General features: G+C 71.6%; 190 protein-coding genes, 5 tRNA genes and 3 pseudogenes (1 of these 198 cut by a window edge). 107 read left to right on the forward strand and 91 right to left on the reverse strand.

Translation table 11 applies throughout. The features are described from left to right. Window positions 1-88 precede the first annotated feature (88 nt). Complete coding sequence (locus ACIO9J_RS15860) at window positions 89-442, reverse strand: hypothetical protein (protein ID WP_401998697.1); 354 nt, start codon at window positions 440-442, stop codon at window positions 89-91. Window positions 443-671: 229 nt separating this feature from the next. Between ACIO9J_RS15860 and ACIO9J_RS15865 the strand changes: the two genes are divergently transcribed. Then, entirely contained in the window at window positions 672-926 is a 255-nt protein-coding gene (locus ACIO9J_RS15865; RefSeq protein ID WP_401998700.1) for a hypothetical protein, read from the forward strand. A gap of 77 nt (window positions 927-1003) precedes the next feature. Here ACIO9J_RS15865 and ACIO9J_RS15870 read toward each other — a convergent pair whose 3' ends face one another. Next, a complete protein-coding gene (locus ACIO9J_RS15870) occupies window positions 1004-1441 on the reverse strand; it encodes a hypothetical protein (RefSeq protein ID WP_401998703.1) in 438 nt (145 codons plus the stop codon). A gap of 351 nt (window positions 1442-1792) precedes the next feature. Here ACIO9J_RS15870 and ACIO9J_RS15875 point away from each other — a divergent pair, with 351 nt between their 5' ends. Further along, window positions 1793-2044, forward strand: coding sequence for a hypothetical protein (locus ACIO9J_RS15875; RefSeq protein WP_401998706.1), 252 nt, complete (start codon window positions 1793-1795; stop codon window positions 2042-2044). Between the two features lie 98 nt (window positions 2045-2142). On the opposite strand, the gene ACIO9J_RS15880 is transcribed toward ACIO9J_RS15875, so the two are convergent. The 5 genes from ACIO9J_RS15880 to ACIO9J_RS15900 all read right to left on the reverse strand — a co-directional run bounded on the left by ACIO9J_RS15880 (window position 2143) and on the right by ACIO9J_RS15900 (window position 5986). Then, entirely contained in the window at window positions 2143-2469 is a 327-nt protein-coding gene (locus ACIO9J_RS15880; protein WP_401998709.1) for a hypothetical protein, read from the reverse strand. A gap of 78 nt (window positions 2470-2547) precedes the next feature. Continuing rightward, window positions 2548-3144, reverse strand: coding sequence for a hypothetical protein (locus ACIO9J_RS15885; RefSeq protein ID WP_401998712.1), 597 nt, complete (start codon window positions 3142-3144; stop codon window positions 2548-2550). Window positions 3145-3531: 387 nt separating this feature from the next. Then, window positions 3532-3939 carry a rodlin gene (locus ACIO9J_RS15890; RefSeq protein ID WP_401998715.1) on the reverse strand — a complete coding sequence of 136 codons (408 nt, stop codon included), beginning with the start codon at window positions 3937-3939 and terminating at the stop codon, window positions 3532-3534. 114 nt (window positions 3940-4053) lie between these two features. After that, the gene (locus ACIO9J_RS15895) at window positions 4054-5148 is read right to left on the reverse strand and encodes an LCP family protein (RefSeq protein ID WP_401998718.1); all 1095 of its coding nucleotides are present in this window, start codon (window positions 5146-5148) and stop codon (window positions 4054-4056) included. A gap of 427 nt (window positions 5149-5575) precedes the next feature. Continuing rightward, complete coding sequence (locus ACIO9J_RS15900) at window positions 5576-5986, reverse strand: rodlin (RefSeq protein WP_401998720.1); 411 nt, start codon at window positions 5984-5986, stop codon at window positions 5576-5578. Window positions 5987-6277: 291 nt separating this feature from the next. Here ACIO9J_RS15900 and ACIO9J_RS15905 point away from each other — a divergent pair, with 291 nt between their 5' ends. The 3 genes from ACIO9J_RS15905 (at window position 6278) to ACIO9J_RS15915 (ending at window position 8124) form a co-directional block, all read left to right on the forward strand. After that, complete coding sequence (locus tag ACIO9J_RS15905) at window positions 6278-6685, forward strand: rodlin (protein WP_401998723.1); 408 nt, start codon at window positions 6278-6280, stop codon at window positions 6683-6685. A 349-nt stretch (window positions 6686-7034) separates the two neighbouring features. After that, on the forward strand, window positions 7035-7226 hold the full coding sequence (locus ACIO9J_RS15910; RefSeq protein ID WP_402001026.1) for a chaplin: 192 nt from the start codon (window positions 7035-7037) through the stop codon (window positions 7224-7226). A gap of 97 nt (window positions 7227-7323) precedes the next feature. Further along, window positions 7324-8124 (forward strand): chaplin, encoded by an 801-nt coding sequence (locus ACIO9J_RS15915; RefSeq protein ID WP_401998726.1) that lies wholly within the window; start codon window positions 7324-7326, stop codon window positions 8122-8124. 253 nt (window positions 8125-8377) lie between these two features. On the opposite strand, the gene ACIO9J_RS15920 is transcribed toward ACIO9J_RS15915, so the two are convergent. After that, the gene (locus tag ACIO9J_RS15920) at window positions 8378-9640 is read right to left on the reverse strand and encodes an NAD(P)-binding domain-containing protein (RefSeq protein ID WP_401998729.1); all 1263 of its coding nucleotides are present in this window, start codon (window positions 9638-9640) and stop codon (window positions 8378-8380) included. Beyond that, on the reverse strand, window positions 9633-10931 hold the full coding sequence (locus tag ACIO9J_RS15925; protein ID WP_401998732.1) for an ATP-grasp domain-containing protein: 1299 nt from the start codon (window positions 10929-10931) through the stop codon (window positions 9633-9635). Before ACIO9J_RS15925 ends, ACIO9J_RS15920 begins: the two co-directional genes overlap by 8 nt. A 130-nt stretch (window positions 10932-11061) precedes the next feature. On the opposite strand from ACIO9J_RS15925, the gene ACIO9J_RS15930 reads away from it, so the two are divergent. Further along, a complete protein-coding gene (locus ACIO9J_RS15930; RefSeq protein WP_401998735.1) occupies window positions 11062-12384 on the forward strand; it encodes a glycoside hydrolase family 26 protein in 1323 nt (440 codons plus the stop codon). Between the two features lie 30 nt (window positions 12385-12414). Here ACIO9J_RS15930 and ACIO9J_RS15935 read toward each other — a convergent pair whose 3' ends face one another. From ACIO9J_RS15935 to ACIO9J_RS15975, 9 genes are read right to left on the reverse strand one after another with little or no spacing between them, the layout of a single operon-like run. Then, complete coding sequence (locus ACIO9J_RS15935; protein ID WP_401998738.1) at window positions 12415-13539, reverse strand: GNAT family N-acetyltransferase; 1125 nt, start codon at window positions 13537-13539, stop codon at window positions 12415-12417. Beyond that, a complete protein-coding gene (locus ACIO9J_RS15940) occupies window positions 13536-14186 on the reverse strand; it encodes a lipopolysaccharide biosynthesis protein (RefSeq protein WP_401998741.1) in 651 nt (216 codons plus the stop codon). Before ACIO9J_RS15940 ends, ACIO9J_RS15935 begins: the two co-directional genes overlap by 4 nt. Beyond that, window positions 14186-15331, reverse strand: coding sequence for a glycosyltransferase (locus ACIO9J_RS15945; RefSeq protein WP_401998744.1), 1146 nt, complete (start codon window positions 15329-15331; stop codon window positions 14186-14188). Before ACIO9J_RS15945 ends, ACIO9J_RS15940 begins: the two co-directional genes overlap by 1 nt. Next, window positions 15328-16116 carry a polysaccharide deacetylase family protein gene (locus ACIO9J_RS15950; protein ID WP_401998747.1) on the reverse strand — a complete coding sequence of 263 codons (789 nt, stop codon included), beginning with the start codon at window positions 16114-16116 and terminating at the stop codon, window positions 15328-15330. The genes ACIO9J_RS15945 and ACIO9J_RS15950 overlap by 4 nt, the downstream gene beginning before the upstream one ends. Then, window positions 16106-17737, reverse strand: a complete 1632-nt coding sequence (locus ACIO9J_RS15955) for a lipid II flippase MurJ (protein ID WP_401998750.1) — start codon at window positions 17735-17737, stop codon at window positions 16106-16108. The genes ACIO9J_RS15950 and ACIO9J_RS15955 overlap by 11 nt, the downstream gene beginning before the upstream one ends. Further along, on the reverse strand, window positions 17734-19128 hold the full coding sequence (locus ACIO9J_RS15960) for an O-antigen ligase family protein (RefSeq protein ID WP_401998753.1): 1395 nt from the start codon (window positions 19126-19128) through the stop codon (window positions 17734-17736). Before ACIO9J_RS15960 ends, ACIO9J_RS15955 begins: the two co-directional genes overlap by 4 nt. A gap of 4 nt (window positions 19129-19132) precedes the next feature. Next, a complete protein-coding gene (locus tag ACIO9J_RS15965) occupies window positions 19133-20623 on the reverse strand; it encodes an exopolysaccharide biosynthesis polyprenyl glycosylphosphotransferase (RefSeq protein ID WP_401998756.1) in 1491 nt (496 codons plus the stop codon). Continuing rightward, window positions 20620-21792, reverse strand: a complete 1173-nt coding sequence (locus ACIO9J_RS15970; protein ID WP_401998759.1) for a glycosyltransferase family 4 protein — start codon at window positions 21790-21792, stop codon at window positions 20620-20622. The genes ACIO9J_RS15965 and ACIO9J_RS15970 overlap by 4 nt, the downstream gene beginning before the upstream one ends. A 36-nt stretch (window positions 21793-21828) precedes the next feature. Then, on the reverse strand, window positions 21829-22923 hold the full coding sequence (locus tag ACIO9J_RS15975) for a DUF3344 domain-containing protein (protein ID WP_401998762.1): 1095 nt from the start codon (window positions 22921-22923) through the stop codon (window positions 21829-21831). Window positions 22924-23313: 390 nt separating this feature from the next. On the opposite strand from ACIO9J_RS15975, the gene ACIO9J_RS15980 reads away from it, so the two are divergent. The 9 genes and pseudogenes from ACIO9J_RS15980 to ACIO9J_RS16020 all read left to right on the forward strand — a co-directional run bounded on the left by ACIO9J_RS15980 (window position 23314) and on the right by ACIO9J_RS16020 (window position 28568). Further along, window positions 23314-23553 carry a chaplin gene (locus ACIO9J_RS15980; RefSeq protein WP_098242622.1) on the forward strand — a complete coding sequence of 80 codons (240 nt, stop codon included), beginning with the start codon at window positions 23314-23316 and terminating at the stop codon, window positions 23551-23553. A 273-nt stretch (window positions 23554-23826) separates the two neighbouring features. Then, entirely contained in the window at window positions 23827-24537 is a 711-nt protein-coding gene (locus ACIO9J_RS15985; protein ID WP_401998766.1) for a hypothetical protein, read from the forward strand. Window positions 24538-24810: 273 nt separating this feature from the next. After that, the gene (locus tag ACIO9J_RS15990; protein ID WP_402001029.1) at window positions 24811-25089 is read left to right on the forward strand and encodes a hypothetical protein; all 279 of its coding nucleotides are present in this window, start codon (window positions 24811-24813) and stop codon (window positions 25087-25089) included. Between the two features lie 131 nt (window positions 25090-25220). Continuing rightward, window positions 25221-25469: a chaplin gene (locus ACIO9J_RS15995; protein ID WP_401998769.1), complete on the forward strand. Its 249-nt coding sequence runs from the start codon at window positions 25221-25223 to the stop codon at window positions 25467-25469. Window positions 25470-25665: 196 nt separating this feature from the next. After that, on the forward strand, window positions 25666-26169 hold the full coding sequence (locus ACIO9J_RS16000) for a DUF5949 family protein (protein WP_401998771.1): 504 nt from the start codon (window positions 25666-25668) through the stop codon (window positions 26167-26169). Window positions 26170-26294: 125 nt separating this feature from the next. Then, window positions 26295-26606 (forward strand): annotated as a pseudogene (locus ACIO9J_RS16005) (vitamin K epoxide reductase family protein); the annotation flags it as partial. Between the two features lie 66 nt (window positions 26607-26672). Next, on the forward strand, window positions 26673-27176 hold the full coding sequence (locus ACIO9J_RS16010) for a hypothetical protein (protein ID WP_401998774.1): 504 nt from the start codon (window positions 26673-26675) through the stop codon (window positions 27174-27176). A gap of 2 nt (window positions 27177-27178) precedes the next feature. Continuing rightward, window positions 27179-27664 carry a tyrosinase family oxidase copper chaperone gene (locus tag ACIO9J_RS16015; protein ID WP_401998777.1) on the forward strand — a complete coding sequence of 162 codons (486 nt, stop codon included), beginning with the start codon at window positions 27179-27181 and terminating at the stop codon, window positions 27662-27664. Between the two features lie 31 nt (window positions 27665-27695). Further along, window positions 27696-28568, forward strand: coding sequence for a tyrosinase family protein (locus ACIO9J_RS16020; protein ID WP_401998780.1), 873 nt, complete (start codon window positions 27696-27698; stop codon window positions 28566-28568). A gap of 97 nt (window positions 28569-28665) precedes the next feature. Here the strand turns inward: ACIO9J_RS16020 and ACIO9J_RS16025 are convergent, their stop codons facing one another. Continuing rightward, a complete protein-coding gene (locus tag ACIO9J_RS16025; RefSeq protein WP_401998783.1) occupies window positions 28666-28929 on the reverse strand; it encodes a chaplin in 264 nt (87 codons plus the stop codon). 277 nt (window positions 28930-29206) lie between these two features. Here ACIO9J_RS16025 and ACIO9J_RS16030 point away from each other — a divergent pair, with 277 nt between their 5' ends. Then, window positions 29207-29488, forward strand: coding sequence for a hypothetical protein (locus tag ACIO9J_RS16030; RefSeq protein ID WP_401998785.1), 282 nt, complete (start codon window positions 29207-29209; stop codon window positions 29486-29488). A 51-nt stretch (window positions 29489-29539) separates the two neighbouring features. Here the strand turns inward: ACIO9J_RS16030 and ACIO9J_RS16035 are convergent, their stop codons facing one another. The 4 genes from ACIO9J_RS16035 to ACIO9J_RS16050 all read right to left on the reverse strand — a co-directional run bounded on the left by ACIO9J_RS16035 (window position 29540) and on the right by ACIO9J_RS16050 (window position 33446). Continuing rightward, window positions 29540-29758, reverse strand: a complete 219-nt coding sequence (locus tag ACIO9J_RS16035; RefSeq protein WP_401998788.1) for a hypothetical protein — start codon at window positions 29756-29758, stop codon at window positions 29540-29542. A gap of 167 nt (window positions 29759-29925) precedes the next feature. Then, a complete protein-coding gene (locus ACIO9J_RS16040) occupies window positions 29926-31641 on the reverse strand; it encodes a hypothetical protein (RefSeq protein ID WP_401998789.1) in 1716 nt (571 codons plus the stop codon). A 61-nt stretch (window positions 31642-31702) separates the two neighbouring features. Further along, window positions 31703-32944, reverse strand: a complete 1242-nt coding sequence (locus tag ACIO9J_RS16045; RefSeq protein WP_401998792.1) for an acyl-CoA dehydrogenase family protein — start codon at window positions 32942-32944, stop codon at window positions 31703-31705. Window positions 32945-32951: 7 nt separating this feature from the next. After that, window positions 32952-33446 carry an SCP2 sterol-binding domain-containing protein gene (locus ACIO9J_RS16050; protein WP_401998795.1) on the reverse strand — a complete coding sequence of 165 codons (495 nt, stop codon included), beginning with the start codon at window positions 33444-33446 and terminating at the stop codon, window positions 32952-32954. A gap of 69 nt (window positions 33447-33515) precedes the next feature. Here ACIO9J_RS16050 and ACIO9J_RS16055 point away from each other — a divergent pair, with 69 nt between their 5' ends. Together ACIO9J_RS16055 and ACIO9J_RS16060 are read left to right on the forward strand one after the other, a co-directional pair. Further along, complete coding sequence (locus tag ACIO9J_RS16055) at window positions 33516-34190, forward strand: TetR/AcrR family transcriptional regulator (RefSeq protein WP_401998798.1); 675 nt, start codon at window positions 33516-33518, stop codon at window positions 34188-34190. Between the two features lie 137 nt (window positions 34191-34327). Beyond that, window positions 34328-36250: an AMP-dependent synthetase/ligase gene (locus ACIO9J_RS16060; RefSeq protein WP_401998801.1), complete on the forward strand. Its 1923-nt coding sequence runs from the start codon at window positions 34328-34330 to the stop codon at window positions 36248-36250. A 182-nt stretch (window positions 36251-36432) separates the two neighbouring features. Here ACIO9J_RS16060 and ACIO9J_RS16065 read toward each other — a convergent pair whose 3' ends face one another. Then, entirely contained in the window at window positions 36433-37866 is a 1434-nt protein-coding gene (locus tag ACIO9J_RS16065; RefSeq protein ID WP_401998804.1) for a hypothetical protein, read from the reverse strand. 114 nt (window positions 37867-37980) lie between these two features. Between ACIO9J_RS16065 and ACIO9J_RS16070 the strand changes: the two genes are divergently transcribed. Continuing rightward, a complete protein-coding gene (locus tag ACIO9J_RS16070; protein WP_401998807.1) occupies window positions 37981-39255 on the forward strand; it encodes a molybdopterin-dependent oxidoreductase in 1275 nt (424 codons plus the stop codon). Window positions 39256-39646: 391 nt separating this feature from the next. Here the strand turns inward: ACIO9J_RS16070 and ACIO9J_RS16075 are convergent, their stop codons facing one another. From ACIO9J_RS16075 to ACIO9J_RS16085, 3 genes are read right to left on the reverse strand one after another with little or no spacing between them, the layout of a single operon-like run. Continuing rightward, complete coding sequence (locus ACIO9J_RS16075) at window positions 39647-40627, reverse strand: class I SAM-dependent methyltransferase (protein ID WP_401998810.1); 981 nt, start codon at window positions 40625-40627, stop codon at window positions 39647-39649. After that, the gene (locus ACIO9J_RS16080) at window positions 40624-41295 is read right to left on the reverse strand and encodes a DUF2064 domain-containing protein (RefSeq protein WP_401998813.1); all 672 of its coding nucleotides are present in this window, start codon (window positions 41293-41295) and stop codon (window positions 40624-40626) included. Before ACIO9J_RS16080 ends, ACIO9J_RS16075 begins: the two co-directional genes overlap by 4 nt. Next, window positions 41292-42068: a glycosyltransferase family 2 protein gene (locus ACIO9J_RS16085; protein ID WP_401998815.1), complete on the reverse strand. Its 777-nt coding sequence runs from the start codon at window positions 42066-42068 to the stop codon at window positions 41292-41294. The genes ACIO9J_RS16080 and ACIO9J_RS16085 overlap by 4 nt, the downstream gene beginning before the upstream one ends. Before the next feature lie 462 nt (window positions 42069-42530). Between ACIO9J_RS16085 and ACIO9J_RS16090 the strand changes: the two are divergent. Together ACIO9J_RS16090 and ACIO9J_RS16095 are read left to right on the forward strand one after the other, a co-directional pair. Further along, window positions 42531-43196 (forward strand): annotated as a pseudogene (locus tag ACIO9J_RS16090) (response regulator transcription factor); the annotation flags it as partial. Between the two features lie 320 nt (window positions 43197-43516). Beyond that, window positions 43517-44629 carry a sensor histidine kinase gene (locus ACIO9J_RS16095; protein ID WP_401998818.1) on the forward strand — a complete coding sequence of 371 codons (1113 nt, stop codon included), beginning with the start codon at window positions 43517-43519 and terminating at the stop codon, window positions 44627-44629. A 240-nt stretch (window positions 44630-44869) separates the two neighbouring features. Here ACIO9J_RS16095 and ACIO9J_RS16100 read toward each other — a convergent pair whose 3' ends face one another. Next, a complete protein-coding gene (locus tag ACIO9J_RS16100; protein ID WP_401998821.1) occupies window positions 44870-45916 on the reverse strand; it encodes an NAD-dependent epimerase/dehydratase family protein in 1047 nt (348 codons plus the stop codon). 280 nt (window positions 45917-46196) lie between these two features. Here ACIO9J_RS16100 and ACIO9J_RS16105 point away from each other — a divergent pair, with 280 nt between their 5' ends. Beyond that, on the forward strand, window positions 46197-46586 hold the full coding sequence (locus tag ACIO9J_RS16105) for a hypothetical protein (protein ID WP_401998824.1): 390 nt from the start codon (window positions 46197-46199) through the stop codon (window positions 46584-46586). Between the two features lie 159 nt (window positions 46587-46745). Here ACIO9J_RS16105 and ACIO9J_RS16110 read toward each other — a convergent pair whose 3' ends face one another. Both ACIO9J_RS16110 and ACIO9J_RS16115 read right to left on the reverse strand, forming a co-directional pair. Continuing rightward, window positions 46746-47204, reverse strand: a complete 459-nt coding sequence (locus ACIO9J_RS16110; RefSeq protein ID WP_401998827.1) for a type II toxin-antitoxin system VapC family toxin — start codon at window positions 47202-47204, stop codon at window positions 46746-46748. Next, window positions 47194-47463 (reverse strand): prevent-host-death protein, encoded by a 270-nt coding sequence (locus tag ACIO9J_RS16115; RefSeq protein WP_401998830.1) that lies wholly within the window; start codon window positions 47461-47463, stop codon window positions 47194-47196. The genes ACIO9J_RS16110 and ACIO9J_RS16115 overlap by 11 nt, the downstream gene beginning before the upstream one ends. 551 nt (window positions 47464-48014) lie before the next feature. Between ACIO9J_RS16115 and ACIO9J_RS16120 the strand changes: the two genes are divergently transcribed. Beyond that, entirely contained in the window at window positions 48015-49394 is a 1380-nt protein-coding gene (locus ACIO9J_RS16120) for a tyrosine-type recombinase/integrase (RefSeq protein ID WP_401998833.1), read from the forward strand. Between the two features lie 31 nt (window positions 49395-49425). On the opposite strand, the gene ACIO9J_RS16125 is transcribed toward ACIO9J_RS16120, so the two are convergent. Then, window positions 49426-50547, reverse strand: a complete 1122-nt coding sequence (locus ACIO9J_RS16125; RefSeq protein ID WP_401998835.1) for a Fic family protein — start codon at window positions 50545-50547, stop codon at window positions 49426-49428. Between the two features lie 294 nt (window positions 50548-50841). Between ACIO9J_RS16125 and ACIO9J_RS16130 the strand changes: the two genes are divergently transcribed. The 4 genes from ACIO9J_RS16130 (at window position 50842) to ACIO9J_RS16145 (ending at window position 58195) form a co-directional block, all read left to right on the forward strand. Next, on the forward strand, window positions 50842-54399 hold the full coding sequence (locus ACIO9J_RS16130) for a DEAD/DEAH box helicase family protein (protein ID WP_401998838.1): 3558 nt from the start codon (window positions 50842-50844) through the stop codon (window positions 54397-54399). A gap of 52 nt (window positions 54400-54451) precedes the next feature. After that, window positions 54452-55909, forward strand: a complete 1458-nt coding sequence (locus ACIO9J_RS16135) for a restriction endonuclease subunit S (RefSeq protein ID WP_401998841.1) — start codon at window positions 54452-54454, stop codon at window positions 55907-55909. Continuing rightward, complete coding sequence (locus tag ACIO9J_RS16140) at window positions 55906-57462, forward strand: N-6 DNA methylase (RefSeq protein ID WP_401998844.1); 1557 nt, start codon at window positions 55906-55908, stop codon at window positions 57460-57462. Before ACIO9J_RS16135 ends, ACIO9J_RS16140 begins: the two co-directional genes overlap by 4 nt. A 79-nt stretch (window positions 57463-57541) precedes the next feature. Continuing rightward, window positions 57542-58195, forward strand: a complete 654-nt coding sequence (locus ACIO9J_RS16145; protein ID WP_401998847.1) for a hypothetical protein — start codon at window positions 57542-57544, stop codon at window positions 58193-58195. Between the two features lie 82 nt (window positions 58196-58277). On the opposite strand, the gene ACIO9J_RS16150 is transcribed toward ACIO9J_RS16145, so the two are convergent. Together ACIO9J_RS16150 and ACIO9J_RS16155 are read right to left on the reverse strand one after the other, a co-directional pair. After that, window positions 58278-59849, reverse strand: a complete 1572-nt coding sequence (locus ACIO9J_RS16150; RefSeq protein WP_401998850.1) for a CBS domain-containing protein — start codon at window positions 59847-59849, stop codon at window positions 58278-58280. Between the two features lie 335 nt (window positions 59850-60184). Next, window positions 60185-60257, reverse strand: a tRNA-Arg gene (locus ACIO9J_RS16155). Between the two features lie 270 nt (window positions 60258-60527). Between ACIO9J_RS16155 and ACIO9J_RS16160 the strand changes: the two genes are divergently transcribed. The 7 genes from ACIO9J_RS16160 (at window position 60528) to ACIO9J_RS16190 (ending at window position 69355) form a co-directional block, all read left to right on the forward strand. Beyond that, window positions 60528-62222, forward strand: a complete 1695-nt coding sequence (locus ACIO9J_RS16160; protein ID WP_401998853.1) for a dynamin family protein — start codon at window positions 60528-60530, stop codon at window positions 62220-62222. A 4-nt stretch (window positions 62223-62226) separates the two neighbouring features. Beyond that, complete coding sequence (locus ACIO9J_RS16165) at window positions 62227-64050, forward strand: GTPase (protein ID WP_401998856.1); 1824 nt, start codon at window positions 62227-62229, stop codon at window positions 64048-64050. Window positions 64051-64173: 123 nt separating this feature from the next. Next, complete coding sequence (locus ACIO9J_RS16170; protein WP_402001032.1) at window positions 64174-64617, forward strand: single-stranded DNA-binding protein; 444 nt, start codon at window positions 64174-64176, stop codon at window positions 64615-64617. Between the two features lie 337 nt (window positions 64618-64954). Further along, the gene (locus ACIO9J_RS16175) at window positions 64955-66355 is read left to right on the forward strand and encodes a Cys-Gln thioester bond-forming surface protein (protein ID WP_401998859.1); all 1401 of its coding nucleotides are present in this window, start codon (window positions 64955-64957) and stop codon (window positions 66353-66355) included. Window positions 66356-66559: 204 nt separating this feature from the next. Further along, window positions 66560-68224 (forward strand): energy-dependent translational throttle protein EttA, encoded by a 1665-nt coding sequence (gene ettA, locus ACIO9J_RS16180; protein WP_401998861.1) that lies wholly within the window; start codon window positions 66560-66562, stop codon window positions 68222-68224. A gap of 7 nt (window positions 68225-68231) precedes the next feature. After that, window positions 68232-68672 (forward strand): acyl-CoA thioesterase, encoded by a 441-nt coding sequence (locus tag ACIO9J_RS16185; RefSeq protein ID WP_401998864.1) that lies wholly within the window; start codon window positions 68232-68234, stop codon window positions 68670-68672. Next, the gene (locus ACIO9J_RS16190; protein WP_401998867.1) at window positions 68669-69355 is read left to right on the forward strand and encodes a hypothetical protein; all 687 of its coding nucleotides are present in this window, start codon (window positions 68669-68671) and stop codon (window positions 69353-69355) included. The genes ACIO9J_RS16185 and ACIO9J_RS16190 overlap by 4 nt, the downstream gene beginning before the upstream one ends. An 82-nt stretch (window positions 69356-69437) precedes the next feature. Here ACIO9J_RS16190 and ACIO9J_RS16195 read toward each other — a convergent pair whose 3' ends face one another. The 4 genes from ACIO9J_RS16195 to ACIO9J_RS16210 all read right to left on the reverse strand — a co-directional run bounded on the left by ACIO9J_RS16195 (window position 69438) and on the right by ACIO9J_RS16210 (window position 76712). Next, window positions 69438-70406, reverse strand: a complete 969-nt coding sequence (locus ACIO9J_RS16195; RefSeq protein WP_401998870.1) for an ABC transporter ATP-binding protein — start codon at window positions 70404-70406, stop codon at window positions 69438-69440. After that, window positions 70403-73210 carry an FtsX-like permease family protein gene (locus ACIO9J_RS16200; RefSeq protein WP_401998873.1) on the reverse strand — a complete coding sequence of 936 codons (2808 nt, stop codon included), beginning with the start codon at window positions 73208-73210 and terminating at the stop codon, window positions 70403-70405. The genes ACIO9J_RS16195 and ACIO9J_RS16200 overlap by 4 nt, the downstream gene beginning before the upstream one ends. A gap of 80 nt (window positions 73211-73290) precedes the next feature. After that, window positions 73291-76083, reverse strand: a complete 2793-nt coding sequence (locus ACIO9J_RS16205) for an FtsX-like permease family protein (RefSeq protein ID WP_401998876.1) — start codon at window positions 76081-76083, stop codon at window positions 73291-73293. 215 nt (window positions 76084-76298) lie between these two features. Further along, the gene (locus ACIO9J_RS16210; protein WP_401998879.1) at window positions 76299-76712 is read right to left on the reverse strand and encodes a globin; all 414 of its coding nucleotides are present in this window, start codon (window positions 76710-76712) and stop codon (window positions 76299-76301) included. 104 nt (window positions 76713-76816) lie between these two features. Here ACIO9J_RS16210 and ACIO9J_RS16215 point away from each other — a divergent pair, with 104 nt between their 5' ends. Further along, window positions 76817-77782, forward strand: coding sequence for a methyltransferase domain-containing protein (locus tag ACIO9J_RS16215; protein ID WP_401998882.1), 966 nt, complete (start codon window positions 76817-76819; stop codon window positions 77780-77782). Window positions 77783-77812: 30 nt separating this feature from the next. Here ACIO9J_RS16215 and ACIO9J_RS16220 read toward each other — a convergent pair whose 3' ends face one another. From ACIO9J_RS16220 to ACIO9J_RS16280, 13 genes are all read right to left on the reverse strand, one after another. Then, window positions 77813-79171 carry an FHA domain-containing protein gene (locus ACIO9J_RS16220; RefSeq protein ID WP_401998885.1) on the reverse strand — a complete coding sequence of 453 codons (1359 nt, stop codon included), beginning with the start codon at window positions 79169-79171 and terminating at the stop codon, window positions 77813-77815. Window positions 79172-79261: 90 nt separating this feature from the next. Next, window positions 79262-80617 carry a VWA domain-containing protein gene (locus ACIO9J_RS16225; protein WP_401998888.1) on the reverse strand — a complete coding sequence of 452 codons (1356 nt, stop codon included), beginning with the start codon at window positions 80615-80617 and terminating at the stop codon, window positions 79262-79264. Window positions 80618-80734: 117 nt separating this feature from the next. Further along, window positions 80735-82102: a PP2C family protein-serine/threonine phosphatase gene (locus ACIO9J_RS16230; protein WP_401998891.1), complete on the reverse strand. Its 1368-nt coding sequence runs from the start codon at window positions 82100-82102 to the stop codon at window positions 80735-80737. Between the two features lie 2 nt (window positions 82103-82104). Continuing rightward, complete coding sequence (locus ACIO9J_RS16235) at window positions 82105-84642, reverse strand: tetratricopeptide repeat protein (protein ID WP_402001034.1); 2538 nt, start codon at window positions 84640-84642, stop codon at window positions 82105-82107. Further along, the gene (locus ACIO9J_RS16240) at window positions 84636-85955 is read right to left on the reverse strand and encodes a hypothetical protein (protein ID WP_401998894.1); all 1320 of its coding nucleotides are present in this window, start codon (window positions 85953-85955) and stop codon (window positions 84636-84638) included. The genes ACIO9J_RS16235 and ACIO9J_RS16240 overlap by 7 nt, the downstream gene beginning before the upstream one ends. Window positions 85956-86063: 108 nt before the next feature. Then, window positions 86064-87062 carry a glutamate ABC transporter substrate-binding protein gene (locus ACIO9J_RS16245; RefSeq protein WP_401998897.1) on the reverse strand — a complete coding sequence of 333 codons (999 nt, stop codon included), beginning with the start codon at window positions 87060-87062 and terminating at the stop codon, window positions 86064-86066. Between the two features lie 32 nt (window positions 87063-87094). Beyond that, window positions 87095-88603, reverse strand: a complete 1509-nt coding sequence (locus tag ACIO9J_RS16250; protein WP_401998900.1) for a hypothetical protein — start codon at window positions 88601-88603, stop codon at window positions 87095-87097. A 180-nt stretch (window positions 88604-88783) separates the two neighbouring features. Then, entirely contained in the window at window positions 88784-89779 is a 996-nt protein-coding gene (locus tag ACIO9J_RS16255) for an N-acetylglucosamine kinase (protein WP_401998903.1), read from the reverse strand. Continuing rightward, a complete protein-coding gene (locus tag ACIO9J_RS16260) occupies window positions 89770-91035 on the reverse strand; it encodes a 6-phospho-beta-glucosidase (protein ID WP_401998906.1) in 1266 nt (421 codons plus the stop codon). Before ACIO9J_RS16260 ends, ACIO9J_RS16255 begins: the two co-directional genes overlap by 10 nt. An 8-nt stretch (window positions 91036-91043) precedes the next feature. Continuing rightward, on the reverse strand, window positions 91044-91952 hold the full coding sequence (locus tag ACIO9J_RS16265; RefSeq protein WP_401998909.1) for a carbohydrate ABC transporter permease: 909 nt from the start codon (window positions 91950-91952) through the stop codon (window positions 91044-91046). Window positions 91953-91960: 8 nt separating this feature from the next. Then, window positions 91961-92896 (reverse strand): carbohydrate ABC transporter permease, encoded by a 936-nt coding sequence (locus ACIO9J_RS16270; protein ID WP_401998911.1) that lies wholly within the window; start codon window positions 92894-92896, stop codon window positions 91961-91963. A gap of 11 nt (window positions 92897-92907) precedes the next feature. Further along, window positions 92908-94248 carry an ABC transporter substrate-binding protein gene (locus ACIO9J_RS16275; RefSeq protein WP_401998913.1) on the reverse strand — a complete coding sequence of 447 codons (1341 nt, stop codon included), beginning with the start codon at window positions 94246-94248 and terminating at the stop codon, window positions 92908-92910. Window positions 94249-94304: 56 nt separating this feature from the next. Beyond that, entirely contained in the window at window positions 94305-95489 is a 1185-nt protein-coding gene (locus tag ACIO9J_RS16280; protein WP_401998916.1) for an ROK family protein, read from the reverse strand. Between the two features lie 397 nt (window positions 95490-95886). Here ACIO9J_RS16280 and ACIO9J_RS16285 point away from each other — a divergent pair, with 397 nt between their 5' ends. Next, window positions 95887-97830, forward strand: a complete 1944-nt coding sequence (locus ACIO9J_RS16285; protein ID WP_401998919.1) for a serine/threonine-protein kinase — start codon at window positions 95887-95889, stop codon at window positions 97828-97830. Window positions 97831-97890: 60 nt separating this feature from the next. Here the strand turns inward: ACIO9J_RS16285 and ACIO9J_RS16290 are convergent, their stop codons facing one another. Continuing rightward, window positions 97891-98556 carry a DUF4232 domain-containing protein gene (locus ACIO9J_RS16290; RefSeq protein ID WP_401998922.1) on the reverse strand — a complete coding sequence of 222 codons (666 nt, stop codon included), beginning with the start codon at window positions 98554-98556 and terminating at the stop codon, window positions 97891-97893. A gap of 1050 nt (window positions 98557-99606) precedes the next feature. Here ACIO9J_RS16290 and ACIO9J_RS16295 point away from each other — a divergent pair. Further along, window positions 99607-100074 (forward strand): hypothetical protein, encoded by a 468-nt coding sequence (locus tag ACIO9J_RS16295; RefSeq protein ID WP_401998925.1) that lies wholly within the window; start codon window positions 99607-99609, stop codon window positions 100072-100074. Window positions 100075-100181: 107 nt separating this feature from the next. Here ACIO9J_RS16295 and ACIO9J_RS16300 read toward each other — a convergent pair whose 3' ends face one another. Next, window positions 100182-100361, reverse strand: a complete 180-nt coding sequence (locus ACIO9J_RS16300; protein WP_401998928.1) for a DUF397 domain-containing protein — start codon at window positions 100359-100361, stop codon at window positions 100182-100184. Next, window positions 100358-101242 carry a helix-turn-helix domain-containing protein gene (locus tag ACIO9J_RS16305; RefSeq protein ID WP_401998930.1) on the reverse strand — a complete coding sequence of 295 codons (885 nt, stop codon included), beginning with the start codon at window positions 101240-101242 and terminating at the stop codon, window positions 100358-100360. The genes ACIO9J_RS16300 and ACIO9J_RS16305 overlap by 4 nt, the downstream gene beginning before the upstream one ends. Window positions 101243-101472: 230 nt before the next feature. Between ACIO9J_RS16305 and ACIO9J_RS16310 the strand changes: the two genes are divergently transcribed. Further along, the gene (locus ACIO9J_RS16310) at window positions 101473-101985 is read left to right on the forward strand and encodes an ATP-binding protein (protein WP_401998933.1); all 513 of its coding nucleotides are present in this window, start codon (window positions 101473-101475) and stop codon (window positions 101983-101985) included. Between the two features lie 169 nt (window positions 101986-102154). Here the strand turns inward: ACIO9J_RS16310 and ACIO9J_RS16315 are convergent, their stop codons facing one another. Next, on the reverse strand, window positions 102155-103231 hold the full coding sequence (locus ACIO9J_RS16315) for a mechanosensitive ion channel family protein (RefSeq protein WP_401998936.1): 1077 nt from the start codon (window positions 103229-103231) through the stop codon (window positions 102155-102157). Window positions 103232-103513: 282 nt separating this feature from the next. On the opposite strand from ACIO9J_RS16315, the gene ACIO9J_RS16320 reads away from it, so the two are divergent. Continuing rightward, window positions 103514-104050: an HNH endonuclease gene (locus ACIO9J_RS16320; protein WP_306335859.1), complete on the forward strand. Its 537-nt coding sequence runs from the start codon at window positions 103514-103516 to the stop codon at window positions 104048-104050. Between the two features lie 116 nt (window positions 104051-104166). Here ACIO9J_RS16320 and ACIO9J_RS16325 read toward each other — a convergent pair whose 3' ends face one another. After that, window positions 104167-107103, reverse strand: coding sequence for a beta-N-acetylglucosaminidase domain-containing protein (locus ACIO9J_RS16325; RefSeq protein ID WP_401998939.1), 2937 nt, complete (start codon window positions 107101-107103; stop codon window positions 104167-104169). 400 nt (window positions 107104-107503) lie between these two features. Between ACIO9J_RS16325 and ACIO9J_RS16330 the strand changes: the two genes are divergently transcribed. Genes ACIO9J_RS16330 through ACIO9J_RS16340 form a run of 3 tightly spaced genes read left to right on the forward strand, consistent with a single transcriptional unit; the run spans window position 107504 to window position 110261 of the window. Beyond that, a complete protein-coding gene (locus ACIO9J_RS16330; protein WP_401998942.1) occupies window positions 107504-107740 on the forward strand; it encodes a hypothetical protein in 237 nt (78 codons plus the stop codon). Further along, window positions 107740-110001, forward strand: a complete 2262-nt coding sequence (malQ, locus tag ACIO9J_RS16335) for a 4-alpha-glucanotransferase (RefSeq protein WP_401998945.1) — start codon at window positions 107740-107742, stop codon at window positions 109999-110001. The genes ACIO9J_RS16330 and malQ overlap by 1 nt, the downstream gene beginning before the upstream one ends. Window positions 110002-110021: 20 nt before the next feature. Then, window positions 110022-110261 (forward strand): hypothetical protein, encoded by a 240-nt coding sequence (locus tag ACIO9J_RS16340; protein WP_098242566.1) that lies wholly within the window; start codon window positions 110022-110024, stop codon window positions 110259-110261. Window positions 110262-110424: 163 nt separating this feature from the next. Here the strand turns inward: ACIO9J_RS16340 and ACIO9J_RS16345 are convergent, their stop codons facing one another. After that, window positions 110425-111018, reverse strand: a complete 594-nt coding sequence (locus tag ACIO9J_RS16345; protein WP_401998948.1) for a TetR family transcriptional regulator — start codon at window positions 111016-111018, stop codon at window positions 110425-110427. Window positions 111019-111140: 122 nt separating this feature from the next. On the opposite strand from ACIO9J_RS16345, the gene ACIO9J_RS16350 reads away from it, so the two are divergent. The 3 genes from ACIO9J_RS16350 to ACIO9J_RS16360 all read left to right on the forward strand — a co-directional run bounded on the left by ACIO9J_RS16350 (window position 111141) and on the right by ACIO9J_RS16360 (window position 114685). Next, window positions 111141-112607, forward strand: coding sequence for an FAD-dependent monooxygenase (locus ACIO9J_RS16350; protein ID WP_401998951.1), 1467 nt, complete (start codon window positions 111141-111143; stop codon window positions 112605-112607). 157 nt (window positions 112608-112764) lie between these two features. Beyond that, complete coding sequence (locus tag ACIO9J_RS16355; RefSeq protein ID WP_401998954.1) at window positions 112765-113739, forward strand: DMT family transporter; 975 nt, start codon at window positions 112765-112767, stop codon at window positions 113737-113739. A gap of 34 nt (window positions 113740-113773) precedes the next feature. Further along, window positions 113774-114685, forward strand: coding sequence for a LysR family transcriptional regulator (locus ACIO9J_RS16360; protein ID WP_401998957.1), 912 nt, complete (start codon window positions 113774-113776; stop codon window positions 114683-114685). 273 nt (window positions 114686-114958) lie between these two features. Here the strand turns inward: ACIO9J_RS16360 and pepN (ACIO9J_RS16365) are convergent, their stop codons facing one another. Next, on the reverse strand, window positions 114959-117526 hold the full coding sequence (gene pepN, locus ACIO9J_RS16365) for an aminopeptidase N (protein ID WP_401998960.1): 2568 nt from the start codon (window positions 117524-117526) through the stop codon (window positions 114959-114961). 277 nt (window positions 117527-117803) lie between these two features. Here pepN (ACIO9J_RS16365) and ACIO9J_RS16370 point away from each other — a divergent pair, with 277 nt between their 5' ends. Next, window positions 117804-119078, forward strand: coding sequence for a flavin-dependent oxidoreductase (locus tag ACIO9J_RS16370; RefSeq protein WP_402001036.1), 1275 nt, complete (start codon window positions 117804-117806; stop codon window positions 119076-119078). A 72-nt stretch (window positions 119079-119150) separates the two neighbouring features. After that, the gene (locus ACIO9J_RS16375; protein ID WP_401998962.1) at window positions 119151-119657 is read left to right on the forward strand and encodes a DUF1203 domain-containing protein; all 507 of its coding nucleotides are present in this window, start codon (window positions 119151-119153) and stop codon (window positions 119655-119657) included. Window positions 119658-119664: 7 nt separating this feature from the next. Here ACIO9J_RS16375 and ACIO9J_RS16380 read toward each other — a convergent pair whose 3' ends face one another. Next, on the reverse strand, window positions 119665-120537 hold the full coding sequence (locus ACIO9J_RS16380) for a LysR family transcriptional regulator (protein ID WP_401998965.1): 873 nt from the start codon (window positions 120535-120537) through the stop codon (window positions 119665-119667). A 100-nt stretch (window positions 120538-120637) separates the two neighbouring features. On the opposite strand from ACIO9J_RS16380, the gene ACIO9J_RS16385 reads away from it, so the two are divergent. After that, window positions 120638-121864 carry an MFS transporter gene (locus ACIO9J_RS16385; protein ID WP_401998968.1) on the forward strand — a complete coding sequence of 409 codons (1227 nt, stop codon included), beginning with the start codon at window positions 120638-120640 and terminating at the stop codon, window positions 121862-121864. Window positions 121865-121903: 39 nt separating this feature from the next. On the opposite strand, the gene ACIO9J_RS16390 is transcribed toward ACIO9J_RS16385, so the two are convergent. Further along, the gene (locus tag ACIO9J_RS16390; RefSeq protein WP_401998971.1) at window positions 121904-122920 is read right to left on the reverse strand and encodes an aspartate-semialdehyde dehydrogenase; all 1017 of its coding nucleotides are present in this window, start codon (window positions 122918-122920) and stop codon (window positions 121904-121906) included. A 177-nt stretch (window positions 122921-123097) separates the two neighbouring features. Here ACIO9J_RS16390 and ACIO9J_RS16395 point away from each other — a divergent pair, with 177 nt between their 5' ends. Together ACIO9J_RS16395 and ACIO9J_RS16400 are read left to right on the forward strand one after the other, a co-directional pair. Next, window positions 123098-123640 carry an RNA polymerase sigma factor gene (locus ACIO9J_RS16395; RefSeq protein ID WP_401998974.1) on the forward strand — a complete coding sequence of 181 codons (543 nt, stop codon included), beginning with the start codon at window positions 123098-123100 and terminating at the stop codon, window positions 123638-123640. 1 nt (window position 123641) lies between these two features. After that, window positions 123642-124406, forward strand: a complete 765-nt coding sequence (locus ACIO9J_RS16400) for a hypothetical protein (protein WP_401998977.1) — start codon at window positions 123642-123644, stop codon at window positions 124404-124406. 72 nt (window positions 124407-124478) lie between these two features. Here the strand turns inward: ACIO9J_RS16400 and ACIO9J_RS16405 are convergent, their stop codons facing one another. Together ACIO9J_RS16405 and ACIO9J_RS16410 are read right to left on the reverse strand one after the other, a co-directional pair. Further along, window positions 124479-127763, reverse strand: a complete 3285-nt coding sequence (locus ACIO9J_RS16405) for a S8 family serine peptidase (RefSeq protein WP_401998979.1) — start codon at window positions 127761-127763, stop codon at window positions 124479-124481. A gap of 223 nt (window positions 127764-127986) precedes the next feature. Then, window positions 127987-128538 (reverse strand): CGNR zinc finger domain-containing protein, encoded by a 552-nt coding sequence (locus ACIO9J_RS16410; protein ID WP_401998982.1) that lies wholly within the window; start codon window positions 128536-128538, stop codon window positions 127987-127989. A gap of 125 nt (window positions 128539-128663) precedes the next feature. Here ACIO9J_RS16410 and ACIO9J_RS16415 point away from each other — a divergent pair, with 125 nt between their 5' ends. From ACIO9J_RS16415 to ACIO9J_RS16430, 4 genes are all read left to right on the forward strand, one after another. Beyond that, entirely contained in the window at window positions 128664-129131 is a 468-nt protein-coding gene (locus ACIO9J_RS16415; protein ID WP_401998985.1) for an NUDIX hydrolase, read from the forward strand. A 257-nt stretch (window positions 129132-129388) separates the two neighbouring features. Then, the gene (locus ACIO9J_RS16420) at window positions 129389-131212 is read left to right on the forward strand and encodes a TIGR03767 family metallophosphoesterase (RefSeq protein ID WP_401998987.1); all 1824 of its coding nucleotides are present in this window, start codon (window positions 129389-129391) and stop codon (window positions 131210-131212) included. Window positions 131213-131341: 129 nt separating this feature from the next. Further along, window positions 131342-132496 (forward strand): serine hydrolase domain-containing protein, encoded by a 1155-nt coding sequence (locus ACIO9J_RS16425; protein WP_401998990.1) that lies wholly within the window; start codon window positions 131342-131344, stop codon window positions 132494-132496. Between the two features lie 76 nt (window positions 132497-132572). Beyond that, entirely contained in the window at window positions 132573-133742 is a 1170-nt protein-coding gene (locus ACIO9J_RS16430) for a serine hydrolase domain-containing protein (protein WP_401998993.1), read from the forward strand. A 159-nt stretch (window positions 133743-133901) separates the two neighbouring features. Here ACIO9J_RS16430 and ACIO9J_RS16435 read toward each other — a convergent pair whose 3' ends face one another. Next, a complete protein-coding gene (locus tag ACIO9J_RS16435; RefSeq protein ID WP_401998996.1) occupies window positions 133902-134957 on the reverse strand; it encodes a hypothetical protein in 1056 nt (351 codons plus the stop codon). Between the two features lie 897 nt (window positions 134958-135854). Then, complete coding sequence (gene pepN, locus ACIO9J_RS16440) at window positions 135855-138428, reverse strand: aminopeptidase N (protein WP_401998999.1); 2574 nt, start codon at window positions 138426-138428, stop codon at window positions 135855-135857. Between the two features lie 144 nt (window positions 138429-138572). Between pepN (ACIO9J_RS16440) and ACIO9J_RS16445 the strand changes: the two genes are divergently transcribed. Beyond that, window positions 138573-139220, forward strand: a complete 648-nt coding sequence (locus ACIO9J_RS16445; RefSeq protein ID WP_401999002.1) for a DsbA family protein — start codon at window positions 138573-138575, stop codon at window positions 139218-139220. A 15-nt stretch (window positions 139221-139235) separates the two neighbouring features. On the opposite strand, the gene ACIO9J_RS16450 is transcribed toward ACIO9J_RS16445, so the two are convergent. The 4 genes from ACIO9J_RS16450 to ACIO9J_RS16465 all read right to left on the reverse strand — a co-directional run bounded on the left by ACIO9J_RS16450 (window position 139236) and on the right by ACIO9J_RS16465 (window position 143429). Further along, the gene (locus tag ACIO9J_RS16450) at window positions 139236-139442 is read right to left on the reverse strand and encodes a hypothetical protein (RefSeq protein WP_401999005.1); all 207 of its coding nucleotides are present in this window, start codon (window positions 139440-139442) and stop codon (window positions 139236-139238) included. A 163-nt stretch (window positions 139443-139605) separates the two neighbouring features. Further along, window positions 139606-140256, reverse strand: a complete 651-nt coding sequence (locus ACIO9J_RS16455; protein ID WP_401999008.1) for a superoxide dismutase — start codon at window positions 140254-140256, stop codon at window positions 139606-139608. 192 nt (window positions 140257-140448) lie between these two features. Beyond that, entirely contained in the window at window positions 140449-141879 is a 1431-nt protein-coding gene (locus ACIO9J_RS16460) for an amino acid permease (protein ID WP_401999011.1), read from the reverse strand. Between the two features lie 146 nt (window positions 141880-142025). Further along, a complete protein-coding gene (locus tag ACIO9J_RS16465; protein ID WP_401999014.1) occupies window positions 142026-143429 on the reverse strand; it encodes an amino acid permease in 1404 nt (467 codons plus the stop codon). A 274-nt stretch (window positions 143430-143703) separates the two neighbouring features. Here ACIO9J_RS16465 and ACIO9J_RS16470 point away from each other — a divergent pair, with 274 nt between their 5' ends. Beyond that, window positions 143704-144282, forward strand: a complete 579-nt coding sequence (locus ACIO9J_RS16470; RefSeq protein ID WP_401999016.1) for a biotin transporter BioY — start codon at window positions 143704-143706, stop codon at window positions 144280-144282. On the opposite strand, the gene ACIO9J_RS16475 is transcribed toward ACIO9J_RS16470, so the two are convergent. Continuing rightward, window positions 144272-145642 (reverse strand): FAD-binding oxidoreductase, encoded by a 1371-nt coding sequence (locus ACIO9J_RS16475; RefSeq protein ID WP_401999019.1) that lies wholly within the window; start codon window positions 145640-145642, stop codon window positions 144272-144274. The two genes, ACIO9J_RS16470 and ACIO9J_RS16475, sit on opposite strands and share 11 nt — an antisense overlap. Window positions 145643-145770: 128 nt before the next feature. Beyond that, a complete protein-coding gene (locus ACIO9J_RS16480; RefSeq protein WP_401999022.1) occupies window positions 145771-147249 on the reverse strand; it encodes an amino acid permease in 1479 nt (492 codons plus the stop codon). 194 nt (window positions 147250-147443) lie between these two features. Between ACIO9J_RS16480 and ACIO9J_RS16485 the strand changes: the two genes are divergently transcribed. After that, complete coding sequence (locus ACIO9J_RS16485; RefSeq protein ID WP_401999025.1) at window positions 147444-147929, forward strand: ribose-5-phosphate isomerase; 486 nt, start codon at window positions 147444-147446, stop codon at window positions 147927-147929. A gap of 156 nt (window positions 147930-148085) precedes the next feature. Beyond that, a complete protein-coding gene (locus ACIO9J_RS16490; RefSeq protein WP_401999028.1) occupies window positions 148086-148988 on the forward strand; it encodes an Fpg/Nei family DNA glycosylase in 903 nt (300 codons plus the stop codon). Here ACIO9J_RS16490 and ACIO9J_RS16495 read toward each other — a convergent pair. Then, entirely contained in the window at window positions 148985-150214 is a 1230-nt protein-coding gene (locus ACIO9J_RS16495; RefSeq protein ID WP_401999031.1) for a GNAT family N-acetyltransferase, read from the reverse strand. The genes ACIO9J_RS16490 and ACIO9J_RS16495 overlap by 4 nt on opposite strands. A gap of 152 nt (window positions 150215-150366) precedes the next feature. On the opposite strand from ACIO9J_RS16495, the gene ACIO9J_RS16500 reads away from it, so the two are divergent. Beyond that, the gene (locus tag ACIO9J_RS16500; protein WP_401999034.1) at window positions 150367-151542 is read left to right on the forward strand and encodes a PP2C family protein-serine/threonine phosphatase; all 1176 of its coding nucleotides are present in this window, start codon (window positions 150367-150369) and stop codon (window positions 151540-151542) included. A 120-nt stretch (window positions 151543-151662) separates the two neighbouring features. Here the strand turns inward: ACIO9J_RS16500 and ACIO9J_RS16505 are convergent, their stop codons facing one another. Next, the gene (locus ACIO9J_RS16505; protein WP_401999037.1) at window positions 151663-152886 is read right to left on the reverse strand and encodes a cation:proton antiporter; all 1224 of its coding nucleotides are present in this window, start codon (window positions 152884-152886) and stop codon (window positions 151663-151665) included. 300 nt (window positions 152887-153186) lie between these two features. On the opposite strand from ACIO9J_RS16505, the gene ACIO9J_RS16510 reads away from it, so the two are divergent. From ACIO9J_RS16510 to ACIO9J_RS16520, 3 genes are all read left to right on the forward strand, one after another. Next, window positions 153187-154014, forward strand: coding sequence for an ABC transporter ATP-binding protein (locus tag ACIO9J_RS16510; RefSeq protein WP_401999040.1), 828 nt, complete (start codon window positions 153187-153189; stop codon window positions 154012-154014). Further along, window positions 154014-156467, forward strand: coding sequence for an FtsX-like permease family protein (locus tag ACIO9J_RS16515; RefSeq protein ID WP_401999043.1), 2454 nt, complete (start codon window positions 154014-154016; stop codon window positions 156465-156467). The genes ACIO9J_RS16510 and ACIO9J_RS16515 overlap by 1 nt, the downstream gene beginning before the upstream one ends. A 126-nt stretch (window positions 156468-156593) precedes the next feature. Beyond that, window positions 156594-157046, forward strand: coding sequence for an HD domain-containing protein (locus tag ACIO9J_RS16520; RefSeq protein WP_401999045.1), 453 nt, complete (start codon window positions 156594-156596; stop codon window positions 157044-157046). Window positions 157047-157055: 9 nt separating this feature from the next. On the opposite strand, the gene ACIO9J_RS16525 is transcribed toward ACIO9J_RS16520, so the two are convergent. Continuing rightward, on the reverse strand, window positions 157056-158258 hold the full coding sequence (locus ACIO9J_RS16525) for an acyltransferase family protein (RefSeq protein ID WP_401999048.1): 1203 nt from the start codon (window positions 158256-158258) through the stop codon (window positions 157056-157058). A 611-nt stretch (window positions 158259-158869) separates the two neighbouring features. Here ACIO9J_RS16525 and ACIO9J_RS16530 point away from each other — a divergent pair. Both ACIO9J_RS16530 and ACIO9J_RS16535 read left to right on the forward strand, forming a co-directional pair. After that, entirely contained in the window at window positions 158870-159064 is a 195-nt protein-coding gene (locus tag ACIO9J_RS16530; protein WP_401999051.1) for a hypothetical protein, read from the forward strand. Between the two features lie 97 nt (window positions 159065-159161). Continuing rightward, window positions 159162-161294: a serine/threonine-protein kinase gene (locus ACIO9J_RS16535; RefSeq protein ID WP_401999053.1), complete on the forward strand. Its 2133-nt coding sequence runs from the start codon at window positions 159162-159164 to the stop codon at window positions 161292-161294. A gap of 28 nt (window positions 161295-161322) precedes the next feature. Here ACIO9J_RS16535 and ACIO9J_RS16540 read toward each other — a convergent pair whose 3' ends face one another. The 4 genes from ACIO9J_RS16540 to ACIO9J_RS16555 all read right to left on the reverse strand — a co-directional run bounded on the left by ACIO9J_RS16540 (window position 161323) and on the right by ACIO9J_RS16555 (window position 164929). Continuing rightward, complete coding sequence (locus ACIO9J_RS16540) at window positions 161323-162597, reverse strand: SufS family cysteine desulfurase (RefSeq protein WP_401999056.1); 1275 nt, start codon at window positions 162595-162597, stop codon at window positions 161323-161325. Next, window positions 162584-163969, reverse strand: coding sequence for a family 2B encapsulin nanocompartment shell protein (locus ACIO9J_RS16545; RefSeq protein WP_401999059.1), 1386 nt, complete (start codon window positions 163967-163969; stop codon window positions 162584-162586). Before ACIO9J_RS16545 ends, ACIO9J_RS16540 begins: the two co-directional genes overlap by 14 nt. A 394-nt stretch (window positions 163970-164363) precedes the next feature. Beyond that, window positions 164364-164654 carry a putative quinol monooxygenase gene (locus tag ACIO9J_RS16550; protein ID WP_401999061.1) on the reverse strand — a complete coding sequence of 97 codons (291 nt, stop codon included), beginning with the start codon at window positions 164652-164654 and terminating at the stop codon, window positions 164364-164366. Window positions 164655-164855: 201 nt separating this feature from the next. Then, window positions 164856-164929: transfer RNA gene (locus tag ACIO9J_RS16555), tRNA-Gly, on the reverse strand. Window positions 164930-165082: 153 nt separating this feature from the next. Between ACIO9J_RS16555 and ACIO9J_RS16560 the strand changes: the two genes are divergently transcribed. From ACIO9J_RS16560 to clpX, 5 genes are all read left to right on the forward strand, one after another. After that, window positions 165083-165159, forward strand: a tRNA-Pro gene (locus ACIO9J_RS16560). 149 nt (window positions 165160-165308) lie between these two features. Then, entirely contained in the window at window positions 165309-166697 is a 1389-nt protein-coding gene (tig, locus tag ACIO9J_RS16565; protein WP_401999064.1) for a trigger factor, read from the forward strand. Between the two features lie 420 nt (window positions 166698-167117). Further along, window positions 167118-167723 carry an ATP-dependent Clp protease proteolytic subunit gene (locus tag ACIO9J_RS16570; protein WP_384553145.1) on the forward strand — a complete coding sequence of 202 codons (606 nt, stop codon included), beginning with the start codon at window positions 167118-167120 and terminating at the stop codon, window positions 167721-167723. A gap of 61 nt (window positions 167724-167784) precedes the next feature. Continuing rightward, entirely contained in the window at window positions 167785-168489 is a 705-nt protein-coding gene (locus ACIO9J_RS16575; protein ID WP_401999066.1) for an ATP-dependent Clp protease proteolytic subunit, read from the forward strand. 156 nt (window positions 168490-168645) lie between these two features. Then, window positions 168646-169932, forward strand: a complete 1287-nt coding sequence (gene clpX, locus ACIO9J_RS16580; RefSeq protein ID WP_055552958.1) for an ATP-dependent Clp protease ATP-binding subunit ClpX — start codon at window positions 168646-168648, stop codon at window positions 169930-169932. An 89-nt stretch (window positions 169933-170021) separates the two neighbouring features. Here clpX and ACIO9J_RS16585 read toward each other — a convergent pair whose 3' ends face one another. From ACIO9J_RS16585 to ACIO9J_RS16595, 3 genes are all read right to left on the reverse strand, one after another. After that, window positions 170022-171062 (reverse strand): hypothetical protein, encoded by a 1041-nt coding sequence (locus ACIO9J_RS16585; RefSeq protein ID WP_401999069.1) that lies wholly within the window; start codon window positions 171060-171062, stop codon window positions 170022-170024. Between the two features lie 106 nt (window positions 171063-171168). After that, a complete protein-coding gene (locus ACIO9J_RS16590; RefSeq protein WP_401999071.1) occupies window positions 171169-172224 on the reverse strand; it encodes a hypothetical protein in 1056 nt (351 codons plus the stop codon). Between the two features lie 174 nt (window positions 172225-172398). Continuing rightward, window positions 172399-172734 (reverse strand): hypothetical protein, encoded by a 336-nt coding sequence (locus ACIO9J_RS16595; RefSeq protein ID WP_401999074.1) that lies wholly within the window; start codon window positions 172732-172734, stop codon window positions 172399-172401. Window positions 172735-173401: 667 nt separating this feature from the next. On the opposite strand from ACIO9J_RS16595, the gene ACIO9J_RS16600 reads away from it, so the two are divergent. After that, window positions 173402-176026, forward strand: a complete 2625-nt coding sequence (locus tag ACIO9J_RS16600; RefSeq protein ID WP_401999077.1) for a valine--tRNA ligase — start codon at window positions 173402-173404, stop codon at window positions 176024-176026. 80 nt (window positions 176027-176106) lie between these two features. Here ACIO9J_RS16600 and ACIO9J_RS16605 read toward each other — a convergent pair whose 3' ends face one another. From ACIO9J_RS16605 to ACIO9J_RS16625, 5 genes are all read right to left on the reverse strand, one after another. Then, window positions 176107-177456 carry a glycosyltransferase gene (locus ACIO9J_RS16605; protein ID WP_401999080.1) on the reverse strand — a complete coding sequence of 450 codons (1350 nt, stop codon included), beginning with the start codon at window positions 177454-177456 and terminating at the stop codon, window positions 176107-176109. Window positions 177457-177489: 33 nt separating this feature from the next. Continuing rightward, window positions 177490-178662, reverse strand: a complete 1173-nt coding sequence (gene wecB / locus ACIO9J_RS16610; RefSeq protein ID WP_401999083.1) for a non-hydrolyzing UDP-N-acetylglucosamine 2-epimerase — start codon at window positions 178660-178662, stop codon at window positions 177490-177492. 204 nt (window positions 178663-178866) lie between these two features. Then, window positions 178867-179553, reverse strand: a complete 687-nt coding sequence (locus ACIO9J_RS16615) for a response regulator transcription factor (RefSeq protein WP_401999086.1) — start codon at window positions 179551-179553, stop codon at window positions 178867-178869. Continuing rightward, window positions 179550-180686, reverse strand: coding sequence for a sensor histidine kinase (locus ACIO9J_RS16620; RefSeq protein WP_401999089.1), 1137 nt, complete (start codon window positions 180684-180686; stop codon window positions 179550-179552). Before ACIO9J_RS16620 ends, ACIO9J_RS16615 begins: the two co-directional genes overlap by 4 nt. 8 nt (window positions 180687-180694) lie before the next feature. Then, on the reverse strand, window positions 180695-181342 hold the full coding sequence (locus ACIO9J_RS16625; protein ID WP_401999092.1) for a hypothetical protein: 648 nt from the start codon (window positions 181340-181342) through the stop codon (window positions 180695-180697). A 159-nt stretch (window positions 181343-181501) separates the two neighbouring features. Between ACIO9J_RS16625 and ACIO9J_RS16630 the strand changes: the two genes are divergently transcribed. Continuing rightward, window positions 181502-182662, forward strand: a complete 1161-nt coding sequence (locus ACIO9J_RS16630; protein ID WP_401999095.1) for a sensor histidine kinase — start codon at window positions 181502-181504, stop codon at window positions 182660-182662. 263 nt (window positions 182663-182925) lie between these two features. Here the strand turns inward: ACIO9J_RS16630 and ACIO9J_RS16635 are convergent, their stop codons facing one another. Beyond that, window positions 182926-183933 (reverse strand): rod shape-determining protein, encoded by a 1008-nt coding sequence (locus tag ACIO9J_RS16635; RefSeq protein ID WP_401999098.1) that lies wholly within the window; start codon window positions 183931-183933, stop codon window positions 182926-182928. Between the two features lie 155 nt (window positions 183934-184088). Between ACIO9J_RS16635 and ACIO9J_RS16640 the strand changes: the two genes are divergently transcribed. From ACIO9J_RS16640 to obgE, 18 genes are all read left to right on the forward strand, one after another. Then, on the forward strand, window positions 184089-185621 hold the full coding sequence (locus tag ACIO9J_RS16640; RefSeq protein ID WP_401999101.1) for a bifunctional folylpolyglutamate synthase/dihydrofolate synthase: 1533 nt from the start codon (window positions 184089-184091) through the stop codon (window positions 185619-185621). 5 nt (window positions 185622-185626) lie between these two features. After that, complete coding sequence (locus ACIO9J_RS16645) at window positions 185627-185971, forward strand: DUF4233 domain-containing protein (RefSeq protein WP_055556269.1); 345 nt, start codon at window positions 185627-185629, stop codon at window positions 185969-185971. Window positions 185972-186112: 141 nt separating this feature from the next. Further along, complete coding sequence (gene ndk / locus ACIO9J_RS16650; protein WP_401999105.1) at window positions 186113-186526, forward strand: nucleoside-diphosphate kinase; 414 nt, start codon at window positions 186113-186115, stop codon at window positions 186524-186526. Window positions 186527-186829: 303 nt separating this feature from the next. After that, the gene (locus ACIO9J_RS16655; protein ID WP_030362602.1) at window positions 186830-187849 is read left to right on the forward strand and encodes a rod shape-determining protein; all 1020 of its coding nucleotides are present in this window, start codon (window positions 186830-186832) and stop codon (window positions 187847-187849) included. Window positions 187850-188003: 154 nt separating this feature from the next. After that, a complete protein-coding gene (gene mreC, locus ACIO9J_RS16660) occupies window positions 188004-188957 on the forward strand; it encodes a rod shape-determining protein MreC (protein WP_401999108.1) in 954 nt (317 codons plus the stop codon). Window positions 188958-188969: 12 nt separating this feature from the next. Further along, window positions 188970-189641 carry a rod shape-determining protein MreD gene (gene mreD / locus ACIO9J_RS16665; RefSeq protein ID WP_401999110.1) on the forward strand — a complete coding sequence of 224 codons (672 nt, stop codon included), beginning with the start codon at window positions 188970-188972 and terminating at the stop codon, window positions 189639-189641. A gap of 76 nt (window positions 189642-189717) precedes the next feature. Further along, complete coding sequence (gene mrdA, locus ACIO9J_RS16670) at window positions 189718-191892, forward strand: penicillin-binding protein 2 (protein ID WP_401999113.1); 2175 nt, start codon at window positions 189718-189720, stop codon at window positions 191890-191892. After that, window positions 191892-193085, forward strand: a complete 1194-nt coding sequence (gene rodA, locus ACIO9J_RS16675) for a rod shape-determining protein RodA (RefSeq protein WP_401999115.1) — start codon at window positions 191892-191894, stop codon at window positions 193083-193085. Before mrdA ends, rodA begins: the two co-directional genes overlap by 1 nt. Before the next feature lie 61 nt (window positions 193086-193146). Next, entirely contained in the window at window positions 193147-194763 is a 1617-nt protein-coding gene (locus tag ACIO9J_RS16680; protein WP_401999117.1) for a CHAD domain-containing protein, read from the forward strand. Between the two features lie 178 nt (window positions 194764-194941). Next, window positions 194942-196867, forward strand: a complete 1926-nt coding sequence (locus ACIO9J_RS16685) for a TIGR03960 family B12-binding radical SAM protein (RefSeq protein WP_401999120.1) — start codon at window positions 194942-194944, stop codon at window positions 196865-196867. Between the two features lie 15 nt (window positions 196868-196882). Further along, a complete protein-coding gene (locus tag ACIO9J_RS16690; protein WP_401999123.1) occupies window positions 196883-197428 on the forward strand; it encodes a GNAT family N-acetyltransferase in 546 nt (181 codons plus the stop codon). A gap of 6 nt (window positions 197429-197434) precedes the next feature. Next, window positions 197435-198625: a hypothetical protein gene (locus ACIO9J_RS16695; RefSeq protein WP_401999126.1), complete on the forward strand. Its 1191-nt coding sequence runs from the start codon at window positions 197435-197437 to the stop codon at window positions 198623-198625. Window positions 198626-198672: 47 nt separating this feature from the next. Then, a complete protein-coding gene (locus ACIO9J_RS16700; RefSeq protein ID WP_401999129.1) occupies window positions 198673-199473 on the forward strand; it encodes a TIGR03936 family radical SAM-associated protein in 801 nt (266 codons plus the stop codon). 237 nt (window positions 199474-199710) lie between these two features. Next, on the forward strand, window positions 199711-203730 hold the full coding sequence (locus ACIO9J_RS16705; RefSeq protein ID WP_401999132.1) for a ribonuclease E/G: 4020 nt from the start codon (window positions 199711-199713) through the stop codon (window positions 203728-203730). A gap of 220 nt (window positions 203731-203950) precedes the next feature. Continuing rightward, a complete protein-coding gene (locus ACIO9J_RS16710; RefSeq protein ID WP_401999135.1) occupies window positions 203951-205303 on the forward strand; it encodes a phospholipase D-like domain-containing protein in 1353 nt (450 codons plus the stop codon). A gap of 197 nt (window positions 205304-205500) precedes the next feature. Beyond that, window positions 205501-205821 carry a 50S ribosomal protein L21 gene (gene rplU, locus ACIO9J_RS16715; protein ID WP_055566950.1) on the forward strand — a complete coding sequence of 107 codons (321 nt, stop codon included), beginning with the start codon at window positions 205501-205503 and terminating at the stop codon, window positions 205819-205821. Window positions 205822-205835: 14 nt separating this feature from the next. Then, window positions 205836-206093, forward strand: a complete 258-nt coding sequence (rpmA, locus tag ACIO9J_RS16720) for a 50S ribosomal protein L27 (protein ID WP_055555987.1) — start codon at window positions 205836-205838, stop codon at window positions 206091-206093. Between the two features lie 137 nt (window positions 206094-206230). After that, window positions 206231-207670 (forward strand): GTPase ObgE, encoded by a 1440-nt coding sequence (obgE, locus tag ACIO9J_RS16725; protein ID WP_401999139.1) that lies wholly within the window; start codon window positions 206231-206233, stop codon window positions 207668-207670. Window positions 207671-207782: 112 nt separating this feature from the next. On the opposite strand, the gene ACIO9J_RS16730 is transcribed toward obgE, so the two are convergent. Further along, complete coding sequence (locus ACIO9J_RS16730; protein WP_401999141.1) at window positions 207783-209879, reverse strand: hypothetical protein; 2097 nt, start codon at window positions 209877-209879, stop codon at window positions 207783-207785. A 359-nt stretch (window positions 209880-210238) separates the two neighbouring features. Here ACIO9J_RS16730 and proB point away from each other — a divergent pair, with 359 nt between their 5' ends. The 5 genes from proB (at window position 210239) to ACIO9J_RS16755 (ending at window position 215350) form a co-directional block, all read left to right on the forward strand. After that, complete coding sequence (proB, locus tag ACIO9J_RS16735; protein ID WP_401999144.1) at window positions 210239-211345, forward strand: glutamate 5-kinase; 1107 nt, start codon at window positions 210239-210241, stop codon at window positions 211343-211345. 223 nt (window positions 211346-211568) lie between these two features. Further along, window positions 211569-212048 carry a hypothetical protein gene (locus ACIO9J_RS16740; protein ID WP_402001039.1) on the forward strand — a complete coding sequence of 160 codons (480 nt, stop codon included), beginning with the start codon at window positions 211569-211571 and terminating at the stop codon, window positions 212046-212048. Window positions 212049-212190: 142 nt separating this feature from the next. Further along, entirely contained in the window at window positions 212191-213483 is a 1293-nt protein-coding gene (locus ACIO9J_RS16745; protein ID WP_401999146.1) for a glutamate-5-semialdehyde dehydrogenase, read from the forward strand. Window positions 213484-213565: 82 nt separating this feature from the next. Then, window positions 213566-214177, forward strand: coding sequence for a hypothetical protein (locus tag ACIO9J_RS16750; protein WP_401999148.1), 612 nt, complete (start codon window positions 213566-213568; stop codon window positions 214175-214177). Between the two features lie 108 nt (window positions 214178-214285). Beyond that, window positions 214286-215350, forward strand: a complete 1065-nt coding sequence (locus tag ACIO9J_RS16755; protein ID WP_401999151.1) for a hypothetical protein — start codon at window positions 214286-214288, stop codon at window positions 215348-215350. A gap of 75 nt (window positions 215351-215425) precedes the next feature. Here ACIO9J_RS16755 and ACIO9J_RS16760 read toward each other — a convergent pair whose 3' ends face one another. Continuing rightward, window positions 215426-216580: a M48 family metallopeptidase gene (locus ACIO9J_RS16760; RefSeq protein ID WP_401999154.1), complete on the reverse strand. Its 1155-nt coding sequence runs from the start codon at window positions 216578-216580 to the stop codon at window positions 215426-215428. A 98-nt stretch (window positions 216581-216678) separates the two neighbouring features. On the opposite strand from ACIO9J_RS16760, the gene ACIO9J_RS16765 reads away from it, so the two are divergent. The 7 genes from ACIO9J_RS16765 to ACIO9J_RS16795 all read left to right on the forward strand — a co-directional run bounded on the left by ACIO9J_RS16765 (window position 216679) and on the right by ACIO9J_RS16795 (window position 221224). Then, window positions 216679-216948, forward strand: a complete 270-nt coding sequence (locus ACIO9J_RS16765; protein WP_402001158.1) for a hypothetical protein — start codon at window positions 216679-216681, stop codon at window positions 216946-216948. Window positions 216949-217034: 86 nt separating this feature from the next. Then, window positions 217035-217199, forward strand: coding sequence for a hypothetical protein (locus tag ACIO9J_RS16770; protein ID WP_401999157.1), 165 nt, complete (start codon window positions 217035-217037; stop codon window positions 217197-217199). Between the two features lie 101 nt (window positions 217200-217300). Then, window positions 217301-217927, forward strand: a complete 627-nt coding sequence (gene nadD, locus ACIO9J_RS16775) for a nicotinate-nucleotide adenylyltransferase (protein WP_055550448.1) — start codon at window positions 217301-217303, stop codon at window positions 217925-217927. A 16-nt stretch (window positions 217928-217943) separates the two neighbouring features. Further along, a complete protein-coding gene (locus ACIO9J_RS16780; RefSeq protein WP_401999161.1) occupies window positions 217944-219788 on the forward strand; it encodes an LCP family protein in 1845 nt (614 codons plus the stop codon). Window positions 219789-219943: 155 nt separating this feature from the next. Further along, window positions 219944-220387, forward strand: coding sequence for a ribosome silencing factor (gene rsfS / locus ACIO9J_RS16785; protein WP_098242493.1), 444 nt, complete (start codon window positions 219944-219946; stop codon window positions 220385-220387). After that, the gene (locus ACIO9J_RS16790) at window positions 220384-221025 is read left to right on the forward strand and encodes a histidine phosphatase family protein (protein WP_401999164.1); all 642 of its coding nucleotides are present in this window, start codon (window positions 220384-220386) and stop codon (window positions 221023-221025) included. The genes rsfS and ACIO9J_RS16790 overlap by 4 nt, the downstream gene beginning before the upstream one ends. A gap of 126 nt (window positions 221026-221151) precedes the next feature. Beyond that, a tRNA-Ala gene (locus tag ACIO9J_RS16795) sits at window positions 221152-221224 on the forward strand. Window positions 221225-221247: 23 nt separating this feature from the next. On the opposite strand, the gene ACIO9J_RS16800 is transcribed toward ACIO9J_RS16795, so the two are convergent. Then, window positions 221248-222177, reverse strand: a complete 930-nt coding sequence (locus ACIO9J_RS16800; protein WP_401999167.1) for a helix-turn-helix transcriptional regulator — start codon at window positions 222175-222177, stop codon at window positions 221248-221250. Between the two features lie 124 nt (window positions 222178-222301). Between ACIO9J_RS16800 and ACIO9J_RS16805 the strand changes: the two genes are divergently transcribed. From ACIO9J_RS16805 to ACIO9J_RS16815, 3 genes are all read left to right on the forward strand, one after another. Next, complete coding sequence (locus ACIO9J_RS16805; protein WP_401999170.1) at window positions 222302-223786, forward strand: MFS transporter; 1485 nt, start codon at window positions 222302-222304, stop codon at window positions 223784-223786. Window positions 223787-223856: 70 nt separating this feature from the next. Further along, window positions 223857-224039: a hypothetical protein gene (locus ACIO9J_RS16810; protein ID WP_401999173.1), complete on the forward strand. Its 183-nt coding sequence runs from the start codon at window positions 223857-223859 to the stop codon at window positions 224037-224039. A 3-nt stretch (window positions 224040-224042) separates the two neighbouring features. Continuing rightward, on the forward strand, window positions 224043-224276 hold the full coding sequence (locus ACIO9J_RS16815; RefSeq protein ID WP_016643127.1) for a hypothetical protein: 234 nt from the start codon (window positions 224043-224045) through the stop codon (window positions 224274-224276). Here the strand turns inward: ACIO9J_RS16815 and ACIO9J_RS16820 are convergent. Next, window positions 224245-225492 (reverse strand): glycosyltransferase 87 family protein, encoded by a 1248-nt coding sequence (locus ACIO9J_RS16820; protein ID WP_401999176.1) that lies wholly within the window; start codon window positions 225490-225492, stop codon window positions 224245-224247. The two genes, ACIO9J_RS16815 and ACIO9J_RS16820, sit on opposite strands and share 32 nt — an antisense overlap. A 121-nt stretch (window positions 225493-225613) precedes the next feature. Between ACIO9J_RS16820 and ACIO9J_RS16825 the strand changes: the two genes are divergently transcribed. Further along, window positions 225614-225686, forward strand: a tRNA-Ala gene (locus tag ACIO9J_RS16825). A 240-nt stretch (window positions 225687-225926) separates the two neighbouring features. Here the strand turns inward: ACIO9J_RS16825 and ACIO9J_RS16830 are convergent. Together ACIO9J_RS16830 and ACIO9J_RS16835 are read right to left on the reverse strand one after the other, a co-directional pair. Next, on the reverse strand, window positions 225927-226493 hold the full coding sequence (locus ACIO9J_RS16830) for a hypothetical protein (RefSeq protein ID WP_401999179.1): 567 nt from the start codon (window positions 226491-226493) through the stop codon (window positions 225927-225929). A 251-nt stretch (window positions 226494-226744) separates the two neighbouring features. Continuing rightward, window positions 226745-227334 (reverse strand): annotated as a pseudogene (locus ACIO9J_RS16835) (transposase family protein). Window positions 227335-227508: 174 nt separating this feature from the next. On the opposite strand from ACIO9J_RS16835, the gene ACIO9J_RS16840 reads away from it, so the two are divergent. Beyond that, window positions 227509-228357 (forward strand): oxidoreductase, encoded by an 849-nt coding sequence (locus ACIO9J_RS16840; RefSeq protein ID WP_401999182.1) that lies wholly within the window; start codon window positions 227509-227511, stop codon window positions 228355-228357. After that, on the forward strand, window positions 228357-228916 hold the 5' portion of the coding sequence (locus tag ACIO9J_RS16845) for a TetR/AcrR family transcriptional regulator (RefSeq protein WP_401999184.1). 55 nt of this gene lie beyond the right edge of the window; only the first 560 of its 615 coding nucleotides appear in the window; the start codon lies at window positions 228357-228359; its stop codon lies off the right edge, out of view. Before ACIO9J_RS16840 ends, ACIO9J_RS16845 begins: the two co-directional genes overlap by 1 nt.

Raw genomic sequence — 228916 nt, forward strand, 5'->3', positions numbered from 1 at the left:
CAACGCTCCGCGTTGCCGCCCTCCTCCGCCTTGCGATCGCACGCACCAGACCCCGCTCCCTGATCCGGCCTGATCCAAACGAAAGACCCTAGGGCGCGGTCAGGATGTCGGCGGACTGCGGGACGGCCACGTCGTCCAGGACGTCGGTCCCCGGCTCGACGGTCGGGGCGATCTCCTCGGCCGACGGGGTGACGGTGGCGTCCAGCAGGTTGCTGGTCACGGTCCCCCCGAGGTCGCGGCACCGCTGCGCGGTGACCGGGTGGGGGATCGAGGTGACCGAGACGTAGCGGCCCTGGTCGGCGGTGTAGCCGGTGATCCGGCAGGACTGGGTGCCCGCGGTGTCGGTGGCGGTGTCCGTATCCACGTCCGCTCGCGCGGTGGCGACGGGGCTCAGTGTGAGCGTGACGAGGGTGAGCGCGGCGAGGGCGCGGCGGCGGGACATGGGATTCCTTTCACTGGAGGCAGTTGCAGCCAGCGTGCGGGCGTCCCGGCCCGCCCGCCATTCGCCGGGGCGCGGAAGAGGGGGGATTCGTCAGTACGGAGGCATGAAGATGCGTTGTCCCCGTGGCGGGTGCAGGGTCGGGAGAGGCGGAGGTCGGCCGACTCCGCCGGCCCTGTTCGGCGGGGCCTTCTGCCACGGCCGGTACATCCCCGAAAGGAACCGCATCAAGATGCGCAGCATTGCCAAGTACGTCGCCGTCGGTGCCCTCGTGACCCCCCTCGTGATCGGCAGCGCCGGCTTCGCGTCCGCCGACGACGGCGGCCCGGCCTACAAGAAGTCGCAGAACTCCGCGAACGTCGGTGGCGGCACGCGGTCGGAGACCGTCAGCGGCTTCACCCCCGACGGCAAGGCGTACTTCCTGACCTCGACGAAGAAGGCCGGTCCCACCGGCGCGACCGGCAGCTGCACGGGTTCGCACTCCTGATGCGCTGACTGCGCGAAGGCCCCCTGCCCGTTCCGACGGGCAGGGGGCCTTCGTGTGTACGGGGCCGGGGGCGCGGGTCAGGCCCTGGCGCGCAGCGTGACGGTGGCGCGGGCGTCGGCGGTGGGGAACACCTGCGGCTCGGGCCCGACGCCGAGGCTGGCGGTGACGACGGCCTCGGCGTCGGCGGCCGCCACGGGACCCGCGCCGCGCGCGGTGGAGACCACCGCCTTGCGCCAAGTGCCGTCACAGGTCGGCATGGTGGCGGCGGTGTAGACGCCCCCGGCACGGGTGTCGGCGAGGGAGACGGCCAGCGTGTCGGTGCCGAGCTCCGCCTCGCACCGGTAGCGGACGGTCACGTCGACGTGGTCGCCCGCCGCGGTGGCTTCGACGATGGTGAGGCGGTCGACCGCGGCGGCGGTCCCAGGGGCGAGCGCCCATGCGCTCGCGCCGATGGCGACGACGGACAGGGCGCGGACACAGCGCGTGCGGGCGGACCGGGTGCGGACGTGCGACATGGACCCTCCGGGAAGGTCGTGGGGGCTGGGCTCACACCCAGGGACAGATCGAGTCTGTGCCGGTTCCGGCCACCCCGCAAAGGCAGTACGAGCGATGCCCCTGACCACCCGGACGCACCACCCGGATGCACCACTCGGAGCCGAACGGGCGAGCGATCCGACAGGGCATCAGTACTGGTCAACTGCCATATGGCGTGCGGCGGGACGGATGTCCCTCACTGTGCGTCACCGTCCCGGATGCGGGCTCAGGGGGACCCGGGCAAGATCGCTCACAGCGGGATGTGGCCGAATCCGCCGACCCCTGCGAAGGGGTCTCCCGAGGCCGGCGAACTCTGAAAGGACCGCATCAAGATGCGCAGCATTGCCAAGTACGTCGCTGTCGGTGCTCTCGTCACCCCCCTCGTCATCGGCAGCGCGGGCTTCGCGTCCGCCAACGACGGCCCCGCCTACAAGAAGTCGCAGGACTCCGCGAACTCCAGCGGCGGCATGACGTCGAGCACGGTCAGCGGCTTCACCCCTGACGGCAAGGCCTACTTCAAGACCGCCACGAAGCAGGCCGGCCCCTCGGGCGCCACCGGCCACATGACGGGCTCGCACTCCTGACGCGCCCCCCCCGGCTGCCCGGCCCCGAGCCGGATCGCCTCGTGAGCCCCGAAGCACGTGCTTCGGGGCTCACGCCCGTGTACGGCGCCGGACCAGGGTCAGGAGTGGGACGCGGTCGTCGTGTAGCTGATGTGTTCCGGCCCGCCGACCGTCAGCAGGGTCCGCTCGAAGTAGGCGGTCCCGTCGGTCTCGAAGCCGGACGCCGTCTCCCGGTACGTGAGGACGTCACCGGTGAAGTCCACGCTCTCCTGGTGCCAGGAAGGACCACCCGCGTCGAGGGTGGCGGCGGCCGGGACGGCGTCGTCGGTGGGACCCCGCTGCTGTGCCGCGACGGCGGCGCCGCCCGGGGCCAGGCAGAGACCCGAGGACAGGGCGAGGGCGCAGAGGGTGAGGCGGAACGGTCGGTGGGTGATGAGCGCAGTCATACCTTCGACACTGTGCCCTCACGGCGGCCCTTCCCGGGCGACGCACCGGCGGGCACCGGCTTTCGACCCTAGTGGGCGTCAGACGGCCGGCGTCCGCGCGCCGTCGGCGGGCGACGGAACCACCGCGGGGGTGGCGGCGGCCTCGGCCGGGGCCGGGGTCGTAGCGGAGGGCGTCGGTGTGGCGGCGGGCGTCTCGGCAGGCGTCACGGCAGGCGTCTCGGCGGGTGTCACGGCCGCCGGGGTGGGCGTCGCGGCGACGGCGGAGGAGACGCGCGTGGTCGCCGTTCCCGGCGCGAACACGGCGTTGCCGCGGAAGGTGACGGTGGCCTCGGCCGTGTCGTGCGCGGCGACCTCGAAGGCACAGGTGAAGCGGCCCTCGCGGGTGGTCGTGGTGTTGCACTCCTGTGCGGCGCCGGCCGCGCCGGTGATCCGTACGGAGACCGCGAGCTGCGGCAGCGGGAACAGGAGCGTGTCGCCGTCCACCAGACGGCCGCTCACGTGCAGGGTCGTCCCCTCGCCGAGGGAGGTCTCCCGGGCGCTGAGCTCGGTGACGACGGTGGCCGCGCGCGCCGAGTCGGCCTGGCCGGCTTCGGGGAGCAGCGAGGGAGCGGGCGGCAGGGGCTCGGCACCGGCGGGCAGCGCGCTCACACCGAGGGCCAGGGGTACGGCTGCCAAGAACAGCAGATGTCTGCGGACACCCATCACACAACACTCCAGAGTCTGACGTTCGCGATTCCGGCGTTCGCTCCTGCGACGCATGGAGGGTTATGCCACCGGAGCGCCGACGGATAACAGACCCCGGGGCCACCGGGCAGATAGCCCCGCCAACCGGGTGAAGCGGCGCGATCGTGCCGCTGGAAGTGCTGAGGGAAGTGCTGGGAGAAGTACTGCGGTACGCACTTCGGTACGTGCCGTGGAACGACCGTGCCGGCCCCCTTTCGCACCTGAAGGGGACCGGCAGGGCCGCTGGTGGAGGCACCGGCGTGCGGACGGTGCGCTCCTGGCCTGCGGTGGACGGGCCGATCCCTACTGGCGACCCGTTCCACCGCGAGCGCGCACAGGTCAGCTGTTGCCCGCGCCGTTGCCCGAGAGGACCGGGATGCTGTCCAGGATGTGCGACAGCGGCTCGTCGCCCTTGGCCTGGGTCGAGTTCTCGGTGCACTGCTGGTTCTGCGGGGCGGAGAGGACGTTGATGTCCTGGACCGCGACCGGCACGACACCGACGAGCGAGCCGATGTTGGCCTTGGCCGGCAGGCCGATGCAGGGCTTGTTCAGCGAACCCTGGACCAGCGACATCTGCGGGCTCATGTCGCCGTGCGTGGCGGAGTTGCCGAAGGTCTGCGTCGCGCCGTTGCCGCTGGACGAGGTGGTGCCCGAGTCGTCACCGATGGCCATGGCCTGGGGGGCGGTGACGGCGGACATACCGGCGACGGACGCGGCGAGCGCGGCCGTGGCAAGCAGCTTCTTCATGGTGTGAGGTTTCCCTTCGAAGACAGGCTCCGTTGTGGAGTCGCATGCCTATCAACTGAGTGGCAGCCGGGGAGTTGCGGTAGGTAGCCCGTTCAGCGGAGCGCAATGCCACTCTCAGTTACATGCGACCTTGTCCCCGCGGAAGATTTCCCTGCTCGCGAGGCGGGGCGGATCGGCGGGCGCGGAGGCCGACTTGCGGCCGCCGAGCGCCCGGTCCGCGGTCAGTGCGCCGAAGACTTTCGCGGCCCGCTGCTGATCCCACTCCAGCGTGGCGCCGAGCCCGTCCTGCGGTGCGCTGAACCCGCGGATGGGGACGGTGGTGAACTCGATCGCGGAGGGCGTGAGCCGGCGCAGGGCCGTGGCGAGCGAGACGAGCTGATCGACGGTGAACCCCTGGTCGACGCGGGAGGAGCCGAGGACGGTGCGGGCCAGCTCCGCCGTACGGACGGGGTCGGCGAAGGCGCGGTCCGACGAGAGGGCGCGCAGGACCCCCACCAGGAAGCGCTGCTGCCGCTGGATGCGGCCGAAGTCCGCGCTGTTGTCCACGTGCCGGGACCGGACGTACTGAAGCGACTCGCCACCCGACAGGTGATGCGTGCCCGGCGGCATGTCGATCCGGGTCGCGAAGTCCTTGAGGGGGCGCGGGGTGCACACGCGCACGCCGCCGACCCGGTCCACGCTGTCGATGAACCGCCTGAAGTCGATCTCCAGATAGCGGTCGACGCGCACCTTCGTCATCCGCTCGATCGTGCGCACCGCGAGCCGGGGACCGCCCTCGGCGTAGGCCGCGTTGATCTTGGCGGGATGGGCGGCGCGTTCGGCGCCGGTCGCCTCGTCCCGGTGGGTGGGGATGACGGCGCGGGAGTCACGGGGCAGCCCGACGACGCTGACCCGGTCCTTCTTCGGCGACACATGGATGAGCATGATCGTGTCGGAACAATTGCAGCCCACGCTGCCGGTGGAGAACCGTTCCTTCTCTTTCTTGGTGATGCCGTCGCGGCTGTCCGTGCCCAACAGCAGGATGTTCGTGCCGGGACCGTTCTTGGGGCGGTTCTTCATGCCGTCGAAAACCGGGACCCGCTCGATGGGATGCGGCATCGCGACGGCGGTGAGTCCGGTCAGGGAAGCGGCGAGCGCGATCCCCAGGGTGATGACACCGAGGCGTTTTCCGCCTCTCCTGCGAGACGGCGCGCGGGGGATCGTCCTCATGCTGTTCTCCGCTGGCTGAATGAGGGGGAGGAAGTCTCCCGTCACCGTAATCGCGATGACGTGTCATTCCGCCGCCGTTCTTGCGCGGCGCCCAGGAACAACTCTTTCGCCACAGCGGGCCGTTTTGGTGGGGAGCCGCGTTGGAACAAAAGCAGCGACGCTCCCACCCAGGACGAGGAACCCATGGCTGATGGCGCAGGAAGCTGGCAAAGGCGCGGAGTGATCCCGGCGAGCAGGAAACCCTCGGAATGCCGTACGGATCCCATCTACGAATCCCTGTTCACCCTGTGGCGCGAAGAGGGCAGAACGCTCCCGGGGCGGCCCGACCCCGAATGGAACAGGATCGTCGAACAGGATCCGTGGCCCCGGAATTGAACACAGCAGCGGGCCGCCACGGGAAGTGGCGGCCCGCTGAATGCGTGGAACGTCAGTTGTTGCCGACGCCGTTGCCGGAGAGGACCGGGATGTCCTCCAGGAGGTGCGACAGCGGCTCGTCGCCCTTCGCCTGGGTCGAGTTCTCGGTGCACTGCTGGTTCTGCGGGGCCGACAGGACCGGAATGTCCTGGACCGCCACCGGCACCAGGCCGACGACGGAGCCCACGTTGGCCTTGGCGGGCAGGCCGATGCAGGGCTTGTTCAGCGAGCCCTGGATGAGCGCCATCTGCGGGCTCATGTTGCCGTACGTGGCGGAGTTGCCGAACTCCTGCATGGCGTCGTTGCCGCTCATCGTGTCGGTGCCGCCGTCGTTGCCGATGGCGAGCGCCGTGGGAGCCGCGACAGCCGACATGCCGACGACGGAAGCCGTGACCGCCGCGGCGGCCATAACCTTCTTGAGCACAGGTTTTCCCTTCTGACTGAGCCCCGTCCTCGGAGCACTCTGAGCAACTCCCCCGGCTGCGAGGAGTTGCTCAGATTCACTCCGATGGCCCAATGCGGAAGGGGTCTGACGCGCTCTCAGGGGGCCGGGGCTAATCCGATCGGTATTTAAATACGGGAGGTGCGGACGGCGCATTGTTCGAGGTGCGCCGTTCGGAGGGCGATCCGATGGAGTGAATGGGCGGAACCAAAACCTCCGGAGCGAGTTGAACAGCCCGCAGTACCCTGTGGTCGGTCCAGAAAAGGAACAGCAATGTACAAGAAGGCAATGGCCGCCGCCGCGGTCGCCGTCTCGGTTGTGGGCGTCTCTGCCGCCGCTTCGCCCGCGATGGCCATCGGTGACGATGGCGGCACGACGTCGATGAGCGGCAACGGCGCCAAGCAGGCATTCGGCAACTCCGTCACCAAGGGCAACATGAGCCCGCAGCTGTCCCTGGTGCAGGGCTCGCTGAACAAGCCCTGCATCGGCCTCCCGGTCAAGGGCAACGCCGGCGCCCTCGTCGGCCTGGTGCCGGTCGCGGTCCAGGACATCCCCGTCCTCTCCGCGCCGCAGAACCAGCAGTGCACCGAGAACTCGACCCAGGCGAAGGGCGACGAGCCGCTGTCGCACATCCTGGACGACATCCCGGTCCTGTCCGGCAATGGCGAGCACAACGGCTGATCCGCCGAGCCGCGGAGACTGCTCGGACCGTCCCGACTCACCTCGGGCGGTCCGAGCTTTTTCATGCCCGTGACAACGGGGGTGTGAAAGCCCGTGACGCCGAAGGTACGAAATCGGCAACTCCAGCCCCTGGATGCGCTCTTGATGACCGTTCCGCGTTCGAGTGAACTTCCGAAAGGTGTCGGTATTACGGTTTCCTCGCCCGTGAACGCTCGTTGAGTAGGACTCAGGTCACGGTGCGGGAAGGGGAACTCCCCGCCCGGTCTACGGCCGCCGTCGAGGCGTGACCCGAAAGAAGGGAATACCTGTGAAGCTCAAGAAGAGCGCAACGATCGTGGCCGGTGCCCTCATGGCGCTGAGCATGGGCGCTCCGGCCTTCGCCGACTCCGGCGCCGAGGCCGCGGCCAGCAACTCCCCGGGAGTCCTCTCCGGCAACGTCGTTCAGGTGCCGGTCCACGTTCCCGTCAACGTGTGCGGCAACAGCGTCAACGTGATCGCTCTCCTGAACCCGGCGTTCGGTAACGAGTGCGTCAACGACTGACATAGCGGCCAGCCTTCCCAGCTGCGTCGAAGCCGGCCCCAGCGCTCCCCGAGTCGCTGGGGCCGGCCCCCTCCATCGCACAGAGAGACCACGTACATTGCGCCAGGCCCTCAGCAAGGGAATGCTCTCCGCCGCGGCCGCCACGAGCATCCTGTCCTTGTCCGGCACCGGCGCCTACGCGGCGACCGCGTCAGGTGGACAGGACATGGATGCCGGTCTCCTGTCCGGCAACCGCGTGGCGGCCCCGCTCGACGTGCCGTTGGCACTGTGCGGCAACACCGCGGACGGCGCCGCGGCGCTCAACCCGGCCTCCGGCAACACCTGCGCCACCGAGACGCACACCACTGAGACGGGCACCGCCGAGACCGGAACCGCCACCGCGAGCGGCGAGACGGCGCACTCCCCGGGCCTGCTGTCCGGCAACAACGTGCAGGTGCCGATCACCGCTCCGGTCAACGTCTGCGGCGACGCCGTCGACGTGGTCGCACTCGCCTCCGGCACCACGGGAAACCGGTGCGGGAGCGGTGCTTCTCATGAGCAGCACGAGCGAAGTCACGTGCCGGATAAGCCCGTTGACCGTACCTCCCCTCCCGCCCCTGTCGAGGCGGCGCCGGAGCGGGCCGTCCCGTCGACCCGGACGGGGGAGCTGCCCGAGCCGCTCGCTCCGCACGCTTCGACGGCGTCCTCACCGACCGCACCGAAGACCACAGTCGCCGAACCGGGGCGTACGCAGGGCGAACAGCACGCCCCGAAGCCGGTCGGCGACGTCGCGCCCAGGGCCCAGCTCGCCGAGACGGGAGCGGACGGTTCCGCGCTGGGCGCGGGGGCGGCGGCTGCGGGACTGGTGCTGGGCGGCGCGATCCTGTACCGCCGTGGGCGGACGGCCGCGAGCGTCTGAAGCTGCCGGCAGGGAAGCCAGATGCGCGTAGCTTCCCTGCCGGCCCTGGAGGGCGGCACACCAGGCCGTAGGGGGATGTCGCACATCCACGGCATTGGTGCCGACGGCTGGCGGATGGCGACCCGGCCTGTTCCATGAAGCACGTCCAGTGCATCACCCGGCGACTCCACCGGGGGACGAGGTTCACCCGTTCGCCCGATGCGTCACCCATAAGAGGGCGGCCGCCCGAGCGGCCGCCCGTGTCCATGTCCGGTCAGCGCACCGGCTGTTGGGCGCGGCGTGGCACTTCGCCGCCGGCCTGCGGGGGTAGCGAGGCGAGGGTCCTGCGGCGCAGATGGCGCTCGACGCCTCGTACGAGCCGTGCGGCGGTGAACGAGGCCCCGTACACGAAGCGCATGGCGGGTCCGAAGCTCGAAGCCGTGGTCAGTCCGGCGAGGAAGAGCCCGGGGCGGCTGGTCTCGAACGCGGTGCTGACGTAGGGGCTCTCGTCCGCCAACGAGGCGAGATCCAGGCGCAGTTCACGGTCGAGCACGTCGATGCGCCGGGTCGTCGCCCGGAACCCCGTGGCGGCGATGATGTGGTCGGTCGTGAAGGACGGGCCCGCGCCGTCGGTCCCGCTGGTCGTCACGTGGATCCGGCCGCCCACGGCCTCGGCGGTGCGCACCTGCCGCCCGACGAGCGTCTCGACGCCCGACTCCACGCGCTCCCTGATCCACCACGCCCCTGCCGGGCCGAGCGCGGACGCGGCGACCTGGGCGCGGACCTCCTCGGGCAGCCGGCGGAAGAGGTGGGGGGTCCGCGCGTAGAACCAGTTGTGCCATCCGCAGCCGAGACCGGTGTGCGGGGCGCGCAGCGACTGCCACCACGGCCGCTGCCAGGGCGGCGGCATGGTGTTCCAGTCGACCTGCGGAGAGCGGGCCAGGACGCGGACGCGGGTGCCCTGTTCGGCCAGCAGCGCGGCGGTCTCCAGCGCGGCCTGGCCCGCGCCGAGCACGGTCACGTCCTGGTCGCGGAAGCGGGACAGATCTGCGTGATGGCTGCTGTGCGAGGCGTGTTCGGGGCCCAGGCCCTGAAGGGCCGGGGGCGTCTGCGTGAACGGCATGACGCCGACGGCCAGGGCCACGGCCCGCGCGCGGTGGACCTCGCCGTCCTCGGTACGGGCCTCGAAGCCGTCGGCGTCCGCACGGACCGAGGCGATGAGCCGCTCGTCCACGGGCGGGGCCGCCTGCTCGGCGAACCAGAGGCCGTAGGCGGAGAAGTGGCCGATGGGCAGCGGGTGTCCGTGCTCGGCGCGCAGCCCCTCGCGGGCGCAGAAGGCGGCCAGGCCGTAACGCCCCGCGGGGTCGGACAGATCGGAGGCCCAGGGCTCCGACTTCAGGAACATGCCCTGCGCCATGTGGTCCCGCCAGGAGGCCATGGGGCGGCCGAAGATCCGTACGTCGAGCCCTGCCGCCGCTGCGTGCGAGGCGATCGACAGGCCGTAGGGGCCCGCTCCGACAATCAGCAGGTCATGCATCGGTGGCTGCTCGCTCTCTGTTCGGGGTGGGCAGGACGGCCGGGGCGGGCGCCGGGGCCCTGCGGGACAGCGGGGTGAGGAACAGCTGCGAGCGGCGGCCGACACCGGCCCGCAGGCGCTGGCCCATGTGCCGGCGCCACAGGCGGCGCAGGGCCGCGCCGGGCGCGGGGTCGTCGTCGGCGTGCCAGGCGAGTTCACCGGCCGGCGACGGCTCGCCGGACCGGGGCCTCGGCAGCGAGCGCAGGGCCGTGAACGGGGCGTAGTTCTCCACCACGAACGTGCGGCCGGGTGAGGGCTGCGGGGGTGGTACGGGCCGGTGCGTCAGGCCCAGGTGCAGGGCGCGTACGACGTCGGTGCCCGCCGCGTCGGCGAAGAGGCGGAACTGGGCGCCCGGACGCGGGTTGAAGTCGATGAGGAAGAAGGCGCCTGTCGCGGTGTCCCTGCGGAAGTCCAGGTCGAAGATGCCCCGGTAGCCCAGGGCCGCGACCAGCCGCCCCGCCGTGGCCCACAGTCGCGGGTTGGCGGTCCACTCGCCGCTCACCGTCAGGCCCGCGGCCCGTGGCCAGGAGCGGTGCTTGCGGCCCGTGCCGCCCCCGCGCACGGTCCCGTCGGGACCGGCGCAGCCGTGCACGAACCAGTCCGCGTCCCGTACGCCGGGCACGAAGGCCTGGAGCAGCAGCCGGCTGCCCGCCTCCGCCCGGCGCGCGAAGAGCTGCTCGGCCTCGCGCGGGGAGCCGATCACCGTCGTGCTGCGCAGCCCGACGCCCTGCGGCAGTGTCCAGGGGCGGCTCCACTTGGCCACGGTGGGCGTGCCAAGGAGCGCCAGGGCGCCCGCCGCCTCGGCCGCCGACTCCGGCACCAGGGTCACCGGGTGGTCCACCCCCGCCTGCGCGCAGACCTCCGCCAGGGTCGCCTTGTCCGCGACCCGCTCCGCCACCCCGCCGGACGGTCCCGGCAGCAGATAGCGGCTGCTCAGTTCCTCGTGCAGGGCGCTGATGGCCAGGGCGCTGATGTCGTCCATGGGGATCAGGACGGCCGGGGCGCTCACGCGCGTGGCGACCGAGCGCAGCACGGCGGCGACCTCGGGGAGCGAGGCGCCCGGCGGGGGCGGGGGGTGCATCTGGTGCAGGTAGCGGGACTGCTCGACGGGGCTTCCGCGGTCGTCGGCCACGAGGTGGACCTGCACGCCCGCGCGCCCCAGCGAGCGCACGGCGCCCAGCGTTCCGTGGTGAAAAGGATTCCTGTCGATCCGCAGGAGGACAGCAGGAGTTCGCGTGTCCAGAGGCTGCAAAGTCGGCCTTACTGTTCGATCACCCATGCGGGCGATAAGGGGGAGCGGGGAGATTAGAAACTCGATTGGCGTAATAGATATAAATATGACGGCCCATTAGGTACCGGAGATTCGGGAACGAGGAGAAGTCATGGCCCCAGAGCGCCGCCGGCGCAGCAAACGGCTTGCATTCATCGCCGGCGGAATCATCTCGTCGGTGGCCCTGGCCTGTGCGCCGGGATACACGGTGGGCATCGTGCGGGACGGCGAGCCGCCGCCCGTCGCCGCCACGCCAGCCGCCCCCGAGGTTCCCGCGGTGCCCACGCCGGCCGTCCCCGAGGTGCCGTCGACCGTGGCGGATCCGCTGACGCCGACCGACTCGTCGACCCCGGCCGACCCGGTGGTGCCCCCGACCGTGCCGGAACCGTCGGCCTCCGCGTCGCCGACCACCCCGCCCGCCCCGCTCAAGGCGCCCGCCATCGGCGCGTACCTGGACTTCGGTCCGCGCGGTGTCCGGCGCATCGAGCAGCTGAGCGAATGGCTGGACGGCACCGAGCTGCGGGTCGGGCACACGTACCTGCCCGGCGACCGGTGGGCCAACATCGAGGGGACGCCGACGTTCCTTGAGGACTGGGCGAAATGGCGCCAGGAGAAGGACGACAGGCTCTTCGTCCTCAATGTGCCGATGCTCGAGAAGAACGAGGAAGGCGTCGGTGACACGGAAGTCGCCGCGCTTTTGAAAGAGGGCGCCGCCGGTGATTTCGACGCCCACTTCAAGAAGCTGGGCGAACGCCTCGTCGCTCTCGGCGTGCCCGACACGGTGATCGTGCTGGGCTGGGAGATGAACGGCACGACCTACACCCATCGTTGTGGCCCGGACCCGGAGTCCTGGAAGAAGTACTGGAACAAGATCGTCACCACGATGCGCGCGGTTCCCGGCCAGAAATTCAAGTTCGACTTCACGCCGAGCAGGGGCCGCGACGCCGTCCCGTGGACCGACTGCTACCCGGGTGACGACGTCGTCGACATCGTGGGCATGGACTCCTACGACCAGCCCCGCGGCATGTCGTTCGACCAGCAGGTCAAGGAGCCCTACGGGCTTCAGGAGCACGTGGATTTCGCCGCGGCCCACAACAAGCCCATCTCCTACCCCGAGTGGGGCCTCTTCCGTAACGGCGACAACGAGGAGTACATGCGCCGGATGCTGGAGTGGATGGACGAGAAGAAGCCGCTGTACAACACGGTCACCGACTACTGCCCGCACGGCGTGTGGCAGTGCAAGGACAACCCGGACGCCTCCGAGGTGTACCGGGAACTGCTCTCCGGCCGTACGGACAACCCGACTCCCGAGCCGACCGAGCCGGTGACACCGCCGACGTGCTCGCCGCTGGATCTCGGCGACTGGGTCGAGTACTGGCTGGGCGGCAAGCTGTGTGTGCGGTTCGACTGGTGGAAGGACGAGCGGCGCTCGTGAATCCCCCTGGCACCGCGACGGCGTGGGTCCTCATGACGAGGCCCCGCCTTCGCGGTGCTCGCCGCGCCGCCGGCGCTGCGTGCGCAGCCACTGGCGGGCGGACGCGTCACCGCACGCGGCGGACAGCAGCGGAGCCGTCCGTCGGCGGGCGAGGAGGAACCGCTGGTTGGTGACCGGCTCCGGCCGCCAGTGCTGCTTGTAGGGCTCCGTGCCGCGCAACAGGCTGAGCGTACGGGGGCGTTCGCCGCCGGTGTGCCGGGTGCACGCCTCCAGGAGCATCGTGGCGACGTCCACCTTGCGCTCCCTGAGCTGGGGATCGGCGCCGTACAGATAACCGCCCGCCAGCGTGTCCGACAGGAGGGTCAGGTCCGCCGCCACCACCTGCCCGTCGAGGCGGAACTCGGTCACGACCGCCTCCCCGGCCGCCACCATCGGCCGCATCGACCGCAGCAGGTGCTCGTGGAAGCGCGGCTGGAGGTGCTCGGAGGTCACCTTGCGGCCGCGCCACTGGAGTTGATGCAGATGCAGCAGGGTCCGCACCGACTCCTCGACGTCCGTGCACGGCACGATGCGGCTCTCCACGCCGAGCGCGGCGAGCTTGCGCATCTTGGCCCGGGTGCGCTGCGCCCGTGGCGTGGGCAGCCGCTTGAGCAGATCCTCCATCGGCATGGCGGGCAGCTCCAGGCACGAGGAGTCGGCCAGCATCCTCTTGGGGCCAGGCCAGTCCCGGTAGACGTCCTCGACGCAGGCGCCGGGACGGGCCTCGCGGAAGTCGAGCAGCGCGGTGCGGGCCAGGCCGTACAGGGCTTCACCGAGCGCCCGCAGCCCGGCCTCGCGCCGTGCGTCGTCCACCAGGACGTCGGCGAAGTCCGAGATCGCCCCGCCCAGCGGCTTCAGCGCCGGGATCGGCCGGTGCACCCGCATCAGCGGCGCCGCCGCGACCAGGTGGTCCGCCGCGTCACGGATCAGCAGCACCCGCAGCCTGCCGCGCCTGCCGTAGGAGTGCCACCACGAGGACAGCCACGCGTGACTCTGGAACGGCGTCGCCGCCCCGCACGCCCGGTACAGGCGCCCCCACGGTTCGGCGAGCGCCGCGAACGCGTCGGTGTCGACGCACAGTTCCGCCCGCAGGACGGGTCCGGAAGCCGCGCTCACGCGTTGCTCCGGACCAGGCCGGAGGCCGGTCCGGGGACGGCGGCCGCGCCCGTGGGCTCCTCGCGCCGGCGCGGGCGGACCAGCAGCGTCAGACCGCCGAGCAGACCGCCGGCGCAGCCGCCCACCAGGACGCTCACCCCGGTGGACAGCGAGGTGGGCTCGGTGGGCTTCACCGCCCGGGAGAACGCGAGGAGTTTGACGCGGGTGCTGTCCTTGGCGTGGTTGGCGCTGCTCGCCAGCGAGCGGGCCACCGCGTTGGCGGTGATCGCGGCCTCCGCGGGCCGGTCGGCGGACGCGGAGACGGCGATCATCGGGGCGTCGGGAGAGGTCGCCACCTGCACGCTGTCCTGGAGCTCGGCGGCCGACATGCCCGCGGCGACCTGGGCGTCGCTCAGCACCGCGAGCTGCGTCGCCACCCTGCCGTACGCCTGCGCGAACCCCAGCGCGGTGGCGGGGTCCGACCGCTCCTGCGGCACGGCGATGACGTAACTGGTGGCCGTGTACTGGGGCGTGTGCAGCACGCCGTACCCGGCACCGGCGAGGGCGCCGAGGGCCGCGCAGGCGGGCAGGGCCCACCAGCGGGGCAGCCGGGCGGCGCGGGTGCGCAGGGCGCCGAGGCGGGGGCGCTCGGTTGCGGAGTCGTTCATCAAGGACTCACCTTCAGGGTCAAGCCGGAGACAACTGAGGCGTATACGTCCATCAGCTGGTCGGCGCTGCGGGTGATGCTGTAGTGCCGCACGGCGGGGGCGGCCGCGCGGTGCGCGAGGTCCTGGCCGCGGAGGCGGAAGAGGACCTGCGCGAAGGCGTCCGGATCGCTCGGGCAGTGTGCGGCGTTGGTCTGCCGGTCGAGGGGCAGGCCCTCGACGGCGGGACACGACGTGTAGACCACGGGCAGGCCGTTGGCCAGCCCTTCGACCAGCGCGAGCCCGAAGGCCTCCTCGGGGGAGGGCGAGGCCAGCGCGTCCATCGCCGCGAGCAGCGACGGCAGGTCGGGGCCGCGGCCGGCCGCGGGTCCGTCCTCGTGCGCGGCCTCACCGGCGAAGAGCACCCGGTCGGTCAGGGCGAGCCGGTCGGCGAGCCCGCGCAGTTCCTGTTCCTGCTCGCCGGCTCCCACCAGCAGGACCATGACGTCGTCGGGCAGTTGGGAGACGGCCCGCAGCAGGACGTCGAAACGCTTGCCGCGGGCCAGCCGGCCCACGCCGCCGACGAGGAACGCGCCCTCGGGCACGCCCAGTTGGCGGCGGATCTGGGCACGGGCGTCCGGGGCGAACCGGAAGCGGTCCACGTCGATGCCGTTGGGCACCACCCGGATCCGCTGCTGCGGCACGCCCCAGCGCCGCAGCCGCTGCCCGACGGCCGGGGAGACGGCGACGGTCATCCGCCCCAGCCGCTCGCCGGTCAGATAGAGCCCGCGGACGCCCGCCGTCAGGCGGCGGCCCTCCATCTGGGTCTCCCCGAGGGAGTGTTCGGTGGCCACGACGGCACGGACCCCGGCGAGGCGCGCCGCGATGCGCCCGTACAGGCAGGCCCGGAAGAGGTGGGTGTGGACCAGGTCGTACTGCCCGCCCTTGATCATCTTGGTCAGCCGGGGGAGTGCCGCCACGTCCCGGTTGCCGGACATGCCGAGGTCGCTCACCCGCGCGGCACCGTCGGCGACGATCCCCTCCGCGACCGTGCCCGCGTTGGTCAGCGTGACGACGTCGCAGTGCGCGGGCTGATGGCGCAGCAGCAGCCGCAGTTGCTGCTCGGCGCCGCCCACGCCGAGCCCGGTGATGACGTGCAGGACCCTCACCCGGTCACCGCCGCCGGGGTGAGGGCGCGGCCCCTGAGCCGGTTCGTCCACAGCTTCAGGGCGAGGCGCGGCGACGAGTCGTTCTGCCCGATGTGGATCCGGGGCAGGGCGAGGGGGCCGCGGAGCGGGCCGGGGTCGATGGCGCAGCCGTAGCCGTAGCCGGCCGCGCGCACGGCGGACACCACCCGCTCGTCCACGTGCCCGTAGGGGTAGCAGAAGCCCTGTACGTCCTCGCCGACCAGGTCGCTCAGCACGGCCCGGCTGCCGCTGACCTCGCGCTCCAGGAGCCGGTCGTCGGCCTCGGTCAGGTCGACGTGGGTCAGCCCGTGCGAGGCGATCTCCATGCCGTACTCCGCGATGTGCCGGATGCCGTCGGCGCCGAGCAGCGGCTTGCGCGGGCCCAGCGGATCCCAGGCGTTGTCGCCGTCGAGGCGGCCCGGCAGGACGAACACGGTGGCCGTGCAGCCGTGGTGGCGCAGCACGGGGAGCGCCCCTTCGACGAAGTCGCGGTACCCGTCGTCGAAGGTGAGCCCCACGAGACCGCGCTCCTCGCCCCGGGCGCGCGCCTCCACGAGCTGCCGCATCGACACGCCGCGCAGCCCCCGGCGGCGCAGCCACCGCAGCTGCTCGGCGAGGCGTTCGGGGGAGACGGTGATCCGGTACGGGTCCTCGGACGCGTGCTCGACGGAGTGGTACATCGCCACCCACGCGGGGGTGCTCGGCGGTCGGCGCAGCAGGAAGGGCTCGGCCCCCGGCTGCGCGTTCGGTCTGAGGTCAACGGGCATGGCGGAGTCTTCCTGTGACGGAGCGGAGGACGGAAGGCCAGGGCTGCGCCCGCAGGGCAAGCCCGATGAGTACGAAGGAGACGGCGACCACCCCGCCGCCGGCCACGACGGCGAGCAGCGGGCTCGCCATCCGCCGGGCGACCAGGGCGCCGAGGACCGCCGCGACGGCCGCGGCCAGCACGAGCCGGGCCAGCTGCCCCACCACCGCCCGCGTCCTGATGGGCACGGTGTCGGGGCCGAGCCCCCGCAGCAGCAGCGCCGCGGTCACGCAGATGCCGGTCGCGTTGGCCCCCGCGATGCCGTACACGCCCCACGTGCCCACGGTCAGGAAGCCGATCCCGGCCGTGGCGACGACCCCGATGAACATGGAGAACAGCGGGATCCAGGTGGTGCGTGCCACGGAGAAGTAGGCGCGGGCCAGCGCGCCCACCATCGTGTGCCCGAGCAGACCGAGCGTGTACACGCGCATGACGCCCGCCGTGGCCGCGGTGTCCCTGGCCCCGAACGCACCACGCTGGAAGAGCAGTTCGATGAGCGCGGGCGCGGCGGCGATGACCGCGGCCGCCCCGAACATGACCATGCAGCCCGCCAGGACGAGATCACGTTCGACGCGGTCGCGGGCCCGCTCGATCTCGCCGTCGGCGAGCGCACGGGCGACCACGGGGAAGGTGACGGTGCACAGCATGAGGGAGAGCACCATCGGCATCTGCGCCACCTTCTGGGCGTAGTTCAGATGCGAGATGGCCCCGGCGGGCAGCGACGACGCGAGGAAGCGTTCGATGAGGACCTGCGACTGGCGGCAGAGCGCGAACAGCAGGACCGTCCAGATGATCGCCGTCTGCATGGTCGGCGGGGTCGGCTTGGCCGGCTGGGCGGGGCGCGGGATGGACACCGTGCGGCCGCCGCGCCGCAGTTGCCGCCACAGGGACGGCGCCTGCGCGAGCACCATGAGCACGCCGCCCACCGCGACCCCGGCCGCGGCCGACCGGATGCCCCAGCGCCCGGACAGGACGAACAGCGCCACGATGATGGCGGTGTTGTAGGCGACGTAGACCGTGGCGGGGGCGACGAACCTGCGGTGCGCCCGCAGCGCGGCGGAGCAGTACCCCGCGAGCCCGAACGTCAGGGCGCTGGTCGCGGTCAGCCGGGTGCAGTCGACGGCCAGTTGCGGGTCGGGCAGGCCGGGGGCGAGCAGCGCGACGATGTACGGCGCCGCGGCCACCAGCCCCAGGGCCGTCACCGCGAAGCACAGCGCCATCCGCGGCAACGACGTCCGTACGAGGGCGCGCACCGGGTCCCCGTCCCCGCCGTCCGCGCGGCGGGCGAGCGCCAGGCTGAAGGCGGGGACGAGGAAGAAGGCGAGACCGTCCTCGATGAGCAGCGTCGCCGCCAGTTCCGGGAGCGTCCAGGCGACCAGGAACGCGTCGGTGTCGGTGCTGGCACCGAAGTAGTGCGCGAGCGCCTGGTCACGGACGAGCCCGAGGAGCGAGCCGGCCACCGAGAGCGCGGCGGTGACGAGGGCGGCCTTGGCGAGGAACGAGCCGCTGCTCGTCCTGTCCTTCGTGGGGGGCGGTGGCGGCGTCGCGAGGTCCGTCGCCACCGTCTCGGGCCCGGCCGTCACCGCGCCGCCGCCTCTTCCCGCAGCGCGCGGGCGCCCACGGCCCACCAGGACACGAGGCCGAACGCGATCGCGGTCAGCACCGTGGAGGGCCCGCCGATGTCCGCGTACACGAAGTCGACCAGCTGCCAGACGAGCAGCCCGCACGCGAGGAGCGCGCAGTCCAGCTCCGGGCCGCCCGCACCCGAGCGGCCCGGCCGCTGCCGCGCCCACCGGCGCAGCCCGCACACCAGGACGGCCAGCCAGCTCCCGGCCAGCGCGACCAGGCCGATGAGCCCCTGCTCGCCCAGGACGAGCAGATACATGTTGTGCGGAGAGAGCAGCGGCTGCCGTACGAAACCGGCGCCCGCGCCCGCGGTGTCGCTGCCGGACGACAGGGCGAGCGAGGCATGGCCGTCACGGTGCTCGGGGAATCCCTTGAGCCCCACGCCGGTCATCGGCTGCGCGCGCCACATGTCCACCGACGCCGCCCACATCGTGTACCGGTCGGTGACCGACTGGTCGGGCGTGTCCGTGACCTGCGTGATGCTGCTCAGCCGCTCCTGGAGCATGTCGGAGCCCACGCCGAGCCCGGCCACCAGGACCACCCCGGCCGCGCCCGCGGCCAGCAGCGCCCGGCTCGCCCTGCGCGCTCCCGCGAGGAAGAGGACGAAGAGGCAGGCCACCGCGGTGGCGATCCACGCGCCGCGGCTGAAGGACAGCGCGAGCGGCACGGCGAGCAGGGCCGCGCAGATCAGCGCGGCCGTGCGCTGCCGGGGCGCGCCGGGCCGGAAGGCGAGCGCCAGGGAGCTGACGAGGCCGTAGGAGACGACGGTGGCCATTCCCATGACGTCCGTCGAACCGAACGTGCCCACCGCGCGGATGTCCTCGCCCATGTACGAGGCGCCGGTCCCGGTCAGGTACTGGTGGACGCCCAAGGTGCCCTGCCACAGCGCGAGCCCGACGAACGACCAGGCGAGCAGGCGGAAGTGGTGCGCGTCCCTGATGAGGATCAGCACCGCGGCCGGGACGAGGACGAAGATCTGCAGGTAGCGCGCGGCGCCGGGCACGCCGAGCGCGGCGGACGCGGCGCCGCAGGCGGCCACGGTGATGCCGACGACGGGAAGTCCCAGCAGTACGGCGGCGGTGCGCGTCAGCGGACGCTGCCCGCGGCGCAGCACGAGCACCAGGCAGTAGCCGACGACGAGCGCCGAGACCGCGTCGGCGACGGTGCCCGCGCCGGAGGTCTCGGCGGCGGGCGGCGGCGGCACGGTGAGGAGCGCGACCAGGACGACGACGGGCAGCACCGTCGCGTACCTGGCCAGCGCGCGCCGGACCGCGGCGAGCGGCTCGGTCCGGTGCGCGGCGGGTGCCGGGGCCGTGTCGGGCCAGGGGCGGAGCGCGGAGTGGGTCACGCCTTCAACTCCCCGTACGGCGCACGAGGCAGCCCAGGGTGCGCAGCAGGATGGCCAGGTCCTGCCAGAAGGACCAGCTGTCGATGTAGGCGTTGTCGAAGCGGCACCGGTCCTCGATGGAGGTGTCACCGCGCAGCCCGTGGATCTGGGCGAGCCCGGTGATCCCGGTCGGCATCCGGTGCCGCTGCGCGTAGTTCGGATACGTCTGGCTGAACTGGGCCACGAAGAAGGGGCGTTCGGGACGCGGGCCCACCAGACTTATGTCACCGCACAGCACGTTCCACAGCTGCGGCAGCTCGTCCAGCGACGTGCTGCGCAGGAAGCGGCAGAACGGGCCCATCCGCCGCTCGTCGGCGACGCTCCAACGCGTCGCCGCCTCCTGCGGGTTGGCGGGCCGGTGGGTGCGGAACTTCAGCAGCGTGAACAGCCTGCCGTCCTTGCCGACCCGCTCCTGACGGAAGATCACCCCGGGCCCCTCGACCACCCGGAGCACCAGGGCGCAGCCGAGCAGCACCGGCGCGGCGAGCAGCAGCAGGACGGTCGACACCGCGATGTCCAGCGTCCGCTTGCCCGCGCTGGTCCCCCGGGCCCCGACGAGCAGCGGCCGGCAGGCGAAGCCCGCGACGTGGTGCCTGCGGCCCCGCTCGGGCGGCGGGACCGGTCCCGGGCAGCAGGCGTCGAGTTCCCACAGGTCGCAGCCCAGGTCGTTGAGCGCGGTCCTGCCGACCGGCGATTCGATGCCGTGGCCCGCGAGGATGAGGACGCTGCGGACGTCGTTCTGGATCACGGCCCGGTGCAGTTCGTCCTCGGTCGAGAGCACGGGCAGCACGGGCAGGCCGTCCGGCGCGGGCTCACCCCGGTCGGACGCCTCGTCGGACGAGGCGCTGACCACGCCGACCGGCCGCATGCCGCAGCCGGGCCTGCGCAGCAGCGCCGCGGCGACGCCCCTGGCAGGACCCGTGGGCCCGAGCACCAGGACCGGGCTCGGCCTGCGCTGGACGCCCGCGCGCTGGTACCAGTGCACGAGCGCGCGGCCGCACACGCACAGCACGGTCTGCGCCGCGACGACCGTGCCCAGCGTCGCCGGGCTCAGCCGGACGGCGGGCGGCAGGACGGTGGCGACGACGGCCAGGACGCACCAGCTGAGCGCGATCCGCCCGGCGAGCGCGGGCGCCTCGTCGAGCGCGGCGGGCAGCACGGCACGCTGGTAGAGCCTGCCGCGTACGTTCAGGAACAGCACCCCGGCGAGCAGCAGGCCCGCGAGGGCCGCGTGCCGCTGGGGAGCGTCGAGGAACAGGACACCGGCGAGCGCGGCCGCCGCGTCGACCGTGACCAGGGCCGCCGTCCAGCGGCGGGTGCGCACCGGCTGACGTACCCGGGCCCCGGTGCGGCGGCCCGTCGCCGTGCGCGGGGCGACGACGAAGGTCCCGGACGCGCTCTGCTCGTCCAGCCGTTGCTGCGCCGACGAGGCGGCAACAGTTCGTTCGGCACTCACGTTGTGGTGCACTCCCTGTTCTTGAGGGGCACCGTGCCCAGAAGTTCGCGGTACACCGCGGTGACGGCCTCGGCGGACCGCTCCGCGTCGTGCCGCGTCAGGACGTGGCGACGGCCCCGGGCGCCCAGCTCGTCGCGCAGCCCGCCGTCCGCCAGGAGCGCGATCAGCGACCGGGCAAGCGCGCGCGGATTCTCCGGCGGGACGAGGCACCGCTCGCGGTCGACGAGGGGCAGGCTCTCCCGCGCCCCGTTCACATCGGTGATCACGACCGGTCTGGCACAGGCCATCGCCTCAAGGGGCGCCAGGGCCATGCCCTCCCAGCGGGACGGCAGGACGACCACGTCGGCCGCCTGGTACCAGGGGCCCGCGTCGGCGACCGCCCCCGCGAAGGTCACCGGGCGGCCCGCCCTGGCACGCAGCGGCGCCGCCTCGGGACCGTCTCCCACCAGGACGAGCTGGGCGTCGGCGAACCGGTCGGTCACCGAGGGCCAGGCCTCCAGGAGCAGGTCCTGGCCCTTCTGCCGGCACAGCCTGCCCACGCAGACCACCAGCGGAGCGCCGTTCCTCGCGGGATGGCCGGGCGGCAGCAGCCGCTCGCGGGCCGCGGCCCGGTCGGCGGGGGCGAAGCGCTCGGGGTCGACGCCGTTGGGGACCACCGTGTAGCGGCCGTCGATCCCGGCCCGGCGTCCGGTCACCCACTCCGCCTCGCTGACGCAGACGATGCGGGCCGACCAGCGCGCCGCGGCCCGTTCCCAGCGGCGGGCGAGCAGACCGGTCACGCCGTCGGCGGCCTCGAAGGACCAGGCGTGCGGCTGGAAGACGGTGGGGACGGCGCCGCGCAGGGCGAGCCGCGCGGCGAGACCCGCCTTCGCGCTGTGGGCGTGCACCAGATCGGGCGCCACCGCGTCGACGACGCGCCGCACGCCCCGTACTTCGGACGGGAGCGTACGACCGGGTGACCGGGACGCCGTCCAGGGACGCACCCGTACGCCGGGCAGCGCGTCGAGCGACCGGGCCAGCGGGCTCTCCGGCGGGCAGGCCACGTGCACACGCAGTCCGGCCGCGGCCTGCGCGGCGGCGAGCTCGGCGACGACGCGCGCCACTCCGCCGTCCACGGGTTGACAGATATGCAGGACCCGCACGGGAGGGGAGGCTGGAGATGGATACATTTGCGACTCCCTTGAGTCGATGCGGAGCGACGCGGGCTAGCGCCTCACGTCGACGGCGGCGAAGACCACGCCGATCCAGGCCGGGTCCTGCGAGGCGAGGTGGACGGTCAGATCGCCGCGCCGCGTGCCGGGACTCCCGGTGACGGGCAGCACGTCCGAGTCGTAGCCCAGGGTGTTGGCGTACGCGGGTTCCCTGCGGGCCGGCTCGCCGGGGCCGCTGATGGTCGAGTTCAGTGCGTCGCCCTCGGGGTTGGCGGCGTCCGACAGCGGCACAGGACCGCGCCCTCCGGCGGAGACGCTCAGGGTGTCGCCGCGGCGGCCGCGGTCGCCGTCGTAGGCCACCACACCGGCCACGCCTCGCGCGCCCGGTGCGAGCGGCACGCCGCGCAGCCGCACCGCGTGGCGGGGGTCGCCCGCGCCGATCCGGTCGAAGCCGTCCCACACGGCGATGCCGCGGCGCGGCTCGGCCGCGTTCTCGTAGGCCACGACCAGCGTCCAGCCGCCCCACGCGCCGGCCCTGGAGTGCCCCATCGCGACGTTGACCTGGGCGACCGTGTACGAGCCCGCCCCCGCGCCCCGTACCAGGTCGGTGACGTCGGCGGACGCCTGGAAGGCGTCCGTGCCGTCGGCGACGCGGTGGCCCACCAGGGTGTCGGCGAGGACGGCCTTGTAGTTGCCGCCCGGCTCGGCGACCAGGACGCGTCCGTTGTCCTTGGGCGGCTTCTGCTCGCCGACCCGGAGATTGCCTCCCCAGTACAGGCGGGCGTAGGAGACCCGGGAGTGCGGGGGCAGGCGCACTTCGCCGGTGCTGGAGTTGTAGGTGTTCGGGTCGTTGTCGACGTCGATGTAGAACATGTCGAAGTCGCTGTTCGTCCCGGCGCCGCCGCCGCGCACGTCGGCGCAGGACGCGGCGGTGCGCACCAGGGGACGGCGGCAGGTGATGGCCGAGTTGGCCGCCCGTACGACGCCGCCGTGCTGCACCGCGTGGAAGCGCTGGGTGAACTCGATACGGCTTCGCTCGTTGCCGGGCGGACCGGGTGGGGCCGCTGCCCCGGTGCCCTGCGCGGTCAGGCACGTGGTGAGTGCGAGCAGCGGTACGAACACACGGCGCAGGCCCAGAGAATGACGCATGACGGCATTGGCCTTCCGGGGTGTGACGACCTGGGAACCACAGCGGAGATGAGAACTTCGCATGTAATGCGCTCTTCTGTGGGCTTATGGGTGTAATTCACCCAAGGGGAAGCGCAACTGTAGCGGCTTGGGCGAGCCGCATCCGTCAACTCCGCGACGTATGTCGGAATTGTGAAGAGTGCGGAGGCTCCGTACCTCTACGGCCGGCCCCCGCACCCCCGAAGCCGTGCGGCGACACTGCTCAACGCGTTCGCGCCACTTTCGTCACCATGGGGGACACGCGGCACGGATCACCCGTCTGGGCGCACAACTTGGCACCCGGATCGGCCGTTCACACACAGGACGGGCAACCGCCCATCCACCGCAACACCCAGCAAGGAGCAGTACCCCATGTCGCGTACGACCAAGGCCCTCGCCCTCTCCGCCGTCGCCGCCGCCGCCATGGCGGGGACCGCCGGCGTCGCCGCCGCCGACTCCGGCGCGCAGGGCGCGTCCAGCAACTCCCCGGGCGTCATCTCCGGCAACACCGCCCAGGTGCCGGTCCACGTTCCCGTCAACGTGTGCGGCAACAGCGTCAACGTCATCGGCCTGCTGAACCCGGCGTTCGGCAACCAGTGCGCCAACGACTAAGTGTCACGTCTGCACCGCGACGGCCGTCCCTGCTCCCGCAGGGGCGGCCGTTGTGCGTGGTGGGGGTCGGCCCGGTCGGCCGAGCGGGGCATACCCCGAATGGCGGGCGCGGCGCGGGCCGCTGACCATCCACCACATCAGCGCACTCACCTGCATGGATGTCGCGCCGGTCGGGTGACGGCCGACATGTTCCGCAGGCGCTCGGTTGCGGCGGGCCCTGGTCGCTTTCACGGTGATCACAAGATCCGACGCATCACCGAAAGGGAACACATCATGCGCGCTCTGCCCGTACGGCGTATCGCCACCACCACCCTGTGCGCGACGCTGCTTCTCGGCACGGCGGGACCCGCCTTCGCCGCCACCGGCGACGCCAGTCACGACGAGACCCAGTCCGCCCCCCGCGCGCCTGCCCCCGCCCCGGACGCCCTGCTGGCCCAGACCAAGCAGCTCGCCGATGTCGGAGGTGTCCTCACCCCGGTCACCGCACTCCTCGACGCCGTGCTCAAGGCCGACGGCAACAAGCTCTCCGCCGACGAGGCCAAGAAGCACGCCGACGCAGTGAAGGCGGCGATCGACGCGGCGGCCAAGAAGGCCCCCGCCACCCCCGCGACCCCCGAGGCCCCGGCCGCCAAGCCGCCCGCCACGCCGGCGCTGCCCAAGCTCCCGACCGGTGGCTCCCAGAGCGACCGCAGGGCGCCGCTCGACGTCAAGGGCGACGCGCTGGCCGCACTCCAGTCCGCGGTGGACGCCTTCGTCAAGGCCGCCACCGCCGGTGACGCCAAGACGGTCCTCACGCAGGCCCCCGTGGTGCTCACCAGCCTGGTCAACGTGGCCGTCGCCACGCTGCTCAGCGGTGGCCTGCCCGCGCCGAGCCTGCCGGGCCTCCCGGCGCTGCCGAAGCTGCCCACGGGCGCGCTGCCGCAGGCACCGGGCCTGCCGACCGGGGCCCTGCCCCAGACGCCCTCGCTCCCCGTCGCCCCCTGAGGCGGGGGCGGCCGCGGCCGCCCCGTGCCACCCGCCCGCCACGCCGGACCCCGGCGTGGCGGGCTCTTGCGTGCCGGGGGCAACGCTGACCCCATATAGGCCAGTTGATATGAGAGGGGGTGCGCTCGCATTCGGTCGTGTTCATGGAATTCCTGATGCCGAGAGTTTCCTCATCGGCTTGCGCTCGTTAGTCCCGGTGCACGAGACGACAGGTAATCAATGCCTGAACGGTGCCCCCATAGGCGGCAAATAGTCGCCGAGGAAAGGAACATGATGAAGTCGCTGAAGGCTGCCGCTGTCCTCGCAGGATCGATCGCTCTCGCCGCTTCCGCCGCGCCGGCTTTCGCCAGCGACCTGACGCCCACCAGCCTGAACGGCGGCCTGGAGACCATCGCCAGCCAGGACCTGCTCGCCACGAAGCCGCTCAGCACCAACATGCTCGACACCGAGAACGGCGAGTCCGTCGTCAACACGGTCAAGGACGCCGCGGACGGTCTGAACGCCGCCGGTGGTCCCGCTCAGGTTCTCGGCGGACTTCCCCTCGCCAAGTAATAGACCCCCGATTTCCGTGCCCTGTCCGTGTATTGGCCCGGACGGGGAGTGGGGTCATCGGCGTGTTGTTGCGGGGGAACTCGCAGGCAAATCCATAGGGTGACGTAAACCCCCAAGGGAAGGTTTCGATTATGAAGACTGCTAAGAAGGCCGCTCTCGTTCTCGCCGTTGCCGGTCTCGCCGCGGGTGCCGCCTCCGGCAGCGCCTTCGCCGGCGAGGACGGCGCCAGCGCCCAGGGTGCCGCCGTGAACTCCCCCGGTGTCGCCTCCGGCAACGTCGGCCAGGTTCCCGTGCACGTTCCGGTGAACGTCTCGGGCAACACCGGCACGCTCATCGGTGGTCTGAACCCGGCCTTCGGCAACGAGGCCGTCAACGACTGAACGACCACCCCTCGGGGACGCCTCGGGCACGCACCGGAGGCACCAGGGCCGGCTCACCTCTTCCACGGGGCCGGCCCTTCGGTCTGTCCGGGACGGGCCGATACCTGTCGCTCCATCGTGTGACGCGGAAGCAGGGCTCGCCCACACGGGTGAACGGCGGCCCGAAACGGGGCCGTTGCCTCTATACGGTTCCCCCATGACCTCAACCACCAGCGAACAGCGCCCCTTCCACGCGGCAGATCTGGGCACCCTCGCGGTCCTCGCCTGGAGCGGCGAACACCCCGAGGACCAGAAGGACATGCCCTTCCTGCTGGCCTACTCGCTCGGGGACACCGAGGGCGGCCCGGAGTCGACCGCCCAGGCGCTGACCACGCTGCTCCAGGACGCGGGCCTGCCCATCGGCGGCCCGCTCGTCGACGGCGCGCGCGCCCCTTCGCTGCCGGTCAGCCTCCTCGTCGAGGCCGACCAGGCGGTCGTCAACATGCCCCACGTCAACGCGCAGTGCGCGGTGCCGCCGGAGTGGCTCGCCGCCGTGAAGCAGCGCGGGCACGCCTACTTCATGGTCACCACCCGGGCCTGGCCCGACGCCAAGCCGGGCGAGACGGTCACCGACGAGGTGCTCAGCCAGTTCGCCGGTGACGAGGAGACGCTGCTCAACGCCGCGCACTGTCTGCTGCCGGCCCGCAGCCTGCGTTCCTGATGCGCACCACCTCTGTGCCCGGCCGGGTGCCGCCGCAGGTCGTCGGCGACGACGCCCTCGCCCTCGGTGAGGGCGCCGCCCCCGCGCCGGGCTCAGAGTGGGTCCCGCGCGGCGGGGCGAACCGTATGTCCGGGCTGTACCTGGTGATCACGGGTGCGATGGGCCTGCTGGCGGCGTGGGTCATCACGCTCGACGAGCTGAAGCTCCTCAAGGACCCGGACTTCGTCCCCGGGTGCAGCCTCAATCCCGTGGTGGCCTGCGGCACCATCATGAAGAGCGAACAGGCCACGGTATTCGGATTTCCCCATCCGATGCTGGGCCTGGTCGCTTATCCGGTGGTGATCCGCGTCGTATTCTGCGGCTGGCTCCAGTTCCAGTCCCTGTACCGCATCAATTCGCTCCGCCTTTGGTGCAGTCGGGCGAAATCTGCACTGATCACACAGCCGAGTCGTTGAGTGGGTTACGGACCGTGTGATCGGTACAGCGAAAGGACGAATCGAGCGATGAAGAAGTCAACCAGAGGTGCCCTCGCGGTAGCCCTCGCCTGCGCGGCGGCCGCCGGCGCCGGAGCGACGGCCCAGGCGGCTGAGCAGCCCTCGGTGACGGTCCCGCTGAACGGGCTCGAGTACGCCCTCGACACGGAGGCCCCCGAACTGACGACGGGCGTCCCCGTCCCCCTCGGCGAGGGCCTCGACGGACCGCGGTACGCCCAGGACAGCCTGCTGCCCGAGCGGGCGGTCCCGCGCTTCCCGGTCGGCGGCGTCCTGCCCGACACGCAGATGTCGGCGCCGCTCGCGGAGACGCTGGGCGAGGACACCGTGGAGTCCGTCGGCGCCGAGGCCGACGCGTCGGCCGTCCAGGCGGTCACCCCCACCCCTCATCTGGACCTCCCCCTGACGGCACCACGGCCCGACCTGTGGGGCCTGCCCGCGCCGAAGCTGCCCAGCGCCGGCGTCGAAGCCCCGGAGCTGCGCGCCCAGCCCGCGGCCAACCTCGGGCTCGGCTGACGATGGCGCCCCAGTCGACGTGCGAGGGCCGGGCCGCGGGCCGGGCCCTCGCGGCGCCCTCCGTACCCGCGCCCCTGTCCCCGCCATTGCCCGATCCGGAGACGAAGAGAAGGCCGTTCGTCGACCGTCTCTCCCGCCGCCATCTGCTGGGCGTGGCCGTCACCTCGCTGCTCGGCGCCGCGGGGATCTTCCGTACGGCACGGACCGGGACCGAGTCCGACGCGCACCCGGCACGCGATCCGCTGTTCGACGAGATGTACCGGGGCCGCCGCATCGTGGGGGCCCCGGTGGCCGGCCGGGCCGCCGGGGCCGAGGGGGACTGGCAGGTCACGGTGGACGGGAAGCCGCTCGGCCTGATGCGCCGCGCGGACGGCAGTTACCTCAGCATGGTGGACCACTACCAGTCGCACGCGACCCCGCTGGCCGCCGCCCGGGGAGCCGTCGACGAGCTCGGAAGCCACCTCTCATTGAGCGGTCGTCACCACTGAGTGAGGCCGCCCGCCCGGCGAACGGATGGACATGGCTCACACGCGCAAGAACCAGAGCAGCCTCAGCCGAGCCGAGCGCCGCAGATTCGTCGACGCGACGCTCAAGGTCAAGCGCTCGGGGGAGTACGACGAGTTCGTGCGCATGCACATCGACTACTACGTGTCGGACGGGGAGCCCAGTCTGCGGGTGGCCCACATGACGCCGTCCTTCTTCCCCTGGCACCGCCGCTTCGTGCTCGAGTTCGAGCGGGCCTTACAACGCGTCGACGCGGGCGTGACCGTGCCGTACTGGGACTGGACGAAGGACCGTACGCCCGCCGTGTCGCTGTGGGGCGCCGATCTGATGGGCGGGAACGGGCGGCCCTCCGACGGAAAGGTCATGACCGGCCCCTTCGCCTACGCGAGCGGGCACTGGGCCATCAAGGAGGGCGTCACCGACGGCGAGTACCTCACCCGCAACCTGGGCCGGGCCCAGGACCCCATCGACCTGCCCACCGCGCAGGACGTGGCCGGGGCCATGACGGAGGCCGAGTACGACGCGAAACCGTGGGACTCCACGGCGGACCGGGGCTTCCGCAACGCCCTGGAGGGCTGGACGTCCGCGGGCGGGTCGGAGCGGTGGCGCAACCACAACCGCGTGCACCGCTGGGTGGGCGGACACATGCTGGGCGGTGCCTCGGTGAACGACCCGGTCTTCTGGCTGCACCACGCGTTCGTGGACCTGCTGTGGGACCGCTGGCAGCGCCGCCACCCGGACTCCGCGCCCTATCTGCCCGAGCAGCCTCCCCGCCTCGGGCAGGCCCAGTACCAGCGCATCGTCGCCCGGCACGAGCTGATGCCGCCCTGGAACGTCAAACCGAACGAGCTCCTCGGGCACAAGAATCTCTACCGCTACGGCGATTGACCGGTGGTCTCGCCCGGCGGCGGGCGAAGGGCCCTGTCATGCGAAACGCTCGACCGGGAGTCCCGGCCGAGCGCCTCACCTAGCGACCGCGGAGGGGTCAGCCGCCGTAGCCGGCGCCGCCGCCCGTGTTGGCGCACTGGTTGCCGAAGGCCGGGTTGAGAGCGCCGATGCCGTTCACGGTGTTACCGCAGACGTTCACCGGGACGTGGACCGGGACCTGGAGCAGGTTGCCCGAGAGCACGCCGGGGGAGCCGACAGCTTCACCGTGCGCGCCGGCGTCCGCCATGGCCAGACCAGCGCCGCCGAGCACGACGGCTCCCGTGCCGAGGGTGACGGCAGCAGCCTTTGCGATGCGAGACATCACGTTCTCCTTTGACTCAGAAAGAGCGGCTGCATAGGTGCAGTCGCACCTTCTGTAACGTCGGCCGTCATCCTGAGGTCACGGTGTGATTTTCCAACTTGGCGGATCGCGACGGCGGTGCGGAAACGCGAATCGGTGTGCCCGGGATTTATCGAGGGCACACCGAAGTCCCGGCGAAGTCGATATCGCCGGGAAAATAACCTGTGGTCAATGGGCCCCTCGAATGAGAACGTCCGCGGGGCCGTGTCTTCCCCCGGGCTCAGCCGTTTCTGAAAACGTGACAACTCCACGACGAATCATCGCCGCCGTATCGCTCGCCGCTGGAGCAGCCGCTCTGCTCGCGCCGGCAGCCCAAGCCTCCGACCGCGCCGACGCGACGGGTTCCCCGTCCGTGGTGAGCGCCATCGACAAACTCGGCAGCACCTCGCTCCCGGAAGACCGTCAGGGCCAGGTGCCCACCGTGGAAAGCCAGCTGGGCGGGCTCCAGCGGCTGAACGAGCTGCACCAGCTCACGGATCTGGTGGCGCCGGTCACCAACGCCCTTCCCGCGGTTCAGTAGCGGACGAGATGGCCGCCACGACTGCCGTGGCGGCCATCCGCATGTCAGATGTCAGAGCAGGACGCCCAGACCGACACCCAGACCCACCCCGACGCCCGGGTGGTAGTAGTGGTGGTGGTGGTGCGGCCAGTCGTCGTCCCAGTCGTGGGCCGACGCGCTCTGGGTGGTAGCGGTCGCGGGTGCGGTGGCCGCCGTCGCGACACCGACGGCGGGAAGGCTCAGAGCCGCCGTGAGGCAGACGAACGTCAGGGCACGGGCTGTGCGCTTCATCCGGAAATCCTTCGATGGAGGCGTACACACGCCGATGTTGGCGTGCAGGGACATGCCTCACGCTGCCCGACGCCGGACGCGGCAGCGCGTCGAGCGCGGCCAAGCGAGTGAACGCGGATGAGTAACGACCTCGGTGTTCCAGGTGTCTTGGGGATACCGGAACCCCCCTAGGGGGTGTCCGCGCACGCCTCCCGTTCCGCCCGCACCGGGTCGTTCGGGAAGCGGAAGGACGTGCGTTCCACCGCACCCGTCAGGTTCCGCCAGAACCGGCCCGCGGTCAGCGGCTCCCGGGTGGCGGCCCGCAGTTCGGCGAACGGACCGCAGCGCAGCGCGCGCCGGGCCGCGTCGACCCGGGCGGGATCGAGCCCGGCGGGTGGCGCCGCGGCGCTGCCCCGGTCGGCGACGATCCACTCGTCGGGCAGTCTTTTGTCGTGCCCCACACGGCCGTTGATGCCTTCGGAGTGCGCGGCGAGCGGGTAGGCGAGGCCGATCGGGTCGAGCGCGGCGCCGTTCAGCGGTACGACGGTGCCGCTGAAGCCGAGGGTGTTGTAGATCCCCGTCACGCCCGGCGCCCCGGCCGCCGCGGGTGTCCTGCCGAGCAGCAGGGCGGGCGCGTCGCCGTCCGCCGCTTCGTGCACCAGACGCGCGTACGCCCGGTTGCCGGGGAAGCCCGCGAAGCCGTGGTGCAGGGGATGGGGTTCGGCGTTCTGCCGTACGTAGACGCCTCGTTCGTCGGCGACGCCCGAGGGACCGATCCGTCCCTCGTAGGGAATCCGGAGCACGGTCGCGCACGCCAGTGCCCACACGCCGACGCCGATCGCGGCGATGGTCCACGCGTGCGTGAGCGGCACCAGGAAGACGGGGAGCAGCATCAGGAGAAGCCCCGGCAGGAACATCCGCGCGTGCATGAAGTCGCCGCCCACCTTGATGACGTACACCCAGCACAGCAGGCCCGCGACGACCGGCGCGAGCGCGGGGATCAGGGGCACTTGGCGGCGCCCGCGTCCCGAGGGCAGTGCGACGGCGGCGAGGAACAGCAGGGGCACCCACAGCAGATAGGGCCCCGCGAAGTCCGCGAGATAGGCGAGCCCGCGCGTCCACAGGCTGCGCGACGCCTCCTTGGTGACGCCGGGCAGCGGCATCAGATGTCCGTAGTAGCCCATGCGGAAGATCTCGTACGCGACGGGCAGCGCGCCCGCGGCCGCCGCGCCCGCGAGCGTCCGGCGCCACGAGGGGCGCGCGATGAGCCACTGCGCGGCCAGGAAGACGAGCGAGACGAGCGCCAAGTCCGGGCGGACCAGCGGGCCGAGGCCCAGGACGGCACACGTCGTCCATGCCCGCGGCCGGTCGACGAGCGCGAGCCAGGCGCCCGCGAGCCAGCAGGTGGCGAGCCCGGTCTCCAGGCCCGACGTGGCGAAGTCCCAGACGGGCGGCAGCCCGAGGAGCACGAGCGCGCCGCAGGGGAGCAGCGCGCCGCGCCGTCCCGCGCCGCCGTGCAGGCGCAGCGCGCCCAGGCCCGCGAGCGCGAACCCGGCGGCGGTGAGCAGCAGTCCGCCGTACATCGCGGCGGTGGCGATGTCGGCGCCGGTCGCGCCCGCGGCCACCAGGAGCCACTGCCAGAGGGTTCCGGTGGACGACTCGGCGCGTTCGCCCGCGTTGAAGACGGGGCCGTTGCCCGCGAGGATCTGCCGGACCGTGCGTACGTAGATGTGTCCGTCGTCCGACATCCAGCGCCGCTGGAACCCGGCGACGAGGATCACCAGGGCGGGCGCGAGCGCGAGGGGGAGCCGCCAGCGGTCCCACCGGCCGCCGCGCGCGGCCGGCAGGAGCCCGACGACGGCTTCGGGGGGACGGCCTCGGGCGGGGGAGTGCGTAGACGTCATGATCGTTACATCGGTCCGGCCGGGGAGGCGCTTGAACGCTCCCGGCCGGGCCCGGCGGGGTTCAGCGGATCTGCCGCCCGGATATCGCCCGCGCGATCACCAGGCGCTGGATCTCGCTGGTCCCCTCGAAGATCGTGTAGATCTTCGCGTCCCGGTACATCCGCTCCACCGGGTGCTCCCTGCTGTACCCGGCGCCGCCGAGGATCTGGACGGCCTTCTCGCTTGCCGCGACCGCCAGTTCACCGGCGCGCAGCTTGGCCATCGAGCCCTGTCCCGCGTCGAAGGACTTGTCGTTCCTCGCCATCCAGGACGCCTGCCAGATCAGCAGCCTGACCGCCTCGATCTCGGTGCGCAGATCGGCGAGGGCGAAGGCGATCGACTGGTTCTCGACGATGGGGCGGCCGAAGGCGACGCGGCCGTCCGCGTACTCCAGGGCGTACTCGTAGGCGGCGCGGGCGATGCCGAGGGCCTGGGCGCCGACCGTGGGCCTGCTCACCTCGAAGGTGGCCATCGCGGCCTGGCTCTTTCCGCCGCCGCGCGCGGTCCTGCCCGCGCCGCCGCCCGCCGCCTCGCGGGCCCGCGCGAGCCGGGCGTCGAGCCGGTCCTTGCCGCCGAGCAGGCAGTGCCCGGGGACGCGTACGCCGGACAGGAAGACGTCCGCCGTGTGGCTGGCCCGCAGCCCCAACTTCTTTATCTTGCGGCCCTGTTCGAGCCCCTCGGTGCCCGGTGGCACGATGAAGGCGGCCTGGCCGCGGGCGCCGAGCGAGGGGTCGACCGACGCCACCACGACGTGCACGTCCGCGATGCCGCCGTTGGTGATCCACGCCTTCTGGCCGTTCAGCACCCATTCGTCGCGCGCCTCGTCGTAGAGGGCGCGGGTCCGCATCGCCGAGACGTCCGAGCCCGCGTCGGGTTCCGAGACGCAGAACGCCGCCACCTTGGGCGTCTCCTCGTCGCCGAAGCACTGCGGCACCCACTCGGCGAGCTGGTCGGGGGTGCCCGCGGAGAAGATCCCGGCGACCGCGAGCGAGGTGCCGAAGAGGGCCATGCCGATGCCCGCGTCGCCCCAGAACAGCTCTTCGTTGGCGATCTGGAGGGAGAGCCCGCTGGGATCGCCGAACAGGTCGGCGAGGGACTCGAATCCGTACAGGCCGATCTTCGCGGCCTCCTGGATGACGGGCCAGGGCGTCTCCTCGCGCTCGTCCCACTCGGCGGCCGCCGGGCGCACCACCGAGGTGGCGAAGCCGTGCACCCAGTCGCGCAGGTCCCGCTGCTCCTCGGTCAGTTCGAGGGAGAAGGCCACGGCGTGCTCACGCCTTCGGGATGTCGAAGTAGCGGGTGAGGCCCGCCGCGAGGGCGACATCGCCGGCGATCTTCACCTTGCGCATCATGAACATCGTGACCGGACTCGCGTTCCCCGATACCAGTTTGAGGAACTCGGCGTCGGCCAGGATCAGGGTGACGCGCGGGTCGGCATCGGAGCGGCCCGCGCGGACGGTGCAGGTGCCGTCGGCGATGTCCGTCTCGTACACCGTCTCTTCGTCCCCGCTGCCGGTGACCTTCCAGCGGATGAGTGCCTTGAGGGAGCCCGCCGTGTCCGGCTTGAACTGCCGCTCCATCCGCGTGAAGACCTCGGCGAGCACCCGGGCGCGCAGCTCGCCGTCCTTGGCGATCTCCGCGATCTCCTTGCCGGAGAGGCCCTTCACGATCTGCGCGAACTCCTCGGGGGTGACGCTCGCGAAGTCGAGTTCGGCGAGGCCCTTGACGCCGCCGAGATCCTCGATGCCGCCGGTCCCGTCCGCCATGGCAATCTCCTGACTCAGAAGTAAACTTACTAGTTAGTAAGGTAGAGCGAACCGAGGAGGCTGACAAGGGTGACCGGCAGGCGGCGCGTCCCGCGGCAGGAGCGCGAACAGCAGATCATCGATGTGGCGGTCCAGGTATTCGCCAAGCGTGGCTATCACGCGGCGTCGGTGGACGAGATCGCCGAACTCGCGGGAATCTCCAAGCCGATGGTGTACCTCTATCTCGATTCCAAGGAGGGCCTCTTCCTCGCCTGTCTGCGCCGCGAGGCGGACCGCCTGGTCGCGGCGTTCCAGGGCGCGGCCGCGTCGGGCGGCGCGGCGCCCGAACTCCGCCTGCACGCCGCCCTCCTGGCATTCTTCGCCTTCGTCGCCGAGCACCGCGACAGCTGGGTGGTGCTGCACCGCCAGGCGTCCGAGCTCAGCGAGGCCATCGCGGCCGCCGTCGCCGAGGCGCGCCGCGCGGTGATGGCCGAGGTGGCGGGCCTGGTCATGGCCGGTATCTCGGAGAGCGAAGGCGGCTCCCAACTGGGCGACGAGGACGCCGACTTCGTCGCCCACGCGCTGGTCGGCGCGGCGGACTCGCTGACCGACTGGATGGCGAACCACCCGGATCAGTCACCCGAAGGTGTGACGCTGCGACTGATGAACATGGTGTGGGTGGGGATGGGGCGGGTTCTTGAGGGGGAGGTCTGGGGTCCGGCACAGGAGGTGGCGGCTCGGGGGCGGGGTAAGGGGCGCGGTTGAGAGGACCTGGGTCCGCGCCGAGGATTTCGCCGTCGGGCCCATTGAATTTTCCTTACGTGTCGGTAAGTTGACCCATGAGTAAGTACGCGCGCCGATCGCCTGCACATCAGCTGGGAACGGGAAGCCGGGGAGCCGTCATGGGCGTACGCAAGGATCTGAAGAGGGCACGGCGGCACAGCGGTCTCGCCGGGCGCGCCGAGACCGAGCTCGTCAGGGACGAACACGGCACCGTGCGCGAGGCGCGCACCGCCCCGCTCGTGCCGCGCGCCACCACGGGCAGCACCGCCGACATCCCCTTCACCAATGCCACCGAAGCACCCGACGCCGTGGTGCTTCGCCGCAAGGAGGGCGGGCAGTGGCGGCCGGTCACCGCCACTGCCTTCGCCCGGGAGGTCACCGACACCGCGAAGGGGCTGATCGCGGCGGGGCTCGAACCGGGCGGCCGGGTCGCGCTGATGTCCCGTACCCGCTACGAGTGGGCCGTCCTCGACTTCGCCGTCTGGGCGGCGGGCGGCCAGAGCGTCCCCATCTACGCGACGTCGTCCGCCGAGCAGATCGAGTGGATCGTCAGGGACTCCGGCACCAGCATCCTGATCGCCGAGACGGCCGAGAACGCCGCGACGGTCCAGGAGGCCCTGCGCGACCACGCCGAGCCGCCGAGCGTGCGGCACATCGACGGCGGCGCCATGGCCGAACTGGCGGCGCTGGGCGCCGACTTGTCGGACGAAGAGGTCGCCAAACGGCGGGCCGCGCTCACCCCCGACTCCATCGCCACCCTCTGCTACACCTCCGGCACCACCGGCAGGCCCAAGGGCTGCGTCCTCACGCACGGCAATCTGCACGCCGAGGCCGCCAACACCGTCGACCTGCTGCACCCGATCTTCAAGGAGATCACCGGCCAGGTCGCCGCCACCCTGCTCTTCCTGCCGCTCGCCCACATCCTGGGCCGCACCATCCAGATCTCCTGCATGCTCGCCCGCATCGAGCTCGGCCACTGCCCGAGCATCAAGCCCGACGAACTCCGGCCGGAACTGCGCTCGTTCAAGCCCACCTTCGTCATCGGCGTGCCCTACCTCTTCGAGAAGATCCACGAGACCGGGCGGGCCACCGCGGAGAAGATCGGCCGGGGTGCCTCGTTCGACCGCGCGGAGCGGATCGCGGTGCGCTTCGCCGAGGCGTACCTCGACAAGTTCCTCGGCAACGGCCGCCCCGGCCCCTCGCCCGGCCTCCGCCTCGGCTGGGCGCTCTACGAACTCCTCGTCTACCGCCGCATCCGCAAGGAGGTCGGCGGCCGGCTGCGCTACGCGATCAGCGGCGGATCGCCCCTGGACCGCGACCTCAACCTCTTCTTCTACGCCGCGGGAATCATCATCTACGAGGGGTACGGCCTCACCGAGACCACGGCGGCCGCGACCATCATCCCGCCGCTCGCGCCCCGGCCCGGCACGGTCGGGCTGCCCGTCCCCGGCACGGCCGTGCGCATCGCGGACGACGGGGAGGTGCTGATCAAGGGCGGCATCGTCTTCGGCTCGTACTGGAACAACCCGGCGGCGACGGACGCCGTGCTGACCGGCGACTGGTTCGCCACCGGTGACATCGGGGCCCTCGACGACGACGGCTACCTCACCATCACCGGGCGCAAGAAGGACATCCTCGTCACCTCCGGCGGCAAGAACGTCTCGCCCGCCGTACTGGAGGACCGGCTGCGCAGCCGCGCGCCCGTCGGCCAGTGCATCGTCGTCGGCGACAACCGCTCCTACATCGCCGCGCTGATCACCCTGGACCCCGAGGCCGTCGCCCACTGGCTCGCGGTCCGCAAGCGCCCCGCGGACACGCCGCTCGCCGACCTCGCCCGCGACCCGCAGATGCTCGCCGCGGTCCAGAAGGCCGTGGACCACGCCAACGCGGCGGTCTCCAGGGCCGAGTCCATACGGAAATTCGCCTTGGTGGAGGGCGAGTTCACGGAGGACAACGGGCTGCTCACGCCCTCGCTGAAGATCAAACGGCATGCCGTGACGGCGGCGTACGCGCGGGAGATCGAGGCGCTCTACGGCGACTGAGGGGTGTGCTTCGGCGACGGACGGGAGGCGGGGGTTGGTGAGGCCAGTGGCGCCGCTGGCTTCATCGGTTCAACGGCCGGGCGGGCCGGTGAAGTTCCCGATGCGTGCTTCGGAGAGGCCGCGCCGGCGGTGGGCGCTCCTGAGGGTGGCGGTGTGCGTGGCCTCGCAGGCGGCCGCGCTCGTCACCAGCCGGTCAGCAGCAGGTGGTTGAGGAGTAGTGCGACGGTCGCCTGGGCGGCGAGCCACGGGCGGGGGCGGTCGAGGAACGCGCAGGCGGGCAGCAGCCACATCGCGAACGGCAGCCAGATGCGTTCCGTCTCCGCCTTGCTCATTCCGGACAGGTCGGCGACGAGCAGCATGAGCAGGGCGGCGAGCACGAGCAGCGCGAGCCGGGACCGGTCCGTGGCGGGGGCGCCCACGGTGGTCACGGCGCGGCGCAGGCCCGCCGCCGTCGCCAGGCCCACCACGAGCACGGTGCACGCGAGGTTGGCCCAGACCCAGTAGCCGTACGGCCTGATTCCGCCCGCCCCTTGGAAGTAGCGCTCGACGAGCAGGTGGTACGCCTCCCACCAGTCGAAGCCCGCGAGCGTGAAGAGGAGGGGGACGACGGCGAGGCCGACGAGGAGGAAGGGGAGGGCGGGGAGGAGGGGGAGGCTGGTGTGGAGGCGGCGGTTGGGGGTGGCTTTGCTCTCAGTACCGGTACCGGTGGTGCCGGTACCGGTGGTGCTGGTGTCGGCGGCGGCAGCGGCACCGGCGCTCCACACCTTCGCGCTTCCCAGGATCACCACCGCCGCCGCGACGATCGCGAACAGTGTGAGCCCGTACGACAGATAGCAGGTGAGCCCGAAGAGCAGCCCCGAGCCGAGCGCCGCGGTCCGTGGCCTGCGGCCCGTCGCCGCGAGGGCGAGCAGGGCGACGGCCCAGGCGGCGACCGCCGCGAAGTACCCGTCGGCCGACGTGCCCATCCACACCGCGGCGGGCGCGAGGACCAGGAACGGCGCGGCTCGGCGGGCCAGCTCCTCGCCGGCCAGCGCCCGCACCGTCACCAGGACGCCGAGGCAGGCCGTGGCGCCGACGGTGATGCACCAGACCCCGGCCCAGGCGCCGCCGCCCAGACCGATCCGGTCGAGCAGCACGAAGGTGAGGGGCGCGGCGGGCGGGTGGCCCGCGACATGGGCGGGCCAGTGGTCGGGCGAGTCGATCAGGATGTGCCCCGTGAAGCCGCGCAGGGTGCCGGGGATGTCCTGGAAACGGTCGATGACCTGGAGATACTCGTACTTCGTGGTCAGCCGACCCGCGATGCCCCGCTGCCAGCCGTCGATCAGGGCGAGCGACCACGTCCAGGCCGCCGCGGTGCCCCAGGCGGCGGCGAGCAGCGCGCGCCACGGCAGCCGGGCCGCGACGCGCGGCCCGTAGCCGACGACGGCCACGGCGACGGCGAGCGCGGCCGGGGTGCCGGGGCCGATGTGCGGGTCCCAGTGGGCGTACAGCGGGGGCCAGTCGACGTGCAGGGTGCCGTCCGCGTGTTCGATGGCGGTGCCGACGACGACGGCCGTCACGACGAGGAGGGCGGCGGCAAGGGCGGCACCCAGGTCACGCAGAAGATCGCGGTTCACACCGGGAACGCTAGGCGCGAACAGGGCGAACGGGGCCGATCACGCCCCGGACGTCAGAGTTTCGTCATGAGTCGCAGCGCCCTTCGCGGGGTGGTTCCGGCCTAGCGTCGGGGCATGAGCGACCCACGGCTCCCTTCATCGCCCGGCTTCTGGCGCAGTCCCGTGCGCGGCCCCTGGTTCACCTCCGTGCTCGGACTCGTCCTGCTGGTCGGGATCACCGTGCTGTTCGTGACGGGCCTGCTGTCGTACGCCGCGTACAACCCGAACCTCGCACCGGTGAACGACAAGACCCCGGACAAGGGGCTGCTCGGCTTCTACCTGTTCTCCTGGCCGACCGACCCGCCGTGGCTGTACCGGCTGACCCAGGGTGTCCATGTGACGCTCGGGATCACCCTGATCCCCGTACTGCTCGCGAAGCTGTGGTCGGTCGTGCCGAAGCTGTTCGCGCTGCCGCCCGCACGGTCGTTCGCCCATGCGCTGGAGCGGATCACGCTGCTCCTGCTGGTCGGCGGGGCGCTCTTCGAGTTCGTGACCGGCGTCCTGAACGTGCAGCTCGACTACCTCTTCCCCGGCTCGTTCTACCCGCTGCACTTCTACGGGGCGTGGGTCTTCTTCGCCGCGTTCGTCACGCACGCGGTGCTGAGGGTGCCTTTGGCGTTGCGCAATCTGCGGGAGATGCGGAGTCCGGCGGAAGCGGATGTGGGGGCGGGTGCGGGCCCGGGTTCGGGTTCCGGTTCGGATTCGCTCGTCTCGCCGCGGCCCGCCGCGCCCACGGTCTCCCGGCGCGGCGCGCTCGGCGTGGTCGGTGGGGGCTCGCTCCTCCTGTTCGGTACGACGTTCGGGCGCGGCTTCGACGGTCCGCTGCGCCGGACCGCCGTGCTCGCCCCGCACGGCGGGCCCGAACCGGGCGAAGGCCCTGGCGGGTTCCAGATCAACAAGACGGCCGCGTACGCCGGGATCCAGGAGCGCGAGACGCGCGCCGACGCCTGGCGCCTGGTCGTCGTGGGGCGCACGAGGACGGTCCGGCTCAGCCGGGCGGACCTGCTGCAACTCCCGCTCCACAGTGCGGCGTTGCCGATCGCCTGTGTGGAGGGCTGGTCGACGTCCGACCAGTGGTGGCGCGGCGTACGGCTGCGTGATCTCGCGGCGCTCGTCGGCCACGAGGACCCGACGGACGTCCTGGTGGAGTCGCTCCAGCGGCACGGCGCGTTCCGCAGGGCGGCGTTGCGGGCCAACCAGGTCGGCGACGGGCGCTCGTTGCTGGCCCTTGAGGTCAACGGCGCCGACCTGACCCCCGACCACGGCCACCCGGCGCGGATCATCGTGCCCGCCGCGCCCGGTGTGCTCAACACCAAGTGGGTGGCCCGGATGACGTTCGGAGAACTGTGATGGCTCCTCGCCCCGTCGTACGGTCCCCTCGCTCCGTCGTACGGTCCCTCCGCTCCGCCGGGCGGTCCCCTCGCCAAGTCGCTCGGTCCTTGCGCCCGATGCTGGGCAGTCCGCTCCAACTGCTGCTGTTCGCCTGCACGTTCGCCCTCGCCGGATACGCGGGGGTGCGGCTGCTCGCGGGGGACTGGTTCGGGGTGGCCCTGTGGTTCGTGGGGGCGGCACTGCTGCACGATCTCGTGCTGCTGCCCCTGTACGCGGGGCTCGACCGCGTGCTCGTACGGGCGGCGGGCCGGCGTCGGGAGCTCGTCGGGTACGTCCGCGTACCCGCCGTGCTCTCCTGTCTGCTCCTGCTCGTGTGGTTCCCGCTCATCAGCGGTCAGGCGGCGGGGCGTTACGCGTCGGCCACCGGCCTGCCGGGGGACGGCTTCGCGGCGCGCTGGCTGCTGATCACGGCCGTGCTGTTCGGGGGTTCGGCGCTGCTGTTGGTGGGGCGGTCGGTGTGGCCGCCGCGCAGGCCGAAGTCGTGGCGTGCGTGGTGGCCGTCGCGTGCGCGGCGGGTGTCGCGCAGGGCGACGAACGAGCGGCCGCCCGCGCGCCACTGAGCGGCCGCGCGCCAGCCCGCGTGCCCGGCGTGCCGGAGCAGGGCGGGGGTGCCGAGGCGGGCCCAGGGGAAGGGGGTTCCGGCGGTGCCGTGACCGTCGTCCGCGTGACTCTCCTGGGCCTGGGTCTGGGCCTGGGCGTCGGCGTGGCCGTCGGCGGCGTGTACGAGGTGGACGTCGACGCGCTCGTCGATGTCCACCGGCGCCGTCTCGGCGATCAACAGGCCGCCGGGGGTGATGAGTTGAGCCACCCTCGCGAGCAGGGCGTACGGGTCGCCGCCGATGCCGAGATTGCCGTCCATGAGCAGGGCGGTGCCCCAGCGGCCCTCGCCGGGCAGCGGCTCGAAGACGGAGCGGTGCAGCGCCTGACCGCCGAGCCGCACGGTGTGCGCGACGGCGGCCTCGCTGACGTCGATGCCCAGGGCGCGGCCGCCGCGGGCGCCGAGCGCGGCGACGATCCTGCCGGGCCCGCACCCGATGTCGAGCACGGCGCCCTCGCAGCGCGCGAGCACTCCCAGATCGGCCTCGTCGGCCTGCGCGCACCAGCGCTCCACTTCGAGCGGCAGCAGCCAGCCGTCGGCGCGGCGCAGGTAGAGCGGGCCGCGTCCGGTGCGCAGGGCGTCGGCGTAGGGGTCGGCGGACCAGGAGGGCGGGGTGTTGCTCTCCGTGGGCGTGGGCGTGGGCGTGGGTGCGGGTGCTTGTGCCTGGGCCTGGGGCGGGGCCTGCGCCGGTCGCTGTGCGGGGCGGAGGGCGGGCCGGTGCGCGGTGCTCATCGGCCGGTGACCGCCCCGAGCCGGCCGAGCTCGGCCGCGAACCTGCCGTGCGGCGCCACGGCGGCGACCGCTGCGGCGTCGGCCGCGGTGTCCACGTCCCGCAGGCGCGGCAGATCGCGTACGCGCAGTCCGGCGGCGACCAGCCGGGCGCGCTGCACGGCGCCTGTCGTGGGCGTCGACATCGGTACGCCGCGCAGCAGTTCGGGTTCGGGGCGGGCGAGACCGAGCGCCCAGAAGCCGCCGTCTTCGGCGGGCCCGAAACAGGCGTCGCAGGAGCCGCCGTCACCACTTCCGTCCAGACCGTCCAGACCGTCCAGACCGTCCAGGCCGGCGAGGCCCGTCGCGAGCAGCTCCGGTGTCACCTGGGGGGTGTCCATGCCGATGAGCAGGGCCGGTCCCGTACAGCCCGCGAAGGCCGCGGCGAGCCGTTCGTCCAGACCGCCCGTGACCTGCGGTACGACGGTGAAGCCGGGCGGCAGCCAGGGGCCGGGCGTCCCGTCGAGTACCAGCACACGGCGCCGTACCGGAGTCGCCGCCACCGCCCGCAGCGTGTCGACGAGCGAGGCCTCGGCGAGCCGCGCGGCCTCGGCGGGTGTGAAGGGCGGGGTGAGCCGCGTCTTCACGCGTCCGGGCAGCGGTTCCTTGGCGATGACGAGGAGCGTGGTCACGGGGTGTTTCCTCCTGGGGGAGCGGTGAGGGGGCGGCGGGCGGGCCCGTCGTGCGCGGGCGGCTCGGCCAGGACACGGCTCATGTCGCGTACCGCCTGCCAGGTGCCGCGCCAGGTGCCGGTCACCTTCGACGCGCCGGAACGCGGCAGATAGGGCACGTCGTGTTCGGTGACCCGCCAGCCCGCGTCGGCGGCGCGGACGACCATCTGGAGCGGGTAGCCGCTGCGGCGGTCGGTGAGGCCGAGCCCGACGAGCGGCGCGCGGCGTGCGGCGCGCAGCGGGCCGAGGTCGTGCAGGCGCAGCCCGGTGCGGCGCCGCAGCATCCGCGCGAGCGCGAAGTTCCCGGCGCGGGCGTGCGCGGGCCAGGCGCCACGGCCCTGTGGCCTGCGCCGCCCGAGCACCAGGTCGGCGTCGCCGTCCCGGACCTCCCGTACGAAGGGCACGAGGAGGGACGGGTCGAGCGAGGCGTCGCAGTCGCAGAAGCAGACGATGTCGGCGGTGGCGGCGAGCAGCCCGGCGTGGCAGGCCGCGCCGAAGCCGCGGCGGCTCTCCCGGACGACGGTCGCGCCGAGCGCGCGGGCGATCTCGGGCGACCCGTCCGTGGACCCGTTGTCCACGACGAGGGCGCGCCAGCCCGGCGGAACGCGTTCGAGCACCCAGGGGAGGGCGTCGGCCTCGTCGAGGCACGGGAGGACGACGTCCACTTCGGCGGGGCCGGGGGGCGTGGGGGTGGGATCCGCTGGATCCGGTGGAGGGGATGTCACGGCTTTCACCCTACGAGCGCGAAAGGTGCATATCGGACTTCAGATCCTTACGAAACACGGACGTCGGGGCGGGGGCGCCGCTCGGGTACGGCGCGGAGGGCGACGCGGTGGGAGGGTGGCGGCATGGACGGGAAATTGCGGGGCTCGGCGGCGACGGAGGGGGCGGGGACCGGTGTGTCCGCTGCCGCTGCCGCTGCCGCGGGGGCGGGGGGCTTGGGCGCGGGGGATGTGTCCGGCTTGCCCGTGGTGGCTGGAGACGGGTCGGTCTCAGCGATGGAGCCGATGGCGGAGCGGGCGACTCCGCACCCGCAGCCGGTTGCATCGGTCGCCGGCGCGGGGGATGAGTCCGTCGCGCCCGCGCCAGCCGCGCCCGCGTCGGCCGCAACCGCGTCCGCGCCCTCCGCGCACGCCCCCGCGCCGGGCCCCGCCGTCACGCCTCCGCCGGCCCCCACCTCCGGCGCCGCCGAACGGATCCTCGTCGTCGACGACGATCCGACCGTCGCCGAGGTCGTCGCCGGGTATCTCCAGCGGGCCGGGTACGTCGTGGATCGCGCGGCGGACGGCCCCGCCGCGCTCGCGCGGGCCGCCGCGCACCGGCCCGACCTGGTCGTCCTCGACCTCATGCTGCCGGGCATCGATGGACTGGAGGTGTGCCGACGGCTGCGCGAGCGCGGCCCCGTACCGGTCATCATGCTCACCGCGCGCGGCGACGAGGACGACCGCATCCTGGGCCTCGAAGTGGGAGCGGACGACTACGTCACCAAGCCGTTCAGCCCCAGGGAGCTGGTCCTGCGGGTCGGCTCGGTACTGCGCCGCACCCGCCCCGGCGCCCCGGCCCGCCCTCTGGCGGCAGCGGGCCTGACCGCCGACCCGGCGTCCCGCCGCGCGACCAAGGACGGTGCCGAACTGTCCCTCACCCTGCGCGAGTTCGACCTGCTCGCCTTCTTCCTGGCCCACCCCGGTCACGCGTACGGCCGCGAGGACCTGATGCGAGAGGTCTGGGGCTGGGACTTCGGCGACCTGTCGACGGTCACGGTCCACGTCCGCCGCCTACGCGGCAAGATCGAGACGGACCCGGCCCGCCCGCGGTTGATCCAGACGGTGTGGGGGGTGGGGTATCGATTTGACGCGGGGGGTGGGGTGGAGGGGGACACCGGCTCGGCGGGCAGCACTGGTCAGGCGGGCGGCACCGGCGCGGTGGGCCACGTCGAGTCGGCAGGTGGCACTGAGTTGGGGAGCCGCACTGGCCCGGCGGGTGCGGCCGGATCGGCGGGTCGCGCTGGCCCGGTGGGCGGCACCGAATCCTGGAACCGCACCGGCCAAGCAGCCGACGCCGAATCGGCGAGCCGCACCGGCCAAGCGGACCGGCAACCCGCCCCCCGAACCGACGCCACACCACCCCCACCCTCACCTCCGTCCCCCTCCACCCCACCCGCCGCCCCCACCGGAGCCTGACCGTGCGCGACATACTCCTCATCGCCCTGTTCGCCGCCCTCGGCGCGACCGGCGCAGGGCTGCTCGGCGCCGTCGCGCTGCGCCTGCTGCGGCGCCGCTCGCTCACCACGTCGATCGCGGTCGTGGCGTCCGTGGCCGTGGGCGCGATGCTCGCCGGGACGCTGGCCGTGGCCTGGGCGATGTTCCTGTCCTCGCACGACCTGACCGTGGTCACCACGGTCGTCGCGATGGCCGCCGTCGTCTCGCTGGCGACGGCCCTGCTGCTGGGCCGCTGGGTCGTCGCGCGGAGCCGTGAACTCGCCGTCGCCGCACGCTCCTTCGGCGACGGCGGTGACTTCGCCGCCCCCGCCGTACCGGCGACCGCCGAACTGGAGGCCCTCAGCAGGGAACTCGCAACGACCAGCGCCCGACTCGCCGAGTCCAGGGACCGGGAGCGCGCCCTGGAGACCTCCCGGCGCGAACTCGTCGCCTGGATCTCCCACGACCTGCGCACACCGCTCGCGGGCCTGCGCGCGATGTCCGAGGCACTGGAGGACGGCGTCGCCGCCGACCCCGACCGCTACCTGCGCCAGATCCGTACCGAGGTCGAACGACTCAACGGCATGGTGGGCGATCTCTTCGAACTCTCCCGCATCCACGTGGGCGCCCTCGCGCTCTCCCCGTCCCGGATGTCCCTGTACGACCTGGTCGGCGACGCCCTGGCAGGCGCGGACCCGCTGGCCCGCGAACTCGGCGTACGTCTGGTCGGCGACCAGGTCGACCCTGTGCCGGTGGAGGTCGACGGCAAGGAGATGAGCAGGGTCCTCGGCAACCTGCTGGTCAACGCGATCCGCAGGACCCCGGCCGACGGCACGGTCGCGGTGACGGCCGAACGTTCGCCCGAAGGCGTGGTCCTGTCCGTCACGGACGGCTGCGGAGGCATCCCCGAGGAGGACCTCCCGCGCGTCTTCGACACGGGCTGGCGCGGCACACACGCGCGTACACCCCCGGCGGGCGCGGGCCTCGGCCTGGCGATCGTCCGTGGCATCGTCGAGGCGCACAAGGGCCGGGCGGCCGTACGCAACATCCCCGGAGGCTGCCGTTTCGAGGTGACGTTGCCGGCGGTGGAGGGGTAGCGCGGCGGCAGGGGAGATGGGGCGGTGGGGCAAGCGGGGTGGCAGGGGAGTCGGGGTGGCTGGGGAGTCGGGGTGGCGGGGGAGTCGGGGTGGCTGGGGAGTCGGGGTGGCGGGGGAGTCGGGGGAGGCCGACACGGCAACTGCCCCGCTCCCACAAGCCCTCACATCGCACGCACGCCTCACGCCCCCGCCCCGCACGCCCCACGAGCCCCCCGCACACCTCGCGCGCCCGCCGCCCCCTCACCCCTCACGCAGCGGCGCCCCCGCGAACTCCTTCATCCCCTCCTCGAAGCCGACTTCGGCGTGCCACCCCAACTCGGCCCGCAGCCGGGACGAGTCCGCCGTGATGTGGCGTACGTCGCCGAGCCGGTACTCGCCGGTGACGACGGGATCGGGCCCGCCGTACGCGTCGGCGAGGGTCCGTGCCATCTCGCCGACGGTGTGCGGATCGCCGCTGCCGGTGTTGTACACGGCGAGTGAGCCCTCCCCGAGCCCTCCGAGCCTCCCGGCCCCCTCCTCCCCGTAACCCGCCTCCAGCGCCGCGACGTTGGCGGCGGCCACATCCCGTACGTGGACGAAGTCCCTGCGCTGTGCCCCGTCTTCGAACACGCGTGGGGCCTCGCCGCGGGCCAGCGCGGAGCGGAAGAAGGAGGCGACGCCCGCGTACGGGGTGTCGCGGGGCATCCGGGGCCCGTACACGTTGTGGTAGCGCAGCGACACCGCCGTACCGCCCGTCGACCTGGCCCAGGCGGCCGCGAGGTGCTCCTGGGCGAGTTTGGTCGTGGCGTACACGTTCCGCGGGTCCACGGGGGCGTCCTCGCCGACGAGGCCGGGCCGCAGGGGCGCGCCGCAGGAGGGGCAGGTGGGCTCGAAGCGACCGGCCGTCAGATCGCTGACGGCGCGCGGCCCCGGCCGCACCACACCGTGCCGCTCGCAGGCGTAACGCCCCTCTCCGTAGACGACCATCGACCCGGCGAGCACGAGCCGCCGCACACCGGCATCGGCCATCGCGCCGAGCAGGACGGCGGTGCCGAGGTCGTTGCGGGACACGTACTCGGCGGCGTCGGTGAAGCCGTTCCCCAGCCCCACCATCGCCGCCTGATGGCAGACGGCGTCCACGCCGGAGAGCGCGCGGGAGACCGCGTCGCCGTCCCGGACGTCGCGCCCGGGACGTTCTCGGCCCTCCTCTTGGAGGTCGAACACCACGGGGTCGTGCCCGCGCGCGGCGAGCGCCTCGACGACATGGGACCCGATGAACCCGGCTCCGCCGGTGACCAGTACACGCATGCTCCGCACGCTAGGTGCCGCCACGCCTGCGCCCCAGCGCCACGCCCCGCACGTCACCGGTCCGTAAGACCTCGCGGCTCACTGGACCGCGTTGTGGGTCACTTCACGACGCGGCCACCGGCGTGTCACGAACGCGTCTTGAGGCCGATCAAGATGCAACGTGGGCAACCAATCTGACTCTCTGAAAGGACGGAAAGCCACACGGGCGATCAGTCGCCCGGTTCACTCACCAGCCCGCTCCCCACGAGCGGCAGCCCCACGCAGAGGAACAGGGACCAGCATGCGCACTCGGAAGATCTCGGTACTGACCATGACCGCGGTGGCCCTCGGCCTGGCACTGACGGCATGCAACAACGACGACGGCGGAAACGGCTCCTCTTCCGCCTCCTCTTCCGCGAGCAGTTCATCGGCGGCCAAGTCCGACAAGAAGTGCACGGACCAGATCGACTACGCGGGTGACTCGCGGTCCAACGCCGAGATCAACTCGATCGGCGAGGAGACGGGCAAGTGCCCGCCGGTCAAGAAGTCCGACAAGCCCTCGGGAACGCCGAAGGACCCCGACAAGAAGTGCACGGACCAGATCAACTACGCCGACGACACCCGTTCCAACGCCGAGATCAACTCCATCGGCGAGGACACGGGCACGTGCCCGCCCGTCCAGAAGAAGTAACTGACTGCTGAGCCGCAAGTGAGCCGCCCGCGCATCCGTGGTGCCGAACACGGCGCCGGGATGTCCCGGTCCAGCGCTTACGCGTCCGCTACGCCCGGCTCGCTACGCGCCGGGAATTGGGCGGCTCATCATGGGTCGAGCGGCTACGCATGTGCGGTGCTACCGGTCGTGCGGGATCTCGGGCCTGGTTACGGGCACGATGGTGATCAAGTCGTCGAGGCCCTTGAAGTCGTCGGGGTTGGTGGTGAAGAGGGGGAGCTCCTCGGCGGCAGCGGTGGCGGCGATCATCAGGTCGCCCACACGGCGACGGGGCTTGCGGCCTGCGGAGACGACGGCGGCGCAGATTCTGCCGTAGATGCGGGCCGCCTCCACGTCGAAGGGGATCGGGTCGAATTCGTTCTCGGCGCGCTGCAGGACGTCCATGCGGCGGGCCCGCTCGGCGTGTTCGTCGTACTCGCTCTGCTCGTCGCTGCCGCGTACCTGATGGGGGCCTGCGGAGAGTTCCGCGAGGGTGATGGCGCTGATGGCCATCTCGGCGGGCAACTCGTCGGGGTCGATCCACTTGCGCAGGATCATGATGTTGGTATCGAGCAGTCCCTGCTCGTGCTCAACGGGCATACGGGTCGTCCAGCTCCCGCTCGACGACGGCGTCCTGGTCGTCACGGAAGGCGTCCGCGGAAATGTCAGGGGCGCTGCGTGACATGGCCGCGAACTCGGCACGGGGAACGAACCGGCGACGGCGGCGGAGCGGGATCAGCTCGCCGAGACGGTGCCCGTCGCGGGTGACGGTGAACGCCTGTCCTCCCTGGACGGCATCCATGATCTCTTTGGAGCGGGTGCGCAGATCGCGCTGAGTGATCTCCGGCTGCGCAGTCATGCTGTCCACGATAGCGAAGGTGTGCTACCCGGTGCTACATCGTGTTTCTGCTGTCGATTCGCCGAGGGGGTGCTGTCGCCATGGCGTGGGGTTTGTCTGTGCCCGCGATCGCGAACAGGCGAAGGCGCTTGCTCATGGAGCGATGTGCCTCCGGACATGAAAGAGCCTCTCACGCGTTTCTGCAGGTGAGAGGCTATATGCGCCCCCGGCAGGACTCGAACCTGCGGCCAAGCGCTTAGAAGAGGCTTGGCCTCTCGGTCTCTTGTGGGCTCTGACCTGGCCTTACTCGCACTACTGATGGGTAATCGGGTGTTTTGTGGGACGTATGTGGGCTGGGCTGTGCGTGACGTCCCGTGGAGCGGCACAAGCGGAACCACGTCTGGGTACGACAAGCCCCATGTCACAGAGTGCGTTGCAAGCGGGGTTGCGATGCCTCTGGGGTTTATGAGGGTGAGTGGGATCATAGATATTGAGAGGCAGAAGAAAGCCCCGTGTGCCTCCCGCAATGTGTGGCTCTGTAGCCGGGGTGCTCGATCGAGGTGTGGCATGGGATGGAAGCCACTTACGACGTCAGGATCTGGCAGATAGAGGTCCGCGAAGGGCGCCGCGGCACTTCGTACGGAGTGCGCTGGGCTGTCGAGGGACGGAAGTACCGTAGAACGTTTCAGACGTTTGCCTTGGCTGACGGGTTCCGCGCGGAGTTGGTGACCGCGACGCACCATGGGGTTCCGTTCAGCATGGCGACAGGTCTGCCGGATCAAGACTCGCCGACAGCCTCGTCGACATGCTGGTACGACTTTGCCGTCCAGTTTGTCGACGCTCAGTGGCCCAGGGTTTCCGCGAACCACCGCAAGAACACCGCCCGGACACTCATGATCACGACGACTGCGCTGCTGGGCGGATCCCCTCCTGGCGTCAGCGCGCGACACCTCCGTACCGCGCTGCGAGAGTGGGCATTCAACACCAACCGCCGGGGCAAGGCGCCGACCGAGGCCATGGCGGTTCTCAAGTGGGTAGAACGCCGTAGCCCCACCATGGATGTCTGGGCCGACCCTGCGGCGGTAGTCGACGTACTCGTGGCGCTCGGCACGTTGCTGGACGGATCAGCTGCTGCGGCCTCGTCGGTCCGACGACATCGCCGCATCTTGAACGTGGCGATGGAGTATGCGGTCCAGCGGAAGATCCTCCCGCGTAACCCTTTGCCCAAGGGACGCGGAAGCGTTCCCCAAGAACGCATGGCAGTGGACCGGCGTCGCCTGCTGAGTCCCGGCATGGCCGCAGGTCTCCTGACCTGGATCGGCCACCGGCCGCGCATGGGCCGCTGCTACCGCGCCTACTTCGCCAGCCTCTACTACGCCGGGCTGCGCCCCGAGGAAGCCGTCGCCCTGCTCGTTCGTGATGCCGTTCTTCCTGAACGTGGCTGGGGTGAGTTGCTCGTGCACGCCTCGCGACCCGAAGCGGGGCGGCACTGGACGGACACCGGGCAGGTCCATGACGAGCGGAGCCTCAAGGGCCGCGGCGAGGGGGATACCCGCGTCGTACCGGCCCACCCTGTACTTGTCGCGATCCTGCGTGACCTGATCGAGGAATACGACCTTTTCAGCGACGACATCCTGTTCCAAGGGGAACGAGGCGGACTGCTCGCAGGCTCGGTCTATCGCAGGGTCTGGGCCAAGGCCCGCAGAGCGATTCTCCCTGAGGCGGAGTGCGACTCCCTGACCGGAAAACGCGTCTACGACCTGCGCCACACCTGCCTGACCACCTGGCTGAACAACGGCGTCCCTCCGGCGCAGGTCGCCGAGTGGGCCGGTACCAGCGTGGCCATGCTCTACGCCACCTACGCCCGCTGCATCGTCGGCCAGACCAAGGAGTTGGAGGCCCGCATCGAGGCAGCACAAGACCTTTCGGGGCTTGAAGCCGCGGCAGCGTAGCGCGACTCAGTGGCGGCAGGAGCGTGCCAGGTCATTGAGTACGTCGGTAGGGATCCGCGTACGGCTCCATGGACTGACGGATCTCTTCCCGGACCGGATCCATGAGGGGGCCGGGGGCGTAGTAGCGGGCCCGGGCCTTGCCGTGAGGAACGAGCCAGCCACGGGCCACGAGCTCACGGATGTCGCGAATGGCTTGCTGATCGCTGAGGTCCGCGTCCTGCTGGTACACGGTGCGGCGGACCTTCGCGTCCGAGAAGGCGGGGAGCAGGGCGTAGACGACCCGCTCGTCCAGGCCGGCTGCTTCGACGCCTTCGACCAGGCGGGTCCAGGCCCGGGACATGACATCGAAGCGCCGCTGGGCCTGCTGGGCCTGGCGGTGGTGCGCGGTCAGGCAGAACCGGATCCAGGGGCGAGTGTCCCGCTCCGGACTCCAGTGCGGGCCGCCTACGTCTTCCAAGACCTGGTAGTAGGCGTACGTGTTCTGCCCCCGGCCGAGCCATTCCTCGATGGAGGAGAACTCGGGCGGCATCAGGGCCTCGCGGGAGAACACGAGGGTGGACAGGGCGCGGGACATGCGCCCGTTTCCGTCCTTCCACGGGTGGATCTTGACGAGATTGAGGTGCGCCATGGAAGCGCGGACGTGGACCGGGGCGTCGAGGTCGCCCTCGTTGAGCCAGTCGATGAACTCCGACATCAGAGCGGGAACGTCCGCCTGGTCGGGTGCGGTGTAGGCGGGGACCAGGGGGTCGTCGGGGCTGGTGACGTAGACGGGGCCGTCGCGCCAGCGGCCTGGGCGCTTGTCAAGGTGGTGGCCCTGGAGCATGAAGTGCAGGCCGTTGAGCAGGCCGGCGTCGTACTGGAAGTCGTCACCGGCGTCGGCGAGGGCCTGGATGTAGGTCATGCCGCGCTGGTAGCCCTCCAGCTCGGCGCGGGTCCTCTCCCCGGTCTCCAGGGGCTCCTCGCCGGACATGAGCGCTTCCACGTCGTCGACCGTCGCGGCGTATCCCTCGATGGTGTTCGATCCGGCGATCGCGCGGGCGGTGAGGTTGCGGCGCAGCTGGTGGGTCCAGCGTGGGGTGGCGCGGAGCATGTGGCGCATGGATCGGCGCATGCTCTCGATCTCGTCGAGGGCCCGTCGGTCATCGGAGGTCAAGCGTGGGGTCGCGTACATCACGAGTCAATGACACTATAATTGTGTCATCTAGTCAAGTGCTGAAGTGGGAGAACCCGTCTCCGGACCGGTTGAGCCTTCCGATCGCGACCGGCGGGCACTCATGTACCTGCTCCATCCGGGGCGTGAAGTTTGGGTGAGGCACCGTAGATTTTGCGCTACATCACTCGCTGCGTGTGCCTGGCCGCAGATATCCAAGCTCACACGTGCCGCAGCTGCCCGCGTAGGCTGAGGGGCCATTCGTACGGCAACCGCACCTCGGGGGAGAAGAGCAGGATGGACGACCGGCTTCGCGATTTCGCGAAGGGCTCACCGAACTTCGCGGTGCTGTATCAGCACCAGCCTCTGTTGGCTCTGTACGGAGCGTCGGCCGAGGCGACAGTCTTCAGCAACCCCAATTCGTCCTTGGTGCAAGCGGGCCAGTTCGGAGAGGTTCTCGCCGAGGAACTAGTCGCCCGGATCGGGATGCGTATTGAGGGCGACCGCCAGATTGACCGGCTGACCGCGCTCACGCGCGCCGGAGTCCTCGTCCCCGAGATTCGTGACGACTTCGACAGGTTGCGCCGAGACCGGAACAGGGCAGCTCACAGTCATCTTTTCGACACCTCGCGGGCTCTTGCCGCCGTCCGCGTCTGCTACAAGCTCGGGCTGTGGTTCCATGACGCCATCGACGGACGCCGGACCGTGGCGGAGTTCGTGCCGCCCACGGATCCCGGTGCGACCGCCGAGGTCACAGACCCGGCCGAGCTGGCCGAGCTGCGGGAGGCCCTGGACGGCCACCGCCAGGCGCTTACTCAGGCCCGAACCCGGCTCGCCGAGTCCAGCGATGCTCTGGAGGCTGAGCGCAAGGCGCGCGCCGAGGCTGAGCGCCTGATCGCCAGCGCCGATACCAACAGGCGCGAACTGCTCGCCCGTGTGGAGAAGTTGAGCACCGAGATTGAGGGGCTGCGCAGCGCCCAGCAGTCGAAATACGACGCCACTCGTAAGCAGCCGCGCCAGGTGGACGCGGGCAGTCGCGATGCCATCATCCACCGTGCCCAACGGCCGGCCCCGCTCAACGAGGTACAGGCCCGCGACACCATCGACGCGATGCTTCGAGCCTCCGGCTGGCAGGTCCAGGACCGGGACCAGCTCAACCCGCAGGCCGGACAGGGCGTGGCCGTTCGCGAGTTCACGCTGGCCACGGGCCGCGCCGACTATATGCTGTACGTCGACGGGCGCATCGTCGGCGTCATCGAGGCGAAGCGCGAGGGCGACCATCTTTCCAGTGCCGTCGAGCAGAACGACCGGTATGCGACCGGCGTGCTCAAGGAGCACCGGCTCGCGGTGTGGCGCGAAGCCGAGCCCTTCGCTTTCCGCTACGCGACCACTGGCGCGGAGACATACTTCGTCAACCGGCTCGACCCGGATGCCCGCTCCCGCGAGGTCTTCTCCTTCCACCGTCCGGAGACGATCGCAGCCTGGATGCGGCGGGCGGACGAGTCCCCTAGCTGCCCGACCTTCCGGGCAGCCTTGCGACAGCTGCCTGTGCTGGAGCCGAACGGGCTGCGTCTTGCCCAGATCGACGCGATCTCCGGCCTGGAGGAGTCCTTGGGCGCGGACCGCGCGCGAGCGCTGATCCAGATGGCGACCGGTGCGGGCAAGACGTTCACGGCTGTGGCACAGACGTACCGCCTGCTCAAGCACGCCAAGGCCCGCCGGATCCTGTTCCTCGTCGACCGCAACAACCTGGGCAAGCAAGCGCTCGACGAGTTCCGGAAGTTCACTACGCCCGACGATGGCCGCAAGCTCTCTGATATCTACAACGTAGATCGGCTCGGCGCCTCCGGCCTTCAGGACACCTCGTCCGTCGTGATCTGCACGATCCAGAAGATGTACTCGCTGCTACGGGGCGAGACACTGACGGACGACGAGCAGGCGGACGCGGCGGCGGACAGCGCGGCGTACGAGGACACCTACGAGACCACCGCGCCCATCGAGGTGTCGTACAGCCCGGATGTACCGATCGAGTCGTTCGACCTGATCATCGTCGACGAGTGCCACCGCTCTATCTACGGCCTATGGCGGGGAGTGCTGGAGTACTTCGACGCTCACCTCGTCGGCCTCACCGCCACCCCGAAGCCCCAGACGCTGGGCTTTTTCCACCGCAACCTGGTCTCCGAGTACACGTATCCGCAGGCGGTTGCAGACGGCGTGAACGTCGACTTCGACGTCGTACGCATCCGCTCCGACCTGCGCGAGAACGGCGTCGCCACCATCGAGTCGGGTACGACGATCAGGGTTCGGGACCGCAAGACGCGGCGGCAGCGTTACCAGGAGCTGGACGACGACTTCACTTACACGACCGGGCAGATAGGCCGGTCCGTGGTGACGGTCGACGAGATCCGGGCCGTGCTGACCGCTTACCGGGACAACTGGCGGAGCTGGTTCCCGGGACGGAGCGAAGTTCCCAAGACCCTGATCTTCGCGGTTGGAGAGGACCACTCAGAGGATGTCCTGGCGCAGACGAAGGAGATCTTCGGCCGCGGCGATGACTTCGCGAAGAAGATCACGTACAAGAGTCGGCAGGCCGGGGAGGACCCCGACGAGCTGATCCGCGCGTTGCGGACGTCACCAAGGCTGCGGATCGCGGTCACCGTTGACATGATCGCGACGGGTACGGACGTGAAGGCCCTGGAGTGCGTGATTTTCCTGCGCGAGGTGCGCAGCGCTGTGCTCTTCGAGCAGATGAAGGGGCGTGGGGCCCGGACGATCGACGCGACCGAGCTCCAGGAGATCACCCCGGACTCAGATGCGTCGGTGCGTAAGGACCGGTTCGTGCTGGTGGACGCGGTGGGTGTGACGGACTCGCCGCTGGTCGATGCGCGGCCGCTCGTGCCGGCGAGCGAGCGGCAGGTGTCGCTGGCGAAGCTGCTGGACAAGGCAGGCACGAAGTCGATCAGCGCGAGCGAAGCTGAGACCCTGGCAGGGCGCTTGGCGCGCCTCAACCAGCAGCTGACGGACGACGAGCGCGAGCAACTGGAGCGGGCGGCGGGTGGCCGGACACTGTCACAGATCGCGGGCGCGATCGTCGCGGCCGTTGACCCGGACCGGCAGGAGCGGGTGCGTGATGAGCAGGGGGCGCGAGCGGCGCGTCAGCTGGTCGAGGACGCGATCGCGCCACTGACGGCCAGCCCCGAGCTGCGACGGCAGATCATCGAGATCCGGCGGGACAAGGACTACGTCTTCGACGAGACGACTGCCGTGAACGTCAACCTGGAGGAGATCCCCCGGGAGGCACGGGCGCGGGAGGAGATCGGCCGCTGGAGTCGCTTGCTGAAGGAAGAGCGAGACCGCATCGCGGCGGTGTCGCTGGCGTTGAGTAGCCCTCGGACGATGTCGCCCTCGGAGGCGTACGCAGCGCTGCGGGAGCTGGCCACGGAGATCCACCGCCCGCAGTTCGCTTGGACGCCGCATGTGCTGTGGACGTACTACGAGGACCTGGGCGCTGCGGCACACCGGCCGGGACGCGAGGCGGGCGTCCCGGATCTGATCTCGCTCATCCGGTATGAGTTGGGCGTGGATGAGGAGCTTCGTCCGTATCGGGATACGGTGGAGGAGCGCTTCGAGGCGTGGCTGCTGAAGCAGCGGCAGGCCGGGGCGGATTTCTCGGGCGAGCAGCTGTGGTGGCTGCGGGCCATACGAGATGTGGTCGCGAGCGATGTCGGGATCGGCACGCAGGAATTCAACGCCGAGCCGTTCAAGGGGCGCGGCGGGGGGCGTGGGTTCCAGCACGCGTTTCCGGGGCGGGATGTTCGGGCTTTGTTGGGCGAGTTGAACCGGGAGTTGGCTTGAGTAACTTCGATCATGCCCGAAAGGCTCTGCGATGGCTTTGACAGTCGACCCTGTGGAACTCGTAGCTGATGCGGAACGTGCGGGAGAGCCCGGACTGCTCGGCCGTCATGCCACATGGGAGCGGGTTGATCTCGGCAGCATTGCCTCCGTGCTGAATGGGTTTGCCTTCAAGTCGCACTACTTCAATCGTGACGGCGAAGGTATCCCGATTATTCGTATTCGCGATGTCGGGCGTGAGTCAACGGGAACGTACTATGCCGGACCTTACGAAGATCAATATCTGATCGATCGGGGCGATGTCATTGTAGGGATGGACGGCGATTTTAGAGTTGCGACCTGGCGCGGACCCTCGGCCCTCCTGAATCAGCGAGTCTGTAAGATCTCCATTCGAGATGAGTCTCTTTATGATCGACGGTTCCTTGTCTACGTACTACAGGGGTATCTCGATGCCATCTGGTCATCCACATCTTCGGTGACGGTGAAGCATCTGTCATCCCGCAGTGTGCAACAAATCCCCTTGCCCCTTCCGCCGCTCGCGGAGCAGCACCGCATCGTCGAGGCCCTCGAAGGCCACCTCTCCCGCCTCGACGCGGCTCGCGTCGATCTGCAGCAGAGCGTTTCTCGGCTTGCAGCGCTTCGAGGAGGGGTGCGCAATGTTGTGGCGCACGCTCACCGGCCCGAGGTGGAGCTACCTGATGGCTGGGCATGGGGGCAATTGAGTGATGTGCTTGAGCGTATTGAGGCCGGAAAGTCCTTCCGCTGTGAACCCCGTCCTGCCACTGAACGGGAATGGGGCGTGATCAAGGTCAGTGCCATGACTTGGGGTGAATTTCGAGCCGATGAGCAGAAGGCAGTGCCAGTTGGTAGGGAATTTGATTCGCGACATGAAATCAAGCCCGGCGATATTCTCGTAAGCCGAGCGAATACTCCCTCTTATGTTGGCGCTCCGGTTCTCGTTGGAAGATGTCGACCTCGGCTGCTGTTGAGTGACAAGAGCTTGCGCTTGGTGCCTGGGGTAGGGGTTGATAGAGGGTGGCTAATTCAAATTCTTTCCTCTCCGTATGTGCGTCATCAAATCTCGGCCAAGGCAACGGGGACGAAGGATTCGATGAGGAATATCTCGCAGCGTGAGCTTTCAGCCGTTCGTATCCCAATTCCTCCGATTGTGTCTCAAGGGCTGATTGCAGAGGTTTTGGATACCGAGGTTCAGCGGGTAAATTCTCTAGAATCCAGCCTCAACCTTGCTCAGATTCGAGCAAAGCACCTGCGCCAAGCACTCCTTAATCGCGCGTTCGCCGGTGCCCTCGTTCCCCAAGACCCCACGGACGAAGCCGCCTCCGCGCTCCTCGACCGCATCCGCGCCGAGTGCGAGGCGCGGAGCAGCAGCAAGAGCGCCAAACGCACCCCCCGTCGCCCCCGTAAGGCGACAGCCGCCGCAGACGGCCCGCCGCCCCCGCCCCCCTCAACCCCTGCCTCCGCCATCGTCGTTCAGCAGGAGCTCCCCCTGTGACCCCCGCCACCACCGCTCAGGCAAACGCCCAGACCAGCACTCTGGTCGCCAAGCTCTGGAACTACTGCAACGTCCTGCGGGACAACGGCCTGTCGACCATCGAGTACGTCGAGCAGCTCTCCTACCTGCTCTTCCTTAAGATGGCCGACGAGATCGCCTCTGACCCTTTTACCGAGGAGGAGGCCAAGACCGTCGTACCCGCCGCGTACGACTGGAAGTCGCTCGCCCGACTCAAGGGCATCGAACTCGAAGTCCACTACCGCGAGATCCTCGCTGCCCTTGCCAAGAACCCGGGCACCACCCTTGGCACGATCTTCGCCAAGTCCCAGAACCGGATCACCGAACCCGCCCTCCTCGAAAAGCTGGTCGTCGACCTGATCGGCAAGGAAGACTGGACGATTCAGGGGGCCGACCTCAAGGGCGACGCCTACGAGGGGCTGCTCGCCAGAGGGGCCGAGGACACCAAGACTGGGGCCGGGCAGTACTTCACGCCCCGCGCGCTCATCGACGCGATGGTCGACGTGATGCAGCCCCGCCCCGAGGACACCATCACTGACCCCGCCTGCGGCACCGGCGGCTTCCTCATCGCCGCACACAGCTACATCCGCAAGCACCACATGCAGAACCTCTCGCGCGAGCAGCGGCTCGCCCTCGGCAGCGGGAAGATCTGGGGCAACGAGCTGGTGACCGGTACTGCGCGGCTCGCAGCCATGAACATGCTGCTCCACGGTATCGGTGACGCCGATGGGCCGTCGCTCATCACCGAAGGTGATGCGCTCGCCGAGCAGCCCGCTCGACACGCCTCCCTCGTCCTCGCCAACCCGCCCTTCGGTAAGAAGTCGGCGATCACCGTCATCGGCACGGACGGCAAGGCCGAGAAGGAGGACATCTCCTACGAGCGTGACGACTTCCGCGCCACCACCACCAACAAGCAGCTCAACTTCCTCCAGCACATCATGTCGCTGATGGAGATGAACGGACGTGCCGCCGTCGTCCTGCCCGACAACGTCCTCTTCGAAGGCGGGGCTGGCGAGAAGGTACGAAGGCGGCTGCTCGAAGACTTCGACCTGCACACCATCCTTCGACTGCCCACCGGCATTTTCTACGCGGGCGGCGTCAAGGCCAATGTCCTGTTCTTCGAGAAGCGGCCGCCTCGCAGCGAAGGGGCTAACACCTCCAAGCTTTGGGTGTATGACTTCCGCACCGGCAAGCACTTCACTCTGAAGCAGCACCCGTTGCGGCGGGCCGACTTGGACGAGTTCGTCGAGGCGTACCTGCCGGACAAGCCGCGCAGCGAACGCGTCGAGAGCCAGCGGTTCAAAGCCTTCGACTACGACGAACTCATCGCCCGTGACAAGGTCAACCTCGACATCACCTGGATGAAGGACCCGGCTCTCGACGACGCCGACAGTCTCCTCCCACCCGAGGTGATCGCCCAGGAGATCGTCGAGGACCTGCAAGCGGCCCTCAGCGAGTTCGCAGCCATCGCCGAAGCTCTCGGTGGTGAAGTCCCAGCTGACACCGACGAGATCCAGCCAACTGGAACTGACTGATCCACAAGTGAGTTGCCCTCCTCCCCGCTCTGGCCGGATTCTGTTTCGTGAGGTCCAGCGAGACGGGGAGAAAAGTTCCATGCCGGTGGCAGCACATCCACAGACGCGCGAGTTCCGGGCGTTCCTGACCAACCTTGAGTACGCCCGGAAGATGGTCGTCGCCGGCCAAAGCCTGGCCGCGTTCCAGTCCCCGGTCATCGACATCGGCGATTTCTATCGTGCTGCCTGGGTGCAGGCTGTCAGCGCCATCGACCACTGGTTCCACGAGGAGCTGTACCGGCGCGTCGCCGAGCTGGCTGCCGAGGACAGCCCTGGCATGCCGTACCAACTGACTAGATTCGAGCTGCCGTTGGTCAAGGTCGAGGAGGTGCGGCGGGGTGCGACCACTCTCGCCGATGCCGTCTCAGAGCACGTCAAGGCGAAATGGGGCAACGCCGCTCTCCAGAACCCTCGAAAGATCAGCGAGGCGCTGAAGCTGGTCACCGAAGAGGACATCTGGGCCAAGGCCGCCGTCCAGCTCAACCACTGGAATCACGACCGTACGTCGTTCAACGCGCAGTCCCTCAAGCAGCAGTACATCTCCATCACCGACCGCCGCAATCGCATCGCCCATGACGCGGACCTGCTCGACGGTGACCTCAAGCGCCGCCGCGCGATCTCCGACGCTGAGGTCACGGATGCGATCGACTGGGTCGAGCGGATCGCTCTCGCCATCGCAGCAGTACTGGGCTGATCTCGGTAAGTTGAGAAGAACTGGGGCCGATGGCATCGCTCCGCGCTGGTTGACCAGCGCGGAGCGATGCCATCGGCCCTGATCAGGGCCGTGGGTCGTGGTCGATCAGCTTCAGCAGGCTCAGCAGCTGCTTGGTCTCCGTCAGGGCCTCAGTTTTCGTCTCTGGGGCGTCCATGTCCCAGTGAGCCAGTTCGTTCCGGTAGTCCTTGACGGCGGTGACGCGCCGGACGAGATCGTCCTGTTCATACGGCCACGCCAGCCTCGCCCAACACGCGTCGTCCTTGAGGACTTCCGGGTACTGGCCGAGGGTGAGGTACTTGCCCGCGGCGCGCGTCTTGCGCACTCCCGAACCCGTGGGCAGCTCGTCCACGGGCAGCCGATCGGTGAGGCGACGCAGTCTCCGCTCCGCCTCGCCGAGGAGGATGAACGGCTCGACCCGGAGCTTGAGCTGATCGGCCAAGTCCGATGCAGTGAGGATGCCGATCACGAGATTGTCACCGTCGGTGACGATGAGGAAGCCGTGGCGCTGGACGTCGTCGATGCGGACGAACAGCTCTTCCTGCTCCTGAGCGGTGAGCGGATGCGGATCCAGGGCTGCGGCTATGGTGGCGCCGCGGTGCCCCAACTGGGCACGGGCGATGCTCTCCCAAGTGACGACCCCACGCAGCACGTTGTTCCGGTTCACCACCGGAAGCTGCGAAAAATCTCCCTGGACCATGCGTGTGATGGCGCGGCTGAGCGGCTCGTCGAAACCGACCGTGACCACGTCCCGGGCGAAGGGGAGGCTGCCGATGCGCCAGTGGCGACTCAGATCCTCGCCCGCGATTCTTGTGGGTGTATGGCCAAGGTCTGTCCCCGACGACTCATGGGTCGTCTCTCCCGTCAGCGTGGTTTCTTCCGCAGAGACCGTGATCAGGCCGTCGAGCTGGACTTCCGTGAAGTGCGGGGCCACCTGCAGACCGCGAGCCGCGAGCTCCCGGTCGACGAGGTCGATCACGTCGCCGGTGCGCCTCTGCCAGCCCCACAGGCCGATCAGATCCCGGGCAGTCAGCTGTCGGGTGCCCTCGTCGCGCACATCCTGCTCCAGCGCATCGGGGTCCGTAGGCGGCTCCACGGCACCCTTGTAGCCCGGGTCGACTCCGGTCTGCGCGAGGGTCTCGACACGGTGTGCCGCGTCGCGGCGGCGCAGCTCGCTCACGGTCAGGAACGCGCCGATGCTGTCGCGGAGGTCGCCACCGATCGCGGCGCGCTCGACCTGGGTGCGCACCCACTCCACCTTGCGCGTGTGCCGGAAGCCGGGGGCGGCCTCGCTCCGGTACTCGTACCCGCCGGTCAGCCGCCCGATGGCGACGACTCCCAGGAACTTGCGGGGCATCACGACCAGATCTCCGGTCTCCATCGTGATGAAGCGCCACAGCTGATGCTTCCAGTTGTCCACTCTGCCGGGCAGTTCATCCGGATAGGCCCGTGCCAGAACATCCCCCACATCGGAGATCGACGCGCAGCCGCTCAGATCGCCAACCTCCTCCCAGCCGGCAATCACCACACCTTCGTCAAGCGCCTGCTCTTCGCGCTCTCCGTACTGGCCCCCGCGGACCGTCCAAGCTCTGACCATGGTTCCCCGCCCCGTGTAGCCCTCCAGCCGCATCCACATCGGGCGGCTCGCGTCGGGGCTGAATCTACGTGCGTGTGGCGACGCAAGGGTAGGCGTGGAGCTGATTGAGCCAGCAGTCGAGAACAGGGCAGGCGCCGCTTTGGCGCACGCTCCATGCCGACCCGATGAACCATGAGAATGGCTCTGACCAGGAGTTACTCGTCCGCGGATGGCGGCGATCCGTGGGATGACCCCCAAACCGGGGGACGTATGTGGGACGAGGTCCTCAATGCTGGGGTGTAAATCAGGGCAAAACTCCATCCGAAGCAATGGAAAAACCCTCCACGAGTGATCCCGTGAAGGGCTGGAAAGCGCCTCTGACCTGCATAAATGTGCGCCCCCGGCAGGACTCGAACCTGCGGCCAAGCGCTTAGAAGGCGCCTGCTCTATCCACTGAGCTACGGGGGCCGGGTGTGGCCGGGTGGCATGGAGTCCGGATGTGGGGGAGATCCGTGACCTTGCCGGGGACAAGGATAGGGCTCCCGGGGCCCTGTCCCTGGTGCTTCGCCTCCGCGCCGTGATGTGGAGGTTCGGTGAAGCGGTCCTGATAATCGCAGGCAGGTGCGAATCTCGCATCGCTTTTGGCGTCTCACGCCCCGGGTGTTGTGCACTCGTTATGCCTGCGCCCCAGTCGCCCCTTCCATCCCCTGTGTCCGATCGGCGCGCAGAGGCGTCCATATGCTTCAGAAAGCCGCCAAAATTGGGCATTCTTCGCATGTGGTGACCTTGGACGTACGGCCTCAATTGCTTGACGCACTCTCCGCCCTGCGCGAGCGTGTCGCCGCCGCACGCTTTCCGCTCCCCCTGCCGGGGGCGCCACGCGCGCGTGCCAACCGGGACGAGCTTCTCGCGCAGCTCGACGACTATCTCGTGCCCCGGCTGAGGGCGCCCGAAGCGCCCCTTCTCGCCGTCGTGGGCGGGTCCACCGGAGCGGGCAAGTCCACTCTCGTGAACTCCCTGGTGGGGCGACAGGTCAGCGAGGCGGGGGTGCTGCGCCCCACGACGCGTACGCCGGTGCTCGTCTGCCATCCGGATGATCACCACTGGTTCGCGGGGATGCGCGTCCTGCCGGACCTCACGCGCGTGTGGATGCCCCAGGAGCAGCTTTCGGAGGGGGAGGGCGAGGAGGAGGGCGACGATGATCTGTTGGGGATCGACGGCGTGGGCGGGGCCGACGGTGAGCGTGCGCTGCGGATCGAGACCGCGGAGAGCCTGCCCCAGGGGCTCGCTCTCCTCGACGCCCCGGACGTCGACTCGCTCGTCGCGGACAACCGGGTCCTGGCCGCCGAGCTGATCTCCGCCGCCGACGTATGGGTGATGGTCACCACCGCGTCCCGGTACGCCGACGCCGTGCCCTGGCACCTGCTGCGTAGCGCCAAGGAGCACGACGCCACCCTCGTCACGGTCCTCGACCGGGTCCCCCACCAGGTGGTCACCGAGGTGTCGCGGCAGTACGGGGCGCTGCTCAGCAAGGCGGGCCTCGGCGACGTCCCGCGCTTCACCGTGCCCGAGCTGCCCGAGTCCGCGGGCGGCGGCGGGCTGCTCCCCGCCACCGCCGTCGCGCCGCTGCGCGCCTGGCTCACCCACCGCGCCCAGGAGCCCGCAGCCCGCTCCCAGGCCGTCGCCCGCACCGCGCACGGCGTCATCGGCTCGCTCAACGCCCGGATGCCGGAGCTCGCGAGCGCCGTCGCCGCGCAGTACGCGGCCGCGCTGCGGCTCACCGCCGCCGTCGACGAGGCGTACGAGAACGAGCACGCGCGCGTACGGGGCCGTCTCCAGGCGGGCGGCGTGCTCGCCGGAGGCGCCCTGAAGCGCTGGCGCAGCTTCCCGCTCGACTGCGGCGCGGGGGAACTGCTCGACGCCATCGCCGAGAGCCTGGAGGCGCTGCTGCTGTGCGCCGTCACGGCCGCCGACGAGCGGATCGACGAGGCGTGGCGCCGCGAACCCGCGGCGGGCGCCCAGGGGCTCGCCGACCGCGACCCGCACGTCGAGAGCGCCGAGCACCGCATCGGGATGGCCGTCCGCAGGTGGCGACGGGTCCTGGAGGAGTACGCGGAGGACGAGGTGCGCGGCATCGAGAGGATCGACAAGAGCCCGCTGCCGGACCCCGAAGTCGTCGCCGCGCTCCTTGCCACCGCGTTGCTCGGCGGGCGCAGGGCCCGTTCGGCGGGCGAGATCCTCGCCGAGCGGATCGGCGCCCAGGGCGCGGTCCGGCTGCGTGACCGGGGCGGGCGCCTGCTGACCGACTACCTGGAGAAGGTCCTCGCCGCCGAGCGGGAGCGCAGGCTCGCCCCCCTGGACGCCCTCGAAGTCCACCCCGAACCCCAGGCCGAGCTGATCGCCGCCCTGTCCGTACTGCAGAAGGAGAGGTGACCGCATGACCGCCGTCACTGATCACGCCGACCACACCGAGCAGGACGAGCGCCCCGAGCGGCCCGGCCGTCCGGACGGCGGCTCCGAAGGCGCCTGGGACGACGGACTCATCGCGCGGCGCGTGGCGGGCGGGGCGCGGGACACCGCCACCGGCACGCACGCGTACCTGCCGTCCGCGCCACCCACCTCCTACGAAGGGCCGCTGCGCACCCGGCTCGACGCGCTGCGCGAGCTCGTCGGGCTCTCCCGCGCCCGGCTCGACGGCGACACGCTCGCCGAGGCGGGCCGCGTCCTCGACGAGGCCGCCGCCCGGCGCAGGCTCTCCGAACGGCACACCGTCGTCGCCATCGCGGGCGCCACGGGCAGCGGGAAATCGACGCTCTTCAACGCGCTCGCCGGGGTGATGATCTCCGAGACGGGCGTGCGCAGGCCGACCACCGCGGCGCCCATCGGGTGCAGCTGGACGGACGGCGCGGCGGGCCTCCTCGACCGGCTCGGCATCCCCGGACGGCTGCGCCGCCGCCCGCTCCAGGGATCCGCGGCCGACGGCCTCCAGGGGCTCGTCCTGGTCGATCTGCCCGACCACGACTCGGCGGTCGGCGAGCACCGCGAGCAGGTCGACCGGATCCTGGCCCTCGTCGACGCGGTCATCTGGGTCGTCGACCCGGAGAAGTACGCCGACGCGATGCTCCACGAGCGCTATCTGCGGCCCATGGCGGGCCACGCGGAGGTCACCTTCGTGGTGCTCAACCAGATCGACCGGCTCCCCGGGGACGCCGCCGACCAGGTGCTCGACGACCTGCGGCGGCTCCTCGACGAGGACGGCATCGCGCTCGGCGAACACGGCGAGCCGGGTGCCACCGTGCTCGCGCTCTCCGCGCTGACCGGCGACGGACTCGGCGAACTCCGCGAGGCCCTGGGCCAGTTCACCCAGGAGCGCAGCGCAGCGGCCCGCCGCATCTCGGCCGACCTGGACGCGGCCGCGGCCCGGCTGCGCCCCGTGTACGTCGACGGGGCGACGTCGGCTCCGGGGCGGGGGCGCGGGCGGATCGGGCTCAGCGAGGAGGCGCGCGAGGAGTTCGCCGACCGGCTCGCGGACGCCGTGGGGGCGGCCGCCGCGGGGGACGCGGCGGAGCGGTCCTGGCGCAGGAACGCGGGCAAGGCGTGCGGCGACCCCTGGCTCAGGCTGTGGCGGTGGTACGAGCTGCGGCGCGCGCCGCAGCTCGGTACGGGACCGGTCGCGCAGCCGCCCACGGACGAGGAGGCGACGGCCCGCCAGCGCGTCGAGCACGCCGTGCGCACGGTGGCCGACGAGGCGGCGAGCGGACTGCCCGCTCCCTGGGGGCTGGCGGTACGGGAGGCGGCGGTACGCGGCGCCGAGGGGCTGCCCGAGGCGCTCGACGAGCTCGCGGTGACCGCGGGCGTGCCCGCGGGGCGGCCGCCGCGGCCCGGCTGGTGGCCGGTCGCGGTCCTCGCGCAGGCGGCGATGACGATGCTCCAGGTCGTCGGCGGGCTCTGGCTGATCGGGCAGATCATCGGCATCGCCCAGCCGAACCTGGGGGTGCCGGTGCTGCTGATGCTGGCGGGCATCGTGGGCGGTCCGTGCGTGGAGTGGGCGAGCCGGATGGCGGCGCGGGGGCCCGCACGCCGCTACGGCCTCGACGCGGAACGGCGGCTGCGCGAGGCGGCCGCCGGGTGCGGGCGGGCCCGGGTCCTCGATCCGGTGGCGGCGGAACTGCTGCGGTACCGCGAGGTCAGGGAGCAGTACGTGCGGGTGGCCGGGGCCCCGGGAGGCGCCGCGCTGGCCGGTGGCTCCTCCATCGGGTGACGGAGATATCCACAACTGGGCGGTCGTACACAGGGCTCAGCGGGCTCGGCCGAACCGGTGCAATCTGAGATCGCGGTCGCGGAGGGCGCGGCGGCGGAAGCGGACGCACGGGAGGGGTTCGGCATGAACGAGACGATGGTGACGGTGGTGGGGAACGTCGCGACGACGCCGGTGTACCGGGAGTTGCCGACGGGACCGGTGGCGCGGTTCCGGCTCGCGGTGCCCACGCGGAAGTACGACCGCGTGCAGAACGCGTGGTCCGACGGGCACACCAACTTCTTCACGGTGTGGGCCTGGCGGGCGCTCGGCACCAATGTCCAGGGATCGGTCTCGGTGGGTGAACCGGTCATCGTGCAGGGGCGGTTGAAGGTCCGCGACGAGGAGCGGGGCGGGCAGCACTGGACGTCGGCGGACATCGAGGCGGTCGTCGTCGGACACGATCTGTCGCGGGGCACCGCGGCATTCCGCCGCGTGCTCAAGGCGAACCCGACACTGACGGAACCGGCGGACGAGCGGGAAGCGAAACGCGGCGCGGGGCGGGACGGAGAGCCGGCCTCGGTGGGGTGATGAGCCGTCAGGTCGGGCCCGCGCCCCGGCGACCGATGTGTGGCTTATCGGCGAATGAATGCCGTTGATTTGTCGATAAGCCCAGCTCGGAGAGGGTGTTGGGGATAACGATTCCGAGTCGGATCGGTTATCCGACGGTATGACTGGGGGCCGTGGTGTGCCGCTTCCTTAGGATGCCGGGGGTAACTCACGGGGCAGTTGGCAGGCACGGCCAAACAAGTGGCGGATGATCCTGCCCTTTTCAATCTGCTGGCGGGACCACCCCCCTCATGCGAACGGGTCCCGCCCGGAGGGGAATTCAGTGTTTTCAGCGTTTACTGCGCGTAGTGCGTCGTCCATGGGCGGCCGTGGCATCGGGGCCCGCCTCGCCGCCGTCGCCGCGGTCTCCGGGTTCCTCGCGGCGGGCGCGATAGCCGGCGCGGGTGCGGCCGCGGCGGAAGAGGCGCCGCAGCACCGGGGCGGAGCGGTCGCGACGCTGAACGGGTTGCAGACGTACGGGCAGGCGGTCGTCAGAGACGGCGGCGGCGCGGAGCGGGTGCCCGCGGGACTCTTCGAGATGTCCGTGGAGAACGGCGGCACGCTGCAGACGTACTGCATCGACATCAACAACCCCACGCAGAAGGACGCCAAGTACCAGGAGACCCCCTGGAGCGGCACCTCGCTGAACGGCAATCGCCACGCGGGCAAGATCCGCTGGATCCTCCAGCACTCCTATCCGCAGGTGAACGATCTCGCCGAGCTCGCGCGCAAGGCCGGAGCGAGCTCCCTGACCGAGGAGACCGCGGCGGCCGGCACCCAGGTGGCGATCTGGCGGTACTCGGACGGCGCGAAGGTCGACGCGGTCGACCCGCAGGCCGAGAAGCTCGCCGACTATCTGCACAAGAGCGCGCGCGACAGCGCGGAGCCCAAGGCGTCGCTGACGCTGGAACCGTCGGCCGTCTCCGGGCGGGCGGGGGAGCGCATCGGCCCGGTCACCGTGCGGACGGACGCGGAAGCGGGCGCGGTCACGGTGACCCCGGGCATCGACGCCGCGGCGAGCGGGGTGAAGGTCGTCGGCAAGGACGGCAAGCCCGTCAAGTCCGCGGCCAACGGCAGCCGCATCTACTTCGACGTACCGAAGGACGCGCCGGACGGCTCGGCGGCGCTCTCCGTGCAGGCCTCGACCACCGTCCCGGTCGGGCGGGCCTTCACCTCGGAGACCAGGAGCCAGACCCAGATCCTCGCGGGCTCCAGCGAATCGACGGTCTCGGCGACGGCGACCGCCAACTGGGCCGAGAAGGGTGCGATACCGGCGCTCTCGGCGGAGAAGAACTGCGCCAAGGGCGGCGTGGACATCACGGCGGGCAACAAGGGGGACGAGCCGTTCACCTTCGAGCTCATGGGCTTCAAGCACACGATCGAGGCGGGTGCGTCGGGGACCGTGACGATTCCGCTCCAGGAAGACCAGCCCTACGACTTCACGATCAAGGGCCCCAACGGCTACGAGAAGCGCTTCAAGGGCGTGCTCGACTGCCGCACGGAAGGCATCTCGCTCGACACCAAGGCCCAGCCCGCCAACGAGCCGAGCCCCGCGTCGGCGGGCGGCACCTCGGGCGGCGGCGACCTGGCCGAGACGGGCAGCTCCAGCAACACGCCCCTGATCGCGGGCGTCGCGGTGGGCTTCCTCGTCGTCGGCGGGCTGGCGGTCTTCCTCCTCCGCAAGAAGAAGGACCCGGCGCAGGCGTCGACCGAGGAGTGAGGTGAGTGAGGTGGGGGCGGCCTGAGGGCCGCCGCCACGGCGTCCCTGCGAGCCAGTTGGTGACAGCCAGTCGCCGGTCGGCTACCCAAGTGGGCGTGGAACGTCCAGGTCACGGGCCCCCGGCCTTACTGGTTTCCTCCGAGGGCTGGCCGTCAGGCAAGATGGGGTGTATCTGCCCACTCACTGATTGCCGGACGGTTTCTCTTGGCTGAGTACATCTACACCATGCGCAAGACGCGCAAGGCGCACGGCGACAAGGTGATTCTTGATGATGTCACCCTGAGCTTCCTGCCCGGCGCGAAGATCGGTGTCGTGGGTCCCAACGGCGCCGGTAAGTCCACGGTGCTGAAGATCATGGCCGGTCTGGAGCAGCCGTCCAACGGTGACGCGTTCCTGACGCCCGGGTTCAGCGTCGGCATCCTCATGCAGGAGCCGAAGCTCGACGAGTCCAAGACCGTCCTGGAGAACGTGCAGGACGGCGCCGCCGAGATCATGGGCAAGCTCAAGCGCTTCAACGAGGTCGCCGAGCTCATGGCGACGGACTACTCGGACGCGCTCATGGAGGAGATGGGCAAGCTCCAGGAGGACCTGGACCACGCCAACGCGTGGGACCTGGACGCCCAGCTGGAGCAGGCGATGGACGCGCTGGGCTGCCCGCCCGGCGACTGGCCCGTCGTGAACCTCTCCGGTGGCGAGAAGCGCCGCGTCGCGCTCTGCAAGCTCCTCATCGAGGCGCCCGACCTGCTGCTCCTCGACGAGCCCACCAACCACCTCGACGCCGAGTCGGTGAACTGGCTGGAGCAGCACCTCGCGAAGTACGCGGGCTGCGTCATCGCCGTCACCCACGACCGTTACTTCCTCGACAACGTCGCCGAGTGGATCCTCGAGCTCGACCGCGGCCGCGCCATCGCCTACGAGGGCAACTACTCCACGTACCTGGAGAAGAAGCAGTCCCGCCTCAAGGTCGAGGGCCAGAAGGACGCCAAGCGTGCGAAGCGTCTGAAGGAAGAGCTCGAGTGGGTGCGGTCCAACGCCAAGGGGCGTCAGGCCAAGTCCAAGGCGCGCCTCGCCCGTTACGAGGAGATGGCCGCCGAGGCGGACAAGATGCGGAAGCTGGACTTCGAGGAGATCCAGATTCCGCCGGGCCCGCGGCTGGGCTCGATCGTCGTCGAGGTCGAGAACCTTTCGAAGGCCTTCGGCGACAAGGTCCTGATCGACGACCTCAGCTTCACGCTGCCGCGCAACGGCATCGTCGGCATCATCGGTCCGAACGGCGCGGGCAAGACCACGCTGTTCAAGATGCTCCAGGGCCTGGAGACGCCGGACTCCGGCAAGATCAAGGTCGGCGACACGGTCAAGGTCTCCTACGTCGACCAGAGCCGCGCCAACATCGACCCCAAGAAGACCCTCTGGGCCGTGGTCAGCGACGAGCTCGACTACATCAACGTCGGCCAGGTCGAGATGCCCTCGCGCGCGTACGTAAGCGCCTTCGGCTTCAAGGGCCCGGACCAGCAGAAGCCCGCGGGCGTCCTCTCCGGTGGTGAGCGCAACCGCCTCAACCTGGCCCTGACGCTCAAGGAGGGCGGCAACCTGCTGCTCCTCGACGAGCCGACGAACGACCTGGACGTCGAGACCCTCTCCTCGCTGGAGAACGCGCTCCTGGAGTTCCCCGGTGCCGCCGTCGTGATCTCCCACGACCGGTGGTTCCTGGACCGGGTCGCCACGCACATCCTCGCCTACGAGGGCGAGTCCAAGTGGTACTGGTTCGAGGGCAACTTCGAGTCGTACGAGAAGAACAAGATCGAGCGCCTCGGTGCCGACGCGGCCCGTCCGCACCGCGCCACCTACAAGAAGCTCACGCGGGGCTGAGGTACCTGTGACTCGGCACATCTACCAGTGCCCGCTGCGCTGGTCGGACATGGACGCCTTCGGGCACGTCAACAACGTCGTCTTCCTGCGGTACCTGGAAGAGGCGCGGATCGACTTCATGTTCCGGCTCGCGCCCGGGGACGGTTCGCCGTCGTTCTCCGGCGGGTCCGTGGTGGCCCGCCACGAGATCGACTACGTGCGGCCGTTGGTGCACCGGCACGAGCCGGTCACCGTCGAGTCGTGGGTGACGAAGATAGGCGCCGCGTCGCTCACGATCGCGTACGAGATCAAGGACGACGAGCAGGTCTACGTCCGGGCCTCGACGGTGGTCGTGCCGTTCGATCTGGAGGCCCAGCGGCCGCGCCGGATCACCAAGGAGGAGAAGTCCTTCCTCCAGGTGTACGTGGACGACAGCGCCGACGGTGGCTCGGGGGCGCTTGCCGCATGACCGCGCGGCTGCACTTCGCCGACGCCGGGGAGGCGGCCGACCTGGCCGCCTTCCTGGCCCGGCTGATCCATTACGACAAGGCGGCCGCGGTGCGGCTGCAGGCCGCCGGGGACACGCTCGCCGTGTTCGGGCGGCCGCCGTCGTTCGAGGTGCTCGCCATCCGTACGGCACGGCTCGCCAAGCCGTACGAGGACGGGCTCGACACCACCCTCGACGTGACCGTCTCCGCGGGTGAACTCCTGGAGTCCGTGGCCGAGTCGGCGGAGTCGGTGCGGACGGCGGGCGTCGCCGACGTGCCGGGCGCCGTGACCGGCCCGCCGTGGGCCGGGGTGCTTCCGCCGCGCGGCGGCTGGCGGCAGGAACCGGGGCTTCCGGCTCCGGAGGCGGTGCGGGGTCTGGTGGCGGCCGCGGTCGCCGAATTCAAGGCCCGCGTCGAGGAGTTGCCGCAGGAGCGGCGGGTGCGGGCCGAACTCGACCGGGTGGGCCGCGAGATCTGGTCGCGGACCATCGCCGAGACGGGGCTCCCGGTGCGGGTCGCGCATGCCGCGCAGGCCCTCGGGTTCCTGCGCGGGCGCACGCTCGACCTGCTCTCGTCCGGGGCGTGGCTGCGGCTGCGTACGGACTTCGGGTCCATCGCCGTACGGCGGTCCGGCGTCGGCGGGCTCTCGGTCACACCCGCGTAAGGCTCTCGGCCACACCCGCGTAAGGCGCGCGGTCACGCCCGCGCAGCGCGCGCGACGCCCGCGCCCGCGCCCGCCGCAAGGCTCAGTCCCGGTCGTCCGGCCACACGCCGATGTGGTCCTTCTCCAGCTCCAGCGCGACCCGGTCGCGCATGTCCAGGGCCTCCGTGTACTCGGCGGGCAGTTGGAGGCGGCCCGCGCGGTCCAGCATCGCGTACTCGCGGGAGATCAGGGACTCCTGGCCCGTCGACGCGTCGACCTCCGTGCGGCGCAGGACCTCCGTGGAGGTGCGGCCGTCGCGGATGGCGACCGTGCGGCGTACCTCGGAGGCGACCGCCTGGTCGTGCGTGACGATGACGATCGTGGTGCCGAGCTCCTCGTTGGCGGTGCGGAACGCGGCGAAGATCCGCTCCGCGGTGTGCGAGTCGAGCTCGCCCGTGGGCTCGTCGGCGAGGAGCACCGAGGGATCGTTGGCCAGCGCCACCGCGATGGCGACGCGCTGCTGCTGGCCGCCGGACATCTGCCGCGGGCGCCGGTCGCGGCAGTCGGCGACGTCCAGCATCTTCAGGAGCCGGTCGGCGCGTTCGGCCTTGGCCCGCTTGGTCAGCGCCGACCTGCCGCGCAACTGCATGGGCAGCGCCACGTTCTGAGCGGCCGTCAGGTAGGGCAGGAGATTGCGGGCGGTCTGCTGCCAGACGAAGCCGACCACCTCGCGGCGGTAGCGCAGCCGTTCCTTGGCGCCCATGCCGAGCAGATCGCGGCCCGCGACGCGCGCGGCCCCCGCCGTCGGCTCGTCCAGGCCCGCGAGGATGTTCATCAGCGTCGACTTGCCGCTGCCCGACGCGCCGACCAGGGCCATCAACTCGCCGTCCCTGACGAGCAGATCGAGCCCCTGGAGTGCCTGCACCTCGACGCCGTCGGTGGCGAAGACGCGGACAAGCCGGTCGCAGGTGATCAGCGCGTCATGGCCGTAGGCGGGCCGGTCGCGATGGGCGGTGGCGCGTGCTTCGAGGTCGGCGAGCGAGGGCCCGGACGCGGCGGAGGTGTCGGTCATCGGTTGTCTCCAGTCCTCAGGTCGACGGCGGCGGTGCGGCGGGTGGTCCACCAGGCCTGGGCGAACGCCACCGCGGCGACGAGCGCGACGATGCCCGCCGCGGGCAGCAGCAGGGACCAGGGGTCGGCCCGCAGGGTGACGTCGCCGAGGCCGGTGAGGCCGCCGTGCGCGGCGAGTGCGATACGGCGCAGATCGAGGCCCTCCGCGAGCAGGCCGATCGCAGCCCACCCCGCGAGGATCCCGCCCGCCGCGGCGAGCAGCGCCTGCGGCAGGGCTTCCAGGGCGAGCAGGCCGCGGCCCTGGCGGGCGCTCAGGCCCATGGTGCGCAGCCGGCCGAGGAGCATGCGGCGGCGGGGCGCGGACTGGAGCAGGGAGAGCAGTACGGCGAGGGCGGCGTATCCGGCGGCCGCCGCGACGGCGGCCGTGTAGACGTTCTCGGCGCCGGACTGGAGGGGCGAACTGGTCAGCGCCGCACGCTCGTCGTCCCGCACCCGGATCTTCACGCCACCCGCCTTCGTGTCGCCGCCCGCCTTCCCGGCCGCCGCGCTCGCCCCCGCCACGGCCTCCCGGGTGATCCCGTCACCCGTGGCGAGCAGGGCCGTGTCCTTGGCCTTGGGCAGGCCCGCCCGGTCGATAAGGAGGAAGCTGCGCTGGGTCGGGAGCACCGGGGTGGTCGCGCGGATCGGGCCGACCTTCGCGGTGAAGCTGCCCGCGGGGGTCTTGAAGGAGTGGGTGGCCGTGCCGAGGCGGCGGGCGACGTCGGGCGAGGCCACGGCGGGCAGCGGCGCGGAGTCGGCGGGGCGTGCCGCGGTGAGGTCCATCTTGGTGACGCGGCCGAGTCCGGTGGTCGCGGTCAGCCGTGCGTACGTCTCCGGGTCCACCGCCACCAGCGGGGCGGACGAGCCGTCGGGCAGCGTCAGGGTCCAGTCGATGTGCACGGCCGCCACCTCGCGCACCCCCGCGGCCGCGCGGAGTTCGGCGGCGAGGGAGGCGGGCAGCGGCCCGGCGGTGCGCTCCACGCGGGCGTCCGCGCCCACCGCGAGGAGCGCCGTGCGGTCCCGCGCGTCCTGCACCCCGGCGAGCACCGAACCGCCGAACGCCGCGGTCGTCAGGGCGAGCAACAGGCCGAGCAGCGGCAGCACATGGGCGGACGAGGCCCGGCCCGCGCTCGCCATCGACAGGAAGCCGAGCGTGCCCCTGCGCCGCGCGAACGGGCGGGCGAGGAGGCGCAGCGGCAGGGGATAGAGGCGTACGAGAACGAGTGCGGCGATGCAGCCGATGAGCACTGGGGCGGCGCTGACCAGCCAGTCCGCCGAGCCGACGGAGGCACCGGAGGCGGCGGTGTCGCCAGGACCGGACGGGCCCGCGTCCTGCGCGCCCCGCCTGCGCAGCGAGAGGACCGCGCCCACCGCGAGGACGAGCAGCACCAGTTCGGCCACCGTCCGCCGCCGCGAGGGGCGGGCCGTCAGGACGTCGTCGCGGCCCTCGTGCGCGCGCGGCCTGCGGTGCGCGAAGGCGGCCCGGACCGGCAGGACCGCGCAGGCCAGGGCGCCCACCGCGGCCGCCGCCCAGAGCGAGGGGCCCATGCGCGCGTCCGGCACGACGGCCACCGCGGCGAGGAGTCCCAGGCCCGCGGCGGGCACCGCGACCACGGAGGTCTCGGCGAGCAGCCGGCCCGCGATGCCGCGCACGGAGCCGCCGCGCGAGCGCAGCAGCGCCAGTTCGCCGTGCCGCCGCGCGGCGTGCAGCGCGCAGGTCATCAGGAGGACGACCGTCGCGACCCCGCCGACGCCGTACGCGGCCACGGCGATCACCGGAGTGACCGCGTCGCGCAGGCCCGCGTGCGCGTGGAGGACCTCGTCGAGGTCGGTGGAGACCTGGGCGCCGCCGTCCGTGAAGCCGCGAAGACGGGTGAGCAGCGGCCCGCTCTCCAGGGAGGCGACGCGCGCCTTCAGCGGGCCCATGTCGCCGGTGGTGAGGTGGCCGGGGGCGGGCGCGACGCGCCAGTACCGCTGCGGGCTCTGGTCGACGGCGGGCAGGAAGCCGCCCGCGCCGGGCGCGAGGAGCAGTCCGGCGTGCCAGCGCCGGTACTGCGGGGCGGGGCCGGGCGCGATCTCGTTGATGGGGGCGGCGATGACGGATTCGTACGCCCAGAACCCGCCCTCGGGGCGCAGGGGCTCGACGATGCCGGTGATCTTGACGGTGACGTTCGTGCCGTAGGTGGCGGGCAGGTGGAGGGACGTGCCGACCCGCAGCTTCATCACCCGCGCGGTATCCGCGGTCACGGCCGCCTCGACGCGGCGGCTCTTCGACGTCACGCCCTCGGCCCGGGGCAGCCGCCCCTCCCGCACGCGCGCGTGCCGGTCGAGACCCGCCTGGGCGGCCAGCGTGAACTGCGGCGGGATCGGGTCGAGCCGGGGCAGCCAGCGGTCGAGCCCGTCCGGCGACTTGACGGTCCGCGCGCCGTACGTCGACTGGGTCTCGTCCACCCGGATCGGCGCGGGCATCGCCCGGAGCGTCTTCTCGTAGCGCTCGCGCAGCGGTCCGGGGCGCAGTGCCTCCTCGCGTTCGCGTCGGTCGGCCTCCAGGCCCGGTGCGGGAGCGGTGAGTTCGATGCCGGTGCGGGCGGAACCCGCGTCGGTGACGGCGGTGCGGACCGCGTCGTTCTCGTACGTCTCGACGGCGCGCGGGAAGAGCGCGCCGAGGAAGGCGGTCACGGCCACCAGCGCGGCGAGCGCGGCCGCGGCGCCGGGAGCGGCGCGCAGCCGGGTGCGGACCCAGGGGGCAACGGCGGGTACGGGCACGTCAGTCCCCTTCTCGGGTGATCGGCGAGCGGGTGGTCCGGTGGGCTGCGGCGGGCGGGCGGGAAGCGGGCGGTCGCATGTCAGTGGCCCCCCTCGTGGCGCAGCGACACCTTCGGGTCGCCGCGGCGCAGCGCGAGGGCCGTGATGATCAGGAGCGGCACCGCCGCGGTCGCGGCGAGCAGCAGGGCGACGCGGCCCACCGGGAGCTCCACGAGGACCGGCGGCACCGGCTGCGCGGCCTCGCCGGTGAGGACGATCAGGGGGACCACGGCGCGGGTCAGGACCGCGCCGAGCCCGAGGCCGACCAGGAGCGCGAGCCCGAGCAGGAAGCCCTGTTCGGCCGCGATGAGCCGGGCCAGCTGGCGCCGGGGCGTGCCGAGCGCGCGCAGCACGGCGAACTCCGCGGAGCGCTCGCGCAGCGATCCCGCCGCGCTCACCGCGAAGCCGACGGCGGCGAGCGCCGCGGCGGCCGCGGCCACCGCGAGCAGCGCGGCCTGCGGTCCCGCGCCGAGCGGGTCGTCGCGCAGCTGGGCGGCGATCTCGTCGCGCACGAGGACCTGTTCGGGGTCGATGTCGGGCCGGGCGCGCAGCGCGTCGGCGGCCCGGTCGGCCTGGCCGGGGGCGGTGGTGAGCCACCATTCCGTCGGGGCGGGCGGTGTGCCGTCGGAGGCGGCGAGGCGGGCCGCGAGGGTCGGCAGGTCGAGGAGGAGGCCGCCGCCGGAGCGGGCGGAGGCCTCCGCGCCCTCGGGCAGGCCCGCCGTGGGCAGTTCGGGCACCGACTTCGCGATCAGCACCCCGACCTTCCCGTCCTTCCCGCTCCCCGCGGGCACCTCGATCCGGTCGCCGACCCGGGAGCCGCTCGCGTCGAGGAACGCGTCGGTGACCACGGCGCGCGGCTTGGCGCCGGCCTTCGGCCGCTGTCCGCCGGGGAGGAGCGCCGCGGTGATCTCGTCCCCGTGCCCGAGGTCGTCGCGGGTCAGCAGGCCGGGCGCGGCCTTCGTGACGTCGAGTGCGAGGACGGTCGCCTGCCGGCTGTCGGACAGGGGCATCGCGTCGCGGACGGCGGGCGCCGCGGCGCGCACCCCGGGCAACCCCGCGAAGACCGCGGCCTGTTCGCCGTCGGCCACCCGGCTGCCCAGCAGCCGGATCTGGGCGCCCGCGCGGAAGTCCGCCTGGTCCTCCTGCGACCGGTCCCAGGAGGCGCCCTGGCCGATCGCCAGCATGCCCATCGCCACGGCGAGCACCAGGAGCAGCACGGGCCCGGCGCCGCGCAGCGGCCGCCTGCTGAGCTGCCAGCCCGCGAGCGCCCCCGGCAGACCGCGGCCGCGGGCCGCGCGGCGCTCGGCGAGCCCGGCCGCGGGCGGCAGCAGCCTGAGGGTCACGACGGTGCCCGCGAGCAGGGCGAGGGCGGGCGCGGCGACGAGCAGCGGGTCGATGCCGAGCTGCCCGCCGCGGTCGTCGCTGAGCGCGCCGGTGCCCGAAGTGCGGCTGTCCAGCTGCCAGTAGGCGACACCGGCGATGACGAGGAGGCCCACGTCGGCGCCCGCCCGCAGCGGCGCGGGCAGCGCGGGCGCCCGTACGGAACGGCGCCCGCCCGACGCGGCCGAGAGCGCGGGCGCGACGACCGCGACGGCGCAGCCGAGCGCGGTGACCACACCGGCGAGCCACACCCCGGTGCCCGCCGACACCTCCAGCTGGATCCCGGTGCGCGAGAGGGCGCCCTGCCCGGCGAGCAGCCGGGTCAGCGGGGCCGCGAGCAGCGGCGCGATGACGGCGGCGGGCAGCGCGAGGAGCAGCGCCTCGACGGCGGCGAGCCAGGTGATCCGGCCCCGCGAACCGCCCCGGGCGAGCAGCAGTTCGGTCTCGCCGCCGCGCTCGGTGCTCAGCAGCCTGGCCACGAGCAGCAGCGCGTACCCGGCGAGCATGATGAGCTGGAGGGCGACGATCAGCAGGGTGGACCGGGAGACGAGCAGGGCGCGTTCGGCCCGGTCGAGGACCTGGGGCAGCGCGGTGTCGGCGCCCGGATTGCCGCCCAGGGCGCGGTTGCGGGCGAGCGCGGCCGGGCCCTCGGTGGCGGCGTCGCGCAGCGCGTCGACGCGGTCCGTGGTCACGGCCGAGAAGTCGGCGGTGGCCAGCCACTGGGTGCCTTCCGCGGAGACGTGTGACCCGGTGAGCACCGAGGGGGCCACGAGCAGCGGACCGTACGTCATGAAGACGCCCTTGCGCACGCCGCGGCCGCCGAGTTCGTCGAGCTGCCAGTACGGGTCGGCGCGGTCCGCGGGACGGTAGACGCCCGTGACGCGGACGGTGACGTCGGGTCCCGTGAGGCGGTCGGTGAGGGTGAAGGGGGCCGCGCCGGGGCCGAGCTTCAGCTTCGCCGCGGCGGTCTCGGGCAGGGCCACCTCGACGACACGCTCACTCTTGCTTCCGCCCTTGCCCGCGCCCTCGTCCCGGCCCGCACCGCCCGGCCAACTGCCCTTGACCAGGGTGATCCTGGACCGGTCGAGCGCCGCGAAACGGGTCAGGCCGGGCTGGCCGCCCCGCCCCGCGCGGTCCTTCTCCGGCAGGGCGTAGGTGCCCGAGCGGGCCAGCGAGCGCAGCCGCACCGGGAGCCCGTCGAAGGTGCGCAGCGCGCCCTCGCGGACCTCCTCGCGCGCCGACTCGTCCTTGCCCGGCGGGACTTGGGTCCGCACGACGAGCGCGGCCTGGGCCGCCGAGCGGGTGCGCAGGCTCTGGCGCAGGGCCGCGTCGCCGATCGCGCCGGAGAACGCGGTGAGGGTGGCGAGCACCGCCGTGGTCAGCAGGACGGCGAGGAGGGCCGCGGCCAGTAGCAGACGGTGTGCGCGTACGCGCAGAAAGACGAACCCCGTCACCCTGGTGCCCCCCGTGCCCGTGCTGTGCGCTCACGCGTGTGTGCGTCGCGTACGCGGGCGTGACTGATTGCCTGCGCATCGCCCCCCAGCGGTCTTTCCGGATGCTTTCAGAGGGCAGGCGGTTTGGGGAAGGGGTCAGGTGTCAGGAGGCAGTTCGGGTCTTACTTCTCGGGGCCGTACCGCCTGTACTGGCCTTACTGCCCGTACCGCCCGTGCTACCCCTCGGAGTTGACCATGGACGCCGCCGCGTACGTCAGGTAGTTCCAGAGCGTCCGCTCGTGCTCCTCGGAGAGGCCGAGCTCGTCGACCGCCGTGCGCATGTGCTTGAGCCAGGCGTCGTGCGCGGCCCTGTCGACGGTGAAGGGCGCGTGCCGCATGCGCAGGCGCGGGTGGCCCCGGTTGTCGCTGTAGGTGCGCGGGCCGCCCCAGTACTGCATCAGGAACAGCACGAGCCGCTCCTCGGCGGGACCGAGGTCCTCCTCCGGATACATGGGTCGCAGCAGCGGGTCCTCCGCGACCCCCTGGTAGAAGTGGTGGACCAGGCGCCGGAAGGTCTCCTCGCCGCCGACCTGCTCGTAGAAGGTCTGCTCCTGAAGCGTGCCGCGTGGGATCTCGTTCACACCGTCCATGGTCTCAGACGGGGCGGCCGAGTACGGAAGGCTTAGGACTTCGCCCGAAGGACCGGCGCCGCCCGCCACTCGCATCGCGGGCGTCCGCGCAGCACAGTGGACTCATGGAACCCGAACCCGACGCCGCACCCGCCGAAGCGGCGCGGGCCGCGCTCGTCCGCGAGATCGACGCGACCGGGGTCTGGCGGGGCGACCCCGGCCTGCGGGCGGCGTTCGAGGCCGTGCCGCGGCACCTGTTCGTGCCCTACTACTACGTCAATGCGGGCGGCGGCTACGAACGGCTGTGGGGCGAGGACCCCGACGCGGCGAGACGGGGGCGCTGGCTGCGCGGGGCGTACGCGGACGCGCCCCTGGCCACCCGGGTGCGCGACGGCGATCTGCTCTCCTCCAGCAGCCAGCCGTCCCTGATGGCGATGATGCTCGCCGAGCTGGACGTGCGGGCGGGGGACCGGGTCCTGGAGATCGGCGCGGGCACCGGTTACAACGCGGCGCTGCTGGCCCACCGGCTCGGCGAGGACCGCGTCACCACCGTCGACCTCGACCCGGAGATCACCGAGTCCGCGCGGCGGCATCTGGCGGCCGCCGGTTACCGTCCCGCCGTCGTGACCGGCGACGGAGCGGCCGGCTGCGCCGAGCGCGCGCCCTACGACCGGATCATCGCCACCTGCACCCTGACCTCGGTGCCCCGGGCCTGGCTCGCGCAGTGCAGGCCCGGCGCCCGGATCCTCGCGCCGCTGGCCACCGGCCTGATCGCGCTCACGGTGCGCGACGCGGAGTACGCGGAGGGCCGCTTCCTGCACACGCCCGCCTACTTCGTGCCGCTGCGCGGCGGCGGCCGGAGGGCCCCGCACGAGCAGCACATCGGGGGGCTGCCGCGCAGGGCCCTTCAGAACGAGCTCTTCCGCTTCCTTCTGGAGCTGACCGCGGGCAGCCTCGATCCCCATGAGGCGCTCGCGCTGTGGCAGCGCGAGGAGCGGCCGGTGCGCGAGCGCTTCGGGGTCACCGTGAGCGGCCCCTACGAGTGGGCCTGGCTGGACGACCCCGAAGGGCCGTACGCCTGGCCGCTGTGAGGGCCGCTCCCCGAGGTGCCGGTCGCGGTGTCAGTCGCGGCGGATCGTGATCGTCGTCCAGGCGCCCACGTGCACCTGGTCGCCGTCCTGGAGCGGCACGGGGACGAAGGGCTGGATGGGCTCCTCGCCGTTGTTGACCGTCGTGCCGTTCGTGGAGTTCTGGTCGACGACCGCCCAGCTGCTGTCCGGCTGCTGGACCAGGACCGCGTGCTGGTGCGATACGCCCGGGTCCTCCGGCGGCACCGACAGGTCGATGTCCGGGGTGTCGCCCGTGGAGTGGCGGCGGCGGCCGATGGTGATCTGGTTGCCGACCAGCGGACGCTGCTGCTCCGGCGAGTACGCGGGCAGGTTGAGGCCCGTCGCCTCGGGGCCGCTGCGCTGCATCATCGCCATGAAGTACTCACGGTCGGGACCGATCGTCGCCGTCCAGGTGCCGGGGCCCTGCTGCGGCGGGGGCCCCTGCTGGAAGGGGTCCTGCTGCTGCGGCGGCGGGCCCTGCTGGAACGGGTCCTGGGACTGCGGCGGACCTTGCTGGAAGGGGTCCTGGGACTGCGGGGGACCCTGCGGGAACGGCTCCTGGCGTGCGGGGGCCGACGGGGGCGAGATCACCCAGTCGTCGCCTCCGCCACCGAAGGACGGGCCGCCGGGGCCGGGACCGGGACCACCGGGGCCGGGACCACCGGGGCCGGGACCCTGCGGTCCTGGCGGCGGCGGGGGCGGACCCTGCGGACCGCCGGTCTCCTGCGGGAAGGCGGGCGGCGCGGGCGGACCCGGCTGCTGGAAGGCCTGCGGGGCGCCGGGCGGCGTCTGACCGGGGCCGGGCTGACCGGGGCCGGGCTGGCCGGGACCGGTGTGACCGGGACCCGGCGGCGGGAAGCCGCCGTTCCCGTTGCCCCCGCCGTTGCCGAACGGCGGGATCGGCTCGGCGGGCCGGTTCATCTGCGAGGGGCGCGAGCCCTGGTACTCGTAGCCGGGACCTGGCGGCTGCTGGAACGGCTGGCCGGGGCCCTGCGGCGGCATGCCGGGGCCCGGACCGCCGTGCGTGCCCGGCAGCGGCGGGTTCGGCGCGGCCGGGGTGTACGAGGTGGCCGTGTTCGTCAGGAAGTTCCAGCGGCACTCCTCGCAGAACGGCGCGTTCGCCTCGCGGGGCGTGCGGCACTGCGGGCAGAGCTCCGCCTCCGGCGCCGGGTCCGGCACGGCGGCCAGATGCGGGCGCGGCGGCGCCGGCTGCGGGAAGCCCGGGTCCTGACCGGGCGGCGGCGGGGGATAGCCGTACCCGGCCGCGGGCGGCGGCGGGGGCGGCGGGGGTACGGCACCGGCCATGCGGTGACCGCAGACCTCGCACCAGTCGTCGGAACCCGACTGGTGTCCGTTCGGGCAGGTCGGCATGTCGGCGCTTCCCCCTCTCCTCGGCCGGCCCGAGGGCCGTGTGTGCTGCGCTGTCGTCACGTCATTGCTGGTGGAGCGGTTCGCGTACGGCTACTGCTTCTTCACGCGGACCGTTTTCGTCGAGCGCGTCTCGAGTGTCATCTCGTCCGCCTCGGCGACCTTCGCCTTCAATCGAACAGTACCTGCCGCGGCGTCGACGACGTCCACCACCTTCGAAAGCAGTTTCGCCGTATCCGCGTTGCCCGAGGCGCTGGCCAGCTGGACCGCGCGGCCCAGCTTCGCCGTCGCCCCGTCGACATCTCCTGATTTGCGGGCGTCGAGCCCCTGCTGGATGACTTGCGCCAGTTCCGCCTGGCCCGTGTAGTGCGCGACCTGCGGATTGATCGACGTGGAGGCCGCCATGTCGTCCGTCCACACCGCCCGCACCAGGCCCTGCGACAGCGTCTGTACGCTGCCGTCGCCCTGCGGCACGATCAGCGAGACCCGGGCCGCGAGCATCTCCTGGCCGAGATCGGCCCCCGGCACCTGTACACAGATGTGGTAATCCCGGGACTCGTCGCCCCAGGACCCGGTGGGGTAGTCCCCGGCGCGCGGCCCCGCCTCCGTGCGGCGCCCGGTCAACTCCTCGACGGTGGGCGCCACTTGCTTGACGAACTTGATCTCCGAGCCGAGCGGCGTCCACAGCCGCAGGCTGACGTCGGCGACCTCCTTGCCCATCGCCGTCTCCATCATCCGCGTGAAGTCGGCGGCCAGGCCCGCGGGATCGGCGACGATGTCGGCGGTGCCGAGCAGCGCGGAGGCGATCGCGGTGACCTCCTTCACCTCCCAGTCCGTGCCGACGCCGCGGGCGTCGCAGGTGAAGCGGCCCGCGCAGGAGTCGAGCGCGGCCTTCAGGTCCTCGGGCGACTCGTGTTCGTTGCGGCCGTCGGTGAGCAGGATGCCGTGGCGTACGGCGGACGGGGCGACGTCGGCGGCGCCGAGCAGCCGGTCGGCCAGGCGCAGCCAGGTGCCGATCGCCGTGCCGCCGCCCGCGCTGAGCTTGCGCAGGGCCTGCTTGGCCTGCTCCCTGGTCTGCGGATCGGCCACCGCGAGGCGGCCGTTGCCCGGGTAGACCTCCTGGGCGACGTGGGTGCCGCCGATCACCGCGAAGTGCACGCCGTCCCGGACGGCGTCGATCGCGGCGGCCGTGGCGTCCCGCGCGCCGCGCATCTTCGTCGGCGGGTAGTCCATCGAGCCCGAGCAGTCGACCATGATCGCGACGGCGGCGTCCGGGCTCTGCCCCGCGGAGTAGAGATGGGGCGCACTGACAGCGGAGCCGATGGTTCCGCCACCGGTGGAGGTCACCGTGGCGATGGCGTTGACCTCCCTGCCGCCCTCCGGCAGGAACTCGTTCTGATAGACGTCGACCGAGAACTGCGGCACGTTCGACTTCGAGAAATTGGCCATGGATGCTGCTCCCCCTCAGACCCTAGGACGTCCGTCCCCCGGCTTCCCCCAAGTCGGCCGGGCGACGTGTGTGTTGGCGCGCGCATCGGCTCCCGCGGCGGTGCGGGAGCCTCTGCTCTAGGCCGATCCTGCCCCTTGCGGTACGAACGGGAACGGGACGACCGCCACTGTTACGTTGTCGTGCCCGCCGCCGTCCAGGGCGTGACCGACCAGGACCTGCGCGCTGTGCAGCGGCCGCTGTGCCGCGTCGGCGGGCACGGCGCCCGCCATCTCCTCGACGGCTTCCGCGTAGTTCCACAGACCGTCCGTGCACACCACCACTACACCGGCACGGTCGGGCTTGAAGGAAGCGGTGTGCGGCTCCAGTTCGTACGCGTCGGCGCCGAGCCAGCCCGTGATGGCGTGCGCGCGCTCGTCGGCGTACGCCTCGGCCTCGTTCATCAGCCCCGCGGCCACCATCTGCGCGGCCCACGAGTCGTCCTCGGTGAGGCGGACGGTGGGGCCCGAGCGGTCGTCGGGGACCCAGTAGGCGCGGCTGTCGCCGACCCAGCCGACCACGAGCAGGCCGCCCGCGACGATCGAGCCGACCAGGGTGCAGGCGGGCGCGTTCTGGTGGGGGCTGTGCTCGCGGGCCGAAGCGGGCTCGGCGGCCAGCGCGTTGACCGCGTCGGCCGCGGCGATGATCGCGTCGTGCATGGCCTGCTGGGGGTGCGTGCCGCGCGGCAGCGCGCCCTGGAGGCACTCGTTGGCGGCGCGGGACGCGGCGAGCGAGGCCTCGTCGGGCCTGGTCGCCGAGGAGACGCCGTCGCAGACGATCGCGACGACGGCCGGGGAGCCGTCGGGCAGCGCGGCCGCGGAGATCGCGAACGCGTCCTCGTTGCGGTGGTGGCGCAGGCCGCGGTCGCTGACCGCGGCGACCGCGTCGAGCTCCTGTTCCATGTGGTCGCGCTCGCGGGGCTGGGCGTGCCCGCAGTTCTCGCAGTACCCGTCCGGGTCGACGCGGCCCGAACGGCAGGCCACGCAGAGCTTGGTGCCCGCGGCGGGCGTCGGCTCGGGGGCGCTGGTGCGGGGGTCGGCGCCCTCGGCGGGCGCGGCCGGGTCCGTGGCCGCGGCGACCGGTGACGCGGCCGGTTCCGCGGCGACCGTGCCGCCCGGCGCGGGCAGCGGGTACTCGTCGGGCTCCTGCCCCGCGGGCCCCGGCTCGGCGGGAGCGGCGGCGGCAGCGGGCTCGGGGAGCTCGGTGCCCCCGGAGTCCGTGCCGGGCACGTCGTGCGGCCGGTGCGTCGGCACCGGCACGTCCGAGCTGTCCACCTCGGGGGCCTCGGGCCACTGTGCGGCGGCCGCGGCGGGGGACCCGTTGGGCGAGGCGTCCGGCCGGGCCGGCACCACCGACAGGTCGAACCCGCACGCACCACAGAACAGGTCACCCGACTCCAGCGGCTCCTCACAGCTGGGGCAGGCAGACAGTTGGGGCATCTGCGACATACTCACACCCACGTCCGGGGGCGGAAACGGTTGGCCCGTTCCACCAGTTCGATCCTCTCCTGGCCACCCTGTGCGAGCCGCGCCAGTGTCCGGTACGAACGCTCCAGACCGAACCGGAGACCACGCTCGTCCAGGTCGCTGCCGAGCAGTACGGCCCGCGTACCGGTGGCGGCCGGTGGTGCGGAAGCGTGACCAGAGTGCCTACCGGAGAGTACCCAGTCGAGCGCCGTCCCCAGAACCTCGGTCGACAGACGCTCCCTGCGCACCGCGTCGAGACCGAAGCCCGCGAGGGCCTCGACCTGCCCCGCGGCCGCCGTCAGGTCGTCCAGGAAGGCCGATCCGGGGGTCGCCGCCGTGTCCGACGTCATACGCCGCCGCAGCCGCGCCCGCACCGCGGCGACCCGCGCCCCGGTGTAGTGGATGGACGACTCTGGCACCGACTCCAGGGTGTGCACGGCGCCCGTCCTGTCGCCCGCGGCGAACTGCACGCGGGCCAGGCCGAACGCGGCACTGACGTAGCTCGGATCGGTGGTCCACACCAGGCGGTAGTACTCCGCCGCGTTGTCCAGCTGGCCGAGCACCTCCGCGCACACGCCGAGGGCCAGCTTCGGGGCCGGTTCACCGGGGAACGCGTCGTACACGGCGTCGAAGGAGAGCGCGGCGCTCTCGAAGTCACCGGTCGCCAGGGCCGCCACGCCCCGGTACCAGACCACCCGCCAGTCGTCCGGATGTCTGCGCTCCAGATCGGCGAGCGCCTCGGCGGCGGGCGTCAGTTCGCCCATCGCGAGCCGGGCCCGCAGGCCGCGCAGCTGGAGCTCGATCGAATCGCCCGGCGCGGCCCCGAGTGCGCTGATCAGCTCGGCGGGCGCGGAGGCCATGAGGCCCGCGAGGAACCCGGCGTTCGGGTCGTTCGGATCGACGCGGGGCACCGGCAGGGCGAGCGCCGTCGCGGCGGCGTCCAGCGGGCGCACGATCGTGGTGCCCTCCGTGGTCGCGCCGGGCAGCGCGGGCAGCCCGGACGCGGCGCCGTTGCCCGCCGGGTCCAGGGGGCGGCCGCCGAGGCGTGACACGTCGCCCGAGAGCTCCGCGAACAACTCGGTGTCCGTGACCTTCACCTCGGGCCCGAAGAGGGTCGAGAGGGCCGGGCGCGGCTTGCCCGTCTGGAGCGCCACGACCTCCCGCAGGACGCCGGTGAGCTGCTCGGCCATCTCCTGCGCCGAGGCGAAGCGGCGGGCCGGGTCCGGGTCGGTGGCGCGCACCAGGAGCCGGTAGAACGACTCGTACGTCCTGAAGACCTCGATGTTGTCCGGGTCGGGCAGGGAGTCCACGAACACGTTCGTGTAGCCCTGGAAGTCGAAGGTGAGGACGGCCAGCGTGCGCGCCACGGTGTACAGGTCGGAGGCGACCGAGGGGCCCACCTCGGCGACCTCGGGCGCCTGGTAGCCGACGGTGCCGTAGATCGCGGACTCGTCGTCGTCCATCCTGCGGACCGCGCCCATGTCGATGACCTTGAGCTGGCCCTCGGTCTGGATGGCGTTGTCGACCTTGAAGTCGCAGTACAGGACGTTGCGGCTGTGCAGGTGGCCGAGGGCTTCGAGCGCCTCGATGCCGTACGCGCAGGCCTGCTCGACCGGCAGCGGATCGCGCTTGCCCCCGGCGGTGCGGCGGCTGTTGGCGATCTCCTTGAGGGACTTGCCGCCGACGTACTCCATGACGATGTAGCCGTCCATGGAGCCGGTGCGCTGGTCGAGGTGCTCGACGAAGTTGTAGATCCGCACGATGTTGGCGTGCTCGATCTCGGCGAGGAAGCGCCGCTCGGAGATCGCCGCGGCCATCGCGTCCTGGTCGCCGGTGTCGAGCAGGCCCTTGAGGACCACCCAGCGGTCCGAGACCGCGCGGTCGATGGCGAGATAGACCCAGCCGAGCCCGCCGTGCGCCAGACAGCCCACGACCTCGTACTGGCCGTGCACGATGTCGCCCTCGGCCAGCTTCGGCACGAACGAGTACGGGTGGCCGCACTTGGTGCAGAAGCCCTCGGTGCGGCCGGGCCGCTCACCGCGCGCGCGGCCCACCGGGGCGCCGCAGTCCGAACGCGAGCAGAATCGCTTCCGCTCGGGGACCTCGGGGTTCTGCTGCACCGCGCCGCGCGGGTCGGGGCGCGGCACGTCCGGCACCGTGACCAGACCGACGCCGAGCCGGCCGCGTGCCGAGGAGCCCGCCGTGGAGCCCGAGCTGCGCACCGAGACCGAGCGCGAGGTCGAACGCCCCGACACCGAGCGGGACAGGCGCCCGGACACCGACCTGCGCGAGGACTGGGAGCGCGCCGACCGCGCCGACCGCGCCGACGAGCGGGAGCTCGAACTGCCCGAACCCCGGGCGCCCTTGCCGCCGCCGGTCAGCCCGGTCGGCGGCGAGCCCACCATGCCGTTGGGCGCGACGACCGGGGCGAGACCGCAGGTGTCGCAGTACAGCTCGCCGCCGCCGACGTCCTCGTACGACCCTGTGCAGCCGGGCCGCTGACACTGCTGCTGGCTCACGATTCCTCCCTCCGGTCGGTGGGCCCGCCCTGCTGGGGGACCCTCGGCGCGAGCGCCTCCGCCGCGGCCTGCTGATAGCGCAGCACCGCCTGCTCGGCCACGCGCAGGTCGCAGGGCGCGCTCCACAGCATCCGGCGTGCCGCGTCGTACCGCTCGATCAGGAGCGGGTCCTCGGCGTGGCCGAGCCGGGAGACCTTCGCCTTGTAGGCGTCCAGGCGGCCGCGCAGCTCGGCGCGGACCGCGAGCGGCGCGGTGACGGCGGTCAACGACTCGCGGGCGCGCAGGAGTTCGTCCTCCGCCTTCTGTTCGAGGGACTCCAGGAGCGGCGAGAGGCGGTGCCACTGGGCGTTCCTGCGGTAGTCGGCGGCCATCGCCAGCTGCTCCTGGAGCGCGGTCGGCGGGCCGCTGACCGCGGGCACCTCGGAGGCGGCGATCTTCGCGAGGACCTCGCCGCGGGCGTTCCTCGCCTCCGCGAGGGTGCGGTCCGCGCGGGAGAGCACGTCGCGCAGCCTGCCCAGGCGCGCCTCGGCGTCCTGGCGGACGGTGAGCACCGCGTCGATCTCGCGGCGCACCTCTTCGAGGGCGCGCGCCTCGCGGTCGTAGCGGTCGGTGTGCGGGCGGCCGCCGCCGGGTGCCGAACTGCCCTGCGCGCGCTGCCAGAAGGCGAGCGGGTCGGAGACCACCTGCTCGCGCAGGGTGGTCAGGGCGCGGGTGATGTGCTCCAGGTCGTCGCCTGCCGGGTGCTCGCCGGGACGCACGCCCACGGAGTGCGCGAGCTGGCGGGTGCGGGCCAGCTCGGCCGCGAGCAGGTCTATGCGGGCGGGCAGCGCCGACCAGACGGCGTCGGCCGCGACGACCATGTCGAGCGAGTGGGCGTACAGATCGTTCATCCGCGACACGAGCTCTTCGAGCGTGAAGCGTTCGGTGAGCTTGGCGGGGCCCTCGATCGAGGGGGAGGTGGCGTGCGTCGAGCCGCCCGAGACGGTCACCGACTCGCCGCGCAGCAGCTCCGTGAGCTCCGCGAGGTCCTCGCGGCTGGGCCAGCGGCGGCGCTCGCGCACCTCGCGCGCGGTGCGCAGGGCGTCCGCGTACGCGTCGAAGTACGCCCAGAGCAGCGTGATGCGGCCCTCGGCGGCGGCCCAGCGCTCCTCGGTGACGCCGGTCAGCGCGGCGCCCTCCAGGAGGCGGCGGCCCGCGTGGTCCTGGAGGGCGAGGAGCGAGGTCTCGATCGCCTCGTGCTCGGCGTCGAGGCGCGCCAGCGCACGGTCCACCTCGTCCCGGTCCATCACCGGCCCGGGGGGTCCCGTGACGCTCATCGATCACTCTCCGCTCTGCGTGTGCCGTGCTGCCCGTGCCGTGACTCGTCGTGTGTCGTCGTGTGTCGTCGTGTGTCGTAACTCTTCAGTGGTACCAGGTCGTTGGGGTCAGTCGCGGTACTCCGGGGCCGGCGGGGTCACCTTGCCGCTGAGGCCGCCCGCGAGCCACTTGTCGTAGGACTTCTGCCAGCCGCCGTCGTCGCGGTAGTCGTCGAGGACCTTGTTGACCCGGCGCACCAGGTCGTCCGAGCCCTTCTTCATCGCCACCCCGTAGTGCTCGGTGGTGAACGGCTCCTTGCCCTTGAGCTCGACCGTCGGGTCCTGCGCGGCCTGGCCCGCGGCGAGCGCGCTGTCGGTCACCACGGCGTCGACTTCGCCGAGCTGGAGCCGCACCAGGCAGTCCAGCTGGTTGGGCACCCGGGTGGAGATGTCGGCGCCGAAGGACTTCTTGTCGAGCTCCTCGGCGGCGATGGAACCGGCCGCCGAGCAGACCTTCTTGCCCTTCAGCGACTCGTCGTACCCGGTGATGTCGGACTTCTTGGGGGCGAGCACCTGCTGGCCCGTCTCGAAGTAGCCGGTGGAGAAGTCGACGTCCTTGAGGCGGTCGCAGTTGACCGTCATGGTGCGCACGACCATGTCGACCTGGCCGCTCTGGATCGCCGGGATGCGCTGATTGGTGGGTATGGCGCGGAACTTGACGGCGTCGCGGTCGCCCAGGATCTCCTCGGCGATCTTGTGGGCGAGGTCGATGTCGAAGCCCTCCAGCTCGCCGCCCTTCTTGTTCGGGTCGCGGTAGCCCCACTGGTAGCTGTTCTGGTCGACGCCGACGACGAGCTTCTTGACCTTGCGGTTCTTGATGGCCTCTATGGTCGGGCCGTCCTTGTCCGAGGGGCGCAGGCTCCGGTCGTTGCAGTCGGCCGCGTCCGCGCGCGCGGGAGCGGCGACCGTGACGCCGGGGCCCACCCCGTCATCCCCGCCGTCCCCGCCGCCGTCGTCCTTGCCGTACGGCAGGGCGAGCACCAGCGTCCCCGCGAGCGCGCAGGCCGTCCCCATCGCGCCCACGCCGCCCCAGCCGCGCAGCCTGCCCGTGCCACGTCGTGTACGCATCGTCTGCGCGCCCCCTCTCACCTCTGGCCCCGTCACCGGTACTCCGAAAGCCTGCGGCCGATGCCGAGCACGGCGCCCGCGGCGCCGAGCACCGCGAGGACGGCCGCGCCGACGGGCAGGCCGCTCATGGCGCCCCTGCCGTCCTCGGCCGCCTGCTTGAACTCGCCCTGCTCGTGCGCGAGGGCCTGCTCCAGCGCGGCGTCCACGTTGTCGAAGCACTCGCCGGTCGGCGCGTCGGCCTTGGAGCCGATGACCTTGTCGAGCGCGTCCTGGTACTCGCCGGAGTCGTCGCTGGCACGCGCCTCCTTGTGCCGTGCCTTCCAGACGCCCACGTTCTTCACGGCGGCGGCGATCGGGTTCTTGCCGTCCTGGTCGTCGGCGAGGGCGGCGGCCTTGCCGAGCAGTCCCTTGTCGCCGTCGCCGAGGCGGTTCATCAGCGAGCGGTAGGAGACGTCGAACTTGTCCTGCGCCTCGCCGTTCACCTCGGTGGTCTCCGCGCCCCGGCTGACCAGCGTCAGGTTCTCGTTGCCGCGGGCCTTCAGGGAGCTGATGCGGGCGTCGTTGAGGACGTTCAGGGACCGCACGCCGTTGTCGTAGGAGTCGCTGAGCCCCGAGCGCGCGAAGGTGTGGCCGACCACCAGCCACAGCATCACGACGGTGGTGGCGGCGGTGGCGGCGAGCAGACCGTGGTTGAACACCCGGTTCGTACGGCGGTAGTTGCGGCGCTGGGCCCAGGCGAGCGCGGCGAGCGCGAGCAGGCCGATGGCGATCGCGAACCACGGGTACGGCTTCGCGTTGCCGTAGTCGGAGTCGAGCCGCTGGTTCTCCGCCTTGTAGAGCTTCTCGGCGGCCGGGAGCATCTGCGTCTGCATCTTGTCGTTCGCGTAGCGCAGATAGGCGCCGCCCAGCGGCAGGCCCTGGCGGTTGTTGGCGCGAGCGCGCTCGATCAGGCCCGTGTACTGGGGAAGCAGCTTGTTCAGCTTGCCGACGGTGGCCGCCGACGAGGAGTCCGCGCCCGCGTTCGACGCGGCCGTGGCGAGCTTCTCGGAGGCCCGCGCGATGTCGTTCTCGTACCGGGAGCGGACCGCGGCGGGCTCCTGGCCGCCGGCGAGGAACCCGCTGGACGCCGCAGTGTTGGCGTCGGCGAGCGAGCGGTAGATGGCGGCGGCGTCGGCGCTCAGCGGCTGGCTGCGGTGCAGCACGTCGTCCGCGGCGGCCGAACGGTCCGTCATCTGCCAGGTGGTGACCGCGCCGAACGCGACGACGAGCAGGGCGAGGACGGCGCCGATGATCCGCAGCCTGCCGGGCTCGGTGGTGGCGGCGGCGCGCAGCCGGTCCGTCCCCTCGGCCCAGGCCGTGCGGCGCGGGGCGGCGGGCTGCGGGTCCTGCCGGGGCGGCGCGGCCGAGGGGCCGGGCGCCTGCGGCGGGACGGCGGGCAGCACGGGCGCGGGCGCGGTGGGCGGCAGCCCCGGTGGGCCCGGCGGCACGGCGCTGCCGTTCGGCGGATGTGTCACCTCGACCTCGACCTCCCCCTCGGTCATCGGACAGTCGCACCCCGCCCGCGCGGTCGGCGCGGGAAGAGGGGCACGGCCGCAAGTATTGCCGCAGGGACTGACATCCGCACAGGCCTTGACTCGATCTTGTTCGGATCCCTGCCCTTGAACACGAGATTGAGGGGGGTTCGGTTCCCGCCCGCGCGCACGGCGCGGGCGGGCAGCCGGTCAGTTACGGTTCGCGCCGCCTTCATAGTGCGCACGCACGCGCGCGTGCACCTCGGTCGGCGCGCCGACCTGGTCGAGGCCGAGCAGCGCCGCCCCGAGGACGGGCCGCGCCACGACCACTCGCGGCACCGCCTTCGGCGCGCGCTCTGCGAGCAACGCCCTGACCCTGTCGTCGAGTTGCGGGTGCCGTGCGGCCAGGACGCTGCCGCCGAGCAGCACCGGGGCCTCCTCGTCGAGCAGGTCGAGACGGCCGAGCGCGACGGTCGACATGGCCACGACCTCGTCGGCCATCCGGTCCACCACGGAGCGCGCCACGATGTCGCCCGCCGTCGCGGTGGCGAAGAGCACCGGCGTCAACTCGTGCCTGCGCGCGGGCGCGATGCGGCCCAGGTGCAGCGCCTCGATCAGCGCGTACATGGACGCGAGGCCGAAGTGCGCGGGCAGTCGCTCGCGCAGCGCGGTCGGCTCGCCGCGCCCGTCCTCGGCGCGCGCCGCGAACCAGAGGGCCTCCTCGGCGAGTCCGCCGCCCCCGCCCCAGTCGCCGGAGATCCGGCCGATGGCGGGGAAGCGGGCGGTGCGCCCGTCGGGCAGCATGCCCACGCAGTTGATGCCCGCGCCGCACACCACGGCCACGCCGCGCGGTTCGGCGTCCTCCAGGAGCCCGGCGCGCAGGATGGCGAAGGTGTCGTTGCGCACCTCGACCCGCGGGCCCCAGGCGCGCCGCACCAGCGCGGCCGCCAACTCCTCCTCCTCGACGGGCAGATCGGCGTTGGCCAGGCAGGCAGAGACGTGGCCCACGGAGGCCACACCCGCCTGTGCGAACGCCCGCGTCACCGCGTCCGCGAGGATGTCCACCGCCGGTTCGACGCCGATCCGCGGCGGCTGGAACCCGCCGCCGCGCGCCGCGCCGACGACCCGTCCGTCGGCCGCGACCACCGCGACGTCGGTCTTGCTGTTGCCCGCGTCGATCGCGAGCACGCTCGTGCCTACGCCCACGCCAGGTGCTCCCGGTTGTGCGCGACGAGGCTGTCGGTGAGCTGCTCGGCGTACGCGTACTGACCCACCAGCGGATGGGCGAGCAGCGCCTTGAAGACGCGCTCGCGGCCGCCGTGCAGCGCGGCCTGGAGCGCCAGGTCCTCGTAGCCGGTGACGTGGGAGATGAGCCCGGCGTACAGCGGGTCGAGCTTCGGTACGGCGAGGGGCTTGGCGCCCGAGCCGTCGACGGTGGCCTGCACCTCGATGACCGCGTCGTCCGGCAGGAACGGCAGCGTGCCGTTGTTCAGGGTGTTGACCACCTGATAGGGGCTGCCGCCGTTGCCGAGCAGCGAGGCGGCCAGGTCCACGGCCGCCTCCGAGTAGAAGGCGCCGCCGCGCTTGGCGAGCAGCTCCGGCTTCTCGTCGAGCGTCGGGTCGCCGTACATCGTCAGCAACTCGGCTTCCATCGCGGCCACTTCGGCCGCGCGCGAGGGCTTGGTCCGCAGCTCTTCGACCACCGCGTCGTGCTGGTAGAAATAGCGCAGGTAGTACGAGGGCACGACGCCGAGCCGGTCGACGATCGCGCGCGGCATGCGCAGGTCCTCGGCGACCGCGTCGCCGTGCTCGGCGAGCAGCTTGGGCAGGACGTCCTCGCCGCCGGGGCCGCCGAGGCGTACGCCCGTCTCCCAGGTGAGGTGGTTGAGCCCCACGTGGTCGAGGTGCACCTCGCCGGGTGTGACGTCGAGCAGCTTGGCGAACTTGCGCTGGAATCCGATCGCCACGTTGCACAGGCCGACGGCCTTGTGGCCCGCCTGGAGCAGCGCCCGGGTGACGATGCCCACCGGGTTGGTGAAGTCGATGATCCAGGCGTTCGGGTTGGTGCGGCGCACGCGCTCGGCGATGTCCAGGACGACGGGCACGGTGCGCAGGGCCTTGGCGAGGCCGCCCGCGCCGGTGGTCTCCTGGCCGACGCAGCCGCACTCCAGCGGCCACGTCTCGTCCTGCTGCCTGGCCGCCTGTCCGCCGACGCGCAGCTGGAGCAGGACGGCGTCGGCGTCCGCGACGCCCGCGTCCACGTCGGACGTGGTGACGATGCGGCCGGGGTGGCCCTGCTTGGCGAAGATGCGCCGCGCGAGGCCGCCCACCAGCTCCAGGCGATCGGCGGCCGGGTCCACGAGGACCAGCTCCTCGATCGGCAGGGTGTCCCTCAACCGCGCGAATCCGTCGATGAGTTCGGGTGTGTAGGTCGACCCTCCGCCGACCACTGCGAGCTTCATATCGGTTCTCAGCCCTTTACTCCGGTGAGGGTGACGCCTTCGACGAAGGCCTTTTGTGCGAAGAAGAAGATGATGATGACGGGGGCCATGACGAGCAGCGTCGCGGCCATGGTCATGTTCCAGTTGACGGCGTGCGCGCTCTTGAACGACTCCAGGCCGTAACTCAGCGTCCAGGCGCCGGGGTTCTGCGCCGCGTAGATCTGCGGGCCGAAGTAGTCGTTCCAGCAGTAGAAGAACTGGAAGAGCGCGATGGCGGCGATGCCGGGCTTTGCCATCGGCACGACGATCTTGACCATGGTGCGGAACTCGCCGCAGCCGTCGACCTTCGCCGACTCGATGTACTCCTTGGGGATGGTCAGGAGGAACTGCCTGAGCAGGAAGATCGAGTAGGCGTCGCCGAACGCCATCGGGATGATCAGCGGCCACAGCGTGCCCGACAGGTGGAACTGCTGGGCCCACACCAGGTACATCGGGATCACGATGACCTGCGGCGGCAGCATCATCGTGGAGATGACGAGCAGCATCGCGGTGCGCCGGCCGCGGAAGCGGAACTTGGCGAGCGCGTACGCCACGGGGATCGCCGAGCAGACGGTGAAGAGGGTGCCGAGGCCCGCGTACATCAGCGAGTTGCGCCACCAGTCGAGGAAGCCCGGCGTCTCGAAGACCTGCTTGTAGTTGGACCAGTGCCAGGAGTCGGGCCACAGGTCGCCGCTCATCGCCTGCGAGTCGCTCATCACCGACGTCAGGAAGACGAAGACGAACGGCAGGACGAAGAGCAGCGCGACGGCGATCGCGACGCTGTGCACGGCGATCCAGTGCAGGATCCGCTTGCGGCGGGCGCGGGCGGCGGCGGGACCCCGGGCGGGGGCGGTGCGTTCGGGCGTCGCGGCGGGCGCGCTGAGTGTCGTGGAAGTCATCGGTTTCCTCAGTCCTCCGCCGCGAGCAGTCCGGAGCGCTTGCGCATCAGGAGCATGGTCACGGCCATGGCGATGGCGAAGAGCACGAGCGAGAGCACGCACGCCGCCCCGGTGTTGAAGTTCTGGAAGCCCATCTGGTAGACGAGCTGGGGGACCGTGAGGGTCGAGTGGTCCGGGTAGCCGGGCTGGATCACCGAGCCGGGGCCGATGTTGACGCCGGAGGCGACCTTCCCCGCGACCAGTGCCTGTGTGTAGTACTGCATGGTCTGCACGACGCCCGTGACCACCGCGAACATCACGATCGGGATGATCGAGGGCCAGGTGACGTAACGGAACTTGGCGAACGCGCCCGCGCCGTCCAGGTCGGCGGCCTCGTACTGCTCCTTCGGCACGTCGAGCAGCGCGGCCATGAAGATCACCATCAGGTCGCCGATGCCCCACAGGGAGAGCAGCACCAGCGAGGGCTTGGCGGTGTCCGGGTCGTTGAACCAGTTGGGCCCGGAGATCCCGATCGAGCCGAGGATCTCGTTGACCGGGCCCGTGCCGGGGTTGAGCAGGAAGACGAAGGCGACGGTGGCCGCGACCGGCGGGGCGAGGTAGGGGATGTAGAAGGCGGTGCGGAAGAACCCGGCGCCCGTCTTGATCTTCGTGATGAGCAGCCCGAGCGAGAGCCCGAAGACCACCCGCACGGCCACCATGATCACGACCAGCCAGAGGGTGTTCCACAGGGCGGGGCCGAACAGCGGCATCTGCTCGAAGACGTACTTCCAGTTCCTGAGGCCCACGAAGGTGGGCTCCTTGATCTGGTTGTAGTGCATGAACGAGAAGTAGACGGTGGCGATCAGCGGATACGCGAAGAAGACGCTGAAGCCGACCAGCCAGGGGGAGAGGAAGCCGAGCGTGCGCAGCCTGCGGCGCGCCGGGTTGGAGAGTTGCAGTGCCATGGCTCGGGTCCTCAGCTCTTCGACTGGAGGGTGTCGGCGTCGATCTGGTCGTCGAGCTTCTTCAGGCCCTTGCGCAGATCACCCACGCGCCCGGACTCGACGGAGTACGAGAAGTCGCCCAGCGAGACGACGTAGGCGCCGCCGTTGACGGAGGGCGGCAGGGCCTTGCTGTGCTTGTTCTCCAGGATGTCGAAGAAGGTCCGGAAGGTCGGATCGGCGTCCAGCTCGGGCGACTTGAGCGCCGCGTAGGTGGAGGGCACGTTGTGGATGTCGTTCGCGAAGTGCACGACCTGGTCGGTGTCCGCGGTCAGGAACCGCACCAGCTCCCAGGCGGCGTTCTGGTGCTTGCTGCTGTGCGCGATGCCGGCGACGGTGCCGGTGATGAAGCCCCGCCCGTAGGTGTCGGCCTGGTCGTCGGGGACGGGCAGCGGCGCCACGTCCCACTTGAACTTGGCCTTCGCCTCGTCCAGCATCAGGCCGCGCCATTCGCCGTCCAGGTGCATGGCGACCTTCTGGGTGAGGAAGGCGTTCTGGCTGGACATCTCGTCGCCGAAGGACAGCCGGAACTTCTCCAGGTCGTCGAACCCGCCCTGCTCCGCGGCGAGTTGACGGGCGGTCTTGAAGAACTCGTACGTCGAGGGCTCGTCGGCGAGCCGCGCGTCGCCCTTGGCGTCGAAGTACTGGGGGCCCCACTGCGCGAAGAGCCGGTCAGGACTGTTCTGGTAGAAGCGGAAGTTGGGCATGAACCCGACCCGCTTGTACGAGTCCTTGCCGCTGCGCACGGTCAGCTTCTTGGCGGCCTTCCTGAACTCGGACATCGTGCGCGGCGGGCGCTCGATGCCCGCCTCGTCGAAGGCGTCCTTGTTGTAGTACATGCCGTAGGCGTCCGCGAGCAGCGGCAGCGCGCACTGGCTGCCGCGGTAACTCGTGTAGTCGAGCAGCGTCTTGGGGAAGACCTTCGTCTTGTCCATGCCGGTCTTCTTCATGAACGGATCGAGGTCCGCCCACATCCCGGAGTCGCAGTACTGGCCCACGTTGTTGGTGGTGAAGGAGGACACCACGTCCGGGGCCTTGCCGCCGCCCGCCCGCAGGGCCTGGTTGACGGTCTCGTCGGAGACGTTCCCGGTGGCCTTCACCTTGATGTTCGGGTGCAGCTTCTCGAACCGGTCGATGCTGTCGTTGACGGCCTTGACCTCGCCGGGCGTCGACCAGCCGTGCCAGAACTTCAGGGTGACCGGCTTGGTCGGATCGTCGTTCGCGCTGCCGACGCTCGGGTTGGCGCAGCCGGAGAGCAACAGACCGGCTGCGGCGAGCGCCGCGGACGCGCAGGTGGGTATGCGCCATCGCGGCATGGCGGACTTCCTTTACGGGGGAGGGGAGATGAGCTGGCTGGAGAGGTGCGGGGTGGTCAGGCCGTGTCGAAGACCTGGTCACGGGCCTGGGTGAGGGCCGAGCGCAGGGCGCCGGTGAGGATCGGGTCGCCGTCGAGCTCGCTGATGCGGATCTGCGGACGGGGCAGCGCGAGCCCGGTGAGCTCCTCCTCGACCCGTACGCGGAGTCTGTCGCCGCCCGCCTGGGCCACCGAGCCGGAGAGCACGACGAGTTCGGGGTCGACGACGGCGACGACCGCGGCGATGCCGGTGGCGATGCGCCGCGCCACCTCGCCGAGCGCGGCGTCGTCGGCCATCACCTGGGCCAGCGTGGCGCCGCCGCCGGTGAGTTCGCGCACGACGTACGCGGAGACGAGGCTCTCGAAGCCGCCGTCACCGCCGCCGTTCGCCGAGCCGCCGCCCGCCGAACCGCCGTGCACCAGCGGGGCGCCGGGCAGCGGCATGTAGCCGATCTCGCCCGCGCCGCCGGTGGCGCCGCGCAGCAGGGTGCCGCCGAGCACGATGGCGGCGCCGACGCCCTCGTCGAGCCAGGTGAGTACGTAGTTGTCGAAGTCCTGCGCGGCGCCCTCGTACTGCTCGGCGACGGCCGCCAGGTTCACGTCGTTCTCGATGTCGACGGGGGTCCCGAGGACGGCGGCGAGGTCGTCGCGCAGCGTCCGCGAGTGCCAGCCCGGCAGGTGCGGTGCGTAGCGCAGCTGGCCGGTGTGCGGGTCGATCGCGCCGGGGGTGCCGATCACCGCGGCCCGCAGGTCCTCGTGGCCGAGCCCGGCCTGCCGCAGCGCGCCGTCGACGGCCTCCGCGACCAGCTGGGCGGTGCGGTGGCGGACGTCCTCGGCGACGGCTTCGGCCTCGACGCGGGCCTGGCCGATGACGGTGCCGGTGATGTCGGCGACCAGCGCGGTGATGCCGTTCGGGTCGGCGGAGAGCGCGGCGACGTGTCCGGCGCCGGGGTCGATCTCGTACAGCAGGGCGTTGGGCCCCGGGCGGCCGCTGAGGCTGCCGGTGGTGTGCACGAGCCCGGCGGCTTCGAGGCGCCCGAGCAGCTGCGAGGTGGTCGGCTTGGAGAGGCCGGTCAGCTCGCCGATGCGGGTACGGGTGAGGGGGCCGTGCAGGACGAGCAGGTCGAGTACGGCGCGGTCGTTCATGGCGCGCAGGACGCGCGGGGTGCCCGGGGTTCCCGGTGTGCTGCCCGCTGCTGCCATGACGACACCTGCCTTCCGCCCGCCTCTGGGCCGCTCGCCGGCGCCGGGCCGACCATGACTGTTAGGAAACTTTCCAATTCGTGAGGACCGTACGGCTGGCGTGAATGAGGCGTCAATAGAGGGCGCATCCCCGGCAACCAAGTCGTTACCTGCGGGGGTGGGGCGTTGCAAGGGGTGCACTTGGGTCGTGTTCGTGAGGGCGGGCCGTCCAGGGCGTGCTCCCGGCCGTCCCGCACCGCTCGTTTTCGGCCATCCCGCAACTCCGGCCCCGCGCGGCCCAGTTGGGCAGAACCGTCCCCGCCCTCCCGCGCGTCCCGAGCTTCCGGGGAGAGATCGGCACCACTTATCCTCACGTCTGTTCGATTGACCAGCGGGACGACCGGGGGACCAGACCACCATGACCAGTGAGACCGACGGGGCCGGTGCGGACGGTGCGGAGGGCGCCGAGGGCCCGGACGAGAGCGTCGACGGGGGCGTCGCGCCGCTGATCGCCGCCGACCCCGCCAGGATCGGTCCCTATCTGCTGCTCGGCAGGCTCGGCGCGGGCGGCATGGGGCGGGTCTACCTCGCCCGCTCCGAGAGCGGCCGCACCGTCGCGGTGAAGGTCGTCCACGAGGAACACGTCTCGGACGTCCAGTTCAGGGCCCGGTTCCGGCGCGAGATCGACGCGGCGCGGCGGGTCGGCGAGCGCTACACCGCGCCCGTGCTCGAAGCGGACCCGGACGCCGCCCTGCCCTGGGTCGCGACGGGGTACGTCCCCGGGCTCTCCCTGGAACAAGTCGTACGCGGCCACGGCCCGTTGCCCGCGCCTTCCGTCCTCGCGCTCGCCGACGGACTGCTGCACGCGCTCAAGGACATCCACTCGGCGGGCATCGTCCACCGCGACCTCAAGCCGTCCAACGTGATGCTCACCGTCGAGGGCCCCCGCGTCATCGACTTCGGCATCGCCCGCGCGATACAGACCTCCGTCGAGTCGCTCCTCACCAGCACCGGCATGGTCATCGGCTCGCCCGGCTTCATGGCGCCCGAGCAGATCCGCGGCCAGAGCGCGGGTCCCGAGAGCGATGTGTTCACGCTCGGCTGCGTGCTGACGTACGCCGCGACGGGCGCGCTGCCCTTCGGGCGCGGGGCCAGCAACCAGCACGCCGTCATGTACCAGATCGTCGAGGCCGAACCGGACCTCGGCGCGGTGGCCGACGACGGGCTCCGGGCGCTCATCGGCCGCTGCCTCGCCAAGGACGTGGCCGAACGGGCGGGCCTGGACGAGCTGTTGGCGTCGCTGGCGGCGACGCGTCCGGCGCCGGGCCCGGCGTCGTGGCTGCCCGCCGACGTCGTCACGCGTCTCGCCCAGCAGGCGGCGCGGCTCCTGGACGCGGAGGCGTCGGCGCCGGTGCGCGAGGCGGCGCCGGTCGCAGCCGAGGGGGCAGGAGCGGTCGACAGGGAGACGGCACGGCTGCGTGCGGGAGCGCCCGGCGAGGTGGCGGCGGTGACGGACGGGCCATCGGCGGGCGCCGCCACCCGGGAGGGCGAGCGGACGCGGCGCCGCCGTCCCCTGGTGATCGCGCTGCCGGTCGTGGCCGTGCTCTCCGTCGGCGGTGGCACGGTCGCCATCCTCCAGCCGTTCGGCGGTGACGGCGGGGACAGCGCGTCGCCGCCGTCCAGCAGCGCCCCGGTGACGCCGGGTCCCCACGCGTCACCTTCGCCGGAGGGCTCACCGTCCAAGGGCGGCAAGTCCAAGGGCAAGGACGGCGACAAGGGGAAGGACGACGACAAGGACAAGAAGGACAAGGACGGCGGGAAGGGCGAGGGCGGCAAGGACGGCAAGGACGGGGCGGACGGCGCCGACGGGAAGGGCGACGGCGGCGAGGGCTCCGGGGACGCGGACGGTTCCAAGGACGGCGGCTCGGGCTCGTCGGCGGGTGGCGGCACCTCGCCCGGCGACGGCTCCGGCTCCGGCTCTGGCTCCGGGGACGGCGGCTCGGCGGGCTCCGGCAACGGGGGCGGCGGTGGGGGCGGCGGCTCCGTGCCCACGTTCTTCGCCGGGACCTGGAAGTTCAGCGGCGACTTCAACCTCGGGCAGCCCGACACGGTGACGATCTCCCGGAGCGGCGCGGTCCGGCTGACCATGGAGAAGCAGGCGTCGTGCACGTACGCGGCGAAGGTGACGTCGTCAGGGAGCCAGGGGAGCCGGATCAACGTCGGCACGGCGACGTTCGTCGGCAGCCGCCCGCCCATGTGCTACCCGACGCTCGACCCCTCGTACTTCACCGTCAACGGCAGCGGCATCCAGCACAACGTGGGCCCCTCGCACGGGGACGGGTACTACTACGCCCGCGACTGACCGGGACCGGGTCCGGTCGGGCGCGGGCGTATTCGCGGGCGCGGGCAGGGGGGGTGGGGGCTACTGTGCGCCGCCCTGGCCCGCGCTGCCGATGGGGCCGACGTTGACGGGGGAGCCGGAGCCGTCGGTGACGGGGAGGGTGGCGGCACCGGGCCACTCGGTGGAGAAGGACTTGGTCTCGCCGGGCGGAGTCACCACGAGCCCCGTCACCTTGACGCCGGAGCCGCCGGAGTCGTTCATCGGGTAACTGACGTAGAAGAACGTGGACTTGCCCGACTTGAGGACGGTCCGCTCGGCGGGCTGGCCCTTGCGCTGGGCGGAGAGCGAGCCCTCGCTGGTCTTGAGGTCGACGCCCGCGAAGCCGGACAGCACGCAGTCGTCGCCGCCGTTCTTCATCTCGACCGTGACCGAGCCCTCGGGGTCGCCGTCGATGGTGGAGTCCGATGCGGAGATGTCCAGGGCGTCGGTGCGGCACTTGCCCGTGCCGCCGGCACCACCGCCGCCGTTCGAGCCGGAACCGGTGCTCGCCTCCTGGCCGCCCGAGCTCTTGCCCGCGGAGTCGCTGCCGCCGCTGCCCTGGTCGCCGCCGCTCTGGTCCGAACCGCCGCCCGTGGAGGAGGCGGAGGACGAGTCGCCGCTCGCGACGTCGTCGCCGTTGCAGGCCGTGAGCGAGAGGCTCGCGGCGACGGCCAGGGCGGCGAAGGTGGTGAGCTTGCGAACGCGCATCGTCTTGTCCTCAGGGTCGGTTGGTGGTGCCGGGCTGCTCGGCACCGGTCGGTACGAGCGAGCGTTTCTGACCACCAGGAGGCATCGGGACCGGCGAACCGTTCCGCTCAACTTGCCCCTAAGACATTCCTGTTACAGGCGTGGTGTGGCCGGAGCGCGCGGTCCGGTGGGTGGGGTCGGCGCGTGAGGTGTCCCTGCCGGATCCCTCTCCTTTCGCTGTTGGGCGCGGGAAATGGGGCTCGAACGTGGGTTCGCTGCGCTGCTCTGGAGCGGTTGTCCTGTGGGGCGGGGTGGTGGTTCCGGTCGTCGCTCGGCACGTCTTCTCCTTCACGGGTCCCTGGGACAGTTCCGTAACGCGGCAGATCTTGACCCCGCGTGCTGACATGCACTCGTCGATACGTCATCCCGCGTGACCGACCCACGGCGGCGCGTGCCACACGCCGCCGACCCGCCCCGGTCCCGTGCCTCACCCGGCCCGATGACTCCCGCCGCGTCGGACCGCGCCCCGCCTCCCTCGGCCCGGCCGTGCCGGTGCCCCATCCCACCCACCCGCCCCTCCATGTATGGCCGCTCGCCCCGGCTGCGTCAGGCCCACCGGGGCTGGCCCGGGTGCGGGTCCAAGGTGAGGGTTGCTCCTCCCTCTCCCTCCGCTTGGCGTCATGCCGTCGCCCAGTGACCGGCTTTTCGTTGTGGGGGAAGGGAGTTGGGGCAAGCTGGGAGGTCGGGTCGATGGGGCCGCCCGGTTTCTCGGAGCGTGGCGGTTCCGGGGCGGGAGCAAGGGGCGCCCCTGCGTCGCGTCGGCTGCGCCGATTGCGCGCGCTCCACCCTTGACTCCCGCCCCGCACCGCAGGTTGGAGTAGACAGGGCCGCCCAGGGGGGGGGAGGTGGCGGGCTTCGCTGCTCGGGTCATCCCCTTGTGTTCGCCGGGTGCGGGCCGGTCCATCGTGTGCCGCTGTCACGGTCGGAGCCCGGCCCACGGGAGCGCCTTCGCTGTCGGGTGCGGGTCGGCGAGCCGTTCCGCTCGGCGGCCGCAGGCAGGAAGCTGCGCGCATGAATCCCGTCTTCACGAGCCTCGTCGCGGTGGTCGGCACTCTCGCTGGTGCCACTCTGACATTCCTTTTCCAGCGGCATCTCGTTCGACAGAGTGAGCGGTTCGCACGCGGCCAGCAGTTGTGGCAGGAGAAGGCCGCCGCCTACACCATGCTGATCGCCAGCCTCACGGACTTTCGGCGGAGCCAGAACGACCGCTGGCACTTGGAGCAGGACGATCCCGACGGTGTCGATGTCGTCAGGGCGCGCGAAGAGTCCTATCAGCGGCGGGCCGACGCCACCGCGGCCGTGTGCCGCGTGCGTCTGGTCTGCGGTGACGCGGCCCTGGGGCAGGTGGCTCAGGACGCCCTCGACGCCGCGACCGATGTCCATCTGGCGATGAGCGAGCAAGACCGCGCGGAGCGTGGCCGGGCCGCACGCCTGGCTCTTGAGGGATTCCTGGCGATGGCGGCGTCGCAGATCCTCTGACGGGGTGGTGCCGTCTGCCGCGAGTTCGCCCCCGGCGCGACGCACCAGGGGCAGCGGTCCTTCTCGGCGTGCTGTCAGCGACTACGCCAGCGTCGTCCGGACCGGCTTCAGCGCAGTGACCCCGTGAAGCGTGTCCAAGCCGCCGGGGTCAGGCTGAGTATCGGGGCGTCGGGGTCGGGATCCTTGGAGTCGCGTACGGCGACGGTTCCGGGAACGTTGACCGCTACTTCGACGCACTCGCCGCTCGCTGTGCTGTGGCTGGACTTCATGAAGTCGAAGCTGTTCATCGGTGCATGTCCTCGCTGATGGTCTCGATCAGGGTGAGTGAGTCCCGCGGGGCCAGGCTCAGGCGTGCCGTGCGTTCGAAGAACGTCCTGTACATGGCGCTCTCGGCGTCGTTCTCGATCCACACGGTAGCCGCGATGCTGTCGACGTGGACGACATCCATCGCCTCCGTCTCGGCGAAGGAGACGATGTTGAAGGACCCCGCGATACACGCGTGACTGCCCGCGCGGAACGGCAGCACTTGGACGTGGACGTTGGGGAGTTGGGACGCGGCCAGCAGGTGCTGCAACTGCGCCCGCATGACGTCGGGGCCGCCGACCTGCTGTCGAAGCGCGGACTCCCCGATCACCGCGTAGAACTGGAGCGGCTCCGGCCCTGACAAGCGGGCCTGACGCTTCATACGTACATCGACGATGCCCTCGATCTCGTCCGGGTCCTCCCACAGACCTTCGCTCACGGCGAGTGCCCTTGTGTACTCGGGCGTTTGCAGCAGCCCTGGCACCAGGGCCTGTTGCCACGTTCGTACGCCGGTCGCGACGTCCTCCATCGCGATGTACTCGGCCATCGCCCCCGCCTGGGGCGCGTGCTGCCACCACCCCTTGGCCTTGCGGCGCTCCCGGTCGAGTCGTGCCAACTCCAGGAGCCGGGAAACGGACTTGAGGTCCCGCACCTCGTAGAACTCGCACAGCACTCGGATGTCCGGGTCCCGCATGGGCACCCAGCCCTGTTCCATCTTCACGATCTTCGAGTTGGTCGCACTGATGGTCTGAGCGGCTTGGTGCTGGGTCTTCCCGGAGGCGTCGCGCAGTCGCAGAAGTTCGCCGCCGAGCTTGCGCCCCAGGACAGTTGACGCCCGGTTGCCGAGGTTCGCTGATCGGTTCACCGCGTCATTGTCGCCTCGTCGGCGAGGGCCGGTCGACAGCGTTCACTCGTAGGAGACAATTGTCTCCGAGCTACTTGAGCCCGAGACGAGATAGGCGCTACGTTCAGTGCTCAACCGCTAACCCAGCGGCGCCACTTGGCGGAAGTGCACCGTCCTGCCCCCGGCCAGGGACCCGCAAGGAACGGCAGAGCCACCGTCGCCCCCGACCGCACAAGGAGGTGCGCGTCACCATGGCCGAACCAGCTCGCTCGGACCCGGCGCCCCAGTCAGCCGTACTCCAGGAGGACCGTCTCGACTACATCCCGCACGCCCGCAGCGTCGGTCTCGCCCGCCGCAGGGCCGCCCGACTCGTCACGGAGTGGGGGTACGCCGCCCTCGCCGGTGACGTCGCCCTCGTCGTATCCGAGCTGATGACCAACGCCCTCCTCCACGGCAGCCTCCGCGACCGGCTCATCCGCGTACGGATCGCCCTCGCCACCGACACCCTCCGCGTCGAGGTCACCGACCCGCGCGGCGAGCGCCTGCCGGAGCCGCGCGTGGCCGAGGCCGGGGACCAGTTCGGGCGCGGGCTGCTCCTGGTGGGCGCGCTGGCCGACCGGTGGCGCCGCGAGCCGTGCGCCGTCGGGAAGACGGTGTGGGCGGAGTGGGACGTCCCGGTCGGCCGTGCGACTCGGGGCGTCGCGTGCGATCTGGTGATGGACACGAAGGGGCGGCTCCGAGGAGCGCGACCGGGCGGTACGTGAAGCCGGTGACATCGTGCGTGCCGCACATCGCGAGGAGAATTCGAACTCAGTTGCCTGACCGATGACAGACCTACGTGAAGGGGGCGCCCGGAGGAATTCTCCGGGCGCCCCCTTCACGTAGGCACGTAGGCACCTAGGCAACCTAGGGCTGAGAGGACGAGCGCGACCTCTACTTCGCCAGGTTCGGCGGCGGTATCGGCGACGCCGCCAGGGACTGCGGGGACGTCGCCGAGGCGTACGCCGAGGGGGCCGCCATGCCTGCCGAGGGGTCGGCCGCCGCCTCCTCCGCGGTCAGCGGCAGGCCGCCGACGATGCGGATGCCCGCCTCGTCGAACGCGTGCTTGATCCGCCAGCGCAGCTCGCGCTCCACGCCCAGGGACTTGCCCGGCATGGTCTTCGCGGAGACCCGGACCACCATCGAGTCGAGCAGGACGCTGTCCAGGCCGAGGATCTCCACCGGGCCCCACAGGCGCTCGTTCCACGGCTCGTCCTTGGCCATGGTCTCGCCGACCGCGGTGAGGGTCTCCTTGACCTTGTCCAGGTCCTCGTCCGGGCGGACCGTGACGTCGACGCCGGCCGTGGACCAGCCCTGGGAGAGGTTGCCGATGCGCTTGACCTCGCCGTTGCGGACGTACCAGATCTCGCCGTTGTCACCGCGCAGCTTCGTGACGCGCAGGCCGACCTCTATCACCTCACCGGAGGCGACGCCCGCGTCGATGGAGTCGCCGACGCCGTACTGGTCCTCAAGGATCATGAAGACTCCGGAGAGGAAGTCCGTGACGAGGTTGCGCGCGCCGAAGCCGATCGCGACGCCCGCCACACCGGCGGAGGCGAGCAGCGGGGCCAGATTGATCTCGAACGTGCCGAGGATCATGAGCGCGGCGGTGCCCAGGATCAGGAACGAGGCGACCGAGCGCAGCACGGAACCGATGGCCTGGGAGCGCTGGCGGCGGCGCTCCACGTTGACGAGGAGACCGCCAAGCGCGGTGCCGTCCACGGCCTGGGCCGTGCGGTTCATGCGGTCTATCAGCTTGGTGATGGCACGGCGGACGATGACGCGCAGGACGACCGCTATCGCGACGATCAGCACGATGCGCAGGCCGATACCGAGCCAGGTGGACCAGTTCTGCTCCACCCAGCTGGCCGCGTTCGTGGCGCTTTCCTGGGCGTCCTCGAACGTGGGCGGCTTCGACGTCGACTTGTCGTCCGGGTCCGTTCCGGCTGCCGACAGGACGGACAAGAGCACGGCAGGTACCTCCAGGTATCGCGGCCTGCCCAGAAGATGCCCCGGGCAGGCCCACCACACTAACGGGGCATTGTGTGTGGATCGTTGTCATGTTCGAGGGAGAGACGGTGCTCACCTGGGGAAGAACCGGGTGACGTCCTGCCGCCCGTCGCCGCTGTGGTCGAAAACACTTCAAGGCCGTTACCGGCACATGGTGGCGCCACGACCAGGCATGAGGGGAGACTGGCAACAGATCGTCCCGGCGCGAGCCACGCGCCGCCGGCGTACAAGGAGGCATCCGCCGTGCCGCATGTCTTGGTCCTCAACGCGTCGTACGAGCCACTCGGCGTCGTACCGCTCCGCCGCGCGCTCGTCCTCGTCCTGGAGAACAAGGCTCTCTGCCTCGAGGAATCCGGCGCCTTCATGCACAGCGCAACGCGCACCGTCCCCGCACCCAGCGTGGTCCGCCTCAAGCGGTTCGTGCGGGTCCCCTACCGGGGGCCCGTTCCTCTGACCAGGCGGGCGCTCTTCGCCCGCGACGGCGGTCGGTGCATGTACTGCGGTGGCGTCGCAACCAGCGTCGACCACGTCATTCCGAAGAGCCGAGGCGGCCAGCACGCCTGGGACAACGTGGTGGCTTCCTGCCGCCGCTGCAACCACGTCAAGGCCGACCGGCACCTCATGGAGCTGGGCTGGCGGCTGCGGCACAAGCCCGCGCCGCCCTCGGGCCTCGCGTGGCGCATCATCGGGACCGGACATAGGGATCCGCGCTGGCTGCCCTACTTGCAGCCGTTCGGCGCGGAGGACGCGATGGCCCGGATCGACGGCATTTCTGCCTAGAACTCGATCCGGGCCTTCGTCGTCCCGGGGGGAGCGGCACAGGGAGCGGCACAGGGGGCGCACGGCCCGGGGGCGGGGCGTGCGGCGCCTGCGAGACGTGCGGGAGCGCGCGGTCGTCAGTCTTCTGCGACCGCGTACGCCGCCACGGACCAGAGCGAGTAGCCGAAACGCGTAGCCCGTTCGTCGCCCTGCACCCGCACGAAGCGCGTGTCACGGGCGTCCATGCGGACCGCCTCGCGGCCGCCCCTGCCGTCCTTCACGGTCGCGGCCGTCCGCCAGGTCCTGCCGTCGGCCGAGGTCTGCACCCGGTAACCCGCCGCGTACGCGTCCTGCCAGCGCAGCACGACCTGCCCGAGCCGCACGGGCCCGGCGAACTCGGCCTGCCACCACGCGCCGTCCTCGGCGGGGGACGACCAGCGCGTCCGGGGATCGCCGTCGTTCGCCGCCGACGCGGGGAAGTCCTTCGTCTCGTCGCCCGACGAGGAGGCCTTGGCGCCGCGCGCCAGATCCGGTCCCGCCGTGCGCGGATAGGCCCGCACCGCCACCGTGCGGTGCTCGTCGCCGAAGCGCACCGGGACCTCGTACGTCCCCGCGCGCGTGCCCGCGGGGACGTAGATGTCGAGCGGCACCTCGACCTCCGTGCCGCGCGGCAGCGTGGACACCCCCGGCGTGCGCACCTCGATGCCCCCGGGCGCCTGAGCGGTGAGCTCGCCGCGTACGTCGCCGGGGCGCAGCGAGAGCAGCTTGGCGGTGACCCGCCGCGGGCCGCCGCCGATCGCCGCGTCGACCTCGGTGCGGGTCAGGGTCAGCCGGGCCGCGGGGGAGTCCGCGTACCAGGGCACGAGGTGGCGGACGGTGCCCGTGGCCAGGTGCGCGCGGACCGCGTCGGCGCGCACGTCCGCCAGGGCGACCTCGGTGAAGCCGCTCCCCGACAGGGCGCCGATGCTCCGCCAGCCCCTGCCGGGCACGTGCGCCTGGAGCTCGCCCCGGGTGCCGGGGTCGGTGAGGGCCGTGACGGCGGACAGGGCGCGGGCGCGCGGCAGCTCCGCCGTCGCCCGGTCGGCGGCCTGCCCGGCGTCGAGTCCCGCCCACCTCTCGTACGACGTCACGGCCCGCGCGAGGAACGGGTCGAGGACGCCCTTGCCGACCGTGGCGGGGCTCGCGCGCAGTTGCTTCCGCAGTCCGGTCAGGGAGCGCGCGGCCCGCCAGGCGGCCGCGCCGTCGCCCGCCGACTGGGCGCGCAGCATGTCCACGGCGGTCCGGCCCGCCGCGCCGTACCGCGCCAGCTGCTCGATCCACGGCCGCACTTCGTCCTTGAGGGGGCTGTCGGCGAGCCGTTCGGGCGCCTGATGGAGCACGCCGAAGGCGGCGCTCAGCCGCTCGGCCGACTCCTCGGCGCGGGCCCGGTCCTGTGCGGCGCGGGCCGCCCAGAAGTCGCGCATCAGGGGGCGCAGGTACGCCGACTCGGTGGCGCCGAGCACCGAGGACGCGTCGTTGCCCGCGAGGGCCCGCAGCGCGCCCCTGGCCTGCGCGTCGGGGCCCGCGAGGTCGTCGATCGCGGCGAGCCAGGACTCGTGCGGGCGGTACGCGCGCGGGTTCCAGGCGTAGTCGGCGGCCGTGAACAGGGGGATGCGGGACGCGGACGGCTGCTCCATGGCGTTGCCGAGGAGCGCGGCGGAGCCGGCGGCCACGGCGGGCTCACGGCCGGTGTAGGGGCCCAGGAAGATACGGTCCTGCGCGAAGTCGTTGACGGGGTAGTTGTCCATCGTCACCAGCGGATGCGGGCCGAACGCCCGGCGGGCGCCCGCGAGTTCGCGCCCGGTGATGGTCTTGGGGACCACGCCCACCCCCGTCCAGGCCACCTCGACGCGGCGGTCCAGGCCCGCCGAGAGCGCCGCGCGGTAGTCGGTCGAGCCGTCCTGGAAGTACTCGGTCGGCATCAGGGAGAGCGGCCCCGCGTCCGGGTGGCGCTCGGCGAGGTGGGCCGCGACCGCGTTGGCCACCCCGGCCTGCGCCTTCGCGGCGGCCCGCGGCCCCGAACCGAACGTCTCCGCGTCCTGCGCGCAGTGCCACTCGCTGTAGCTGACGTCCTGGAACTGGAGCTGGAAGGCGCGCACGCCGAGCGCCCACATCGCGTCGATCTTGCGGGTGAGGTCCCTGACGTCCTTCCCCGACGACATGCACATCGCCTGGCCGGGCGCGACGGCCCAGGCCAGCGTGACGTGGTTGGCCTTCGCGCGCGCGGCGACGGCGCGGAAGTCGGCGCGCTGGTCCGCGGGGTAGGGCTCGCGCCAGCGGGCCTGGCGGTAGAGGTCGTCGCCGGGGGCGTACAGATAGCGGTTCTGCTTCGTGCGCCCCATGAAGTCGAGCTGGTCCAGGCGCTGTTCGCGGGTCCAGGGGGTGCCGTAGAAGCCCTCGGTCAGGCCGCGCACGGCCGTGCCCGGCCAGTCGCGGATCAGTACGCCGGGGAGGGTGCGCGCCCCCGGACCGTCCGCCCCCGCCAGCTGCCGCAGGGTCTGCACGGCGTGGAAGAGGCCGTCAGGGCCGACCCCGGCCATCGCGACGGTTCCCCGCCCCGCGACCTGCCCGACGGCCAGCCGGTACCCGCCCGACGGCAGGTCCCCACGCGCGCGTGCACCGAGGGAACGCAGCGCCTCCTCGGCGCCCGCCCCGTCCGCGCGCACGACCAGGGAGCGGTCCGCGGGCAGCGGGGCGCCGTCGCGGACCTCGGTGATCCCGCGGGCGCCCGCACCGCGCAGAAGCGTGCGCAGGGCCTCCAGGGCGTACGGGTCCGTGGCCCCGCCCGTGACGACGGTGACGTCGTCGCCCACGGTGACGGAGCCGCCCGCGGCGCTCATCGACTGCGGGCGCGGCCAGACCGGCGGCAGTCCGCCGTCCGCGCGGCCCTCGTCGGGGGAGTCGGGGGACGCGGTGGGCGTACCGGGTTCCCCGGGGGCGCCCGGGGCCGCGAGGGCGCCGGGGGCGCCGCCGAGCGCGCCCGCGATGACGGCGACCGCGACGGCGGCCGCGCCCTTCCTGCGCCGCAACTGCACGGTCCGCCCCTCTCGTCGTGCCAGGGGTTCCTGACGTCACGTGTGCGTGTGTGCACGGTTGGTGATGAGCCCACCACTGTGGCGGCCGGGGTGTCAACGGGGGCTGGTGGGGGGGTGGGGGGCTCCCGTTTCCCGGGGCGCTCCCCGGGCGACTCGCGCCACCCTCCGCGGGCCCTTGCGGGGCTCCTCGGGGCTTCTGGCGGCCCTCTCGGGGAGTGGACATCTTCCCGGTGCGCGGGGCGTGCGGCGGCCGATCTTCCGGGCGGGAAGCGGGTGGGTGGGAACAACTTCCGCACCGGGAACCAAATGTGACCACCGTCACGTTGGACCACTGGATACGTCTGCGGCCCCGCGCTCTGGGTAGGGAGCCGAGACCTGCCCCCCTGACAAGGAGCTCCACGTGGCCGCTTCTGCGAACCTTCTGCTCTCCGCCCTCTCCAAACAGGTCTCCGGTCCGGACTCGGGTCTCGACGGATCCTGCTCCTGCGGCTGCCTGGAGCCGCCGCTCACCAGCGAGCCCCCGCTCGCCGACGCCGCGCCGCTGACCAGCGAGCCGCCCCTCGCCGACGCCGCGCCGCTGACCAGCGAGCCGACCTCCACCGGCATGGCTTCGGGCCTGGACTACATGGGGGTCTGATGGCCCTTTCCCGGCTGGCCGCCGCCCATGGCGTCGCCACCTCCTACTCTCCCTCTCCGGGGCGCACCGTCCCGGCCTCCGACACCGCCGTGATCGCGGCGCTCGCCGCCCTGGACGTCGACGCGAGCACCCCGGAGGCGGCCCGCGCGGCCCTCGCCGAGCGCGAGGCGCAGCTCGCCGCGCGCCTCCTGCCACCGACGGTGGTGATCTGGACCGACGCCCCCGCGCCCGACGCGCCGCCCTTCGCACGGCTGGCGCGGGGCACGCGGGTGCGGGTGGAACTGGAGAGTGGCGGGACGGTCACCTGGGAGACGGGGGCCGGGCCGGGCCCGGGAGCGGAGTCCGGGGACGAGGCAGGTCCGGGCTCCGCGGGTGCGGTGGGGGGCGCGTTACCCCCCGGAGTGCACCGTCTCGTCGCCCTCGGTCCTGACGGGCGGACCGCGCAGGCGCATCTCGTCGTCGCGCCCCGCCGCGTCAAGGCGCCGCCCGGTCGTACGCACGGCTTCCTCGTGCAGCTGTACTCGCTGCTGTCCCGGCACTCCTGGGGCATGGGTGACCTCGGTGACCTGGCCGAGTTCGCCGCCTGGGCCGGTCACTCCCTGGACGCGGGCTTCGTCCAGGTCAATCCCCTGCACGCGGCCGTGCCGAGTCCGCCGGGCGGGCAGAGCGACCCCTCTCCGTACCGCCCCTCGTCCCGCCGCTTCCCCGACCCCGTCCACCTCCGCGTCGAGGACGTGCCCGAGTACGCCCATCTGCGGGGCGCTGCCCGCGAGCGCGCCGAGGAACTGTGCGGCGAGGGCGGGCGATTACGCGCGTCCGTGCTGCGCGAGGGCGAGTTGATCGACCGCGACGCGGTCTGGACCCTCAAGCGCGAAGTCCTGGAACTGCTCCACGAGGTCCCCCTCGGCCCCGGCCGCCGCGCCGCCTACAACGCCTACCTCGCCGAGCAGGGCACCGCCCTGGAGGACCACGCCACCTGGTGCGCGCTCGCCGAGGTGCACGGCCCCGACCGGCACTCCTGGCCCGCCGCGCTGCGCGACCCCGCGTCGCCCGAGACGACCCGCGCGCGGCGGGAGTTGATGGACCGCATCGACTTCCACAGCAGGCTCGCCTGGCTCACCGACGCCCAACTGGCCACCGCCCAGCGCACCGCGCGCGAGGCCGGCATGCCCATCGGCCTGGTGCACGACCTCGCGGTCGGCGTGCACCCCGGCGGCGCCGACGCCTGGGCGCAGCAGCGGCACTTCGCTCCGCACATGAGCGTGGGCGCCCCGCCCGACGCCTTCAACGCGCGCGGCCAGGACTGGGGCCTGCCGCCCTGGCGCCCGGACCGCCTCGCCGAGTCCGGTTACGCGCCCTACCGCGCGCTCCTGCGCGGCCTGCTGCGGCACGCGGGCGCGCTCCGCGTCGACCACGTCATGGGCCTGTTCCGGCTCTGGTGGATCCCCGAGGGCCGCGAGCCCACCGAGGGCACCTACGTGCACTACGACGCGGAGGCGATGCTCGCCGTCCTCGCCCTGGAGGCGCACCGCGCGGATGCCCTCGTCATCGGCGAGGACCTCGGCACGGTCGAGCCCGGCGTCCGCGAGACGCTGCGCGAGCACGGCGTGCTGGGCACGTCCGTGCTCTGGTTCGAGCGTGACTGGGCGGGCGAGGGCGGGGGCAAGGGTGCGGGCGAGGGCGAGGGCGAGGGCGAGGGCGGGGGCGGGGGCAAGGGTGCGGGCACGGGGCGCCCGCTGCCCGCCGACGCCTGGCGCGCAGACTGCGTGGCCACGGCCACCACGCACGACCTGCCCCCGACGGCCGCGCGGCTCACCGGCGAGCACGTCCGACTCCGGTACGACCTCGGCCTGTTGACCCGTGACCTCGCGGTGGAGCGGGCCGAGGCCGCCGCCGACGTGCACGAGTGGCTCGCCCTGCTCGGCAGGCTCGGCATGCTGCCGGGCGGCATGGGCTGCGAGGAGGACGAGATCCGCGCCGTGCACCGCTTCCTGCTCGCCACCCCGGCCCGGATGGTCGGCATCTGGCTGCCGGACACGGTCGGCGACCGCCGCCCGCAGAACCTGCCGGGCACCTGGGACCAGTATCCGAACTGGCGGCTGCCGATCGCCGACGCCGCCGGACGCCCCGTCACCCTGGAGGAACTCGCCGCCTCACCGCGCCTGCACGCCTTCATGACGGTCTTCAGGCCGGGCGGCGTCACGGCGGTGGGAAGTGCCGAGACGACCCGTACGGCACCCCCGGGCGCGCACCCGGTTTAGGAGTTCGCTACGTTTGCACCGTGGACAAGAAGAACGCTCTGCGCGCCGGCGCCCTGGCCTCCGGCACGACGCTGATGATGCTGCTCATGTCGTCCCCCGCGCTCGCGCTCACGCGCGACGACGGCGACGACCCGGGTCCCGGTCTGAGTGTCATCGACACGCTCGGTCTCTATGTCGTGGCGCCCATCGTGCTGTTCCTGGTGATCGCGGGCCTCGTGATGGTCGGCGACAAGTCCCGCAAGCAGCAGAAGCAGGGCTGATCCGGGGGCAGACGCCACCGATACGCACGCTCCGTCGAGGGCGCGCCGCACCGACGTACCCGCCACGCGCGGTGAGTACGTCGCTGTGGCGCGCCCTCGACGCGTTCGTGGTGCCGTCCGGCGGCGGGCGCTCGTCCGGCCGTCCCGTGCCCGCGCCGCGCGGTCACGCCCGCGCGGCCGTCAGATAGCGCTGGAGCGTCGGCGCCAGCCAGTCCGTGATCTCCTCGCGCGTCAGCGCGACCGACGGCGGGAACCGCAGGACGTAACGCGTCAGCGCCAGGCCGAGCAGCTGTGAGGCGCAGAGCGCGGCCCGCTCCGGCGCCTCGGCGGCGTCACCGCGGACCTGCCGCGCGACCGGCAGGATCTGCGCCGCGAAGACGTCCTGCATGCGCTCGGCGCCCGCTGGGTTGGTGATCCCGACGCGGAGCAGGGCGGTGAGCTCGTCGCCGCCCTCCCACAAGGTCAGGAAGTGGGCGACGAGTACCCGCCCGGCCTCCTCGCGGGGCACCCCGGAGAAGTCCGGCAGCCGCAGGTCGACGGAGGTGGCCGCGGCGAAGAGCCCCTCCTTGTTGCCGTAGTAGCGCATCACCATGGACGGATCGATCCGGGCGTCCCTGGCGATGGCGCGGATCGTCGCTCGCTCGTAGCCGTCGGCGGCGAACCGCTCGCGGGCCGCGGTGAGGATGGCCGCCCGGGTGGCGTCGGAGCGGCGTGCGCCCTGGGGGGATGCCGGTCTTTCCGCGGCCGTGTCTGTCATGCCAACAAACGTAGGCCAACAGCTGTTGACAGTCCATAGCCGCGGTTCTACGTTGGCCAACAAGCGTTGACCAACACCTGTTGGCATCGGGCCGGCAGGCCACAGGGCCCCAGGAGGCAGCCATGAACGGCACCACCGGAACCACGGGCACCACCGATCGCACGGCAGGCCGCGGCGTCGTCGTCGTGGGCGCGGGACCCACCGGACTCCTCCTCGCGGGCGACCTGGCCGCCGCGGGCGTCCCCGTCACGCTCGTCGAGAAGCGCGCGCCGGGCATCAGCAACCTCTCCCGCGCACTGGTGGTGCACGCCCGCACCCTGGAGCAGTTCGACGCCCGCGGCATCGCCGACGAGCTGGCGGCCAGGGGTGAATCCCTGGACAGGCTCCTCCTCTTCGGCCGCCTCTCCCTCGACCTGGCGAACCTGCCGTCCCGCTACCCGTGCGTCCTGGTCCTGCCGCAGTACGAGGTCGAGCGGGTCCTCGAGCGGCGGGCGGTCGGGGCCGGGGTCCGGTTCGCGTACGAGACGGAGGTCGTCGGGCTCACCCAGGACGCCGACGGGGTGACGCTCGAAGTGCGCGGCCCCGACGGCGGTTCGAGCACGCTCGACGCGGCCTACGTGGTCGGCGCCGACGGCCTGCACAGCGGTGTGCGCCACGCGGTCGGGCTGCCCTTCCCCGGCAGGTCCGTCATCCGCTCCCTGGTCCTCGCCGACGTCAGGCTGACCCGGCCGCCGGAGACCTTCCTCGCCGTCAACGGCGTCGGCGACGCCTTCGCCTTCATCGCGCCCTTCGCCGACGGCTACCACCGGGTCATCGGCTGGAACCGCGCCCGCGACGTCTCCGACAGCGAGCCGCTCGACCTCGCCGAGGTCAAGGAGATCGTCACAGCCGCGCTCGGCGACGACTTCGGGATGCACGACGCCCGCTGGCTGTCCCGCTTCCACAGCGACGAACGGCAGGCGCCCGCCTACCGCGTGGGCCGCGTCTTCCTCGCCGGGGACGCCGCGCACGTCCACTCGCCGGCCGGCGGCCAGGGCATGAACACCGGCCTCCAGGACGCCGCGAACCTCAGCTGGAAGCTGATCGCCGCCGTCAACGGCCGTGCGCCGCAAGGCCTGTTGGACAGCTATCAGCGCGAGCGGCACCCGGTGGGCAGGGCGGTGCTGCGCTCCAGCGGCGGGCTCGTCAGGCTCGCGATGGCCAAGCGCCCCTGGGTGCGCGCCGCCCGCGCCGTGCTGGCCTCCGCCGTCGCGCGGGTGCGCCCGGTGCGCGCCAGGTTCGTCGGCCGGATCACCGGCATCGGCGTCGCCTATCCGGCGCCGCGCGGCGCCCACCGGCTGACCGGGCGCCGGGTGCCGGACGTCGCGCTCAAGGAGGGGCGCCTCCACGAGGCCCTGCGCGAGGGCCGGTTCGTGCTCGTCGCGCCGGAGGGCGTGGAGGCGCCGACGGGCCGCGCGGTGGCCGCGCACTGGGCGAGCGGCCGCCGTACGACGCTCCTCGTCCGGCCGGACGGATACGTGGCGTGGGCCGCCGAGGGCGCGGACGCGGGGTCGGTGCGCGCGGCGCTCACGGAGTGGGGGATCGGCTAAGGGCCGGAGGAGCCCGCCACCCCCCGTCGAATGTTCGGATCTGCTTCAAAGACTCGGCGAAAAGATTCGATGGACCTGATGGGTGTGAGGCTGTCACGGTGGTCCCGCAACGCACCGAGATCCCCGTCGAGACGGGGAGAGAGGCAAGGGATACCACGTGACCGTCCTGGACCGGACCGACCGGACCCCCGTCGACACCACGAAGAGCGGCCACGAGGCCGTCGGCGCCGTCGCCCGCCCCCTCGGCGTCGGCCTCGCGCTCGCCGCCCTCGCCACCGTCGTCTGGTCGGGCAGCTTCGTCACCTCCCGCGCGCTGCACGACACCGTGCCGCCGATCCAGCACGCGTTCTGGCGCTGGATCATCGCGATCGCCGCCGTCGCGCCGTTCGCGGTGCGGGCGACCTGGCGGCAGCGGGCCCTGCTCCGGCGGCACATCCGCTTCCTGCTGCTCGCCTCGCTGCTCGGCGTCACGGTCTACAACACGCTCGTGAACCAGGCGGGCATGACGACCACCGCGGGGAACATGGGCATGATCATGGCCGCGTCACCCGTCCTGATGGCCGGCTACGAACGCCTCGGCGGCACCCGGCTCGGCGCCCGCCGCGTCACCGGCATGCTCGTCGCCTGCGCCGGAGTACTGCTCCTGGTCAGCAAGGGCTCTCTCGACATGGACTTCGCGGTCGGCGATCTGTGGGTGATCGCGGGCGCGTTCTCCTTCGGCTCCTACAGCGCGCTCCTCAAGCGCAGGCCGGCGGAGCTCGGCGGACTGCCCTTCCTCTTCTCGACGTTCGTGCTCGGCGCGCTGATGCTGCTTCCGGTGTTCGTCGCCAGCTTGTCGATCCAGGGCGGCTTCGAACCGACCGTCGGCACGGTCTCGCCGCTCCTGTACGTCGGCGTGGTCTCCTCCGCGATCGCCTTCTTCGCCTGGAACAAGGCCATCTCGCTCATCGGCGCGGCCCGCGCCGGAGTCGTCTACTACCTCCAGCCGGTCTGCGTGGCCCTGCTGTCCTTCGCACTCCTCGGCGAGGCGATGGGCTGGCTCCAGATCCTGTGCATGGGGCTCATCCTCGGCGGCGTCGTCCTCGGCTCGGCCGCCGGATCGCCCTCGGTCCGCGTCCGGGACCGCGCCTGACATGGCGGGCACCGGGGGTCTGTACGTTGACTCCATGAGCGAGTGGGACATCAAGAAGCTGCAGATCCTGCGGACGTTGAGCGAGCGCGGCACGGTCACGGCGACCGCCGCCACCCTCCAGATGACGCCGTCCGCCGTCTCCCAGCAGCTGTCCAACCTCGCCAAGCAGCTCGGCGTACCCCTCCTGGAGGCGCACGGGCGCCGCGTCAGGCTCACCGACGCGGCGCATCTCGTGCTGCGGCACGCGGAGGCGGTCTTCGCCCAACTGGAGCAGGCCGACGCGGAGTTGGCCGCCTATGTGCACGGGGAGGCGGGCGAGGTGCGGGTCGGGGCGTTCTCCACCGCCGTGCCCGCGCTCGTCGTCCCCGCGGTGCGGGCGCTGCGGGAGGCGGCGCCCGGTATCTCCGTACGGGTACGGGAGACCGAGGCGGCCGAGGCGTACGAGCTGCTCGCGGCGGGCGAGGTCGACATCGCGCTCTCCCTCGCGGCGCAGGCGCCCGCCGGGGTCGACGCGGACACGCGCTTCACCCGTGAGTCGCTGCTCGCCGATCCGCTGGACGTGGCGCTTCCCGGGGAGCATCCGCTGGCGTCGGCCGGCACACTCCGGCTCGCCGATCTCGCGGGCGAGCCGTGGATCTTCGGCGGGAGCGGTCCCTGGTCGGAGATCACCAGGGCGGCGTGCGAGGGCGCGGGCTTCACCCCGGAGCAGGCGCACTCGGCCTCCGGCTGGACGGCGATCCTCGCGATGGTGGAGGCGGGCCTGGGGGTCGCGCTCGTCCCCCGCATGGCCGCGGTGCGGCGGGACGGCGTCGTGATGCGGGACCTCGGGCCGGAGCGGCCCCGGCGACATGTGGTCGCCGCCGTGCGCCGCGGGGCGGCGGGTGGGGCGGCGGTCTCTCGCGTCCTCACGTCTTTGCGCGAGGCGGTGCCCACGAGGGTGGGATAGCGCTGCGCTGTGCTGTGCCGTGCTTGTGCGGCCGGCGCCCCCTCCTGCCCGACCGCCCCGCGCTCCGCGCGGATCTTGCCCCGCCGCGGTTTGTCCCTTGGCTGCGGGCCATCGTGGCTGATCGCGCAGTTCCCCGCGCCCCTTAACAGGGGCGCCCCGTCAGGGGCGCGGGGAACGGCGCGGCCAGCCACAGCGGACCCGCAGTCAAGCGACGACGTCAGGCCCCTCAAGGGGCGCGGGGAACTGCGCGATCAGTCCCCCGGTTCGGAAGAGCTACACGTCCGCGGACCGCGCCCGCAGGGCCCTTTCGACGCCCGCGCGGGACTCCGTGATCAGGCGGCGCAGTGCCGCCGACGGGTCGGACGAGGCCAGCCACGCGTCCGTCGCGTCGAGCGTCGCCCGGGAGACCTGGAGGGCGGGGTACAGGCCCGTGGCGATCTGCTGGGCCATCTCGTGCGAGCGGGAGTCCCACGCGCCCTTGACCGACGCGAAGAACTTCTCCGTGTAGGGGGCGAGGAGTTCACGCTGGTCGGTCTGGACGAAGCCGCCGATCACCGCCTCCTGGATGGCGTTCGGCAGGGCGTCGGACTCCACCACGGAGGCCCACGCCGCGGCCTTCGCCTCCTCGGTGGGCCGCGCCGCCCGCGCGTACGCCGCGTGCCGCTCGCCCGCCGCGGTCTTGTCGCGCGCGAGCTCCGCGTCGATGCCCGCCTCGTCGAGCCGCCCGGTCGCCGCGAGACGGGCCACGAAGGCCCAGCGCAGCTCCGTGTCGACGGCCAGGCCCTCGATCGACTCCGAACCGTCCAACAGGGCTTCCAGGAGGGCCAGTTCCTCGTCCGTGCGGGCCGTCGCCGCGAAGGCGCGGGCCCACGCGAGCTGGTGGTCGCCGCCCGGCTCGGCCGCCCGCAGGTGCGCCAGCGTGGCCTCGGTCCAGCGGGCCAGCGCCGCGTCCCTGCCCTCCGGCGCCGCGTACAGGTCGAGCGCCAGCTTCACCTGGCGGTGCAGCGACTGCACGACGCCGATGTCGGACTCCTTGGCGATGCCGGAGAGGACCAGGTTCAGGTACTCCCTCGTCGGCAGCTCCGCGTCGCGCGTCATGTCCCACGCCGACGCCCAGGACAGGGCCCTCGGCAGGGACGCCTCGAAGTCGCCGATGTGGTCCGTGACGAAGGCGAGGGAATCGGAGTCCAGGCGGACCTTCGCGTAGGAGAGGTCGTCGTCGTTGAGCAGGATCACCGCGGGGCGGTGCTTGCCCACCAGGGCTTCCACGGCGGTGAGTTCGCCGTCGACGTCCAGTTCGACGCGGTCGGTGCGCAGCAGCTTGCCGGACTCGTCGTCCAGGTCGTAGAGGCCGATCGCGATGCGGTGCGGGCGCAGGGTGGGCTCGCCCTTGGCGCCCTCGGGCAGCGCGGGCGCCTCCTGCTTGACCGCGAAGGACGTGATGACGCCCGCCGTGTCGACGTCCACGACCGGCCGCAGCACGTTGATGCCCGCGGTCTCCAGCCACTTCTTCGACCAGGTCTTCAGGTCGCGGCCGCTGGTCTCCTCCAGGGCGCCGAGCAGGTCGGACAGGCGCGTGTTGCCGAACGCGTGGCGCTTGAAGTACGCCTGCACGCCCTGGAAGAACTCGTCCTCGCCGACGTACGCGACGAGCTGCTTCAGGACGCTCGCGCCCTTGGCGTACGTGATGCCGTCGAAGTTGACCAGGACGTCGTCCAGGTCACGGATGTCGGCCATGATCGGGTGCGTGGACGGCAGCTGGTCCTGGCGGTACGCCCACGTCTTCATGGAGTTGGCGAAGGTGGTCCACGAGTGCGGCCACTTCGACCCGGGCGCGTACGCCTGGCAGGCGGCCTCCGCGTAGGTGGCGAACGACTCGTTCAGCCACAGGTCGTTCCACCACTCCATGGTGACCAGGTCACCGAACCACATGTGGGCCAGCTCGTGCAGGATCGTGGCCGCGCGCACCTCGTACGCCGCGTCGGTCACCTTCGAACGGAACACGTACTGGTCGCGGATGGTCACCGCGCCCGCGTTCTCCATCGCGCCCGCGTTGAACTCCGGCACGAAGAGCTGGTCGTACTTGGGGAAGGGGTAGGCGTAGTCGAACTTCTCCTGGAACCAGTCGAAGCCCTGCCGGGTGACCTCGAAGATCGCGTCCGAGTCGAGGAACTCCGCGAGCGAGGGGCGGCAGTAGATGCCCAGCGGCACGGACTGGCCGTTCGGGCCCTCGTAGGAGGAGTGCACCGAGTGGTACGGGCCGACGATCAGGGCCGTGACGTACGTCGACATGCGCTGCGTCGGCTCGAAGTGCCAGACGTCGTCCTTGGGCTCGGGCGTCGGCGAGTTGGAGATCACCGTCCAGCCGCTCGGCGCCTTCACGGTGAACTGGAAGGTCGCCTTCAGGTCCGGCTGCTCGAAGGAGGCGAAGACGCGGCGCGCGTCGGGCACCTCGAACTGCGTGTACAGGTAGGCCTGCTGGTCGACCGGGTCGACGAAGCGGTGCAGTCCCTCACCGGTGTTGGTGTAGTCGCAGTCCGCGACCACCTTCAGCTCGTTGGGGCCCGTCGCCAGGTGCTTGAGGGCGATGCGCGAGTCACGGAAGACCGCCGCCACCTCCAGCGCGTGGCCGTTCAGGACGACCTCGTGGACCGCGGGGGCCACCAGGTCGATGAACGTCTCGGCGTTCGCCTCCGCGGATTCGAAGCGCACCGTGGTCACGGACCGGTAGGTGCCGCCCTCCTGCGCGCCGGAGAGGTCGAGTTCGATCTCGTACGAGTCAACGGTGAGCAGCTTGGCCCGCTGCTGCGCCTCTTCGCGGGTCAGATTGGTGCCGGGCACGCGGTCATCTCCTCGGGTACGACGGGTCGTACGACGTGTGGGTTCGACGGGTACGACTTGTGGCGTTTCCGGCCATCCTTCCATGCGCCTCCGTACGGCCGCCCGGGCCATTGTTCTCCCGCTGCCGTCCGGTTACGCTCCGCGCGTCGACTGATGCCCCACGACCGCCGCGACCGACCGCGCGACGGCCGTGCCGACGCCCGGGGGGAACCGGAATGCTGGGGACGAACAGACCGCCGCGCGGCCGGCCGGGGGACCGGACGGTACGGCGACGGTGATCGACGTACTGGTGGCCGGAGCCGGCATCGGCGGGCTCACGACCGCCCTCAGCCTGCACGCGGCGGGCATCGGCGTGCGCGTGGTCGACGCGGTCGAGCAGCTGCGCCCGGTCGGCGTGGGCATCAACCTGCTGCCGTACGCGGTGCGCGAGCTGACCGAGCTGGGACTCGGCGCCGAACTCGCCGCGACCGCCGTCGCGCCCGACGAGATGGTCCACTTCGACCGGCACGGAAACCGCATCTGGGGCGAGCCGCGCGGCCTCGCCCTCGGCTACCACTGGCCGCAGTACTCCGTCCACCGCGGCGCCCTCCAGCTGCTGCTGCTCGACGCGGTGCGCGACCGGCTCGGCGACCGCGCGGTCCTGACCGGCACCGCGTTCGTGCGCATGGCCGAGCAGGAGGGCTCCGCGCTGCGGGTCGTCCTGCGGGACAGGGGGCGGGGCAGGGAGTACTCGGTACGGGTGCGGGCCCTGGTCGGCGCGGACGGGCTGCACTCGGCGGTGCGGGCCCAGCTGCACCCGGGGGAGCGGCCGCCGCTGTGGAACGGCATCCGGATGTGGCGCGGCACCGCCGACTGGCACCCCGTGCTCGGCGGCAGGACCGTCGCGGTGGCCGGTTCCAACGCCACCGCGAAGCTCGTCGTCTACCCGATCTCGCGCCACGCCGAGCAGCGCGGCCGCGCGCTGCTCAACTGGGTGGCGGAGGTGCGCTTCCCCGTCGAACACCACCTCGGGCTCGCCGGGCCCGCCGACTGGAACCGCTCGGGGCGGCTCTCGGACGTGCTTCCGCACTACGCGGGCTGGCGCATCGGCGACCTCGACGTGCCCGCGCTGCTCGCCGCCACCCGGCACATCCTGGAGTACCCCATGGTCGACAGGGACCCGCTGCCGTTCTGGGGCAGGGGCCCGGTGACGCTGCTCGGCGACGCCGCCCACCCGATGTACCCGGTGGGCTCCAACGGCGGCTCGCAGGCGATCCTGGACGCCCGCGTCCTGGCCCGCTGCCTCGCGCTCGCCGCACCCGACAGGGAGGGCGGCCTGCGGGCGTACGAGACGGTGCGCCGCGAGGCGGTGAACGCGGTGGTGCTCGCCAACCGCGACATGCCCGCCGACCGCGTCCTGCAGACCGTGGCCGAACGGGCCCCCGACGGCTTCGGCCACGTCGAGGACGTCCTGACCCCGGGCGAACTGGCGTCGATCGACGAGGCGTACCGGAGCACGTCGGGCGTGGACGCGGCGGAGCTGAACGCGCGGGGGTCGTGGGGGGTGGGCTGACCCGCCCGCCCCGCCGAGCGCCCCGTCCGAAAACCGCCAGCCACCGCCTCCCGCACGCGCGAGGCTCGACCCATGAACACCACCTACACGCCCCGCCCCATCACCCCCGACACCCTCAAGCAGCTCCGCGACACCGACGACGCCGGGCGCCCCTGCGTGCCCTACGCCGACGCGGAGGGCGGCTCCCCGCTGCGCTGCTGTCTGCGGCCCGTCGCCCCAGGCGAGCGGATCGCCCTCGTCTCGTACGCGCCGCTGCGCCGCTGGGCCGGCGAGACCGGCGCGACGCCCGGCGCCTACGACGAGCAGGGCCCCGTCTTCATCCACGCCGACCCCTGCGACGGCCCGGCGGACGACGCCGCCGGCTACCCGTTCGCGCGCTCCGGCGCGCTGCGCACTGTCCGGCGCTACGACGCCAGGGGGCACATCGTCGGCGGGCGGCTCCTGGAGATCCCCGAGGACGCGGAGCAGGGCTTCGACGGCGCGTTCGCCGAGGCGTTCGCCGACCCGGAGGTGGCCCTCGTGCACGTCCGCGCGGTCGAGTACGGCTGCTTCCACTTCGAGGTGCGCAGGGACGCCTGACGGCCGATCACGCGGGGGAGGCCTCCGACAGCGCCCGCGCGAACTCCCGTACGCGCGCCGTCTCCCCGTCCCGGTGCCACACCATGCCGAGCACCGAGTCGGGCAGCCCCTCGACCGGCACGAAGACGACGTCCTGACGCCCGTGGTACCGCGCGGTCGGCCCGCACAGCAGCATCGCGCCCCGGTCCGCGGCGACCAGCGTCAGACCCTCCTGGAGCGTGCGCACCTCGGGCGCGGGGACGCCGGACGGCGCGTGCACCTCGCGCCAGTACGAGGGGGCGGGCGCGGTCGCCGCGATCAGCGGGGTCTCCTTGAGGTCCGCCGCCGTGAGCGCGGGCCGCGCGGCGAAGGGGTGCCGCACCGAGACGGCCACCGTCTGCCGCTCGCTGGAGAAGACGGGACCGAGCACCAGGTCCGGTTCGGCGACCGGAAGCAGCACGATCGCCGCGTCCACCCCGCCGTCCCGCACCGCGCCGAAGGGATCGGCGAACGGGATCTCCACGATCTCCGTCGCACAGTCCGGATACCGCTCCTGGAACGCGGCGATCGCCCGCATCAGCCGGGCGTCCGCGGTCCCCTGGAAGCCGAGCCGCAGGGTGCCCTCCACGCCCCGCGCGGCCGTCCTTGCCCGCTCCACGGTCGCCGCCAACTCGTCGTATGAGGGCCGGAGTTCCGCCAGGAAGCGCTCGCCGAGCGTGGTCAGCCGCACCCGGCGGCTGGTACGTTCCACGAGCCGGGCGCCGATGCGCTGCTCCAGGGCGGCGAGCAGCTGGCTGACACGGCTCTGCGAGACGTAGAGCCGCTCGCCCGTCCGCCCGAAGTGCAGCTCCTCGGCGAGCACGAGGAAGCACTCCAGCTCCCGGATCTCCAGTCCGCTCATGGCGCGCCGTCCCCCTGTCCCGTCATCGATCAGTCCAGCTCATACAAGGATGAGATCTTCCATGTTGTTCCCCGCACGTGCGCGGCGGAGGGTGGATGTCATGTCACAGAGCACACAGAGCGTCCAACTCCCTTCCCCTGAGGGCCAGTTGGCGTCATCGGGCCACCGCGTCGCCGTTCTCGCGGTCGCCACCGCCACCTTCTCCGTCGTCACCACGGAGATGCTCCCCGTCGGACTCCTCACCTCGATCGGCTCCGGTCTGCGCGTCTCGGACGGCACCGCGGGCCTCGCCGTCACCCTGCCCGGAATCGTCGCGGCGCTCGCCGCCCTGCTGCTGCCCGTCGCCGTGCGCGGCGCCGACCGGCGCACCGTCCTGTGCGTCCTTACGGTGCTGCTCGCCGTCGCCAACCTGGCCTCCGCGCTCGCCCCGACCTTCGCCGTCCTGCTCGTCGCGCGCGTCCTGGTGGGCGTCTGCATCGGCGGCGTCTGGGCCATCGCGGCGGGCCTCGGCGTGCGGCTGGCCACCGCGGAGGCCGCGGGCCGGGCCACCGCGGTGATCTTCAGCGGCATCGCCGTGGCGTCCGTGCTCGGCGTGCCCGCGGGCACGCTCCTCGGCGAACTCGCGGGCTGGCGCTGGGGGTTCGCGGCGCTCGCCGTGCTCGCCCTGGCCGTCGCCGCGCTGCTCCGCACGGTCCTGCCCCGGCTGCCCGCCCACGAGGGCATCAGGCTCGGCGCGTTCCCCGGACTGCTGCGGATCGGCCGGCTGCGCACCGGCCTGCTCGCCGTCACCCTCCTGGTCACCGGCCACTTCGCCGCGTACACCTACATCCGGCCCGTCCTGGAGCGGGTGCCGGGCATCGGCGCTGGCCTGATCAGCACCCTGCTCCTCGCCTACGGCACCGCGGGCATCGTCGGCAACTTCGCGGGCGGCGCCGTCGCGGCCCGCGACCCGCGCAGGGCGCTGCTCACGATCAGCGCGGGGCTCGCCGCCGTCGTGCTCCTGATGGTGCCCGCGGGCGCCGCGCTCGCCGCCTCGGTGGCGCTGCTCGTGGCGTGGGGCCTGGCGTACGGCGGGGTCTCGGTCTCCGCGCAGAACTGGGTGATGGACGCGGCACCGCACGCCCGCGAGGCGGCGTCCGCGCTCTTCGCCGGGGTGTTCAACGTGGCGATAGCGCTCGGCGCCTTCGTCGGCGGCCGGGTCGCGGACGGCCACGGCGCGGGCGGTGTGCTCTGGCTCGGCGGCGGGTTCGCGGTGCTCTCGATGGCCGTCGTGGCGTGCACGCGGTCCACGGGGCACGCGAAGGGGGCGGCCACCGCATCGCGGTGACCGCCCCCTTCGGCGTACGGCTTCGGCCCTCGGGCGGTGTCAGCCCTTGAGCTCGGCGGCGACCAGCTCCGCGATCTGGACGGCGTTCAGCGCGGCGCCCTTGCGGAGGTTGTCGTCGGAGATGAAGAAGGCCAGGCCGTTCTCGACGGTCTCGTCGCCGCGGATGCGGCCCACGAACGCGTCGTCCTTGCCCGCGGCCTCCAGCGGCGTGGGCACGTCGGTGACGACGACGCCCTCGGCCGAGGAGAGGATCTCGGTGGCCCGCGCGGGGCTCAGCGGCCGCGCGAAGCGGGCGTTGACCTGGAGGGAGTGGCCGGTGAAGACGGGCACGCGGACACAGGTGCCGGAGACCTTGAGGTCCGGGATCTCCAGGATCTTGCGCGACTCGTGGCGGAGCTTCTGCTCCTCGTCGGTCTCGTTCAGACCGTCGTCGACGACGGAGCCCGCCATCGGGAGCACGTTGTACGCGATGGGCGCCACGTACTTGTCGGGCTCGGGGAAGTCGACCGCGGAGCCGTCGTGGGTGAGGCTCGGGGCGGCCTCGCCGACCTTCTGCACCTGCCCGAAGAGCTCCTCGACACCGGCAAGGCCGGAGCCGGAGACCGCCTGGTAGGTGGCGACGACCAGGGCTTCGAGGCCCGCCTCGGCGTGCAGCGGACGCAGGACCGGCATCGCGGCCATCGTCGTGCAGTTCGGGTTGGCGATGATGCCCTTGGGGCGGTTCTTGATCGCGTGCGGGTTCACCTCGGAGACGACGAGGGGGACCTCGGGGTCGCGGCGCCAGGCCGAGGAGTTGTCGATCACGACGGCGCCCTGCGACGCGACCTTCTCGGCGAGGGCCTTGGAGGTGGCGCCACCGGCGGAGAACAGCACGATGTCCAGGCCCGTGTAGTCCGCCGTGGAGGCGTCCTCGACGGTCACGCCGTCCAGGACCGTCCCGGCGCTGCGGGCCGAGGCGAACAGGCGCAGCTCGTCGGCGGGAAACTTCCGCTCGGCGAGGATCTTGCGCATGACCGTGCCGACCTGACCGGTGGCTCCGACGATTCCGACCTTCACAGGTACTTCCTCCGTGTGTGTGCGGCCCGGTGACCCCGGCCTGGGCTTGCCCCATCATGCGTCTGTCCAGGGCCGCGTTGTCCAATCCATTGTCCGAGGTGCGGGACGCCACATTCGGGGCGAACGTTTCGGGCCGCCCCCGCGTCGTAGGACAAACGCGGGGATCGGAGGGGCACATTGCCGCGCAGGAAAGTGCGCCGCGCGTCACAGGCGGGGGCCGTGCCACGGGGGGCGGATCCGCTCGACCCGGCCCAGGAGGACCGGGTGCGGGCCGTGCTCGCGCTCGGCGGCGTGCCCGGGACGGACCTGGCCGACGGGGTGCAGCAGGTCCGCCTCAAGCTTCTGGAGCGGGCGGCGGACGGCCGCGAGGCGCCGCGTGACGTGTCCGCGTGGGCGGCCGTCGTCGCCTCCAACCTGGCCATGGACTGGCACCGGGCCCGGCGCAGACAGGAGCGGCTCGGGGAGCGGCTCGCGGTGCTGTGGCGGGAGGCCGTCGACGAGGACGGGGCGGAGGCGCGGGCCACCTCGCTGGCCGTCGCCGAGGGCCTCGGGGAACTGCCGGACGCCCAGCGCCAGGTCGTCGTGCTGCGCTTCTACGCGGATCTGCCGGTCCGGGCGATCGCGGACGAGCTGGGCATACCGGAGGGCACGGTCAAGAGCAGGCTGCACACGGCGGTACGTCTCCTGCGGGCGCGGCTGCACGAAGGGGAGGTGGTGTGACGTGGCCGGGCACGACGGGGACTTCGACGCGCTGATGGCGGCCCTCACGGACGAGCCGGTGCCGGACGAGGCACTGCGCGACCCCGCGTTCGCCGCGGCGCACGCGGCGGCAGTGGCGGACGTCACGCTGCTGCGGGAGCGGCTCGGCGCCGTCGGCGACGCGCTCGCGGCCGCGCCGGGTGAGACGGTGGCGCCGCGCGGGACGGTGGCGCCCGTGGTGCCGGTCAGGGCACCGCGCCCGGCAGCCAGGCACCGCCTGACCGTCGCCCTCGGTGCGGTCGCCGTGACGGTGGCCGCGGCCCTGGTCGGCGGGCTCGCCTGGCTCGCGGTGGACGCCGGGGAGGGCATGAGCAGTGACACGGATTCGGCGAAGGGGGCCGCGCCCGACAGCGGGAACGACGCGGGCGGCGGGTCCGCCGACGTGACCCCCGAGGGTTTCGTGGCGTGCTCGCGGCTCATCGTGGAGGGCACGGTCACGGCCGTCGACCCGGTGCCCGGCGATGCGCGGGACCGGATCACGGTCGACGTGCGGCGGTATCTGAAGCCGGGGTCCGGTCCGCGGACGATCACGTTCCCCATGAGCCACGACGTGGACCCGCGCCTGCGCGAGGGCGACGACGTCCTGATCACGATCCCCGAGAACGCGACGGAGCCCGACAGCTGGGCCCTCGGCGAGGACCGCGACCGGCTGCGCGCGATGATCCTCAAGGCCCTGCCGAAGTCGACGGAGATCCGGTGCGACGGAGGGGCGGGGCCCGGCGACTGACCGGCGCGCGGGCGGGTCGGCGGCGATCGCCGGACGGGCTCGTCCGAGCCCGTCCGGCGATCGAGGCCACTGTTACGGCGTGACCTTCTCGACCTTCACGCTGCCGCTGCCGGCGACCGTGCCGCCCGCGTTCAGGAGCGACACCTCGCCGAACAGCTCACGGCCCGCGGCGGCCGGGGCCTTCGCCTCGACCTTGGCGTCGACGCCCGCCGTGGCGCCGTTGGCGAGCTCGACCTTCTTCGACTCGTCGACGGTGACCCGGCCGAGCGCGTCCGAGAAGAACACGTCACGGTAGTCGTACGCGGTCGTGCCCGAAGGCACCGAGTAGCCCGCGACCTCGATCGTGTACGTACCGGCGGCCGGCTTGGTCAGGCTGACCGACTCCTCCGAGTCGCCCTCCGCCGAGGAGCCGACGACGACGCCGTCCTTCTTGACGGCCAGGTCCAGGTCGGCCGCGACGTCGGCGGTGGAGCCGATGGCGACGTCGAGACGCTCCGCGCCCGCGGGCACGACGACCTCGGTGACCTGCGTCTCACCCTGCTTGATGCTGGGCCGCGCCGACTTGGCCGAGCCGAGCGAGCCGCCCTTCAGCTTGCCGCTGACGGCCGCGAAGTTGTTCGTGGCCTTCCAGGAGACGGGCGCCGGCGTGCCGACCTTCGCCTCGGGCAGCGTCTGCACGGCCGGGTCGAAGGCGACACCGAGCGCGGCGACGTTCAGCTTGTACGGGTTGTCGAGCAGCGGCGACGTGCGGCGCGACTCGACCTCGACCTCCCAGACACCGGCCTGCGGGTCCGCGTACGAACGCAGGTCCGGGCGGCAGGTGTTGGCGGGGTTCTCGTAGTTCGGGTAGCAGACGGTCGACGAGGTGGAGTCGAGCGGGACGCCGTACGGGTGCACCGCGATGAAGCGCGTCTGGCTCTTGTCCTTCAGGCCGCCGAGGGAGACCTCAAGGGACTTGGCGCCCTTGGGGACCGTCACGAAGTACGACGTGGTGCTGTTGCGCTGCGTGGAGCCGGACGCGGAGAACGTGTACGACGGCTTGGCCAGCGGCGGCGCGACGACGACGGTCGACATGATCTGCTGGTCGACGCCCTCGGTGCGCTCGTCGTCCACGGTGAGGATCGCGCTGTGCAGCCCGGCGGATTTGGCCTTCGCCCGGACCTTGACGGTGACCGGCTTGTTCAGCGGCAGCGTCACCTCGTCCTTGCTGAGGAGCTTGAACGTGCCCTCGTGGTTGTTGACCAGGTCCAGCTCGTGACGGACGCCGCGGTCGGGGCCCGAGGTGCGGGTGATCGTGACGTCGTACGTCCGCTGCTGGCCGGTCTTCAGGCCGCCCTCGCGGTCGTAGATGCCGGTGCCGGGCTTCTTCAGCTCCTGCTCCAGGGCGGTGTCGACCGGGGCCTTCACCGTGTACGTGTGGGCCTTGGCGCCGTCCTCGATGGCGTCCCAGGCCTCCACGATGTCGATGAGACCGGTGCCCTGCGCGTACGCCTGCTCGCCGCGGATGTCGCTCGCGGTGGAGGTCAGCGCGGTGCGCAGCTTCGCCGGGGTCAGGTCGATCTTCTCGCGCTTGGCGGCGGAGAGCAGCAGCGCCGAGGCGCCCGCGGCCTGCGGGGAGGCCATCGAGGTGCCCTGCAACATCGAGTAACCGGCGGGCAGTTGGTAGCCCGCCTCGGCGACCGGGGCGCCCGGCAGCCAGGTCTGCGTGGTGTTGATGGCCGATCCTGGCGCCGAGATGATCGGCGCGAAGCCGCCGTCCTCACGCGGGCCGCGCGAGGAGAACGGCATCATCGCGTACTTCTTCTCCACCTGGGAGCCGTAGTTGGCGGCCCAGGTCTCCTTGGAGATGGCGGCGCCGACCGAGATGACCTTGTCGGCGAGGCCGGGGTCGCCGATGGTGTTCGCGCCGGGGCCCGAGTTGCCCGCGGAGATCACCAGCTGCACGCCGTACTCGTCGATGAGGCGCTTGTAGAGCTCGGCGCGCGCGTTGTTGCCGTCGTTGAGCGCAGGGAGGCCACCGATCGACATGTTCACGATGTCGACGCCGCGCTGGGTGACGAGGTCGATCATGCCCTCGGTGAGCGCGACGTTGGTGCAGCCGCCGGTCCAGGTGCAGGCGCGCGAGGAGACCAGCTTGGCGCCGGGCGCCGCGCCGTTCATCTTGCCGCCGAACAGGCCGTTGGCCGCGGTGATGCCCGCGACGTGCGTGCCGTGCTCGGACTCGATGACGCCGATGTTGACGAAGTCGGCCTTCTTGCCGACCCAGTCGCCGCCGTACGGGTCGGTGGGTACGTCCTTGCGGATCTCGACGACGAACGGGACGCGCTCGACGACGTCGGTCGCCGGGTCGTCCTTGCCGAAGTAGGCGACCTGGTGGTCGTCCTTGTACGGCTTGAGGACCTCGTCGTCGGTGAAGTCCTTGTTGTCGTTCAGGTCGACGCGGACGGTCCCGGCCGCCGGGTCGTACAGGACGCCCCAGCTGTCGGTGGTGTCGCCGTCGCGGTTGATGTCGCCCTTGGCGTCGCCGCCGGTGGTGGCCGACTCGCGGAAGCGGTTGACCTGGAAGGAGCCCGCGGGGGCCTTCCACGTCTCGCTGTCCCAGGTGAAGACGGGACCGGTGACGGGGTTGGTCATGCGGCGCCAGGTGCCGTCCGCGTCCACGATCGGGTCGGTCGCGGTCACCCAGTCGGTGATCTTGCGCTCGCCGGTGGTGGTCTTCTTCAGCGCGGGGTGGCCCAGGTCGATGCCGGAGTCCAGGATGCCGATGGTGATGCCCCGGCCGTCGGCCTTCGGGTGCTCCTTCACGAAGTCGACGGCGCCGGTCTCGGCGGACGGGTTGTACGGGTTCTTCGCCGGGGTGTTCCTGCCCGGACCCGCGTAGCTGCCCTTGGCGGCCGGCTTCGCGCCCTTGGCGCGGTCCGCGGCCGGGGTCGGGTCGTCCAGCTCGATCTCGTGGCGCAGGTCGATGCCGTGCACGGACGACAGCTTGGCGGCCGACTTGATCGCGGCGTCGGCCTCGGCCGTCGGCACGGTCGCGCGGACGTAGCCGAGCTTGTCGTAGGTGCGGCCGACCGAGCCGCCCCTGACGGCGTCGAGCCGGTCCGCGACCTGCTCGGTGGCGCCGGGCGCGGTGGCCACCATCATCGTGACGGTCTTCTCGCCGTCCGCCTTGGCGTCGGCGAGCAGTTCGGCGTCGGCCGAACCGAGCTTGTCACCCGTGGACTTGGGGGCGGGGACGGGCGTGCTGTCCGCGGCGAAGGCCATCGGGGCGGCCCCGGTCGCGCAGAGCGCGGCCGTGAGACCGACGGCTATCGCGAGACGGGGCGCGCGTCTGGCGCTGGAACTGGATCTGGGCATCGGCATCCCTGTGCGTGAAGGTCGGGAAGGAGGGTCGATACGGCCCCGGGTTCCGGGTGGTTCCGGAATCCGGGGCCGGATGACCGCTCAGCCTTACGCAAGTGACAGCTGTTTGGGGAGAGTTGTCCGAGCTGTGATCGGGGCATGACGTAATTCCGCCATACGCCATGACGGACAAGGCGGCGTATAGGGGGACTTGGGAAGGGAACTGTTTCCGGCCCTGTCACGTCTCGCGCGAGCGCGCGTAGTGTCGCGAGGCCTTCGCGCGGTTGCCGCAGGCGGCCATCGAGCACCAGCGCCGGGTGCCGTTGCGCGAGGTGTCGAAGAAGTGCAGCACGCACGCCTCGTGGGCGCAGCGGCGGATCCGGGCGGGCGCGGTGGCGAGCAGCCGCAGATAGTCGCGCGCCGCGAGCCAGGCCGCGCCCCACGCCGGGTCCGCGAACTCGGGCTCCTCGCCGGGCCCTTCACCGGTGAGCCGGGCGCGGATGCGCCCGTGCGCGAGGACCTCGTCGACGCGGGCGGCGGCCGCCGGGTCGCCGGGGGCCGCCACGGCGCGGGCGAGCGCGGCGCGGGCGCTCAGGAGGTGCTCCAGGGTCGCCCCGTCGGCGCCGAAACGGTCGTCGAGCCCGTTCGCCGCGAGCCAGACCGCGAGCCCCTCGGTGTCCGTGAGCAGGTCCTGGCGGCCGCCTTCGTGCGTCCAGACGGTGTTGAGCAGATCGAGGGAGAGCGGCTCGCCGACGAGCGGGCGGGGGTCGGACGGGGCGGTGGCGGCCATGGGGGCTCCCTTCGGGTGCTAACCGGTCAAGAGTACGTGACCGGTTGAAGACCTCGTCTTCCGGGGGAGCGCCCCGCCGGGGCGGAACAGGAGCGAAACCCCGGCGGAACGCCTAGCGTCAGTTCGTGCAGAAAGAGCTCCGGGTGGCGGCCTACGCCGTATGCGTACGGGACGGCCGCGTGCTGCTGGCCCGCTGGGTGGCGGGCGACGGCAGCAAACGGTGGACGCTGCCCGGCGGCGGCATGGACCACGGCGAGGACCCCTACGACACCGTGATCCGCGAGGTCGACGAGGAGACCGGCTACATGGTCCTGCCGGTCACCCTCCTCGGCATCGACTCGCTGCGCCGCCGCTACCCCCGCAGGCTCGGCGCCGTCGCCGACTTCCACGGCCTGCGCATCGTGTACGAGGGCCGGATCACCGGCGGCGAACTGCGCCACGAGACCGGAGGGTCCACGGACCTCGCCGCCTGGCACCCCATGGAGTCCGTGCCGGACCTCGACCGCGTCGGACTCGTCGACATCGGCCTCGAACTGTGGCGCGCCCGCCCCGCCGACGGCCACGGCGACCACGCCGACGACCACGGGCGCTGAGCCCCCGATGTGCCTTCCCTTCCCCGGAAGATGAACACGGAGTGACCGCCTCCTCTCCGGCCGGAGAGGGCCACGTGACCGCGCAGGGTGCCGGCTGATCCACGTACGGTGATCGGCGTCACGCGTTGCGGTCTCGTTCACGCGCAGGTCACCCCCGCTGCCAACGATCCAGTACGAGCGGGGAGTTCGCAGGCCGAACCCGGGCCCGAGCCCCCCGCGACCACTGCCGACGCGTTCGCACTTGGGGAGACCGCGCCATGCCGCGCACACGCTCTGTCGCCACCGCCACCGCCACGGTCGAATCAGGTGCCGCCGCCACGACGACCGACGCCGCCGTGACCGGCGCCACGGCGCGGCTCGACCGCCGCGCCCTGCTGGCCGCCGCCGGGGCGGTCACCGTCTCCGCCGGCATCGCCTACGCGCTGGGCCCCGGCGCGGGCTCGGGCAACGCCGCACCCGCCGGGCACGCCTCCGTGCCGCGCTCCCGGCAGGCGCCCGCCGCGCCCCTCGCCCCCTACCGGGGCGGCACCACCCTGCTCACCGCGGCCGCCGCGCGCGGCACCTCGGGCTACCGGCGGCTCGGCGACGGGCCCGCCTGGGGGCGCGTGGTCCGCGGCGACCTGGCGGCCGCGAAGCCGGGGCGCGAGGGGCGGCGCACCGCGCTCGCCGCGTTCGTCCAGTTCACCGATCTGCACCTGGTCGACGTCCAGCACCCGCTGCGCTACGAGTATCTGCGCGCGCAGACCGCGAGCGCCTGGCGTCCGCAGGAGTCCCTCTCGGTGGCCGGCGCCGTCTCCCTCGTCGAGCGCGTCAACGCGCTGCGCGGCGCGCCCGCCACCGGCGCGCCCCTGCACTGCGTCGTCACCACCGGCGACAACACCGACAACAACTCCCGCGGTGAACTGGACTGGTTCCTCAAGGTGATGAGCGGCGGCCGCATCACCCCCAACACCGGTGACCCGCGCCGCTACGAAGGCGTCCAGGACAGCGGGCTCAAGCTCTACTGGCACCCGGACGACGCCGTGCGCGACGCCGACAAGCGGCTCGGTTTCCCCCGGCTGCACGGCTTCCTCGACGCCGCGATCCGCGAGGTCAACAGCCCCGGCCTCGCGCTGCCCTGGTACTCCACGGTCGGCAACCACGACGCGCTGCCCGGCGGCTGCTGGGCGCCCAAGGACGCGTACTTCACCGAATTCGCGGTCGGCGGGCGGAAGTTGATGTCGCTGGACGAGTCGCGCGGCGCCGCCCTGTGGAAGGCCGTCAAGAAGGGCCGCGATCCCAAGGGCGACCACTTCAAGGAGCTGCTCAAGAGCGAGGCGCGGCGGATGCGGAACGTCACGCCCGACGAGTCGCGGGCGCCCTTCACCCCCGCCGAGTACATACGGGCGCACCTGGACCCCGCCCACAAGGGCCGGGGCCCCGTCGGCCACGGCTACACGCAGGAGAACCTCGCGTCCGCCACCCAGTACTACTCCTTCCGCATCAGCGACGACGTGCTCGGCATCAGCCTGGACACCACCGACCCCGGCGGCCACTACGAGGGCTCGCTCGGCACCTCCCAACTGCGCTGGCTGGAAAGGGAACTGGCCGCCAACGAGCGGCGCGACGGCGGTCCCTCGTACGTCATCGTCCTCAGCCACCACACCAGCAAGACCATGCGGAACCTCCGGCACGACCCCGCACGGCCCGGCGAGGCCCGGCACGGCGGCGACGAGATCCTCGCGCTGCTGGGCCGCCACCGATCAGTTCTGGCCTGGGTCAACGGCCACAGTCACAAGAACGACATCACGCCGCACCAGACCCCGCACGGCTCCTTCTGGGAGGTCTCCACGGCCTCCCACATCGACTTCCCGCAGCTCGCGCGGGTGGTGGAGATCAGCGACAACCACGACGGCACGGTCTCCCTCTTCACCACGCTCGTCGAGTCCGCCGCCCCGCACCGCACGGACTTCGCCGACCTCTCGCAGACCGGCCTCGCCGCGCTCTACCGCGAACTCTCCTTCAACGCCCCAGGTGCGAAGCCCACGCTGGGCGGCGAGGCCGGGGACAGGAACACGGAACTGATCCTCAAGAAGCGCTGATCCGTCCGCTCCGGCCGAGGCGCCGGCGGATCGGCCGAGACACGCTCAACCCGCGTACCCCTGTCAACCTCCGCACCGGGCGGCCCAGTCCCCCCTGTCGACCACGATCGACACCGGAGGGGGCACCACATGTCCGTACGGAGAGGCCGCGTGCTGGGCACGGCGGCGATGCTGAGCACGGCGCTGGCGCTGACGACCGGAGCGCTCGCCGCACCGGCGTCCGCCGCCGCGGGGACCGACCGGCACGAGGCGACCCGGCGGGCGCTGGACGGCATCGTCGCGGAGGGCGTGCCCGGGGTGACCGCCCAGGCGCGCGACGAGCACGGCCCCTGGAACGCCGCCTCGGGCCTCGGGGATCTGAAGCGCGGCACCCCGCGCGGCGAGCACGACCGCTTCCGGGTCGGCAGCATCACCAAGACGTTCGTGGCGACGGTGCTGCTCCAACTGGAGGCCGAGGGCAGGATCGACCTGGACGACACGGTGGGCACGTGGCTGCCGGGCGTCGTCGAGGGCAACGGGCACGACGGGGACCGGATCACCGTCCGCCAGCTCCTCAACCACACCAGCGGGATCGCCGAGTACACGGACGACGACGAGTTCGTACGGAAGGTGTTCGGCAAGGGGTTCTTCAAGCACCGGTACGACACCTGGACGCCCCGGCAGCTGGTGAGACTGGCCATGCGGCACAAGCCGACCTTCGAACCCGGCACGGACTGGAGTTACTCCAACACCAACTACGTCCTCGCGGGGATGATCATCAAGAAGGTGACGGGGAACAGCTACGGCGACGAGATCAGGCGGCGCGTGATCGCACCGCTCCACCTGAACGCCACCACCGTCCCCGGCACCAGCCCCACCGTGCCGAAGCCCAGCTCCCGCGCCTACGGCAAGCTCCCCGCCGACCCCGAGGCCAAGGTCCACGACGTGACCGAGCTCAATCCGTCCGCCGCGGGCTCGGCGGGCGAGATGATCTCCGACTCGGCGGACCTGAACCGCTTCTACGCGGCGCTGCTCGGCGGCAGGCTGCTGCCGGAGAAGCAGCTCGCCGAGATGAAGACGACGGTTCCCGTCGAGGACAAGGGCGGCTACGGACTCGGCCTCATCGGGCTGAAGCTGCCCTGCGAGGGGACGGTCTGGGGCCATGAGGGCGGCATCCACGGCTCGTCGTCCCTGGCGCTGACGACCCCCGACGGCCGGCACTCGCTCGCGCTCAACATCAACGGCGACTGGGCGGGTGACGTCGGCCCCGCGGTGAAGGCGGAGTTCTGCCCGAAGGAGCGGTGACGCGGGCACGTTCGGCACCCATCAGCACCCGTCGGCGCGACCGGCAAGGCAACGGGAACAGAACAGAGGAGAGCACATGACCCAGCGCAGAGGCCGCCTGACGGGCGCCGCGGCGGCACTGACGGTGACGCTCGCGGCGGGCGCGCTCGCGGCCCCCGCGTCGGCCGCGACCCCGCGGTCCGGGCACGGCGACCACCGGCACGCGGCCACCCAGCGGGCGTTCGACGGGGCGGTGAAGGAGGGCGTGCCCGGCGTCACCGGGGAGGCGAGGGACAAGTACGGGACCTGGAAGGGCACTTCGGGCCTCGGTGACCTGGAGCGGGGCATCCCGCGCGGCAAGGACGACCGCTTCCGGGTCGGCAGCATCACCAAGACGTTCGTGGCGACGGTGCTGCTCCAGTTCCAGGCCGAGGGCAGGATCGATCTGGACGACGCGGTGGGCACGTGGCTGCCGGGCGTCGTCGAGGGCAACGGGCACGACGGGGACCGGATCACCGTCCGCCAGCTCCTCAACCACACCAGCGGCATCTTCGACGCGACGCGCGACGAGGAGTTCCAGCGGAAGGTGTTCACCAAGGAGTTCCTCAAGCACCGGTACGACACCTGGACGCCCGAGCAGCTGGTGAAGATCGCCATGGGGCACGCGCCGGCCTTCGAGCCCGGCGAGGGCTGGCAGTACAACAACACCAACTACCTGCTCGCCGGGATGATCATCAAGAAGGTGACCGGGCGGACGTTCGACAAGGAGATCAAGCGGCGCATCATCGAACCGCTGGGTCTTGAGGCGACCAGCGTCCCCGTGACCGACCCCCGGGTGCCCGGTCCGCACAGCAAGGCGTACTCCAAGCTGCACGGGGAGGCGCAGGACCCGACGTACGACCTCACCGAGCTCAACCCGTCCGTGGCGGGCTCGGCGGGTGCCGTCATCTCCGACGCCGCCGACCTGAACACCTTCTACGCGGCGCTGCTGGGCGGCGAGTTGCTGCCCAAGAAGCAGCTCGCCGAGATGAAGCACACCACCCCCGTCGACAAGGACGACCCCTTGGGGCCCGGCTACGGCCTGGGCCTGGAGCGGCGCGAGCTGTCCTGTGGACAGGTGATCTGGGGCCACGACGGCGACATCCACGGTTCGTCGAACTTCGCGGTGACCACGCCGGACGCCCGCCACTCGCTGGCGTACAACTTCAACGGTGACTGGGCGGGGGAGCACGACCCGGTCCTGGAGGCGGAGTTCTGCGACAAGTAGGCGGCGAGCGGCCGCGATCGGCAGTCGGGCGGCGCGGCGCGCGCGGACGTGCGAAGGGGCGGCACGAGCGCGTGGACGTGCGAAGGGGCGGAACCCGTGACCACACGGTGTTCCGCCCCTTCACTCCCCTCCTGCGACCGCTGCCGTACCGCGCCCCCGTTATCTCGGCAGCACCACCACGTACGCCGCCGGGTCCCGGTCGGTCGACGCCATCAGCGCGGTCCGCACGACGGCGGCCTGCTGCTCCAGGGAGTCCCGCAGCTTCTTCGGCGTGACGTGCACGACGGTGATGCCGAGCCGCTCCAGATGCTCACGTTTACGGGCGTACTCGGACCAGAGCGCGTCGTCGTCCTGCCGGAAGCCCTGGCGCGGTGCGCGGGTGTCCAGTTCCACGGCGACGGCCTGGTCGGGCCAGTAGGCGTCCACGCCGCCGAGGTGCGGGCCGCCGGGCAGCCGCAGGTCGACGTTCCACAGCGGGTCGGGGAGTCCGTACTCGGCGACCATTCGGTACAGCCGGTCCTCGGCGATGGCACGTCCTTCGGCGAGCAGGGAGTCGACGGCGTCCACGACGTGGGGCCGGGTCAGGAGCCGCGCGTGGTTCAACTCCCGCACGATCGCGGCCGGTTCGCAGTGCCCGCCGCGCACCGCCTCGGTCAGCAGCCGCCGCACCGCGCCCGCCTCGGCGAGCTGGGCCACCGCGTCGGCGATGGCGCGCGGCACGGGGGCGACCGGAACTCCCGTGATCTGCTGGGGAGTCGGCATCGTGTGGCTGCGCACCAGCCGGGTGAAACCCACCGAGCGCAGTCGCCGGGTGCGGGGTACGAGGACGTCGATGCGGTCCAGGGAGAGCAGCGGGGGCGCGGAGGAGAAGCGGTGCAGGGAGAGTGCCGCGAGGCCCGTGATCATCGCGTCGGCGTACGCGGCGTGCGGCTCGCCCGCGCCGGGCTGGGCGGGCACGGCGCGGGCCGCGCGGACCGGCGGGCGCCCCGCGTACAACAGGGCGCCGTGCAGCCGCTCCTCGCTGGTCGGCGGGCCCGGGTGCAACAGGCAGACGCCGGGCAGGAGTTGCTGCCAGGGGCCGCCGGGCCGGCAGTGGGCGCCGGCGTCGGCGGCGGAGACGCCGTGCTCGCCGAGCTGGGCGGTGCTCATGACGCGGAGCGGGGCTTCGGCGAGGTGCTGGAGGGGGAGGGGCGACAGCGGGGTGTTGTGGTTCATGACCCGGTCGTTCCCGCGTCCGGTCCCCCCGCTAACCGCTGTTACACGCCCGTCGACAAACCCGGACAAGCTCGCCCTAAAGCACGGACGTTCGACAGCCGATGATCCATGGCTCCCGCCGAGGGGTAGGGCCCCCGCGCAACTCCCCACGGTCCGGGCCCATCCCACCCGCCCCGAACCCCACGCGGCTGCCGCCCCCGCCACCCGGGCGCCCCTACCACCCCGCGCTTCGCGCGGATCACCCCACCCGCCCGCCCGATTACCCCGCACTGGGAGGCGGGTGTAGGGGCGGGGCTCCCCGGCTTCCCCCTCGCGGTCCGGGTCAGTCCCGCGCTTCGCGCGGATCACTCCCGCCCGCCCACCCGTTTACCCCGCACCGAAAGGCGGGTGTAGGGGCGAGGCTTGCCGGCTTCCCCCTTGCGGTCCGGGTCAGTCCCGCGCTTCGCGCGGATCACTCCCACCCGCCCGCCCGATTACCCCGCACTGGGAGGCGGGTGTAGGGGCGGGGCTTGCCGGTGCCCCCTTGCAGTCCCGGCCAGCGCCGCGCTTCGCGCGGATTGCCCCCGCCCGCCCGATTACCTCGCGCCGAAGCGCGGACGTAGGAGTCGGCCCTTCAGCGACGCTCCGGCGCGGAGAATCGGGTGGGCGGGTGGGCGATATCCGCGCGGAGCGCGGGGCTGGTCCGGACGGCGGTGCGGATGGGGTAGACGCGCAGCGCAAGGGACGGTGAAAGACGGCGAGCGCCCTCTCCCGCGGAAAGCGGAACGCGGAACGCGGAAAGAGGCCCTCGACCTCGACCCACACGAAGGCCCACCCGGGCCAACCGGGTCGGGCGAAGGCCCGGGGGTGCCGGGCGGGCGCCGGCGGTCAGCCGGGCCCGCCCGAGATCCGCTCAGGCTAAGCGGCAGCGCCATCGCAGGACTGCGCCCGCAGCGCCCGCGCCAGGTCGTCGCGGGACTCCAGGACGAGGCGGCGCAGGGCGGGGGCCGCGTTCTCGTGGGTGGTGAGCCATGCGTCCGTCGCCGAGAGTGTCGTCTCGTCGGTGATCAGGTGCGGGAAGAGGCCCCGCACCACGTCCATGCCGATCTGGATGGACCGCTCGGACCAGACCCGCTCGATGGCGTCGAAGTACTTGGACACGTAGGGCGCCACGAGCTCCCGCTGCGAGGGCCGCGCGAAACCGGCGATCGTCGCCTCGACCAGCGCGTTGGAGAGCTGGTCCGACTCGACGACGGACGCCCACGCCTGCGCCTTGACCGCGGCGGAGGGCCGCGCGGCCAGGCACCGCACCTGGTGCCGCTTGCCCGACGCCGTGTCGTCACGGGCCAGTTCGGCGGCGATGACCTGCTCGTCGGCGGCGCCCCGCGCGGCCAGCGGGCTCAGGAACGCCCAGCGCAGCTCCTGGTCGACGTCCAGGCCGTCGATCTTGGCGGTGCTGTCCAACAGGCCCTGGAGCAGCTGGAGATCGGCATCGGAGGACGCCACCGTGGCGAAGAACCGCGCCCAGGTGAGCTGGTGCTGGCTGCCGGGCTCGGCGATCCGCAGCTCGCGCAGCGCGCCCTCGGCGAGCGCGCGCCCGCCCTCCTCGCGCCACTCGGGCGCCGCGTAGTGGGTGAGGGCGGAGCCCGTCCACGTGTGCAGCATCTGCAGGACGCCGATGTCGCTCTCGCGCCCGGCGAAGCGCAGCACGAGGGCGACGAAGTCCCGCGTGGGCATGAGCCCGTCGCGGGTGAGGCTCCACAGCGCGGACCAGCACAGCGCGCGGGCCAGCGGGTCGGTGATGTCGCCCAGGTGCTCGCGCAGCGTGGCGAGCGAGGTCTCGTCGAAGCGGATCTTGCAGTACGTCAGGTCGTCGTCGTTGACCAGGACGAGCTCGGGAGCCTCGGCACCGGCCAGCTCGCCCACCACCGTGCGCGGGCCCTCGACGTCGACCTCCGCGCGCGCGTAGCGCTCCAGGTCGCCGCCGGCGGCGCGGCGGTAGAGGCCCACCGCGACCCGGTGCGGGCGCAGTTCGGGGTGCGACTCGGCGGCCTCCTGGAGCACGGAGAGCTCGGTGATCCGGCCCTCCGCGTTCAGGATGACCTGCGGGGTCAGGGAGTTGACGCCCGCCGTCTGGAGCCAGGACCGGGACCAGGAGGCCATGTCGCGCCCGGAGGTCTCCTCCAGGACGGAGAGCAGGTCGCCGAGGACGGTGTTCCCGTACGCGTGCCGCTTGAAGTAGCGCCGGGCGCCTTCGAGGAACGCGTCACGCCCCACGTAGGCGACGAGCTGCTTGAGCACGCTCGCCCCCTTCGCGTACGTGATCCCGTCGAAGTTGAGCTTGGCGTCCTCCAGGTCGCGGATGTCGGCCGTGACCGGATGCGTGGAGGGCAGCTGGTCGGCGCGGTAGGCCCACGCCTTGCGGTTGTTGGCGAAGGTGATCCAGCCGTTGGTGAAGCGGGTCGCCTCGACCATCGAGAAGGAGCCCATGAAGTCGGCGAAGGACTCCTTGAGCCACAGGTCGTCCCACCAGCGCATGGTGACGAGGTCGCCGAACCACATGTGGGCCATCTCGTGCAGGATCACGTTGGCCCGGCGCTCGTAGGACGCGGTGGTCACCTTGCCGCGGAAGATGAACTCCTCGCGGAAGGTCACCAGGCCCGGGTTCTCCATCGCGCCGAGGTTGTACTCCGGCACGAACGCCTGGTCGTACTTCCCGAAGGGGTACGGGTAGTCGAAGTTGTCGTGGAAGAAGTCCAAGCCCTGCTTGGTGACCAGGAAGACGTCGTCGGCGTCGAAGTGCGGGGCGAGGCCCTTGCGGCACATCGCGCCGAGCGGGATCTCCAGGCGCGTGCCGTCGTCCAGGACGCGCTCGTAGGAGTCGCTCACGTAGTGGTAGGGGCCGGCCACGATCGCCGTGATGTACGTCGAGATGGGCTTGGTCTCGGCGAACTTCCAGACGCCGTCGCTCAGTTCACCCACGCCGTTGGACCACGCGGTCCAGCCCTCGGGGGCCCGCACCGAGAAGCGGTAGGGCGCCTTCAGGTCGGGCTGCTCGAAGTTGGCGAAGACGCGGCGCGAGTCGGCGGGCTCGTACTGCGTGTAGAGGTAGACCTCGCCGTCCTCCGGGTCGACGAAGCGGTGCATGCCCTCGCCGGTGCGGCTGTAGGCGCACTGGGCGTCCACCACCAGCTCGTTCTCCTCGGCCAGGTCCTCCAGCGTGATCCTGGTGCCGTCGAAGACCTCGGCGGGGTCCAGGTCCTTGCCGTTGAGCGAGACCGCGGTGACGCCGGGGGCGATCAGGTCCGCGAAGGTCGCGGCGCCCGGCTCGGCGGAGCGGAAGCGGATCGTGGTGACGGACCGGAAGGTGCGCGGCTCCTGACCGCTCTCGCCGACCGCCGACCGCAGGTCGAGGAAGACCTCGTAACCGTCGACGGAGAGCAGCGCGGCCCTCTCGTGGGCCTCGTCGCGGGACAGATTCTCACCGGGCACGGGCGGCACTCCCTTGTGACTCGCATGACTCGTACGAATGTCTACGATCCTCGCATGTGCCGTCCGCGGCCGGCATCCGGGAATGCCCCGGTGTGCCACTGACGTTTCCCCGGCCAGATGCGAACGGATTCCCTAGGGAGAGACATGTCCGAGAACGGCAGCAAGACCCCCGTCGACTTCTGGTTCGACCCGCTGTGCCCCTGGGCCTGGATGACCTCGCGCTGGATGCTCGAGGTGGAGAAGGTCCGTGACGTGGAGGTCCGCTGGCACGTGATGAGCCTCGGCGTGCTGAACGAGGACAAGCTCGACGAGCTTCCCGAGGCGTACCGCGAGAACATGCTCCCCGGCGGCAAGTCCTGGGGCCCGGTCCGGGTCGTCATCGCCGCGCAGCAGCTGCACGGGGAAGAGATCACCGGCGCCCTCTACACCGCGCTCGGCACCCGCATCCACAACCGCGGCCAGGGCGTGAGCGACGAGAGCATCGCCGGCGCCCTCGAAGAGGTGGGGCTGCCCGCCGACCTCATCGAGTACGCGCGCAAGGACACCTACGACGCCGAGCTGCGCGCCTCCCACAAGGAGGGCATCGACAAGGTCGGCCAGGACGTCGGCACGCCCGTCATCGCCGTGCCCGGCGCCGACGGCGAGCAGGTCGCCTTCTTCGGCCCGGTCGTCACCCCGGCCCCCAAGGGCGAGGCCGCGGCGAGGCTCTGGGACGGCACGCTCCTGGTGGCATCGACCCCGGGCTTCTACGAGATCAAGCGGACGCGCACGCAGGGCCCGATCTTCGACTGAGCCGGGCCCACAGGCTCACAGGTACGGCGGAAGGTCGAACCCGTCCCTGTAGTCGAAGTAGTTCTGGACGCGCCGGCAGCCCGGGTGGCCGCACCGCCAGTACTTGCCGGAGTCCGCGCTTCCCACCCGGGCGACGACGAAGTCCAGTGCGCCGTCTTTGGGCTTCAGGAAGCTCTGAAAGCTGTCGTCACAGTTGAGGCAGCGCTTCGAGGGGTCAGACATGGCGCCACCGTCCCCCGGAACCGCGCATACCGAAAGGCCCCCGTGAGTCATGTCCTCACGGGGGCCTTTCCTCTATCCGCCTGCCTCAGCGAAGGTTGAGAAGACGATCACGAGGCGGGGCGTTCATGCGGCTGTCACCGGGGGAGCGGACGACAGCCGTGGCTCACGGGGCGAGCAGCAGGCTGTTGACCCGCTCCTTGGCGGCGGCGTAACGCTTGGCCACGTCCTGCCAGTTGACGACCTGCCACATGGCCTCGATGAAGTCGACCTTCTGGTTCTTGTACTGCAGGTAGAAGGCGTGCTCCCAGGCGTCGAAGACCAGGACCGGCGTCGAGCCCTGGCCGATGTTGCCCTGGTGGTCGTAGACCTGCTCGACGATGAGGCGGCCGCTGAGCGGCTCGTAGGCGAGCACGCCCCAGCCGGAGCCCTGCGTGGTCGCCGACGCCTTGGTCAGCTGGGCCTTGAACTTGGCGAAGGAGCCGAAGGACTCGGTGATCGCGTCCGCGAGCTCGCCGACGCCGTCGGCCGCCAGCGGCTCGCCGCCGCCACCGTCCTTCGGGCTGTTCATGTTGTGCCAGTAAATGCTGTGCAGGATGTGACCGGAGAGGTGGAAGGCCAGGTTCTTCTCCAGGCCGTTGATGGCGCCCCACGTTTCCTTGTCGCGCGCCTCCTCCAGCTGCTCAAGGGTGTCGTTCGCGCCCTTCACGTACGCCGCGTGGTGCTTGTCGTGGTGCAGCTCGATGATCTGCGGGTTGATGACCGGTTCGAGCGCCGCGTAGTCGTACGGAAGTTCAGGAAGCGTGTAAATGGCCATGATCCGAGCCCTCCGACTGCTGCTCTGCTGTAGTGCGCTGCGTTGCCCAAGTTATTGCAACTCATTCGCAAGTGCAGGCTAGCAGCAGGAGGTGCGCGAAGTTGATCAGCCCTTCGTCCTAGGTCCGCACGGGAATACGAGGAGCCCCGGACCAGTTGGTCCGGGGCTCCTCCAGCTCGGTCGGGGCGGGTGCTACGCCGCCGCCCGCTTCTCCGCCAGCTTCTGCCGCACGATGCCGATCACCGCGAGCACCAGCGTCAGCGTGCCCGTGGCGAGCAGCTGCTTGCGGGTGTCGGGCTGCTCCGTCATCAGATAGAACACGTACGCCATCGCGGCCAGCGCCACCCAGGTCAGGAAGGGGAACGCCCACATCTTGATGACCAGCTTCTCCGGCTCCTCGCGCTCCGTCCTGCGGCGCAGGATCAGCTGCGACGCGGCGATGAAGATCCAGACGACCAGGATCATCGCGCCGATCATGTTGAGCAGCCAGGGGAAGACGTCGTCCGGGCGCCAGTAGCTGAGCAGCACGCAGACGAAGCCGAAGACCGAGGAGGCGAGCACCGCGAAGCGCGGCACGCCGCCCGAGACCTTGCCGAGCGCCTTGGGGCCCATGCCGCGGTGGATCAGCGAGTACGACATCCGCGAGGCGCCGTAGATGTTGGCGTTCATCGCGGAGAGCAGGGCGATCAGGACGATGACGTTCATGATCTGACCGGCCCCGGGGATGCCCAGGTGGTCGAGCGTGGCGACGTACGGGCCCTTGGCCACGACCTCCTTGTCGTCCCAGGGCAGCAGCGTGACGACGACCAGCATCGAGCCCACGTAGAAGAGGGCGATGCGCCACATCGCGGTGCGCACGGCCTTGGCGACCGACTTGACCGGGTTCTCGGACTCGGCGGCGGCGATCGTGACGGTCTCCAGACCGCCGTACGCGAAGACCGAGGCGAGGAGGCCGATGATGAGTCCGTCGGTGCCGTTCGGCATGAAGCCGCCGACGCCGGTGAGGTTGTCGGTGCCGGGCGCGGACGCGTCGGAGCCGGGCAGGATGCCGAGGATCGCCAGGACGCCGATGCCGAGGAAGAGCGTGATGGCGCCGACCTTGAGCGCGGCGAACCAGAACTCGAACTCGCCGAAGTTCTTCACGGCCGTCAGGTTGGCGCCGCAGAACACCAGCATGAAGAGGGCGACCCAGGCCCACTCGGGGCTGTCGGGGAACCAGCCCACCATGATCTTCGCGGCGCCGATGCCCTCCAGGCCGACGGCGACGCAGAGCAGGAACCAGAAGCCCCAGCCCGCGGTGAAGCCCGCCCAGGGGCCGATGGCCCGCTCGGCGTGCACGGAGAAGGATCCGGACGCCGGGTTCGCGGCCGACATCTCGCCCAGCATGCGCATCACGAGCATGACGAGCGCGCCGGATATCGCGTACGCGAGGACGATCGAGGGTCCCGCGGCGGCGATGCCCGCGCCGGAGCCGACGAAGAGCCCCGCCCCGATCACGCCGCCGAGGGCGATCATGGAGAGATGCCGCTGCTTGAGGCCGTGCACCAGCGGGGAGTCGGCCTTGGGTGCTGCGTCGGGTGCTGGGTCGGGTGCTGCGTCCTGGGGGGTGGACGTCCGAGACATGGGCGTGCCCTGTTCAGTAGCCGAGACGGGGGAGCGAGCGGCCCACAGTCTGAAGTCCGGTACCGCTGACAGGGAACAGCTGACCGCTATACGGACACGACGCTCACACGTTGTGAAGCAATGGGCACGTCACGTTCACGTGCTGTTCACACACGCCTCTGGCGCCACTCCCGCACCCCGGCGATCGCGAGCACGAGCCCCGTCGCCCCCGCCGACCAGAGCAGCTGCGGCCGCGCCCCGTCGTCCGTCACCATCAGGCCGAGCACGACGGCCATCGCCACCAGCGCCGCCCACGTCAGATACGGGAACGCCCACATCCGCAGCACCAGCCGCTCCGGCGCCTCGCGCTCGATGCGCCGCCGCAGGCGCAGCTGGGAGACCGCGATCAGCGCCCAGACGAACAGGAGCACCGCGCCGACCGCGTTGAGCATGTAGAGGAAGACGGAGTCGGGCCACTTCAGATTGAGCACGACCGACACGAAGCCGAAGGCCACCGAGGCGAGCACCGCGCGGCGCGGCACCCCGCCGCCCGACACCTTCAGCAGGGACCGGGGGGCCTCGCCGCGCTCGGCGAGCGAGAAGATCATCCGCGAGGAGCCGTAGAGGTTGGCGTTGAGCGCCGAGAGCAGCGCCACGAACACCACGATGTTCATGATCGTCCCGGCCGAGGGCACCCCGATCGAGTCGAGCACCGTCACGTACGGACTGATCCCCGCCTTCTGCGCGGTCCAGGGCAGCACCGTCACGATGATCAGCATCGACCCGACGTAGAAGAAGAGGATGCGGTAGACGGCGCTGCGCACCGCGCGGGCCACCGAGCGCACCGGGTCGTCGGACTCGGCGGCCGCGATCGTGACGACCTCCAGGCCGCCGAAGGCGAAGACGACGGCGAGCACCCCGGAGATCACGCCCGACCAGCCGTGCGGCAGGAAGCCGCCCTGCCCGGTGAGGTTCGTGAGGCCCACGGGGTCGGTGTCGGGCAGCACGCCGAAGACCGCGAGCAGGCCGAGCACCAGGAACGCGATGATCGCGAAGACCTTCAGGGTCGCGAACCAGAACTCGAACTCGCCGAAGTTCTTCACCGCGGCCAGGTTGGCGCCGGTGAAGACCAGCATGAAGATCAGCACCCAGGCCCACTGCGGGACGCCGGGCGCCCACCCGTTGGCGATCTGCGCGGCGCCCGTCGCCTCCACGGCGAGCACGACCACCAGCAGGAACCAGTAGAGCCAGCCGACGCTGAACCCGGCCCAGCGGCCGAGCGCGCGCTCCGCGTGCACCGAGAAGGAACCGGACGCGGGCATCGCCGCGGACATCTCGCCGAGCATCCGCATCACGCACATCGCGAGCGCGCCCGCGATCAGATACGACACGACGATGCCGGGCCCCGCGACCGCGATGCCCGCGCCGGAGCCGACGAAGAGCCCGGCGCCGATGACACCGCCGAGGCCGAGCATGGTCAGGTGGCGCTGCTTGAGGCCGCCGGCGAGCGGTTCGTTCTCCTCCCCGAGGGGCGTGGCCGTGGCGGCCGCGACGGTTCCGGGTTCGTGCATGGTGCTCAGTGCCGCTCTCAAGATCAGCAAAGCTCCGGCGAAGCTTTGGCGGGAACCTACAGTCTCCCCGGGCGGCCGCCCTTCGCGCAAAACGGGGCACCTGCCCGCCGACCTCAGTGACGAGCATCACGCCCGGCGAGGTGTACAGGACCTCCTTTGTACGGAGCCCACCAAGCCCCCGCCCCGGGGTTGTCGGCCGGAGACCGTGTCGCGCCGCGTCCGCCTGGGATAGCGTCGGCAGGTCCCAACCTGCCCTCCTCCCAGCGGAGTCCCGATGAGCATCGCCGCCGCCACCGCCCGCCCCGGCCAGGTCCTCGCCGACCTGCTCCCGTCGTCCCGCGTGAAGGACGCCGCCCTCGTGCTCGGCGGCGCCGCGCTCACCGGGGTCGCCGCCCAGATCGCGGTGCCCGTGCCGGGCTCCCCGGTGCCGGTGACCGGGCAGACCTTCGCCGCGCTGCTCGTCGGCACCTCGCTCGGCGCCCGCAAGGGCTTCCTGTCGCTCGCGCTGTACGCCCTCGTGGGCATGGCGGGCATGCCGTGGTTCGCCGAGGCGGGCTCCGGTGTCGCCGCGCCGTCCCTCGGCTACGTGCTCGGCATGCTGCTCGCCGCCACCGTGGTCGGCGCCCTCGCCCGCCGCGGCGGCGACCGCTCCGTGCTGCGCACGGCGGGCACGATGGTCCTCGGCTCCGCGATCATCTACGCGGTCGGCGTCCCCTACCTGGCGGCCGCCACCGGCATGTCGCTGACCCAGGCCGTCGCCGCCGGGCTCACGCCCTTCCTGATCGGCGACGCCCTGAAGGCCGCCCTCGCGATGGGCGCGCTGCCCACGGCGTGGAAGTTCCTCAACCGCTAGCGCGCACGTCGTAGTTCCGCCTGAAGAGGTTCGCCGGGTCGTACGTGGCCTTCAACTCGGCGAGCCTCTTCCGCGTCTCCGGGTCGTAGAGCCCCTCGGGCCTGTCGCCCCCGCCGAAGGCGAAGTTGAGCGAGCGCCCGAGGGCGTCGTGCGCCACGAGCCCGAACGCCTGAGCGTGCACGGCCCGCGCGGACTCGACGTCCGTGCCGTCCAGCGGCGACAGGATCCGGATCAGCCAGCCCGCGTCGCGGAAGGGCACCGCGTTCTCCGCGGGCTTCGCGAGCGCCCCGCCCAGGTGGTTGATCTGGACGACGTGCATCGAGGCCGCGTCCGGCCCGGTCAGGGCGAGGAGTTCACCGGCCGCCGCGACGTCCAGACCGCTCAGGACCACGTTGTCCCCGTAGTAGGCGTGCGGGAAGTCCGGGTCGCTGTGGATGGTGGGGCTCTCGGCGTACGGCATCTCCCGCAGCGTGTCCGAGACCGCGGGCCCCAGCTGCCGCAGCGGTGCCACCAGCCGCTCGCCCTCGGCCTCGGTGCCGGTGAAGGCGACCCGCACCGAGACGAGGTAGCGGCCGCGCAGATGGGGCGGGAGCTGCGGGATGTCCGGGTAGACGACGGCGGCCAGCGACGAGGTCAGCGCGTCGGGCACGGTCCGCGTCCACGCCTCGTAGCCGCGCAGCAGGGCGGCGGGGTCGACGGCGGCCCCGTCGAAGGCGATCGCGCCGCCGTACAGCCTGGCCACCGGCACCAGGTCGATCTCAAGATCCGTGACCACACCGAGGTTCGCGCCGCCGCCGAGGAGCCCCCAGAACAGCTCGGGCGCGCTGTCCGCGGTGACGTGCCGCGGTGTGCCGTCCGCGGTGACGACGTGGAGCGAGCGGACGTGGTCGGCCGCGTAGCCGAACTCCCTGCCGAGGATGCCGAGCCCGCCGCCCAGCGTGTACGACACGACGCCCACGCTCGGCGCCGAGCCGTTCAGCGGGGCGAGCCCGTGCGGCGCGGCCGCCTCGGCGACCTGCCCCCAGCGGGCGCCCGCCCCGACGGTGACGGTCCGCGCCGCCGCGTCGACGCGCACGGAGTCCATCCGCCGCGTGCTGACCAGGACGCCGCCCTCCGAGGCCGCGGGCACACCGTGCCCGGTGGCCTGGACGCCGACGGGCAGGGCGTGCGCGGCCGCGTACGACACGGCGGCGACGACGTCGTCGGTGTGCTCGGCGCCGAACACGAGCGCGGGCCGCGTCGCGAAACCGGTCTGGAACCCGGCGAGTTCCTCGTCGTACCCGGTGTCGCCGGGCCGGAACACGAGTCGCTGTGCGGTGAAGTCCACGGGATGCCTCCGTTGAGCTGCGGTGCCTGTCATGGGCGCAGCATCCCGCAATAACCTGACACCCGCCGTCAACTTTTCCGGCGCCCGTGTCCGGACACGACGACGCCCCCGCGGAATGCTCCGCGGGGGCGTCGTCGGACGAACCGGTCCTGTCTCCGTACCTATCCCTGGACCTGGTCCTTGGCCGGCTCCTGGACCTCGTCCCGGGGCCTGACCTTCTCGCGGACCAGCGAGAACACGACCACGAACGCGGCCGCGAGGAGCGAGAGGAGCACCTGCTTGCGCCCGGCGTCGTCGGTGAGCATGTAGACGAGCACGAACGAGATCATCGCGATCGTGACCCACGTCAGATACGGGAAGAGCCACATCTTCACGACGAGCTTCTCGGGCTCCTCGCGCAGGATGATCCCGCGCATCCGCAGCTGCGTGAACGAGATCATCAGCCAGACGAACAGGGCCACCGCGCCCGAGGAGTTGAGCAGGAAGTCGAAGACGGTGTCCTTCCACTGGTAGTTGAACCAGACGGCGACGAAACCGAAGACGACGGAGCCGAGGATCGCGGCCTGCGGCACGCCGCGGGCGTTGGTGCGGGCGAAGGCCTTGGGCGCGTCACCGCGCCGGCCGAGCGAGAAGGCCATGCGGGAGGCGGTGTAGAGCCCGGAGTTGAGGCAGGAGAGCACGGCGGTGAGGACGATGACGTTCATGACCTGACCGGCGTGCGGGATGCCGATCGAGTTCAGCGCGGCGACGTAACTGCCCTCCTTGACGATCGACTTGTCGTTCCACGGCAGCAGCGTGATGACGACGAAGATCGAGCCCAGGTAGAAGACGCCGATGCGCCAGATCACGCTGTTGGTCGCCTTGGTGACGGCGCGCTGCGGGTCCTCGGACTCACCGGCGGCCAGCGTGACGATCTCGGAGCCCATGAAGGAGAAGACGACCATCAGGACACCGGTGAGGATGGCGCCCGCGCCCTTGGGCATGAAGCCGCCCGCGTCGGTGAGGTGCGCGAATCCGGCGCCGGGGTTGTCGGATCCGGGCAGCACGCCGAAGACGGCGAGCAGGCCGACGATCACGAAGCCGCCGATGGCGACGACCTTGATGCCGGCGAACCAGAACTCGAACTCGCCGTAGGAGCCCACGGACACCAGGTTGGTGGCGGTGAGGACGACCATCACGATCAGCGCCCAGCCCCACTGCGGGACGGCGGGTATCCAGCCGTTGAGGATGACGGCACCCGCGGTGGCCTCCACCGCGAGCACGACGACCCAGAAGAACCAGTAGAGCCAGCCGATGGAGAAGCCGGCCCAGCGGCCGAGCGCCTGGTCGGCGTAGGTGGAGAAGGAGCCGGAGGTCGGCCGTGCGGCGGCCATCTCGCCGAGCATCCGCATGACGAGCACGACCATCGTGCCGACGAGGGCGTACGAGATGAGGATCGCGGGCCCCGCGGCGGCGATGCCGGAGCTGGACCCGACGAAGAGTCCGGCGCCGATCACACCGCCGATGGCGATCATGGAGAGGTGCCGGTTCTTGAGACCCGCTTGCAGGCCGTCACCGTTGTCACCGTTGTGGCCAGACTGCGGATCCCCAGGGGATGCCGGGTCGCTGTCTGCCTTCGCAAGGGAGGGTTGCGAGGTCATTGACGAATCCTTAAGTTCTCGGGTCTCGAGCCCCCGCATTCAAACTCAGGGGTGAACGGGACGGAAGTCCTGAATCCGGATCGTTGTATTCGGTCCAATGGCCTGGACCAAGGTCCCTGCCCGAGGCGTCTCGGCAAGATCAAGGTCCTGCCCGGTCGCGGCTACCCCCTCCACGACATGCCACACTCGGTCCCATGCGCGTGTACCTCGGCTCGGATCATGCCGGCTACGAACTCAAGAACCACCTGGTCGAATGGCTCAAGAGCCACGGCCACGAGCCCGTCGACTGCGGGCCCCACATCTATGACGCCCAGGACGACTACCCGCCGTTCTGCCTGCGCGCCGCGGAGCGGACCGCCGCGGACCCGGAGGCCCTCGGCATCGTCATCGGCGGCTCGGGCAACGGCGAGCAGATCGCCGCGAACAAGGTCAAGGGCGTCCGCGCGGCGCTGGCCTGGAGCGAGCAGACCGCGGCGCTCGGCCGTGAGCACAACGACGCCAACGTGGTCTCCATCGGCGGCCGGATGCACACCCAGGACGAGGCGACCAAGTTCGTCGAGATCTTCCTGAACACGCCGTACTCCGGCGAGGAGCGGCACACTCGCCGCATCGAGATGCTGTCGGCGTACGAGAACACGGGCGAGCTGCCCGCGATCCCCGCGCACCACCCCCAGCAGTAGCCCACGCCAGCCGTAGCCCACCCCACGGGGCTCCGCCCCGGACCCTGCTCCTCAATCGCCGGAGGGGCTGATTCGGCAGGCCGTTTCAGCCCGTCCGGCGTTTGAGGACGAGCCCTTGAGGCGAGTTTTCACCGAGCTCACCCCCGGAGGGACCCCGTGCCGGAAGGCCACACGATTCACCGACTGGCCCAGGACCACCTGGCGCGCTTCGGGGGCCGCGAGGCCACCGTGCGCAGCCCGCAGGGCAAGTTCTCCGACAGCGCCGCGCTGATCGACGGCAGGCTGCTGGCGACCGCCGAGGCCCACGGCAAGCACCTCTTCCTCGGCTTCGGCGAGGGGGACACGGACTGGGTCCACATCCACCTCGGCCTCTTCGGCAAGTACGCCGTCGGCGAGATGCCCGCCCCGCCCCCCACGGACACCGTCCGCCTCCGGCTGCTCAACGACGCGTACTACTCCGACCTGCGCGGCCCGACCACCTGCGCCCTCATCACGGACGACGAGAAGCAGGCGATACACGACAGGCTCGGCCCCGACCCGCTGCGCGACGGGGACGACCCGGACAGGGCCTACCGGCGGATCTCCCGCAGCCGTACGACCGTCGCCGCCCTGCTCATGGACCAGAAGGTCATCGCGGGCGTCGGCAACGTCTACCGCGCCGAGGTCCTCTTCCGGCACGGCATCGACCCCTACACCCCGGGCAAGGACCTCACCGAGCGCCAGTGGGCGGCGATCTGGCAGGACCTCGTGGAGCTGATGCGCGAGGGCGTCCGGCTCAACCGCATCGACACCGTCAGGCCCGAGCACACCCCCGAGGAGATGGGCCGCCCGCCGCGCGTGGACGACCACGGCGGCGAGGTGTACGTCTACCGCAGGGCGAACCTGCCCTGCCACATCTGCGGCGGCGAGATCCGCACCGCCGACCTCGCCGCCCGCAACCTCTTCTGGTGCCCGACCTGTCAGGGTGGCGCCCCACAGGGGCGCGGGGAACTGCGCGACCAGCCACGACGCACCCGCGGCCAAAGCCCCCGTCCGAAGCCCCCGGCTAGATCACGCTAGAAGTTGTGCGGCAGCCACGGCGCCGCCCCCGAGCCGAAGGCCAGCGACGCCTCCGCCAACGCGCCGCCGCGCAACTCCCGCACCCGGCCCGCGCCCGCCAGGGACGTCAGGGAGGTGCCGCCCAGGTAGGCCGCGCCCAACTCCCGTACGGAGAGGGCGAGATCGGCCGGGTCCCTGGTGCGCTCGCACGACGCGCCCTTGGTGTCACCCGTGAGGCGCCAACGTCCCTCGTTCCAGGGACAGAAGGCGTCCGTCACCTCGAACACCACGTCGACGGGCGTCTGGTAGGTGCGCGCCTCAAGGGCGGCGCCGAGCTCCACGAGCCGTACGTACAGCGAGTCCCGCACCGCGAGGTCGCAGCGGCGCACGTCCGAGACGAGCTGGAGCAGCGGGTCGTCCACCGGGCGGCTGCGCGCGACGACCGACGACGTGAGGTCGATGTCGAAGAGGAACTGCCACAGCACCGCGTACGCCCCGGGCTCGACGGCCTCCAGATCGCGCAGCTGCACCGTGCTCTTGGGGCCCTGCCACTCCCACGCGGGCTTCACGGAGAACCGCACGTACCCGACGAGCTCCCCGTCCCGCTCCGCGACCACGCACTGCAGCGGCGACGCGCCACCGCGGTCGGACGGCGGGTCGAGCAGCCCGAGCCGCTCCCAGCCGGGGTTCCTGGCCAGCAGGCCGGGACGCTCACCGACCCGGCGCGCGTACAGGGCCTCGCAGGCCTCGTGGACATCGGCGGGCTTCGCGTACCGGAGGCGTACGCCGTCCGCCCCCGCCGGGACGGCGAGCCGCACCCGGTCCGTGTCGATGGTGGCCTTCATCTGCTGGCTGGCCGCCCCGTACCCGAACCGGCCGTAGATCGCGGGCTCCGAAGCCGTGAGCACGGCCAGCGGCTCGCCGCCCGCGCGCACGTCGTCCAGCTGCTTGCGCATCATCGAGGTGAGGAGGCCGCGCCGCCGGTGCGTGGCCGCGACGCTGATCATGGTCACGCCCGCCGCGCCCACCAGCGCGCCGCCCGGCACGGAGAGCCGGAAGCTGAACGCACCCGCGGTCCCCACGCACGACGCCCCGTCCCATACGCCGAACGAGCGGTCGAACTCGACCAGCGCGCGCCACAGCCGCTGTTCCTGGGGCGACTCCGCGACGCCGCCGAACGCGACGTCCAGCGCCCCGTACCACGCGTCCCAGTCGGCTTCGTCGAGCACCCGCACGTCTGTCGTCATATGCCATCCCTACCAGTGCGGTACGCGCCGGTGCGACCGGATTTCCGCAGTCCGAAAGTCGTGTCCGCGGTGGTTTCCGGCATGCCTCTGACGGGGGACAAGTGGGACCTCCCGTGCGAAGTGCCCGGCCCGCTGGATAGGGTCCACGAGCAATGGGAGTAGGAGAGCAGGGGCGCGGACGACGCGAGCGTCGTGCGGAAGCCGAGACGTTCACGGCCCGGATGAAGAAGCGGCTGCACCGGGCCCGCATCGGCCTGCGCAAATCCGGGGTCGACTACTTCCGCGGCGACGGCTCCGACTGGATCGCCCTCGCCGGGCTGCTCCTGACCGTCCCGCTGATCACGTGCTGCACGATCGTCAACAACGTGTGGTTCTCGCCCGCCGCGCTCGTCCTGCCGATCGTCGCGGGCGGCCTGCTGCTCCGCCCCGCCAGCCTGCTCGGCCTGTACGCGGCCTCCGCGGTCGCCCTGATCGTGGAGTCGGTGAAGCTCGGCCCGTACACGGAGGGCCCCTCCAGGGTCACCCCCGGCGTGGTCCTCGTGGTCGCCGCCTGCGGCTTCTTCGGCCTGGTCATCGCCCAGTTCCGCAGCCGGGTCGGCGTGCCCTGGCGCGGCGGCGGCACCATGCTCTTCGACCTGCGCGAACGCATCCGCGTCCAGAGCAAGCTGCCGAAGCTGCCGCGCGGCTGGCACCGCGAGATGGCGCTGCGCCCGGCCGGCGGCCAGTCCTTCTCCGGCGACTTCGTGGTCGCGGCCCGCACCAACGGCGGCCGCACCCTGGAGGTCGTCCTCACCGACGTCTCCGGCAAGGGCATGGACGCCGGGTCGCGCGCCCTGCTCCTGTCCGGCGCCTTCGGCGGCCTGCTCGGCTCGCTGCCCCCGCACTCCTTCCTGCCCGCCGCCAACGGCTATCTGCTCCGTCAGGACTGGGACGAGGGCTTCGCGACCTCCATCCACCTGGTCCTCGACCTGGAGACCGGCGACTACGAACTCTTCTCCGCGGGCCACCCGCCGGGTCTCCAGCTCAGCGCGGGCAGCGGCCGCTGGGAGGAGAAGGCGGGCCAGGGCCCGCTGCTCGGCGTCTACGACGGCGCCCAGTTCGACCCGGTCAAGGGCATGCTGCGCCCCGGCGACGTCCTGATGCTCTTCACGGACGGCCTGGTGGAGACCTCCGACCGCGACATCGCCGAGGGCATGGACCGGCTGACGGGGGAGGCCGACCGGTACGTGGCCGGGGGCTTCCACGGCGCCGCCTGGCACCTGATCGAGGCGGTCGCGAAGGACGTCAACGACGACAGGGCGCTGCTGCTGATCTGCCGGGAGGCGTGAGCGGGCCCGGCAGTGAGCGGGCCCCGAAGTGGCCGAGCCCGGCAGTGACCGGCCCCGGACGCGACGGAGCGCGGGCCATCGCTGCCCGCGCTCCGCACCGCCGTCTCCGGGACGAGCCGCCTACGGCACGCTGTTCGCCGAGGCCCGTTCGCTCTCGCTCTTCACCGCCGGATCCGAGGGACCCGGGCCCGCCGCCACCGCGAGGTCACGGCCGCCGGGCAGGATCCGCGCCAGCCAGGCCGACCTGCCCGCGGCCAGCGGGCCGAGGACGGCGAGGAGCAGGACGTACCCCGCGATGAAGGGGGAGAGGCGCGAGTCCAGGCCCGCGCCCGCCGCCATCGTGGCGAGGATCAGGGCGAACTCGCCGCGGGCGAGCAGCGTGGTGGAGATGTTCGCCGCGGGGCCCGCGCCGAAGCCGTAGACGCGCGCCGCCCCGAGGCCCGCGAGGACGTTCATCAGCAGCGTCAGCGCGACCGCCGCGAGCACCGGCCACAGGACGACCGGCAGGTCGCCGGGGTCGATGGAGAGGCCGAAGGCGAAGAAGAAGATCGCACCGAAGGCGTCCCGCAGCGGGTGCACCAGGGTGCGGATGCGGTCGCCGGACGCCGTGCTGCCGAGCATCAGGCCGACCATGAAGGCGCCGATCGCGTCGGCGACGCCGAACCACTCGGAGACACCGGCGACGAAGACCGCGACGCCGAGGAAGGAGATGACGAGCAGCTCGTCGTCCTTGGTGTCGAAGAGCCGCCCGATGACGGTGGTGCCGAAGCGCGCCGCGAGGGCGAGCAGGAGCAGGAACCCGAAGGCCTTGCCGCCGTCCAGCACGGCGGCGGAGAGGCTGTCGGCGCCGGACAGGATCGGTTGCAGCGCCGCCAGGTAGAGCGCGAGGAAGATGTCCTCGACGACGATGATGCCGAGGATCGGCTTGGTCTCGGGGTTGCCGAGCCTGCCGGTGTCCACGAGGACCTTCGTGACGATCGCGGAGGACGAGATGCCGAGAACTCCGGCGAGGACCAGGGCCTCGGAGGTGCCCCAGCCGAGCGCGAATCCGAAGCCCAGGCCGGCGCCGACGTTCAGAGCGAGGTAGATGCCTCCCGCGACGGCCATCTTGCGGCCGCCCGTCTTGAGGTCGTCCATGTGGAACTCGAGGCCGAGGTAGAAGAGCAGCAGGACCAGGCCGAGCGCCGAGAGCATTTCCAGGTCGTGGGGGTCGGAGACCAGGACCACGCCGGGGGTGTGCGGGCCGAGCAGTATCCCGGCCAGGATGAAGAGGGGAATGGTGGGAAGTCCGATGCGGCCGCCGAGGCGGGCGAGCACGGCGGCGGCGAGAAAGGCGCCGCCCATGGCTATCAAGGTGTCTGCGTGTCCGATGGGCCCGTTCCTCCTGTTTGGTCGGTACGAGTCGACAGGGCATAAGGATTAGTGCAAAGGAAGCGTCAAGAACGCGTCAATACTTAGGTTACCAAACGACTTCTTCGGCGACTCCTGAAGATCCGGGGTGGGGTTCTCCCCACCCCCGGTTCGCCAGCGGCCCTCATGGTCCGCACCACCCCCTTCTCCGTACGTTCGAGACATCGACCGGGACACCGGTCAGCGCCGGTAACAGCGCTCGACGAGACGTACGAACGGAAGGCGGGCACAGCCATGGGGCTGCGACGGAAGAACCGGACCGAAGAAGGCGCGGAGGCCGTGCGGATGCCCGCCATGCCGACCGGCCGGCCCGGCGCATCGGCCGTCGAACTGCGCGGTGTCCGCCGCCAGTACGGCCGGGGCTCCGGCGCGGTGCACGCCCTCGCCGGCATCGACCTGACCCTGCCGCGCGGCAGCTTCACCGCGGTGATGGGCCCCTCCGGCTCCGGCAAGTCCACCTTCCTGCAGTGCGCCGCGGGCCTCGACCGGCCGAGCGCGGGCACCGTCCACCTCGGCGGCACCGAGATCACCGGCATGAGCGAGAACAAGCTCACCGCGCTGCGCCGCACCCGCCTCGGCTTCGTCTTCCAGGCCTTCAACCTGCTGCCCTCGCTGACCGTCGAACAGAACGTCGTCCTGCCGATGCGCCTCGCGGGCCACCGCCCCGACCGCCGCAAGGCCGCCGAGATGCTCACCCGCGTCGGCCTCGGCGACAAGGGCAGGCGCAGGCCGGGACAGCTCTCCGGCGGCCAGCAGCAGCGCGTCGCCATCGCCCGCGCGCTGGTCACCGAGCCCGACGTGATCTTCGCCGACGAGCCGACAGGGGCACTGGACACCACCACGGCCACCGAGGTGCTCGGCCTGCTGCGCTCCGCCGTCGACAGCATGGGCGCCACCGTCGTCATGGTCACCCACGACCCGGCGGCCGCCGCCTACGCCGACCGCGTCCTCTTCCTCGCCGACGGCTCCATCGTCGACAGCATCGCGCGCGGCTCCGCCCAGCAGATCGCCGCCCGCATGACGACGCTGACCGCGCCCGCCCACGTGGGGGCCGCGGCGTAATGGCGTACACACCCAACGGTCTGGCCCGCGCGGCCGTCCGCTTCAAACCCGCCGCGTTCGTCGGCACCTTCGTCGCGCTCATGATGGCCTCGCTGATCGTCACCGCGTGCGGCATCCTCCTGGAGACCGGCCTGCGCGCCTCCGTGCCGCCCGAGCGCTACGCGGGCGCGCCCGTGGTCGCCGCCGCCGACCAGAAGGCCCACTTCACCACCGGCAGCGGCGAGGAGGAGTACGAGGACAGCACCCCGCTGCCCGACCGGGCCCGGCTCGACGACGCCCTGGTCGCCAAGGCGGCCGCCGTCCCCGGCGCCCGCGCCGCCGTCGCCGACCTCACCTTCCCCGTGCGCTCCGGCGACCGGTCCGTCACCGCGCACGGCTGGGGCTCCACCGCCTTCACCGGCGAGAAGCTCACCTCGGGCAGCGCGCCGAGGACCGGCGAGGTCGTGCTCGCCGCGCCCGGCGCCGAGACGGGCGAGCGCGTCACGCTGACCACCGCGGACGGGCCGCGCCAGTACCGGATCTCCGGCACCGTCGGCGCCGGAGAGGGCGGCGCCACCGCCTGGTTCGCCGACTCCGATGCCGTCCGCGTCTCCGGCCACCCCGGACGCGTCGACGCCATCGCCGTACTGCCCAAGGCCGGAGTCTCCGACGCGGCCCTCAAGTCCCAGGTGGCACACGCCCTCGGCGGCAAGGCCGAGGTCCACACCGGCGACGGCCGCGGCGAGGTGGAGGACGCCACCCTCGCGTCCGCCAAGGAACTGCTCAGCGGACTCGGCGGCTCCTTCGGCGGCATCGCCGCCATGGTCGCCGTCTTCACCGCCGCGGGCACCGTCGCGCTCTCGGTGGGCCAGCGCGCCCGCGAGTACGCGCTGCTGCGCGCCATCGGCACCACGCCGCGCCAGATCCGCCGCACCATCGCCACCGAGACCCTGCTCGTCGCCCCGCTCGCCGGAATCGCCGGTGTGCTGCCCGGCATCGGCCTGGCCACCTGGTGGTTCGGGCAGCTGAAGGAGAAGGGCGCGATCCCCGAGGCCGTCGCGCTCTCGGTCTCCTTCATCCCGCTCGTCACCGCCGTCGGCGTCGCCGTGCTGACCGCCCTGTGCGCCGGCTATCTGGCCGCCCGCCGCCCCTCCCGCATCAAGCCGGGCCAGGCGCTGAGCGAGGCGGGCACCGAGCCGCTGCGGCTCGGCTGGATCCGCACCCCGCTCGGCGTCGGCGCGCTCGTCGGCGGCATCGTCTTCGCCGGGGTCGCGGCGAAGGCCACCGGCGAGGACGCGGCGAACGCGGCGCTCGGCGTCGTCATGCTCTTCATGCTCGCGGTCGCCCTGCTCGGCCCGCTGATCGCCCGGCTGTGCGCCGCCCTGTTCGGCCTTCCGCTGCGCGGCGCGGGCGCCCCCGGTTCGCTGGCCGCCGCCAACTCCCGTACGAACGCCCGCAGGCTGGCCTCCGCGATCACCCCGATCGTGCTCGCCATGGCCTTCTCCTCCGTGCTCGTCTTCATGCACACCAGCGAGGAGCGGGTCGCCGCCGACCAGCAGCGCGCGGGCATCACCGCGGACCACATCCTCACCTCGGACGCGGGTCTCGCCCCCGGCACCGTGGCGCGGGCGGCCCAGGCCAAGGGCGTCACCGCCTCCCTCGGCGTGCTCAAGACGAGCGTCCTGGTCCAGAAGGGCTCCGGCGGCGACCGCTGGCTGGAGACGGTGCCCACGCAGGCCGTGACGGGCTCGGCCGCCGACCTCGCCGCGGTGCAGGACCTGAAGGTCGAGACGGGTGCGCTGAAGCTCGGCAAGGGGGAGATCGCCGTCGACGCGGGCCTCGCCGACGCCGCGCACGTCACGACCGGCGAGCGCCTGTCCCTCGTGCTGCCCGACGGTACGAAGGCGTCGCCGAAGGTCGTGGCGACGTACGGCAGGGGCCTCGGCCTCTCCCAGATCACCATGGACGCGGCCGCCGTGAAGCGGCACGTCACCTCGTCCTTCGACACCGAGGTCTGGACGAAGGGCGGCTCCGCGGCGGCGCTCGGCGGCCTCGGCACGCTCCTCGACCGCGACGGCTACACCACCGCGCGGTCCACCGAACGCGAGGTCAACACCTGGGCGAACACCGTCATGGCGGCCGTACTCGGCGGCTTCGCGGCCGTCGCCGCGGCCAACACCCTGGTGATGACGGTCCTGGACCGCCGCCGCGAACTCGGCACGCTGCGCCTGATCGGCTCCACCCGCCGCCAGGTGATGCGGATGATCCGCTGGGAGGCCCTGATGGTCGCCTGCGCGGGCATCGCCATCGGCACGGCCATCGCGTTCGCCACGCTGGTCCCGATGATGAACGGCCTGACCGGCGAATCCCCGTACGTCCCGCCCCTGCTGTACGGCTCGTTCGTGGCGGCGATCCTGACACTGGGCCTCGCGGCGGCGACGCTCCCGGCGAGGGCGGCACTGAAGTCCACCTAATCAGCCCCTCCGGCGTTTGAGGAGCGGGGTCCGGGGCGGCGCCCCGGGGTGCGGGCCCGGACCCCGGGGTCCACGGGCGGAGCCCCACGCTTCGGGTAGGGGCGGGCCTGGGGAAGGATTCCCCGTATGGACCCCACCCCGACCCTCCCGCTCGCCGACGTCGAAGCCCTCGCCAGAGCCGCGCACGCCGCCCAGCGGGACAAGGCAGGCCGCCCCTACGCCGAACACCTCCAGGCCGTGGCCGAGGGAGTCGCGGCACGGGGCGGTGACGACGAGCAGATCGCCGCCGCCTGGCTGCACGACGCGGTCGAGGACGACGCCCTGTCGGAGCGGTGGCTGCGCGACGCCCCCCTGACGCCCCGCACCAAGGCCATCGTCCTCGCGCTGACCAAGCGCGCCGACGAGCCCAAGGAGGCGTACGCCGCCCGCATCCTGGCGACGGAGGGAGCCCGCCTGGTCAAGGAGGCGGACCTGGCGCACAACGCCGACCCCGCCCGCCTCGCCGTCCTCGACGCGACGACAAGGGCGCGCCTGACGGTGAAGTACACCGCCATGCGCGCCCTGTTGGGGATTCGGTAGGAGGGTCGGCTAGGAGGACTTGGCCCGCTCCCGTGCCAGCTGCGCCGCGTCCCGCTTGAAGGCCCACTCCATCTTGGGCTCCATCGCGAAGCGGAACATCCGCTGCACCGGTGGCGTGCAGAGCAGCGTCACCACGGTCGCGGCGACCACGGTCACGAAGATCTCACCGGCCGGCTTGTGCAGCCACGCGTAGTCGTCGAACCAGCCCCAGAAGCGGGAGCCCTTGGCGAGGAAGCCGTGCAGCAGGTAGCCGTAGAGCGTGCCCGCGCCGAGGACCGTGAACCACATCTTGCGGCGCGGCACCCACGCGAAGAAGCACGCGGTGAGGATGACCGAGCAGCCGAAGAGCGCCAGCGTCATCATGACGCCGATCCACCAGGGGAAGCCCAACTCCTGCGCGCTGTCCCTGCGGTAGAACCACACGGACGACATCCGGGGCGCCGCCCAGTAGGCGAGCAGCAGGGCGCACGCGAGGATCGGCACGGACAGGATCCGCACCTCGCGGCGGCGCACCAGCTGGAAGTGCTCGGGCTTCATGCACAGGCCGAGCACGAAGAACGGCAGGAACTGCAGGACGCGCTGGAGGTCGAGGTCGTCGCCGATGTCCGGCGAGATCACGGCGAGCGTCGCCACGGCGAGCGCGAGCGGCACCGGCCAGCGCACCAGTTTCCACAGCGGCACGGTGAGCCGCCATACGAAGAGCGCGACCAGGAACCAGGTGAGGTACCAGGGGTCGAGCAGGCTGATGGGCTGCGTCGGGTCGTCGTCCGCCCACCGTTTGAAGAAGGTGTACGCCACTTCGAAGATGACGTACGGCACGGCGACACCGGTCACGAGCCGCTTGAGGCGGTCGGGCCGCATGTCGAAACTGCGGGAGAAGTAGCCGGAGATCACGATGAACGCCGGCATGTGGAAGGTGTAGACGGTCATGTACAGCGCTTCGGCGACGCGGCTGTGGTCCGTCAGGGGTTCCCACGAGTGGGCCATCGCCACGAGGACGATCGCCAGGTACTTGGCGTTGTCGAAGAACGCGTCGCGCTGCTTGGCCGGCTTGGACGCGTCCTTGGCGGTGTCGCGGCCGGACGGGGTGGGGGGAGCGGTCGCGGCCTGCGGCGTCGGGTAAGGGCGGGGAGAGGGCACTCCGGCCGCCGGCACCTGGGCCGGGGGGAGCGGCGTCCGTTGGCTTCCGTGCGGGTGCACCGAGTTGGTCACAGGCCCTCCCGCCTAGAGCTCGGTGAGACGATCCGGGACCGCACTGCGCCTGCGGGGGTGGTGGCAGCGTGGAACATCTGAGGCACCTTAGCGGCGCGGCGGTGATTTCGTAAAACCCTCGTCACTTCTCTCAACTCAATCCACCTGGGGAATCCCGCTTATCAGCTCTGGCTATCGGGTCCGGGTACCCAGGAATCACCAGGAGTCGACAAAGAGATGTGACTGCATCTTGTCCCGTACGTCACAACTCATCCGGTTTAAATGGTGCATAACACCCTCGGGCGACTCTGGTGATATGTCCGGATGGCCGGAGGATTAAGGGCCGGGGATGTGCGCGCGGCAACAATTCGAATTTCCTGCGAACGTGATGTGTGCCGATGGAAACGATCAAGCCGAAATGGTGCCACCGCAGGTCCCCGAATTGCCGTGCGGCAACGCGCTGTTCCCACGCCCCCCGGGGCGCCCCCGCGCGCCCGCCCCGCGAAGCGTTGGCCGACGATGTGTCACCGGCCGCATACCAGCGGCGTGTTGGTGGCACGATGGTCCTGGCGGGGGTGTGCGGGGTCGTACCCCCCGGGCCGGGAGAGTGACCGACCTAGGGTGTGATCAGTGTGGCCATTTCGCTGTCAGTGGTACTGCTGTTGGCGATCATCCTTGTGGTGCTGATCCGCGGGGGATCACTCAAGGCGGGGCCCGCGATCGTCGCGGTGCTCTTCGGCTTCTTCCTCGCCTCCACAGGGATGGCGCCTTCGATAAACAGGTTCCTGAACGAACTGGCGCAGACCATCAACTCGATCAGCTTCTGAGCCCCTGAGGCTCTTCGGGGGCGCGTCCCCGGGGCGGCGTCTGCCGCGGGGAACTCGTCGGTGAGTGCGGGGACCACGGGGGACGGGGGCGTACGGGATGGTTCTGCGCGAGTCCGACCCGGCGGTGATCGGCGGCTATCCGATCGAGGACCGGCTCGGCTCCGGCGGCATGGGCGTCGTCTATCTCGCCCGCGCCGCGTCCGGCCGCCCGCTCGCGGTCAAGGTCGTGCACGGCCAGTACGCCGACGACCAGGAGTTCCGCGCCCGCTTCCGCCGCGAGGTGGCCGCCGCCCGCCGGGTCAGCGGAGCCTTCACCGCCCCCGTCGTGGACGCCGACGCGGACGCCGCCAACCCGTGGATGGCCACGGTCTACATACCCGGCGAGAACCTCGGCGGCCATGTCCGGCGCGCGGGACCGCTGCCCAAGGACCGGCTCCGCGAACTGGCCGCGGGCCTCGCCGAGGCGCTGCGCGACATCCACCGCGTCGGCGTGGTCCACCGCGACCTGAAACCGGCCAACGTGATGCTCGCCGACGACGGCCCCCGCGTCATCGACTTCGGGGTCTCCCGCGCCGCCGAGGCCCTCGGCGCCGACGCCCTCACCCAGACCGGGCGCGTCATGGGCACCCCGCCGTACATGTCGCCCGAGCAGCTCACCAACCCGCGCGACGTGGGCCCCGCCTCCGACGTGTTCTCGCTCGGCGCGGTCCTCGCGTACGCGGCGACGGGCCGCGGCCCCTTCGACAGCGACAGCCCCTACGAGACGGCCACCCGCGTCGTCGACGCCGAACCCGAACTGGCCGAGGTCCCGGGCGAGTTGCGGCCCCTCCTGGCGCAGTGCCTGGCCAAGCACCCCAAGGCGCGCCCCACCCCGGACGAGTTCCTCGCGCTGCTCCAGGGCGAGCCGGTGCCGCCCAGGCCGGAGCCCGACCCCACGGGCGCCCGGCCCGGCTCCGGCGCACCCGCCCCGCGCCCGCGCCGCAGAAGGCTCCTGGTCACGGCATCGGTGGGCGGCCTGCTGCTCGCGGTGCTCGGCGCCGGACTCGCGGTGCGCCTGGCCGGGGACGAACCCCCGGCGGCCGCCGAACTGCCCGCGGGATGGCGGGCGTGGCAGGCCAAGGACACCTCGCGCGAGGGGGACGAGGCATCGGGGCCGTTCGCGAACTGCGCCGCCGTCCGCGCGGGCCTGCTCTGCGCCGGGGACGAGGTCAAGGCCGTCCGCTTCTCGCTGGCCACCGGCAAGGAGGAGTGGAGCCACCCCGCCGACCCCGTCCGGGACGACTTCGGCAACTCGGACGGCGAGATCCTCGGATCCCGGGCCGACCGGATCTTCGTCTACGCCAACGACGAGACGGTCAAAGGCAAGGGCGCCGACGAGGAGGCCACCTCGCACTACGCGATCCAGGCCCTCGACGCGCGCACCGGCGACACGCTCTGGTCCGAACCGGTCCAGCGCGGCCAGTACGCCTCGGCGCCGGAGCCCGGACCCGACATGAGCACCGTCGCGGTCACGGACGAGGGCGTCCTCACCACCTACGGCGCCGACGCGTCCTCGTACGCGCTGCTCCGCCCCGAGGACGGCGAGCCCCGCTGGCGGCGCCCCTTCGGCAAGGGCGCGGACTGCGCGCTGCGTGAGGCGGCGGGCAAGGGCTATCTCGTCTGCCAGTCGGAGAAGTCGGGCACCCGCGTCTCCCGGCTCGCGACGGCCACCGGAAAGCCGGTGTGGACCGCCGCCCTGCCCGGCACGCTCTCGCTCCTGGGCCAGGCCGAAGGGCGCCTGCTGTTCGTGGACTCCTCCGGCGCCGGCTACCGCAAGCTCGTCACGTACGAGCCGCGCAACGACCGCGTGCGCACGGTCACGCTGGCCCGCCCGCTGGGCAGCGGCTCGACGGTCGCGCTCAGCAGGGGCACCCTCTACTTCGCCCAGAGCAGCGGCGGCATCCACGCCGTCGACCCGCGCACGGGACGCCAGGCCTGGAGCCGCAACTCCAGCGTCGAGTTCCCCGGCCGCCCGCTGGCCTCCGCCACCCACGTCTACGTGGCATCGCCCAGCGGCCGCCTCGCGGCCCTGGACCGGGACACCGGCGAGGTCTCCTGGACCCGCGCGGGGCGCGGCGGGGCGAGCGCCGGGCCGGCCGACACCGGGGCGCCGCTGACCCTGGTGGGCGACGCCCTCTACATCCCGTACGGCGTGCGCTCCGTCTACACCGTCGACGTGCGCCACCCCTGACCCGGAGGGCGCACACCAACGGCACGGCTCAGGTGGCCTGTTGGAGCCCCCGGAGCGACGCCACGAGCCGGTCCACCTCCTCCGAGGTGTTGTAGAGCGAGAGCGAGGCCCGCGCCGCCGACTCCAGGCCGTAGTGCGCCAGCGCGGGCTGCGCGCAGTGGTGGCCCGCGCGCACCGCGATGCCGTCGCGGTCCAGCCAGTCGGCGACCGTCGCGGGGTCGTGCCCCGCGAGCGTGAAGGTGAGCACCGCGATCCGGTCGGGCGCGGAGCCGAGCAGGGAGAGCCCCGGCACGGTGGCCATGGCCTGCTCCGCGTACGCCATGAGCGCGTTCTCGTACGCCGTGACGGCCGCGCGGTCGAAGGACGTGAGCCAGTTCAGCGCGGCGAGCAGGCCCACCACCCCGGAGATGTGACCGGTGCCCGCCTCCAGGAGGTGCGGCGGCGGCGCGAACGTCGTCCGGTCGAAGGAGACGGACTCGATCATGTTGCCGCCGCCCTGCCACGGCTTCATCGCCGCCATCACCTCCGGCCGCGCGTACAGGGCGCCGATGCCGGTGGGCGCGAACAGCTTGTGCCCGGAGAAGACGTAGAAGTCCGCGCCCAAGTCCCGCACGTCCACCGGGAGATGGGCGACCGCCTGTGCGCCGTCCACGAGCACCTTGGCGTCGTAGCGGTGCGCGAGCGCGGTCATCTCCTTGACCGGCGGCACGGTGCCGAGGACGTTCGACGCGTGGCTGACCGCGACGAGCCGGGTGCGGTAGGAGAGCAGATCGGCGTACGCGGCCCGGTCGATCTGCCCCGTGGCGTCCAGCGGGACGGGGACCACCCGGGCGCGCGTCTCCTTGGCGATCAGCTGCCAGGGGACGATGTCCGAGTGGTGTTCCAGGACCGGCACCAGGATGTCGTCGCCGGGCCCGAGGTTCGCCCGGCCCCAGCTCTGGGCCACCAGGTTGATCGCCTCGGTGGTGCCCCGCGTGAAGGCGACGGTCTCGGGCCCCTCGGCCCCCAGGAACGAGGCGACCGCGGCCCGCCCCGCCTCGTACAGCTCCGTCGCCTCGCGGGCCATGGTGTGGGCGCCGCGGTGGATGTTGGAGTTGGCGGCGCCGTAGTAGGCGGCGAGGGCCTCGATGACCTGGCGCGGCTTCTGCGTGGTGGCGGCGTTGTCGAGCCAGGCGAGCGGCTGCCCGTTCACCGTGCGGTGCAGGATCGGGACGTCCGCGCGGGCCGCCTCCGGGGAGAAGCCGCCGGGCGGCGAGAAGGCCGGCAGCGCGGGTTCGGCGTCCCGAACGTCAGGAATAGTCATGGTACTTGGCCACCTCGACGTTCTGGAGGACGGCGATGGCGTCCTCCACCAGGACCGCGGTGTTGAAGTACGCCGTCATCAGGTACGACGTGATGCCCTTGTTGTCGACGCCCATGTTCCGCATCGACAGGCCCGGCTCGGCCTCGTCGGGCACCTCGGCGGGCCGCAGCCCGACCACGCCCTGCTCGGCCTCGCCCATCCGCATCAGGAGGATCTCGGTGGTGCCCGTGTGGGCGCCGCCGTTGTTGAAGCGCACCTTGTCCGAGGGCAGCAGCGGCACCCCGCGCCAGGTGAGCAGCGGGCTGCCGAACCGGTTGTCGATCACCGGGGGCACGCCCCTGCGCGTACATTCGCGGCCGAACGCGGCGATCGCCTTCGGGTGCGCGAGGAAGTAGCCGGGCTGCTTCCAGACCTTGGTGAGCAGCTCGTCCAGGTCGTCGGGGGTGGGCGCGCCGGTCCGCGTCTGCACGCGCTGACCGGGCGAGACGCTGTTGAACAGGCCGAACTCGGGGTGGTTCAGGAGCGCGGACTCCTGCCGCTCGCGCAGCGTGGCGATGGTCAGGTTCGCCTGCGCGCGCGTCTGGTCGATCGGCCCGTTGTAGAGGTCGGCGACGCGGGTGTGCACGCGCAGCACGGTCTGGGCGAGCGTCATGTGGTACTCACGGGGCGCGTCCTCGTAGTCGACGTACGTGCCCGGCAGATCGACCTCCCCGACGTGCCCCGACGTGCAGTCCACCGGCACCTCGGAGCCTGGCATCGCGGCGTCGCTCGCGTTGAACGCGGCCAGCCCGGCGCCCAGCGCCTGGTCGCGGTCGGCGAGCGCCGCGAGCGCGCTGCGCTCGGCACAGAGCGCCGTGCCCCGGGTGAGCGCCACGACGCGGTACGGCATCGGCTCGGACCTGCTCCACGCCCCCAGGTCGAAGAACTGCCCGTCCCCGACCACCTCCAGGAGCGCGTCCTCGCCGTACCGCCCGGTCACCCGCTTCTCGGCCCGCCCCCGCACGATGATCCAGAGCCGGTCCGCGGCGTCGCCCTCCTGCACGATGACCTGCCCGGCCTCGAAGGGGACCTCGGTGAAGGCGTCGGCGAGCTCGGCGAGCGCGGCGTTGTCGGCCTCGCACAGGTACGGCACCTCGCGTAAGTCGCCGGGGACGACGCGGGGGGTGCCGTTGTCGTCGTACGTGCCGATGCGGTCGTCGCCCAGGACGAAGGTGCGGCGCCGGTTCACGCGGTACACACCGGAGTCGAGGTCCACCCAGGGCAGGGCGCGCAGCAGGTACCGGGGCGTGATGCCGCGCATCTGCGGGACGGTCTTGGTGGCGGTCGCCAGTTGCCGTGCGGCATCCGGGCCGAGAGCGAGTCGGTCGGTCATCGGTACCTCCGTGGGTCCGTGCGGACGGGTGAAGGGGACCGATCGTCCGGTCGGTGCGTGCCGGGTCACAAGGGCCGTTCCACGGGCGTTGGCATAGGCCAGGCGCAAAACCGCCGCCGTCGGAGCGGGCCCGGCCCGCTGAGCGGCGGGGCGGCGCGAGCGGCCGCCGCGACCGACGCCTTCGGCTGCCGGTTTCCGACCCGATATACCCCTGAGGGCGATGTATGCGGTACTGAAAGATCCCGTTATGGTCCGGACCCCGAGAGCCCTCGGGAGGGCCGGGAGCGGCCCGCGGCGACCCCGCGGAAGGCTCGTGACGATCCCGGGAAACGACGGAACCCCAGACCCTGAGGGCCTGGGGTTCCGTCGTTCGACTCAGCCGACGCTCCGGGCTTCAGAGCCGTACCGGAGCGCTCGGGTGCACCTCACGCTCGATGCGGGGCATGATCTCGGGCAGGTAGATCCTCTGGATGGCTTCGCCCTCGCCGTGTGCCTCCCAGTGGCCCCGAGTCGCCCAGCGCTCGACCAGGACGAACCGCGCCGGATCCTCGTGCGAGTGGTACGCCTCCCAGCTGACGCAGCCGTCCTCGGCAAGGCACAGCGGGCGCATCCGGGCCAGGGCGTCAGCGACCAGGGTGATGTCGTCGGCCCGGGGAACGTGCGCGATGACGATGAGGTCGAACACCACTACTCCTTGATATGTACATGCGTGCAGCTAGGCGGCAAAAAGGCTACAACGCGGTAGGTGGAGCGGGTTTGGACGGGAGCTGCTCCGACCTTGATCTCTCTTCCCGTGGCGCGGGGCGTCACGGCGGGCTGAACGGGCCCCGGAAAGCGATCAGGGCCGGGTCAGAGGCAATTGCCTCTGACCCGGCCCTGAGTCACGTGGAGCGGGCGACGGGAATCGAACCCGCGTAGCTAGTTTGGAAGACTAGGGCTCTACCATTGAGCTACGCCCGCACGGTTCGCGCCACGGCCGGGGCCGCGGTACGACAGGCATCGTAGCGGGTCGGGGGCCCTCACCGCACACCCCCTTCACCTTCCCCCTGGAAGCTCCCCGTTTTAAGCGGGAGCCGCACTGCCTGCGGGCATGTACCCTACGTGTCGCACCGACGGGGTGTGGCGCAGCTTGGTAGCGCGTCCGCTTTGGGAGCGGAAGGCCGTGGGTTCAAATCCCGCCACCCCGACCACCTCGCCTCTTGCTCGACGCCTGCGCCGTTTCTCTCCACAAGATCGCATTGTGGGTCGACTCCCGCTTGCCGTTACTATGCAAGCTGTGTGCCCGTGTGTCTCTCAACCGGGCAGAAACCCAGAAGTCAGCCCCCAAGGAGACCGAACCGTGAAGAGCGCCGTGGAGACCCTGAACCCGACCCGGGTTCGGCTCACTGTCGAGGTGCCCTTCGAGGAGCTCAAGGACAGCCTCGACGCGGCCTACAAGAAGATCAACCAGCAGGTCACGGTGAAGGGCTTCCGCAAGGGCAAGATCCCGGCCCGGGTCATCGACCAGCGGTTCGGTCGCGGCGCCGTCCTCGAAGAGGCCGTCAACGACGCGCTCCCGAAGTTCTACACCGAGGCCGTGAACGAGGCCGAGCTCAACGTCCTGGGCCAGCCCGAGGTGGACATCACCGAGCTGAAGGACAACGAGACCCTCAACTTCACCGCTGAGGTCGACATCCGTCCCGCGATCGAGATCCCGGACTACTCCGGCATCGAGGTCGAGGTCGACGCGGTCGAGGTCAGCGACGAAGACGTCGAGAAGGCCGTCGAGGAGCTCCGTGAGCGCTTCGCGTCCACCTCGCCGGTCGAGCGCGCCGCCGAGGAGGGCGACGTCGTGACGATCGACCTGGAGGCCAAGGTCGAGGGCGAGGTCCTGGAGGACGGCGTCGCGTCCGGCGTCTCCTACACGATCGGCTCCGGCGAGCTCCTCGAGGGCATCGACGAGGCCGTGAAGGGCCTGGAGGCCGGTGGCGACGCCACCTTCACCTCCGAGCTCAAGGGCGGCTCCGCGCAGGGCAAGGAGGCCGAGGTCACCGTCAAGGTCACCCAGGTCGCCGCCCGTGAACTCCCGTCCCTGGACGACGACTTCGCGCAGCTCGCCTCCGAGTTCGACACCCTCGACGAGCTCAAGGCGGACAGCCGCAAGCGCCTCGAGAACATGAAGCAGTACGACCAGGCGACGCAGGCGCAGGAGCGCGTCCTGGAGAAGCTGCTCGAGCTGGTCGAGGTCCCCGTCCCCGAGAAGCTCCTCGCGGACGAGATCCAGACCCGCACGCACAACCTCGAGCACCACCAGCTCGGCCAGATGGGCCTCGACCTGGACAAGTACCTGGAGATCCAGGGCAAGTCCCGCGAGGAGTTCGACGCCGAGACCAAGGAGCAGGCCGAGAAGGGCATCAAGACGCAGTTCGTCCTGGACGAGCTCGTCAACAAGGAGAAGCTGAACGTGAACCAGGAGGAGCTCACCGAGCACCTCATGCGTCGCGCGCAGTCCTCCAACATGTCCCCCGACCAGTTCGCCCAGGCGGTCGTCGAAGGCGGCCAGGTCCCGATGCTGGTCGGCGAGGTCGCCCGCGGCAAGGCGCTCGCGGTCGTCGTCGAGGCGGCGACGGTCAAGGACACGAACGGTGAGGTCGTGGACCTGGACGACGAGGAGGACGAGACGGCTGCCGCCGAGGGCGAGCAGGCGGAGGCGTCCGACGTCGCCGAGGGCGAGAAGACCGAGGCGTGACCGCTGCGCTCGGCTGAAACGCACACCGGGCCCCAGGGACACCAGTCCCTGGGGCCCGGTGTCTTTAGGGGCGCGGGGAACTGCGCGCTCAGCCCTCGCCGGGGCGCGGCCGCGTCTGCTCCGCGAGGTTCCACGGCGGGTGCGGCTCCTCGCGGGCCGGCCGCGCCGTTCCCCGCGCCCCTGACGGGGCACGACCGGCACCGTTCGAGGCGCCCCCGCCAGAACCTGCGCTCACAGCGAACAGTTAGCTCTGCGGGATTCTCCGGAGAGGCCCGCGCGTTAGGGTCCATGAATACGAGGGCAGGGGAGTCCCCGAAGCCGCCCCGGAGCGGTGAGCACGCGGGGCCCCAGGCCTTACGAGAAGACGTGAGACGGCCCGGCGCCGTCGTAAGACGAGCAGGTGGATACGTGACGAATCTGATGCCCTCCGCCGCCGGCGACCCCTCCATCGGTGGTGGCCTCGGCGACCAGGTCTACAACCGGCTGCTCGGCGAGCGGATCATCTTCCTCGGCCAGCCGGTCGACGACGACATTGCCAACAAGATCACCGCACAGCTGCTGCTCCTTGCCGCCGAGCCGGACAAGGACATCTTCCTGTACATCAACAGCCCCGGCGGATCGATCACGGCCGGCATGGCGGTGTACGACACCATGCAGTACATCAAGAACGACGTCGTGACGATCGCGATGGGCATGGCCGCCTCCATGGGCCAGTTCCTGCTCAGCGCCGGTACGCCCGGCAAGCGCTTCGCGCTGCCGAACGCCGAGATCCTGATCCACCAGCCCTCCGCGGGCCTGGCGGGCTCCGCGTCGGACATCAAGATCCACGCCGAGCGGCTGCTGCACACCAAGAAGCGGATGGCGGAGCTCACGGCTCACCACACCGGTCAGACCGTCGAGCAGATCACCCGCGACTCGGACCGCGACCGCTGGTTCGACCCGCAGGAGGCCAAGGAGTACGGCCTCATCGACGACATCATGTCCAGCGCCGCCGGCATGCCGGGCGGGGGCGGCACGGGCGCCTGAGGCCCCCCTCAGCGCCCGCACGCCGACACCCCAGCCCACGCTCCTCAGGAGACCAAGAGAGATGAACAACTTCCCCGGCAGTGGCCTCTACGAGCGCCCCGAGGCCGCCTACGGCCAGGCCGCGCAGGCCGAGTTCACCGGCGCCCGCGCCGAGTCCCGCTACATCATCCCGCGCTTCGTCGAGCGCACCTCGCAGGGCGTGCGTGAGTACGACCCGTACGCGAAGCTCTTCGAGGAGCGCGTGATCTTCCTCGGCGTGCAGATCGACGACGCGTCGGCCAACGACGTCATGGCGCAGCTCCTGTGCCTGGAGTCGATGGACCCGGACCGCGACATCTCGATCTACATCAACAGCCCGGGCGGATCGTTCACGGCCCTCACGGCCATCTACGACACGATCCAGTTCGTGAAGCCCGACGTCTCGACGGTCTGCATGGGCCAGGCCGCCTCGGCCGCCGCCGTGCTCCTCGCGGCGGGTACGCCGGGCAAGCGCATGGCGCTGCCGAACGCCCGCGTGCTGATCCACCAGCCCTACAGCGAGACCGGCCGCGGCCAGGTCTCCGACCTGGAGATCGCCGCCAACGAAATCCTCCGGATGCGCGCGCAGCTGGAAGACATGCTGGCCAAGCACTCCACGACGCCGATCGAGAAGATCCGCGACGACATCGAGCGCGACAAGATCCTCACGGCCGAGGACGCGCTCGCGTACGGCCTGGTCGACCAGATCATCTCCACCCGGAAGATGAACAATTCGTCGGTCGCCTGACGCGGCGCTGTAGCATCTGCCGCTCCTTGGCATGGTTCGCGTACAAGCGAACCGTGCCAAGGGGGGCCCGAACGGGGGGCCCGGCAAGGTACCGTCGGATATGAGGCACCAGGAGCCGCTGAACGTGGCGTCTCCCAGGCGAAGGGGAAGCACCTCGTGGCACGCATCGGTGACGGCGGCGATCTGCTCAAGTGCTCGTTCTGCGGAAAGAGTCAGAAGCAGGTCAAGAAGCTCATCGCAGGCCCCGGTGTGTACATCTGCGACGAGTGCATCGACCTCTGTAACGAGATCATCGAGGAAGAGCTCGCGGAGACGAGCGAGGTGCGCTGGGAGGAACTCCCCAAGCCTCGCGAGATCTACGAATTCCTTGAGGGCTACGTCGTGGGCCAGGAGCCCGCGAAGAAGGCCCTCTCGGTAGCGGTGTACAACCACTACAAGCGGGTCCAGGCCGGAGAGAACGGCGGCGCGCAGGGCCGTGACGACGCGATCGAACTCGCCAAGTCCAACATCCTGTTGCTCGGCCCGACGGGCTCCGGCAAGACGCTCCTCGCGCAGACGCTGGCGCGCATGCTGAACGTCCCGTTCGCCATCGCGGACGCGACGGCGCTGACGGAGGCCGGCTACGTCGGCGAGGACGTCGAGAACATCCTGCTCAAGCTGATCCAGGCGGCCGACTACGACGTCAAGAAGGCCGAGACCGGGATCATCTACATCGACGAGATCGACAAGGTCGCCCGCAAGAGCGAGAACCCGTCGATCACGCGCGACGTCTCGGGTGAGGGCGTCCAGCAGGCCCTGCTGAAGATCCTGGAGGGCACCACCGCCTCCGTACCGCCGCAGGGCGGGCGCAAGCACCCGCACCAGGAGTTCATCCAGATCGACACGACGAACGTGCTCTTCATCGTGGGCGGCGCCTTCGCCGGCCTCGAGAAGATCATCGAGTCGCGGGCGGGCGCCAAGGGCATCGGCTTCGGCGCCACCATCCGCTCCAAGCGCGAGATGGAGGAGAAGGACCAGTTCGAGGACATCATGCCGGAGGACCTGGTGAAGTTCGGGATGATCCCCGAGTTCATCGGCCGCCTCCCCGTGATCACCTCGGTCCACAACCTCGACCGCGAGGCCCTGCTCCAGATCCTGGTCGAGCCGCGCAACGCGCTGGTGAAGCAGTACCAGCGCCTGTTCGAACTCGACGGCGTGGAGCTGGACTTCGAGCGCGAGGCCCTGGAGGCCATCGCGGACCAGGCGATCCTCCGCCAGACCGGCGCGCGCGGCCTGCGCGCCATCATGGAGGAGGTCCTCCAGTCGGTGATGTACGAGGTGCCGTCCCGCAAGGACGTCGCCCGCGTGGTCATCACCGCCGACGTCGTCCGCTCGAACGTGAACCCGACGCTGGTGCCGCGCGAGGCGCGGGGCCCGGGTTCCGGGGAGCAGAAGTCCGCGTAGGCGGCGGCTAGTTGCCTACGTTGAAGGGGGCGCCCGGCGAGTGATCGCCGGGCGCCCCCTTCGTCGTGGGCCGCGCTGTCGCGCCGGTGTCAGAGCTTGACGCGGGTCTCGTCGCGGACCTTGAGCGTGATGCCCGAAGCGTCCTTCAGCGAGGGGGACTTGCCCGCCATCGCGTCCGCGACCGTGAGGGAGACCACGACGCCGACGGTGGACCGGTCGCCCCAGATGCAGACCGGCATGCGCATCTCCTTGGGCTGTCCCGCACTCGGGTTCTCGTTCTTGATCACGGACTCCTGGCACTTCAGGACGGCCTTGTCCGTGCTGAAGTCCTCGGGGCTGCCGACCAGTTCGCCGGTCTCCGAGCTGTTCGCCGTGGAGTCCTTCTTGACCTTGGCGAACATGGCGTCGACGACCTTCTCCGGGTCCGACACCTCTCCGTAGACGCCCATGAACTGAAGGGCCTTCGCGGCCAGGGGGTTGCTCTCGTCGCCCGCCTGGTACGCCGCGTCGACGTCCTGCGGGTCCTTCACACCGGCCTGCTCGGCGGCCGCGAGGTCGCTGGAGTTGAAGCCGCCGCCCATGGAGCTGCCGTCGTCCTTCTTGTACTCGGTGAGCAGCGTCGCGGGCGTGGTGAGCTTGTGCTTCCCGTCGTCCTTGATGCCGCCGCCGTCCGCGACGTTGGACGAACCGCCCTTCTTGCCGCCGTCCTTGTCGTCGTTGCCGGCGAAGAGGAAGTAGCCGCCGACCGCGGCGGCCGCGACCACGGCGGCGACCGCGATGACGATGCCGGTCTTCTTGCTGCCGCCGCCGGGCGGCGGGGGCGGGACCTGCCCGTAGGGGGCCTGGGGCTGCTGGCCGTACGGACCGGGCTGCTGGGGCTGCCCGTAGGGGCCGGACTGGTAGGGACCCGGCTGCTGCGGCTGGCTGTAGGGGCCGGGCTGCGGGGCCTGCTGCGGGTAGCCGTAACCGGGCTGGGCCTGCGGCGGCTGCTGGGGGTAGCCGTAGCCGGGCTGCGGTGCCTGCGGCGGCTGGCCGTAGGGGCCAGGCTGCTGCGGAGGCTGGCCGCCGCCGTACGGGCCGGGCTGCTGCGGAGGCTGCCCGCCGTACGGGCCCGGCTGGTTGTGGCTCATGGAGTGATTCCCCTCCGAAACGCTGATGTGTTCCCGACATCCTGACGCAGGCGCCCCGGTCCGCCGACCGGGGCCCCTCGCTTCAAGGCCGTGCCACCGCGCGGTGTCAGAGCTTGACGCGGACTTCCCCGCGGAACTTCGCCGTGGTGCCCGCGGCCTCGTCGAGGTCGGCGGCCTTGCCGGACACGGCGCTCGCCACGTCCGTGGTGACGACGTAGCCGATGGTGCTGTGGTCGCCCCAGATGCAGGTCGCCGCGGACATCGAGCTCGGTCCCGAGGCGCCGGACGTGGCACCGGTGGTGCCCGCGCCGGAGCCCAGGGCGACCTTCATCTCCTGGCACTTGAGCACGGCGCCGTCGAGCCCGGCGGGCTTGTACTCCTTCGGCTCGCCGACCAGCGTGATCTCCTGGCCGCCGCTGCTCGCCGACGTCTCGTTCTTCTCCTTGGCGTTGGTGAACATGTGGTCCACGACGCCCGCGGGGTCCTTGATGTCGCCGTAGACGCCGCCGAAGTTCAGGACCTTCTGCGCCATCGGGTTCTCTTCGCCGCCCGACTTGTACGCGGCCTGCACGTCCTTGGGGTTCTTCACCCCGGCCGCCTCGGCCTTGTCGAGATCGACGCTGTTCGCGCCGCCGGTCTGGCTCGGGTCCGTCTCGTACTCCCCGAGCACCTTCGCCGGGGTCGTCAGCTTGTGCGGGCCGTCGTCCTTGATGCCGCCGCTGCCGCCGCCGTCCGCGACGTTGGAGGAGCCGCCGTTCTTGCCGTCCTTGTCGTCGTTGCCGGCGAAGAGGAAGTAGCCGCCGACCGCGGCGGCCGCGACCACGGCGGCGACCGCTATGACGATGCCGGTCTTCTTGTTGCCGCCGCCCGGGGGCGGCGGCGGGACCTGCCCGTAGGGGGCCTGCGGCTGCTGCCCGTACGGGCCGGGCTGCTGGGGCTGCCCGTAAGGAGCCTGCTGCGGAGGCTGCTGCCCGTAGGGACCCGGCTGCTGCGGCTGGCTGTAGCCGCCCTGCTGCGGGGCCTGCTGCGGGTAGCCGTAGCCGGGCTGGGGGGCCTGGGGCGGCTGGCCGTAGGGGCCAGGCTGCTGGGGCTGCCCGCCGCCGTACGGGCCGGGCTGCTGCGGCTGCTGCCCGCCGTACGGGCCCGGCTGGTTGTAGCTCATTACTGGGGTTCCCTCCCGATGCTTATGTGTTCCGAACATCCTGGCGGATGGGGGCGCGGGGTTGCGTGGTGGTACCGGATCGATGCGGAGTTGTTGAGGGGCTGTTCCAGGGCGCGGACGTACGAAGGCCCGGGGCGGCGGTCCGCCCCGGGCCTTTGCTCCGCGTATGGGCCGTTACGCCTTGACCCGCGCCGCCTTGCGCAGGTCGGCCGCGAACCCGGCGACGTCGTCCGTGGGCATGCCGCCGCTGCCCTTCCCCATGGCGGCCATGTCGATGCCGAAGACGATGCCGTAGGTGCTGTGGTCGGCCCAGATGCAGATCGGCAGCATCGTCTTCCCGCTGCTCGCCGTCTGGCACTTCATGACGGCGTTGTCGAGGCCGTCGGGCTCGACGGGCTCCGGGCTGCCGACGAGCTTGACGTCGCCGGAGCCGCCCGCGTCGTCGTCCGAGCCCTTCTTGGAGTTCTCGTCGGCCTTGGTGAAGCCGTCGTCGACGGCCTCCGGGCTCATCGTTCGGAACTTGTGAATACCGTTTCCCGCCCTGGCGAACAGATCACGCCACAGTTGTCACATGCACTGGCATTGATCATGCAGAGAGTGATCACCTTGCGGTGACCGGGCTGATGCCCAATGTGAGGAAGAGGGGGAAGAACGTGTTTCTTTCGAAGGGGAAGAGCTGGCTGGCCGCGTCATGCCTGACTGTGGCGGCCAGCGTCGTGCCGTTGATAGCGGCAACGCCAGCGTCTGCAACGAGCCCTGACTGCCGGGCGTACCTGGCAAGGGTGGGGTACGACATCGGCCCCAAGGTCACGGCGGCATGCGAGTACGGTGCGCGCTGGTACGGAACGGGTGGCTGTCTCAGTTGTCTGGAGGCCATAGGCGTGAAGAAGGCGCATCGCGTGGAAGCTTGCCTTCGGGCCCACGGGTGATCCCGAAGGGCGAGGGCTGAAGTCGAGGCTGATCGCCGGGTATCGCATGAGGCGTGCGCGCGCTACGACTGTCCGGTGGTGTTGTCCTCCTAGGAGGACAACACCACCGGCGTCTCTGTCTGAACTTACGTCGGCCGCTCCCAGACACACGACTTCGTGTAGCTGATAGCTGCCGAGGCGGCGACATCTCAGAAGCCGTTGAAGATTCCGGTTTCGGGACCACTCCCCGGCCCCTCTAAACTGGCCGCGTGACCGAGAACGCTCAGCAGCAGCCTCCAGCGACCACTCCCGAACTGCCGACCCAGTACGCGCCGGCCGAGGTAGAGGGGCCGCTGTACGAGCGCTGGGTAGAACGGGGCTACTTCTCCGCCGACGAGAAGAGCGAGAAGCCGCCGTACACCGTCGTCATCCCGCCGCCGAACGTCACCGGCGCGCTGCACCTGGGCCACGCCTTCGAGCACACGCTGATCGACGCCCTCACCCGCCGCAAGCGCATGCAGGGCCACGAGACGCTCTGGCAGCCCGGCATGGACCACGCGGGCATCGCCACGCAGAACGTCGTGGAGCGCGAGCTCGCCAAGGAGGGCAAGTCCCGCCACGACCTGGGGCGCGAGGAGTTCATCGAGCGCGTCTGGAAGTGGAAGGGCGAGTCCGGCGGCCAGATCTCCGGCCAGATGCGCCGCCTCGGCGACGGCGTCGACTGGGAGCGCGAGCGCTTCACCATGGACGAGGGCCTCTCGCAGGCCGTCCAGACCATCTTCAAGAAGCTCTACGACGACGAGCTGATCTACCGCGCCGAGCGCATCATCAACTGGTGCCCGCGCTGCCTGACGGCGATCTCGGACATCGAGGTCGAGTACCAGGACGACGACGGCGAGCTGGTCTCGCTGAAGTACGGCGACGGGGACGAGACCGTCGTGGTCGCCACCACCCGCGCCGAGACGATGCTCGGTGACACCGCCATCGCCGTCCACCCCGACGACGAGCGGTACAAGCACCTGGTCGGCAAGCTCATCAAGCTGCCGCTGACCGACCGCTCCATCCCGGTCGTCGCGGACGAGCACGTCGACCCCGAGTTCGGCACCGGCTGCGTCAAGGTGACCCCGGCGCACGACCCGAACGACTTCGAGATCGGCCAGCGCCACAACCTGCCGAACATCGCCGTCATGGACGAGCACGCGGTCATCACGGTGCCCGGTCCCTTCCAGGGCCTGGACCGCCTGGAGGCCCGCTCCGCGATCGTCGGCGCGCTGCGCGCCGAGGGCCGCATCGTCGCCGAGAAGCGTCCGTACTCGCACTCGGTCGGCCACTGCTCGCGCTGCAAGACCACCATCGAGCCGCGCCTGTCGATGCAGTGGTGGGTCAAGGTCGGCCCGCTCGCCAAGGCCGCCGGTGACGCGGTCCGCGACGGCAAGGTCAAGATCCACCCGCAGGAGATGGAGAAGCGGTACTTCGACTGGGTCGACAACCTCCACGACTGGTGCATCTCGCGCCAGCTCTGGTGGGGCCACCGCATCCCTGTCTGGTACGGGCCGAACGGCGAGGTCGTCTGCGTCGGACCGGACGACGAAGCCCCCACGGGCGAGGGCTGGACGCAGGACAACGACGTGCTCGACACGTGGTTCTCGTCGGGCCTGTGGCCGTTCTCCACGCTGGGCTGGCCCGAGGAGACCGAGAGCCTCGCGAAGTTCTACCCGAACTCCGTCCTGGTCACCGGCTACGACATCCTCTTCTTCTGGGTCGCCCGGATGATGATGTTCGGCCTGTACGCGATGGACGGCACCCCGCCGTTCCACACGATCGTGCTGCACGGCATGGTCCGCGACCAGTTCGGCAAGAAGATGTCGAAGTCCTTCGGCAACGCGGTCAATCCGCTGGACTGGATGGACAAGTACGGCTCGGACGCCCTGCGCTTCACCCTGGCCCGCGGCGCCAACCCCGGCACGGACGTGCCGATCGGCGAGGACTGGGTCCAGGGCTCGCGCAACTTCGCCAACAAGATCTGGAACGCCACGCGCTTCGCGATGATGAACGGCGCCACGATCGAGGGCGACCTGCCGCCGGTCGAGGAGCTCTCCGCCACGGACCGCTGGGTGCTCTCCCGGCTGAACGCGACGGTCGCCGATGTCGACGCGCTCTACGACGACTTCCAGTTCGCCAAGCTCTCCGACGCCCTCTTCCACTTCGCGTGGGACGAGGTCTTCGACTGGTACGTCGAGCTGTCCAAGACGACGTTCATGGCGGGCGGCGACGGCGCGAAGGTCTCGGCCCGCGTCCTGGGCGAGGTCCTCGACGTCACGCTGCGGCTGCTGCACCCGATCGTCCCGTTCGTCACGGAGACGCTCTGGACGGCGCTGACCGGCGGCGAGTCGCTCGTCATCGCCGACTGGCCCGCCGACAGTGGCTTCCGCGACACCGCCGCCGAGCAGGAGATCGAGACCCTCCAGCAGGTCATCACCGAGGTCCGCCGCTTCCGCGCCGACCAGGGCCTCCAGCCGGGCCAGAAGGTCCCGGCCCGGCTGACCCTGGACGGCACCGCGCTCGCCCCGCACGAGGCCGCCATCCGCCAGCTGCTCCGCCTCCAGCCGGAGGGCGACGCCTTCACGGCGACGGCGACGCTGCCGGTCTCGGGCGCCTCGGTGGCGCTCGACCTGTCGGGCACCATCGACGTGGCGGCCGAGCGCAAGCGCCTGGCCAAGGACCTGGCCGCCGCGGAGAAGGAGAAGGCGCAGGCCGAGGCGAAGCTCGGCAACGAGGCGTTCCTGGCGAAGGCCCCGGACAACGTGGTCGACAAGATCCGCGGCCGCCTCACCAAGGCGGAGGGCGACATCGCCCGCCTTCAGGCGCAGCTGGCGGCGCTGCCCGCCGCGTAATGCCTCAGCCCCTAGGGGCGTAGGCAGTCGAAGGCCCCGGGACCGGTCCGGTCCCGGGGCCTTCACGCGTCCCGTACGGGTCACGCCTCCGTGGCGACCGGCCCCGCGCCCACCGCTTCCGCGTTGCGTCGCGTCTTGGCCCAGCCGTTCTTGCCGCGCAGCACGCGCAGCAGGCCGCGCGTCGCGACGACGAAGACGTGGTAGGCGTACAGCCACAGCGCGAAGCCCCACAACAGGCCCACGAACCACGAGCGTTCGGGCGCGAAGTCCCTGCGGTAGACCGGGCCCCACAGCGCGAACGGCAGGATCGAGAGCAGGCACAGGACGAGCACCAGCGGCCAGACGCCGAGCGCCGTGTCCAGCGGGGCGTGGCCGAGCGCGAGGGCGGCCACGAGCAGCACGGTGAGGGCCAGGCTCGCGACGTGCGCGAGGGGCTGCATGAAGGTGTAGAGCGTCTCCATGACGCCGCGGCCAGAGTAGTGGCGCGAGCCGACGATGCGCGGCGCGTACCGCACGCACTGGAGGTTGCCCTGCGCCCAGCGGGTGCGCTGGGTCAGGAAGCGGCGGGCCCTGGGCAGGCCCTCCTGGGAGACGTACGTCTCGGCGATGTGGCCGACCCGGTAGCCGTTCAGGATCATGTGCAGGCCCAGCTCGTAGTCCTCCAGGAGCGCGTCGCGCTGCCAGGGGCGGCGCTCGGCCGCCGCGATCCGGTCCAGGGCGGTGAGCCGGGTGAACTGACCGTTGCCGCCGAGGCCGACGGAGCCGGTGCGGCCGCGCAGCAGCTGCATCGCGGCGTTGGAGACCGCGAACTCCATGTCCTGCATGCGGACCAGGAGCCGGGCGACGGCGTTGAGGAGCCGGCCGTGCTCGGGCAGCGGGCGCGGCTCGTCGACGTTGCGCATCCGCACGCTGACCTGCACGCCGCCCATCTCGGGGTCGCCGAATCCGGCGGGCCCGCTGACGGCGTTCAGGGCGTCGGGGGCGAGGTGCCCGTCGGCGTCCACCACGCACACGACGACCCGGGAGCGGTCGGCGCCGGCCGGCAGGAAGTCGTCGAGCTCGGCGTAGGCGGCGTTGAGAGCCGCGCCCTTGCCGATGCGGGCGTCGGGCCTGCGCCGCGACACCAGGTGCACGCGGACGTCGTCCTCGGCGAGCGCGGCGACCACGGCGGCCGTGCTGTCCTCGCTCGCGTCGTCGACGACCCACACGTGCGCGGCCGGGAAGTCGGTGCGCAGCCGGTGCACGGTGGCGCCGACGACGGTCTCCTCGTCCCGGCAGGGCACGAAGAAGTGCCACTCGAAGGCACCGGAGTCACCGGGTTCGTGGGCGGGGCGGCGCAGATAGGAGTGGCGGGCGCCCGCCCAGTAGAGGAGGAAGCAGGCGAGGAGGACGAAGGGGAAGAGGAAGAGGAGCCGGTCGAGCGTCAGCATGCGCAGTCCTGGGCGTGGTGGGGGAGGCGGGGGTCAGGCCGCTGCGGGCAGGCGGGTGGCGGCCGTGGCGCCGTCCGCGACCAGGTCCGTCAGGAGCGCGACGATGCGCTCCGAGGCGGTGGCGTCGCCGAAGGGGCTGGGGGTGGCGGCCAGGCGGCGCAGCCCGGCCGGGCCCTCGGCGAGCCTGCGCCGCGCGGCGTCGCCGACCTCGGGTCCGGGGGAGACCAGGTCGGCGAAGCCCGCGGCCATCGCCTCGGGGCGCTCGGTGGAGCGGCGTACGACGACCAGCGGGCGGCCGAGGACGGTGACCTCCTCCTGGACGCCGCCGGAGTCGGAGACGAGCAGCGCCGCGTGCCGGGCGAGCGCGAGGAACTCGCCGTACCCGACGGGCGGCAGCAGGGTGAGCGGGGCGAGCAGGCCGTCGAGCCCGGCGGCCTCGGCGCGGGCGCGGGTGCGCGGGTGCAGCGGGACGAGCACGGGCAACTGCTCGGCGAGCGCGGCCAGTTCGGTCAGGACGGCGCGCAGGGCCGCCGGGTCGTCGGTGTTCTCGGGGCGGTGCACGGTCGCCAGGACGTACGCGTCCAGGGTGAGGCCGTGCGCGTCGAGCAGCGCGGCCCGCTCGGTGGGGCCGGGCAGCGCGCCGGCGACGGCGGCCACGACGGTGTTGCCCGTGACGGCGATCCGCTCGGCGGGGATCGACTCGGCGATCAGGTTGGCCCGGTTGTCCTCGGTCGCGGCGCACAGCACGTCGGAGAGCTGGTCGATCAGGACGCGGTTGTGCTCCTCGGGCATCGCGCGGTCGTGGCTGCGCAGGCCCGCCTCGATGTGGACGAGCGGGATGTCACGGGCGTTGGCGGCGAGCGCGCCGGACAGCGCCGCGTTGGTGTCGCCCTGGACGACGACGGCACGCGGCGGCCGGGCGGCGAACTCCGCGTCGAGCTGGCCGAGCGCGGCGGAGATCTGCACGGCGCGCGCCTGCCCGCCGACGCCGCCGAGCAGGGTGGGCTCGGGCAGCCCGAGCTCGGCGAGGAATCGCCCGGAGAGGGAGTCGTCGTAGTGCTGCCCGGTATGGATCAGCCGCGCCGCGTCCCCGAGCAGCCGCACGAGCGGCGCCAGCTTGACCAGCTCGGGCCGGGTACCGAGCACGACGGCGACGCTGCCCGCGGGGAGCTGGTGGGTGGCGGGGGCGGTGACGGGGGCGAACACGCGGGAGCACTCCAGGAGGAAGGGGACATAGCGGCTTATGTCCTGGAGAGTGCGGGCGCATGGTTGCGCCCCCGGATCGACCTCGGTTGCGCGACGGTTGCGAACGCCGCGGGCGGCGGATGCGGGACCTTGGGCCGGGACCTTCGTCCTCCGCGGGCCGGTGGGGGCTGGTCGCGCGGTTCCCCGCGCCCCTACGGGCCGCTCTCAGTGCGCCCCCCGGTACCGATAGCCGAGCCCCCGGACCGACTCCAGCGGATCCTCGACCCCCTCCGCCTCCGGCACGGCCAACCGCCTCCGCAACCGAAGGACCGCGAACTTCACCCGCTCCCGCCCGGACCCGTCGGGCGAATCCCACACCAGGTCGAGAAGCTGCTCGGTCGTGACGACGCGCCCCCGGTTGCGTACGAGCACCTGAAGCAGCCGGTACTCGATGTCGCTGAGCCGGATCTCGCGCCCCTGCCAGACGGCGGACCGCCGCTCGGGCACCATCCGCAGGCCCGACTCGACGTAGTCGCCGCGCCACTGCTCGGGACGGCTGCGGCGCAGCAGCGCCTCGACGCGGGCCAGCAGCTCCTGGGAGTCGAAGGGCTTGATCAGATAGTCGTCGGCGCCCGCGCGCAGCCCCCGCACCCGTTCGGCGGGGCTGGTGCGGCCGGACAGGATGAGGACCGGCAGGTCGGTCATGTCCCGGGTGCGGTCGAGGACCTCCCAGCCGTCAAGGCCCGGCAGCACCAGGTCGAGGACCATCAGGGCGGGCCGCTCGGCGAAGAGCAGCCGCAGCGCCGACTGGCCGTCCTCGGCGAGCACCGTCTCGTATCCGGCCTGGCCCAGTACGGCACGCAGCGCGCTGCCGAGGTCGGGGTCGTCCTCGACGACGAGGAGACAGCTCATTCGCGTCCGGGAGGTCCGGGGCTCCGGGTGGGGAGCCTGACCACCACGGTCGTGCCCTCGCCCGCCGCGCCGTGCAGGGCGATCTGGCCGCCGTGCAGCCGCACGGTGTCGCGGACGGCGGAGAGGCCGAGGCCGGTGCCCGGGTAGCCGCCGCGCCGGGCGTTGGGGGCGCGGACGAACTCGGTGAAGACCTCGTCCTGGAACTCCTTGGGGATGCCGATGCCGGTGTCGGCGACGGCGATCTCCCAACCGCTGCCGTCCTGCTCGGCGTAGGGGTGGGCGGAGAGGGTGACGGTGCCGCCCTGCGGGGTGAACTTCACTGCGTTGTCGAGCAGCGCGGCCAGCGCGTTCTCCAGCTGCCCGCGGTCGGCGAAGGCGGGCGGCCCCGGCTCGTGGTCGTGGGCGAGGAAGATGCCCGCGGTCCGCGCGCGCGGCAGCAGCTCGTCGGTGAGGCGCCCGAGGAGCCTGGCCATGTCCACGCGCGCGTACGTCGTCTCCCCGCGGGTGCCCGCCGTCGTCGAGGCGTGCAGCAGCCCGTCGACCATGTCCTGCATGCGGTGCGCGTTGCGCGTGATGGTGTCCAGATAGGTGCTCTGGGTGGGGGAGAGCGGTTCGCCCGAGAGCGGTGTGAGCAGGTCGCAGAAGCTGAGGATCGTGGCGAGCGGGGTGCGCAGCTCGTGCGAGGCGCGGGCGGTGAACTCGGCGCGTTCGCGGGCCAGTTCCCCCAGGGTGTGGACGTGGCGGCGCAGATCGTTCTCGCGCCTGCGCTGCTCGGTGACGTCCCAGACCAGCCAGAGGACGCCGACGTGTTCGCCGTCCACGGCGATCGGTCTGCGGCTGCTCCTGGTGACCCGGCCGTCGAGGAAGCGGAACTCCGCCGTACGGGGGAAGTGGCGCTGGTTGAGCTGGCGCAGGGCGGTGCTGCCCGAGGGCAGCTGCTCCGCGACGGCGTCGACGAGCGGCTCGACCGGCGCGCCCGGCGAGGTGTCGACGTCCTGGAGCCGGGCCAGCTCGATGAGCTGCTGGTTGACGGCGACCACGCGGTTGTCGGCGCCGACGAGCAGCGCGCCCTCGGGCACCGCCATGAGCAGGGCTTCGGCGACCTGCGAGGTCAGCCTCAGGGTCTGGGGCACCGGCGGGCCTAGCCGACCGGGTCGGCGGTGATCCCGGCGGCCTCGGCGGCCTGCGCCGGGAGGGGGTGGCCGAGGGGTGCTGGTTCCGCGGGAGGCGGCGGCGTGAAGTCGAGCCCGAGCCGTTCCAGCTCGGCCGCGGCCAGCGCGTCCAGGGTCTCCGGGTCGCCGTGCCGCCAGCCCCAGGCGAGGCTGCCCGGCGTCGCTTCCGGGATCTCCGACGCGGTGGCCGCGACCTCGTCGAGCGGCCTGAGCAGGGACCGCAGGGCGAGCAGATCGCGGCCGTCGTCGCAGGTGGCGAGGGACCGCGCGGCGCCCGCCTGGCGGATCCAGCGCAGTCGCCTGGGCAGCCACAGGACGAGGACGAGGGCGACGGGCGCGACGAACAGGGCGAGGGCGCCGACGGCCACCGCGGACCTGACGGTCACCGGATCCATGGCGTCGACGAAGCCCGCGGCGCGCCGCAGCACGGTGTCGGCGCGCCCGCCGATCAGCGGCAGCGGCCTGCGGTGCTCCTGGAGGGCGCGGGGGAGTGCGAGCAGGCAGGCCAGCCGGTACGCGATGACGGCGGCGGCGGCCCACAGCGCGGTCCACAGGAGCACACCGGCGTCACCGGCGAGCTGATGGGTCCGCCTGGCGGAGTTCTGGGCATACCACATGGTCCGATTTGACCCCCGGCGAGGCCCGGCGCCGGTCAGCCGCGCCGTACGTACACCCGTTGTGGCCATGCCCGGCCAAAGAGGAGCAGTGCCGCAAATCACCAAATCAAGGACGTTGGTCCGGTGAAACGGGCCGAAAGACCTTGGATGATGGAAGACATGCGCAACCTGTCCGCCGCCCAGGCGATTCGCCAGGCGACGGCCGCGGCCGGCCGCCTCGGGCGGCGCTGGGCGCAGGCACCGCGCGCGTTGGACGTGCTCACGGCCCTGAGCGCGTTCGCCCTGATGAGCCTGGACGTGCCGGGCCTCGCGGAGGCGGACAACTCGCTGAACGGGCCGCTCGCGGCGCTCGCCCTCGCGGTCGGCGCGGCTTCGCTGCTCCTGCGGCGCAGGGCGCCCTGGCTGACCTTCCTCGTCTCGCTGTGCTTCCTCGGCTGGCTGCACGAACTGACGCTCGCGCAGTTCGCCCTCTACTCCCTGGGCCGCTACCGGGGCCGGCGCGCGGGCACGCTCGGCGTCATCGCGTACGTCGCGTTCGCCTACGTGATGTTCAACCAGCCCGGGTGGCCCGTGCACCGCGGGGACACGCTCAGCTCGTTCCTCAGCCTGGTCGTCCCCATCGGCGTGCTCGCCGCGGGCGTCGGCGTCGCCGCGAACCGACGCGACCTGGTGCACGCGCTGGAGGCGCAGCGCGCCGAGACCGACACGCTGCACGCCGTCCAGCAGGAGCGCACCCGCATCTCGCGCGACGTGCACGACTTCGTGGGGCGCGAACTGACGCTGCTCAGCGTGCGTTCGCAGGTCCTGGCCCGCCGGGCGGCGGGCGGCCCCTTCGAGGACGGGTTCGAGGAACTCTCGGAGACGGCGCGCAGCGCGCACCGCATGCTCAACGAGATCATCGTGCAGCGCGGCTGCGACGGCGCCCCCACGCCCGGCCTCGACGCGCTGCCCGAACTCGCCGAGCGCAGCGGCCACGCGGGCAGCCCCGTGGAACTCCTGGTCGACGGCGCGGCCTACCGGCTCTCACCGCTGCGCCAGGCCGCCGTGCACCGCGTGGTCCAGGAGTGCCTGACCAACGCGGCCAAACACGCCCCCGGCCAGCCGGTCTCGGTCCGCGTGGAGGTCTCGGACGGCCACCTCGCCATCACGGTCCGCAACGCCCTGCCCCCGACGGCCCCCGCGTCCGCACCGGTCTCCGCGGGCACGGGCACCACCGGCATGGCGGAACGGATCCGCGCGGTGGGCGGCGTCTTCTCATCGGGCGCCCGGTCAGGAACCTACGAGGTCTGGGCCCGCCTCCCCGCAGGCGACCTGACCTGAACGCCCAGGCAGGGCCGGACCAGGCCAGGGGCGCGAGGAACGGCGCGCCCAGCCACGACGAACCCGCGGCGGCCCCGCAGGGACAGGGAGTGCCCACGCCGCGACCGGACCTGAACGCCCAGGCAGGGCCGGACCAGGCCAGGGGCGCGAGGAACGGCGCGCCCAGCCACAACAAACCCGCAGCTGCCCCGCAGGGACGGGCGCCACGACGCGATCTCCCGAACGTCCCGGCAAGGCAAACCCCGCCCAAGCCAGCGCAGCGCCTACGCCGCGGACATCATCCGCTCAAGCCCGTCAAAGTCCTCGACACACTTCCCGCACCCCAGCGCCACGCTGTCCAGCGGGTCGTCGGCCACGAACACCGGGATGCCCGTCGCCGAGGCCATCCGCAGGTCCAGGCCCGGCAGCAGCGCGCCCCCGCCGGTCAGCACGATGCCGTGCTCCATGATGTCGCCGGACAGCTCCGGCGGGCACTCCTCCAGGGTCGTCTTGACCGCGGCGATGATCTGCTCGACCGGCTCGTCCAGGGCGGTGCGCACCTCGCGCGCGGTGAGGTCGAGGGTCTTGGGCAGACCGCCCACCTTCTCCCGGCCCCGCACGGTGAACGTGCTCATCTCGAAGGCGTCCTCGCCCGGCACCGGCCACGCCGACCCGATGGCGACCTTGATGTCCTCCGCGGTGCGCTCGCCGACGAGCAGCGCGTGCTCCTTGCGGACGAAATCGGTGATCGCCATGTCGAGCCGGTCCCCGCCGACCCGCAGCGACTGCGCCGTGACGATGCCGCCCAGCGAGATCACGGCGACCTCGGTGGTGCCGCCGCCGATGTCGACGACCATGGAGCCGCGCGGCTCGGCGACCGGCAGACCGGCCCCGATCGCCGCGGCCATGGGCTCCTCGACCAGGTGCACGGCGCGCGCCCCGGCCCGCTGCGACGCGTGCACGATGGCGCGCCGCTCCACGGGCGTGACGCCGCTCGGCACGCAGACCACCATGCGCGTGCGCGGGCGCCGCCCCGGCACCGCCTTGCGCACGAAGTGCCTGATCATCTCCTCGGCGGCCTCGTAGTCGCTGATCACGCCGTCCCGCAGCGGGCGGATCGCGGTGATGGACCCGGGCGTGCGCCCGATGGTCTCCTTGGCCTCCGCCCCCACGGCGAGCGCCCCGCCCTTGCCCTCCCGGACGGCGACCACGGACGGCTCGTTGAGCACGATCCCCTGGCCGCGGACGTAGAGGAGGGTGTTCGCTGTGCCGAGGTCGATACCTATGTCCATGATCGCCAAGTTTGCCCAACGGCACCCCGAAGCGGAGGGGCCAAGGTCCCGAAACGGACGGGCCGAAGGTCCTGACGAAGGTCCCGTACGGCCCTGAGGGGCCCGGGGGCAGGTCCTGAGGGCGAGTGTCGGTGCCGCTCCGTAGACTGGCGTACGTGAGTGACCTCCCCCCGCACGACGACGACCGCAACCCGACCGAGCCCAGCGACCCCGATGCCGCTTTCGAGGACATCGTGGACGCCGAGACGGACCGTGACCCCGACCTCGCGGTGATCGAGGCGGGCAGCCGCACCCTGCGCACCCAGGCGGGCCCGCCGCAGGGCGACATCCCCGCGCGCCCCACCGACCCGGAGGTGGACAGGGCGCTGCGCGAGGTCGAGACGGAGCTCGCGGGCCGCTGGGGCGAGACGAAGCTGGAGCCGTCCGTCAGCCGCATCGCCGCGCTGATGGACGTCCTCGGCGAGCCCCAGCGCGCCTACCCCTCGATCCACATCACGGGGACGAACGGCAAGACGTCCACGGCCCGCATGATCGAGGCACTGCTCTCCGCCTTCGAGCTGCGCACCGGCCGCTACACCTCGCCGCACGTCCAGTCGATCACCGAGCGCATCAGCCTGGACGGCGCCCCCATCGAGGCCGAGCGCTTCGTGGAGACGTACAACGACATCAAGCCGTACGTGGAGATGGTCGACGCCAGGGAGGAGTACCGCCTCTCCTTCTTCGAGGTGCTCACGGGCATGGCGTACGCGGCCTTCGCGGACGCCCCCGTGGACGTCGCCGTCGTCGAGGTCGGCATGGGCGGCAGCTGGGACGCGACGAACGTGATCGACGGCTCGGTCGCCGTCATCACGCCCATCGACCTGGACCACACCGACCGCCTGGGCGACACGCCGGGCGAGATCGCCACCGAGAAGTCCGGCATCATCAAGCCGGACGCCACGGTGATCATGGCCCAGCAGCCGGTGGACGCCGCGCAGGTGCTCCTGAAGAAGGCCGTCGAGGTCGACGCGACGGTCGCACGCGAGGGCCTGGAGTTCGGCGTGGTGGCCCGTCAGGTCGCCGTCGGCGGCCAGCTCCTGACCCTGCGCGGACTCGGCGGGGAGTACGAGGAGGTCTTCCTGCCCCTGCACGGCGAGTACCAGGCGCACAACGCGGCGGTGGCGCTCGCCGCGGTCGAGGCCTTCTTCGGCATCGGCTCGCAGCACGCGCGCCCGCTGGACATCGACACGATCCGCAAGGCGTTCGCCGCGGTCTCGTCGCCCGGCCGCCTGGAGGTCGTGCGCCGCTCGCCGACCATCGTCCTGGACGCCGCGCACAACCCCGCGGGCGCCCGCGCCACCGCCGCCGCGATCAGCGAGGTCTTCGACTTCAGCAATCTGATCGGCGTGATCGGCGCGAGCGACGACAAGGACGTCAAGGGCCTCCTCGAAGCCTTCGAGCCGATCTTCGCCGAGGTCGTCGTCACGCAGAACAGCAGCCACCGCGCGATGGACGCGGACGCGCTGGCCGCGCTCGCCGTCGAGGTCTTCGGTGACGACCGCGTCCAGGTCGAGCCGCGCCTGCCCGACGCCCTGGAGGCGGCCATCACCCTCGCCGAGGAAGAGGGCGAGTTCGCGGGCGGCGGCGTCCTGATCACCGGCTCCGTCATCACGGTCGGCGAGGCCCGACTGCTCCTGGGGAGGGGCTGACACCTGTGCGTACGCTCTGCGCTTCGACGCTGATCGGCGAGTTCTTCATCATCGGCTTCGCCGGTCTGGTCGCCATGAAGGACCCGGACCTGACCATGGGCACGGTCTGGACGGTCAGCGGCATCGCGATGCTCCTGTGCGTGCTGCTGTGCGGCGTCATCACCCGGCCGGGTGGGGTGCAGCTCGGCTGGGCCCTGCAGATCGCGCTGATCGCGAGCGGGTTCGTGGTGCCGACGATGTTCTTCATGGGGGCGGTGTTCGCCGCGCTGTGGTGGGCGTCGGTGCACTTCGGCCGCAAGATCGACGAGGCGAAGGCGCGGTTCGCCGCCCAGGCCGCAGAGACGGCCTGACGCCACGGTTCCGGTCGCCCGGCGCGCTGGGCCGCCCCCGCACGTTCCGCCCTGCGGAACGCCTGCCCGCGGCGGGTCGGTATCGTGCCGGGCATCCCTCGTGATCGTCAAAGATCGTAAGAACACCTCTTGGAGCCGCACATGAGCCAGCGCACCCTCGTTCTCCTCAAGCCCGACGCCGTCCGCCGTGGTCTGGTCGGCGAGATCATCGGCCGGATCGAGCGCAAGGCGGGCTGGACGATCTCCGCGCTGGAGCTGCGTTCCCTCGACCAGGACACCCTTGAGCAGCACTACGGCGAGCACAAGGGCAAGCCCTTCTACGAGCCGCTGGTCGCCTTCATGTCGTCCGGTCCGGTCGTCGCGCTCGTCGTCGAGGGCGAGCGGGTCATCGAGGGCGTGCGCACGCTCGCCGGTCCCACCGACCCGATCGCCGCGACGCCCGGCTCGATCCGCGGCGACTTCGGCACCATCGTCCGGGAGAACCTGATCCACGCCTCGGACTCGGAGGAGTCCGCCGAGCGCGAGCTCAAGATCTTCTTCCCGGGCATCGCGTAAACAGTTCGTATGGGCTTCTGACATCACGTCAGCGGCGCGCCGCCTCGACCAGGGACGGCCGGAGGAATTCGGCCGTCCTTTGGCATATGCACCCCAATTGGGGGAACCCGTGCCTCCGATGGCACGTCTCCAAGGGCGGGGCGGCACATCATCTGCTGACAATGGCGAAGACCCTCGCGCCGTGTTCGCGCAGCCGAGACTACGATGGAAGCCTCCACTGCCACACAGCACCCACCTCGCCTACCTAAAAAGCCCTTACACGCTCCACTAGGGAAGGCCAGACGCATCCTCATGGGGAACAACATGTCGTTCATCGGCCGTGACATGGCTGTCGACCTCGGGACCGCCAACACGCTGGTGTACGTCAGGGGTCGGGGGATCGTACTCAACGAGCCGTCCGTCGTCGCGATCAACACCAACACCGGTGGCATCCTCGCGGTCGGCGCCGAAGCGAAGAAGATGATCGGGCGCACACCCGGCAACATCGTCGCCGTGCGCCCGCTCAAGGACGGCGTGATCGCCGACTTCGAGATCACCGAGCGCATGCTCCGCTACTTCATCCTGAAGATCCACAAGCGGCGCTACCTCGCCCGCCCGCGCGTCGTCGTCTGTGTGCCCTCGGGCATCACCGGCGTCGAGCGCCGCGCCGTCATCGAGGCCTCCTCGCAGGCCGGCGCGCGCCAGGTGCACATCATCGAGGAGCCCATGGCCGCGGCCATCGGCTCCGGCCTGCCGGTCCACGAGGCCACGGGCAACATGGTGGTGGACATCGGCGGCGGCACCACCGAGGTCGCGGTCATCTCGCTGGGCGGAATCGTCACGGCACAGTCGATCCGCGTCGCGGGCGACGAGCTGGACAACGCGATCATCCAGCACATCAAGAAGGAGTACTCCCTCCTCCTCGGCGAACGCACCGCCGAACAGATCAAGATCACCATTGGTTCGGCGTACGACATGGACGCCGACGAGCACACCGAGATCCGCGGCCGGGACCTGGTCTCCGGGCTGCCCAAGACCGTCGTCATCTCCGCCGCCGAGGTCCGCAAGGCCATCGAGGAGCCGGTCAACGCCATCGTCGACGCGGTCAAGACGACCCTCGACAAGTGCCCGCCCGAGCTCTCGGGTGACGTGATGGACCGCGGCATCGTTCTCACCGGGGGCGGCGCCCTGCTGCGCGGCCTCGACGAGCGACTGCGCAGGGAGACGGGCATGCCGATCCACATCGCCGAGGACCCGCTGGACAGCGTGGCGCTCGGCTCGGGCAAGTGTGTCGAGGAGTTCGAGGCGTTGCAGCAGGTGCTCGACGCCCAGCCGCGCAGATGATCTGACGCGAAAAGATCCGCCGTACGGGTGCCTGCCGCCTCGTGCGGCGGATCGTTGATATAGAGGCAAGGCACGACAATTCCCCCGAACCCCGTGGAAGCCGCGGCACGCGCGGATTCCACGGAATCCGATTGAGGAAGGCACGCCGCCGCACGTGAGGGACACACGAGAGAGCCGGCTGCTCCTGGTGCTGCTGGTAGCCATCGCGTTCGCATTGATCACGGTGGACATCCGCGGCGGCGAGGACTCACCGGTCGACGGTGCCCGCCAGGCCGCCGCCACCGTCTTCGGCCCGGTCGAGGAGGGTGTCTCCTCCGCCGTCGACCCGGTCGGCAACGCGATCGGCGCGGTCCGCGACTCCGGCGACCGCCACAACCGCATCGCCGAACTGGAGCGCCAGAACGCAGCGTTGAAGGCGAGGCTCGGCAGCGACGACCGCAACCGCAGCCGCGTGCGCCAGCTCGACAGCATGCTGAAGAAGGCGGGCGCCGGGCAGTACGGCATCAAGGGCGCCGAGGTCATCGGCATAGGAGCGGCCCAGGGCTTCTCCTGGACCGTCACCATCGACGCGGGCGCCAACGACGGACTCAAGCGCGACATGACCGTACTGAACGGCGACGGCCTGGTCGGCCGCGTCACCACGGTCGGCCCCAACACCGCGACCGTCCTGCTCGCCAACGACCCCGACTTCACCGTCGGCACCCGCATGGAGAAGACCGACGAGCTCGGCTTCGCCACCGGACAGGGCGACCAGCCGCTCTCCGTCCAGCTGCTCAACGGCAAGGCCAAGGTCAAGAAGGGCGACCGCCTCGTCACCTTCGGCTCGCAGAAGGACCGCCCCTTCGTGCCCGGCGTGCCGGTCGGCGAGGTCGTCCGCGTCGACCCCTCGGGCGGCGACCTCACCCGCAACGTCTACGTGAAGCCCTACGTCGGGTTCACCAAGCTCGACATCGTCGGCGTCGTCGTCCAGGCGCCCCGCGAGGACCCGCGGGACACGGTGCTGCCGCCCAAGCCCGCGAAGCCCAAGCCGGCCCCGACGGTCACCGTCACAGCCACTCCGCCGGGCAAGCCCGAGGGCGACGGCGCCGACAACGGCAACGAGCAGTAGGAGACCGGACCCATGCGCTTCAACCGAATCCTGCTCTCCACCACCCTGGTCGTCGTCGCCCTGGTCATCCAGGTCAGCGTCCTCGCCAGACTCCAGCTGCCCGGCGCGGTCCCCGACCTGGTGCTGCTCACCGTCCTCGGCCTCGCCCTGGTCTACGGCCACGTCGGCGGCGCCCTGATCGGCTTCGGCGCCGGACTCCTCTCCGACCTGGCCCCGCCCGCCGACCACGCGGCCGGGCGTTACGCGCTCGTGCTCTGCGTCATCGGCTATCTCGCCGGCCTCGCCAAGCCCGAGACCGGACGCCTGCGCTCCGCCACCGGACCGCTCGTCGTGGTCGTCAGCGCCGCCATCGGCTCGACCCTGCTGTACGCGGGCGTCGGCTCCCTCGTCGGCGACACCGCCGCGCGCCACGTGGGCCTGGGCGGGCTGCTCTTCACCGCCGCCCTCTACGACCTGCTGCTCGCGCCGTTCACGGTGCCGCTGATCATCGCGCTCGCCCGGCGCGCGGAGAACGATCCGCTGGGCGAGGGTTCCCCGGCCAACAAGGCCGCCGACGTCTCCTCCGGCTGGCTCTCCTCGGGCACCGGACTGCGCATCGGCAACCAGCGCGGCGGTCTGCGGGCCAAGGCGGCCAAGGCACGCGTCGCGCGCGCCGGACGCATCAAGGGGGTCAAGCGCCTGTGAGGTCGCAGCACCGCGCCGACCGCACCGCCGACCGCACCGCAGGACCGGGCAGGGAACACCCCAGGGGAGGGGAGCAGTGACCAACATTCCGGAGACCGGACGGACCCCACGGGTCCAGATCCGTCTCGTCGTCATCCAGATCCTCGTCGTATCCCTCCTGCTCACCCTCGGCGGCCGCCTCTGGTACCTCCAGATCCGCAACGGCGACGAGTACGCCAAGGAGGCCTCGGGCAACCACGTCCAGCAGGTCGTCCAGCCCGCCGTGCGCGGCTCCATCCTGGACGCGCGCGGCGTGCCGATCGCCGACAACCAGACCCGCCTCGTCGTCTCGGCGTCCCGCACGGACCTGATGAAGATGAAGGACGACGGCGAAGCGGTCCTCGGCAAGCTCGCCGACGTGCTCGGCATGAGCCCCAAGGACGTCGCCGACAAGGTCCGCCTCTGCGACTCCAAGACCCCCCAGCCCTGCTGGAACGGCTCGCCCTACCAGCCGATCCCGATCACCGACGAGGCGACGCCCAAGCAGGCCCTCCAGATCCGCGAGCGCTCCGAGGACTTCCCCGGCATCACCGCCGAGCCCACCGCCGTGCGCCGCTACGCCGCCCCCGGCAAGTCCAACACCGCGCAGGTCCTCGGCTACCTCTCGCCGGTCACCGACGACGAGATCAACAAGGCCAAGGACAGCGAATCGCCCTACCTGCGCTCCGACCAGGTGGGCCGCTCAGGGCTTGAGCGGACGTACGACAAGCAGCTGCGCGGCAAGGCGGGCGTGACCCGCTACGAGGTGGACAACCTCGGCCGCGTCATCGGCAAGGCCAAGTCCGACAAGGCCGAGCCCGGCGCGAACGTCGTCACCAGCATCGACGCGCGCGTGCAGGCTGTCTCCGAGTACTGGCTCAACGACGCGATGAAGAAGGCCCGCCACGAGTTCGACAAGAACACCGGCGAGAACTACAAGGCCGACGCGGGCGCCGTCGTCGTCATGGAGAACAAGACCGGACGGATCGTCTCCATGGCGTCCAACCCGGCGTACGACCCGAACGCCTGGGTCGGCGGCATCTCCGGCAAGGACTACGCCAAGCTCACCGGCAAGAAGTCGAACTACCCGCTCCTGAACCGCGCGATCCAGGGCCAGGCGGCACCGGGCTCGATCTTCAAGGTCATCCCGACCACCGCCGCGGTCAACGCGGGCTACGAGTTCAACGGGCGTTACCCCTGCCCCAGCTCGTACTCCATCGGCGGCCAGACCTTCAAGAACTTCGAGTCCAAGGGGCACGGCAACATCACCCTCGGCCAGGCCCTCGAAGTCTCCTGCGACACCGTCTTCTACAAGCTCAGCCACGACCAGTGGGCCAAGGACGGCGGCAACAAGCCGAAGAAGGACGCCAAGGACTGGTTCTACAAGACCGCCCACCAGTTCGGCCTCGGCAAGGAGACCGGCGTCGACCTGCCCAACGAGGTCACCGGCCGCGTCCCGGACCGCCAGTGGAAGAAGGACTACTGGAAGGCCAACAAGGACGGCTGGTGCAAGCAGGGCAAGAAGAGCGGCGACTACACCGAGCGCATCGCGTACGAGAACTGCCTCGAAGGCATGAAGATGCGCGCCGGTGACTCGGTCAACTACTCGATCGGCCAGGGCGACACCCTCGTCACCCCGATCCAGATGGCCACCATCTACTCGGCCATCGCCAACGGCGGCACGCTCTACGACCCCACCGTCGGCAAGGCGATCATCAGCGCCGACGGCAAGCAGGTCGAGGAGATCAAGCCCAAGTCGCACGGCAAGCTGCCGATGGACGCCGCGCTGCGCAAGGACATAGACGGTGCCCTCGCGGACGTCGCGACCCGCGGCACCGCCGCCTGGCGCTTCGGCGGCTGGCCGCAGGAGAAGATCCCGATGCACGCCAAGACCGGTACCGCCGAGGTCTACGGCAAGCAGACCACCTCGTGGTTCGCGACGTACACCAAGGACTACTCGATCATCATGACGATCTCCCAGGGCGGTACGGGTTCCGGTGCGTCGGGACCCGCCGTCCGCAAGATCTACGACGCGATCTACGGCCTGGACGACAGCGGCAAGCAGGACCCGAAGAAGGCCCTGCTGCCCCAGCCCCAGAAGAACCTGCCGAAGATCGAGACCGACGGCTCCATCGACTCCCCGCAGATCAAGCCGTACAAGCCCGAGGCCCCCAAGCCGCCGGCCGGTGAGCAGCAGCTCGCCGGCGCCCCGACCACCTGGAGGCGGGACTGATGACCGGCAGTGGCTTCTCCGTCTCCGGCTACGGGCCCGAGCGCTCCAGCATGTCGCGGCTCCTGGCCCGCGACTCGATGGTGCGCCGGCTCGACTGGCCCATGCTCCTGGCCGCCCTCGCGCTCTCCGCGATCGGCGCCGCGCTCGTCTACTCCGCGACCCGCAACCGCACCGAACTGGTCGGCGACGACCCGTACGCCTTCCTGATCAAGCACGTCATCAACATCGGCATCGGCCTCGGCCTGATGGCCGGCACGGTCTGGCTCGGCCACCGCACGCTGCGCACCGCCGTGCCGATCCTCTACGGCGTCTCGGTCTTCCTGGTGCTGCTCGTCCTGACCCCGCTCGGCGCGACCATCAACGGCGCCCACGCCTGGATCGTCATCGCGGGCCAGTCGCTCCAGCCCTCCGAGTTCTGCAAGATCACGATCATCCTGGGCATGGCGATGCTGCTCGCCGCCCGCGTCGACGCGGGCGACAGGGAACACCCCGACCACCGCACGGTCGTCCAGGCCCTCGGCCTCGCCGCCGTACCCGTCATGATCGTCATGCTGATGCCCGACCTCGGCTCGGTCATGGTGATGGCGATGATCGTGCTCGGCGTCCTGCTCGCCTCCGGCGCCTCCAACCGCTGGGTCTTCGGACTGCTCGGCACGGGCGCGCTCGGTGGCGTCGCCATATGGCAGCTCGGCGTCCTGGACGACTACCAGATCGCCCGCTTCGCCGCCTTCGCCAACCCCGCGCTCGACCCCGCGGGCGTCGGCTACAACACCAACCAGGCCCGCATCGCCATCGGCTCCGGCGGCCTCACCGGCACCGGCCTCACCCACGGCTCCCAGACCACCGGACAGTTCGTCCCCGAGCAGCAGACGGACTTCGTCTTCACGGTCGCGGGCGAGGAACTCGGCTTCGTCGGCGCGGGCGCCATCCTGGTGCTGCTCGGCGTGGTGCTCTGGCGCGCCTGCCGCATCGCCCGCGAGACCACCGAGCTCTACGGCACGATCGTCGCCGCCGGCATCATCGCCTGGTTCGCCTTCCAGGCCTTCGAGAACATCGGCATGACGCTCGGCATCATGCCGGTCGCGGGCCTTCCACTGCCCTTCGTGTCGTACGGAGGTTCGTCGATGTTCGCCGTCTGGGTGGCCGTCGGACTCCTCCAGTCGATCAAGGTGCAGCGCCCCATGTCGGCGTAGCCCCTCGGCCGGGCGCGCCGGGGGACTGCCCAGCTCCGCCTTTCGCGTCTAGATTCGGTTCATGGCGGAGACGAAGCGCGAGATCGAGCGGAAGTACGACGTCGGAGCGGCTGCCGCACTGCCGGACCTGTCCGGTGTCGCCGGGGTCGCGGACGTCGTGGACAAGGGCGTCGTCGAACTGGACGCCGTCTACTGGGACACCCCCGACCAGCGCCTGGCCGCCGCCTCCATCACCCTGCGCCGCCGCACCGGCGGCGACGACGCGGGCTGGCACCTGAAGCTGCCGGTGTCGCTCGCCGACGGCGTACGGGACGAGATCAGGGCGCCGCTCTCGGAGGCCGTGCCCCGCGCGCTGCTCGGCCTGGTCCGCTCCCGGGTCCGCGAGGCCGAACTCGTGCCCCTGGTGAGGCTGTTGTCCGCCCGCGACCTGCGCCACCTCGTCGACGCCGACGGCGCCCTGCTCGCCGAGGTCAGCATCGACGGGGTGCGCGCCGAGCGGCTCTCCGGCGGCACCGGCACCGCCGCCTGGGCCGAGGTCGAGGTCGAACTCGCCGACGACGGCGACCCCGCGCTGCTCGACAAGGTCGAGAAGAAGCTGAGGAAGGCGGGCGTACGACGCTCCACCGCCACCTCCAAGCTCGGCAGGGCGCTCGCCGAGACCACGCCGAAGGACCCCGGGACCAAGAAGGCGAGGACCGAGGGCGCGGCCAGGAGCGGCCGGAAGCCGGGCAAGAGCGAGGCGGTCGCCGACGAGGTGCGCGCGGCCGTCGGCGAGGGCCCCGGCACCGCGGGCGACCACGTCCTGGCCCATCTGCGCGCCCAGCGCGACGCGCTCGTCGGGCTCGACCCCGCCGTCCGCCGCGATCTGCCCGACTCCGTGCACCAGATGCGGGTCGCCACCCGGCGGATGCGCAGCACCTTCCGCACCTACCGCAAGATCCTCGACCGGACCGTCACCGACCCCGTGGGCGACGAACTCAAGTGGCTGGCAGGGGAGTTGGGCGTCGACCGGGACCAGGAGGTCCTGACCGAGCGGCTCACCACCCGCATCACCGCGCTGCCCAGGACACTGCTGCTCGGCCCGGTGCGCGGACGGCTGCGCATCTGGACCGTCGCCCGCCGCACCGGATCGCGGCGCAGGACCGTCGCCGTACTCGAAGGCAAGCGCTACCTCGCCCTCCTGGACGCCGTCGACACGCTGCTCACCGCGCCCCCGCTGCTCCCCGCGGCCGCAGGGACGCCCGCGAAGGAGCTCTCCAAGGCGGCGCTCAAGGACTACGCCCGCCTCGCGGCCCGCGTCGAGCACGCCCTTGAGCTCTCGCCAGGACCCGAGCGCGACCTCGCCCTGCACGACGCCCGCAAGGCCGCCAAGCGGGCCAGGTACGCGGGCGAGGCGGCGACCCCCGCGCTCGGCGAGCCCGCCAAGCGGTTCGCCAAGCGGATGAAGGCGGTGCAGACCGTGCTCGGCGACCACCAGGACAGCGTGGTCGCGCGCGAGGCCCTGCGGGCGCTGGCGATCCAGGCGCATCTGGCGGGGGAGTCCGCCTTCACCTGGGGGCTTCTGTACGGAGAGGAGGAGGCGTCGGGGGCGGCGAGGGAGCGCGAGTTGCCGGAGGTGTGGGCGTGGGCGTCCCGGGTGAAGGTGCGGGCGGCATTTCGTAACGGAACGAGCGGCTGATCGTTCTATCTGACGCACTTCCCCGCTGACGCGGGGGTGATCCGACGGAATCGACTGGCATGTCGACGTCTCTCATGTGCTCCCCGCGTCTGCGGGGGTTGTCGATCGCTGTGTGAGGGTTGGCCCCGGCCACGTTAGGCTTGAGGGTCACCCCTGCCAGCTCACGAAGGTTCGCGAGATGCCTGCCGAGTCCGTTTTTCCTCAGCTTGAGGCACTGCTTCCGCACGTGCAGAAGCCGATCCAGTACGTCGGCGGTGAGCTGAACTCGACCGTCAAGCCGTGGGACTCCTGCGACGTCCGCTGGGCGCTCATGTACCCGGACGCCTACGAGGTCGGGCTGCCCAACCAGGGCGTCATGATCCTTTACGAGGTGCTCAACGAGCGCGAGGGTGTCCTCGCGGAGCGCACGTACAGCGTGTGGCCCGACCTGGAGGCCCTGATGCGCGAGCACCAGGTCCCGCAGTTCACCGTCGACGCGCACCGCCCCGTCGGCGCGTTCGACGTCTTCGGCCTGAGCTTCTCCACGGAGCTCGGCTACACGAACATGCTGACGGCCCTCGACCTCGCGGGCATCCCGCTGGAGTCCAAGGACCGCGGCATCGACGACCCGATCGTGCTCGCCGGAGGCCACGCCGCCTTCAACCCCGAGCCGATCGCCCAGTTCATCGACGCCGCGATCATCGGCGACGGCGAGCAGGCCGTGCTCGACATGACGGAGATCATCCGGAAGTGGAAGGCGGAGGGCCGCCCCGGCGGCCGCGAGGAGGTCCTCTTCCGCCTGGCCAGGACCGGTTCGGTCTACATCCCGGCGTTCTACGACGTCGAGTACCTGCCGGACGGCCGGATCGGCCGCGTCGTGCCGAACCGCTCCGGCGTCCCGTGGCGCGTCTCCAAGCACACCGTCATGGACCTCGACGAGTGGCCCTACCCCAAGCAGCCCCTCGTCCCGCTCGCCGAGACCGTGCACGAGCGGATGTCCGTGGAGATCTTCCGCGGCTGCACCCGCGGCTGCCGTTTCTGCCAGGCCGGCATGATCACGCGCCCCGTGCGGGAGCGAAGCATCACCGGCATCGGCGACATGGTGGACAAGGGTCTCAAGGCGACCGGCTTCGAAGAGGTCGGCCTGCTCTCGCTCTCCTCCGCGGACCACACCGAGATCGCCGAGGTCGCCAAGGGCCTCGCCGACCGGTACGAGGAGGACAAGATCGGCCTGTCCCTCCCCTCGACCCGCGTCGACGCCTTCAACGTGGACCTCGCCAACGAGCTGACCAGGAACGGCCGCCGTTCGGGCCTGACCTTCGCCCCCGAGGGCGGCAGCGAGCGCATGCGCAAGGTCATCAACAAGATGGTGTCCGAGGAAGACCTCATCCGCACCGTCTCCACGGCGTACGGCAACGGCTGGCGCCAGGTGAAGCTGTACTTCATGTGCGGCCTGCCCACCGAGACCGACGACGACGTGCTCCAGATCGCCGACATGGCGACGAAGGTCATCCAGAAGGGCCGCGAGATCTCCGGGGCCAACGACATCCGCTGCACGGTGTCGATCGGCGGCTTCGTGCCCAAGCCGCACACGCCGTTCCAGTGGGCCCCGCAGCTCTCCTCCGAGGAGACGGACGCCCGCCTGGAGAAGCTCCGCGACAAGATCCGCGGCGACAAGAAGTACGGCCGCTCGATCGGCTTCCGCTACCACGACGGCAAGCCCGGCATCGTCGAGGGCCTGCTCTCGCGCGGCGACCGCCGCATCGGCTCGGTCATCCGCGCCGTCTACGAAGAGGGCGGCCGCTTCGACGGCTGGCGCGAGTACTTCAGCTACGAGCGGTGGATGCGCTGCGCCGAGAAGACGCTGCCCGAGGTGGGCGTCGACGTCGACTGGTACACCACGCGCGAGCGCACCTACGAGGAGGTCCTGCCCTGGGACCACCTGGACTCCGGTCTCGACAAGGACTGGCTCTGGGACGACTGGCAGGACTCGCTCGATGAGACCGAGGTCGAGGACTGCCGCTGGACGCCCTGCTTCGACTGCGGCGTCTGCCCGCAGATGCAGACCGAGATCCAGATCGGCCCGACCGGCAAGAAGCTCCTGCCGCTCACGGTCGTGAAGTAACCGAGACACCTGACAGTGCCTCAACTCGCTCCGCCCTCAGGCCTGGTGCACCACTCCTTCATCACCGCGATGGAGGAGTTCCGGGCCGAGGGGCGCGGCGGCCCCGACGACGACACGACGCTGGGCCGCACCCTGCGCGACTACGCGGGACGGTGGCAGGACCCCGCCGTCTTCGCCGCCTACGTCGCCGAGGTCCGCGGCTCCGCGTACCCCGCCGAACCGCTCGGCGTCCCCGTCACCACCCTCTGGTACGCCGAAGGCGCCGACTACATCGGCCGCATCGCCGTCCGGCACACCGTCGGCACCCGCTTCCTGCGCGAGTACGGCGGCCACATCGGCTACGACGTACGCCCCACCGCCCGCCGGCGCGGCCACGCCACCGAGATGCTCCGCGCCTGTCTGCCCTACGCGGCCGAACTGGGCCTGGAATCCGTCCTGGTGACGTGCGACACCGACAACATCGGCTCCCGCAAGGTGATCGAGGCGGCGGGCGGCGCCTACGAGGACGAGCGCGGCGGGAAGCTGCGCTACTGGATCCAAACCGACACCGCACGCGTCTAGGACGACATGGACCTCGAGAAGCGGCCCGACCAGCACGTCGAGCGGCCGCCCAGCCCCGTGCCACCGCGGCTGGAGCAGCCGCCCGCCGCGCCCCCGGGGGCCGAGGGCTGTCTCGCCGTCGCGATCCGCGTCCCGGTGCGGATCGTGGTGCTCGTCCTCGTCGTACCGGTGCGCCTGGTGTGGGACGCGCTCGCCGTCTGCGGCCGCTTCGTGTACCGCAACGCCCTGCGCCCGGTCGGGCGGGGCATCGGCGCGGCCCTGGGCTGGCTGGGACGGGTGCTGTTCGTGGTGCCCCTGAGCTGGCTCTACCGGTGGGTGCTCACACCCGTCGGCCACGGCATCGCCTGGGTCGCGCGCGGCATCGGCACCGCGATCGCCGCCGTGGCGCTCGGCGTCGGCGCGGCCTGCGGATGGCTGTGGCGGATCTTCGTGGAGACCCCCGCCGGCTGGCTCTACGCGCGCGTGCTGACCCCGGTCGGCCACGCCTTCGCCTGGCTCGCCCGGCTGCTCGGGGCTGGCGCGGCCGCCGCGGGACGGGGTGTCGGGGCGGTCCTGACCTGGCTGTTCAAGGCCGTGTTCGTGTGGCCCTGGGTGGGCCTTTGGCGGTACGTGGTGGTGCCGGTCGGCGCGGGGCTCGCGTGGCTGGCGCGGATCCTCGTCGTGGTGCCCCTGAGCTGGCTCTACCAGTGGGTCCTGACGCCCGTCGGACACGGCATCGCCTGGCTCCTGCGGATGCTCCTCGTGGTGCCCGCCGTCTTCCTGTGGCGCTGGGTGCTCGCTCCCGTCGGCCGGGCGATCGCGGTCGTCGCGCGCGAGATCGGCGCCGCGCTCGGGCACGCCTGGCGCGTCGCGGGGCACATCTCCCTGGTCGTCGGCCGCTTCCTCGGGAAACTCCTTCGGTGGATCTTCGTCGAGCCGGTCCGCTGGGCGTACCGCACGGTGCTCACACCCGTCGGGCACGCGGTGCGCGACCTGGTCTGGCGGCCCGCGGCCGCGGCCGCCCGCGGCGTGGGCCGCACGGTCCGCCAGGCCCTCGCGTCGGCCCGCGACAGCGTGCGCCAGGCACGGGCCGACGTGCGGCGCATGCTGTTCGGCGCGCCGAAGGAGCCGGTACCGGTGCCGGTGGCCCGGCGGGAACCTGACACGCCGCGGGCACGTACTCTAGGTAGCAGTACGACCGCACTCATGAAGGACTGACGACACTGGGCAAGCGACAGCCCGTAGGCCCGCCGCCCGCACCCGCGGTGCAGCGCATCCGACTGCGCTACACCAAGCGCGGCCGCCTCCGGTTCACCAGCCACCGTGACTTCCAGCGCGCCTTCGAGCGTGCGCTGCGCCGCGCCGAGGTGCCCATGGCGTACTCGGCGGGGTTCACTCCGCACCCCAAGGTGTCGTACGCCAATGCCGCACCCACCGGCACCGGCAGTGAGGCCGAGTACCTGGAGATCGCGCTCACCGCGCCGCGCGACCCGGAGAAGCTCCGGGCGCTCCTCGACGAGTCGATGCCCGCGGGCCTCGACATCGTCGACGCCGTCGAGTCCCACACCAGCGGACTCGCCGAGCGGCTGACCGCCTCCGTCTGGGAGCTGCGCCTGGACGGCGTGGAGCCCGCCGAGGCCGAGCGGGCGGCCGGTCTCTTCCGGGCCGCCGAGACGGTCGAGGTGCAGCGCCGCACGAAGAACGGCATCCGCACCTTCGACGCGCGCGAGGCCGTCGTGAGCCTCGCGGCGATCACGGACGACGAAGTGATCACTCACGACACTGATAGGCCGAGCGACAAGCCCTGTGCGATACTGCGGCTGGTTGTTCGGCACGTGACACCTGCCGTACGACCTGACGACGTCCTGTCCGGTCTCCGAGCTGTGGCCGACCTGGCGCCGCCGGTCCCCGCAGCGGTGACCAGGCTGGCGCAGGGGCTTTTCGATGAAGAGACCGGCACGGTGACCGACCCGCTCGCGCCCGACCGCGAGGCAGTCACGGCCGCAGAACCTACGGCCGCCGTACCTGCCGCCGCGAAGGCGCCGGCGCCGGAAGGCCCCCGCTAAAGGACGTACGTCAAAGCGCAGCCCTCGTACTCGGGAGCCACCTGGGTCGGGCAGCGCACTGACCGAGACTTTCGCCAGGCCGTCCGCAATTGGGCGTACGGAACCGGCGAGACAAGACATAGAGAGCTCCCGTGCGGCGCCCACGCCCCCGGATGGCGGCCCCGCGCACTTAGCGCGAGCCGCGGACATCACCGGATCAGGCGCGGCGCCCGGGAGCGTGACGGGAGAACCGCCCGCATGCTTGAGCCGAACGAACCCGCTGAGGGCTCGCAGAACAACAACACCCCGAGCGACACCCTGCCGCCGCGCCGCCGGCGCCGTGCGGCGTCGCGCCCCGCGGGTCCGCCCGGGGGCACCGCGGCGGCCGCCGAGGCTCCGGCCATACCGGCCACCCCCGCCGCCGACGAGGTCGAAGAGACCGAAGAGGTGGCCGAGGCCACCGAGGCTCCGGCGCAGGCCGCCGAGCCCACCCCCGAACCCGAGGCCGCCCCGGCGCCCCGCACGCGCCGTCGTGCGACCCGCCGCGCCTCCGCCCCGGCCGGTGCGCCGGGTGCCACCGCCGAGGTGACCGAGCCCGCCGAGGCCGCGGCGCCCGCCGCCGACGCCACCCCTGAGGCCGAGCCCGAGCCCGAGGCCGCCCCCGCGCCGCGTGCACGTCGCCGTGCGACCCGCCGCGCCTCCGCCCCGGCCGGTGCGCCGGGTGGCGCCGACGAGCAGGCGCCCGCCGTCGAGGAAGCCCCCGCCAAGGCCGAGCCCGCCGCCGAGCCGGTGGCCGAGCCGGTCGCGGACGAGGCCGCCCCGCGTCGTACGCGCCGCCGTGCCACCCGCACCGCCGCCGCGCCCGCCGGTGCGCCGAAGGCCGCCGAGCAGGCTCAGGACGAGCCCGCGGCCGCCGAGCCGAAGGCCGAGAAGCAGGCCGAGAAGAAGCAGGCCCCCGTGGCGGAGCCCGCCGCCGAGGCCGATGCCGCGCCGGCCCCGCGCCGCCGCCGTGCCACCCGCAAGACCGCGGCCGCCGGATTCTCGGCGCCCGCGGGCCAGAAGGCCCGCAAGGCGCAGAACGCCGACGACTCCGGCGAGGACGGCCGCAAGCCCGCCCGCCCCGCCGTCGCCGTCTTCCAGGCGCCGGTCTTCGCCGAGCCGATGTTCCAGACCCCGGAGCGCGCCGCTGCCGCGGCCGCCGCCGAGGCCGCCGAGCAGCCCGCCGAGCCCGAGCCCGTCGAGACCGCCGCGCCGGTCCAGGCCGCCCCGGTGGCGGAGGAGGAGACGGCCCCGCGCCGTCGCCGCCGCCGTCGTGCCGCGGACGAGCAGCCCGCGGCCGCCGAGGAGCGCGAGCCCGTCAAGGCCGCCGCCGAGCGGCCCGCCGAGTCCGAGCCCGTCGAAGAGGCCGCCGAGCAGGCCGACGCCGACGACGACAACGAGGACTCGGGCGAGCGCCAGGGCCGTCGGCGCCGTCGTGGCGGCCGTCGCCGCCGCCGCGGTGACTCCGCCGACCAGGACGGCGAGCAGAACGACGCGTCCGACGAGGCCGCCGTCGAGCAGTCCGACGAGGACGCGACGGACGAGGCCGAGCAGGAGGCCGACGACGCGGAGGAGGCCGATTCGGCTTCGGACAACGGTGGTTCCGGCTCCAGCAGCAGCCGTCGCCGTCGTCGCCGCCGTCGTCGTGCCGGTGACTCCGCCGAGGGCGAGCCGGGCGACGGCGACCCCGAGCGCACGGTCGTCAAGGTCCGTGAGCCGCGCAAGAAGGAAGAGCGCGAGCCCGGCACCGGCGCCGACGAGGTCCAGTCCATCAAGGGCTCGACCCGTCTGGAGGCCAAGAAGCAGCGCCGCCGCGAGGGCCGCGAGCAGGGCCGTCGCCGTGTGCCGATCATCACGGAGGCCGAGTTCCTGGCCCGCCGTGAGGCCGTCGAGCGCGTGATGGTCGTCCGTCAGAACGGCGAGCGCACCCAGATCGGTGTCCTTGAGGACAACGTGCTCGTGGAGCACTACGTCAACAAGGAGCAGGCCACCTCGTACGTCGGCAACGTCTACCTGGGCAAGGTCCAGAACGTGCTGCCGTCCATGGAGGCCGCCTTCATCGACATCGGCAAGGGCCGCAACGCGGTCCTGTACGCCGGTGAGGTCAACTTCGAGGCGCTCGGCATGGCCAACGGGCCGCGCCGCATCGAGTCCGCCCTCAAGTCCGGCCAGTCGGTCCTGGTGCAGGTCACCAAGGACCCGATCGGTCACAAGGGCGCCCGCCTGACCAGCCAGGTCTCGCTGCCGGGCCGCTACCTGGTCTACGTGCCCGAGGGCTCGATGACCGGCATCAGCCGCAAGCTGCCCGACACCGAGCGCGCGCGTCTGAAGACCATCCTCAAGAAGATCGTCCCCGAGGACGCGGGCGTCATCGTGCGCACCGCCGCCGAGGGCGCGAGCGAGGACGAGCTGCGCCGCGACGTCGAGCGTCTGCAGCAGCAGTGGGAGGACATCCAGAAGAAGGCGAAGGCGGCCTCGACGAGCTCGCCGAGCCTGCTCTACGGCGAGCCGGACATGACCGTCCGCGTCGTCCGCGACATCTTCAACGAGGACTTCTCCAAGGTCATCGTCAGCGGCGACGACGCCTGGCAGACCATCCACGGATACGTCTCGCACGTCGCGCCCGACCTGGCGGACCGCCTCTCGAAGTGGACCTCCGAGGTCGACGTCTTCGCGACGTACCGGATCGACGAGCAGCTCGCCAAGGCGCTCGACCGCAAGGTCTGGCTGCCCAGCGGTGGTTCGCTGGTGATCGACAAGACCGAGGCGATGATCGTCGTCGACGTCAACACCGGCAAGTTCACCGGGCAGGGCGGCAACCTCGAAGAGACCGTCACGAGGAACAACCTCGAGGCGGCCGAGGAGATCGTGCGCCAGCTGCGCCTGCGTGACCTCGGCGGCATCGTCGTCATCGACTTCATCGACATGGTCCTGGAGTCCAACAGGGACCTGGTCCTGCGGCGGCTGCTCGAATGCCTGGGCCGCGACCGCACCAAGCACCAGGTCGCCGAGGTCACCTCGCTGGGTCTCGTGCAGATGACCCGCAAGCGCGTCGGCCAGGGCCTCCTGGAGTCCTTCTCCGAGACCTGCGTCCACTGCAACGGCCGCGGCGTCATCGTGCACATGGAGCAGCCCACCTCCGCCGGTGGCGGCGGCAAGCGCAAGAAGCGCGGGCGCGGCGGCTCCGAGCACGGCCAGGACAACGGCCACGAGCACACGCACGAGCACGAGTCGGCCGACCACTCCGACCACACGGAGACCGAGGCCGAGGTCGCGGCGGAGGCCGCCGCCCCGGTGGCGCTGCCCGAGCCCGAGTTCGTCGCGGACGAGGAGCTGTACAGCAGCGCGGCCGAGGCCGAGGCGGCCGTCTCCCGTGGCCGTTCGCGGCGCCGGGCGACCCGGCGCGCGTCGGCTCCGGCCGGTGCGCCGCGGGCGGAGTCCGCTCCGGCCGAGGCCCCGGAGGCCGAGTCCGAGCAGGCCGAGGCGCCCAAGGCGGCTTCGAAGCGGTCCGGCAAGAGGGCCAAGGCGGCGGAGAAGGCGGCCAAGGCCGAGGCCGAGGTCAGGGAGCCGGTCGTCGTCGAGGCCGAGGCCCCGCGTGCGGCGGCCCCGGCCGCCGAGGACCCGGTGGTCGGCACGCCCGAGGCCGTCGAGGCCGCGCAGGAGACCGCCGCCCAGGCGCCCGTGGACGACGCCGCGCCCAAGGGACGTACGCGCCGTCGTGCGGTCCGCAAGGCGACGTCGCCCGCCGGTGCGCCGAAGGCCGCCGAGAGCGCCGAGGCCGCCGCGGTGGTCGTGACGGAGGCGCCCAAGGAGGCCGCCGAGGCCGAGCCGGTGGCGGAGCCCGTCGCCGCGCCCGTGGCCGAGGCGCCCGCCGCCGACGCCGCGCCGGCCCGTCCGCGCCGCCGTGCGGTGCGCAAGGCCACCGCGCCGACCGCCTCCGAGGAGACGGCCGTGACGGTCGTCCCGTCCGAGAAGGAGAAGGCAGCCGAGCAGCCCGCGTCCGACGCGGCCGCCGACGCCCCCGCCGAGGAGGCCGCTCCGGCCAAGAAGGCGGCGCGCAAGACGGCCAAGAAGGCGACGGCGAAGAAGGCCGCCACCACCACCAAGAAGACCGCGGCCAAGAAGACGGCCGCCAAGAAGACGACGGCCAAGAAGGCGTCGAAGACGACGGCGAAGAAGGCCGCGGCGGCGGAGCAGTCGCCGTCCGGTGTCTCCGCCACCGCCGCCAGCGAGGGCTGACCCCTTCGCGACTCCGGTGCCCCCTGTTCGGCGATCTCGCCGGCAGGGGGCACCGCTGTGTCAGGGGAACGGCGTCGCCGCAGCCCGAAAGGCTGAAGTGCGTCCGGCGTCCTTGGAGCGCCGGGAGATACCTGTAAAACTCATGCGATCCGATAAGTACACGGGGGCGTGAGCGCGCGTTCGGGGAGACTGCGCCGTCATGCCGGGGGGAGGGATGACGATGGCGTGTGCGCGCCTGTGGGGCACGGGGCGACACCGTGCGGTGAAACCGGGCCAGGGAGCACGGCTTGCGGTGGCGCTGGCCACGGTCCTCTCGGCGGCCGGGCTCCAGGCCGCGGGGGCCGTCGGCACCGCGCGGGCGGACACCGCGCCGGCCTGGACCGAAGGCCCGGTCTTCAACGATCCGAAGGGCGACACCGACCACCAGTACGCGATCCGCGCCCGGCTCCTGGAGCTGACGAACGCCGCGCTGCCCGGATCGACGATCAAGGTCGCGGTCTACCACGTGTGGGAGGCCACCGTCGTCGACGCGCTCGTGGCCGCCAAGAACCGCGGGGTGCGCGTGCAGATCCTGCTGGACGAGAGCAGCAGGAGCGACCGGCCCGCGAACACCTCGTACGACACGCTCAGGACGGCCCTCGGCACGGACAGGAGCAAGCCGTCGTTCGTCTCGCTCTGTCCGGCGGGCAAGTCCTGTCTGGGCGACCCGCGGTACGGCAAGTCGATCATGCACAACAAGTTCTGGCTCTTCTCCCAGGTGCGGGGCGCCAGGGACGTCGTCGTGCAGACCACGTCGAACTCCACGCCGTCGGCGCACACCAAGTTCTTCAACGACGCGCTGCTGCTGCCGGACAACCCCGCGATGTACGACGCGTACGCGGAGTACTTCACCGACATGCTCGGCAAGCGCTGGCAGGACTGGGACTACCGCACGGTCACCAGCGGCCGCTACAAGTCGTACTTCTTCCCGCGCAACGGCACGGTCAACGAGACCGACACCATGTACGCGGTCCTGAACAACGTGAAGTGCACGTACAAGGACGCGGCGGGCGCGACGCAGCGGACCAAGGTGCGGGCGGCCATCTTCAAGATCACGCGGAAGCAGATCGCGGACAAGCTCGTCGCGCTGCAGAAGGCGGGCTGTTCGGTGAGCATCCTGTACGCGGAGACGGACAGCGCCAAGAGCCAGAACGGCACCCCGGGCACCTGGGAGCAGCTGCACAAGTCCGGCGGACCCTCCGTGCGCTGCTACAACGACGACAGGGACCCGCAGCACCCGGGCGGCAGGCTCGCCACGCCGTACATCGTCCATTCGAAGTACCTGCTGATCGACGGCTCCTACGACGGCAAGCGCAACAAGCTCACCTTCACCGGCTCGCAGAACTACACGGCGCCCGCGCTGCGCGAGAACGACGAGGCGATCGTGAAGGTCGACGACGACTCGGTGCACGACGCCTACCGCGCGCACTTCGACCGCACGCGGGCGGTGGCCTGGCCGGGCAGCGCCGACAAGACCGACCTGTGCAAGGGCGTCAAGCCGCTGCCGCCGGACGGCGAGAATCCCACCACGTGAGCGGGGGTACGGGGCCGGTTTGACCCTAACGGGCGCGCCCCGTAACCTTGACCGTCGGCGTGTTCATATGCACGACCACCCCCTGTAAACCTTTTTCCTCTCAGGCCGCGGGCGCTGTCCCGGACCGGGGAGAGGCCGTCCGCTTCCGTGGGCGGCTGGACTGCGGGGGTCCCGTTCCGAGCGAGAGAGAGATCCGCGTGTACGCCATCGTGCGCAGCGGTGGTCGCCAGCACAAGGTTGCTGTCGACGACATCGTTGAGGTTGACAAGATTTCCACCGCCAAGGTTGGCGACACGGTCGAGCTCTCGACCCTGCTCGTTGTCGACGGCGACGCCGTGACCAGCGACCCGTGGGTGCTTGCCGGCATCAAGGTCCAGGCCGAGGTCGTGGACCACCACAAGGGCGCGAAGATCGACATCCTTCGCTACAAGAACAAGACCGGCTACCGCCGTCGTCAGGGTCACCGTCAGCAGTACACGGCGATCAAGATCACCGGTATCCCCACGGCTGCGAAGTAAGGGACTGAGACTAGATGGCACACAAGAAGGGCGCATCGTCCACTCGGAACGGGCGCGATTCCAATGCTCAGCGGCTCGGCGTGAAGCGCTTCGGCGGTCAGGTCGTCAACGCCGGTGAAATCCTGGTCCGCCAGCGCGGTACCCACTTCCACCCGGGCTCGGGCGTCGGCCGCGGCAAGGACGACACCCTGTTCGCGCTGGACGCGGGTGCGGTGGAGTTCGGCACCCACCGTGGCCGCAAGGTCGTGAACATCGTTCCGGTCGCCGTCTGAGTCGTCGTTCTGACTGACTAGGCGCTCGTCGAGCGAGTTCTGCGAGGGCGGACCTTCTTCCCGGTCACCGGGAAGCAGGTCCGCCTTTCGCGTGTTAGACGTAAGACATTTCCGCACGTTTCTGGAGGCACCGAACCATGACCACCTTCGTGGACCGCGTCGAGCTGCACGCCGCCGCGGGTAACGGGGGCCACGGCTGTGCCTCCGTCCACCGTGAGAAGTTCAAGCCGCTCGGCGGACCCGACGGCGGCAACGGCGGCCGGGGCGGCGACGTGATCCTGGTCGTCGACCAGGACGTCACGACGCTCCTCGACTACCACCACAGCCCGCACCGCAAGGCCACCAACGGCCAGCCCGGTGCCGGCGACAACCGCTCCGGCAAGGACGGCCAGGACCTGGTCCTGCCCGTCCCCGACGGCACGGTCGTCCTCGACAAGGAGGGCAACGTCCTGGCCGACCTGGTCGGCCAGGGCACCACCTTCGTCGCGGGCCAGGGCGGCCGCGGCGGCCTCGGCAACGCGGCGCTGGCCTCCGCCCGGCGCAAGGCCCCCGGCTTCGCGCTGCTCGGCGTGCCCGGCGAGGAGCGGGACGTCGTCCTGGAGCTCAAGACCGTCGCGGACGTCGCCCTGGTGGGCTACCCGAGCGCGGGCAAGTCCTCGCTGATCTCCGTGCTGAGCGCGGCGAAGCCGAAGATCGCGGACTACCCGTTCACCACGCTCGTCCCCAACCTCGGTGTGGTGACGGCCGGTTCGACCGTCTACACCGTCGCGGACGTGCCCGGTCTCATCCCCGGCGCCAGCCAGGGCCGCGGCCTCGGCCTGGAGTTCCTGCGCCACGTCGAGCGGTGCAGCGTGCTCGTGCACGTCCTGGACACGGCGACCCTGGAGTCCGACCGCGACCCCGTCTCCGACCTCGACGTCATCGAGGCCGAGCTGCGGGAGTACGGCGCGGGCCTGGAGAAGCGTCCCCGCATCGTCGTCCTCAACAAGATCGACGTGCCCGACGGCCAGGACCTCGCCGACCTCGTCAGGCCCGACCTGGAGGAGCGCGGCTACCGCGTCTTCGAGGTGTCGGCCGTGGCGCACAAGGGCCTCAAGGAGCTGTCCTTCGCCCTCGCAGAGCTCGTGGGCACGGCGCGTGCCGCCAAGCCGAAGGAGGAGGCGACCCGCATCGTCATCCGGCCCAAGGCCGTCGACGACAGCGGCTTCACGGTCACCCGTGAGGACGACGGCGTCTTCCGCGTGCGCGGCGAGAAGCCGGAGCGCTGGATCCGCCAGACCGACTTCAACAACGACGAGGCCGTCGGCTACCTCGCGGACCGGCTCAACCGCCTCGGCGTCGAGGACGAGCTGATGAAGGCGGGCGCCCGCAGCGGCGACGGCGTCGCCATCGGCCCCGAGGAGAACGCGGTCGTCTTCGACTGGGAGCCGACGATGATGGCCGGCGCGGAGATGCTGGGCCGTCGTGGCGAGGACCACCGCCTGGAGGCACCGCGGCCCGCCGCGCAGCGCCGCAGGGACCGCGAGGCGGAGCGGGACGAGTCGCAGAAGGCGTACGACGACTTCGAGCCGTTCTAGTCGAGACGCCTGAGGCCCCAGGTCGGGGCGCCTCAGGCCCCCGGCGCAGTGAATGACCAACGCGAAGGCCCCCCGGAGCAGCAGCTCCGGGGGGCCTTTCCGTGCGCGGGTGTTACGCGGTGACCGAGTCCTCGGCGCCGTTCTGCTCGGCGCCCGTCGGGTCCAGCTCCATCTCCTCCGCGGCGTCCTCGGCCGCGCGCTGGCCGGGGATCTCCGCGTCGACGCGGGCCGACATGCGCAGCCTGCGGGCGTCCGCCTCGGCGGAGAGCGCCAGGGCCGCCGCGTTGAAGCGGGCGAGCGAGGGCGGGTCGGAGGGGCCGAGGAGGTGCTCCTTGAGCCCGGCCCTGGCCTCCGCGTGGGCGTCGAGCTCCGGGGCCCGTACGGCCTTCATGAGGTCGGTGACGCCGTCCGCCTCGGGGGTGAGGATCGTCGCCGCGGATGCCGTCGGGAAGCTCGCGCGGAACTCCGCCTCCGACATGCCCGCCGTGTTGGCCACGGCGTACGGCTTCTCGCTGGTCAGCCAGTCCGAGACCACCGAGGAGACATCGCTGATCAGCAGGTCCGCCTGGTTGAAGCAGGAGAAGATCGCCGGTCGCGCGGAGGTGATGATCTGGTGCTCCCACTCGGGGAAGGAGGCCCAGAACGCCGTCTCCCACGCGGCCGTCGCCGCGGCCACCGCGGCCTGCGCGTCGCCGTCGGGGGCGCCCTGGAGCATCATCCGCTCCTGTTCGTCCGCGCTCTTGCGGAACTTGCGGGCGGTCAGCTCGTCCAGGGCGGCGGTGCGCCGCTCCAGCTCGGCGGCGGCTTCGGCGCCGGGGCGCGCGCCGGAGCGCTTGGTGTTGGCGGCGAGGATCATCGCCTTGATGCGCTCGTTGGCCGCGCCCGCCTCGGGGTTCTGCGAGCCGGTCATCGGGTGCGGCTTGTAGAGCAGGCGCACACCGGGGTCGGCGAGCAGCTCGCGCACGATGTTCTCGCCGGCCAGGACCACCGAGGTGTTGCCGGGGTTGCCGTCCCAGCCCTCCCAGGTGGGGGCGTACAGGACGGTCGTGTACGTGCCGGTGGGCGCGCCCGTCGAGGGCAGGATCGGCGAGAGCTGGGGGCGGCCGACCTCGACCACGTCCCTGTCGTCGACGCCGATGTCGGCGGCCTGGTAGCGGTCGCGCGCGGCGGGACCGGCCACCCACACCTCGTCGTACGCCTTGGCGTACGGGTTGCAGGAGGACAGCTTGTCGCTCTCGCCGTGGTTGATGAAGGCGTGCTTGATGGTGGGGATGCGCAGGACCTGCGAGGTCTTCGCGGCGTTCGCCGGGTGCAGCATCATCTTCAGCGTCGAGGTCTCCAGGGAGAACATCGTCGCGACCTTCGGGAAGCAGATGATCGGCACGTCCGTGGCGTCGATCTTCTGCACCATGAACCGCTCGCGCAGCACGATCAGCGGCTTGCCGTCGAGCTGGGAGAGGGTGGAGAGCCACATGTTGGCCTGGTAGGCCGACGTGGTGCCGCCGGAGAAGTACATCGCGACGGTCGGCCGGTACTCGGCGAGCCACTCGTCGAGCCACTCCAGGACCCGCTGGTCGTTCTTCGCGCGCTTCTTCGGCAGCAGCCAGGTGGCGAGGTAGAGCGCGCCGGCGCCGATGAGCGTGATGGAGATGCCGAGCCCGATGCCGCCCCAGTAGGCGTCCGTGGTCACCGCGGTGATCATCAGGCCGACGGTGGTGGGCACCGAGAAGGTCAGCAGGCGGTGGGCCTGGCGGCGCGACAGGATCCGCGGGGGAGCGGCCGTCAGGTGCAGCTTCGAGGTGTCGATGTTGCGCGTGACGATCGGCAGCGCGCGGGTGCGGCGGACCAGGACGGCGGCGGCCTGGCAGGCGAAGTGCAGCGCGTAGAACGCGAGCAGCGCGATCGTCAGGGGGGACTGCTCGGCCAGCGGGGAGATGCCGTCGATGCGCAGCAGGCCGACCAGGATCAGCATGTCGCGCAGGAGCTGGCGCACCGTGACGTCGAAGCGGATCTTGCCAAGGAGGGAGAGCAGCCCCGGCTGCTTGTACTGCAGATAGATGTCGAGCGCGAGGTTCGCCACGGCCGCGGCGACGAACACCGGGACGTAGGGGAGCAGCGCGGTCACGAGCTGGGTCGTGAAGAGCGCGAACATCGCGAACAGCGCGGTCAGCTGCACGATGCGGCGGGGGGCGAGTCCGGCAGAGGGCACGGGCTTTGGCTCCTGGCGGGGGATGGGGAGGGGATGGGGAGGCACTGGGGGGAAGTCGACCACTGACCGTATGACGTGCGGAGGCTCCCTAGCAATCTTCCGTGACGACAATCACCGGATAAAGGGGCAAAGAAGACTGAACCTCGGAGCCTCTTTTCGCCTCTGACTTAATTACACCCGCTCGTGCGGACCGGCCCTCACCCGGGGTCCCGCTGCCGGGTCCGGCCCGTTCCGCCCCTCGGAATGCGGAGGCGTCCGCTCTGTGACCTCGCGTAGATTGCTGGTCCGGAGCTCGGGGATCACGGATCCGACGCAATCGGGATCAATTGGGGAAGCGCGTGACAGCGGCAAGGCAGTCAGTGGCAGAGGCGCGACGGGTCGTCGTCAAGGTCGGGTCCTCATCCTTGACCACCGCATCGGGGGGCCTGGACGCGGACCGCGTTGACGCGCTCGTGGACGTACTGGCCAAGAGCCGCGGCGGCGGCGAGCGCGAGATCGTGCTGGTCTCCTCCGGTGCCATCGCGGCCGGGATCGCGCCGCTCGGCCTGGTGCGCCGCCCCAAGGACCTGGCCAGGCAGCAGGCCGCCGCCAGCGTCGGGCAGGGGCTGCTCGTGGCCCGCTACACCGCGTCCTTCGCGCGCTACGGCGTCCGGGTCGGTCAGGTGCTCCTGACCTCGGACGACATGGCCCGCAGGGCCCACCACCGCAACGCGTCCCGCACCCTGGACCAGCTCCTGGCGATGGGCGCGCTGCCCGTCGTGAACGAGAACGACACCGTGGCGACCGACGAGATCCGCTTCGGCGACAACGACCGGCTCGCCGCCCTCGTCGCCCACCTCGTCCACGCCGACCTGCTCGTGCTGCTCTCCGACGTGGACGGCCTCTACGACGGCGACCCCGCCAAGCCGGGCACCGCCAGGATCTCCGAGGTCACCGGGCCCGCCGACATCGCGCACGTGCAGATCGGCAGCGCGGGCAAGGCGGGCGTGGGCACCGGCGGCATGGTCACCAAGGTGGAGGCCGCGCGGATCGCCGCGGCCGCCGGGATCCCGGTGGTGCTGACCTCCGCGAGCCAGGCGGGCGACGCGCTCGCGGGCCGCGCCACGGGGACGTACTTCCACCGCACGGGACGCCGCTCCGCCGACCGGCTGCTCTGGCTCCAGCACGCCTCGGAGCCGCGCGGCGCGCTCGTCCTGGACGACGGGGCGGTGCGCGCGGTCGTCGAGGGGCGCAAGTCGCTGCTGCCCGCGGGGATCGCCGGGGTCGAGGGCGACTTCACCGCGGGCGACCCGGTCGAACTGCGGGACGCCGTGGGGCGTCCCGTCGCGCGCGGGCTGGTGAATTTCGACGCCAAGGAACTCCCGCTGCTGCTCGGCCGCTCCACCCGCGACCTGGCCCGCGAACTCGGACCTGCGTACGAACGGGAGGTCGTGCACAGGGACGATCTGGTCCTGCTGCACCGGTAGCCGCGCATAACCCGAGGTCGCGATGGAACATCCGTCACACCAGCCTCGTCCGTCCCGGCCGAAAACCGTCGCGAACGCTCCGCGCGGACCGGCCCGTGGGAGGTGAAACTCCCCAAAACCGCCCCGCGGGACCGCTTGGCCTGCTCAACTTTGTTGAAGACAGTTCCGCACGACCGTTGCGTATCCGCACCACCATTGCGTAAAGGAGGCCGTCGTGAGACGAGTGCGCCCAGGGGCGGCGTCCCGCGGTTCGGCTGAGCGGGCGCTGACGAGCGTCGCTGCGGGAGCGGCATACGAGAGCGAGCCGTGCGAGGCGCACGAGGGCGAGACGCGCGAGAGCCGGGAGGGCGAGACGGTGGAGGCGCCCCGACTGTGGCACGTCACGCTGAGCGTCTCGGGCGCCGAGGCCCCGTTGAAGGAGGTCAGGCGGGGTCTGGAACAGCTCGCCCACGACCACCCCTTTCTCCTCACCAGCAGGTACGCGCCGGACCACGCCGAGATCCGCTACTGGGAAGAGGCCCGCGATCTGCACGACGCGGCGGCGGTCGCGCTGCGGCTCTGGGGCGAGCACCGGCAGAGCGCGCAGCTGCCGCCGTGGGAGATCGTGGGGCTCGAAGTGATCGACCGCGACACATATCACCAACGCATCGCGGAAGGGTACGGCCCGCTGCCGGCGACGCCGGTGGGCGTGCACCCGTTTTGAGCCGTCCTCCACGGATCGCCGTGGCATGCCGTCCTCAGCGGGCGGTGGCCCGGTCCCGGGGAACCGAACAGCTGGCGGACGCCCGGTCTCGGGGACTGGAATACCGGGTGGACGCCCGCCGCGCGGGGATTACCCTGCGGGCATGACGTCGCTCTCTCCCGTCTCGCCCTACGACAACCTCTCGCCGGTCGCCCAGGCCGCCTACCGCGCCCGCGGCGCCGCCGCCACGCTCGCGCCACTGCCGCGAGCCGCCAAGGACGACGCGCTGCTCGCGATCGCGGACGCGCTGGAGGTGCGGACCGCCGAGATCGTCGAGGCCAACGCCAAGGACATCGCGCGCGCCCGCGAGGCGGGGACGAGCGAGGGCATCGTCGACCGGCTCACCCTGACCCCCGAGCGGGTCCGCGCCATCGCCGCCGACGTGCGCGACGTGGCCGCCCTGCCCGACCCGGTCGGCGAGGTCGTGCGCGGCTCCACGCTGCCCAACGGCATCGACCTGCGCCAGGTCCGCGTCCCGCTCGGCGTCGTCGGGATCATCTACGAGGCCCGCCCGAACGTCACCGTGGACGCCGCGGCCCTCTGCCTGAAGTCCGGCAACGCGGTCCTGCTGCGCGGCTCGTCGTCGGCGTACGCGTCGAACACCGCCCTCGTGCGCGTCCTGCGCGACGCGGTGCACGGCGCCGGGCTGCCCGCCGACGCCGTCCAGCTCGTGCCCGGCGAGAACCGCGACTCCGTACGGGAGCTGATGCGCGCCCGCGGCCTCGTCGACGTGCTCATCCCGCGCGGCGGCGCCTCGCTGATCAGGACCGTCGTCGAGGAGTCCACCGTCCCGGTCATCGAGACCGGCACCGGCAACTGCCATGTGTACGTGGACGCCCAGGTCGACCTCGACATGGCCGTCGACATCCTGATCAACTCCAAGGCGCAGCGCCCCAGCGTCTGCAACTCCGCCGAGACGCTGCTCGTGCACAAGGACATCGCCGACGCCTTCCTGCCGCGCGCCCTGGACGCCCTCGCGGAGGCCGGCGTCACCGTCCACGCCGACGAGCGCGTCCTCACGTACGCGGAGGGCACCAAGGCCACCGTCGTGCCCGCGACCACCGAGGACTGGGAGACCGAGTACCTCTCGTACGACATCGCGGCCGCCGTCGTCGACACCCTGGAGCAGGCCGTCGAGCACATCCGGCTGTGGACCTCCGGGCACACCGAGGCCATCGTCACCACCTCCCAGCAGGCCGCGCGCCGCTTCACCCAGCTCGTGGACTCCACGACGGTCGCGGTGAACGCCTCCACGCGCTTCACCGACGGCGGCCAGTTCGGATTCGGCGCCGAGATCGGCATCTCCACGCAGAAGCTGCACGCGCGCGGTCCGATGGGCCTGCCCGAGCTGACCTCGACGAAGTACATCGTGACCGGCGACGGCCATGTCCGCTGAGCCACAGGGGCGTTGAGGCTCACATCCGCCGAATTCCCGTACCGTCTGCCCAAATTGCCCCTTCCAGGTCTACGCTGGAAGGGTGCCGGAGGACGTGGGGGGCACGCCGTCGTTCCCTGACGGCTGGGAGCCCGACGACGACCGCGACCGCGGGGGTGCGGACGAAGAGTTCGCCTCCGTGGTCTTCGACGAGGACTTCGTGCGGGCCGCGGAGATACACGAACCGACGGCCGTGGAGCGGCTGTTGGCCGCCGCACAGGCGCGCGCCGAGGCCTCCGAGGCCGAGGCCCGCAGGGCCCGCACCCGGGGTCCCGGCCACGAATCCCCGGACGACGATCTCTACGAGGACGGCTTCGGCGCCGACACCGGCGACTTCGGCACGGACGACGACCTCGACGGCGGGTACGAGAACGACCCCTTCGAGGAGCGGTACGGCCGTCCGGGCCGCCACCCGGGAAGAGCCCGCTGGCACCGGCCCGTCGCCTGGATGCTCGCCCTCGTGATGGGCATCGGCATGGTCGCCCTCGCCTTCACCGCGGTGTACCGGGGGGCCTCGTCGGGCCGCCAGGAGCGGGTGCCCGCGCCCGCCTCCACCGGCGTGGGGCAGAGCGCCGAGAAGGAGGCGTCGACCGCGCCGTCCGCCTCCGCCGAGTTCGGCGGCGCCGCCGTCCCCGCGGTGCCGCGCACGCCATGACGGCGCGCACCCCGAGATGGCGTGAACCCGCGCCCGCCCGTGAAGAGTTGTCGAACTTGTCGTGTACCAGGGCGTTTACCTGAGGTCCCGGCGACCTAACCTGAAGGTATGGGCGGGCCAGGAGACCCACCTGCGGGGGAACCCGAAGGCGCCCCCAACGGTGGTGAGGACGAGTACCGATCCGTCGTCTTCGACGAGTCGTTCGTCCGTGCTGCACGCCTCCAGGAGTTCTCCGCGCAGGAGCGCATGGGCGACCACGCGCGCGCCGTGCGCCGCCGCTCGGCGGTCCAGCGCAGCCTGTCCCGGCAGGCCATGATCCTCGTCGTCCTGATCGCGGTCGCCTTCGGCACGGCGATCTACATGGGCGTACGGCATCCGGCCGAAACCCCGGTCGGCAAGCCGCCCGAGCCGCTGCGGATGACGGTGATACCGCTGGCGCCGCAGGGCCGCGTGCCCGGCTCCCGTAAGGTCGCCGATCTCTACGCGCACAGTCCCGCCGCACAGTTCAGCGTGGGCGCCGACGGCATCAACCTGCCCGCCGTACACCGCACTTCGCACTTCTCGGACAGCCAGGTGATGACCGCGCTGACAACCGCCAAGGACTATCTGGTCGAGTCCTCGCTCGACGCGGACGTGCTCACCGGCGGCTCCACGCGGCCCGTGCGGATCCTGCTCGACCCCGACCAACTCGGCCAGTTCGACCGGAGTTTCACCCGCCCGGCGGCCGACGGGCGGCATGCGCCGACCGGCTGGCTGACGCGGTTCGACCCGACGAAGGTCGCCCTCGCCGACGAGCGGGTCAGGGTCCAGGGCACGCTGCGGGCCGCCGAGACGGACAACAGCACCCTTGAGGTGACCTCCGACCACACCTTCGTCTACGCGCTGCGGCCGGCCGGCCAGGACGGCGCAGCGGCGTCCCTGTTCACCGTCCGCCGCGAGCTCCAGTTCCGCTTCGACCGCGACGACCTGCGGATCCGCCAGGCCGAGCTGCTCGTCAGCTACGTCCAGGCGGGCCCGCTGGCCTGCTCGGCCGACACGGCGGACCGGCTGCGGCCGCTGCTCGCGGGGCAGAAGGCGAAGGCGGGCGGGCCCGCGGGCACCGATCCGTACGCGACGGGCAGCGCGACGGCGCTGTGCGGGACGCTGGCGGCCTCGGCGCAGCCTGCTCTGTAGGCGGCGGCGCCGAGGGGCGTACGGGGGTCCGGCGTACGGGGATGCCGTGTACGGGGGCTACCCCGTGTACGAGGGCTACTTCGCGCCGTCGTCCGGTCCTTCGCCGTCGGGGCGGGCGTCGGGGCGGCCGTCGTCCGGGCCGCTCTGCTCCTTGGGGCCCTGGCCGCCCTGGCCGCCCTGTCCCGGCTGCCCGGTGAACTTGCCGCGCAGCTTGCCGCCCAGGTCGCCCGCGCCGCCCGCGATGTCGCTGACCAGCTTCATCAGCGGGTCCTTGCTGTTGCGGACGTTGTCCGCGTACGACGAGGCGGACTGGCGGAAGGAGTCCGAGACCGAGGTGTCCTTGTCCTCGTCGCGGCGCGGGTAGTGGCCGTCCATGATCCGCTGGTAGTCGCGGGACTCGGCCCACTTCTTCAGCTCGGCGGCGCGCACGGTGGTGAAGGGGTGCGTGCGCGGCAGCACGTTGAGTATCTTCAGGACGGAGTCGCGCAGATCGCCCCCCGCCTCGTACTCCTCGGCCTGCGCGAGGAACGCGTCCACGTTCATCTCGTGCAGGTGGTTGCCGCCCGCGATCTTCATCAGGCCGCGCATGGAGGCCCGCAGGTCCTGGCCGACCAGCAGGCCCGCGCGGTCCGCGGAGAGCTCGGACTTGCGGAACCACTCGCGCAGCGCCGTCACGATCGCCATGATCGCGACGTTGCCCAGCGGGATCCACGCGACCTTCAGCGCGAGGCCGGTCAGGAACAGCAGGATCGTGCGGTAGACGGAGTGGCCGGAGAGCGCGTGGCCCACCTCGTGGCCGACGACCGCCCGCATCTCCTCCTCGTCGAGCAGCTCGACCAGGCCCGTCGTGACGACGATGATCGGCTCGTCGAGCCCGATGCACATGGCGTTCGGCACCGGGTCCTGGTTGACGTACATCGGCGGGACCTTCTCCAGGTCCAGGATGTAACAGGCGTCCAGCAGCATGGTGTTGAGGTGGGCGAACTGCGCTTCGGACACCCGGACCGAGTCCGAGAGGAACAGCAGCCTGAGGCTGCGCTCGGGCAGCAGACCGCTGAGGGCCTTGAAGACCGTGTCGAAGCCGCTGAGCTTGCGCAGGGCCACCAGGGCCGAGCGGTCCGCGGGGTGCTCGTACGTCCGTGACGAGATGCCGGGGAAACGCCTGCGCTGCCGGCTCGGCACGTGCTCGTGGCCGGTGTTCTCCGGGCCGCCGTTGTGATCGTCGGTCATGCCGCATCCCCCATGTCTGGTCCTCTCGTGCCCCCGAGGTGGAACCCAGCGTAGGCGGAGATACCGTGACAGGGCAGCACACCTAAGGAGTAGTCCTCATGGAGCACACCCCCGCGGCCACCTGGGTCACCGAGGCGGCCAAGGCCGCAGGACAGCAGGGACCGGGCAATCTGCTGCGCGTCGTGCTGATCGTCATGGTGGTGGGGTGCGTCCTCGTCGGGTGGCTGCTGCTGCGCGGGTACCGGCAGGGTGCGGACGAGGGGCCCGCCGCGGCCGAGGGCGGGGCCGCCGGGTCCGAGGCCGCGAACAAGCGCTCCGAGAGCGTGCGCCAGGGCCGCGGCGACGCGGACGAGGACCGCAACGGCTGAGTCGGCGTGAGCCGGAGCGAGGCCCCCGCTTACGATGGGCCCGAAATCTTTATGCCCACCCCACCTCCGGATAGGTCCTGTCTGAGATGAGCTTCCACAGCACCGCCGCCCAGCTGGTCACTCTCGCCTCCGAGGGCGGCGAGCACGGCGGCAACCACGAAAGCCTCAGCCCCCTCCTGACCGGTGGTGGCGCGTTCGTCGCACTCCTGCTGCTCCTGTGGATCACCACGCGCTTCAACCGGGACCGCTGAGCCCCGTCGTACGACAGGGCGGCCTCCGTACCGCCGCGCGGCCGCGGTTGCGGTGACCGCAGCAACGGAGCCCGCCGACCGGGCCGGTAGGGTCTGCACGCATGGGAGAGCAGGACATGCCTACCGGTCCGGTGAGCAACGGCAAGCGCCGCTTGGGCGTCATGGGCGGAACGTTCGACCCGATCCACCACGGACACCTGGTGGCGGCCAGTGAGGTCGCCGCGCAGTTCCACCTCGACGAGGTGGTGTTCGTGCCGACCGGGCAGCCGTGGCAGAAGAGCGACAAGCAGGTGTCCCCTGCCGAGGACCGCTATCTGATGACGGTCATCGCGACCGCGGAGAACCCGCAGTTCTCGGTGAGCCGCATCGACATCGACCGCGGCGGTGCCACGTACACCACGGACACCCTGCGCGACCTGCGCGCGCTCAACCCCGACACGGACCTCTTCTTCATCACGGGCGCCGACGCCCTCGGCCAGATCCTCACCTGGCGGGACACCGAAGAACTGTTCTCCCTCGCGCACTTCATCGGGGTGACCCGGCCCGGACATACGCTGGCCGACCCCGGCCTGCCGAAGGGCGGCGTCTCCCTGGTCGAGGTTCCCGCCCTGGCGATCTCCTCCACGGACTGCCGCGCGCGGGTCGCCAAGGGGGACCCTGTCTGGTACCTGGTGCCCGACGGTGTGGTGCGTTATATCGACAAGCGCGAGCTGTACCGCGGCGACTGAGCCGAGAGGGGCACCGGTGAACGACCGACAGTACGACCCGTATGCGGGCAGCGACCCGTATGCGGGCGAGTACGCGGCTGATCAGTATCAGATCGTCGGGTACGACGAGTACGGGCGGCCGGTGTACCAGCAGGTGCAACCGCAGGTCCCTCAGCAGCAGCCACCGCAGCAGCATCAGTCGCAACAGCAGTCGCAACAGCAGTCGCAACAGCAGTCGCATCAGCACCAGTCGCCGCAGCAGGCTCAGCAGCCGCAGGGGTACGGGTACGACCCGTATGCGGGCGGGCAGCAGCAGGGGTACGACGCCGGTTCCTACAACACCGGGACGTACGAGAACGGGTCGTACGACCCGTACGGCGGCGGCGCGGGGACTTCGTACGACACGGGGGCCGGGACTTCTTACGACACCGGGACCGGCACTGGCACCGGCTCCGGCTCCGGTACGGCGCACGACGCCGGATGGATCCCTCAGCAGCAGCCCAGGCAGCGGCAGGCCCCGCAGCAGCAGCCTCCGCGGGCGCCCGAGCCCGCGCACGCCCCCGAAACCGCGCACGCCCCCGAGTCCGCGCCGGACGAGCCGCGGCGCGAGTCCCAGCGCGAGTACGAGACCCAGCAGTTCTCGTTCATCGAGGAGCCGGACGAAGAGTCCGAAGACGTCATCGACTGGCTGAAGTTCACCGAGAGCCGCACCGAGCGGCGCGAGGAGGCCAAGCGGCGCGGGCGCTCCCGTGTCGTCGCGCTGATCGTCGCCCTCGCGCTCGTCGTCGCGGGCGGCGTCGGCTATCTGTGGTTCGCCGGCAAGCTGCCGGGACAGTCGGAGGAGACGGGCGGCACCGCCGCGGCGGCGGGACCGCAGAAGCGCGACGTGGTCGTCGTCCACCTGCACAACACCAAGACCAAGGCCACCTCCACCGCGCTCCTGGTGAACAACGCCACCACCAAGCGCGGCGCCACCGTCCTGCTGCCCAACTCCCTCGCCGTCCCCGACGACAACGGCGCCTCGACCACGCTCGGCAAGTCCGTCGACGACGACGGCTCGACCGGCACCCGCGAGTCGATCGACACGGTGCTCGGCACCGAGGTCGAGGGCACCTGGCGCCTGGACACCCCCTACCTCAACAACCTCGTCGAACTCGTCGGCAACATCGACATCGACACCAACGCGGACGTGCCCGACCCGAAGGCCAAGAAGGGCGAGGCGCCCCTGGTCAAGAAGGGCGAGCAGCAGACCCTGAGCGGCCCGATGGCCGTCGCCTACGCCACCTACCGTGCCGCGGGCGAGGACGAGAACGCCCAGCTCGCCCGCTTCGGCCAGGTCATGCAGGGCATCCTGCGCAAGCTGTCGTCGGACCCGCAGGCGGCGACCACCACCGTGCAGTCGCTCGCACAGATCCTCGACCCCTCGCTGGAGGAGAAGGACCTCGGCGCCTTCCTCGCCAAGCTCGCCGACCGCGCCAAGGGCGGCGACTACAAGACGACGCTGCTGCCCGTGCAGCAGGACGGCACGCTGAGCGAGAAGACCGGCGAGAGCGTCGTCAAGGACGTCCTCGGCGGCGCGGTGAAGAGCCCGGACAAGGACGCGGCCGTACGCGTCGGCGTCAAGAACGCCTCCGGGACGAAGGGCGCCGCGCAGGAGGCCAGGGTCGACCTGGTCAACGGCGGCTACACCTTCATCGACGGCGGCACGGGCTCCGGTGCCCAGCCCACCTCGCAGGTCACCTACGCCGACGCGGCCAAGAAGGCGCAGGCCACCGAGGTCGCCAAGACCCTCGGCCTGCCGACGAGCGCGGTCCGCAAGGGCAGGACCGCGGCCAACGCGGACGTGTCCGTGGTCCTCGGCCAGGACTACAAGGCGGGCTGACACCGCCGCCGGACCGCTCTCCCGGGCCGTCCCCGTCACCCCGTCCGCAGGGCGGGGTGACGGAGCAGACAGGGGTATCGAGTAATCGTCTGGGGCGGCGTCGGCGGTCCGTGAGACCCTTGGGGTGAATCCACCACCCGAAGGAAAGCTCTCTAGTGACCGCCACGGACCGCTCCACCGAGCTCATCAACGTCGCCGCCCAGGCGGCTGCCGACAAGCTCGCGCACGACATCATCGCGTACGACGTCAGCGACGTGCTGTCGATCACGGACGCCTTCCTGCTCGCCTCCGCGCCCAACGACCGCCAGGTCAAGTCGATCGTCGACGAGATCGAGGAGCAGCTGAACAAGCAGCTCGGCGCCAAGCCCGTCCGCCGCGAGGGGGACCGCGACGCCCGCTGGATCCTCCTCGACTACGTGGACATCGTGGTGCACGTCCAGCACAGCGAGGAGCGTGTCTTCTACGCGCTCGAGCGCCTGTGGAAGGACTGCCCCGAGATCGAGCTGCCCGCGGACGCCAAGGCGACCCGCGGCAAGGCCGCCGAGCACGCCGAGCAGCGGGCCGCGGAGGAGGCCGACCTGGACGGTGAGCTGCGGTGAGCAACCGCGGCTGCCGGATCATCCTGTGGCGGCACGGCCAGACGTCCTGGAACCTGGAGCGCCGCTTCCAGGGCTCCACGGACATCGAGCTGACCGAGACGGGCGTCTCCCAGGCCAGGCGCGCCGCCCGGCTGCTCGCCTCCCTGAAGCCGGACGCCATCGTCGCCTCCGACCTCAAGCGGGCGGCGGCCACCGCGGCCGAGCTCGCCGCCGTCACGGGCCTGCCCGTGACGCACGAGGAGGGGCTGCGGGAGACGTACGCGGGTGAGTGGCAGGGCCTGACGCACGACGAGATCATCGCGCGCTTCGGCGACCAGTACGCCGCGTGGAAGCGGGGCGAGCCGGTGCGCCGCGGCGGCGGTGAGCTGGAGACCGAGGTCGCCGACCGGGCCGCGCCCATCGTGCTCCGCCACGCCGAGAAGCTGCCGGACAACGGCACGCTGGTGATCGTCAGCCACGGCGGCACCATCCGCACCACCATCGGTCGTCTCCTCGGTCTGGAGTCCCACCACTGGGAGGGGCTCGGCGGTCTCTCCAACTGCTGCTGGTCGGTCCTCGGCCAGGGCGCGCGCGGCTGGCGTCTCCTTGAGCACAACGCGGGCACGCTGCCGGAACCGGTGCTCGGCGACGACGACTGAGCGCACCGGAGCCGCGCCGCGGCGGCCTCGGGGCCGCTTCGGTGGGCGGCCGCACCCGGATTTCACATTCCGGCTGGTCGCAGGCTAAAGTTCTTCTTGTTCGCCCGCCGAGCGGGAAGAACGCAAGGGGCTATAGCTCAGTTGGTAGAGCGCCTGCATGGCATGCAGGAGGTCAGGAGTTCAATTCTCCTTAGCTCCACAGTTCCGGAAATCCCGTCCCCCTCAGGGGGCGGGATTTTCTGCTTCCCGGCCCTGAATCCGCTCCGGCTCCTGCTCCCGCTCCCGTTCCGGCTCCTGGTTCCGGTCCCTTCGCCTGCGTATCTCCCACAGCTCCGTCGTACGCCGCCTGCTCTCCTCGTCGTCCGGGGTGTACACGACGATCCGGCACTCCGGCATCCCGTTGACCGCGAGCGAGACGGACGTCATGCGCAGCTCGCCGATCGTCTTGTGCCGGAACGTCTTCACGCGCGAGCCTGGCGGTATGACGTTGCCGCTCTCCCACAACTCGGCGAAGCGCGGGCTGGCCTCGGAGAGGATCTGGATGAAGTCCTCCCAGACGGGCTCACCCACATGCCTGCCGTACGCCCCGCGCATGGTCGCCACCATGGTGGGCAGCTCGGTCTCGCGGAAGACCAGCGGGCACTCCGGCTCGGGCACGGTGAACAGGCTCCACAGCACGTTCGGCACGCGGGAGGCCATGTTCTCGGGGACCGGCAGGGAGAAGAGCTCCCGGTAGGCGGGGTTGGTGGCGAGGACGTCGTAGCGCGCGTTGTACACGACGGCGGGGCGGGGGTCGAGGGCGTCGATGATGCCCTGGATCTCGGCGCCGACCACCTCCGCCGCCCGCTCGCGGTCCGGGGCGTACGGCACCTCGGCCAGGTGGTAGAGGTGCTCGCGCTCGGGCTGGTCGAGGCGCAGGGTGCGCGCCACGGCGTCCAGGACCTGGGCCGACGCGTTGATCGGGCGGCCCTGCTCCAGCCAGGTGTACCAGGTCACGCCCACGCCGGAGAGCTGGGCGACCTCCTCGCGGCGCAGCCCCGGGGTGCGGCGGCGCAGGCCCGGCGCCATGCCCACGTCGGCCGGTGTCACCCGGGCCCTGCGGCCGCGCAGGAAGGCGGCGAGCTCCGGCCGGCGTCGCTGTGTCGTCCTCATCGTCACGTCCCCCGTCGTCACGCTCTCCATGGTCCGCCCCCGCCGCGGTCCTTGCCAGGTGCTGTCAGTACCAGCATCAGCGGGCTCTCGTTACCCGTACCGGACCGTCGGCACGCTCAATGGCATGACGACGACCACCTCACCCGCCCCCGCGGGTTCAACTCCCGCATTCAGTAAAGCGCCCGGCACTGACAATCGCCGCGGACGGCTGCTCGCGGTCGTGCTGGCCGCCCAGTTCATGGCCCCGCTCGACACCTTCATCGTCAATGTCGCGGCGCCCACCATCCGCACCGAACTGCACGCGTCCGGGGCCGGGTTGCAGCTGGTGATCGCCGGCTACACCATCACGTACGCCGTACTTCTGATCACCGGCGCCCGGCTCGGCGAGCGCATCGGCCACCGTCGCGTCTACCTCGGCGGGCTCGCGGTCTTCACCGCGGCCTCGCTGGCCTGCGGACTCGCCCAGAGCACCGGCGAGTTGATCGCCTTCCGGCTGGTGCAGGGCGCGGGCGCCGCGGTCCTCATCCCGCAGGTGCTCAGCCTGATCCAGCGCAACTTCGCGGGCGAGGCGCGGGTGAAGGCGCTCGGCGCGTACTCGGCGGTCCTCGCGATCGGGGCCGCCGCGGGGCAGGTGCTCGGCGGCATCCTCGTCAGCGCGGACCTGTTCGGCACCAGCTGGCGCCCGGTGTTCCTGGTCAACGTGCCCGTCGGCCTGGTCCTGCTCGTCATGGCGGTCCGCGTGCTGCCACATGATGACGACGGCGAGGACGGCCGACGGGGCGAGCGGGCGGCGGGGCCCGCGCGCGAGCTCGACCTGCCGGGCCTCGTGCTGCTCGGCGCCGCCGTCTCGCTGTTCACGGTGCCATTGGTGCTCGGGCAGGAGGCGGACTGGCCGCTCTGGTCCTGGCTTTCCATGGCCGCCGCCGTGGTCCTCTTCGTCCTTTTCTGCGCCTACGAGTCCCGCCTCGCGCGCCGAGGCGGTGCGCCGCTGATCGCGCCGCGCGTCCTGCGCACGCCCGGGATCGGCCTGGCGGTCTTCCGGATCGCCGCCGGGATGGCGGTCAACGCGGGCTTCCTGTTCGCGCTCACGCTGCACCTCCAGGGCGGGCTCGGCTACAGCCCGCTGCGCGCGGGTCTCACCTTCGCGCCGACCGCCGTGGTCTTCGGCGTGGTCGGCCTGGTGTGGCGGCGCTGGCCGGAGCCGCTCCAACGGGTTCTGATCCCGGGCGGGTTCGTCCTGACCGCGGTGTCGACGGCCGCGGTGGGGCTGCTCCTGCGCGACGGCGGCGACGGCGGGCCCTGGCTGTACGTGGCCCTGGTGGGCGTGGGCGGCGGGCTCTCCCTCGGCTTCGGCCCGACGCTCACGCGGGCGCTCGCCGGGGTGCGGGCCGAGGACGCGGCGGACTCCAGCGGGCTGCTCGCGACGGTCACACAGCTCGGCCAGTTGACCGGAGTTGCCTGTTTCGGAGCGCTCTTCTTCAACCGGCTTGAGTCGCAGGGGGCTCCTGGGGCGTATTCATCCGGCAACGCGCTCCTGGTGTGCTTCTACGCGCTGGCCTCGGTGGCCGCACTGGGCGCCGTGTCCGGACTGGTACGAATGCGTCGCTGACCGGGTCGCTCAGAGCGTGGCAGAATCGGACGGCCGGAAGGGGACGCAGCCCGACGGGAGGGAGAGCGCGATGCCTGCGAGCATCCTCGGAGAGGTCGACCACCTCTCCGACGCGGCGGCGATACGGAACCGAGCCGCGCTCCGCGCCCTCCTCGACTGCCCTTCCTGCGGCTCGTCCCACGTCGCCCAGGTGCTCGGTGACAACGGCGGAGTTTCGTACGTGTGTACCGCCTGCGGCCACAGCTGGAGCTGATCGATGGGTGCACACAGGCGGAAATGCGACTGGTGCGGCAGTGGTACGCCGATCGTCCGTGACATGGAGCCGGTCAACCCTGACTACCAGTACTGGTGCGAGGAATGCGCACGGGCGCTGATCATAAAGGGCGACCCCATCGAGACGTACCGCGAACTCGAAGGGGAGCCGATCTACGGTCGGCTGCTCGACGAGCACTGCACGCTCAAGAGGTTCTACTCGTTCGCCACCGCGTGAGCGCGGTCCACGCGCTCCGGGACCGGACGATCGAGGCCAGCAGGAACGCGCAGGCGGTCACTACGTAGAGGGCCGACAGCGTCATCTGGCCATAGTTCTGCGCGAGTTCAAGCCGCCCTTCGCCGTGCGGCACCCACCACAGGGCGTACGAGCAGAAGGCCAGGGACGCGGCCCCGGCGGCCGCCCACCGGGCCCGGCCGCCCCGGCGCAGCGCCTGCGCCCCGAGCAGCAGCACCAGCGGCACGCACCACACCCAGTGGTGCGACCACGACACCGGACTGACCAGCAGCGCCGTCGCCGCGCAGGACAGGGCCGCCCAGGCCCGCTCCCCGCGCAGCGCGGCGGCCACCGCGGCCCCGAGACCCGCCACGGCGACCAGCGCGGCCGTCACCGCCCACCACGCGCCCGGATCGCCGGTGTGCAGGAGCCGGGCGAGAACGCCGCGCAGCGACTGGTTCGCGGTGTCCTCGGCCAGACCGACCCGGCCCGCCTCGAAGACCATCCGGGTCCAGAACCGGCGCGAGTCGTACGGCAGGACGGCGGCCGCGAGCAGCGTCGCGCACAGGAACGCGGCGACGGCCACGCACGCGTGGCGCACGGCGGGCCGCCACGTGCCGCGCCGCAGCGCCTCGGCGGCGCCGGTCAGCAGCAGGAACACCACGAAGAGCGCGGGCGTGAGCTTGACCGCCGCGGCGACCCCGATCCCCACGCCCGCCCAGCGCTGCCCGGTGCTCCCGGGCCGCCGGGTCAGATCCCACAGGACCAGGACGGCGAGCAGCAGATTGATCTGCCCGTACCGCAGGGTCGTCCACACCGGCTCGCACCAGACCGCGGCCGCGGAGACCCACAGGACGTTCCGTCCGTGCGCGGGCAGCCCGGTGAGGCGCAAGGAGAGGCGCACCAGCGCGATCAGCAGGAGCAGGTTCCCCAGGGTCGCCAGGGTGCGCATGTCCGCCGTGTCCAGGAGCGTCAGCGGGGTGAACAGGAGGGCGGCGAACGGCGGGTAGGTGGTGGGCAGCCTGGCCTCGGTGGTGCGCAGCGCGTAGAGGTCGCCGCCCGCGCGCACGGTGGCGCCCTCGGCCCGGTAGACGAGCAGGTCGATCATCGAGACGTCGGCGGCGCGCTGCGCGAGCCAGAAGGCCGCGAAGGAGAGCAGGCAGGCCCCGGCGGCCGGCGGTACACGGCGGTGGACGGCGGCGAGCGCGAGCACGGTCACGAAAGGCGACAGTACCGGTCGCTTCCGGGCGTATCGCGCCAGAACGGAAACGATTTGGTGGAGCACGGGGGAGACCGTGTAATGTTTACGAAGTCGCCGGGGGAACCGGGCGGACAAGCAAGGGGCTATAGCTCAGTTGGTAGAGCGCCTGCATGGCATGCAGGAGGTCAGGAGTTCAATTCTCCTTAGCTCCACAGGGGGGAAGTTCTTGAGTTCGCTCAAGATAGCTTCCCGAGATCCCGTCCGATCGAGTCGATTGGGCGGGATCTTGCAGTTTTCGGAGGTCTTTTGAGGTCCGGCCGGGGCTGAGTGGCGGTTCCGGGGCTCTCGGAGGAGCCTTCCGGGGGTGGCCGATGCGGCGGAGCGCGCGGTGGGGTGGCTGCGGGACCGGGAACGTCTCGTGGTGGCGGTTGGTGTGGCTGTTCATTTCCGGATCATCGTGGTGCCTGGGGTGGCGGACGCCCGGTCGGATGAGGTCCGGGCTGGTCGGGCTCGGGTGTGGGGATGCCGTCGTAGGCGGTGGCGGGCAGGCCGAGTTCGGCCAGTGGCGCCAGCAAGGTGACCGCGTTCCTTCCGGTGCGGCGCCCGGGGTAGTCGACCGCCAAGCCAAGCACGAGGTGCGCGATCCGTCCCGGAGCGGGGCGGGCCTGGGCTGCGAGCGCGAGATGCCCACTCAGGCCGAAGGTGCCCGTGCCCGACCCTCCGCTGTAATGCCAGCCTGCGGTGAGGTCGACGGAGGCCAGCCCGTGTCGGTCGTCCGCAGGGTTGTGCCAGGAGGCCAGAGCGGTCGCATCGATGCCGACATCGCCCTGCCAGTGCTTGAGGGCCCCGCAGTGCCGGGCGATGTGGATGGTGGTGGTGATCAAGGCGGTGCAGATCTGCTGCAGTACCGCCTTCTTTCGGATGTGCTCAGGATCGTCATCCTCTCCGGCAGCCGCCAGGCGGGCGGCCTCGTCAAGAGGAAGGCGGCGGCGCCGGTCGGCGCGGGCCGGGTCGAGCACCGTTGTGATGCGGTCGAAAGCCCGGTAGATCCGGCGCGAGAAGGCCAGTTGGTGTGTAGGGCTGAGGGTTTCCTCTGTCCGGATGCCCAGCTGGTGCCGGGCAGTGCCCGACAGGCAGAAGGTGGGTCGCGCTACAGACGTCGTCCGGAGCGCTCCAAGCGGCTGGCGGAGCGGATCGCTAAGCGACTAAGGGCTGTCCCGTAAGTGACCTTCTAACGCGTTCGGGCACGGCTCACCGACTCTGGGGCCCTCTATCCGGTGAGGGTGAGCTTGTGGAGGCGGGCGATGCCGAGCATGGCGTGAGGGACGCCGTCGCCTTTGAGGCGGCAGTCGCGAAGGATCTTCCAGCTCTTCATGCGTGTGAAGACGCGCTCAACGCGCGCCCTGACCTGTTTGTGCGCTCGATTGTGCCCCTCCTTCCAGGAGAGCAGTTCTTCGCCCGTGCGGCGGCGGTGCGGGATGACCAGACCGGTGCCCTGATAGCAGCCGTCGGCAATCGTCATCGTGTTCCCGACGGCGGCTTTGGCGCCGGGCCCCCAGCCTCGGGAGTCATGTCGGTTACCGCCAACAGCGGACCGAGGTGGTCAATGATGCGGTCTGCGGCCGATTGGGAGATCCCGAACAGGGGCGCCAGCTGGCGCATCGTCAAGTTCGTGCGCCAGTACGGCCGTGACCAGCAGGACGCGATCCTCCAGCGACAGGCTCCAGGGTCGGCCGCGCGGTCGATCTGTGGCTTGCTCACGTCGTACTGCGGCTACCAACTTGCCGAAGCAGCGCGCGGGCTCAGCCCCGCAAGGGGCCCTGTCCAGGACGGCGCCGACGCCGTGATTTCTCCAGCCACACCGTGATCGTTCCAGCCGAGGCGAGCGGCTCGGCGAGGGGCCGGATTGACCTCGGCTGAGCATGATGCCGTTGGGGGCGACAGAATCAACATCACGTTGATTAAACTCGACGTTGTGTAGACTTTCTGGGTGAGGGGCATCCCAGCTCCTGGCGAGACCTTTCTGGAGGAGCAGTGCAGCAGCAGAAGTGGCTCATCACCGGCGTCAGCACGGGCCTGGGCCGGGCCTTCGCCCAGGCAGCCATGGCCGCCGGGCACACCGTCGTGGGAACGGTCCGCTCCGAGGAGGACCTGAGGGTCTTCGAAGCGCTGAAACCCGGATACGCTCACGGCCGCATCCTGGATGTGACTGACGACGACGCCGTGTCGAGTGTCGTCGCGGAGGTAGAGCAGAGCGTCGGTCCTTTGGACGTCGTCGTCGCCAACGCGGGCTACGGCCTGGAGGGCACCTTCGAGGAAACCCCGCTGGCCGAGGTGCGGCGGCAGTTCGAGGTCAACGTATTCGGGGCAGTGGCCACCCTGCGGGCAGCACTGCCCCACATGCGCCAGCGCCGCCACGGGCACCTGATGGCCGTCACCTCCATGGGCGGACTCATGGCCGTGCCCGGCATGTCCGCCTACTGCGGCAGCAAGTTCGCCCTGGAAGGCATCCTGGAAGCGCTGGGCAAGGAGGTCGCACAGTTTGGGATCAACGTGACGGCGATCGAGCCCGGGTCCTTCCGCACCGACTGGGCCGGACGGTCCATGACGCGCGCTGCGCAGTCCATCGATGACTACGACGAGCTGTTCGCCCCTATCCGTGAAGCGCGGCAGAAGGCCAGCGGGAATCAGCTGGGTAATCCGACCAAGGCTGGGGACGCCGTCGTGCACATCGCGTCGGTCGAACAGCCGCCGGCCCACCTCGTCCTTGGCTCGGATGCGCTGCGACTGGTCACTGCCGCGCGCACGGCTGTGGACGAGGACATCCGCGCATGGGAGCGCCTCTCCCGTACAACCGACTTTGCCGAGGGTGCTCAGCTCTGATGCCCAGCCATCACTCTGCGCGGAGCCGGCGCGCCACCGAACGCAAGGGCGATGTCCGGGAGCGGGCCATTCTGGACACCTGCGAGGCTCTGCTGGCACAACAGGGCTATGACGCCATGACTGTCGGCGACATCGCGCAGGGCGCCGGCATCACACGTGGCGCCCTGTATTTCTACTTCGGCTCCAAGCAAGAAGTGGTCACGGCGCTCGTGGCCCGGACCGTTGAGCATCTGTGGGAGCGGTCCCGGGTCACCGCGCAAACCGACGAGCCAGGCCAGGCCATCGCGGCAGCCATGCGGCGTACGGTCGAGCTGTGGAACGAGCACGGCCTGGTCATGCGCACGGCGATCGACCTGTCGTTGACCGTGCCGGAGATCGGCGAGCTGTGGAGCCACACGGCAGACCTGTTCATCACGGCCATCGCCGCCGTCCTGGAACGAGCCGGCGTTCAGGCCGGTACCGAACCAGAGCAAGCGTCGGCGATGGCACGCGCCCTGTGCTGGATGATCGAGCGGACCTTCTACCACGCCTCCCAAGAGTCCCGCGAAGAGTTGCAAAA

It is taken from the genome of Streptomyces sp. NPDC087300 (assembly GCF_044744425.1).
In the GTDB taxonomy this organism is placed as follows: Bacteria; Actinomycetota; Actinomycetes; order Streptomycetales; family Streptomycetaceae; genus Streptomyces.

Bases quoted from the DNA above. Each gene is read 5' to 3' on its own strand.
- ACIO9J_RS15860 (WP_401998697.1), bottom strand. From the start codon at position 442: ATGTCCCGCCGCCGCGCCCTCGCCGCGCTCACCCTCGTCACGCTCACA.
- ACIO9J_RS15865 (WP_401998700.1), top strand. From the start codon at position 672: ATGCGCAGCATTGCCAAGTACGTCGCCGTCGGTGCCCTCGTGACCCCC.
- ACIO9J_RS15870 (WP_401998703.1), bottom strand. From the start codon at position 1,441: ATGTCGCACGTCCGCACCCGGTCCGCCCGCACGCGCTGTGTCCGCGCC.
- ACIO9J_RS15875 (WP_401998706.1), top strand. From the start codon at position 1,793: ATGCGCAGCATTGCCAAGTACGTCGCTGTCGGTGCTCTCGTCACCCCC.
- ACIO9J_RS15880 (WP_401998709.1), bottom strand. From the start codon at position 2,469: ATGACTGCGCTCATCACCCACCGACCGTTCCGCCTCACCCTCTGCGCC.
- ACIO9J_RS15890 (WP_401998715.1), bottom strand. From the start codon at position 3,939: ATGAAGAAGCTGCTTGCCACGGCCGCGCTCGCCGCGTCCGTCGCCGGT.
- ACIO9J_RS15895 (WP_401998718.1), bottom strand. From the start codon at position 5,148: ATGAGGACGATCCCCCGCGCGCCGTCTCGCAGGAGAGGCGGAAAACGC.
- ACIO9J_RS15905 (WP_401998723.1), top strand. From the start codon at position 6,278: ATGTACAAGAAGGCAATGGCCGCCGCCGCGGTCGCCGTCTCGGTTGTG.
- ACIO9J_RS15910 (WP_402001026.1), top strand. From the start codon at position 7,035: ATGGCGCTGAGCATGGGCGCTCCGGCCTTCGCCGACTCCGGCGCCGAG.
- ACIO9J_RS15920 (WP_401998729.1), bottom strand. From the start codon at position 9,640: ATGCATGACCTGCTGATTGTCGGAGCGGGCCCCTACGGCCTGTCGATC.
- ACIO9J_RS15930 (WP_401998735.1), top strand. From the start codon at position 11,062: ATGGCCCCAGAGCGCCGCCGGCGCAGCAAACGGCTTGCATTCATCGCC.
- ACIO9J_RS15940 (WP_401998741.1), bottom strand. From the start codon at position 14,186: ATGAACGACTCCGCAACCGAGCGCCCCCGCCTCGGCGCCCTGCGCACC.
- ACIO9J_RS15950 (WP_401998747.1), bottom strand. From the start codon at position 16,116: ATGCCCGTTGACCTCAGACCGAACGCGCAGCCGGGGGCCGAGCCCTTC.
- ACIO9J_RS15970 (WP_401998759.1), bottom strand. From the start codon at position 21,792: ATGTATCCATCTCCAGCCTCCCCTCCCGTGCGGGTCCTGCATATCTGT.
- ACIO9J_RS15975 (WP_401998762.1), bottom strand. From the start codon at position 22,923: ATGCGTCATTCTCTGGGCCTGCGCCGTGTGTTCGTACCGCTGCTCGCA.
- ACIO9J_RS15980 (WP_098242622.1), top strand. From the start codon at position 23,314: ATGTCGCGTACGACCAAGGCCCTCGCCCTCTCCGCCGTCGCCGCCGCC.
- ACIO9J_RS15985 (WP_401998766.1), top strand. From the start codon at position 23,827: ATGCGCGCTCTGCCCGTACGGCGTATCGCCACCACCACCCTGTGCGCG.
- ACIO9J_RS15990 (WP_402001029.1), top strand. From the start codon at position 24,811: ATGAAGTCGCTGAAGGCTGCCGCTGTCCTCGCAGGATCGATCGCTCTC.
- ACIO9J_RS15995 (WP_401998769.1), top strand. From the start codon at position 25,221: ATGAAGACTGCTAAGAAGGCCGCTCTCGTTCTCGCCGTTGCCGGTCTC.
- ACIO9J_RS16000 (WP_401998771.1), top strand. From the start codon at position 25,666: ATGACCTCAACCACCAGCGAACAGCGCCCCTTCCACGCGGCAGATCTG.
- ACIO9J_RS16010 (WP_401998774.1), top strand. From the start codon at position 26,673: ATGAAGAAGTCAACCAGAGGTGCCCTCGCGGTAGCCCTCGCCTGCGCG.
- ACIO9J_RS16015 (WP_401998777.1), top strand. From the start codon at position 27,179: ATGGCGCCCCAGTCGACGTGCGAGGGCCGGGCCGCGGGCCGGGCCCTC.
- ACIO9J_RS16020 (WP_401998780.1), top strand. From the start codon at position 27,696: ATGGCTCACACGCGCAAGAACCAGAGCAGCCTCAGCCGAGCCGAGCGC.
- ACIO9J_RS16025 (WP_401998783.1), bottom strand. From the start codon at position 28,929: ATGTCTCGCATCGCAAAGGCTGCTGCCGTCACCCTCGGCACGGGAGCC.
- ACIO9J_RS16035 (WP_401998788.1), bottom strand. From the start codon at position 29,758: ATGAAGCGCACAGCCCGTGCCCTGACGTTCGTCTGCCTCACGGCGGCT.
- ACIO9J_RS16040 (WP_401998789.1), bottom strand. From the start codon at position 31,641: ATGACGTCTACGCACTCCCCCGCCCGAGGCCGTCCCCCCGAAGCCGTC.
- ACIO9J_RS16050 (WP_401998795.1), bottom strand. From the start codon at position 33,446: ATGGCGGACGGGACCGGCGGCATCGAGGATCTCGGCGGCGTCAAGGGC.
- ACIO9J_RS16060 (WP_401998801.1), top strand. From the start codon at position 34,328: ATGGGCGTACGCAAGGATCTGAAGAGGGCACGGCGGCACAGCGGTCTC.
- ACIO9J_RS16070 (WP_401998807.1), top strand. From the start codon at position 37,981: ATGAGCGACCCACGGCTCCCTTCATCGCCCGGCTTCTGGCGCAGTCCC.
- ACIO9J_RS16075 (WP_401998810.1), bottom strand. From the start codon at position 40,627: ATGAGCACCGCGCACCGGCCCGCCCTCCGCCCCGCACAGCGACCGGCG.
- ACIO9J_RS16100 (WP_401998821.1), bottom strand. From the start codon at position 45,916: ATGCGTGTACTGGTCACCGGCGGAGCCGGGTTCATCGGGTCCCATGTC.
- ACIO9J_RS16105 (WP_401998824.1), top strand. From the start codon at position 46,197: ATGCGCACTCGGAAGATCTCGGTACTGACCATGACCGCGGTGGCCCTC.
- ACIO9J_RS16110 (WP_401998827.1), bottom strand. From the start codon at position 47,204: ATGCCCGTTGAGCACGAGCAGGGACTGCTCGATACCAACATCATGATC.
- ACIO9J_RS16115 (WP_401998830.1), bottom strand. From the start codon at position 47,463: ATGACTGCGCAGCCGGAGATCACTCAGCGCGATCTGCGCACCCGCTCC.
- ACIO9J_RS16120 (WP_401998833.1), top strand. From the start codon at position 48,015: ATGGAAGCCACTTACGACGTCAGGATCTGGCAGATAGAGGTCCGCGAA.
- ACIO9J_RS16130 (WP_401998838.1), top strand. From the start codon at position 50,842: ATGGACGACCGGCTTCGCGATTTCGCGAAGGGCTCACCGAACTTCGCG.
- ACIO9J_RS16145 (WP_401998847.1), top strand. From the start codon at position 57,542: ATGCCGGTGGCAGCACATCCACAGACGCGCGAGTTCCGGGCGTTCCTG.
- ACIO9J_RS16150 (WP_401998850.1), bottom strand. From the start codon at position 59,849: ATGTGGATGCGGCTGGAGGGCTACACGGGGCGGGGAACCATGGTCAGA.
- ACIO9J_RS16160 (WP_401998853.1), top strand. From the start codon at position 60,528: ATGCTTCAGAAAGCCGCCAAAATTGGGCATTCTTCGCATGTGGTGACC.
- ACIO9J_RS16165 (WP_401998856.1), top strand. From the start codon at position 62,227: ATGACCGCCGTCACTGATCACGCCGACCACACCGAGCAGGACGAGCGC.
- ACIO9J_RS16170 (WP_402001032.1), top strand. From the start codon at position 64,174: ATGAACGAGACGATGGTGACGGTGGTGGGGAACGTCGCGACGACGCCG.
- ACIO9J_RS16175 (WP_401998859.1), top strand. From the start codon at position 64,955: ATGGGCGGCCGTGGCATCGGGGCCCGCCTCGCCGCCGTCGCCGCGGTC.
- ACIO9J_RS16190 (WP_401998867.1), top strand. From the start codon at position 68,669: ATGACCGCGCGGCTGCACTTCGCCGACGCCGGGGAGGCGGCCGACCTG.
- ACIO9J_RS16195 (WP_401998870.1), bottom strand. From the start codon at position 70,406: ATGACCGACACCTCCGCCGCGTCCGGGCCCTCGCTCGCCGACCTCGAA.
- ACIO9J_RS16210 (WP_401998879.1), bottom strand. From the start codon at position 76,712: ATGGACGGTGTGAACGAGATCCCACGCGGCACGCTTCAGGAGCAGACC.
- ACIO9J_RS16215 (WP_401998882.1), top strand. From the start codon at position 76,817: ATGGAACCCGAACCCGACGCCGCACCCGCCGAAGCGGCGCGGGCCGCG.
- ACIO9J_RS16220 (WP_401998885.1), bottom strand. From the start codon at position 79,171: ATGCCGACCTGCCCGAACGGACACCAGTCGGGTTCCGACGACTGGTGC.
- ACIO9J_RS16225 (WP_401998888.1), bottom strand. From the start codon at position 80,617: ATGGCCAATTTCTCGAAGTCGAACGTGCCGCAGTTCTCGGTCGACGTC.
- ACIO9J_RS16230 (WP_401998891.1), bottom strand. From the start codon at position 82,102: ATGTCGCAGATGCCCCAACTGTCTGCCTGCCCCAGCTGTGAGGAGCCG.
- ACIO9J_RS16240 (WP_401998894.1), bottom strand. From the start codon at position 85,955: ATGAGCGTCACGGGACCCCCCGGGCCGGTGATGGACCGGGACGAGGTG.
- ACIO9J_RS16245 (WP_401998897.1), bottom strand. From the start codon at position 87,062: ATGCGTACACGACGTGGCACGGGCAGGCTGCGCGGCTGGGGCGGCGTG.
- ACIO9J_RS16250 (WP_401998900.1), bottom strand. From the start codon at position 88,603: ATGACCGAGGGGGAGGTCGAGGTCGAGGTGACACATCCGCCGAACGGC.
- ACIO9J_RS16260 (WP_401998906.1), bottom strand. From the start codon at position 91,035: ATGAAGCTCGCAGTGGTCGGCGGAGGGTCGACCTACACACCCGAACTC.
- ACIO9J_RS16265 (WP_401998909.1), bottom strand. From the start codon at position 91,952: ATGACTTCCACGACACTCAGCGCGCCCGCCGCGACGCCCGAACGCACC.
- ACIO9J_RS16270 (WP_401998911.1), bottom strand. From the start codon at position 92,896: ATGGCACTGCAACTCTCCAACCCGGCGCGCCGCAGGCTGCGCACGCTC.
- ACIO9J_RS16275 (WP_401998913.1), bottom strand. From the start codon at position 94,248: ATGCCGCGATGGCGCATACCCACCTGCGCGTCCGCGGCGCTCGCCGCA.
- ACIO9J_RS16280 (WP_401998916.1), bottom strand. From the start codon at position 95,489: ATGGCAGCAGCGGGCAGCACACCGGGAACCCCGGGCACCCCGCGCGTC.
- ACIO9J_RS16285 (WP_401998919.1), top strand. From the start codon at position 95,887: ATGACCAGTGAGACCGACGGGGCCGGTGCGGACGGTGCGGAGGGCGCC.
- ACIO9J_RS16290 (WP_401998922.1), bottom strand. From the start codon at position 98,556: ATGCGCGTTCGCAAGCTCACCACCTTCGCCGCCCTGGCCGTCGCCGCG.
- ACIO9J_RS16295 (WP_401998925.1), top strand. From the start codon at position 99,607: ATGAATCCCGTCTTCACGAGCCTCGTCGCGGTGGTCGGCACTCTCGCT.
- ACIO9J_RS16300 (WP_401998928.1), bottom strand. From the start codon at position 100,361: ATGAACAGCTTCGACTTCATGAAGTCCAGCCACAGCACAGCGAGCGGC.
- ACIO9J_RS16310 (WP_401998933.1), top strand. From the start codon at position 101,473: ATGGCCGAACCAGCTCGCTCGGACCCGGCGCCCCAGTCAGCCGTACTC.
- malQ (WP_401998945.1), top strand. From the start codon at position 107,740: ATGGCCCTTTCCCGGCTGGCCGCCGCCCATGGCGTCGCCACCTCCTAC.
- ACIO9J_RS16345 (WP_401998948.1), bottom strand. From the start codon at position 111,018: ATGACAGACACGGCCGCGGAAAGACCGGCATCCCCCCAGGGCGCACGC.
- ACIO9J_RS16350 (WP_401998951.1), top strand. From the start codon at position 111,141: ATGAACGGCACCACCGGAACCACGGGCACCACCGATCGCACGGCAGGC.
- ACIO9J_RS16360 (WP_401998957.1), top strand. From the start codon at position 113,774: ATGAGCGAGTGGGACATCAAGAAGCTGCAGATCCTGCGGACGTTGAGC.
- ACIO9J_RS16375 (WP_401998962.1), top strand. From the start codon at position 119,151: ATGAACACCACCTACACGCCCCGCCCCATCACCCCCGACACCCTCAAG.
- ACIO9J_RS16380 (WP_401998965.1), bottom strand. From the start codon at position 120,537: ATGAGCGGACTGGAGATCCGGGAGCTGGAGTGCTTCCTCGTGCTCGCC.
- ACIO9J_RS16385 (WP_401998968.1), top strand. From the start codon at position 120,638: ATGTCACAGAGCACACAGAGCGTCCAACTCCCTTCCCCTGAGGGCCAG.
- ACIO9J_RS16405 (WP_401998979.1), bottom strand. From the start codon at position 127,763: ATGCCCAGATCCAGTTCCAGCGCCAGACGCGCGCCCCGTCTCGCGATA.
- ACIO9J_RS16410 (WP_401998982.1), bottom strand. From the start codon at position 128,538: ATGGCCGCCACCGCCCCGTCCGACCCCCGCCCGCTCGTCGGCGAGCCG.
- ACIO9J_RS16420 (WP_401998987.1), top strand. From the start codon at position 129,389: ATGCCGCGCACACGCTCTGTCGCCACCGCCACCGCCACGGTCGAATCA.
- ACIO9J_RS16425 (WP_401998990.1), top strand. From the start codon at position 131,342: ATGTCCGTACGGAGAGGCCGCGTGCTGGGCACGGCGGCGATGCTGAGC.
- ACIO9J_RS16430 (WP_401998993.1), top strand. From the start codon at position 132,573: ATGACCCAGCGCAGAGGCCGCCTGACGGGCGCCGCGGCGGCACTGACG.
- ACIO9J_RS16435 (WP_401998996.1), bottom strand. From the start codon at position 134,957: ATGAACCACAACACCCCGCTGTCGCCCCTCCCCCTCCAGCACCTCGCC.
- ACIO9J_RS16445 (WP_401999002.1), top strand. From the start codon at position 138,573: ATGTCCGAGAACGGCAGCAAGACCCCCGTCGACTTCTGGTTCGACCCG.
- ACIO9J_RS16450 (WP_401999005.1), bottom strand. From the start codon at position 139,442: ATGTCTGACCCCTCGAAGCGCTGCCTCAACTGTGACGACAGCTTTCAG.
- ACIO9J_RS16455 (WP_401999008.1), bottom strand. From the start codon at position 140,256: ATGGCCATTTACACGCTTCCTGAACTTCCGTACGACTACGCGGCGCTC.
- ACIO9J_RS16460 (WP_401999011.1), bottom strand. From the start codon at position 141,879: ATGTCTCGGACGTCCACCCCCCAGGACGCAGCACCCGACCCAGCACCC.
- ACIO9J_RS16465 (WP_401999014.1), bottom strand. From the start codon at position 143,429: ATGCACGAACCCGGAACCGTCGCGGCCGCCACGGCCACGCCCCTCGGG.
- ACIO9J_RS16470 (WP_401999016.1), top strand. From the start codon at position 143,704: ATGAGCATCGCCGCCGCCACCGCCCGCCCCGGCCAGGTCCTCGCCGAC.
- ACIO9J_RS16475 (WP_401999019.1), bottom strand. From the start codon at position 145,642: ATGACAGGCACCGCAGCTCAACGGAGGCATCCCGTGGACTTCACCGCA.
- ACIO9J_RS16480 (WP_401999022.1), bottom strand. From the start codon at position 147,249: ATGACCTCGCAACCCTCCCTTGCGAAGGCAGACAGCGACCCGGCATCC.
- ACIO9J_RS16485 (WP_401999025.1), top strand. From the start codon at position 147,444: ATGCGCGTGTACCTCGGCTCGGATCATGCCGGCTACGAACTCAAGAAC.
- ACIO9J_RS16495 (WP_401999031.1), bottom strand. From the start codon at position 150,214: ATGACGACAGACGTGCGGGTGCTCGACGAAGCCGACTGGGACGCGTGG.
- ACIO9J_RS16500 (WP_401999034.1), top strand. From the start codon at position 150,367: ATGGGAGTAGGAGAGCAGGGGCGCGGACGACGCGAGCGTCGTGCGGAA.
- ACIO9J_RS16505 (WP_401999037.1), bottom strand. From the start codon at position 152,886: ATGGGCGGCGCCTTTCTCGCCGCCGCCGTGCTCGCCCGCCTCGGCGGC.
- ACIO9J_RS16510 (WP_401999040.1), top strand. From the start codon at position 153,187: ATGGGGCTGCGACGGAAGAACCGGACCGAAGAAGGCGCGGAGGCCGTG.
- ACIO9J_RS16515 (WP_401999043.1), top strand. From the start codon at position 154,014: ATGGCGTACACACCCAACGGTCTGGCCCGCGCGGCCGTCCGCTTCAAA.
- ACIO9J_RS16520 (WP_401999045.1), top strand. From the start codon at position 156,594: ATGGACCCCACCCCGACCCTCCCGCTCGCCGACGTCGAAGCCCTCGCC.
- ACIO9J_RS16535 (WP_401999053.1), top strand. From the start codon at position 159,162: ATGGTTCTGCGCGAGTCCGACCCGGCGGTGATCGGCGGCTATCCGATC.
- ACIO9J_RS16540 (WP_401999056.1), bottom strand. From the start codon at position 162,597: ATGACTATTCCTGACGTTCGGGACGCCGAACCCGCGCTGCCGGCCTTC.
- ACIO9J_RS16545 (WP_401999059.1), bottom strand. From the start codon at position 163,969: ATGACCGACCGACTCGCTCTCGGCCCGGATGCCGCACGGCAACTGGCG.
- ACIO9J_RS16570 (WP_384553145.1), top strand. From the start codon at position 167,118: ATGCCCTCCGCCGCCGGCGACCCCTCCATCGGTGGTGGCCTCGGCGAC.
- ACIO9J_RS16575 (WP_401999066.1), top strand. From the start codon at position 167,785: ATGAACAACTTCCCCGGCAGTGGCCTCTACGAGCGCCCCGAGGCCGCC.
- ACIO9J_RS16585 (WP_401999069.1), bottom strand. From the start codon at position 171,062: ATGAGCCACAACCAGCCGGGCCCGTACGGCGGGCAGCCTCCGCAGCAG.
- ACIO9J_RS16590 (WP_401999071.1), bottom strand. From the start codon at position 172,224: ATGAGCTACAACCAGCCGGGCCCGTACGGCGGGCAGCAGCCGCAGCAG.
- ACIO9J_RS16595 (WP_401999074.1), bottom strand. From the start codon at position 172,734: ATGAGCCCGGAGGCCGTCGACGACGGCTTCACCAAGGCCGACGAGAAC.
- ACIO9J_RS16605 (WP_401999080.1), bottom strand. From the start codon at position 177,456: ATGCTGACGCTCGACCGGCTCCTCTTCCTCTTCCCCTTCGTCCTCCTC.
- ACIO9J_RS16615 (WP_401999086.1), bottom strand. From the start codon at position 179,553: ATGAGCTGTCTCCTCGTCGTCGAGGACGACCCCGACCTCGGCAGCGCG.
- ACIO9J_RS16625 (WP_401999092.1), bottom strand. From the start codon at position 181,342: ATGTGGTATGCCCAGAACTCCGCCAGGCGGACCCATCAGCTCGCCGGT.
- ACIO9J_RS16630 (WP_401999095.1), top strand. From the start codon at position 181,502: ATGCGCAACCTGTCCGCCGCCCAGGCGATTCGCCAGGCGACGGCCGCG.
- ACIO9J_RS16635 (WP_401999098.1), bottom strand. From the start codon at position 183,933: ATGGACATAGGTATCGACCTCGGCACAGCGAACACCCTCCTCTACGTC.
- ndk (WP_401999105.1), top strand. From the start codon at position 186,113: ATGAGCCAGCGCACCCTCGTTCTCCTCAAGCCCGACGCCGTCCGCCGT.
- ACIO9J_RS16655 (WP_030362602.1), top strand. From the start codon at position 186,830: ATGTCGTTCATCGGCCGTGACATGGCTGTCGACCTCGGGACCGCCAAC.
- mreD (WP_401999110.1), top strand. From the start codon at position 188,970: ATGCGCTTCAACCGAATCCTGCTCTCCACCACCCTGGTCGTCGTCGCC.
- rodA (WP_401999115.1), top strand. From the start codon at position 191,892: ATGACCGGCAGTGGCTTCTCCGTCTCCGGCTACGGGCCCGAGCGCTCC.
- ACIO9J_RS16680 (WP_401999117.1), top strand. From the start codon at position 193,147: ATGGCGGAGACGAAGCGCGAGATCGAGCGGAAGTACGACGTCGGAGCG.
- ACIO9J_RS16685 (WP_401999120.1), top strand. From the start codon at position 194,942: ATGCCTGCCGAGTCCGTTTTTCCTCAGCTTGAGGCACTGCTTCCGCAC.
- ACIO9J_RS16695 (WP_401999126.1), top strand. From the start codon at position 197,435: ATGGACCTCGAGAAGCGGCCCGACCAGCACGTCGAGCGGCCGCCCAGC.
- ACIO9J_RS16705 (WP_401999132.1), top strand. From the start codon at position 199,711: ATGCTTGAGCCGAACGAACCCGCTGAGGGCTCGCAGAACAACAACACC.
- ACIO9J_RS16710 (WP_401999135.1), top strand. From the start codon at position 203,951: ATGGCGTGTGCGCGCCTGTGGGGCACGGGGCGACACCGTGCGGTGAAA.
- rpmA (WP_055555987.1), top strand. From the start codon at position 205,836: ATGGCACACAAGAAGGGCGCATCGTCCACTCGGAACGGGCGCGATTCC.
- obgE (WP_401999139.1), top strand. From the start codon at position 206,231: ATGACCACCTTCGTGGACCGCGTCGAGCTGCACGCCGCCGCGGGTAAC.
- ACIO9J_RS16745 (WP_401999146.1), top strand. From the start codon at position 212,191: ATGACGTCGCTCTCTCCCGTCTCGCCCTACGACAACCTCTCGCCGGTC.
- ACIO9J_RS16755 (WP_401999151.1), top strand. From the start codon at position 214,286: ATGGGCGGGCCAGGAGACCCACCTGCGGGGGAACCCGAAGGCGCCCCC.
- ACIO9J_RS16760 (WP_401999154.1), bottom strand. From the start codon at position 216,580: ATGACCGACGATCACAACGGCGGCCCGGAGAACACCGGCCACGAGCAC.
- ACIO9J_RS16765 (WP_402001158.1), top strand. From the start codon at position 216,679: ATGGAGCACACCCCCGCGGCCACCTGGGTCACCGAGGCGGCCAAGGCC.
- ACIO9J_RS16770 (WP_401999157.1), top strand. From the start codon at position 217,035: ATGAGCTTCCACAGCACCGCCGCCCAGCTGGTCACTCTCGCCTCCGAG.
- nadD (WP_055550448.1), top strand. From the start codon at position 217,301: ATGGGAGAGCAGGACATGCCTACCGGTCCGGTGAGCAACGGCAAGCGC.
- ACIO9J_RS16800 (WP_401999167.1), bottom strand. From the start codon at position 222,177: ATGAGGACGACACAGCGACGCCGGCCGGAGCTCGCCGCCTTCCTGCGC.
- ACIO9J_RS16805 (WP_401999170.1), top strand. From the start codon at position 222,302: ATGACGACGACCACCTCACCCGCCCCCGCGGGTTCAACTCCCGCATTC.
- ACIO9J_RS16810 (WP_401999173.1), top strand. From the start codon at position 223,857: ATGCCTGCGAGCATCCTCGGAGAGGTCGACCACCTCTCCGACGCGGCG.
- ACIO9J_RS16815 (WP_016643127.1), top strand. From the start codon at position 224,043: ATGGGTGCACACAGGCGGAAATGCGACTGGTGCGGCAGTGGTACGCCG.